The 230,686-nt window shown below is 41.1% G+C and carries 183 protein-coding genes, 6 tRNA genes, 3 rRNA genes and 1 pseudogene (1 of these 193 only partly in view); 61 read left to right on the top strand and 132 right to left on the bottom strand.

Features of this window, described 5'->3' with window-relative positions; all coding sequences use genetic code 11:
- Window positions 1–1,501: 1,501 nt before the first annotated feature.
- From PAUR_RS06890 to PAUR_RS06715, 36 genes are all read right to left on the bottom strand, one after another.
- The gene (locus PAUR_RS06890; protein ID WP_192507054.1) at window positions 1,502–1,930 is read right to left on the bottom strand and encodes a hypothetical protein; all 429 of its coding nucleotides are present in this window, start codon (window positions 1,928–1,930) and stop codon (window positions 1,502–1,504) included.
- 9 nt (window positions 1,931–1,939) lie between these two features.
- A complete protein-coding gene (locus tag PAUR_RS06885; protein ID WP_192507053.1) occupies window positions 1,940–3,421 on the bottom strand; it encodes a hypothetical protein in 1,482 nt (493 codons plus the stop codon).
- A 9-nt stretch (window positions 3,422–3,430) separates the two neighbouring features.
- Entirely contained in the window at window positions 3,431–3,748 is a 318-nt protein-coding gene (locus tag PAUR_RS06880) for a hypothetical protein (protein ID WP_192507052.1), read from the bottom strand.
- An 8-nt stretch (window positions 3,749–3,756) separates the two neighbouring features.
- Complete coding sequence (locus PAUR_RS06875; RefSeq protein WP_192507051.1) at window positions 3,757–4,950, bottom strand: hypothetical protein; 1,194 nt, start codon at window positions 4,948–4,950, stop codon at window positions 3,757–3,759.
- Window positions 4,947–6,995, bottom strand: a complete 2,049-nt coding sequence (locus tag PAUR_RS06870; RefSeq protein ID WP_192507050.1) for a DUF4815 domain-containing protein — start codon at window positions 6,993–6,995, stop codon at window positions 4,947–4,949. Before PAUR_RS06870 ends, PAUR_RS06875 begins: the two co-directional genes overlap by 4 nt.
- Window positions 6,996–7,004: 9 nt before the next feature.
- Window positions 7,005–7,487, bottom strand: coding sequence for a hypothetical protein (locus tag PAUR_RS06865; protein ID WP_192507049.1), 483 nt, complete (start codon window positions 7,485–7,487; stop codon window positions 7,005–7,007).
- A 230-nt stretch (window positions 7,488–7,717) separates the two neighbouring features.
- The gene (locus PAUR_RS06860) at window positions 7,718–8,599 is read right to left on the bottom strand and encodes a DUF4376 domain-containing protein (protein ID WP_192507048.1); all 882 of its coding nucleotides are present in this window, start codon (window positions 8,597–8,599) and stop codon (window positions 7,718–7,720) included.
- A 63-nt stretch (window positions 8,600–8,662) separates the two neighbouring features.
- The gene (locus PAUR_RS06855; protein ID WP_192507047.1) at window positions 8,663–12,016 is read right to left on the bottom strand and encodes a hypothetical protein; all 3,354 of its coding nucleotides are present in this window, start codon (window positions 12,014–12,016) and stop codon (window positions 8,663–8,665) included.
- A gap of 387 nt (window positions 12,017–12,403) precedes the next feature.
- A complete protein-coding gene (locus PAUR_RS06850; protein ID WP_192507046.1) occupies window positions 12,404–12,952 on the bottom strand; it encodes a phage tail-collar fiber domain-containing protein in 549 nt (182 codons plus the stop codon).
- Between the two features lie 691 nt (window positions 12,953–13,643).
- Window positions 13,644–17,090 carry a hypothetical protein gene (locus PAUR_RS06845; protein WP_192507045.1) on the bottom strand — a complete coding sequence of 1,149 codons (3,447 nt, stop codon included), beginning with the start codon at window positions 17,088–17,090 and terminating at the stop codon, window positions 13,644–13,646.
- Between the two features lie 307 nt (window positions 17,091–17,397).
- The gene (locus PAUR_RS06840) at window positions 17,398–18,411 is read right to left on the bottom strand and encodes a phage tail protein (RefSeq protein WP_192507044.1); all 1,014 of its coding nucleotides are present in this window, start codon (window positions 18,409–18,411) and stop codon (window positions 17,398–17,400) included.
- A gap of 7 nt (window positions 18,412–18,418) precedes the next feature.
- Window positions 18,419–19,255, bottom strand: coding sequence for a baseplate assembly protein (locus PAUR_RS06835; RefSeq protein ID WP_192507043.1), 837 nt, complete (start codon window positions 19,253–19,255; stop codon window positions 18,419–18,421).
- Between the two features lie 347 nt (window positions 19,256–19,602).
- Window positions 19,603–20,034, bottom strand: a complete 432-nt coding sequence (locus PAUR_RS06830; RefSeq protein WP_192507042.1) for a hypothetical protein — start codon at window positions 20,032–20,034, stop codon at window positions 19,603–19,605.
- Window positions 20,031–20,414: a hypothetical protein gene (locus PAUR_RS06825; RefSeq protein ID WP_192507041.1), complete on the bottom strand. Its 384-nt coding sequence runs from the start codon at window positions 20,412–20,414 to the stop codon at window positions 20,031–20,033. The genes PAUR_RS06830 and PAUR_RS06825 overlap by 4 nt, the downstream gene beginning before the upstream one ends.
- Window positions 20,414–24,115 carry a phage tail-collar fiber domain-containing protein gene (locus PAUR_RS06820; protein WP_192507040.1) on the bottom strand — a complete coding sequence of 1,234 codons (3,702 nt, stop codon included), beginning with the start codon at window positions 24,113–24,115 and terminating at the stop codon, window positions 20,414–20,416. The genes PAUR_RS06825 and PAUR_RS06820 overlap by 1 nt, the downstream gene beginning before the upstream one ends.
- Window positions 24,116–24,127: 12 nt before the next feature.
- The gene (locus PAUR_RS06815) at window positions 24,128–24,742 is read right to left on the bottom strand and encodes a phage tail protein I (RefSeq protein WP_192507039.1); all 615 of its coding nucleotides are present in this window, start codon (window positions 24,740–24,742) and stop codon (window positions 24,128–24,130) included.
- Entirely contained in the window at window positions 24,739–25,644 is a 906-nt protein-coding gene (locus PAUR_RS06810; protein ID WP_192507038.1) for a baseplate assembly protein, read from the bottom strand. The genes PAUR_RS06815 and PAUR_RS06810 overlap by 4 nt, the downstream gene beginning before the upstream one ends.
- A 593-nt stretch (window positions 25,645–26,237) precedes the next feature.
- Complete coding sequence (locus PAUR_RS06805) at window positions 26,238–27,065, bottom strand: DUF4376 domain-containing protein (RefSeq protein WP_192507037.1); 828 nt, start codon at window positions 27,063–27,065, stop codon at window positions 26,238–26,240.
- 9 nt (window positions 27,066–27,074) lie between these two features.
- A complete protein-coding gene (locus tag PAUR_RS06800; RefSeq protein WP_192507036.1) occupies window positions 27,075–29,966 on the bottom strand; it encodes a hypothetical protein in 2,892 nt (963 codons plus the stop codon).
- Window positions 29,966–30,505, bottom strand: a complete 540-nt coding sequence (locus tag PAUR_RS06795; protein WP_192507035.1) for a phage tail-collar fiber domain-containing protein — start codon at window positions 30,503–30,505, stop codon at window positions 29,966–29,968. The genes PAUR_RS06800 and PAUR_RS06795 overlap by 1 nt, the downstream gene beginning before the upstream one ends.
- Window positions 30,502–31,419: a phage tail protein I gene (locus tag PAUR_RS06790; protein WP_192507034.1), complete on the bottom strand. Its 918-nt coding sequence runs from the start codon at window positions 31,417–31,419 to the stop codon at window positions 30,502–30,504. The genes PAUR_RS06795 and PAUR_RS06790 overlap by 4 nt, the downstream gene beginning before the upstream one ends.
- Complete coding sequence (locus PAUR_RS06785) at window positions 31,412–32,431, bottom strand: baseplate assembly protein (protein ID WP_192507033.1); 1,020 nt, start codon at window positions 32,429–32,431, stop codon at window positions 31,412–31,414. The genes PAUR_RS06790 and PAUR_RS06785 overlap by 8 nt, the downstream gene beginning before the upstream one ends.
- A 163-nt stretch (window positions 32,432–32,594) precedes the next feature.
- Window positions 32,595–33,053: a hypothetical protein gene (locus tag PAUR_RS06780; protein WP_192507032.1), complete on the bottom strand. Its 459-nt coding sequence runs from the start codon at window positions 33,051–33,053 to the stop codon at window positions 32,595–32,597.
- A gap of 12 nt (window positions 33,054–33,065) precedes the next feature.
- On the bottom strand, window positions 33,066–33,833 hold the full coding sequence (locus PAUR_RS06775) for a hypothetical protein (RefSeq protein WP_192507031.1): 768 nt from the start codon (window positions 33,831–33,833) through the stop codon (window positions 33,066–33,068).
- Window positions 33,834–33,966: 133 nt separating this feature from the next.
- Entirely contained in the window at window positions 33,967–34,266 is a 300-nt protein-coding gene (locus PAUR_RS06770; protein ID WP_192507030.1) for a hypothetical protein, read from the bottom strand.
- A 2-nt stretch (window positions 34,267–34,268) separates the two neighbouring features.
- Window positions 34,269–35,150 carry a hypothetical protein gene (locus PAUR_RS06765; protein ID WP_192507029.1) on the bottom strand — a complete coding sequence of 294 codons (882 nt, stop codon included), beginning with the start codon at window positions 35,148–35,150 and terminating at the stop codon, window positions 34,269–34,271.
- Window positions 35,151–35,301: 151 nt separating this feature from the next.
- Window positions 35,302–35,613 carry a hypothetical protein gene (locus tag PAUR_RS06760; protein WP_192507028.1) on the bottom strand — a complete coding sequence of 104 codons (312 nt, stop codon included), beginning with the start codon at window positions 35,611–35,613 and terminating at the stop codon, window positions 35,302–35,304.
- 63 nt (window positions 35,614–35,676) lie between these two features.
- Window positions 35,677–36,462: a phage tail protein gene (locus PAUR_RS06755; RefSeq protein WP_192507027.1), complete on the bottom strand. Its 786-nt coding sequence runs from the start codon at window positions 36,460–36,462 to the stop codon at window positions 35,677–35,679.
- 12 nt (window positions 36,463–36,474) lie between these two features.
- A complete protein-coding gene (locus PAUR_RS06750) occupies window positions 36,475–37,002 on the bottom strand; it encodes a phage tail-collar fiber domain-containing protein (protein ID WP_192507026.1) in 528 nt (175 codons plus the stop codon).
- Window positions 37,003–37,223: 221 nt separating this feature from the next.
- Window positions 37,224–38,138 carry a phage tail protein I gene (locus PAUR_RS06745; protein ID WP_192507025.1) on the bottom strand — a complete coding sequence of 305 codons (915 nt, stop codon included), beginning with the start codon at window positions 38,136–38,138 and terminating at the stop codon, window positions 37,224–37,226.
- A 9-nt stretch (window positions 38,139–38,147) separates the two neighbouring features.
- Window positions 38,148–38,972, bottom strand: coding sequence for a baseplate assembly protein (locus tag PAUR_RS06740; protein WP_192507024.1), 825 nt, complete (start codon window positions 38,970–38,972; stop codon window positions 38,148–38,150).
- Between the two features lie 84 nt (window positions 38,973–39,056).
- Entirely contained in the window at window positions 39,057–39,305 is a 249-nt protein-coding gene (locus PAUR_RS06735; protein ID WP_192507023.1) for a hypothetical protein, read from the bottom strand.
- Window positions 39,302–39,700, bottom strand: a complete 399-nt coding sequence (locus tag PAUR_RS06730; protein ID WP_192507022.1) for a 3TM-type holin — start codon at window positions 39,698–39,700, stop codon at window positions 39,302–39,304. The genes PAUR_RS06735 and PAUR_RS06730 overlap by 4 nt, the downstream gene beginning before the upstream one ends.
- Window positions 39,700–40,116, bottom strand: a complete 417-nt coding sequence (locus PAUR_RS06725; protein ID WP_192507021.1) for a glycoside hydrolase family protein — start codon at window positions 40,114–40,116, stop codon at window positions 39,700–39,702. Before PAUR_RS06725 ends, PAUR_RS06730 begins: the two co-directional genes overlap by 1 nt.
- Window positions 40,117–40,137: 21 nt before the next feature.
- Window positions 40,138–40,497 (bottom strand): hypothetical protein, encoded by a 360-nt coding sequence (locus PAUR_RS06720; RefSeq protein WP_225738302.1) that lies wholly within the window; start codon window positions 40,495–40,497, stop codon window positions 40,138–40,140.
- On the bottom strand, window positions 40,472–40,744 hold the full coding sequence (locus PAUR_RS06715) for a helix-turn-helix domain-containing protein (RefSeq protein WP_225738301.1): 273 nt from the start codon (window positions 40,742–40,744) through the stop codon (window positions 40,472–40,474). The genes PAUR_RS06720 and PAUR_RS06715 overlap by 26 nt, the downstream gene beginning before the upstream one ends.
- 570 nt (window positions 40,745–41,314) lie before the next feature.
- Here PAUR_RS06715 and ettA point away from each other — a divergent pair.
- Both ettA and PAUR_RS06705 read left to right on the top strand, forming a co-directional pair.
- Window positions 41,315–42,979 (top strand): energy-dependent translational throttle protein EttA, encoded by a 1,665-nt coding sequence (ettA, locus tag PAUR_RS06710; RefSeq protein WP_192507020.1) that lies wholly within the window; start codon window positions 41,315–41,317, stop codon window positions 42,977–42,979.
- Window positions 42,980–43,075: 96 nt separating this feature from the next.
- Window positions 43,076–43,438 carry a PilZ domain-containing protein gene (locus tag PAUR_RS06705; RefSeq protein WP_192507019.1) on the top strand — a complete coding sequence of 121 codons (363 nt, stop codon included), beginning with the start codon at window positions 43,076–43,078 and terminating at the stop codon, window positions 43,436–43,438.
- Between the two features lie 551 nt (window positions 43,439–43,989).
- Here PAUR_RS06705 and rrf read toward each other — a convergent pair.
- The 3 genes from rrf to PAUR_RS06690 form a co-directional block, all read right to left on the bottom strand.
- Window positions 43,990–44,104: ribosomal RNA gene (gene rrf, locus PAUR_RS06700) — 5S ribosomal RNA — on the bottom strand.
- 119 nt (window positions 44,105–44,223) lie between these two features.
- Window positions 44,224–47,109: ribosomal RNA gene (locus PAUR_RS06695) — 23S ribosomal RNA — on the bottom strand.
- Window positions 47,110–47,378: 269 nt separating this feature from the next.
- Window positions 47,379–48,918, bottom strand: a 16S ribosomal RNA gene (locus PAUR_RS06690).
- The 16S, 23S and 5S rRNA genes sit together here, the layout of an rRNA operon.
- 672 nt (window positions 48,919–49,590) lie before the next feature.
- Between PAUR_RS06690 and PAUR_RS06685 the strand changes: the two genes are divergently transcribed.
- The 6 genes from PAUR_RS06685 to PAUR_RS06660 all read left to right on the top strand — a co-directional run bounded on the left by PAUR_RS06685 (window position 49,591) and on the right by PAUR_RS06660 (window position 53,952).
- Complete coding sequence (locus PAUR_RS06685; protein WP_192507018.1) at window positions 49,591–51,009, top strand: alanine/glycine:cation symporter family protein; 1,419 nt, start codon at window positions 49,591–49,593, stop codon at window positions 51,007–51,009.
- A 118-nt stretch (window positions 51,010–51,127) separates the two neighbouring features.
- Window positions 51,128–51,204: transfer RNA gene (locus PAUR_RS06680), tRNA-Pro, on the top strand.
- Window positions 51,205–51,397: 193 nt separating this feature from the next.
- Window positions 51,398–51,499: a phage virion morphogenesis protein gene (locus PAUR_RS23970; RefSeq protein WP_192508519.1), complete on the top strand. Its 102-nt coding sequence runs from the start codon at window positions 51,398–51,400 to the stop codon at window positions 51,497–51,499.
- A 118-nt stretch (window positions 51,500–51,617) separates the two neighbouring features.
- Window positions 51,618–52,193, top strand: a complete 576-nt coding sequence (locus PAUR_RS06670) for a hypothetical protein (RefSeq protein ID WP_192507017.1) — start codon at window positions 51,618–51,620, stop codon at window positions 52,191–52,193.
- Between the two features lie 280 nt (window positions 52,194–52,473).
- Window positions 52,474–53,460: a hypothetical protein gene (locus PAUR_RS06665; protein ID WP_192507016.1), complete on the top strand. Its 987-nt coding sequence runs from the start codon at window positions 52,474–52,476 to the stop codon at window positions 53,458–53,460.
- 333 nt (window positions 53,461–53,793) lie between these two features.
- The gene (locus PAUR_RS06660) at window positions 53,794–53,952 is read left to right on the top strand and encodes a hypothetical protein (protein ID WP_192507015.1); all 159 of its coding nucleotides are present in this window, start codon (window positions 53,794–53,796) and stop codon (window positions 53,950–53,952) included.
- Between the two features lie 63 nt (window positions 53,953–54,015).
- Here the strand turns inward: PAUR_RS06660 and PAUR_RS06655 are convergent, their stop codons facing one another.
- Entirely contained in the window at window positions 54,016–54,618 is a 603-nt protein-coding gene (locus tag PAUR_RS06655) for a hypothetical protein (protein WP_192507014.1), read from the bottom strand.
- Window positions 54,602–54,778 (bottom strand): hypothetical protein, encoded by a 177-nt coding sequence (locus PAUR_RS06650; RefSeq protein WP_192507013.1) that lies wholly within the window; start codon window positions 54,776–54,778, stop codon window positions 54,602–54,604. Before PAUR_RS06650 ends, PAUR_RS06655 begins: the two co-directional genes overlap by 17 nt.
- Before the next feature lie 196 nt (window positions 54,779–54,974).
- On the opposite strand from PAUR_RS06650, the gene PAUR_RS06645 reads away from it, so the two are divergent.
- Window positions 54,975–55,289 carry a cupin domain-containing protein gene (locus PAUR_RS06645; RefSeq protein ID WP_192507012.1) on the top strand — a complete coding sequence of 105 codons (315 nt, stop codon included), beginning with the start codon at window positions 54,975–54,977 and terminating at the stop codon, window positions 55,287–55,289.
- 42 nt (window positions 55,290–55,331) lie between these two features.
- On the opposite strand, the gene PAUR_RS06640 is transcribed toward PAUR_RS06645, so the two are convergent.
- Window positions 55,332–55,724, bottom strand: a complete 393-nt coding sequence (locus tag PAUR_RS06640) for a tellurite resistance TerB family protein (protein ID WP_192507011.1) — start codon at window positions 55,722–55,724, stop codon at window positions 55,332–55,334.
- Between the two features lie 500 nt (window positions 55,725–56,224).
- Between PAUR_RS06640 and PAUR_RS06635 the strand changes: the two genes are divergently transcribed.
- On the top strand, window positions 56,225–56,635 hold the full coding sequence (locus PAUR_RS06635) for a hypothetical protein (RefSeq protein WP_192507010.1): 411 nt from the start codon (window positions 56,225–56,227) through the stop codon (window positions 56,633–56,635).
- 66 nt (window positions 56,636–56,701) lie between these two features.
- Window positions 56,702–57,616 (top strand): M14 family metallopeptidase, encoded by a 915-nt coding sequence (locus PAUR_RS06630; protein ID WP_192507009.1) that lies wholly within the window; start codon window positions 56,702–56,704, stop codon window positions 57,614–57,616.
- A gap of 37 nt (window positions 57,617–57,653) precedes the next feature.
- On the opposite strand, the gene PAUR_RS06625 is transcribed toward PAUR_RS06630, so the two are convergent.
- Entirely contained in the window at window positions 57,654–58,244 is a 591-nt protein-coding gene (locus tag PAUR_RS06625) for a CBS domain-containing protein (protein WP_192507008.1), read from the bottom strand.
- Window positions 58,245–58,656: 412 nt separating this feature from the next.
- Here PAUR_RS06625 and PAUR_RS06620 point away from each other — a divergent pair, with 412 nt between their 5' ends.
- A complete protein-coding gene (locus PAUR_RS06620; RefSeq protein WP_192507007.1) occupies window positions 58,657–59,613 on the top strand; it encodes an FHA domain-containing protein in 957 nt (318 codons plus the stop codon).
- A gap of 30 nt (window positions 59,614–59,643) precedes the next feature.
- On the opposite strand, the gene PAUR_RS06615 is transcribed toward PAUR_RS06620, so the two are convergent.
- The gene (locus PAUR_RS06615) at window positions 59,644–60,162 is read right to left on the bottom strand and encodes an Mpo1 family 2-hydroxy fatty acid dioxygenase (protein WP_192507006.1); all 519 of its coding nucleotides are present in this window, start codon (window positions 60,160–60,162) and stop codon (window positions 59,644–59,646) included.
- Between the two features lie 162 nt (window positions 60,163–60,324).
- Between PAUR_RS06615 and PAUR_RS06610 the strand changes: the two genes are divergently transcribed.
- Entirely contained in the window at window positions 60,325–61,620 is a 1,296-nt protein-coding gene (locus PAUR_RS06610; RefSeq protein ID WP_192507005.1) for an amidohydrolase, read from the top strand.
- Between the two features lie 190 nt (window positions 61,621–61,810).
- Here PAUR_RS06610 and recD read toward each other — a convergent pair whose 3' ends face one another.
- The 6 genes from recD to PAUR_RS06580 all read right to left on the bottom strand — a co-directional run bounded on the left by recD (window position 61,811) and on the right by PAUR_RS06580 (window position 74,921).
- A complete protein-coding gene (recD, locus tag PAUR_RS06605; RefSeq protein WP_225738395.1) occupies window positions 61,811–63,676 on the bottom strand; it encodes an exodeoxyribonuclease V subunit alpha in 1,866 nt (621 codons plus the stop codon).
- A 47-nt stretch (window positions 63,677–63,723) separates the two neighbouring features.
- Window positions 63,724–67,257: an exodeoxyribonuclease V subunit beta gene (gene recB / locus PAUR_RS06600; protein ID WP_192507003.1), complete on the bottom strand. Its 3,534-nt coding sequence runs from the start codon at window positions 67,255–67,257 to the stop codon at window positions 63,724–63,726.
- The gene (recC, locus tag PAUR_RS06595; protein WP_192507002.1) at window positions 67,244–70,501 is read right to left on the bottom strand and encodes an exodeoxyribonuclease V subunit gamma; all 3,258 of its coding nucleotides are present in this window, start codon (window positions 70,499–70,501) and stop codon (window positions 67,244–67,246) included. The genes recB and recC overlap by 14 nt, the downstream gene beginning before the upstream one ends.
- Window positions 70,502–70,609: 108 nt before the next feature.
- A complete protein-coding gene (locus tag PAUR_RS06590) occupies window positions 70,610–71,635 on the bottom strand; it encodes a GGDEF domain-containing protein (RefSeq protein ID WP_192507001.1) in 1,026 nt (341 codons plus the stop codon).
- Window positions 71,636–71,768: 133 nt separating this feature from the next.
- A complete protein-coding gene (locus PAUR_RS06585) occupies window positions 71,769–73,766 on the bottom strand; it encodes an EAL domain-containing protein (RefSeq protein ID WP_225738300.1) in 1,998 nt (665 codons plus the stop codon).
- Between the two features lie 111 nt (window positions 73,767–73,877).
- A complete protein-coding gene (locus tag PAUR_RS06580) occupies window positions 73,878–74,921 on the bottom strand; it encodes an alkene reductase (protein ID WP_192506999.1) in 1,044 nt (347 codons plus the stop codon).
- Between the two features lie 150 nt (window positions 74,922–75,071).
- Between PAUR_RS06580 and PAUR_RS06575 the strand changes: the two genes are divergently transcribed.
- Window positions 75,072–75,653: a TetR/AcrR family transcriptional regulator gene (locus PAUR_RS06575; protein WP_192506998.1), complete on the top strand. Its 582-nt coding sequence runs from the start codon at window positions 75,072–75,074 to the stop codon at window positions 75,651–75,653.
- A 197-nt stretch (window positions 75,654–75,850) separates the two neighbouring features.
- On the opposite strand, the gene PAUR_RS06570 is transcribed toward PAUR_RS06575, so the two are convergent.
- Window positions 75,851–76,420: a hypothetical protein gene (locus PAUR_RS06570; protein ID WP_192506997.1), complete on the bottom strand. Its 570-nt coding sequence runs from the start codon at window positions 76,418–76,420 to the stop codon at window positions 75,851–75,853.
- Window positions 76,421–76,824: 404 nt separating this feature from the next.
- Here PAUR_RS06570 and PAUR_RS06565 point away from each other — a divergent pair, with 404 nt between their 5' ends.
- A complete protein-coding gene (locus PAUR_RS06565; protein ID WP_192506996.1) occupies window positions 76,825–78,456 on the top strand; it encodes a trypsin-like serine protease in 1,632 nt (543 codons plus the stop codon).
- A gap of 86 nt (window positions 78,457–78,542) precedes the next feature.
- Complete coding sequence (locus tag PAUR_RS06560; protein ID WP_192506995.1) at window positions 78,543–79,742, top strand: hypothetical protein; 1,200 nt, start codon at window positions 78,543–78,545, stop codon at window positions 79,740–79,742.
- A gap of 207 nt (window positions 79,743–79,949) precedes the next feature.
- Here PAUR_RS06560 and PAUR_RS06555 read toward each other — a convergent pair whose 3' ends face one another.
- Together PAUR_RS06555 and PAUR_RS06550 are read right to left on the bottom strand one after the other, a co-directional pair.
- Window positions 79,950–81,212: a metallophosphoesterase gene (locus tag PAUR_RS06555; protein ID WP_225738394.1), complete on the bottom strand. Its 1,263-nt coding sequence runs from the start codon at window positions 81,210–81,212 to the stop codon at window positions 79,950–79,952.
- Between the two features lie 84 nt (window positions 81,213–81,296).
- Entirely contained in the window at window positions 81,297–84,083 is a 2,787-nt protein-coding gene (locus tag PAUR_RS06550; RefSeq protein WP_192506993.1) for a TonB-dependent receptor, read from the bottom strand.
- 339 nt (window positions 84,084–84,422) lie between these two features.
- Here PAUR_RS06550 and PAUR_RS06545 point away from each other — a divergent pair, with 339 nt between their 5' ends.
- The 3 genes from PAUR_RS06545 (at window position 84,423) to PAUR_RS06535 (ending at window position 87,260) form a co-directional block, all read left to right on the top strand.
- A complete protein-coding gene (locus PAUR_RS06545) occupies window positions 84,423–85,334 on the top strand; it encodes a GGDEF domain-containing protein (protein ID WP_192506992.1) in 912 nt (303 codons plus the stop codon).
- The gene (locus tag PAUR_RS06540) at window positions 85,331–86,350 is read left to right on the top strand and encodes an AraC family transcriptional regulator (RefSeq protein ID WP_192506991.1); all 1,020 of its coding nucleotides are present in this window, start codon (window positions 85,331–85,333) and stop codon (window positions 86,348–86,350) included. The genes PAUR_RS06545 and PAUR_RS06540 overlap by 4 nt, the downstream gene beginning before the upstream one ends.
- Window positions 86,351–86,609: 259 nt before the next feature.
- Window positions 86,610–87,260, top strand: coding sequence for a DUF1826 domain-containing protein (locus PAUR_RS06535; RefSeq protein WP_192506990.1), 651 nt, complete (start codon window positions 86,610–86,612; stop codon window positions 87,258–87,260).
- 28 nt (window positions 87,261–87,288) lie between these two features.
- Here the strand turns inward: PAUR_RS06535 and PAUR_RS06530 are convergent, their stop codons facing one another.
- The 3 genes from PAUR_RS06530 to PAUR_RS06520 all read right to left on the bottom strand — a co-directional run bounded on the left by PAUR_RS06530 (window position 87,289) and on the right by PAUR_RS06520 (window position 89,465).
- A complete protein-coding gene (locus tag PAUR_RS06530; protein ID WP_192506989.1) occupies window positions 87,289–88,056 on the bottom strand; it encodes an SDR family NAD(P)-dependent oxidoreductase in 768 nt (255 codons plus the stop codon).
- Window positions 88,057–88,293: 237 nt separating this feature from the next.
- Window positions 88,294–88,722: a nucleotide triphosphate diphosphatase NUDT15 gene (locus PAUR_RS06525; RefSeq protein ID WP_192506988.1), complete on the bottom strand. Its 429-nt coding sequence runs from the start codon at window positions 88,720–88,722 to the stop codon at window positions 88,294–88,296.
- A gap of 233 nt (window positions 88,723–88,955) precedes the next feature.
- Entirely contained in the window at window positions 88,956–89,465 is a 510-nt protein-coding gene (locus PAUR_RS06520; protein WP_312037129.1) for a GNAT family N-acetyltransferase, read from the bottom strand.
- Between the two features lie 702 nt (window positions 89,466–90,167).
- Here PAUR_RS06520 and PAUR_RS06515 point away from each other — a divergent pair.
- The 3 genes from PAUR_RS06515 (at window position 90,168) to PAUR_RS06505 (ending at window position 95,671) form a co-directional block, all read left to right on the top strand.
- Entirely contained in the window at window positions 90,168–93,830 is a 3,663-nt protein-coding gene (locus PAUR_RS06515; RefSeq protein WP_192506986.1) for a collagenase, read from the top strand.
- Between the two features lie 204 nt (window positions 93,831–94,034).
- Window positions 94,035–95,159: a M35 family metallo-endopeptidase gene (locus PAUR_RS06510; protein WP_192506985.1), complete on the top strand. Its 1,125-nt coding sequence runs from the start codon at window positions 94,035–94,037 to the stop codon at window positions 95,157–95,159.
- A 101-nt stretch (window positions 95,160–95,260) separates the two neighbouring features.
- Window positions 95,261–95,671, top strand: a complete 411-nt coding sequence (locus PAUR_RS06505) for a DUF4352 domain-containing protein (RefSeq protein WP_192506984.1) — start codon at window positions 95,261–95,263, stop codon at window positions 95,669–95,671.
- A gap of 1 nt (window position 95,672) precedes the next feature.
- Here the strand turns inward: PAUR_RS06505 and PAUR_RS06500 are convergent, their stop codons facing one another.
- The 8 genes from PAUR_RS06500 to PAUR_RS06465 form a co-directional block, all read right to left on the bottom strand.
- Window positions 95,673–96,725, bottom strand: coding sequence for a hypothetical protein (locus PAUR_RS06500; RefSeq protein WP_192506983.1), 1,053 nt, complete (start codon window positions 96,723–96,725; stop codon window positions 95,673–95,675).
- 65 nt (window positions 96,726–96,790) lie between these two features.
- Window positions 96,791–97,855, bottom strand: a complete 1,065-nt coding sequence (locus tag PAUR_RS06495) for a hypothetical protein (protein WP_192506982.1) — start codon at window positions 97,853–97,855, stop codon at window positions 96,791–96,793.
- A 618-nt stretch (window positions 97,856–98,473) separates the two neighbouring features.
- On the bottom strand, window positions 98,474–101,155 hold the full coding sequence (locus tag PAUR_RS06490; protein WP_192506981.1) for a DUF349 domain-containing protein: 2,682 nt from the start codon (window positions 101,153–101,155) through the stop codon (window positions 98,474–98,476).
- The gene (locus PAUR_RS06485) at window positions 101,145–101,426 is read right to left on the bottom strand and encodes a YeaC family protein (RefSeq protein ID WP_192506980.1); all 282 of its coding nucleotides are present in this window, start codon (window positions 101,424–101,426) and stop codon (window positions 101,145–101,147) included. The genes PAUR_RS06490 and PAUR_RS06485 overlap by 11 nt, the downstream gene beginning before the upstream one ends.
- 1 nt (window position 101,427) lies before the next feature.
- On the bottom strand, window positions 101,428–101,754 hold the full coding sequence (locus PAUR_RS06480) for a hypothetical protein (RefSeq protein ID WP_192506979.1): 327 nt from the start codon (window positions 101,752–101,754) through the stop codon (window positions 101,428–101,430).
- A gap of 104 nt (window positions 101,755–101,858) precedes the next feature.
- Complete coding sequence (locus PAUR_RS06475) at window positions 101,859–103,535, bottom strand: alanine/glycine:cation symporter family protein (protein ID WP_192506978.1); 1,677 nt, start codon at window positions 103,533–103,535, stop codon at window positions 101,859–101,861.
- A 68-nt stretch (window positions 103,536–103,603) separates the two neighbouring features.
- Window positions 103,604–104,731 (bottom strand): M14 family metallopeptidase, encoded by a 1,128-nt coding sequence (locus PAUR_RS06470; RefSeq protein ID WP_192506977.1) that lies wholly within the window; start codon window positions 104,729–104,731, stop codon window positions 103,604–103,606.
- A 186-nt stretch (window positions 104,732–104,917) separates the two neighbouring features.
- A complete protein-coding gene (locus PAUR_RS06465; protein ID WP_192506976.1) occupies window positions 104,918–106,363 on the bottom strand; it encodes a glyceraldehyde-3-phosphate dehydrogenase in 1,446 nt (481 codons plus the stop codon).
- Between the two features lie 144 nt (window positions 106,364–106,507).
- On the opposite strand from PAUR_RS06465, the gene PAUR_RS06460 reads away from it, so the two are divergent.
- Window positions 106,508–107,308 carry a DUF2989 domain-containing protein gene (locus tag PAUR_RS06460; RefSeq protein WP_192506975.1) on the top strand — a complete coding sequence of 267 codons (801 nt, stop codon included), beginning with the start codon at window positions 106,508–106,510 and terminating at the stop codon, window positions 107,306–107,308.
- An 83-nt stretch (window positions 107,309–107,391) separates the two neighbouring features.
- Here the strand turns inward: PAUR_RS06460 and PAUR_RS06455 are convergent, their stop codons facing one another.
- The 4 genes from PAUR_RS06455 to PAUR_RS06440 all read right to left on the bottom strand — a co-directional run bounded on the left by PAUR_RS06455 (window position 107,392) and on the right by PAUR_RS06440 (window position 113,797).
- On the bottom strand, window positions 107,392–107,976 hold the full coding sequence (locus PAUR_RS06455; RefSeq protein ID WP_192506974.1) for an MlaC/ttg2D family ABC transporter substrate-binding protein: 585 nt from the start codon (window positions 107,974–107,976) through the stop codon (window positions 107,392–107,394).
- Between the two features lie 347 nt (window positions 107,977–108,323).
- Window positions 108,324–109,322: a zinc-binding dehydrogenase gene (locus PAUR_RS06450; RefSeq protein ID WP_192506973.1), complete on the bottom strand. Its 999-nt coding sequence runs from the start codon at window positions 109,320–109,322 to the stop codon at window positions 108,324–108,326.
- Window positions 109,323–109,434: 112 nt separating this feature from the next.
- Window positions 109,435–112,608 (bottom strand): efflux RND transporter permease subunit, encoded by a 3,174-nt coding sequence (locus PAUR_RS06445; RefSeq protein WP_192506972.1) that lies wholly within the window; start codon window positions 112,606–112,608, stop codon window positions 109,435–109,437.
- Window position 112,609: 1 nt separating this feature from the next.
- Entirely contained in the window at window positions 112,610–113,797 is a 1,188-nt protein-coding gene (locus PAUR_RS06440) for an efflux RND transporter periplasmic adaptor subunit (RefSeq protein ID WP_192506971.1), read from the bottom strand.
- Between the two features lie 120 nt (window positions 113,798–113,917).
- On the opposite strand from PAUR_RS06440, the gene PAUR_RS06435 reads away from it, so the two are divergent.
- Window positions 113,918–114,889 carry a LysR family transcriptional regulator gene (locus PAUR_RS06435; RefSeq protein WP_192506970.1) on the top strand — a complete coding sequence of 324 codons (972 nt, stop codon included), beginning with the start codon at window positions 113,918–113,920 and terminating at the stop codon, window positions 114,887–114,889.
- On the opposite strand, the gene PAUR_RS06430 is transcribed toward PAUR_RS06435, so the two are convergent.
- The 5 genes from PAUR_RS06430 to glk form a co-directional block, all read right to left on the bottom strand.
- Window positions 114,881–115,090 (bottom strand): hypothetical protein, encoded by a 210-nt coding sequence (locus tag PAUR_RS06430; RefSeq protein ID WP_192506969.1) that lies wholly within the window; start codon window positions 115,088–115,090, stop codon window positions 114,881–114,883. The two genes, PAUR_RS06435 and PAUR_RS06430, sit on opposite strands and share 9 nt — an antisense overlap.
- A gap of 330 nt (window positions 115,091–115,420) precedes the next feature.
- Window positions 115,421–117,025: a putative bifunctional diguanylate cyclase/phosphodiesterase gene (locus tag PAUR_RS06425; RefSeq protein WP_192506968.1), complete on the bottom strand. Its 1,605-nt coding sequence runs from the start codon at window positions 117,023–117,025 to the stop codon at window positions 115,421–115,423.
- Between the two features lie 118 nt (window positions 117,026–117,143).
- Window positions 117,144–117,383 carry a YdcH family protein gene (locus PAUR_RS06420; RefSeq protein ID WP_192506967.1) on the bottom strand — a complete coding sequence of 80 codons (240 nt, stop codon included), beginning with the start codon at window positions 117,381–117,383 and terminating at the stop codon, window positions 117,144–117,146.
- 155 nt (window positions 117,384–117,538) lie between these two features.
- Entirely contained in the window at window positions 117,539–118,549 is a 1,011-nt protein-coding gene (locus PAUR_RS06415) for a LacI family DNA-binding transcriptional regulator (RefSeq protein WP_192506966.1), read from the bottom strand.
- A 12-nt stretch (window positions 118,550–118,561) separates the two neighbouring features.
- Window positions 118,562–119,563, bottom strand: a complete 1,002-nt coding sequence (gene glk, locus PAUR_RS06410) for a glucokinase (protein ID WP_192506965.1) — start codon at window positions 119,561–119,563, stop codon at window positions 118,562–118,564.
- Between the two features lie 295 nt (window positions 119,564–119,858).
- On the opposite strand from glk, the gene PAUR_RS06405 reads away from it, so the two are divergent.
- A complete protein-coding gene (locus PAUR_RS06405) occupies window positions 119,859–120,893 on the top strand; it encodes a LacI family DNA-binding transcriptional regulator (protein ID WP_192506964.1) in 1,035 nt (344 codons plus the stop codon).
- A 65-nt stretch (window positions 120,894–120,958) separates the two neighbouring features.
- Here PAUR_RS06405 and PAUR_RS06400 read toward each other — a convergent pair whose 3' ends face one another.
- Together PAUR_RS06400 and PAUR_RS23550 are read right to left on the bottom strand one after the other, a co-directional pair.
- Complete coding sequence (locus PAUR_RS06400) at window positions 120,959–122,608, bottom strand: tannase/feruloyl esterase family alpha/beta hydrolase (RefSeq protein ID WP_225738299.1); 1,650 nt, start codon at window positions 122,606–122,608, stop codon at window positions 120,959–120,961.
- Window positions 122,609–123,135: 527 nt separating this feature from the next.
- Window positions 123,136–123,409: pseudogene (locus PAUR_RS23550) on the bottom strand (transposase); the annotation flags it as partial.
- 269 nt (window positions 123,410–123,678) lie between these two features.
- Here PAUR_RS23550 and PAUR_RS06390 point away from each other — a divergent pair.
- Window positions 123,679–126,114 (top strand): hypothetical protein, encoded by a 2,436-nt coding sequence (locus PAUR_RS06390; RefSeq protein ID WP_192506962.1) that lies wholly within the window; start codon window positions 123,679–123,681, stop codon window positions 126,112–126,114.
- Between the two features lie 51 nt (window positions 126,115–126,165).
- On the opposite strand, the gene PAUR_RS06385 is transcribed toward PAUR_RS06390, so the two are convergent.
- From PAUR_RS06385 to PAUR_RS06360, 6 genes are all read right to left on the bottom strand, one after another.
- On the bottom strand, window positions 126,166–128,607 hold the full coding sequence (locus tag PAUR_RS06385; protein ID WP_192506961.1) for a glycoside hydrolase family 15 protein: 2,442 nt from the start codon (window positions 128,605–128,607) through the stop codon (window positions 126,166–126,168).
- A 9-nt stretch (window positions 128,608–128,616) separates the two neighbouring features.
- Window positions 128,617–130,110 (bottom strand): MFS transporter, encoded by a 1,494-nt coding sequence (locus PAUR_RS06380; RefSeq protein WP_192506960.1) that lies wholly within the window; start codon window positions 130,108–130,110, stop codon window positions 128,617–128,619.
- A 2-nt stretch (window positions 130,111–130,112) separates the two neighbouring features.
- Entirely contained in the window at window positions 130,113–132,011 is a 1,899-nt protein-coding gene (locus tag PAUR_RS06375) for an alpha-amylase family glycosyl hydrolase (RefSeq protein WP_192506959.1), read from the bottom strand.
- 90 nt (window positions 132,012–132,101) lie between these two features.
- Entirely contained in the window at window positions 132,102–133,961 is a 1,860-nt protein-coding gene (locus PAUR_RS06370; protein ID WP_192506958.1) for a glycoside hydrolase family 13 protein, read from the bottom strand.
- 12 nt (window positions 133,962–133,973) lie between these two features.
- Entirely contained in the window at window positions 133,974–135,476 is a 1,503-nt protein-coding gene (locus PAUR_RS06365) for a tryptophan halogenase family protein (RefSeq protein ID WP_192506957.1), read from the bottom strand.
- A gap of 123 nt (window positions 135,477–135,599) precedes the next feature.
- Complete coding sequence (locus PAUR_RS06360; RefSeq protein WP_192506956.1) at window positions 135,600–138,392, bottom strand: TonB-dependent receptor; 2,793 nt, start codon at window positions 138,390–138,392, stop codon at window positions 135,600–135,602.
- Between the two features lie 658 nt (window positions 138,393–139,050).
- Between PAUR_RS06360 and PAUR_RS06355 the strand changes: the two genes are divergently transcribed.
- A complete protein-coding gene (locus PAUR_RS06355; RefSeq protein ID WP_192506955.1) occupies window positions 139,051–140,670 on the top strand; it encodes an alpha-glucosidase in 1,620 nt (539 codons plus the stop codon).
- A gap of 549 nt (window positions 140,671–141,219) precedes the next feature.
- Here PAUR_RS06355 and PAUR_RS06350 read toward each other — a convergent pair.
- Both PAUR_RS06350 and PAUR_RS06345 read right to left on the bottom strand, forming a co-directional pair.
- Window positions 141,220–142,311 (bottom strand): hypothetical protein, encoded by a 1,092-nt coding sequence (locus PAUR_RS06350; RefSeq protein ID WP_192506954.1) that lies wholly within the window; start codon window positions 142,309–142,311, stop codon window positions 141,220–141,222.
- A gap of 110 nt (window positions 142,312–142,421) precedes the next feature.
- The gene (locus tag PAUR_RS06345; RefSeq protein ID WP_225738298.1) at window positions 142,422–144,089 is read right to left on the bottom strand and encodes an EAL domain-containing protein; all 1,668 of its coding nucleotides are present in this window, start codon (window positions 144,087–144,089) and stop codon (window positions 142,422–142,424) included.
- A 686-nt stretch (window positions 144,090–144,775) separates the two neighbouring features.
- Between PAUR_RS06345 and ftnA the strand changes: the two genes are divergently transcribed.
- On the top strand, window positions 144,776–145,303 hold the full coding sequence (gene ftnA / locus PAUR_RS06340) for a non-heme ferritin (RefSeq protein ID WP_192506953.1): 528 nt from the start codon (window positions 144,776–144,778) through the stop codon (window positions 145,301–145,303).
- Window positions 145,304–145,429: 126 nt separating this feature from the next.
- Here the strand turns inward: ftnA and PAUR_RS06335 are convergent, their stop codons facing one another.
- Window positions 145,430–147,481 (bottom strand): winged helix-turn-helix domain-containing protein, encoded by a 2,052-nt coding sequence (locus PAUR_RS06335; protein WP_192506952.1) that lies wholly within the window; start codon window positions 147,479–147,481, stop codon window positions 145,430–145,432.
- 160 nt (window positions 147,482–147,641) lie between these two features.
- Here PAUR_RS06335 and PAUR_RS06330 point away from each other — a divergent pair, with 160 nt between their 5' ends.
- The gene (locus tag PAUR_RS06330) at window positions 147,642–149,078 is read left to right on the top strand and encodes a serine hydrolase domain-containing protein (protein WP_192506951.1); all 1,437 of its coding nucleotides are present in this window, start codon (window positions 147,642–147,644) and stop codon (window positions 149,076–149,078) included.
- A gap of 119 nt (window positions 149,079–149,197) precedes the next feature.
- On the opposite strand, the gene PAUR_RS06325 is transcribed toward PAUR_RS06330, so the two are convergent.
- From PAUR_RS06325 to PAUR_RS06295, 7 genes are all read right to left on the bottom strand, one after another.
- On the bottom strand, window positions 149,198–149,566 hold the full coding sequence (locus PAUR_RS06325) for a hypothetical protein (protein ID WP_192506950.1): 369 nt from the start codon (window positions 149,564–149,566) through the stop codon (window positions 149,198–149,200).
- Window positions 149,567–149,975: 409 nt separating this feature from the next.
- The gene (ihfA, locus tag PAUR_RS06320) at window positions 149,976–150,275 is read right to left on the bottom strand and encodes an integration host factor subunit alpha (protein WP_010362644.1); all 300 of its coding nucleotides are present in this window, start codon (window positions 150,273–150,275) and stop codon (window positions 149,976–149,978) included.
- Between the two features lie 2 nt (window positions 150,276–150,277).
- Window positions 150,278–152,665 (bottom strand): phenylalanine--tRNA ligase subunit beta, encoded by a 2,388-nt coding sequence (pheT, locus tag PAUR_RS06315; RefSeq protein ID WP_192506949.1) that lies wholly within the window; start codon window positions 152,663–152,665, stop codon window positions 150,278–150,280.
- A gap of 13 nt (window positions 152,666–152,678) precedes the next feature.
- The gene (gene pheS, locus PAUR_RS06310) at window positions 152,679–153,659 is read right to left on the bottom strand and encodes a phenylalanine--tRNA ligase subunit alpha (RefSeq protein ID WP_119861948.1); all 981 of its coding nucleotides are present in this window, start codon (window positions 153,657–153,659) and stop codon (window positions 152,679–152,681) included.
- Window positions 153,660–153,859: 200 nt separating this feature from the next.
- Window positions 153,860–154,567, bottom strand: a complete 708-nt coding sequence (gene hda, locus PAUR_RS06305) for a DnaA regulatory inactivator Hda (RefSeq protein ID WP_225738297.1) — start codon at window positions 154,565–154,567, stop codon at window positions 153,860–153,862.
- Window positions 154,567–155,628: a DUF2066 domain-containing protein gene (locus PAUR_RS06300; RefSeq protein ID WP_192506948.1), complete on the bottom strand. Its 1,062-nt coding sequence runs from the start codon at window positions 155,626–155,628 to the stop codon at window positions 154,567–154,569. Before PAUR_RS06300 ends, hda begins: the two co-directional genes overlap by 1 nt.
- Before the next feature lie 65 nt (window positions 155,629–155,693).
- Window positions 155,694–156,878, bottom strand: coding sequence for a GGDEF domain-containing protein (locus tag PAUR_RS06295; RefSeq protein WP_192508515.1), 1,185 nt, complete (start codon window positions 156,876–156,878; stop codon window positions 155,694–155,696).
- Between the two features lie 291 nt (window positions 156,879–157,169).
- Here PAUR_RS06295 and PAUR_RS06290 point away from each other — a divergent pair, with 291 nt between their 5' ends.
- The 4 genes from PAUR_RS06290 to PAUR_RS06275 all read left to right on the top strand — a co-directional run bounded on the left by PAUR_RS06290 (window position 157,170) and on the right by PAUR_RS06275 (window position 161,726).
- Window positions 157,170–158,561 (top strand): ethylbenzene dehydrogenase-related protein, encoded by a 1,392-nt coding sequence (locus tag PAUR_RS06290; protein WP_318782599.1) that lies wholly within the window; start codon window positions 157,170–157,172, stop codon window positions 158,559–158,561.
- Complete coding sequence (locus PAUR_RS06285; protein ID WP_192506946.1) at window positions 158,558–159,241, top strand: Lcl domain-containing protein; 684 nt, start codon at window positions 158,558–158,560, stop codon at window positions 159,239–159,241. Before PAUR_RS06290 ends, PAUR_RS06285 begins: the two co-directional genes overlap by 4 nt.
- Window positions 159,238–161,211, top strand: coding sequence for a pre-peptidase C-terminal domain-containing protein (locus PAUR_RS06280; RefSeq protein WP_192506945.1), 1,974 nt, complete (start codon window positions 159,238–159,240; stop codon window positions 161,209–161,211). Before PAUR_RS06285 ends, PAUR_RS06280 begins: the two co-directional genes overlap by 4 nt.
- A gap of 74 nt (window positions 161,212–161,285) precedes the next feature.
- A complete protein-coding gene (locus PAUR_RS06275) occupies window positions 161,286–161,726 on the top strand; it encodes a VOC family protein (protein ID WP_192506944.1) in 441 nt (146 codons plus the stop codon).
- A gap of 436 nt (window positions 161,727–162,162) precedes the next feature.
- Here the strand turns inward: PAUR_RS06275 and PAUR_RS06270 are convergent, their stop codons facing one another.
- From PAUR_RS06270 to cysB, 6 genes are all read right to left on the bottom strand, one after another.
- Window positions 162,163–162,963 carry an HvfC/BufC N-terminal domain-containing protein gene (locus PAUR_RS06270; RefSeq protein WP_192506943.1) on the bottom strand — a complete coding sequence of 267 codons (801 nt, stop codon included), beginning with the start codon at window positions 162,961–162,963 and terminating at the stop codon, window positions 162,163–162,165.
- Between the two features lies 1 nt (window position 162,964).
- The gene (bufB, locus tag PAUR_RS06265; RefSeq protein WP_192506942.1) at window positions 162,965–163,786 is read right to left on the bottom strand and encodes an MNIO family bufferin maturase; all 822 of its coding nucleotides are present in this window, start codon (window positions 163,784–163,786) and stop codon (window positions 162,965–162,967) included.
- A gap of 319 nt (window positions 163,787–164,105) precedes the next feature.
- Complete coding sequence (bufA2, locus tag PAUR_RS06260; RefSeq protein ID WP_192506941.1) at window positions 164,106–164,576, bottom strand: BufA2 family periplasmic bufferin-type metallophore; 471 nt, start codon at window positions 164,574–164,576, stop codon at window positions 164,106–164,108.
- 156 nt (window positions 164,577–164,732) lie between these two features.
- Complete coding sequence (locus PAUR_RS06255) at window positions 164,733–167,507, bottom strand: collagenase (RefSeq protein ID WP_192506940.1); 2,775 nt, start codon at window positions 167,505–167,507, stop codon at window positions 164,733–164,735.
- A 316-nt stretch (window positions 167,508–167,823) separates the two neighbouring features.
- The gene (locus PAUR_RS06250) at window positions 167,824–169,317 is read right to left on the bottom strand and encodes an amidohydrolase family protein (protein WP_192506939.1); all 1,494 of its coding nucleotides are present in this window, start codon (window positions 169,315–169,317) and stop codon (window positions 167,824–167,826) included.
- A 207-nt stretch (window positions 169,318–169,524) separates the two neighbouring features.
- Window positions 169,525–170,502 carry an HTH-type transcriptional regulator CysB gene (cysB, locus tag PAUR_RS06245; RefSeq protein WP_192506938.1) on the bottom strand — a complete coding sequence of 326 codons (978 nt, stop codon included), beginning with the start codon at window positions 170,500–170,502 and terminating at the stop codon, window positions 169,525–169,527.
- A gap of 281 nt (window positions 170,503–170,783) precedes the next feature.
- On the opposite strand from cysB, the gene PAUR_RS06240 reads away from it, so the two are divergent.
- Window positions 170,784–171,545: a hypothetical protein gene (locus tag PAUR_RS06240; protein WP_192506937.1), complete on the top strand. Its 762-nt coding sequence runs from the start codon at window positions 170,784–170,786 to the stop codon at window positions 171,543–171,545.
- A 25-nt stretch (window positions 171,546–171,570) separates the two neighbouring features.
- Here the strand turns inward: PAUR_RS06240 and PAUR_RS06235 are convergent, their stop codons facing one another.
- Window positions 171,571–172,860 carry an NCS2 family permease gene (locus tag PAUR_RS06235; RefSeq protein WP_192508514.1) on the bottom strand — a complete coding sequence of 430 codons (1,290 nt, stop codon included), beginning with the start codon at window positions 172,858–172,860 and terminating at the stop codon, window positions 171,571–171,573.
- Between the two features lie 121 nt (window positions 172,861–172,981).
- Here PAUR_RS06235 and PAUR_RS06230 point away from each other — a divergent pair, with 121 nt between their 5' ends.
- From PAUR_RS06230 to PAUR_RS06220, 3 genes are all read left to right on the top strand, one after another.
- Window positions 172,982–173,443: a sel1 repeat family protein gene (locus tag PAUR_RS06230; RefSeq protein ID WP_192506936.1), complete on the top strand. Its 462-nt coding sequence runs from the start codon at window positions 172,982–172,984 to the stop codon at window positions 173,441–173,443.
- A 318-nt stretch (window positions 173,444–173,761) separates the two neighbouring features.
- On the top strand, window positions 173,762–174,196 hold the full coding sequence (locus PAUR_RS06225) for a SulA-like leucine-rich domain-containing protein (protein ID WP_192506935.1): 435 nt from the start codon (window positions 173,762–173,764) through the stop codon (window positions 174,194–174,196).
- A 12-nt stretch (window positions 174,197–174,208) separates the two neighbouring features.
- Window positions 174,209–174,664 (top strand): YchJ family protein, encoded by a 456-nt coding sequence (locus PAUR_RS06220; protein ID WP_225738296.1) that lies wholly within the window; start codon window positions 174,209–174,211, stop codon window positions 174,662–174,664.
- A 25-nt stretch (window positions 174,665–174,689) separates the two neighbouring features.
- On the opposite strand, the gene PAUR_RS06215 is transcribed toward PAUR_RS06220, so the two are convergent.
- Window positions 174,690–175,211 (bottom strand): VC2046/SO_2500 family protein, encoded by a 522-nt coding sequence (locus tag PAUR_RS06215; RefSeq protein WP_192506933.1) that lies wholly within the window; start codon window positions 175,209–175,211, stop codon window positions 174,690–174,692.
- 112 nt (window positions 175,212–175,323) lie between these two features.
- On the opposite strand from PAUR_RS06215, the gene PAUR_RS06210 reads away from it, so the two are divergent.
- From PAUR_RS06210 to PAUR_RS06195, 4 genes are all read left to right on the top strand, one after another.
- A tRNA-Tyr gene (locus tag PAUR_RS06210) sits at window positions 175,324–175,408 on the top strand.
- Window positions 175,409–175,431: 23 nt separating this feature from the next.
- Window positions 175,432–175,516: transfer RNA gene (locus PAUR_RS06205), tRNA-Tyr, on the top strand.
- A gap of 23 nt (window positions 175,517–175,539) precedes the next feature.
- Window positions 175,540–175,624 (top strand) — tRNA-Tyr (locus PAUR_RS06200).
- A gap of 26 nt (window positions 175,625–175,650) precedes the next feature.
- Window positions 175,651–175,735 (top strand) — tRNA-Tyr (locus tag PAUR_RS06195).
- Window positions 175,736–175,774: 39 nt separating this feature from the next.
- On the opposite strand, the gene PAUR_RS06190 is transcribed toward PAUR_RS06195, so the two are convergent.
- Window positions 175,775–176,455, bottom strand: a complete 681-nt coding sequence (locus PAUR_RS06190; protein WP_192506932.1) for a M48 family metallopeptidase — start codon at window positions 176,453–176,455, stop codon at window positions 175,775–175,777.
- Between the two features lie 86 nt (window positions 176,456–176,541).
- Here PAUR_RS06190 and PAUR_RS06185 point away from each other — a divergent pair, with 86 nt between their 5' ends.
- Window positions 176,542–177,522, top strand: coding sequence for an ion channel (locus PAUR_RS06185; RefSeq protein WP_192506931.1), 981 nt, complete (start codon window positions 176,542–176,544; stop codon window positions 177,520–177,522).
- Window positions 177,523–177,531: 9 nt separating this feature from the next.
- Here the strand turns inward: PAUR_RS06185 and PAUR_RS06180 are convergent, their stop codons facing one another.
- Complete coding sequence (locus PAUR_RS06180; protein WP_192506930.1) at window positions 177,532–178,158, bottom strand: HD domain-containing protein; 627 nt, start codon at window positions 178,156–178,158, stop codon at window positions 177,532–177,534.
- Between the two features lie 118 nt (window positions 178,159–178,276).
- Here PAUR_RS06180 and PAUR_RS06175 point away from each other — a divergent pair, with 118 nt between their 5' ends.
- Window positions 178,277–179,467 carry a class I SAM-dependent methyltransferase gene (locus tag PAUR_RS06175; RefSeq protein WP_192506929.1) on the top strand — a complete coding sequence of 397 codons (1,191 nt, stop codon included), beginning with the start codon at window positions 178,277–178,279 and terminating at the stop codon, window positions 179,465–179,467.
- A 59-nt stretch (window positions 179,468–179,526) separates the two neighbouring features.
- Here PAUR_RS06175 and PAUR_RS06170 read toward each other — a convergent pair whose 3' ends face one another.
- The 6 genes from PAUR_RS06170 to PAUR_RS06145 all read right to left on the bottom strand — a co-directional run bounded on the left by PAUR_RS06170 (window position 179,527) and on the right by PAUR_RS06145 (window position 186,655).
- Entirely contained in the window at window positions 179,527–179,817 is a 291-nt protein-coding gene (locus PAUR_RS06170) for a PilZ domain-containing protein (RefSeq protein WP_192506928.1), read from the bottom strand.
- Between the two features lie 9 nt (window positions 179,818–179,826).
- Window positions 179,827–180,210: a response regulator gene (locus PAUR_RS06165; RefSeq protein ID WP_192508513.1), complete on the bottom strand. Its 384-nt coding sequence runs from the start codon at window positions 180,208–180,210 to the stop codon at window positions 179,827–179,829.
- Window positions 180,211–180,299: 89 nt separating this feature from the next.
- The gene (gene hrpA, locus PAUR_RS06160) at window positions 180,300–184,184 is read right to left on the bottom strand and encodes an ATP-dependent RNA helicase HrpA (RefSeq protein ID WP_192506927.1); all 3,885 of its coding nucleotides are present in this window, start codon (window positions 184,182–184,184) and stop codon (window positions 180,300–180,302) included.
- A 96-nt stretch (window positions 184,185–184,280) separates the two neighbouring features.
- The gene (locus tag PAUR_RS06155; protein WP_192506926.1) at window positions 184,281–184,709 is read right to left on the bottom strand and encodes a CBS domain-containing protein; all 429 of its coding nucleotides are present in this window, start codon (window positions 184,707–184,709) and stop codon (window positions 184,281–184,283) included.
- A gap of 70 nt (window positions 184,710–184,779) precedes the next feature.
- Complete coding sequence (locus tag PAUR_RS06150; RefSeq protein ID WP_192506925.1) at window positions 184,780–185,817, bottom strand: isoaspartyl peptidase/L-asparaginase family protein; 1,038 nt, start codon at window positions 185,815–185,817, stop codon at window positions 184,780–184,782.
- Window positions 185,818–185,944: 127 nt separating this feature from the next.
- Entirely contained in the window at window positions 185,945–186,655 is a 711-nt protein-coding gene (locus tag PAUR_RS06145; protein ID WP_192508512.1) for a SapC family protein, read from the bottom strand.
- A 382-nt stretch (window positions 186,656–187,037) separates the two neighbouring features.
- Here PAUR_RS06145 and PAUR_RS06140 point away from each other — a divergent pair, with 382 nt between their 5' ends.
- A complete protein-coding gene (locus PAUR_RS06140; protein ID WP_192506924.1) occupies window positions 187,038–187,712 on the top strand; it encodes a DUF6445 family protein in 675 nt (224 codons plus the stop codon).
- On the opposite strand, the gene PAUR_RS06135 is transcribed toward PAUR_RS06140, so the two are convergent.
- The 5 genes from PAUR_RS06135 to pgi form a co-directional block, all read right to left on the bottom strand.
- Window positions 187,709–189,271: a tryptophan halogenase family protein gene (locus tag PAUR_RS06135; protein ID WP_192506923.1), complete on the bottom strand. Its 1,563-nt coding sequence runs from the start codon at window positions 189,269–189,271 to the stop codon at window positions 187,709–187,711. The genes PAUR_RS06140 and PAUR_RS06135 overlap by 4 nt on opposite strands.
- Window positions 189,272–189,475: 204 nt before the next feature.
- Entirely contained in the window at window positions 189,476–192,097 is a 2,622-nt protein-coding gene (locus PAUR_RS06130) for a TonB-dependent receptor (protein WP_192506922.1), read from the bottom strand.
- A gap of 783 nt (window positions 192,098–192,880) precedes the next feature.
- Window positions 192,881–193,588 (bottom strand): 6-phosphogluconolactonase, encoded by a 708-nt coding sequence (gene pgl / locus PAUR_RS06125; RefSeq protein ID WP_192506921.1) that lies wholly within the window; start codon window positions 193,586–193,588, stop codon window positions 192,881–192,883.
- Complete coding sequence (zwf, locus tag PAUR_RS06120; RefSeq protein WP_192506920.1) at window positions 193,588–195,060, bottom strand: glucose-6-phosphate dehydrogenase; 1,473 nt, start codon at window positions 195,058–195,060, stop codon at window positions 193,588–193,590. Before zwf ends, pgl begins: the two co-directional genes overlap by 1 nt.
- A 319-nt stretch (window positions 195,061–195,379) precedes the next feature.
- On the bottom strand, window positions 195,380–197,020 hold the full coding sequence (gene pgi / locus PAUR_RS06115) for a glucose-6-phosphate isomerase (RefSeq protein WP_192506919.1): 1,641 nt from the start codon (window positions 197,018–197,020) through the stop codon (window positions 195,380–195,382).
- 297 nt (window positions 197,021–197,317) lie between these two features.
- On the opposite strand from pgi, the gene PAUR_RS06110 reads away from it, so the two are divergent.
- Window positions 197,318–198,358 (top strand): LacI family DNA-binding transcriptional regulator, encoded by a 1,041-nt coding sequence (locus PAUR_RS06110; RefSeq protein WP_192506918.1) that lies wholly within the window; start codon window positions 197,318–197,320, stop codon window positions 198,356–198,358.
- A gap of 202 nt (window positions 198,359–198,560) precedes the next feature.
- On the opposite strand, the gene PAUR_RS06105 is transcribed toward PAUR_RS06110, so the two are convergent.
- Together PAUR_RS06105 and PAUR_RS06100 are read right to left on the bottom strand one after the other, a co-directional pair.
- Window positions 198,561–199,643: an AI-2E family transporter gene (locus tag PAUR_RS06105; RefSeq protein ID WP_192506917.1), complete on the bottom strand. Its 1,083-nt coding sequence runs from the start codon at window positions 199,641–199,643 to the stop codon at window positions 198,561–198,563.
- Window positions 199,636–199,857, bottom strand: a complete 222-nt coding sequence (locus tag PAUR_RS06100) for a hypothetical protein (protein ID WP_192506916.1) — start codon at window positions 199,855–199,857, stop codon at window positions 199,636–199,638. Before PAUR_RS06100 ends, PAUR_RS06105 begins: the two co-directional genes overlap by 8 nt.
- 157 nt (window positions 199,858–200,014) lie before the next feature.
- Between PAUR_RS06100 and PAUR_RS06095 the strand changes: the two genes are divergently transcribed.
- Genes PAUR_RS06095 through PAUR_RS06075 form a run of 5 tightly spaced genes read left to right on the top strand, consistent with a single transcriptional unit; the run spans window position 200,015 to window position 203,515 of the window.
- Entirely contained in the window at window positions 200,015–200,680 is a 666-nt protein-coding gene (locus PAUR_RS06095) for a hypothetical protein (protein WP_192506915.1), read from the top strand.
- Between the two features lies 1 nt (window position 200,681).
- Window positions 200,682–202,133 (top strand): beta-barrel assembly-enhancing protease, encoded by a 1,452-nt coding sequence (bepA, locus tag PAUR_RS06090; protein ID WP_192506914.1) that lies wholly within the window; start codon window positions 200,682–200,684, stop codon window positions 202,131–202,133.
- Window positions 202,134–202,181: 48 nt separating this feature from the next.
- Window positions 202,182–202,529 (top strand): arsenate reductase (glutaredoxin), encoded by a 348-nt coding sequence (gene arsC, locus PAUR_RS06085; protein ID WP_192506913.1) that lies wholly within the window; start codon window positions 202,182–202,184, stop codon window positions 202,527–202,529.
- Window positions 202,530–203,081 carry an NAD(P)H:quinone oxidoreductase gene (gene wrbA, locus PAUR_RS06080; RefSeq protein ID WP_192506912.1) on the top strand — a complete coding sequence of 184 codons (552 nt, stop codon included), beginning with the start codon at window positions 202,530–202,532 and terminating at the stop codon, window positions 203,079–203,081.
- Entirely contained in the window at window positions 203,078–203,515 is a 438-nt protein-coding gene (locus tag PAUR_RS06075; RefSeq protein WP_192506911.1) for a DUF2069 domain-containing protein, read from the top strand. Before wrbA ends, PAUR_RS06075 begins: the two co-directional genes overlap by 4 nt.
- 50 nt (window positions 203,516–203,565) lie before the next feature.
- Here PAUR_RS06075 and PAUR_RS06070 read toward each other — a convergent pair whose 3' ends face one another.
- Window positions 203,566–204,894: an ankyrin repeat domain-containing protein gene (locus PAUR_RS06070; protein ID WP_192506910.1), complete on the bottom strand. Its 1,329-nt coding sequence runs from the start codon at window positions 204,892–204,894 to the stop codon at window positions 203,566–203,568.
- A gap of 216 nt (window positions 204,895–205,110) precedes the next feature.
- Here PAUR_RS06070 and PAUR_RS06065 point away from each other — a divergent pair, with 216 nt between their 5' ends.
- Window positions 205,111–205,272: a DUF2897 family protein gene (locus PAUR_RS06065; RefSeq protein ID WP_192506909.1), complete on the top strand. Its 162-nt coding sequence runs from the start codon at window positions 205,111–205,113 to the stop codon at window positions 205,270–205,272.
- A 24-nt stretch (window positions 205,273–205,296) separates the two neighbouring features.
- On the opposite strand, the gene PAUR_RS06060 is transcribed toward PAUR_RS06065, so the two are convergent.
- Entirely contained in the window at window positions 205,297–206,670 is a 1,374-nt protein-coding gene (locus PAUR_RS06060) for a YjiH family protein (protein WP_192506908.1), read from the bottom strand.
- A gap of 64 nt (window positions 206,671–206,734) precedes the next feature.
- Complete coding sequence (bamC, locus tag PAUR_RS06055; RefSeq protein WP_192506907.1) at window positions 206,735–207,796, bottom strand: outer membrane protein assembly factor BamC; 1,062 nt, start codon at window positions 207,794–207,796, stop codon at window positions 206,735–206,737.
- A 349-nt stretch (window positions 207,797–208,145) separates the two neighbouring features.
- Between bamC and PAUR_RS06050 the strand changes: the two genes are divergently transcribed.
- Window positions 208,146–208,679: a glycine cleavage system protein R gene (locus PAUR_RS06050; RefSeq protein ID WP_192506906.1), complete on the top strand. Its 534-nt coding sequence runs from the start codon at window positions 208,146–208,148 to the stop codon at window positions 208,677–208,679.
- An 11-nt stretch (window positions 208,680–208,690) separates the two neighbouring features.
- Window positions 208,691–209,164, top strand: coding sequence for a thioredoxin-dependent thiol peroxidase (gene bcp, locus PAUR_RS06045; protein ID WP_192506905.1), 474 nt, complete (start codon window positions 208,691–208,693; stop codon window positions 209,162–209,164).
- An 80-nt stretch (window positions 209,165–209,244) separates the two neighbouring features.
- On the opposite strand, the gene queE is transcribed toward bcp, so the two are convergent.
- A complete protein-coding gene (gene queE / locus PAUR_RS06040; protein ID WP_192506904.1) occupies window positions 209,245–209,910 on the bottom strand; it encodes a 7-carboxy-7-deazaguanine synthase QueE in 666 nt (221 codons plus the stop codon).
- 122 nt (window positions 209,911–210,032) lie between these two features.
- Here queE and queC point away from each other — a divergent pair, with 122 nt between their 5' ends.
- Complete coding sequence (gene queC / locus PAUR_RS06035) at window positions 210,033–210,692, top strand: 7-cyano-7-deazaguanine synthase QueC (protein WP_192506903.1); 660 nt, start codon at window positions 210,033–210,035, stop codon at window positions 210,690–210,692.
- A gap of 53 nt (window positions 210,693–210,745) precedes the next feature.
- Here the strand turns inward: queC and PAUR_RS06030 are convergent, their stop codons facing one another.
- The 11 genes from PAUR_RS06030 to rlmE form a co-directional block, all read right to left on the bottom strand.
- Window positions 210,746–210,976 carry a hypothetical protein gene (locus tag PAUR_RS06030; protein ID WP_192506902.1) on the bottom strand — a complete coding sequence of 77 codons (231 nt, stop codon included), beginning with the start codon at window positions 210,974–210,976 and terminating at the stop codon, window positions 210,746–210,748.
- A 102-nt stretch (window positions 210,977–211,078) separates the two neighbouring features.
- Entirely contained in the window at window positions 211,079–212,977 is a 1,899-nt protein-coding gene (locus tag PAUR_RS06025) for a putative bifunctional diguanylate cyclase/phosphodiesterase (RefSeq protein WP_192506901.1), read from the bottom strand.
- A gap of 1 nt (window position 212,978) precedes the next feature.
- Window positions 212,979–214,097, bottom strand: a complete 1,119-nt coding sequence (locus PAUR_RS06020) for an FIST signal transduction protein (RefSeq protein WP_192506900.1) — start codon at window positions 214,095–214,097, stop codon at window positions 212,979–212,981.
- Between the two features lie 93 nt (window positions 214,098–214,190).
- Window positions 214,191–216,104: a UvrD-helicase domain-containing protein gene (locus PAUR_RS06015; protein ID WP_192506899.1), complete on the bottom strand. Its 1,914-nt coding sequence runs from the start codon at window positions 216,102–216,104 to the stop codon at window positions 214,191–214,193.
- 243 nt (window positions 216,105–216,347) lie between these two features.
- A tRNA-Leu gene (locus PAUR_RS06010) sits at window positions 216,348–216,432 on the bottom strand.
- Window positions 216,433–216,500: 68 nt separating this feature from the next.
- On the bottom strand, window positions 216,501–216,851 hold the full coding sequence (gene secG, locus PAUR_RS06005; RefSeq protein WP_192506898.1) for a preprotein translocase subunit SecG: 351 nt from the start codon (window positions 216,849–216,851) through the stop codon (window positions 216,501–216,503).
- Window position 216,852: 1 nt separating this feature from the next.
- Entirely contained in the window at window positions 216,853–217,602 is a 750-nt protein-coding gene (gene tpiA, locus PAUR_RS06000; RefSeq protein WP_192506897.1) for a triose-phosphate isomerase, read from the bottom strand.
- A gap of 79 nt (window positions 217,603–217,681) precedes the next feature.
- On the bottom strand, window positions 217,682–219,022 hold the full coding sequence (gene glmM, locus PAUR_RS05995; protein WP_192506896.1) for a phosphoglucosamine mutase: 1,341 nt from the start codon (window positions 219,020–219,022) through the stop codon (window positions 217,682–217,684).
- Complete coding sequence (folP, locus tag PAUR_RS05990; protein WP_192506895.1) at window positions 219,019–219,864, bottom strand: dihydropteroate synthase; 846 nt, start codon at window positions 219,862–219,864, stop codon at window positions 219,019–219,021. The genes glmM and folP overlap by 4 nt, the downstream gene beginning before the upstream one ends.
- Window positions 219,865–220,008: 144 nt before the next feature.
- A complete protein-coding gene (gene ftsH, locus PAUR_RS05985) occupies window positions 220,009–221,943 on the bottom strand; it encodes an ATP-dependent zinc metalloprotease FtsH (protein WP_192506894.1) in 1,935 nt (644 codons plus the stop codon).
- Between the two features lie 67 nt (window positions 221,944–222,010).
- Entirely contained in the window at window positions 222,011–222,640 is a 630-nt protein-coding gene (gene rlmE / locus PAUR_RS05980; protein ID WP_192506893.1) for a 23S rRNA (uridine(2552)-2'-O)-methyltransferase RlmE, read from the bottom strand.
- 85 nt (window positions 222,641–222,725) lie between these two features.
- Here rlmE and yhbY point away from each other — a divergent pair, with 85 nt between their 5' ends.
- On the top strand, window positions 222,726–223,022 hold the full coding sequence (gene yhbY / locus PAUR_RS05975; protein ID WP_192506892.1) for a ribosome assembly RNA-binding protein YhbY: 297 nt from the start codon (window positions 222,726–222,728) through the stop codon (window positions 223,020–223,022).
- An 18-nt stretch (window positions 223,023–223,040) separates the two neighbouring features.
- Here yhbY and PAUR_RS05970 read toward each other — a convergent pair whose 3' ends face one another.
- Entirely contained in the window at window positions 223,041–224,180 is a 1,140-nt protein-coding gene (locus PAUR_RS05970; protein ID WP_192506891.1) for a serine hydrolase domain-containing protein, read from the bottom strand.
- Window positions 224,181–224,275: 95 nt separating this feature from the next.
- On the opposite strand from PAUR_RS05970, the gene PAUR_RS05965 reads away from it, so the two are divergent.
- From PAUR_RS05965 to PAUR_RS05940, 6 genes are all read left to right on the top strand, one after another.
- Window positions 224,276–225,079 (top strand): hypothetical protein, encoded by an 804-nt coding sequence (locus PAUR_RS05965; protein WP_192506890.1) that lies wholly within the window; start codon window positions 224,276–224,278, stop codon window positions 225,077–225,079.
- 74 nt (window positions 225,080–225,153) lie between these two features.
- Window positions 225,154–225,993, top strand: coding sequence for a MipA/OmpV family protein (locus PAUR_RS05960; RefSeq protein ID WP_192506889.1), 840 nt, complete (start codon window positions 225,154–225,156; stop codon window positions 225,991–225,993).
- Window positions 225,983–226,363, top strand: coding sequence for a DUF3019 domain-containing protein (locus PAUR_RS05955; protein WP_192506888.1), 381 nt, complete (start codon window positions 225,983–225,985; stop codon window positions 226,361–226,363). The genes PAUR_RS05960 and PAUR_RS05955 overlap by 11 nt, the downstream gene beginning before the upstream one ends.
- Window positions 226,363–227,070, top strand: coding sequence for a response regulator transcription factor (locus tag PAUR_RS05950; RefSeq protein WP_192506887.1), 708 nt, complete (start codon window positions 226,363–226,365; stop codon window positions 227,068–227,070). Before PAUR_RS05955 ends, PAUR_RS05950 begins: the two co-directional genes overlap by 1 nt.
- A gap of 9 nt (window positions 227,071–227,079) precedes the next feature.
- On the top strand, window positions 227,080–228,378 hold the full coding sequence (locus tag PAUR_RS05945) for an ATP-binding protein (RefSeq protein WP_192506886.1): 1,299 nt from the start codon (window positions 227,080–227,082) through the stop codon (window positions 228,376–228,378).
- Between the two features lie 223 nt (window positions 228,379–228,601).
- A complete protein-coding gene (locus tag PAUR_RS05940) occupies window positions 228,602–229,948 on the top strand; it encodes a sodium-dependent transporter (RefSeq protein ID WP_192506885.1) in 1,347 nt (448 codons plus the stop codon).
- Between the two features lie 67 nt (window positions 229,949–230,015).
- On the opposite strand, the gene PAUR_RS05935 is transcribed toward PAUR_RS05940, so the two are convergent.
- Together PAUR_RS05935 and PAUR_RS05930 are read right to left on the bottom strand one after the other, a co-directional pair.
- Window positions 230,016–230,462: a GNAT family N-acetyltransferase gene (locus PAUR_RS05935; RefSeq protein ID WP_192506884.1), complete on the bottom strand. Its 447-nt coding sequence runs from the start codon at window positions 230,460–230,462 to the stop codon at window positions 230,016–230,018.
- A 65-nt stretch (window positions 230,463–230,527) separates the two neighbouring features.
- On the bottom strand, window positions 230,528–230,686 hold the 3' portion of the coding sequence (locus tag PAUR_RS05930) for a sporulation protein (RefSeq protein ID WP_192506883.1). The gene runs 585 nt beyond the window's last position; the window shows 159 of its 744 coding nt (coding positions 586–744); its start codon lies off the right edge, out of view; it ends in the stop codon at window positions 230,528–230,530.

Raw genomic sequence — 230,686 nt, 5'->3', positions numbered from 1 at the left:
GAACAAAAAGCCGATTTAACCATACTCGAAAGTACACTAAACCGGCTTTAATCTGGACAAGTGAGATGTTTAGAAAACCTAAAATCAGCGCACTATGCTAAAGCAAACTCTTTTGAGCTTGTTGTCTAGCATAGGTGTATCTTACTGATTTTTAGCGTTGAAAACAGGTCAATGCTGACCCTCTCAAAACATTCAGAATGATTCGCTTAAACAAACCATTTTGAATGTGTTTATCTGTATGTCGTTATCTTCACTAGACCCTGAAGCAAGTTCAGGGAGACGAAGAAGGTATGCATTTCAAGGTGATAGCCACCATTTATAATGGTGACAGTTGCTTTGCATAGTGATAACCATCGTTTACAAGGTGGCTGTTGTTTTCATAACGATAAATATTTGCACGATAACAGTTGCTTTACTGCCACTGCGCTTCACCCAACTCCATCGTCTTCCTGACGCAGGTCAGGATCCAGATTACGTTATCGTTGATGTTGAACTCCACAATAACGCTCAAACCCACTAAACCCTGAATCAAGTTCAGGGCGACGAAGAAGGTATGCATTTCAAGGTGGTAGCCATCATTTATAAGGGGACCGTTGTTTGCATGGTGATAACCATCATTTATAAGGGGACCGTTGTTTGCATGGTGATAACCATCGTTTACAAGGTGGCTGTTGTTTTCATAACGATAAATATTTGCACGATAACAGTTGCTTTACTGCCACTGCGCTTCACCCAACTCCATCGTCTTCCTGACGCAGGTCAGGATCCATTTACCGTTTTACCGCAGCGCTTAAATTCACAGCACAGAACAAAAAGCCAATTTAGCCATACTCAAAAGTGCACTAAACCGGCTTTAGTCTGGACAGGTGAGATGTGTAAGCAAACCTAAAATCAGCGCACTATGCTAAAGCAAACTCTTTTGAGCTTGTTGTCTAGCATAGGTGTATCTTACTGATTTTTAGCGTTGAAAACAGGTCAATGCTGGCCCTCTCAAAACATTCAGAATGATTCGCTTAAACAAACCATTTTGAATGTGTTTATCTGTATGTCGTTATCTTCACTAAACCCTGAATCAAGTTCAGGGCGACGAAGAAGGTATGCATTTCAAGGTGGTAGCCACCATTTATAAGGTGGCTATTGTTTACATGGTGATAACCATCGTTTACAAGGTGGCTGTTGTTTGCATAACGATAAATATTTGCACGATAACAGTTGCTTTACTGCCACTGCGCTTTTCCTCACTCCATCGTCTTCCTGACGCAGGTCAGGATCCATTTGCCGTTTTACCGTATAAGCGCAGCGCCTAAATTCACAGCACAGAACAAAAAGCCGATTTAGCCATACTCGAGAGTACACTAAACCGGCTTTAATCTGGACAAGTGAGATGTGTAAGCAAACCTAAAATCAGCTCACTATGCTAAAGCAAACTCTTTTGAGCTTGTTGTCTAGCATAGGTGTATCTTACTGATTTTTAACATTTAAAACAGGTCAATACTGACCGTTATGTTAGATATTCATCGGGGATGAAGTTGAATAAGTTCAATGCATCGATGTTTGTTATATCAATAACATCTTGCTCAGCTAAGTTACTTGCTTCTCTCAGTTTTTCTCTAGCTAATAATTCAAGTTTTAAATGCTCTGTAGCCTCCATAATTACAGTATCATCAGCTCCTAACTTAGCCAATTCTAATCGCTCTTGGGCTCTTTCAATTCGCCAAAATGTGCTTGTTAAACGCTTAGCTACCGAGGCTTTAATTCTTTCAACTGCCTCGCCTTTATGCACTTGTAGTTGATCTATCTCTTTCGGCTCGTAACTCGCTGTATATTCGGCGGCAGATTCCGCAGTCCAATTAGTTCCCGTATCAGGGTTCACTTGCCAGAAATTTCCTTCAATACACATACCTTGAATTTCATTATAATAACAACTCATATTTTACTCCTAAAACGCTCTGCAAGTTCGGCCTAAACCATACTGATTATGTAAATAGTGCTCGTTCAAAATACCCACATTTGAATACGGGTTAATACAATTTATGGCAACGGCCATTATTCCCCCTTGATAGCCAACGTGATCTGGTTTTGATTTATATTGATACATGCCTAACAACTCGCCTGCCATACTTTGCAAAGCAATCGTTACTTCACCTTCACTATTTTGAGTGCCATTTGCATTGCTTGTTTTATAGGGTTCTGAATTACTGGTAAAAAATAAATTGAGTGGTTCTAATTTCTTTTCTTCAGTAAAACGGTAATGCGCACTGTATTTATTATGACCCATTTTAGTTACTCCATTGAGAATACCAAAATAGCCATGATAATTTTGTGCATATGAACTCATCGCACCTTCTGCATGGTTATACCTACTTATTCCATATGGATGTAATAACGTGTTAAATATAAAATTAACGCAAGTGAAATCACCAGAATTTACATAGTTTTGCAATGCCGTGGCATCAGGGATCGAGATTGCGGTAATGTTATTGCCGTCACGGTACTTTTCAATCAATAACGACGTCCCCTCATCAACGACTACCAAGCAGTGCTTTTTGTTGTCGTACAAAACACCTGTCGTCTGATACCCGTGATTCGTTGTCGTGGTTATGCCCCATTGATCCACCGCATTAACGTCCTTTTTGGGTTTAGTAATCGAATTAAACCCAGCTGTTTTACAAAAAATACCGCCGTAATCATTTACTGACGAACTGACTGAGTCTTGCGAGCTGAATACCACTTCATATTTAACATCATTCGGTTGTTCTTTTAATGCCAAAGGTAAAAATGCTGATGAACCATACTGAAATATTTTACTCGTCGGGTTTTGTTCAAAGGCATTATTATAAACAAAGCTCGTAAAATGTGCTGTTTTATGACTGGCATCATCACTCAAGGTCAAAAACTCAATTCGACTTTGCTCGTGAGTATTATTTGCCGTGTAGCTTGGTCGCACAAGGTGCGTTTCACCTGAACTATCATAAATCGCAAATGCCGCTGTTGTGCGTCCATTAGTACTGCTGGTGCTTGGCGTTTCTAATTTGGTCAAACCAAACAAGGGTTTTACATAACTTGCCGAGGCATGCTGTTGTACCTTGGTGATATTTTCAATCGCAGGTGTAATATTATCTAATTGGCTTAGTTGCACACTGCGCGAGACCAATGTATTGGTTGCATTATTCACCGACTGCGTTGCGTTTACCATCGTTGATGTATTGTTACTCGTCGCTTGTTTTAACTCCTGCGTCGCAACATCTAAATGCTCCTCTGCAACCGCTACGAGGGCTTTTTCTAATCTGTCATTATCTGCTAATTTGGTTATCGCATTACTGACTAACGCTTGGTCTTCTGCCGATAGTGGTGTGCTGCCTTGCATATCAGCTACCAGTTTATCGACCATGGCCTGTACGGCATTTTGTATTGTTGCCATAATATCCTCTTAAAGTGGAAAAATTGATTCGCCCAGTATTTGGTTGAGCTTGTGTTTACGTGCTTGCTTGATGTGTTTGTCTGACAAAGCATCATGTTTATCGGATAAGCTATCTTGCTGCGCCTGCATACGAGTACCTTGCTCCTCCAACGCTTTTCGCAGTGTCTCTCGTGCATCTTCTGCTTGATTGTCAGCTTGTTGTAACATGTAAACATTGCTGTCAATGGCTTTTAATGCTTCAACCAGCCTTAACACATCTTGGTCTAGCTGATTGGTTGGGTGTGGTAATGGATATGTTTGATGTAGGGTTTTATTGTCAACAGTCATTGACCCTCCTAGGTTGAAAATGCCCTCAAATTACGCACTCTGGGCCGGCTTGACGCGGTGCCATTGAGTACTAATTTCACTCGTGTGCTATCTTGGTTAATTTGCGGTAGTTGATAGTCTCTTTGCTGCCAACTTTGTGCGAGTTCTTGTGCGCCACTCAGAGTTAACTCTTGCCATTGCTGGCCTTGTTCAACCATCACTTGTACAGACGCCGTCGCGGGTGAATTAACTTCAAAGCTCACCGTAAATTTCCCCCCATTGCGACATGTAATAATACGAGATATATAATCCGCCGATGGACTAACAACCCCTTGTGCACATTGGCTATCAGCAAACACGATTGGGCTCACTGTACTGCTACCACTTAAATGCGCAGTGACATTCACTGGGCCTGTAAAGGGTGCTGGCAACTGCGATGGCTGCCACTCTTGCAATCTGCGTGTACTGAATGATGCATCCTGTGCGCTTATTTCAAACTCAACATCTGTATCTGCATTAGGCCGTTGAACCACACCTAATGCCATCACATCCGTCATGCCTTGTGCAGTCACATTTCCTAAGTCAATGCTATGCGTGGTGTGTGTGAATTTGGCAGCTTTTAACCTGAAGGTAAGATCTCGCTCTTGATGCGGGGTCCAGGTACTGGCATTACTTGATGATAGCAATACACCCACTTGATAAGGCTGACTGGTAACCCAACCCGTGTGTTGGTCAAACTGACCTAGCTCCGATATGGCCACTTCATGTTCAGCCCCATCCGTTAACACCACAATCGCATACTCTTGACCTGCCAATAAATACACTGGCATAAAGTGAAACAGAGTCGACGCATCACCTAAGTTTATATCTACACTATCGAGGCTCGTTTGCGCGAGCACATTTTGGGTTGGTATCCCTTGTACTACCTCTCTAATTTGTACCTGTACAGCTTCTTTGCCTTTTACTTTAAACCACAACTCAACCGCCGCGATAAAGCGGCTTTGTTCCAAAGTAAATGTTTGTGCTAATGGATCATAGCGCTGAGTTACGATGGTATTCACTTGGCGCATGGTATCAACACGAATCGTGCCACTACCGGTATAAACGGCACTGCCATTTGACTTACCCGCACCTGCAAATTGCACTCGCTTTCTACCCGCAGGGATGTTACTCGGAATCGTAAACTGCCCTACGACTTCACCCGCTTCATTTGCTTTTATCATGATGTTTCCTCCGCCGTTACAACCACCCCATCGAATGTCACTGACGCTAGTACTTCATTAGGTCCAAACCCACTGATTGTGAATTGAACCGTTCTTGGTCGTAGGAATTCTAATTGCTGGACTTGTGTACCAACACGCTCTGTTGTGACACGCGTCGTTATACGCCGAACTCGCCCCCCACCGCGTGTAAAACGACGCGTAACTGGGCTTGACCATACCTGCTGTGTTTGCGTCCAATGATCAACACTCGGTGTTAATGTCACACGTGCCGGTACCGGTTCAAAAGCCTGATAAGGATTCACTTTCATAGTGCCCGTTTGACTCGTTTGCACTAATACATCTTCTAATTCATACGGCAAAAGCTGTGCAGCATTGGCATTATCCAGTGCGTTAACTGTCACATCAATTGGTAGCAATAATTCCCCATCAATGATGGCTGCAGTTTGTGCAATATGCTCATCTCGTAAATCATCATCTAAAAATGGATCTACAAATACCCCGTATTTACTCGCCGAATCTTGTGCGTTGGTGTCGTTGCGTAGCCGTTCGATTGCAATTAGCTGATACAAATCGCTGATCTGTGATTGCATAAAATGCATATCAGCCATGTTGACCACTTGAATTGCGGCAAGCTCTATACGCGGAGTCGTGCTTCCCCAACTTTGATGCACAAATGCCAAGGGTAAATGCTGCTCTGGAACTTGAGGTTTTACCGGATTTTGTATCGCAGATGCACCTTCAATACGCTTAACCTCTCCTAGTGCTGTGAGCACGATCAAGTCAATACGCGGTTTTAAATAGACATAATCAACACGTAATTGGGCATTTTCAACAAGCTGGCCCCCATCTGGCAGTTGCTGATTGATGGTATAATGCGTTTCGTTATATTGCAGCGCACTCCCCACAAGAATATCAACATTGTACTCATACTCTGCCACATACACGTCGTTCGGCGCAGGCGCATTGCCTGAATGTTTCCAAGCAATATGATTCCCCGTCAATACACAATCATTGCCAATATCATATTCAATGGTGGCATCGCCTTTTTGCTGGGTCACAGAAATAATTCGCGTAACACTAAAATCAGCGATTAAATCCAGGCCCCCTACTTCTGTGCTTCGTCGCATTTGCACCGCTTTTCTCGCTGTAGTGCCTACTTTATCCACTTGCTTTATGGGGAAAAAATCAAATGCGACTGTCTGTTTACCTGTGTTGTCTGGCGTGAAACTCGTCGGCTCATTTTTTATTGTCTGCTCATCCGGTGTAACCGAAAATGCTGCTGGCAACGCGGTATTAAGCGCCACTTCAAAGCCATCAATATGCGCCTTACCTTCTTGCACACTATAATGCTGAGTCGTACCTTGTGCTTGTTGCTGTGTGTTTAAATAGTTCAAGGCCATGCCGGAAATAACATAGCTACCACCATTTGACTCCCTGTCATAGCGCGCTAATGCCCGCGTCACTGAATCAAATTTTGCTGGTGAATGATTAAGTAAAACCACCCCATTGTTTATTTGATGGACAGGGTAAAACTCACTCTTTTCACCCATTTTTGAGTCCTGCGGCGTATCACTTAATCCCCACTGGCCCATCACTTGTAATCGCGCTGCACCGGGTTCATTGTAGTTTTGAGCACGCATGGGAGAGTCTTCCCCTGCAGGGTCTAATAGGGCTGGGTCTAGCAGTTCCGTCACCACTGAGCTCGTCAACCATACACCCACCACCACAGTGCCGGTCAATGATATTGCAAACGCTGTTGCGCTGATGTGATGTACCGCCCCATTTAAATACACATCAGCCTCACTCATTTTAGCGATTTTATCTTGTGTATCTACCACCACAGTCCCACCCGATACAATACTGCCATTTTTCATCATGACATCACCCAGCCCCTTTACCTGCTGGTTAACTTGTAACTGTAAGTCGTTCAACTCGCGGCTTTGTAAGCCTTTCCCCGCTCTAAATAGCAATTGCTGATATTGCTTAGATGCATCAAATCCTTGGTAATATTCATCCTTTAAAACATCTTTAATAAACTCTGTCATAGTCGTCACCTAGAAGCTGAGGACAAATTCAAAGGTTTCACGCACCCCTTGATCTCGATACATCGCAGGCCGATGCTCAACCAACATCAACACACCTGGGTCAACAATGTCGCTCGGTGCATGATAAAACTTACCTGCGGGCTCGCCGCTACTTGGCTGAGTCCCCACCATCAAGCCCAATTCACGTATGGTTTTATCAAGGGCATCGGTAAAGTCGTAATTGAACTCACAATATATATGTGGCGTTGCTTGCGAACTGGCAGTAAAGCCGCCTTCTGGCACTTGAATTTCACCATTAACGTCAGGCTCACAATATAACACCCTGCGCGCTTTGCGATATCCTAAAACTTGGGTTAACTGTGTGCTTGTACTTTGCTCTGTAACAGGGGTGGAGTCCCATTGTGGTTCTCCCGCCCCCCATGCTAAATAGATACTTTGCGCTTTAACGGCTTTAGCCAGTTCAATTCGGCCCACTCGCGTTAATATGGCCACTATGACCTCCTATTATGTTCATCAATTTGTTTTAGGATCTACTCACATCACATGTGTTGCATGAAAACCTAAAACCCAAAAAGCCGCGTCACGGGGGATGCGGCTTTACGTAAAAGTACGTATGTTGTTTAAATTAACTCGTGTTACCTGAAGTAACCGTATTATTTGACGTAACCCTGTTGCCAAAGGTAACTCGCTACGCTTCATTTATGTGCAAAAAAAGTACGCTTTTAAGATGCTGGCACCCATAATGCTGACTGCTGCTCACCTGCGAGTTTACAGGCATCAAACAACTGCTTTTTACTCACTTGCACCACATCATTATTGGCTAATACCCATCTGGTTGTATGTGCGTCTTCCATCAGCAATAACGCGCGTGCCATACGCTGTTGGCTCATCTCATCGGCATCAAACTCCATGCCTTCTACAATAACTGTTTGCTGTGCCACTTTAAGCGCTCGACTTGCTTTAAAGCGTGCCCGCTGTACTTGTGCAATATATTCTGCACTGTGTGCCTGCGTTGCAGGATAAATACGCAACACATGTGCTTCATCGTCATATTCTTTGCGCTGTACTTGCGTTTGTGTTGTGAGTTCTAAATCCACCTCAACATACTCAGTACGGTAACAGCTTCGGCGCAGCGTCATGTCTATTCTTGGTTGCTGTGGCAACTCAGGCACTTCGACCAAAGCGGCTTCTACGCCATTATTTTCAGCCGAGCTTTCAGCTGTACTCTCAGCCATACTCTCAGCCGCTGTTATCGTCGCATTATGTGCAAGTGCGTCATCGCGCTTAGCTTGTGCTATAACAACTTCTAGCTCCCATTGCTGGTATGCGGCAACATGCTTGGCTTGCTCATAGGCAATGGCTTGCTTTAATGCGTTATCAATTTGTGATTGCGGGTGGCGCAGCGCCATTTTCGTCAATACATTCTCGTACGTAACCTGCGCTAGTGGTACTTCTTCATTCTCTGATTCATCCCTACTATTGGCACTATCTAGTGGTGATACATACTGAGCCGTTGCCTCTGCCGCTTCTACTACCACTGCTTGTTCAGATGTCGACGCTGCAATGTCGGCTTTATTCGCTGAGCTTTGATCATTAAGTTCCATGGTTTTCCTTATGCCACTGACATACATTTATGTACGCCAGTAACTCTATTTCAATGTTGAAAGTTAGTTATGAGCAATGCCAATAGGCATTTGGGTGTGGTGGCAAAATACTTCGACCGTATTACCATTGAGGTCAGTTTTTACATCTTCCCCGTTGACGATTGAAATGGTTTGGTCGTCGCCCCAATTTTCAATTTGAACTGGGGTTAAAAACGTCGGATCACCATTAACATTAATCGCACCAATTGTCCCGTCGTCTTTTTTGTACCAAGCGGGGCTATTTAATACCGACGACATTGAACGATTGCAATACCATAAACCTCCATCCATTAAGGTTCCCGTTCCAAGTTTAAATAAGTAATGCTTATTCGGTTCTAAATTGGTATCTAACATTGCGTTAGATATCACTGTGTATTCAGGGGCATCGTACTTCAACTCAGCACCATGAAGCTGCAAATATAATAAACCATCCTTTTCAGTGATAGTAGACATCGCTTTAACTGCCGGAGACTGACCTCCCTGAGAGGCTAAGGGCAATGCCGCATGTCTTGGTGCATATTTTCCATATGTGCTTAATGCATTGTCTATTATTCTATATGCTCCAAGGTGCGGGACAAAACCTTGAGCAGGGTCCACTGTAGCTTTACCTGCGTTACCTGTAAGAGAGCCCTGTAGATTATTACCTTCCCCCACACTAGAATGAGTCGTGTAAAAAACATCACCTACATCACCAATTACCACAGAATTATTACTTGCTTGAGTGAAGTCTGAAGACGCTTCATAGTGAACTAATATAACACTGTGTGGATTATCAATTGTGGTATCCAAAACCAGTGTATTTAGTTGCTTGCTAAACGACTGAGATCGTTGCAACCAAGTTTCGCCATTATCAACAGTATAGAATACTTGAGAGAGTGGACTCGACGCGTTAGTACACTTTCTATTTAAAGGAACAGAGCCAACCCCCTCACGAGGTAGCTCAGGGATCCACTGCCCAATAACGCCTTTGGGGAACGTAGCCGCGACCCGTGAAGGGTCTCCAATAATATCCACCCAAGGGAGTGAATCGAATTCTGTATTTGAAGCAAAGTAATTATGCCCTACAATGTGCCAATTTCCACTTCTGAAGTCTGAATCATTCAAGTCATCCGCACTCTGACTGTTTAACCAAGCATAATTTACATCATGCTCTGTAAAATTAGCCCAATAAGCTCTTAATTTACTCGGTTCTTGCGGCGACGAACCAAAAATTGCACGAAACACTCTTCCGTCATCTAATATAATGTACCCTTGGCATTCTAGGTGAGCTGACTGATTATATTTCCCCCAATATTTATCCCAAACACCAACAGCATTTATGTAACAAGCTGAAGTCTCTCCTTCTCCCTTAGATACTTCCTGCGGTCTATTTGTAAAAGGCACCTTACCCTTTCCGCGCAAAGTGCCTGCAACCGCTTTGCGCATCGTCTCTTCCCGCAACTGGTTCACATCAAGCTTGTTGGCATTGAGGCGTAAGTCTTCTACCTGTCCTGCGTAGATTGCATCGTGATATTTATATTGATCTGGGCGGCCTGTATTGTTTGAGTCTATTTTACCAGAATCATTAGTAAAACCACCTTGGGCTGGGATAGTATCTCCGTTGATAAACGCATGCATTGTAGATTTTATGTATGATGCTACCGAAGATGCGTACCACTGAAAGTTATACCCATTAGTGCCATCGGCCCGATTCCATCTAGCACAACCCATCGGATTATAAGTCGGATGATAAGCACCTTGGTTCATACGTTGCACAAGGGCTATAGGAACTGCGTAACACTTACCGTCGTGTGCAACGTTAGTATCGCTTTGTAGTGATGTTGAGGCTGCGATAAGTGAGCCAATATCTGGGTTTAGGTTGTAAGATTGTGATGCACCACCGCCAACAAATAGTCCTGTAGCACCTTGAGTGTATTTGTCAAAGTCCTTAGAAATAGATGAATGTTGGCCTTGTGGTTTGACTCGCAATGATTGGGCGTACTGCATACGCCATCCTGTAGAATCTACTTGTTTACTTCCTGTATGCACCCAATCATTCCCAAGCCCTTCAACAACCCGTATTCTATAGCGTACTTGAATGTAGGCCTTGACCTCTGGATCATAATAGATATTGTGCGCTGGGTTCGCCAATAGCTTAACGCGACTCGCTTCTGATAAACTTGACCATTTAGCACCATGGCCTGTGGTATTGCCATCCCACTCGCCAAATGCACTGTAACCCTGTGCCACCAAGTTATTCTGCAATGCAATACCTTCGTAAGCGGTTGCACCGTATTGCACGTTACCCAACGGATAAACCACATCTTTGTCAGCTATTTTTTCATGCCATGACTCAAGAAATACGAGATCTTTACGAGAAGTAATGACTGATTCTGTTGTTGGTAGCACTTGAAACGTATGAACCTTAAGAGCCTGATCAACGACAGGATCTGGGACTCTAAAATAAACCCCTCCTGACGTGATAGTACAATTAAACGTTAAGTCTACAGTCTTACCGGCTTCTAGGATAATACTCTTCATTAGAGGAGCATCTCCCGCTGGAGAGTTACTATCTCTCAGTTCAAGCGCTTTTGTGATAGATGATTCCACCCGCACAACAATTTTAGCAGAACCTGCGGGCTTTCCTGTCGATAACGAAAAACCACTTGGTTTGGTACTTTCAAATTTAAAAGTACTATTCGTTACATCATATTTGCCATCGGCCACAGCGCTCAGGTTATTTTTTCTTTCATTAAATGCCTCAGCAGCACTTGTATGCTCAGTCACAACGCCAGTAGCAGAGTCATAAGCCTTAGTGCCATCTGGGGCTGCCGGAAACTTAATTCGATTCATTAAATCTAAATTGTTTGAATTAATTAGGCTTAACTTATGCGTCACGCCATCAATCACACTTTCTGGATAATCAGTATTTGATATTCCTTGTGGGTTTGTGCCTTGCGAGCCCATTAGTAACTCATTAGCATGCGCCACAGACAGCGCTGATTGATACAAGCCATTATTGATCCATTTTGGGCTCCAACTACCTTCAGGTTGATAGCACTTCCCCCACTCTACAAAGCCACTGCCTGCATACTGCTTTTTGCGTAGTTCACGCAAGGCATTAAACTGGGCTTTGGTCATCACGTGGGGGTTGGGGTTTATTTTTTCAGCGTCGGCGATAATACTTGCCAGCGTGTCAACCTCATGGCTGTTGCCCGCTATATCTTTAAAGGCGACTTTGCCGGTTTTGGTGCGCCAGTCGTCCATCACGCTGTGATTTTGTGATACCACATTAATGGTGTCGATGCCGCTTTTCACATCATCAATCAGCTTGTTGGCTGAGTCGGCATGTTTTGCTGCTTCTAAAGCAACATCTGTGAGTGTTTGTTCTAAAGTCATAAAAAGTTCCTCGTTCAAAACCTGTTATGTACAAACCATTTAAAGGGTTCTTCACAACAGGCCCCCACTTAGTCTGAATAGCCTAAAGGCTACCTATTATGCTAAGGGGTTTGTCTCTCGCAAATGGCATTGTGCGCTGTTTATTATGCGACTTACTTGCTGCGCGGTTCATTGCTGCGCGGCACATAAATCGATGCCATTACCGTGTTATTGTGTCGGTAGTCAATACTAGGTATTAGGTGCTAAGAATCAGTTGCTAAATATTAGATGTTTGATTTTAGATGTTCGGTATTAAATGTTAATGCTGATTTACCGACATGATGCAAATGACACCGTGCTTAATTCGCTACTTAGCGATAAGCTCCATTATTCGCCCTATGATAAGCCCTATAAACCCGCTTTGCGCAAGCGCTCTTCTAGTAGCATATTGCTATGTGCTTGCTGTATGAGGTTTTTACCTTGCAATAACTGTGCGTGAGTCAAACTGGCGAGTTCTTTTGCCATAAAAATATTGGCGTTATTCACACCCATTTCAAAACTGATGTTATTTGATGGCAGCGTCGACACATCGAGGGTAAACATTTCTACCCAAGCTGCATTCGCTGCTTTATGATTGAGTTGCTGATTAGCAATACTGTACACGGCTGCTAAGGTCCCTTCTGACCAAATGCCGATTTCTTTTACATCATACGTTTTCTCGCCGTCAAATAAGGCGCTAAACCGTAGGTGGTTGTTATCGAGCTTTTCTGCGCCTCCAATAGGCACGATTTGTTGTTGTTGACGTAATTGCGTTTGGGTATCACTGGGCGTATACGCTTCGCTGCCCGCCGACACATGCGTGATTGTTAAACTCAATCCTTGCTGTGACGCCGACATCAGTTTAGCGAGCCCTTGTTTAGTCCAAACTACCGCCGAATACGTTGTCGATGTAGTCATGGCTTTCTCCATAAAAAAGGGGATGAAATGTATTTTATCGTGCCAAACACTCTCGGTTCTACCAAACTCACGATAGCGCACTTAGCGCCTGTTGCAGCTTAGTTGATATAAAATACACAATAAAATGATAGTAAGTAACCTCAGCTCTGGATAAGCGAATTTGCCCAATAAAGCTATTTTCCTCACTATCGGTGTTGCTTTTATGCAGTAATAGCCCGCTATTACTGCATAAAAGCGCCTTGATATTGAACAAAATATCATCATTGGAATGTACGTAAGTTTGTTTTCAAAACATTTTCTATTCCAAAACCCTTATCCAAACCTGAGGTTAAATAGCGATGTTGCAAGATCACAATGAACGCACGTTTTTGTATTCACTTAAATACACCTCAGTGCTGAAACTGTGCTCACAATATCGCTACTATACCCCCTTCTTAAAAAGAATAACGGACAACTTTGCCCTCACCATTTTACATCTCACATGTGAGAGGTGGCAGTAATACACGTTAACTCTCAAACACTTGGAAAAACAGGCCCACTGTGCCGCCCAATAAATAACCTCGTATAAGCTAACAATAAATGACCTGCAATCACTCAAAGCGTAATACCGCTGGCTTTGCTTTTCATGTAAGTGAGCCATGCCAGTGGTATTATTTAATACAACTGCCTGACTCCAATCAAGCTAACTTGCTTAGTTGCTGGCAATACCCAATGGTATTTGAGTATGGTGACAAAACACCTTCACCGTATTGCCGTTCAGGTCGATTTTAACATTTTCACCATTAACGATAGGAATGACTTGGTCGTCGCCCCAATGGCTATCAAATGAGCGAATTAAAGTGAACTTAGTGCCGGTATTAGTCATAACTTCACCTAAATCATTTAAGGTATAACCATTGTAAGAGCTGGGGTTCCAAGTGGTTCCTGCGTGATCAACTAATGCTACCATCGGCCTGTTTACTAGTGCATTATCAAATCCCTGAAACAAGTAAACATGACCTTTTGTAATAGCTCCTGTAGGAGAACCAGCATTAATTACAGTCATATCAGCGATTGTGCGAGGTTTAAATTTCAATTCAGCACCATGTAACTGTAGATACAGCAGCCCATCTTTTTCAGTGACGGTTGAAAGTGCTTTAACTGCGGGTGAATTATCGTTTGGCGTGTCTAAACTTAATGGTGCATGTAGCGGTTCATCTCCAATAACAGAAGTCCACCCTAAATCACCATCAGGAGCGTATTTAGAATACTTAGTTACAGATACAAATTCTTGTAAATAAGCACCACCACTGCGCTTACCAATTTTACCAACTAGGGATGGATGTAGCCTATTTCCGTACTGTACTTGATGTGCTTGGCTAGCATATACATCGCCAACATTGCCAACTATGGCATAGTTGCTTGAAGGTTCAGTGAAATTTGAGGGGGATTCGTAGGTGACTAAAGTAACGGCATCCTCACTGTTAAAGTGATAAATTGTATTTTTTGGATCATTAGAACCAAGATCCCAAGAAAAATCTACCCAAGTGGATCCATTGTCTGTTGTTCTAGTCCTGCGGTGCCTTAAAACTTGCTTACGATTAAGTTGCCATTGCTTTGTCCCAACGGTTAAATCAGGAACCCACTGCCCGATAACCCCATCAGGGAATGTAGCTGCGATTCTTTCAGGGTCTCCGATAATATCTACCCAAGGGAGTGAATCGAATTCAGGCTGAGGAAATCCAACATAGCTTCTCTCCTCATTTGTAAAATCCTTACCTATAAACATTACCAGCCAACCCGTACTGCCTGCTGGGAAATCAGGGAAATCACTATGTCCATTATCGTAAGCATAGTTTTCTGACCCTGTAGTCTCTGATAAAACTACAGTACTACAACCGCTAATAGTACCAGAAGTGTTGTCAATGAAGTATCCTGACAAGGTGGTAGATGTTGTAGTTAACCCACTACTCCAAGCTGTATTTCCTGCGGTATAAGGGATTAACCCCTTTAGGCTGCCAATAGTCTCAAACCTTAGCAATCCCGAACCAGAGCTAAATGAGGAGCTTGATGTTACAGGGAATACAATAGTAAATGGAACACTTCCCTTACCTCGCATTTCACCTGCAACAGCTTTACGAATGGCATCTTCACGTAACTGCTTCACATCAAGCTTGTTGGCATTGAGACGTAAATCTTCAACCTGCCCTGCGTAGATAGCATCGTAATATTTGTATTGGTCTGAACGACCTTCAAACCCGTAAGGATGCCCTATATGACCACTATTACTTAGAAATACACGAGGATCAAACATTGCTGACGTGCTTATTACATGATCTTTATTTGTACCAAAAACATTATACCATAAAGCCGAAGTTCTCTGATCTCCATAATCGTTAGTAATCGGTTTCGTACCCATCGGGTTATAACTAGGATGATAGGCACCTTGGTTCATACGTTGCACTAACGCTATTGGTAAAACATAAGGTGAAGTACCTGCTACAGAGTAAGGTGCTGAATGATATGTTGCTGTAGCATACAACCCGGCATCACCTACGACATGATTATTTCTATATTCAGCAGTAGTATAGAAACCAACTAAACCGCCTGAATCAGTTGGGTAATCTTTATCTAAATCTTGAACTATGTTTTCCCTCATCCCTTTCGGTTTAACACTGAAAACATTATTTCTAAAAGATAACTCATCCGTTAAACCTGTTTTCGAGCTATTTCTCGCAAATCGTACAGGATAATCCCAATCTTCTCCCAGCCCTTCTATTACCCTAATACGGTAACGCACTTGGATCAGCTCACCGACTTTTGAGTCGAAGTATATATTATTATCAGGGTTGTCTATAAAGTGTTTACGCTCACTTTCACTTATCGTTGACCACCTAGCGCCTCTTCCTTCAGTCTTACTATCCCAGTCACCAAAAGCGCTGTAAGATTTAGGTATACCAAACGTAATGTCTATAGGCCATACAGGAACACCTCCTGCTTCTGAAATCACCCCTTCAAATTGAACATTCCCGAGAGGAAATACAATATCTTTATCGGCAATTTTTTCATGCCACGTTTCTAATAACACCAAATCTTTACGTGAAGTAATAACCGACTCTGTTATTGGTCTTATCGATACTGAGTGCACATTTATAGATGCTGTACTTGAAGTTACAGCACTTGGTCTGATCCTGAAGTATGGCGTCGTTTCAGTATCAACGTCGTTTAATTCAAATACATTCACTCCACTCGTTAGTGGGATCCCTGCTGAGCCTCCACCGCCTGTCATTCTATAATAAAAATCCGGGTTATCTGTCACATTACTCAATACTATCTCAACTCTAACAGATGCAGGAGTATCAAACGTTTGCTGTATATAACCCGCACCTGATGTTGTGTTGGTGACTGTATTAACACCATTGTTTACAGATTGAGTGGCAGAGTTACCATTAGCCCAGCGACTAATATCTCCCCTAAAGTCACCGTTCTCTACTAGTCCTTCAAAAGCCTGTGCAGCGCTTGCATGCTCAGTTACAACACCCGTGGCTGAATTATAGGTTTTGGTGCCGTCCGGCGCTGGTGGAAAAGGTATATTATTGGATATGGAATCAGGTTCGTTTACACCCTCTATAACATGTTGAACGCCACCCACAACCGCTAATGGAAACGCAGCTTTTGATACGCCTAACCCGTCACTGTCTCGACGCCCAAGCTTTATTGTATTCGGTGTAGTCTGAGCGTCATACATACCTTGGTTAATGGCAACCTCTAACCCTCCATCTCTGTGCCTCCCCCACTCTACAAAACCACTGCCTGCATATTGCTGTTTACGCAGCTCTCGCAACGCGTCAAATTGGGCTTTGCTCATCACATGAGGGTTGGGGTTGATTTTTTCACTGTCTAAAATCAGTTTGGATAGCGTATTTACCTGTTTATTTTGGCCTTGTAGGTTTTTAAACGTCACGGTGCCGTGTTTTGTTTGCCAGTCATTCATGGCTTGGTAATTACTATCAACAAGATCATGGGTGTTTTGAATATCGCCTTTTACGGCATCTATTGTGGCTAAACTGCTTGTTACACTGTTGGCTAATTTCACACTTTCGTCTGTCAGCTCTGCGACATCAACTTGTAACTGGGTTAATCCGTTTTCGATTGTCATGGGAAGGTCCTTTGAAGGTCATGCTTATCCGCAAGGGAGTGTTATACCAACCTGATCAAAATAGTGATTATGCTAGCGGGCCAACTAACCCATTAACGCCACTACTTTATGCAATTGGTATCAAAATGGAAAGCGTGTTTTGTGCTGGTCACAAAACACGAATTGATTGATGGTGCTCAGGTTTCGGTATGCTCTTCAACCCAAACTTATCTGCATTTCAGTGCATTAAATACTAAAAATAAAAGTACTGGAGATAACAGTACTATAAATAAAAGAACGATAGATATGAGTACTTTAGGTATGAGTACTAGGAATTTGGTACTTTTGACGTCATATTCAGCGTCCCAAAGTTCATGCGGCCCGTATTAGCACCGGCAAAGTAAAGGGGTTGTACGGTGCGTATTTGGCTATGCGCAATCACCGCTTTACATAATTGGCCTTGGCTGCCATTTACTGTGCCATGTAAATCGCCCACCCAACCGCCTTGCCATGTGCCACCCCAGCCACGTTGAGCCAGTATTTTTTGCTGGCTGGTGGTGCGGTGACGAAGCAGCTGATTTGGTAAACGCGATGGGACATTACCGCTTAGGTAATAACGCCATGGCTGTACAATATCGAGCTGTTCACTGGTTTTAATGCGGGTGCGATGATGGCCAAAATGTAGCTGCTGTACCGAGCTGCCTATCTGTTGGCTACTGCGATTACCAAAACTGGCTTTGCAGAGCATTTTACCATGCTCAAAAACAGGCACACCTGAATAGTCTGATAGAATATGACCAAAGAGGGCTCGCTCACCTGATAAGGTTTGATTACGAATATCATAACCATGGTATAGCCGGGTGAGCTTGGCACTGACTGGCGCTGATAATTGTGCCAATTTAGTCACATTGCTGGTACGCCCTTTAGGCAACTCACCTAAATCAAGCTGATAGGTGTAATGATGTCGCCCTAGTGCGGTATTTTCAATGTGCACAGCCGGTAAGTTAAGCCAGCTGAGCGCCAATTCTAAACTTTTCGGTGTGCCCCGAATGCGTTGCCACGCAAGGCCATCTTTTAAGGTTTGCCGTAAATTTCTACTATATGGCAAAATCGCTTCAAGGCCATATTCCCACACCAACCACATCAGCAACGCATCATTTGGCTGAGCTTTTAAATTGGTTAATTGTGAAATAGCATCATTATAAGGCGCATGCTGCTGACTTAATAACGCTTGTTGTTGTAATTGGCTGTGATTCGGGGGTAGCAATGCTTGCGGTTGTAGCTCACTCTCATTAGCTGGCGGCGATGTTTGCTTCACATGCGTAACATTCGTAACTTGCATAGGCCCCTCACTGACAGAGTTTTAATGTGACAGTACCCATCACAGCACACTGGGTTTTATCAATACTTTGTAATTTTTCAGGTTGGCGCAACACCACATCTCGCACGCCTTTTTTGTGCAGTTGTGCGCTTAACCAGCTGGGGGTTAAATCCCACCCCAAACGCGCTTCTTCTTCCCACGCACTGGCAAGTGACGCTTTCAGTTCATTAAATACCCGTTCAGAGGTGTTTTCTTGCAAATAAACATCCGCCACCACATCAATGTATATCAGCTCAGCTTTATTCACGTCTACGGTATCCGTGAGCATTTTTACATCACTGGCGGTCACCGCACTCGCTGCTTTGGCAACCACTTCATCAACATCGTGCTCTTTTTTAACCAACACCGTAATTGTGACTAAGCCATCTTTTAGGCTCTGAACCGACACATCAAGAATGGCCGTTGGTGCAGCGTTGAGTGCATGTTTACGGTAGTGCACGTCACTGCCTGCGGTACTTGATGCTATGGTGTTATCGCGTATACGCAATCGATAGTCATCATCTGGCTCCTCGTTAAGACGCAATACACCATAAAACGCCCCTAAATGTTGTAAATCCGCATGGCTTGCTTTGGCCAATAAGTTCGACGCAGCAGCGTCGTTTATGCGCTGGCGTAGCAGCGCCTCACGGTAACTTTCTACCTGTAACCACACATTAATTGGATCACTTTCAAGTTCAAGGGCATCAGAGTATGCCGGTGCATATTCAATAAAACGTTGCTTACGCTCGGTTAAAATGTCTTGATAAGAAAGTGGTTCAATGATGTTTGGTTCAGGCAGGGTTTGTAAATCAATATGTGTGGTCATGCCACCCCCTTGTAAAACACTAGGGGCTGTTGATCTTTGCTGTTCTATTTTTGTTCTCTTTGAGCATGCTTTTATCGCGGCGCTGAATATGTGGCCTAGTAATCTAAGCGAATATAAAACAACAAAGAGAAAGCGGTGCTCAAAAGAACTGGTAGGCAGCGCTTGGTTGGCTTTTCTACTGTGTTATCGGCTGACTCACATGGAAGAACCATGCTACGCAGCCTCTGCTTTGTATAAAATCCAATCAAACTACTGCAAAAATGAACCTGAAAGATCTACAGCCCCTAATATAAGCGTATTTAAACGCCAATGATAAAAATCAAATAAGCCGTGTTATCTACTCATTACTACGCTGATATGTACGCATCAAACTCTAACGTATCAAATGCCAATCTAAACGGGGCTTCTATACGCTCAAGCCCTGCGTTTAAACGCTTTGCGGTGATGATGTAATTGCCTGATTGCTCAAACTTGCCTTGCATTGTCACAATGCCGTCTTTGATGTTCGCCACAAAGCGTATGTCATCAACAGGTTGCGTGGCATTTATCACCCGCTCAACCATCACCATTAAGCCACCATCTGGCAAGCCAGTGGCGTTCGCGGTTATGGTGAACGGCTCGTCTTTGGGTAGCCACCAAATGTTGCCGATAAGTTTGGCGTTGGGGCTGGTGATTGTGGTTTTGGTTAAAACAATCGACGGATATTCAAACTCTACTCGCTTCAACGCCGACCCTACAACAACGCCATGTTTTAAAATATCATTCATTTGATTCATCATAATGCTTGCTCTAAAAAGTAGTAGTCATACCTCACGATCCCGTTTGACCCGGCGTCTGACTTCACTTCTATTTTTAGCGACTTTTCGGCTATTAATGGACTGAGTGTTTGATAACCACCATCTTCTGATATCACTATTTTTTGCGTACCCGCTCTATGCTCGGAGCTAACGCCATCTATTGTCAATCTCACCCATTGATGCGACGAATTTCCTGATTCTCCATGGTTTACCAAAAAAAACAATTTTACAGGGGTGTTTATTTCTGCAATCGTAACATATGATGTCGCTCCTACACTACGGTGTTCGAATTCAGCTGATTGAGAAAATCCCGCTGGAATCCACCTTCTATCATTTACTAGCTCACTAACACTTGTACTCACTATTGCATCTCCCAATTTTTTGCTGAATTTAATATAAATGTCAGCGTGCAATGCCTATCAAATAACACGCTGGTATCGGTGAGCATGGTGGTGCCGCGCATCATGGCGATATGCTCTGTACTTCCACTTTGTGAACCGTGGGTTTTAATTGTGGGTTTTGCCGCCATAGCTTTTGATGCAACGACCGTGGTGCCCTCTGCTAAATTACTCACATCTGGCAATGTAAACGTGGCGGTGGTGGTTAAATGGTTTTTGCTGTGCGCAGACAGTGTGCCGCTTGATATAACGCTGCGGCGCTCTGATTGCTCAGCAATATTGCCCGCATGCGCCACATCGTGACCATTTATTTGTATGCCCGTTTCGCCGCTAGCGCTTAAATTACGGCCAAATAATTTAACCGTGTGCGTATGCTCAATGGTGTAATCCGTGGTGTCGTAGCTGCCAATGCTCACACCATCGTTGGTGTACGATAAAATATCGCAATGTAAATACAGGGGATTACCGCTGAGTAACTTGACTTGTATTAAGTATTTTTCGTTGCCGTTGCTGAGCACTTTCAACTGAATTGCGGTGTATCCGCCGCACAGTGAGTCAATGACGATATCTTGATGATGATTCACTAATATAGATGCATTGACGTTAACAACAGTACTGCCTGATGTGCCTTTTAATTGCAAAGCAATGCTTGAAGAAAGTCCGTACCCCTCAATTTTTGCGATTGTTGTAAAGTTGTCTTTAACTACTGTGGGTGTTCGGCCGTAGTGACGCTGAAATGCGCCTACATCGCTGGCTGTGGGCTTATGCCCCTCATGATATACGCGTTTGTCATAGCTTGATCCTGCGTAAATTTCCCCTTCTACATGCAAGTTTTTATTAAACCAATGACTAGTTCTATCTGTTGAGTAATGACAATGTCCAGAGTTTTGTGGGCCAATATCAACATAGCCGTGATTGGTTTTTATCTTGAGTGAATTACCACCTCCTTTTTCTATTCGTGTATTTTCATCACCAATCCACAATTGACTGCGAAACTGCACCCATGTGTTTTGGTACTGCATTTTCATAGCCCAGTTATCGGCTATGTTGTCTGGGCCTAAATTACCCATACCAATATAGCTGTACCCTGTGCCTGTGTAGCTTAGGTGTAACGATGCCGAACTTGTCCGCCCGCTTTCACCCAATGAAATGCCCGCCGCTTGTTCATTAGTATCACTGCCAAAGCCTGCGCTATCGAGCGTTAACCATGGGTTGTTTTTGGTAATGGTAATGTCAGCGCCATAGTCAAAGCCTTGGCCGTTGGTGTATTTGAGTGCCACTTTATTATTGAACGCATCATAAATACCTGTGTAGCCGTTTTCAGTGTTCGGCGTCCATATGTAGCTGTCTGAGCCCGACATTTTCAAGTCGCCTTTGACTTCCAAGTCTCCCTCAATTGACCACGTACCATAGCCTCTGACTACGGGCCAGTCGGATGCATGATTAATGGCAAGTTCGGTTTCATGGCCCACTAATGCGCGTTTATCTCGAATTGTTAAATCTTGACCCGTTGCCGCTATATGCGAGCTGTCAAAAACGCCTAACTTATCGCTGATCTCTGCGGGCGTGGGTTTTTGCGTTGAGTCGTACACATAGGCAATTGGTATAGAAGCTTCTTTTGTACCACTTGGCTTCGCACTATCTGTAATCGAAAGCAGCGTATTGTGCCTACGCCCAGCGAATTGTGTTGAGATACATCGCACATCAAAGCCTTGCCAATAGGCTTGTCTTGGGAACCAAAAACACAAACGCCCATCGACATTGATAGCAATCAACCCCGACAGCTTAAACCCAGTCGCGACTGCAGTGGTATTTACTATGGTCTGATTGTATATGTACCCCTGCGCTTTTAAATCAATGGGCAGACCACCTACATACCCGTTCCCCGTAATCTCTAACATCCAGCTGTCACCTTCGTTAACGCTGTAATCTATTGAGGTGGTTATGAGCGTCCCTAGGGTAAAGTCTCTTGCAGAATGCAATGGTAAATAGGTTAACGCATCCACATTGTGTACTTTATCAAGACCCACATCGCGGGCGGTCGGTTTATAACCTTCGTGGTATACGCGCTGGTTATAATTGGGCCCAGCGTACATTTCGCCGCGCACAAGTAATGATTTGTTAAAAAAGTAATTTGGCCTATCAGTGTAAAAGTGAAAATGATGTAGGCTTTGCGGTCCAATATCTGCAAATCCATGATTGGTTTTTATCTTGAGTGAATTACCGTCCCCTTTCTCTAATTGAGTATTACCATCTTGTATTGCTAAATTACCAGAAAACAACCAGTTTCCATGAGCTTCAGCCTCGCCCCAATCTTTACCATAGTTTATGACCAGCTTGTCATCAAAGCCAACCAGCGCACGTTTGCCTCGAATGGTTAAATCATGCGGACCGCTGGTATCAATTACAGAGCTTTCAAAACGCGCCATTTTGTCGCTGATATCTGCGGGCGTTGGCTTATTATTGTTCGTATATAACTCAGCCCACGACCCCCAGCTCCCACTATTTTGCGTTCTCACATACCAACGATTCGTGCGCCAATCACTCGCCATCTGCGTTGACCAATCAGCACTATACGATAACGTTTGTAGTGCATGATCCGCGCCTGATGGCTTATTTTCTGCTCCACTGGTTAGATGTTTGAAAGTAACACCTTGTAAATCAACTTCATTCGCATTAAGTGTGGTTTCTGTTTGTAAATAGTTAGCTGGCACAGCGCTTACGTCCACTGCCATCAACCCCGTTCGCGCTTCGCTAATTACCTGTGCTTTGGTTTTTCCTTCAAGTTTAGCGGAGTCAAATGCTTTGGCTGATTTGCCTAGATATTTGTCTTTTAAGCTGATGGTACCTTCAATAAAGCTAGGGGATGTAACTGAGCCGCGAAATTCCCAGTCGTTGCTGTGAACATAGTTTCTTGCTGTCCAGTGCAACCCACTACCATCGCTTCTAAAAAAACTAATATGATCAGCACCTGCCCCCGTTGTTACGGGGTTATTGTCACCATTGTATTCAATACCACCACCATGACGCAGTGATTGCCCCACATAAACACGGCCTGTTGTCTGCTCATTTTCCACCCCATCCAGCGAACACACATTGAGTGTTGCCATACCCGTACTATCCGCATTAATATTCACCGTGGTACTGGTACCATTATCAAAGGTCCAATTTTTTCCGACGTGCGATAAAACACTGAGTTCACTCTGATCAACTTGGTCACTCACCCACTCTTTAGTGGCATAAATCACAGACGGATCGATTTTTTCGCTCACCACTTGGGCATTAACAACATCAATCACTGCTTTTATGCCGAGCTCTGCGGCGGCGTTATCTGCTGCTGCCGGTTTATACGTTTCAGGGTAATTAATGATGGCGAATGCCTCACCATCATCGGTATAAAAAGCCGCTTCACGAACATAAAAACCGCCTTCTGTGGCAGGTACAACGCCAACCACTTCTATAAGCGCATTATTGTTGGTTAATTGCTTTAAAGAACTAGTATGACTGCGGTACTTGAGATTAGACAGGTCGTTAGAGGTATGGCTTATCTGGCCGTCCCCAACCGCAAATTCACTGATTTTTACAGTGTGCTTATTGGCAATGGCCGCCAGTACTTTCTCACGGCCAGCGCGCGTGAGTATGGTCCAATATTGAGAATTTGACATAAGGTGTATTCTTTAATGAGTATAAGGATAAATGGTGGTCATTGAGGAGCTACAATGAATGCTGTTAAGTTCAACCACGGGTTTAGCTTGCAAGTTCATATGCAAGTTATAGTCAACCGATTTACGCTTAGCGCGGTCAATGAGCTTGCGGGTTTCTTTAATAAGCGGTAAGTCTATGCCACGGTGCGACACATACACATCAACCCGAAAAGTACCTGGTTCGGACATGGGGTGGTGCTCAAACCACTCACTTATTTGTGCCCCCATATCAAAGTGCGCCAGTGCGTTAGTGATGGCATAGCGCGTCCCTAAATACTGATGCTGCAGATAGCTATCGGCAACCACCTGACGTTTAATAGCTTCAGGCCAGCTTTCATCCCACTCTTTTACACCTTGGCTCCATGCTAGCCAAGGTAGGTGTTCTAGTGGGCAGGTGTCGGGTAACCACAGACTTGACACCGTATTCGCTCCTTTGGCAAGGGCTTTAAACTCTGTATCGATGAGCTTTTGTAATTGGGCTTGTAGCACACTACCATGGAGAAGCGATTTAAATTCCCCCTCTTGAGTATGGGCGCATGTTAAGGAGGTTAACTCACCATTGTCTATATGGTTTATTTCAGTGCTCATATAAGCACCTCAAATTCAAGCCCCGTTAGCGCGTTGTCGCACAACGCTACTTCATCATTGTGCACCAAAATATTATCAATAGGGCTCAGCAGTTCAACCTCCTCAACGCCTGCTTGGTGCAGCACAGCAAACAGTGCAGAACGTTTAATATGTTTACCTAACCCGGCGCGTTCACTTAAATATCCAGCCACCTTATTGCGCACTTGTTGCTCAACTTGTGCGTGGCCTGGGCCCAGTTCTAGTTTAATTTTTGCCTGTAAGTTAAATGTGCGCATTTTGGCACTTAATAATTGTACTCGGTCACCAATTGGTCGAATCTTTTGAGCACTGAGCACATCCGACACTGAGTTTTGATCTCCCGCTTTTAAGCCAAACGTGGTTTCTAACTTGTTCATTAAATCGTTTGAAGGCAACCCTTTTGGGGTCTCATTACTTAAAATAGTGATCACAATATGTGACGGACTGGGACTGGTTACGAACACGTCTTTGACTCGTGCATCTGCGCTGAGCGTATGGTACTCATAACTTTCTTGGGTACCGGCCGTATTGAGACTGTGAAAGGCTTTTAAAATACGCTGACGTAATCGCTCATCGCTCTCCCCTGCCAAGCGAGTCACGCTATAACGCGTGGCAATATGATCTAAATCAGAACCCATTCCACTGGCTAACAAAGTCGATTTAGCGGCATCATTGACCCGTGCACGTAATAAGGAACTTTGATAGGCATACGCATTTAATAATTGCGTTAATGGATCTGACTCTAACGCTAACGTACTGGCCAGTTCAGGGTTATTGGTGATCAGCATGTTTTTCAACGTACTGAGTAATTGCTCCGCATCAAGCTGTTCAAGCACAGCGGGCGCAGGTAACTTAGATAAATCCAGAAGTTGAGATGTTGACATAAACTTTTCTTAATAAGGGTTTGAAAATAAATAACCTGAGGTTAAATAAAAAAGTGCTGATAAATGCCATTAAAAGTAATGACCCTACAAGCAAAAAATGACCATATGAATGCACTGAATGTGAAGAGTTAATAATTGACAGGTATTTCAAATATAAGGGAATAATAGCAAGAATATGGGAATGGAAACGGTCAATATTGACCTAACATCAATAATAGTAACGGCAACCTTAAATAATATTAAATGTTCACAATAAATAACCATAAAAATGGTTCGATATGCGCACGTACTTAAAAACAAAAAAGATTAAAGCGATCTTAGCCACCTATAAAGCGTTTACTCAATATAAGTGACTAGAGTGATTGTAATTAACCTCAGCTCTGGATAAGCGAATTTGCCCAATAAGGCTATTTTTCTCACTCTCGGCGTTGCTTTCATTTGTAATAGCCCGCTATTACTGCATAAAAGCGCCTTGATATTGAACAAAATATCATCATTGGGTTGTACGTAAGTGTGTTTTCAAAACACTTTCTATTCCAAAACCCTTATCAAAGCCTGAGGTTAATTAACCTGAGGTTAACTAATCTTGAGTATTACAGATCATTCATCCAAAACCGAGTTTGTTCAAGGCCAGCGGCTTTACATGCAGCAACCAGTTGCGCTTTATTCACACTGGTTTGGCTATTGTCAGCCAATACCCAAGAAACGCTTTCAGTGTCATCCATGACAACTGCAGCACGAGCCATCCGAGTTTGCGCTGTTTCATCGCCATCAAATACCAGCCCTTCAACCTCGACTGTAATGGCCGCAACATCAATGGCGCGCTGCGCTTTAAAGCGTTCCCGTTTGACTTGTTCAATGTGTTCAGCACTGTGCGCCTCGGTTGCTGGGTGGTGATAGGTAATCAATGCATCATCATCAAACACTACTTTGGCGGGCTCTGCTTCGGTGGCCAGTGCTAAATCCACGGCCACATGTTCGCTTTTATAACATGCTCGGCGCAGTGCTAAATCAATCACCGGCTCATTTGGCAGCTCAGGCACGACCAGTGGTTCATCCGGGTTAGTTGCATTATGTGCCACAGCCGTATCAATCAATGCTTGTGTTTGCGCCACCTCCACCAGCCACTGTGCGTGTACAGCGTCATAATTGGCTTGCTCTTGCGCAATAGCTTGTTGCAATAGCGCATCAATTTGCGCTCGCGGATGACGCAATGCCATTTTAGTTTGCACATCTTGATACGTTATTTCATGGACTGTCACTTCATGGGACGTTTCTGCTATTGCAACTTCTGAAGTATGATCTGTCGCCGTATTCTCTGGTGTGCCAGCTACCAGCGCTTCAAGTTCAGTGCTTGATTGAGCACTTGACTGAGCTCTTGATTGATTGCCTGCTTGTTCATTTATTTTTTCTTGAGTCATAGTCTTTCCTTAGTCGTTATGGACAATGCCTAGTGGGATTTGGCTGTGGTGGCAGAAAACTTTAACGACATTGCCATTGAGGTCAGTTTTTACATCTTCACCGTTAACGATGGGGATAGTTTGGTCGTCGCCCCAACTGCCGCCATCTGCGGTATTTAATTTACGCAATACAACTTGGTTTGTCGGCCCATGGACTATGTCTCCGTTCTCCATTTGAATAAATTTTTTATCGGTATAGAACGCAAATGTCATCGTTACTCCACACACGTAATAGCCTTTAGCACCATAATTTGTTAGGCAATAAAAGTTCCCTTCAGTGTAGGTAGTGTTTGAACTTGGATTTACATCATTAAACGTTGGTGTATGGTGTTTTAACTCAGCGCCGTGTAGCTGTAGGTAATACAAACCATTTTTTTCGGTAATGGTTGAGAGTGCTTTCACAGCAGGTGAGTTGTTTGCTGGCTTTGCCACATCCATTAATTGATGTTTAGGCTCATATACCAGCTTATCATTCATCACTTGGCTAGATGCTACAGAGTACGATTTAAAAGTTGGGTCTGATACACCTGACTTACCAATTTTATTGGTTAAGCTTGGATGCAATCTATTCCCTTGATTTGTACTCGCACTCAGAGAAACAAATACATCACCGGCACTGTTATCCGCAATGTTCAAGTTATTTGCCAACGCCGTAAAACTGGCTTGGCTCTCGTAGCTCAATAAAGCAACAACTTCTGGGTTCCAACTGCCTGAACTGGTATTTAGCAAAGCATTATGTCCAACATTTGCATTTGTCCATGTAGCACCTAAATCTCTGCTATAACTTGCATTTAGAGCTGTATTGGTCATTTTTCTATTTAATGGGTAACCGGATGAATTATCTGGTAGCTTTGGTAACCACTGACCAATTACACCATTTGGAAAAGTGGTCGCAATACGTTCTGGGTGACCAATAATATCTACCCAAGGGAGTGAATCGAATTCAGAGCCCATTTTTTTTAATTCAGCAAAATAACAAATGTCGCTATGGGTCAGCCCAACTTTACTCAATGGGTTAGTATGCTTCTCTCCTCCTAAATTACTAAATTGATCGGTTAATTTCAAATGTGCATTTGAATTAGAGACAGTGCCATAAAGTGTTATACCCGTTGCTGGTTGCCATACCATAACAGGTGTAGAAGCACGAAAACCATTGCTAAAGAAATCAATTGTATTACCATCTTGAGGTGAATCATAAAATGATGCATTCCATTCATTACTAGCTCGATAGTAACCTGACTTTAACTCCTTGAAATGCGTAAATAGAGTTGGCTCTTTTCCGCGTAAAGTTCCTGCAACGGCTTTGCGCATGGTGTCTTCACGTAATTTATTTACATCAAGCTTGTTAGCGTTTAAACGTAAGTCTTCTACTTGGCCCGCGTAGATGGCGTCATGAAACTTATATTGTTCTAAGCGGCCACTATATCCATCACCGCCCCTAATCGCACCTACTTTACGGTTTTTGTCTCCTACACCTCCATCTCGATAATCGATAAAACAAGCGCTTTTTGATGAAACGCTTGCTGCATTACTTGCGTACCAATGCACCCAACCATTTTCAGCGGTATTAATGAGTTTTCCCGTTCCCATAGGGTTATAAGTTGGGTGGAAGGCCCCCTGGTTCATGCGTTGGACGAGGGCGATTGGCAATGCCAGAGGTTTAGTGCCTCCAAAGCTTGTGCGTCCTAACGTTTGTGCTTCCCCCTCCGCTATCCCATTATCAGCCTTCGTTAATGCTGTTTGTGCATGGTCTTTCATTAAAAACACTGTACTGGAAATTGATAAATCAGAGCCCTGTACAAAGGTGATTCTGCGTCTATTCGCAATCGCCCACTCCGTTGTTATTTCATGAACTGATGGACGTAATTCATTCCAGTCATCACTCATCCCCTCAACAACGCGCATACGATAACGCACCTGAACGTATATTTTAGCTTTAGCATCATAGTAAATATTATGTCCAGGCTCACTTAAAAATAGCGCTTTTTGTGCGTCGGTTAATGACGACCATTTTGCACCATACCCCTTGGTGTTTTCGTCCCACTCACCAAACGCCGAATAGCTTTGTGCGACCAAATTATTGGATAGTGCTATACCTTCGTAACTAGTTGCACCGTATTGCACGTTGCCCAGCGGGTAAACAATATCTTTATCCGTTATTTTTTCATGCCATGACTCTAAAAACACCAGGTCTTTGCGTGAGGTAATGACTTTATTGGTGGCCGTTTCAGAGGCGAATGCCACCTCGGCGTTGGTGTGTTGAGTGACTGTGCCTGTGGCGGAGTCGTAGGTTTTGGTGCCATCTGGTGCCTCAGGGAAAGTACAATGGATTCCGTATACATCAACTCTCGAGTCGCTCAGCCTCAACGTTACTCCATCGACCAAGACGCTAGCAAATTCAGTCGAAGATTGACCAGAAGAGCCAAGCTTTGAACCAATTGTCAGCTTACTATATCTAGATGACTCCCCGTTATAACTCGCACAAAACATTCCTTCATTTATATTGGCATTAATTTCATAAACAGATGAATGTTTACCCCACTCAACAAACCCGCTCCCCGCATATTTTTGCTTTCGATCAGCGCGTAATGCATCAAACTGTACTTTGGTCATAGCTGGCAGCCAAGGGACTACCGCGTCGTCCATGCGCGCTTTAATTTCAGCATTCACTGCGTTGGCATCGGCCTTTACTTCGCTGATCGCGCTGGCTGTGGCTGCTGCCATGGTATTTTTTGCCGCTGCTACTTCATTGTTAATTGCACTCGTATGAGTGCGCACTGTATTCGTTAGCTCGTTATTTACTCGGGCTAACTCTGCATTTGTGTCATTGAGTTTTTGAATTTGTGACTCGATGGTGCTCATTATAAAAGTCCTTTTTCGGCTAATTGTTGATAAAGATTGACGATATTGGTGTTAGTTTGCGTTTGTGCAGTCAGCATTTCAGTTTGTACTTGGGTCATTTGCATAAACACGTCGTCGTAATACATTTTTAAGTCGCCATTGTGGGTGACGGTAATGGCGTCGTGTGGCGCGGCACTGAGTAATAAGTCAAACCCCTGCACAACCGTTGCCATGGGGGTGAGGTAAAAAAGCACATTTTCAGGATGTGACCAAAGGGCAAATAAGGTTCCGTCTGATAAAAAAAAGCCGACCTCTCGTACTGCATAGTCGGTGTCGCTGGTGAATTTACCCGACACGCGAAACTGACCATTTTTGTAGTCGGTAGCGTCACCCGTCTCTACTCGGTCTTTTTCATTTTTCAGGGCTGTGTCATTTTTGTTTGGCGTATACCCCCTATCGCCAATCGCGATATGGCTGAGGTGTACACTCAACCCCTTTTCCTTCGCATTAACCGCTTTATTTAAGCCAGCTTGCGTAATTATAGGTTGATAAGTATTCATAGAATTTCCATGTATGAAGTTTGAAATGTGGTGGTGTGTGTGGTGTTAGCAACATAAGTTTGGCAAAGCGCAAACTCTCCATCAGCATGTTGCTGCAACTGCGCCATGCCTATTGCATAATTGCTGGCTGCACTTTGTACTGTGATATGACTTAAATCGAACTGGTCATCGGCATTTTGCTGTAACTGCCCGGTGCCTATTTCATAGTTACTGGCTACACCTTGTACTGTGATATGACTTAAATCGAATTGGTCATCGGCGTTTTGCGCTAACCGCCCGGTGCCAATTTCATAAGTGCTGATCACGCTTTGTAACGTGACATAACTGGTATCAAACTCGCCATCAACACGTTGCGCGAGGTGATTGGTTTTTACCGTGGTGCTTTGCCCTGCGGCCGCCAAATACACGTTATTTTGCTGAATATTGCCAATCTGAAAGTCAATTTGCGTTCTGCAAGGCTTGTTGGCAGCAATTGCCTGCCACAGCTGTGCTTGCAACTTAGGAGTGATAAAGCTTGCGCCCTGTTCATCTAAGTTGTTTTTAGCCAAAGCCAATACGCGGGCGCTGTGTGGTGGGCCACCGATTTGCCACCACTCTTGTAGTTCTAAGTCTGCATCGAGTGCATTGAGGGATTGCTTTAGCGCCCCGACCGTTCCTTTAATACGGTGATTTGGTACGCTGGCTGCAATCACTTGACGCTGAATATGCTCAGGCCACGCACTGTCCCATGCGTCAACACTTAAACCATGGGCAAGCCAAGATAAAAAGTGTGCTGGGCAATTATTTGGGTCCCAAAGATGCTTTAACTGAACAGGTATGTCTTCAAGGCGTGCGCTGGCTTCAAGCAATGACGACTCAAGCAATGAGCTATTAGCAAGCGTTAACTTGGTTGGACGTTCATCGCTATTAGACATTGCGCTGCGCCTCTACAGAAACCGTTAGTTGCGTGCAATATGCCGCTTGATTTTGTGCAACCACAATATCGGCTGTGGGGCTAATTAATTCTACTCGCTGCACCCCCGCGCTATGCAACACAGCATATAACCCAGAGAGTGAAATATCATGGCCAAGCTTATGATGAGTATTGAGCCACGTTTGACATGCCGCCTGTGACTCGGCGCATATTTCATCGGCATTTAAACCCGGGTATAAATGCAGTTTTGCTTTCACTTCAAAGTCGAAAATGTGGGGTTCCAGCAAATTCACTCTATCTGTGAGTGGGCGAATATCATCTTGATTTAAGTGTTGCTCAACCGCCTGTAAAACAGCATTTGATGGCGTGCCATTCCCTTCATCAGATAATAATGTAATAGCAACATCACCGGGCATGGGGGTGGTTAAGTCGGCACTATAGGTGTTTTTAAGCAGCATAGTTCCACTGGGTAATTGCTCAGCCATGGCTGAGGGTGGCGCTTGCATCACAAACTCTGGCGCTTCAATAAATACATCTTTTATATGTGAAGACGCCTTGTAACTATGAAACGCATACGCCCCAACGGGTCCTGCGGTGCTAAACCCTTCTAAAGCCAGTTTAATGCGAGTACGAAAACGTTCATCGCTTTCAAATGCGCTTGAATCATCACTCGCGACACTATTGACGTTATTTACCTGATCAACCCCTGCTCTTACCGCTCTTTTTACACCAAATCGTTGCCCTAAATAGTCCAGCTCAGTGCGGGTGGCTTTTGCCAATAAAACCGCTTCGGCCCCTTCATTGATGCGTGCTCTTACTAATAACTCTCGATAAGCAAAACACTCAATGAGTTTTATTACTGGATCGCTGGCAAAATTCAGCTGCGCATCTGGAAAACGGGTTTTGTAATCTGCAAGTATCGCACTGCTTATGGCGTCAAAGCTAAGAGACTCTACAAGGCTTGGCGTGGGAAGTTGGTTGAGTTCGATGGCGCTAAAATTCGTTAAACTCATAATTTGTTAAACTCATAATTTGTAAAACTAAGAATTCGTTAAACTAAACACTCGCTATATCGTATTGTTAATGGCCAAACACCTTGCCCGTAACACCTACTTGTGGTGGTCTTACGGGCAACGTGATACGCAGCCATTATCACCAATATGGTATTGCTGAGGTTTACTTACTAAGCACTTGGTTAACCGCAGTGGCGCGCGCTGATATTTCATCCATTACGCTTTGCTGACCTTTGCTTTGATACGGGAACGTTAATGACCCAGCAGCCACGTCTGCCTCAATGTGGCCAATTGCTGATTGTAATGACGTGGCTGATGCTCGCACTTCTGCCAATGTGGTGGCTTTGTTAAGCTTATTAATAAAGCCGCTGAGTTCGTTAAGGAGTAAGTGCGTGGTGTCTGAGGTTGTACCAAGCAATGAGTCAGTATCAGCCACTTGTGTGGTGATGTCTGCCCGTTTAGCTGCTTTTGATAGAGCTATTTCTTCAAGTTCAGTCAGTTCAACAACATAGGTTGCGCTTTCCCCGAACTGTTCATGCACTAGTTGCATGGTTGCGTCAGGCGGTGTACCGAAGTCATAAAATTGATCTACTATCTGATTATTTACTTTTAATTTAGCCATTATATTCTCTCCTTAATTATACGCAGGTTGGTCAGCATCACCTAAATATGCAAACTGCCCCCATTCCTTATTGGTTAAATCGACATCTCCAGTTACCACTGCTGGCAATGCAACTTGAATAATGCCTGTTTCTGTTTCAGGTTTTCCCATGCCATTTACATATGGGTGACAATGGGTGTAACTGTTACGCCCAGAATGACTTAGCAGTTGACCACATAATTTTGCTGGTTGATTGGCCTCAAGACCTTGACACCAGTAACCATTAGGTACCACTCCTTTAATATGTTTAACTATGGCAGCAGCCGTAGATACAGTGGTTCGTCTACTATACTGATACATTAAATATGCTGCTTGCCCTTGATTTTCACCTCGGCGATTTGGGTAGTACTCAAACTCCCATATCTTAAAGCTCCCAGCGAAATGCTGTCGATCTGAGTTAATCGCTTGAAGAAACTCACGAGCAAGAGCGGATCGTTGTTCTGGCAAAGAGCCTGTAACAACAGTCTCAACAACTTTAGCACTTTTAACAAATCCCCCGCTCCAATTAAGCGGGAATGTACTATCACTGTTTGGTAGTAAAGCTTGGTTTTTAGTTAAACGAAAATGAGACTGCTTGCCTCGGGTTGAATCAATATAGTTATTCACTTGATTAATATAGCCATCAACGGTGCTTTTAGCTGACAGCACTTTGTTATCTATGTCTTGAATTTTGTTATCCACAATGGTGGTGAGGTCATTTGAAGCCTCAATGAGTTTGGCAATATCTTGTTCTAACGCCATGTGTATTTTCTCCATACATTTAAAAAAACGCATACAAAAAAGCCCGCAAAAGCGGGCTATGTATACAATAAAAAGTTGATTGTGTTTGATCAATTTCAGTTCGCTTATAAAACGAGGTGGTTTTATAAGTCAGTTATTTTGGAAATTGTGTTTTAACCGCTTCTCGTTGTGCTAACCAAGCCGTTTTTGCTGTACTCGCTTGTGCCGATGTATCACCAAATTCAGCGACGGCAGCCATATAATCAAAGAACAAATAGTCGCTTTGTGCGCTATAGCTTTTTCTTCGTAGCGTTTGTACTTCATCAGTATTAAAAATCACTTCAAAATCATCGGCGGCAACGCCGGCTTCTTCGGCAATGTGCGCGCCATGGGCTAAGTCTTTAATACCGCCCGCAAAATTAGTTTGTGTAGAGATTTGTTTTAATAGCGCCATGGTTATGCTCCTTCAACAACGGTTGGGCCAACGTGAGAATATGGGTGGCCAACGCTATCAGCCCAGATCATGTTATCGCCATGGTCGCCCATCCCTATATATGGCAATGCAATCGCCACTTTCATTTTACCAAGGCCTGAAAATATAGGTTGATGGCATCCACCCCAACCAGCTCTCGTTGCGTGCTTATACTGCCAGCCTTTGTTCAGATCAGAGTTGTCGACTCTAATTGATGCAGAGCGATTTGAAGAAGGATAAAACTTCATATTACCGCTTACTTCAAGTACATTTACCCAACAGCTAGCTTGGGTTAAAAATTCGCCTCGAGTCCATCCAGTAAAAGTGGGGCAACCTTGGTTAATAACGAATAAGAGACCATTATTTGCATCGGTTTCTCTGCCTTTCGTGATTTCTACATCAAATACCACCACTTTGAAATCAGTACCATAATATGTATTTGATTCTGAGCGATAGTCTCCTAAAGCCCGCGTCTTAAAATCATCATTTGGCGAAAGCCCATGCTGTGCCAACATGCTTGTGTTGAGTTTAGTTACCGTACTTACCCCTTCTGTGCCTTGATAATAAAAGCAACTCCATGGGGCGGCATGTGATTGTAATACGTCAACTGCCGTACCTTCTGGTTGACCTGCGTTGATGTATGCAAAATGTTTGGTGTCTGACAACATGTTTGGCCCAAGCGGCAGTGCTTTTTGAAAGCTGGCAATTTTTGCGTCTACAGCTTGCTCTTTGGCAGTGAGTTTGGTGTCAATCTCTTGCTTTTTTTGGTTTAAATGCGCGGTGATATCTTGGACTTTACCGTCAACGGTGTCTGTGAGTTGGTTGGCTGATTTTATGAGATCAGCAATGTCTTGTTCTAATGCCATATTATTTTCTCCATAATAATGAGCCAACCTGTATTCACTTATTGTTAAGTAAACAATGTATGTAATACGACTACGTATGGCTCGAGTAAATGAGCATAAAAAAACCCACCAAAAGGTGGGTCTAGTTAGTGCTCGTTAAAAAGTTTAAACTTTAAGGTTTTGGATAATGCGCCTTTATTGATTTACGAGCCGTAAGCCATGTTGCTTTAGCCGCTTCTGCTTGGGCACTTTGTTCGCCAAACTCCGCTTGAGCGGCAAGGTAATCAAACGCTAAGCCGTCTGATTTCGCCTGATAAGCAAAGCTGCGTGCATGTTGGCACTGAGCCTCTAATTGCGCTTGCTTTGCCTGTGCAATAAGCCCTGCAACATCCGCTTGCGCAACACCTAAATCAAGCAAGGTTTTTTCTTCAGCAGGGACATTGACCATATCGTTTCCTGCTACCGTGAGTTTCTCTAAAATCATTATTAATCCTTCATTTTCTTACTTTGTGCTTTCTGCATTAACACCGACTGTAACGTCAGATACTTATTGAGCAGCTGTAGGCGTATAAGGGTGATTCACATAAGGAATGGTATTGGCAATGGGTGCTTGCAACTCACTAAAAGGTAATGGCTCAGCAAACCAGCGCACAGACCAAGCGTCAAGTTCTACTTCTCGCAGCACTCGACGTAAATTATCGCTACCGTCATGATAACTAACATCCCCAGCCCAGTTTTTCGTGATCCGATACGTCAAGCCGCCACCACGTAAATACAAACCAGAACCCGACCGATACCAGGCACCAAAGCCCCCATCAGTGCTTCCACTATATATTGGCTTATCTGGATTTACTTTCTCAGCATTACAGTACATTGCATAACTTACATGACTTGCTACATTCGAATAACGCTCACTAAAGCGCTTTATGTTCATGTAATTAGCATCACCACTCCAACTCGTTGCATTACCTTCAAGCTCTAAAAGTAACGCAGCTTGATGTGGCTGATTAGCATGTAGTGGCCTTTCTGTTACACCACCATTCCATGCATAGTTACGATGAATAGTTAACTTTCCAGTGCCAAAACTATTATCTGGAAAGGCCCACCAAACCGGATATAAATAATCTTTAGAGCCGCCAATCGTAATAGTTTGCTCATAGCGTGTTTCGGGCATTGCATCTTGAATAAATTGCTCAACTTGCGCTTCTTTGGCTGCTACGCGGCTGTCAAGTTGTGCCATTTTTGCATCGATGGTTTTTGCTTTATTGTCAATTACTGACGTGAGTTGATTAGTTGATTCAACCAAGTTTGCGATATCTTGTTCTAATGCCATTGTTTGCTCCTATTATTTCAAAACGCCTGCGTCCATCAGCTCAAATTTTTGTTTGATATGACGGTACATGTTGCCAATTTGTGCTGCGCCTAACTTGGCCAGCTCCGGTGCAATTAAAATATTTAAATTAACACCTTGATCAATCACAGTAATTGAATCTGCTGGCACGCCCGTTAGTACAAGGTCAAACGCTAGCAGCAAGTCAACTTCTGATGATTTATAAGCAATAGGTTTCTCAGGATCTGAATAAACAGCAAACAAAGTGCCGTCTTCTAAATAAAAACCAACTTCGTTGACCCAAAAGTTATGATTGGTGTCATCAATCACACTCATGTGAATTTGTGCATTGCCCTTATCTTCGCCACTGGCCACAGAAATGCGATGTACCTCTGCACCTAATGCCGAGCGACTTTGATGAGGCGTATAATTACCAGTACCGAGCCCTATTTTGTTAATTTTGGCTTGAAAGCCATTCTTTTCAGAATTAAAAACTGCCTCTAAACCCGCAGTTGTGATTGTTGGCCGTAAGATTGTGCTCACTGCACATACTCCTTAGGTTGATTTGATATCAATCAGCCTTGTATAAGCGACGCCAGCTTTAGCCTGTAGTGCATTTGCTATCATCTCTTATCAAAGACAGCCTGATATAAGAAACAATAGAGTGTTATGTAGGGTTACTTAGTGTTTGATTACCTGTATTGTTGCCAATTTTCTGCATTACTTCATGTAACGTCACTTAACTAAGTAAACGCACTCCCTCTCTATTGAGATGAATGAAGGTAAAAGCGACCTACGCTGAAGCGTCGGTTACTAAAATGAAATGCAGCGGCTAAAGAAGACTGTAAGTAATAGCAGCCTGCTGGTAATTTTTGGTCGCTACTCATATAAAATCGGCCAACACTGTGGCGTTGATTATGCAAGTGCAGCCCTGCGCCCAATGCGGCGGATAATTCACCCGACACAGCTTGGGTTTTGCCATAATGACGTTTAAGCCCATAGCGGTGTTTATTCACGACCGTGAGGCCCGCAGTCATTTCTGTGGGGGCGGCTTTCACCGGTACCGTGTCATAGTTTATACGTCCAACTTGTAACCCACTCGATGTCGTTGCAACAGTCACACCTAAGTCAAGTTTTGCTCCAACCAAAAAGTTAAAATGTGCTCTTTGTGGTTTGGTATGATTTGTAACCCGATAAATGGAATCGTAAAGCGCCTGACTTAATACTACTTGCTGACTGGTATAAGGTGTTTCATTGGCCCAAGCGATAAAAGTAAATGTATTAGGTTTGCCACTGTGATGGGGTGCTAAAAAGACATCATCCACGTCCTCAAACCATTCAAAGAAATCCACTTTCAGACCTAATGAAGCAAGTGCCCTTTTTACCGAGCCAACGGTGCCTTTATGCTTATGTATGGTGACAGACTCTTGGATTAATGCCCTTTTGGTTTCTGTTGACCATTGTTCGTCCCATTCATCAACAGATAAGCTCCATGCCAACCAAGGTAGTAACGTTTCAGGACACGTTTTAGGATCCCAATGCTTTGCCACATATTCCGGTATAGGCTTACTCGGTAAAAAGCTCGATGCTCGTTCAATTGACTGCTCAAGCGCACTGCCATTCATTGGTAGCAGAGATTGGAAGTTAACGGCCTCACCTGTGTCATTGTCATTTTTCATAGCGTCACCTTATACAAATGTAAGAGTTGGTAAGCTAGCAATAGCCGCCTGATTGACTTCACAACTGATGTCGTCTTGTGGAGACAATAGCTTCACCTTTCTTACACCGGCTTGATGCAATGCATCAATAAGTCCTGAATGAGGCACTTCTTGGCCTAATTTATAATGTTGTAAAGTAAACTCAGCTATTGCCGTGTCAATTTTTGCACTCACCGCACTTCTATCTGCACCATCATGAAAATGAATTTGTGCGCTGATCTCATACTTTTTAGGTGTAACCATATGCACTTTAACCAGATCCGTAAGTGGTCTAATATCTTCATCGTTCAAATGCTCACTGACCACATGCAAGACAGAGTCAGGGTTGGCATCTTTTTCTGGCAATACATACACATCCACAATGCCTGGAGCACTGGAGGTAACATACACATCTTGCACATGATGCGATGCAGCTAACGCTTGATACTCATACGCCCCCATCGTGCCCGCCATACTGTGGCTTTCAAGTGACAATGGGATCCGTGCCCGATACCGTTCGTCGCTTTCTGCATCGCCCCGTTTCACACCAAATAGCACACCCAAATGATTTAAGTCTTCACCTTTGGCATACGCGACCATAACAGAGCGTGCCGCGTCATTTATTCGCTGTCTCAACAGCAGCTCGCGACTTGCAGCGATATCTAACAACTTAATCGCAGGGTCTGACGCAAGTACCGCGTAATTTGGAAAAGATGCTGTTAACGCATTTTCCATTTGTTGATAAATGTCGTCGTATTTTAGGGGTTCAATCACGTCTGGGACTGCCAAACGTGATAATTCAATTGCATTATTCAAATGTGCTGCTCCTCATAACACATGGCTGTGCACCATAGTGTATAATTGGCTGAAGGGGGGCGTCACGGGATCCCGAAACGGCGTTTAGTTAACTCTGGCTTTACTGCTTAATAAAGTATCAAGCTTTTTATCTATTGAATCTAAGCGTTTTTCAATACGCTTTTGATCTTCATTTCTGATTTGTTTTAAATGTGACAGCTCTTGGGTATTCGTCGTGATCCGCTTATCTAAATCACTCAAATATAAAATCCCTGAAACCAATAATGTCACCGTTGTAATTATATGGGCTAAATTGAGCTCCTTTTTCATTTGCCACTGCTCCGGTTGACTCACTTAGCAACTCCGTTAATTTTTTCAATTGTTCTCAGCCCTGCCAGCCCTAACATACCTAATGTTAGCTCAAGCATGACTTCCAAAGGTAATTCTGGTGCCCCTATTTCAGGCCAAAGCCATTGTAATACTGGATTGATAACAAATGAGAATAAAAAACCAAACCCACACACCCAAAGTAAAAATGGTCTAGCTCCTGCAACAAATACACTTCGATGCGCTGCACTTAGTTCATTAATTTTTGCCTGTACTTGTGCAGACTGTTCAACCAAGCGTGCTTTCAAAATATGTTGCTTCAGTACCTCCTCTTCACTCGTAAACAATTCATCTAAAATTGTCCCTACGGTTTCAATTGGGTCCTTGATTACAGGGCTAAATAGGGTTGATAAGATTCCCATTACTGCCATTCTCCACTTAGCATTTGTTTCGCGAGCTCATTGGCACGATCAGGTACTTGATTTGCCCATCGGCTATGCAACATTTCAAGCGCTGCTTGTTCATAATTACCTTGCTCTAAGTTGGCAATCATCTTCTTAAAGCCCATTAACCCTGTAACGCCTAGGTTAAACGCCATATTAACCAATACAGCTTGGCGAGCTTCATTACAACGACTGACATCTATACGGCGCTTTACACCTGCTTTTGCTTCACGTATATCTTTTGCTAGCAATTGCTCTGCTTCTTCCTCATCAATCCCGTTGTCCTCCAAATTACGGCCATACCCAATTGTTAACTTTCCCCCTGTACAGTAATAAGGATATTGTTTATACCCCTCATGTTTTTTGATTTGCTCTACGGTGATCATCAATGACATATTCGTCCCCCTCTTTTTTACTCAATTTGACAACTCAAGCATGAGACTTCGTTCAGCTTTAACTAACCAAAACTCTGCGGAACGCTTCGAATCAAAGCCAAGTAATTTAGACGTTTCAGTCATTGTCCCAGGCATCATGTAACGCGCTCTAATCGCCTTGATACATTCAGGTCGCAATTGTGAGATTAATGACGTAATCAACTCAATCTCATCTGGTACACTCATTGCTTCACTTGCAGAAAACCCGCCTGTGGGCTGACCGGTTCTATCAGAAATAGACTGAGACTTAAAACCACGCCCCATCTCCCTTTTAACCCAAAAGTTAGCCCACTTTTTAAGTGCAGCTCGAACTTGCTTAATCGTTATGTTCGTTGTCATCATTGATTTTTCCAATTACTTCTAAAATGTTTAACAGATATACATCTTCTACTAGACTAATCACATCATTCCACTTTGGGTCAAACTCACGATTTTCCCAACGCCTTAATGTTCGTTCTTCAATACCATAAGTTGCAGCAGACTCTGCCTGTGTATAGCCTCTCAACCGTCGTGCATAGCGTAATATCACTCCTCCCTTGGGCGTGCGCTTCACTGATAAACGTTCTCTATTCATGGCTGATTGATTCATTACTATCCTTTTAATTTCACATCTAGCAAGCCTGTAACTAAGGTCACTTACTTCAATCTGAAGTCACTTGCTTATATTTTTATAGTCATGCTGAAAGGAATGCTGCACTTCTATTACGTAACCATATTCCATTTGGCTAAAGCAGAAATAACGACGAATGTGCAACGTAATCGTAACTAAAGTATGTTATTTACAACGTGGGTAATGAAATGCTACAAAATATGAGTAATTTCTATATGGGCTCGAACTGAGTCGTAACTTCAAATACACACCAAACAACCAGTACTGTTTACAAAACCTGACAACATGTTTTTTCAAGATACGTTAATATTACCGATATTCCGGTTCTAAAACAGGTCATTTATGACCTAATATTAATTACTTAAGTAAAAACAACAGGATAATATACACTTTATTAACTCCGTTGATTTAATGAACAATATATACACTTTTGTTAAATAATGTATTCTTATTAAGACTCTAATATAAAAGTATAAGTTCCTCCTAAATCATTGCTCCAACGGCCTCCTTTCTCTAAAATAAGAGCACCAATACAAAGTTTGGATTCTCATGGCTCAATATATTTATACAATGTCACGGGTGAGCAAAGTAGTGCCGCCTAAACGTACAATTTTAAAAGACATTTCGTTATGCTTCTTCCCTGGCGCAAAAATCGGAGTACTTGGTTTAAATGGTGCAGGTAAATCAACACTGTTGCGTATTATGGCTGGGCTAGACACCAGTTTTGAGGGTGAAGCACGCCCACAACCCGGTACAAAAATAGGTTACTTACCACAAGAACCTCAACTCGATGAGAGTAAAACAGTGCGTGAAACGGTTGAAGAAGCCGTGAGCGAAGTAAAAGGTGCACTGTCACGTCTTGATGAAGTGTATGCTGAATATGCAATGGATGGTGCTGACTTCGATGCACTTGCTAAAGAGCAAGGTCAGTTAGAAGCGATTATTCAGGCCCATGACGGTCATAATATTGATAATGTGCTAGAACGCGCGGCTGATGCACTGCGTTTACCTGAGTGGGATGCAAAAATAGAACATCTATCAGGGGGGGAGCGTCGTCGAGTCGCGATTTGTCGCCTACTGCTAGAAAAACCTGACATGCTGTTACTCGATGAGCCAACTAACCACCTTGATGCAGAATCTGTTGCTTGGTTAGAACGCTTCTTACATGATTATGAAGGAACCGTTGTGGCTATCACGCACGACCGTTATTTCTTAGATAATGTTGCGGGTTGGATTTTAGAGTTAGACCGAGGCCATGGTATTCCATGGGAAGGTAACTACTCGTCTTGGTTAGAACAAAAAGATGCACGTTTAAAGCAAGAAGAAAAGTCGGAACAAGCACGCCAAAAATCGATTGAAAAAGAGCTTGAATGGGTTCGTTCAAACCCGAAAGGTCGTCAAGCTAAATCAAAAGCTCGTATGGCCCAATTTACTGAAATGCAGCAATCCGATTATCAAAAACGTAATGAAACGAATGAGCTGTTCATCCCTCCTGGGCCACGCCTTGGTGACAAAGTCATCGAAGTTAATAACCTAACAAAGAGCTTCGGCGATCGCGTGCTCATTGATGATTTAAGCTTTAGTGTACCCAAAGGTGCTATTGTCGGGATCATTGGTGCCAATGGTGCAGGTAAATCAACCCTATTCAGAATGCTAAGCGGCCAAGAACAACCATCAGCTGGTAACATTGATCTTGGCGACACCGTTGAACTGGCAACCGTTGAGCAGTTCCGAGATGATATGGATGGCAACAATACTGTTTTCCAAGAAATCTCTGACGGGCAAGACATACTCAAAATTGGTAACTTTGAGTTCCCAAGCCGAGCTTATGTAGGTCGTTTTAACTTTAAAGGCAATGACCAACAAAAGTTTGTAAAAGAACTCTCTGGTGGTGAGCGTAACCGTTTACATTTAGCTAAACTATTAAAAGCAGGTGCAAACGTCATCTTATTGGATGAACCTACCAATGACCTAGACGTAGAAACCCTGCGGGCCTTAGAAAATGCAATATTAGAGTTCCCAGGCTGCGTCATGTGTATTTCGCACGACCGTTGGTTCCTTGACCGCATTGCAACACATATTTTAGATTACCGTGATGAAGGTCAAGTAAACTTCTTTGATGGTAACTATACTGAATATGAAGAATGGTTGAAAAAAACCTATGGTGCAGCAGCTGCTGAACCAAAACGTATTAAATATAAAAAGATTGGCTAAGTCGGTCAGATAAAAGCCCCTAGAATTGGGGCTTTTAAATTGGAATTGGCTCACTTTAGCAACTATGATTATTAAAACTGTATAAGAGAGTAACAAATGGAAGAGCGTAGACGATTTACTCGGGTATTATTTTCAAATACCGCCACGTTAATGACAGCAAGCGGCGACTATACCTGTAAAGTGCTAGATCTCTCTTTGAATGGTGCGCTCATTACCCTTCCTATTGGGTATGTTTCTTTAAAGAATGAACCTGCAAGCCTTAAATTCAATCTACCAGAAAGCGATATTGCCATTTCAATGGAAGTCGAAATTGGTCATATTGAAGAAGCACATTTAGGCCTGCATTGTTGTCAAATAGACATTGAGAGTGTCACGCATCTAAAACGACTTATTGAATTAAATGTTGGAGACGACGATATTTTACATAGAGAGCTTGAGCAGTTAGCTTGGGAAAAGTAACGAACTTTATTGCTTAACGACGCTGAATATTAGCTTTGATACCCATAAATTAAAGCTAATTTGCTAGATCATAAAAAACATAAAGTACTTGGTTTTAGCTATTACCCCTAATTCGAATTGACCACCTACTTCTTCCTAAAGCCAAATGTAGTCTTTGACGTATATTCATGTTGTTAGCCTTGAGAGTTGACACAATGTAACTCCCGCTAAACTGGTTTCAATGTCCATAAATGCGCCTCTTTCTTGCTCACTTTTATGGCTCCCGACTTACATCAGGAAGACAATGAGGTGGAACTCGTCTCCCTGAACTTGTATATGGACTCCACCTCGCTATGCTTGGTAACTTTTGCTGTAATTATAAAGCCGTTATCAACGAGGTGAGCGTAATAAAAACCCCACCTCTAAATAGAAACCTCCGTCTCCCTGAACTGGTTTCAGGGTCCATAGTTTTTCACTGCTCTTTAATGGCTTCCTAAAACGCCCTTCCAAACCCCTTTTCCCAAACAGCAAAAAACCCGCTGCATCTCTGCAACGGGTTTCTCTAATTTAATGCCTGGCAATGTTCTACTTTCACATGGCAACTGCCACACTATCATCGACGCTGTTTCGTTTCACTTCTGAGTTCGGCATGGGGTCAGGTGGGTCCAAAACGCTATTGTCACCAAGCAAATCTGGTGTGTTAACTCGAAATCTTCAAGCCAACTAAAATCTGGAATACTGATAAATTATGTAAAACGCTACTTTAGTAACACTAACTTCTGTCGCTTAAACCATTTTGGCGTTGTATGGTTAAGCCTCACGGGTAATTAGTACTGGTTAGCTTAACATGTCACCATGCTTCCACACCCAGCCTATCAACGTTGTAGTCTCCAACGGCCCTTCAGAGAGCTTATAGCTCTAGTGAGAACTCATCTCGAGGCCTGCTTCGCGCTTAGATGCTTTCAGCGCTTATCAGTTCCGAACGTAGCTACCGGGCAATGCCATTGGCATGACAACCCGAACACCAGCGGTTCGTTCACTCCGGTCCTCTCGTACTAGGAGCAACCCCTCTCAATTCTCAAACGCCCACGGCAGATAGGGACCGAACTGTCTCACGACGTTCTAAACCCAGCTCGCGTACCACTTTAAATGGCGAACAGCCATACCCTTGGGACCGACTTCAGCCCCAGGATGTGATGAGCCGACATCGAGGTGCCAAACACCGCCGTCGATATGAACTCTTGGGCGGTATCAGCCTGTTATCCCCGGAGTACCTTTTATCCGTTGAGCGATGGCCCTTCCATTCAGAACCACCGGATCACTATGACCTACTTTCGTACCTGCTCGACGTGTCTGTCTCGCAGTTAAGCTGGCTTCTACCATTACACTAACCGTACGATGTCCGACCGTACTTAGCCAACCTTCGTGCTCCTCCGTTACTCTTTGGGAGGAGACCGCCCCAGTCAAACTACCCACCAGGCACTGTCCGCAATCCCGATTAGGGACCTACGTTAGAACATCAAAACTACAAGGGTGGTATTTCAAGGTTGACTCCACACAATCTAGCGACTGTGCTTCTAAGTCTCCCACCTATCCTACACATGTAGGTTCAATGTTCAGTGCCAAGCTGTAGTAAAGGTTCACGGGGTCTTTCCGTCTAGCCGCGGGTACACAGCATCTTCACTGCGATTTCAATTTCACTGAGTCTCGGGTGGAGACAGCGTGGCCATGGTTACACCATTCGTGCAGGTCGGAACTTACCCGACAAGGAATTTCGCTACCTTAGGACCGTTATAGTTACGGCCGCCGTTTACCGGGGCTTCGATCAAGAGCTTCGACCTAAGTCTAACCCCATCAATTAACCTTCCGGCACCGGGCAGGTGTCACACCGTATACGTCATCTTACGATTTTGCACAGTGCTGTGTTTTTAATAAACAGTCCCAGCCACCTGGTCACTGCGGCTCTCAATCGCTTAAGGAGTAAATCCCATCACAATCAAGAGCGTACCTTCTCCCGAAGTTACGGTACAATTTTGCCTAGTTCCTTCACCCGAGTTCTCTCAAGCGCCTTAGTATTCTCTACCTGACCACCTGTGTCGGTTTGGGGTACGATTCGAAATAATCTGAAGCTTAGAGGCTTTTCCTGGAAGTAGGGCATCAGCAACTTCACTACCGTGGTAGCTCGTCTCGTGTCTCAGCCTAACAACGACCCGGATTTACCTAAGTCATTAGCCTACTCACTTTCACATGGACAACCAACGCCATGCTTGCTTAGCCTGCTCCGTCCCCCCATCGCAATTATTCCAAGTACAGAAATATTAATCTGTTTCCCATCGACTACGCTCTTCAGCCTCGCCTTAGGGGTCGACTTACCCTACCCTGATTAACATGGGATAGGAACCCTTGGTCTTCCGGCGTGCGGGTTTTTCACCCGCATTATCGTTACTCATGTCAGCATTCGCACTTCTGATACGTCCAGCATACCTCCCGGTACACCTTCAACCGCTTACAGAACGCTCCCCTACCACTTGTCCTAAGACAAATCCGCAGCTTCGGTGATATGTTTAGCCCCGTTACATCTTCCGCGCAGGCCGACTCGACTAGTGAGCTATTACGCTTTCTTTAAAGGGTGGCTGCTTCTAAGCCAACCTCCTAGCTGTTTTAGCCTTCCCACATCGTTTCCCACTTAACATATACTTTGGGACCTTAGCTGGCGGTCTGGGTTGTTTCCCTCTTCACGATGGACGTTAGCACCCACCGTGTGTCTCCCGGATAGTACTTTACGGTATTCGGAGTTTGCAAAGGGTTGGTAAGTCGGGATGACCCCCTAGCCTTAACAGTGCTCTACCCCCGTAAGTATTCGTCCGAGGCTCTACCTAAATAGATTTCGGGGAGAACCAGCTATCTCCCGGTTTGATTAGCCTTTCACTCCTAGCCACAGGTCATCCCCTAACTTTTCAACGTTAGTGGGTTCGGTCCTCCAGTTGATGTTACTCAACCTTCAACCTGCCCATGGCTAGATCACCGGGTTTCGGGTCTATACCCTGCAACTAAGCGCCCAGTTAAGACTCGCTTTCGCTACGGCTACCCTAATCGGTTAACCTCGCTACAGAATATAAGTCGCTGACCCATTATACAAAAGGTACGCAGTCACCTAACAAGTAGGCTCCTACTGCTTGTACGTATACGGTTTCAGGTTCTATTTCACTCCCCTCACAGGGGTTCTTTTCGCCTTTCCCTCACGGTACTGGTTCACTATCGGTCAGTTGGGAGTATTTAGCCTTAGATGATGGTCCACCTATATTCAGTCAAAGTTTCACGTGCTCCGACCTACTCGATTTCACTGCTTATAAATTTTTGTGTACGGGACTATCACCCTGTATCGTGGCACTTTCCAGAGCCTTCCACTAATTACAAAACAGCTTAAGGGCTGTTCCGATTTCGCTCGCCGCTACTTTCGGAATCTCGGTTGATTTCTTTTCCTACGGGTACTTAGATGTTTCAGTTCTCCGCGTTCGCCTCATATGGCTATGTATTCACCATATGATACCTGCAAGCAGGTGGGTTTCCCCATTCGGAAATCCTAGTCTCAAGCGCCTCTTACTGGCTCAACTAGGCTTATCGCAAGTTAGTACGTCCTTCATCGCCTCCAACTGCCAAGGCATCCACCGTATACGCTTAGTCACTTAACCATACAACCCAAAATAGTTTTAAGTTGTACTGTCAAAGACAGTTTAAACTTCGCCAGAAGTTAATATTGAATACTAAAGTAGATGCTAATTAATCATTGATTAATTGGCATTGTTTTACTTTTGAAAACTCTTTATAGATATAAATATCTATAAGAATTTATTTATCAGCTTTTCCAAATTTTTAAAGAGCAATATTAATTAAACAACCTAAGTCATTTAACTAACAATCATCTGTGTGGACACTACGAACAAATAAGTTCTAAATCGTATAAGGAGGTGATCCAGCCCCAGGTTCCCCTAGGGCTACCTTGTTACGACTTCACCCCAGTCATGAATCACTCCGTGGTAAGCGCCCTCCCTAAGGTTAAGCTACCTACTTCTGGAGCAACCCACTCCCATGGTGTGACGGGCGGTGTGTACAAGGCCCGGGAACGTATTCACCGCGGCATTCTGATCCGCGATTACTAGCGATTCCGACTTCATGGAGTCGAGTTGCAGACTCCAATCCGGACTACGACGCACTTTAAGTGATTCGCTAACTCTCGCGAGCTTGCAGCACTCTGTATGCGCCATTGTAGCACGTGTGTAGCCCTACACGTAAGGGCCATGATGACTTGACGTCGTCCCCACCTTCCTCCGGTTTATCACCGGCAGTCTCCTTAGAGTTCCCACCATTATGTGCTGGCAACTAAGGATAGGGGTTGCGCTCGTTGCGGGACTTAACCCAACATCTCACAACACGAGCTGACGACAGCCATGCAGCACCTGTATCAGAGTTCCCGAAGGCACCAAACCATCTCTGGTAAGTTCTCTGTATGTCAAGTGTAGGTAAGGTTCTTCGCGTTGCATCGAATTAAACCACATGCTCCACCGCTTGTGCGGGCCCCCGTCAATTCATTTGAGTTTTAACCTTGCGGCCGTACTCCCCAGGCGGTCTACTTAATGCGTTAGCTTTGAAAAAGTTGTCCGAAGACCCCAGCTTCTAGTAGACATCGTTTACGGCGTGGACTACCGGGGTATCTAATCCCGTTTGCTCCCCACGCTTTCGTACATGAGCGTCAGTGTTGACCCAGGTGGCTGCCTTCGCCATCGGTATTCCTTCAGATCTCTACGCATTTCACCGCTACACCTGAAATTCTACCACCCTCTATCACACTCTAGTCTGCCAGTTCGAAATGCAGTTCCCAGGTTGAGCCCGGGGCTTTCACATCTCGCTTAACAAACCGCCTGCGTACGCTTTACGCCCAGTAATTCCGATTAACGCTCGCACCCTCCGTATTACCGCGGCTGCTGGCACGGAGTTAGCCGGTGCTTCTTCTGTCAGTAACGTCACAGCTAATAGCTATTAACTACTAACCTTTCCTCCTGACTGAAAGTGCTTTACAACCCGAAGGCCTTCTTCACACACGCGGCATGGCTGCATCAGGCTTGCGCCCATTGTGCAATATTCCCCACTGCTGCCTCCCGTAGGAGTCTGGACCGTGTCTCAGTTCCAGTGTGGCTGATCATCCTCTCAAACCAGCTAGGGATCGTTGCCTTGGTGAGCCATTACCTCACCAACTAGCTAATCCCACTTGGGCTAATCTCTTGGCGTGAGGCCCGAAGGTCCCCCACTTTGGTCCGTAGACGTTATGCGGTATTAGCAGTCGTTTCCAACTGTTGTCCCCCACCAAAAGGCATATTCCCAAGCATTACTCACCCGTCCGCCGCTCATCAGCAGATAGCAAGCTATCTCTGTTACCGCTCGACTTGCATGTGTTAGGCCTGCCGCCAGCGTTCAATCTGAGCCATGATCAAACTCTTCAATTAAAAGTTTTGTTGAAACCCTTTACTAGAAAGTGTTTCGTGCTCATTGAATTCTGATTTTGTTCTTGTTGCCAAGAACGAATTGACTGTGCTGCAATAAATAAATTTATTGCTGTTGGTCACTCAGTTTCTCCGAAGAGAAAATCAATTGAGACTCTAAATTTTTTGCTCACTTCAATCTAAGAAAGAAGTTTCGCTGTTAGAACTCAATCTGTACGAGTGCCCACACAGATGATTGCTTCATATTTTTAAAGAACAGTTCCTGTTTAAAACAGGGCGATGATTAAGCGCTTTGCTTTATCCCGCTAGGGCTGCGCATATTACGCTTTCCTATATTTTTGTCAACACTTAATTTTAAACATTTTCTTAAGTGAAAAGCTAAGTTAAGTTTTACTTGACGCTGACTCGTTTCAATTTGCTTTTCAGCGTGTTGCTCCGTGTCAGTGGGGTCGCATTATAGGGAGATCCTTTTTTTGATCAAGCGTTTTTTAATGAAAATATTCATTATTTTTCAACTTTAGAAACATACAGACATACGCACCACAAGCGCACAAGTTACCCACAAAAAGCTGTGCATAACTTGAGGTTTGACCTCGCTTGATACGACTTTAATTAAAGAATGTGCTAGATTATGCCCCCTGATTTATTCGTTCATATAAAAGTAGGCTTTGTTTTATGGCTGATGTATTAAACTTTGTTAGTGGGTTGCTTTGGGGTCATGTGCTTATATACCTATTAATAGCAGCAGGTTTGTTCTTTACCTTTCGTTTAGGGTTTATCCAATTTCGTCAATTTCCTTATATGGTCAAAGTCATGGCAAATAGCCGTACGGGAGCTGGTGAAGGTATTTCATCTTTCCAAGCGTTTTGTACCTCATTAGCTGCTCGCGTTGGAACAGGCAATATGGCAGGTGTAGCCGTTGCACTTTATTTAGGCGGCGCCGGTGCTATTTTCTGGATGTGGCTAATAGCATTAATAGGTATGGCAACCAGTTTTGCAGAAAGTACCCTTGCCCAACTATATAAAACAAAAGACAGCGACGGTAACTTCAGAGGTGGCCCAGCTTATTATATGGAGTATGGTTTAGGTAAACGGTGGATGGGCGTTGTTTTTTCTTTATGCTTAATCTTAGCTTTTGGTTTAGTCTTTAATGCTGTACAAGCAAACTCAATAGCCGCCGCATTTGAAGTCGCATTTGACATCCCTAAGTACATAGTTGGTATATTATTGGTAATAGGCTCTGCCTTTATCATTTTCGGTGGCTTAAAAACTATCTCGCGTTTTGCTGAACTTGTTGTACCACTTATGGCTTTGGCATACTTACTCGTAGCCCTTTACGTTTGCTTCATTAATTATGATTTATTACCCGCAGTATTTAAACAGATCATATATAGTGCATTAGGGATCGAACAAGCCGGCGCCGGTGCTATTGGTTATGCAGTAATGCAAGCGATGATCCAAGGGATCAAACGAGGCCTATTCTCAAATGAAGCCGGTATGGGTAGTGCAGCAAATGCAGCGGCAACTGCATCACCAAACCCAAACCACCCAGCCTCTCAAGGTTATGTGCAAATGCTAGGTGTATTTGTTGATACAATCATCATCTGTTCCGCTACTGCAGCCCTTATTCTACTGTCAAACCAATTGGTACCCGACTCAGGCGTTACTGGTATTGCATTAACGCAAGCTGCTTTAGTTCAACACGTTGGTGAATGGGGTGCCATCTTCATCGCTATCGCTATTTTGTTTTTTGCTTTTACTTCTATCGTTGCCAACTATTCTTATGCCGAAACCAACTTGATGTTTTTAAATACCAAGTATAAACATAGCATGTTGATTTTCAGAGCCTGCGTTTTAGCCATGGTGATGTTCGGTGCTGTAGGTGAGCTCGGTTTAATCTGGACTATGGCAGACATTTCGATGGGGATGATGGCAATTGTAAACGTCGTTGCTTTGTTTATGCTCTCTGGATTTGTAATTTGGCTATATAAAGACTATTGCAGTCAGTTAAAAGCTGGAATAACCCCCGTTTTTAACCCTGACAACCATCCTGAAATGGAGAAAACACTGCCTAAAGGTATTTGGAAAAAGTAAAGCTTGTCGAGTAATTGTCTGCTAAACAGGCAATTACTTCTATAAAGGTCAATTAATGTTCAAACAAACCAGTTACTTATTGCCTTTTAAATTTTTATAAGTATAGTTAAACGCAAGTCGGTATGTGGCGCAGCTTGGTAGCGCACTGTCATGGGGTGTCAGGGGTCGCAGGTTCAAATCCTGCCATACCGACCAATCTTTCTTTATCCCAATCAATTAGTCACATCAACTACTTTTCCTATTTTTCGCACTTAGCGTCCGCATTATCCAAGCTCATATCGCACATTTATCGCACCATATTTATTTTAAATTATTTTCTATTTCTTGGGTTAAATTGGGGGGATTACCGCAGCACTAGTACGATTTACGGGGAAAAGTTAACGATCATATTCAAGTTCAATATCCAGAACGACCATTGTTAGGTTTTACTGAGAATGAACAGCAGATAATTGAAGAGACGATATTTAAGTACCTTATCAATAGCGGTTAAAAAACGTTCACCAATACACCTAGTTAGCATTTGTAATGCTCATGCTAGATGTAGTATTTTTAGTTGGTTATTCTAAATGATACTTTTTGTTGAGTTAAAATAAAGGAACTCTGTAATCATGAAACCATTCGAGCTTATCTTATCCCTCTGTGCACTAACAACATCAATATCTGCAGCTATAGCGGCTTGGAAAAGTGCAATAGCTGCTAAAGAAACAGCCAAAACTACTAAAGATACAGCTCTTTTATCTGCATTTTCAGCAATATTAGAAGTTAGCTCAAGAGATGAATTTAGGAGCGATATGAAAAAGCTTTTTTCTTATAAAGAATCCAATAAATTCAACTTCGTTTCAAAATTCTATGAAAATAAAAATAAAAATAAAAATAAAAATAAAAATGAGTTTATAGAGCTAGATTTAGACAAATCCAGAAGAAGAATTAAACAATATTTCATGAGAATTCATAAGTACCATGCTATTGGTATATTATCAGACGAAAACTTAAAAATACTAATTAACGAGTATCATGCCTCAGCATTTATAGACATTATTAAATGTTTTGACTTAGGACTGAAAACTCCAATACCGATAGATGAACTCTTAGCGTACAACTTAGTTGAAAGTCTATATTTAAAAAGAAAACAAAGTGAACAGCACCATCCAATTAAACATCAGAATAGCAATATTCATAATTAAATTATGAAGTTTGAAAGCTCATTGCATTAACAAATACATTTAAGTTAATGACTCATAGCTTCACCGCAGCCGGCTCCCTTTAGCGCTTCTTGATTGTATGTAGTTGTAGTTGTAGTTGTAGTTGTAGTTGTAGTTGTAGTTGTAGTTGTAGTATCTTGATTAGAGTATGACTTACGATAATTTTTTAAGCTATATTGATGCGCATACATATTGGTTACCTCCTAACCTTTCAAAATATCACTAATCTGCTGCCAGCTGACCAATTCAGGAAATTAGAGCAATGCAAATTCTAGAAGCTCTACCAACAATTCACGGAATATTTCTCGGTATCGGGACAGCTTTCTTCTCTGCTTTCGCACTGTTCGCTTATCAAAAATATGAAGAAAGTAAAAATAAACTAGTGAATGTTCTTTCAGAGGCTGAAAGTTATCACGAAGGCTTTACGATGTTTAAAGATGAAAATTTTATCTCTGAAGGCGGATCTTTAGACTGGGGTGGGTCTGGGAAAAAAGTACTTCGTAAAGCAAAATCTTTTTATCAAGACTTAGATTATAAAGAGTATAAAATTCCAAGACAAGCACAAAGCGATACTGATATCTATAATACTACTCATTCTTTGTGTTCTTTTCTTAGTCAACTTATCAGCTCTTACCTTTTTAGCGATATAAATAATCTGGCCGAGTTCAAGAAATCAGATACTTGTAGATTAAAAGAAATAAGTACCCGTATTAATCTTTTGAATTTGTACTGGCAAAGCCATAGTCAATCACTTATTGCATTAGCTGAACGCTGCACTAAAGTTAAAAGCATGCAGACACAGTTGAATCTCAAAGAAGAGTTCGAACAACAGATATCCAGCTCGCAAATTGAATACACCAATGAAGAAAAAAATGATATCTGGCATACTAGCTTTCAGCCGAGATTAAAAGATACAGAAGATTACGGTCAAATATTAACAAAATATTTTGATATAATTAGCGTATATAATCACCGTGTAATACCTCAACTTACTAAAAGCTTAGCTATACATCAACAAGTTATCGTTAGTTTCAACTTGAAAGAAAATACAGTTCTTGCGCTAAAAGCAACCGCATTTATATTTGTGCTTGGTATTTTAACACCGATTTTTTTATTGGGGCTAAAAACAGATATTCAGCTAGTGTGGAGCCCATTTCTTCCATACTTTCTCGCAGTATTAACTTGTATTCCTTATGTATTTGTGTGGATAAAGTTATTCCGTAAAGTTAAAAATATGAATTATAGATAGCATTGCTGACTAACAAGCTGTTAAGCAGGAGCAAAACGGATAAAAGAAAATAAAGCACCAGATGGGAGCGACTATTCAACCCGCAAACCACAACCCAGTTGGCGCACAACAAAACTTGGTATGAAATAGAAACGTGTAAGCTGTGAAATACACGCAGCCCTAGTAAGTACTTATTTACAATGAATATATAGATCAGTAAGCGAATTTTTTTGGTGAGTATATTTAATGAAATAGCTTGAATAATAAATTTTAAGCTGATATCAATACTATCACAGTTGAATATTTCAGCTGTATGAAATAAATAAGACTAATGAAATTTTTCAAGGAAATGATATGAAACTTAATTTAAAAAAAGCACCACTAAAAAACTTATCAACAAAAAATAGTCTACCAAACGACGCTACACCGCAGATTGCTGGTGGTGCAAGTCGTCGTGCATGTCGACCTCCCGTATCTGAAACGGGCGGGCCATTTTGGGCATGTGAGTGCTAATAATTAAAACTAACGTACAGCATATTTAGTTATGCTGTACTATTTTGAATCTGTTTAGCGCCTCTAGGGGCATGTCTTACTTGAGTCAGTTAATCGACAATCATTCATTGGTAAAATAACGTACTCTTCACCACCAATCATAAACTGAATGAGTTTGCCATAGTTAGAACTCGGTTTGGCAACTGAAAACAATACTGAAAAAATAAAGATCGACATAGCAAAGAGCGCTGAGCCTAATGCCCCCTTTAATACCACCGAAAACCAGCCATCAGTACTTTCCTTGATTGTATCTTGGATCAATTGGCTTTCTTTTTTTACTGTTTTAGAAACAACATCATCCTTCAACTCATTATATAAGTCAGCGATACGCTGCTCTGCGTAGTGCTCTGCAAATGATAAAAAGGTTGCCTCCGCATCATTTACCAACTTTTTTAGTTTGGCGTCATGATAATTGAGTAGGAAATTTGCCACCATTTCAGGGGGCACACTGGTATCATTATGGACTTGTCGGTAATGCTCTTTCCACTGGTATTTTTCTAATTTGTAGTCTGCATAAGCCAGCATTCCAATAAGTCGATATTTCGAATCTTCATTGGTACTAATCACTAACTTTTCAAATATCGGATTGTATTGTGGGTGGGAGGTGGTATTAGCCTGTGAGACCATGTACTAAAAGCTCCTGCTCTATTTGCTTCTTGCGACCATTCCTTACTTTCAAAGCAGCTTCAAACGCATCATCAGCGCCATTAATACGAACTTTTTTCATAACACCATTTACACGAACAAACCGACTCGTAATGATATTATTATTAATTATACTATTCATAGCCCCCCCCAAATAAAACCTAGCAACATAGTAACAAATCAATACCTCGATACTCAAGGTAAAGTCACACTTTGTTTAAATCTAGCACAAGAAGCGAATTACGCGCTCTTTCTCATAAATTCCCAACTTATATTGGAATTCTTACGCATGTATTGATATTTTATCTAGTATTCGCAGGTGTTACCCAACATATATTATGAACAACTTATTATCTCAGTTACCCATCAACACAACCAAAGAGCACTTTGAAGAGCTCATTGCGACAAAACAGACCCGCATCGAACGTATTGTATCTTTTGGGCAAACGTCGCCCAATAGTGGCTGGTACAATCAAACTGAACATGAATGGGTCATGGTGCTAGAAGGTTCTGGCACAATTGAATTCGAGTGTGGACAGTCTGTCACCTTAAACAAGGGCGACTACCTAAATATTCCAGCACATACAAAACACAAAGTAAGCCATACAGCACTAAACCAAGCAACAGTTTGGCTTGCTGTTTTCTACGCTTGACATGTAAACAATCACAACTCTAACTTAATTCGTACCCATAGTTTAAACTTGCTCTTCAAGTAGAGACATTGCCGCCAATTCATTGCTATCTATTTTTCCATCTGCAGCAATGACTTTATGGGCAAGCTTAACAGCAAGCTCACGCATTGGTTTGTCAACGATGTGCTTCATTCTATGTTGAATAAATGCCTCGATATCATCATTTTTAACCGCTAAAATACACTTTCCGGTCATATCTACAATATAGTTATCAAGTTTTACAGATGAGTTCCAACTTAATGTTTCTGCCCATTTTCTAACCACTGCGAGTTCGGTGTCGGAAATAACACCGTCAACTCCCACAAAGAGTAACGCCAAATCCAATAAAGACTCTTTCTGCAATTGCTCTACACAAATACCACTGTCAAAATGACTTAATAGCTGCTCAAATTTCATTTGATTTCCTTTCTATAAGGTCGTTGATACCTCTTTACCTTATTTGAAAGTGAGAAGCTTGTCACGTTTGATTATTTCATGTTTGAAAAATAGCAACGTCAATTAATTTTTATACGGCACATGAATTCAGCTTCATCAAATAAAACTCATATAATACAACTACATACTGTAACAAAGTCATAATATGAGTTTCTTATAACAAATTATCACTCTTAATTATTTATCGTTTTAGTTTAAATTCATGTTAAATACTTGTTCTTTTAATGGAATTCATTAACAGAAGAAATGTTGATTCATTAAATGCAACATATCTTAGCTAAGATTAATGTCTATAATTTTAAAATAAAACCAAGCCCTTTGTTTTATACTGAAAAATATCGCTAAATTCCCCCTCAATTAAAGTCTCACTATTTTTTACTAACTTCATATTTCATCCATTTTGTTTCAATATCTTGCACAACCTCAACAAAAAGGCCCATTAAAATAGGAATAAGTGTTCAATGAAAGAACTCAAATTACAAGTGAATTTCGCATTCTATTGCATCGTAGGTATTCTTGCTTTTTCAATATATATCATATCGTTAAACTTATTAGGTGGTACATTAAGCCTTTTATTCAAAGGACAAATGGCACTTTCTATTATCGTAATAATGATCACTACTATCAATTTCACTTTAGCAATAACAGGCCAAAGGCACGTTCTTTTTTGCAATAATGGTTTGTCCTATGTAAACATCTTTGGCGCTCAACGATATATTCCATCTGAAACAATTACACATGTTAAAGTAAAAACCAGATTGGGGATTAAAGTAACCAAAGTATCTACAGATAATAAGTCTATTTACTTATTAGGGTTTAAACCTGCGAAAAATCAAAAAATCAAATTAAAACAACTTGGTTATTTAGCCTAGATTATTTGCCTAAGCACGATAAAGCCAATAGGATCAGTCACAATAATAACTTTAAAGAGACATCACATGTCACAACCTTATTCTATTGGCACAGTCGGCACTCCTTGGGGCACTTCAGAAAAGCAGTCGTGGTTACAAGCGCAATCCATGAAACGCAGTTACGATGCAGATGTTGTTACCAAAATATTAGAATTAAGCGCTAGATTTAACGTGTCACAATACGGTTCGTTATCCTACGAACACCGAGTATTTGACCTATTTGCTATTCAATCACCAAATTGGACTACAGATAAAAAAACCATTTTAATCACCGGTGGTGTCCATGGCTATGAAACCAGTGGTGTGCACGGTGCGCTAGAGTTTCTGGAACAGTATGGTAATCATTATAGTGAAACATTTAACCTCATTGTCCTCCCCTGTCTAAGCCCTTGGGGTTACGAAACAATTAATCGTTGGAACCCGGACGCGATAGACCCTAATAGATCATTTTTTAATGGCAGCCCTGCACAAGAATCAAAGCTGGCAGCTGACTATCTAGCACAATTTCAAAACAATATTATTTGCCATATCGACTTGCACGAAACAACAGATACAGATAACTCCGAATTTCGCCCTGCTTTAGCTGCTCGAGATGGTATAACAAATCACAATTGGAATATTCCTGATGGATTTTATTTAGTTGGTCACACTCAAAAACCAGAACCCAATTTTCAAAAATCCATCATTGATGAAGTTGCTAAAGTAACGCATATTGCACCTGCGGATGAAAATAAACAGCTAATTGGTGTGCCTATTGAGCAAGAAGGTGTTATCAACTACGACGGTACCAAACTTGGATTGTGTATGGGTGTCACAGATGCCCCCTATGTGACAACCACCGAAGCATACCCAGATAGCCTTAAAGCAACACCCCAATCGTGTATTGATGGACAAGTAGCTGCAATAAAAGGTGCACTGAATTACTTAGTTAATCTACGTTAATCTACTTGCTGATTTAGGTTGGGTTTCCAGCCTGAATCTAAGCAATCATTTCTTGATGAGCATAGATTATCGAGAATATATCTTTAAATGAATGCGCTTTTTGTAAAATATTAATCGGAATATGCAGCGATCTCGCAATGTCACTGGCGGAAATCATCCCTCGTAACCCTCCTTCCTCATCCACTAACAGCACATGTTGATGACCTAACTCTTTTAATGTTTCTATTACATCACCAATTTTTGCAGTTTGCACCATTGAGTACGACATTGCTTGTAAATCTGATTTTTGCGTCATCAAATCCTCAACGGTTAAATCACTTCTAGCTTGGTTTCGTTGTTGGGCAACACTGAGCACTTTTCTTCCTGTCAAATCTTTGGAATTGATTACTCCTAAAAATGTATCATCATGATCTACAACTAATTTCGAGCGAACATGGCCATTTACCATCATATACAGAGCATGATCAATATCCACATCTTTAAGTACGACCTGAGGTACTCTGCGCGTGAAGTCAGTGATCACTTTAACCGCACAGCTTGACAACTCTAAACGCTGAGAATCAAACTGATCACAAAATAGATATTTTCCGTCAAGCTTTACGGTCTGTAATTTCTTATACTCACCCATAAAAACCTCTTTTATTTTCACATTAAACAACGCTCTTAAAAATATGGTTCACCAGTAGCAATAGTGCAAGGAGAGCAATATTTAAACGGTGTAATCTTGTGTAATAGCAAAGTAATAATAAACATTCTAAAATCATGATCGTTCGATCGAATTTATGCCCAAATTCGATTGGTAAAAAAACAATGCATTTCAGTACTATGATTTTTTACCGCGAACATGCTCATTAACCACTGTTAACTCAGAGATTAATTAGCAGCTTCCCTCAATGATGGGACCCACTTTTAATGTGGGTCTTTTTTAAAATCACCTAGGGGACTCTACTAATATGTTTTTAAATGAAAAATATTGTAGAATATCAAATTAACTTATAGTCCGAATAAACGTGGTGTAGACGAACATTTAAGGAATATGAATGGCTTACCTCATAGATGAACACAAATTAGAAAAGATATACCTGAAGAGCTACCACACAATTGGGCGCTACAAGTTTAATGTTGATACGTTAATTGACCAACCAGGTGTTTCTCGACATCATGCAATAATTGAGTTAGCGCAAGGGAAATGGCTCATTCGAGATGTAAGTACCAATGGTATATGGATTAATGACAAAAAAGTAGATAAAAACCTACCTTATCAGCTCTGTGAAAATGACAAAATTGACTTTGCAGCACAAGGACAAAACTCATATGTTGTGGCCAATCTCAGCGATGATTGTCAATACTTAGTGTCACAAACCAATAGCAAACAAGTCATTGAGGTAAAAGACCAAGCGTTACTGCCTAATTCGGACGACCCTACGCATATTATCTATTTTGACAATGTATTAAATTATTGGTTTTTAGAAGACCTAAATACCAATGATCGCCAAGCATTAATTGATGGTGGCTTAGTAAGCGCCTTTAATGATCAATGGCTCTTTTATTCAGCTAGTACGGCTGCTATGACTAAGCATCTTGATAATCAACCCACTGTCAAACCTTGTGGATTAACCTTCAACGTCAGTCAAGACGAGGAAAGTACACAACTTTCTGTAGAACTAAGTGGTGAGAGTGTTGATTTGGGCACTCGTACCCATCACTATTTACTGCTATTACTTGCTAGAACACGGATACAAGACAAACGTGCCGGTAACGACTTGGATGAGCAAGGTTGGCTATACCGTGAAGAATTAGTCAAAGCACTTGGTGTGCAAATGAATCATATGAATATCATGGTACATAGAGCAAGAAAGCAGCTCTGTGATGCCGGTGGTGAGGTAAATCCTGAGCTTGCGTATTTAATTGAAACAAGTAATGGCCGAGTTCGCTTAAATAGCCAAGATATTACGATCATCAAAGGCCGTAAATTAGAAACTCGCATCACCATTTAAAATTCAATATGCACTAAATAGTGTGTAAGCTTATGAGCCTCCTCGGTAAGGGCCTGAAATTGATATTATTTCTTTTTCAAGCTCTTTAAATAAGCCTAATTTAAAGAGCATTTCCACAACAACAAATAAAGGTCCTATTACTAACCCCATTAAATCATCTACAAAAGCAGGCTTTTTACCTTCAAAGTAATGACCAACAAATTGAATCCCCCAGCCAACAATAAAAAATAGAAAACCTAAAGTATAAAACAAAAATAGACCGTCACTTAATAGATAAAAGTAATACTCTGCGACAATATACCCACAGGATAATAAAGCAGACATGAGAATGCCGAGTACGATATTTAGTTTTAAATAAAAAAGACTCACGATGATAGAGATACACAAAGCAGGTGTTAACACTATGCTTTGCAAGGATAAAATGGGGACATATAATAGCCAAATAACCGCCAATACAATTAAAGGCACCCCCACAAAGTGAGTCGCTATATTTCTCACATCACGATGGTAGTGTGCATATTGGCTTAGATGTTCTAAAAGAGTTTTCATTGTTATTGTGCTTTTGAGTTAATACTTTAATTCGTTAAACCATACATCGTTTAATTTGTCAATTGTAACTTTAACGCAAATTACTTGAATTACGCTCAACTCACTGTAAATTAATAAAAGTTTCGTATTTAAAATGACAAGAATAACAATAGGAATATTTATATGTGGTCATTATTAACGGTCATTTTCTTAGCCCTGTTAACGGGTTTCATTAACACAACACACGCGAGTGAGCTTAAATCAATAGAAAAGATTAATAATGATGTCATCACATGGCGTCGTCATCTACATCAATACCCAGAACTGAGTAATCGTGAGTATAAAACCGCCAAGTACATTGAAGACCATCTAAGAAACTTGGGCTTAGAAGTCAAAACCAATATTGCACACACCGGTGTTACTGCGATCCTACACGGTAAAAATAAAGGGCCACTTATTGCGCTACGAGCAGATATGGATGCCTTACCCATTACCGAGCTTGTGATGCTCCCTTTTGCATCAAAACAAACGACACAATACCGTGGGCAAACAGTGGGGGTTATGCATGCATGTGGTCATGATGCACATGTCGCTATTTTAATGGGTGTAGCCAGCCGGTTAGCTGCGCAAAAAGATCACCTGTCTGGTTCTGTTATGTTTATATTCCAACCCGCAGAGGAAGGTGTTCCTGGCGACGAAGAAGGTGGTGCAGAGCTCATGCTCAAAGAAGGCATTTTCGCTGAAAATAAACCGGATGCTATATTTGGCCTTCATGTCACGAATAGACTAAATACCGGCACAATAGGCTACCGAAGTGGCCCTCTCATGGCCAGTGAAGACTCATTCACAATTAAAGTACAAGGAATACAAACACACGGCTCTCGCCCATGGAATGGGGTTGATCCTATTGTAACCTCTGCGCAAATAATCATGGCGACTCAAACGATTGCGTCAAGACAAATCAATGTTACCAAAGCGCCTTCTGTTATTTCATTTGGCGCCATTAATGGAGGGATCCGCTCTAATATTATTCCTGATCATGTTGAGCTGGTCGGCACCATTCGCAGCTTTGATCAGGGCATGCGTAAAGACATTAAAAAGCGATTGACGAATACTGCTCGATTAGTCGCTGAATCTGCGGGTGCTGTCGCTCATACACATATCGACCATGGCTACCCTGTAACAATTAACGACCCAAAACTCACAGCACAGATGTTACCGACATTACAAAAAGCCGTCGGTGACAAAAATGTCATCGAAATGGATTTAATTACTGGTGCTGAAGATTTTTCTTACTATGCATTAGAAACCGCTGGGTTATTCTTTTTCTTGGGAGTAACCCCTGAAGAACAAGACCCCACGCTCTCTGCAAGTAACCACTCTCCGCACTTTTATATTGACGAAAAAGCACTTTCCATAGGCGTTGAATCTTTAACTAATTTAGCAACTGACTATTTAAAAAATAATTCACGCTATTGATGCCGATACAATAAATACAGAAAAATACCGCCACGCACAACTAGAGCATGGCGGTAATTATAAAACCACTGGGCAGTGGATCCGGGGGCAAGGGGTCCAAATAAACACTCATTGCATAATCTAATTCGTCACAGTGACTTACCGTTAAATGTAGAACACACATCAAAAAAAACAAGTTTGCATCATTAATTTAACGAGTTAGCAACCTCTCACGTAAGCCCGAACACCGAGAAACAGACTTAACCATTGCCATATGCAGCACCTTTGGCTGAGCAATCAACTCAAACTTATGCTTTGCACGCGTTATTCCAGTATAAACAAGCTGCCGATTTATACCTCTAGAGGCCCGTTGCTTTGGTGGTAATATCATGGCTGTATGGCTAAATTCAGACCCTTGAGATTTATGTATCGTCATCACAAATACACTACTATGATTCGGTAACCTCGCAGGATAAAATGAACGATGCTCGCCTTGTTCGTCAATAAAAACCGCTTTCAATTGCCCTTCCTCATCGGGTAGTAAAATTCCAATATCTCCGTTAAACAATTTTAGCTGGTAATCATTTTTCGTGATCATTATCGGTAAACCAGCATAATAACGGCCGCTAGGATTAATAAGACCTTGAGAGGATAGCTGTTGCTCTATACGCTTATTTAATGTTTTAACACCATATGGCCCTTCCTTTACAGCTGCTAGTAATTGATACTGACCAAACGCATGGTGAATATCTACAGGGTTGGCACCTTGATGCATGAGTTCTAAGTACGTTCGATATTGCATTGCTGCACGTATGATTAATGCCGTATATTCGTGCGTGTTTAAATCAAACAGTGCTAAATCTTGATAACCTTGCTCTATAGTATGCGACAATTGCGCCCGACTATTATTGTTCACCGAAAACGCGAGCTGACCAATGCCGCTATGACTATCGAATCGATGGCTTGTTTGTAAGAATGCAATACTATCGGCCAAGCAAAATTCACTCTCTCGTGGATGTAAATACGTTTGCCCCTCAAAGCACAACTCATTTAACTGAGCTGTCAATGATTCACTATAAGGTGGCTGCTCCCCTAGTGTAAGCCCTTGGCACAAATCACTTAGCACGCTTCCCGTATCCACTGACGTTAGCTGGTCCTTATCGCCCAGTAAAATGAGTCGTGCATGTGCAGGGATTGCTCGAACCAATTTAGCCAGCAAAGACAAATCAACCATCGATGCTTCATCCACAATCAAAACATCTAAGTGCAATTGATTATCTGCGTTAAACCGGTAGCGATTACTATTTGGAATAACACCCAATAACCGATGAATTGTTTGCGCATGCTCTGGGATCAAGTTACTCACCTCAGGCATCAAGTTCAGTTTTGCTTTAGCGCCTAGTATTGACTCACTTAAACGCGCGGCAGCTTTTCCAGTTGGCGCAACCAGCTTAATTGTTAAGGGTGCTTGGTGGTATAGTGACTGTAAAATCGCTAGTAACTTAGTAACTGTGGTTGTTTTACCTGTACCAGGTCCCCCTGTTAATACACAAAAACCTTGTGTAGCAGCCATCGCGCAGGCTACTTTTTGCCAATCAACTTCACCTGTTGATAAGCTTGTCACCCCAAAATAGTCAGTTAATAGTGCTGTTAATCGGCTAGAGTCTACTGAAATTTTCTGAGCTTGCATTTGCTTAAAGCGCTCAGCTAAAGTCACTTCATAATTTGCCAATCGGCTCAAATACAATCGTTGTGCGAACAATTGTAATGGTTTGTCTTCTCCAACAGCATGGTGATTTACTAAACCTTGCCATATTTTCTTTGCTGTGGAACACGCCCATGGGGTCATTGGTATTGTTTCATCCATGAGCTCCATCACGAGAGAAAAAGGGTTATTCCAATCAATATCTGTAAATGCCAAACAACTGTGCTGATTTTGCTCTGCCTGCAGTAACAATAAAATCAAATAAAAAATATCATTTATCTCGTTTTTATTCAGTAGCTTTGCGAGTGCAATATCACTATGGCGAATTCGCCCCTGTGCAATTAAATAGTTCAGATAGAGGCCATGGTCCATAACACATTCAGGCTCGCCACCTGCGGCAAATAAGTCTAACTGGCTCATCACAAAGTTCCTTCAGAAAATAATGCATCTAATGACATTAATTGCGGTATCGTTAACTTATTAAAGAATACGCCCGACGCATCTGGTAAAGCCCTTAAAAATAAATAATACACACCACCTAAATGCACATTAGGGTCATAATCTGGAAGACGCTGTTGTAACAGCCGATGTAATGCAACAGAATAAATAAGATACTGTAAGTGGTATTGATGTGCGTCCATTGCAGAGCGTAAGTTGTCTTTTTGATAATCTAAAGCACTATCTCCCAAGTAATTCGATTTATAGTCCAATATAAAATACTGCCCATTATGGATAAATATTAAATCAATAAACCCTTTGAGTAAGCCTTTAACCTGTTCAAACTGTAAATGACTACTTTGCCCTGTTATTTCTAACAGTAACTTATTAAGCATTGGAGCATTCAGTGGGGCCAGAGGTAAATAAAACTCCATTTCCACCAAACAATCCGCAGGAGTCAAAGCAGCTAAGTTAAGATTCGTTTCTTCATTTAATGTGCATTCTAAACATGCAGAGATCCATTGCTCCGTTGTTTTTTGCCACTGTTCATCGATTCTATACTTCAATAAGCTTTGTTCCACTGCGTCTGATAAGGGGATTTGAGCAGAATTCGAAGGCGACTCTGGCTGTGTAAAATCAATCAACTCAAAAATCTCATGCAAACAACTACCGGGTTTGGCACCTTTGGGAAAGCTATAGGCAGACGCTGCAATCATTGAGTGTTGCTCAGGTAAATCAAGCTGATGATTCTCATCTAACGCGCCTAATGGCCGCTCATCATTATGTGCTTGATAGCTTAGTTGACTAAAACTGGTCGCTCGCCATTGCCTGTCTATTTTGGTTTTTACGTTTTTAACATGTAGCGTGTTGTGCTGTTCAACCTGAACGCCTATTTTTTCAATATCCTCTGTATCATCAATAAAATCACATGCCGTATCTGGATGTGCTGTACAAAACTGCACTAATTGCTCGTGCCACTGCTGAGCATTTACAAATGACTGTGTACCAAACAATACAAAACCGAGCCCAGTGTGATTGATGCCTGGCTTTTTGGTCCGCCCGGCTGCAATATTAAACAGGCCAATATCACAATGATGTATTGCACGTGTAACAGCAACATAAAGTAAACGTATATCTTCAGCAAGACGTTCTTTTTCGGCCTGCGCGCGTTGCTCATCGTCAGGTAATACACTGTATACGAGCTTTTGATTGTCATGATAAACCACATCGCTAGCCTCTCTGTATGTGGTTGCAAAAGGCATATACACGATGGGGTATTCCAACCCTTTCGACGCATGCATAGTGACAATTTTCACTAAGTCAGCATCACTTTCTAGTCTAACTTGTGCGGCGTCTTGTTGTGCGTCGCTACATTGTGCTGAAAACCAACGTAATACACGCAATGTGCCATCCAATTCAATTTGCTTTTGCTGCAACAATTCCGATAGATGACGATAATCTGTTAGCCATCGCTCAACCAAATAATCATTACTTTTCCACAACCTAGGCAGTTGATTATCCATAAGCAGCTGCTCTAACATTGCCATTGCACCCTGCTTATGCCAAATACGCTGTAACTGGGCAAACTGATCTAAATAACATTGCCATGCAGTTTCTTGCTCACGGAGTTCATAAATCTCCTGATGATGTAAGGAAAACAGTGGGCTTGCTAATACCCCTCGTAACGCAGCTTCATCGTAGCTACCATGTAACACGGTTAAAAACTGTAAGAGCGCTAAAGCAATGGGTTGTTTAAAAATACTGTCTCTCGCTAAATACACACTGGCGATAGCATGGTGTTGCAAGGCCGATTTGATAATACTCGCTTCAGCTCTATCTCGTACCAGTATACAAATATCACTTGCTTTAACCGCGACATCACCAATATTAGCCTCCCCTTGTGCTGCTTGGGTTAGTAGCAACGTGATTTTTTTAGCAAATATAGAACTTAGCGACTTTAAAGCAACCGCTTTACTGGTCGTCGCGCTGTCGTCTTTTAAGACACTAAACGTTAGCGCATTGTGTGCTTTACCCAACACCATTAAACGATTTGACTCACTCTTTCCCTTTGCGGCAACTTTCACAAATGGAATGGATTGATTAAAAATAAAACTATGCTCATGGGCGGAAAAAATACCATTAATCGCGGTAACCACGCCTTGTGCAGATCGGTAGTTCGTAGAGAGGGTATATTTTGCTTGATCACTGACTCGTTCTTTTGCCGCCATATAAGTGAATATATCTGCGCCCCTGAAACCATAAATCGCTTGTTTAGGATCTCCTATCATGGTCAACGTGGTGTTATCTTGATCTTGGTAAATACGATTGAAAATACCATATTGCGTGGGGTCAGTATCTTGAAACTCATCAATCATAGATACCGGATATAAGGTTGCAATTTTAGTGCGTAATATGTCTCCTTGCTCTGCCAACAACGCATCGTGTAAATTACTCAATAAGTCATCTGGCGTAATTAAACCATGCTTTAGTTTATGCGCACGAAGTAACTCTTTCACCGTTTTACTAGCATGTTGTAATATTGCCAAAGGTAACCCTTGGCTTAATTGCGTATGTAACCGAGCCATACGACTAAACTCAGTCAACATTGAATGATTGATTAACTGACCATTTTTTTTGTAATACTGCGAGTCTTGTAATGTCTCTTCGGCCCACAAATTAAATGAATGCTTCGCTGTACCGAATTCAAAATACCACGGCTCATTATCACAATAATCTCGTAATGCATTGATATTTGCAGCCCGCCCAGGGGCTTTATTTTTTGCTAAATCAGAACCAGTTAATACACTGAAAAAATCACTCGTCAATAACTTTTTCTTAAAAGAAACTGCCCGTGATTGATAGTCCTTACGACAATTAAGTACCGCTTGTAAATCAAATTCAGGCGTAACACTTGCGCTTCCCTTGTTCAGTATTTTCATTACTTTAGAGACCAAAGCATGGGGGCTTGAAAAGTGCTCTAACACCGCAGATGTGGTGTCTTTATCTAATGGATAAACAAACCCTCGCCAATAGTCCTTTACCGCCTCAATAATCAATTCAGATTCGTCTAAAATGAATTCAAGATTAAATGCGACTTTAGACTCAAAAGCATGTTGCTTCAACATTCGTTGGCAAAAACCATGAATGGTGAATATAGCCGCTTCATCCATAGATTTAGCCGCGGCATCTAACAATGCAAAAGCAGCATGCTGATCACTCACTTGTGCAAGTATTGCTGTTATCAACTCATCTTCACAGGGAGCACCTAACAATGCATCACGGGCGGTAATAATACGATTACGCACACGCTCTTTAATTTCTTGCGTTGCTGCTTCGGTGAAAGTCACAACCAAAATTTGATCAACACTTAACGCCATTTGCGTATGATCTGTTTGTAGCCCGAGCAAGCAGCGTAAATATAACCCCGTTATGGTATACGTTTTTCCGGTGCCAGCGCTCGCTTCAATTAAACTCTGTCCAAATAATGGCATCGTTTGAGGATTAAGTATCTTCATACTTTTTCTCCTGTGCAAGTTCAATAATTGCGCTCAGCAATTGTTGACTCAATTGGCTAAACTCTACTTCTACATCAAATAAATTTGAAAAGTTCAGCGCTACATAAGGGTTCTCACATTCTCCAAAACCAACATACTGCCCACCAGCAAATTTATTAGCCGCTTTATGTATGTCTTTCGAACTCACAAATTCATATCCAGAATTAGGAAAGAATGGCACGGGTTCAGTTAAAGCATGCTGATAAAAATCAAACCACTGTTGTACATAGTTATAAGCGACTTCTTCCTTTATTGGAGAAAAAACAACTTGCTCATCTAACCCGTAAATATATGTGCTCACCGCTTCACCTTGACACTGCGCAATACAGTGCATTAAAAAGCCTCGGATCTTATCTTTCGCTTTGATACTCGCGCTGCGATAAAACACCTGCTTGTTGCCATACAAAGCATCCAACCAGCCTAATAAAATACAATTTGATATCGTGAGTTTTACCTCTACAGGCGCTCTGTGGTCTTTTAATAAAGGTTTAATTTGACTAACCATGGGCGCAATTCGTCGATTCAACTGCTCTAATTGAATTGCCCCTACATGCGCCTGTGGTAGATTACCGCGCTGTAATAATTGCTTATCATTAATTGTTTGCTCTGCCAATGACAAAGCTAACAACTCATCCAGATAATAATACCGGTCTAAGGTGTCAAGTAAAAAGGGCTCTTCATCCTTATCTTGCATCATAAGCTGGGGTAATCGAAGACCCAAACTTTGCTGATAAAATGCTTCTTGCGGGTTCATAACAGTGCGTAAAAATTGAAGCAATTCAACTTCACCTTGCACAGCAATATTGAGCGGTTCTGGCACCTGTTTAGACAAAGGTTCTTGATTGACCAACCAGACAGGGTTATAGCTTTGCAATGGGTTATCATTGCAATAATAACTTGGATGAAAAGGTTGCAGCGGCGATTTATATAATAAATGTTGTGACGGCTTTGTCGTATTATCTTCATAGCAAAAGCTCCGATCTAAATACTCAAACAGCTCACTGACTAATACCGATGGCATTTGTGGCTCATTATTAAAACATGACCGGCCAACATAGCTTAAATATAACGACTCTCTCGCACTTAATAAGGCTTCTAAAAACAAATAACGATCGTCTAACTTACGTGAACGATCTCCTTTTTGACGATGTGAATAAGGTACAAGATCAAATCCAATAGGCTGTACTGAGCGAGGGTAATCTGCGTCAGTAAGGCCCAATAAACACACGACTTTGAAAGGTACTGCGCGCATTGGCATTAGGGTACAAAAATTAACTGGCCCCACTAAAAATCGTTGACCAACTCCCTTTTCTTGTACACCCTGCTTGACCAAGTAACTGATCACTTGGGCCGAAACAGTGTCTTGCATATCAAGATTATCATCATGTTTACCCAAATCATCAATCACCTTCTCAAGTGTGAGTAAATCCCAACTTTGTTCAGCTTCCTGATGATAAAATTCCGTGACCATATCTCGCAACACTTGCGCTTTACTGTTCAATCGGGTGCGTTGTGACAAGAGTTCTTTATACTTCGATAAACTTTCAACAAAATGAATTAATTTACTGAGTGTATTAACCGCCATGCCTTCAACTTGATCAGCTGGAAAAATATGATTAAATTCAGCCTGTTCATCTGCACTAGTTATTCCGAGTAATAAACGATGCAGCCCATGTTGCCAAGTATTTAACACCATTGCAGGCAATTCATGCTCTTGCTTGTGATCCGCATCGAGCCCCCACTTAACACCCACTTGATCTAACCAATACTTAAGTTGGTCAAATTCACTATTTTCAAGACCAAACTGTTCTGCTATCGGAGTAACGGCCAATAAATCGATGATATCTGACACGCCAAAACGGCTAAATGGTAAATTAACCAGCGTAATGAACGAGCTCAAAATAGGCTTTTCTTGCTCAATAGCTAAATCAGCCAAAGCGTAAGGAATAAATCGCTCACCACCAGCCCCGCCAAATACCGCTTCAATGTAAGGACTATAGGTACCGACATCCGGCATCATAACTATAATATCTTTGGGTGATAATGCGGGATCTTGTTCAAACAACCTGAGCAGGTGATCATGCAAACATTCGACCTCTCTCAGCGGAGTATGGCAATTTTGTAATAAAATAGAGCGATCATCAATTGCAATGGGCAACTTACCTTCGTCATTAATAAACCACGCTTTATCATCAGTCAACGACTCTCCTTTAAAAGCCAGTTGGTACACTTCACCTTGGACTTTACCCAGTAATGTTTCATCAAAGTCATCCACAAAACCATCAAGCCACTGCGCATCTAATTGTATAAGTTGTTCAAAATAATCTCGTCCTAACTTTCCCCATGAAGATAATAGTGGGTTACCGATAAAGTAATACTCACCTTGCTGTGCGTCTACTTCTGGCTTTTTAGCATATTTCGCCTCAATTTTCGCTTGTGTTTTCTCATCGACCAAATCTCCCCAATAGTGCTCACTGGGGTTAAAGAAAAATAACAAAATCGTTGTTTTAGTTGCTAGCGCCTGAAAAATTTCTAACTGACTGGTTGCCATTGCAGATAAGCCAAAAATACTGATCCTTTCAGGTAAATCTTCTGGTTTAGCACTAGCTAGTGCAGCCACAAGCTGAGTATGCATATTCGCGCGATGGTAGTCACTTTGTTGTAAGCTTTTGGTATGACTCACTAAACGACGCCATAAATCTGGCTGCCATAATGCAATATTGACGTCTACATCTATCAATGTATCCACGCCTGAATCCCAAGTGCTAAGCCATTGCGGCCGATACATTAAATATTGGTCATAAACATCGGCGATTTTTTCACACAAGGAAAATAATTTTAGGCCATGTTCATCATCTTCTAAATATTGTGATAACTCTTGATAACGCGTATCAGACAGGCATGCCGGTAAAATAGTGACGAGTTTCCACGTCATATTTAATTTGTTATAGGGTGACTCGCTTGGCACATTCGGTAAAAATTGTTGATACAGTTGCCAAATAAAACTCGAAGGTAATGGAAAGTCGATCTGCGCAGCCACCCCCAACGCCTGACTCATGCCAATTTTAAGCCATTGAGACATACCTGGTGACTGCACTAACACAATCTCTTTTTTAAACGGAGAACTCAGAGGTGCTGTTTTAAGTACCGTATGGAATTGCGTTTGCAGCGCTTCCATACGGTTTGATTGAATTACATGCAACATTGTGTGCCAAACCTAAATCATAAGCTGCATTAACGATGCAATATCAAGCAGCTATATTTGTTTATTCATTTGGCACAGTTTATGTTATTTATAAGCGCTTAGATAGCTCTAGAACAAGTCTATATCACTGCCTTCTTGATGTGTTTCAATAAGCTTATTTGCGATCAGTTCTTCATAAAAGCATAACTTATCGCGTCCATTTTCTTTCGCGTAATACAGTGCTTTATCCGCATTTTCTAGCACGGTTATTGGAAAATCATAGGGGCTAATACGCGACATACCAACACTTATTGTCAACTTTTTTACAAATGGAAAGTGCGTGCTGCGCACCACTTCCATAAACTCACTAAGCTTTTTATTGATAGACTCATAATCTGTCGGCTCAAACACCATCACAAACTCTTCACCACCAAATCGAAACAACAAATCACTAGAACGAAAAAACTGGCGCATTTTTTGTGCTAACAGTAACAACACTTCATCCCCGCATACATGGCCGTAGTTATCATTTACCTTTTTAAAGTGATCAATATCTACCATTGCAAGCCAAGAAGTCGCCCCTTGATGTTGATTTCGCAAGTCACTTTGCCAGACCGTCTTATGCTGTTTAATGACTTGCTTTTCCATTAATTGCTTGAGCTTTTTCTCAAACGTTTGCCTATTCAATAAGCCGGTTAATTTATCCCTTTCATTTTCATGTAAAATGGTCAAATAATTTTCAAATATGCGGCAAAATGCATTCAAAAGTACTTGATCTGAACTTTTTAAACCATTGCTAATAATGGCAATCGCACCAATGGGTTTTTCCAATAACGTAATGGGTAACCAACGACGTTCAACGCCGTCTGTCGATTGTACCGTAATGATACACGCAGACTGCAAACACGACACCAGCTCGGGTTCAGGGGAACGTACCACTTCTCGTTCGTCCCATTCATACTCTCTATCTGTCAATACTCTAAGTGATAGGCTTCTTTCAATTGCTAATTCACCTTGTATCTGAAGATCTTTGTACACAGCAACTTCTTGGCAACCGATAAACTCTTGAATCGTCGAAATGAGGCTATATTCCAAAGAGTCGACGTCTCTTGTTTTGGTGATTTTAATCACCGAATTAAGTAATTCTTCTTGCATATACTGCCTGCTAAAATACGATTAGCACTGGTAAACAGTACCGTTTGTGTAAGTTATAAACAACCCGCCAACCACATGCAATACTTTTTTATGGTAAACCACAAATGAAGCTCTGCTTTCATTGCCTTACATTTCATACCATTTTGAAATCATTAAAGTAATTTAATACATGCTCTTTCGGGATTGCTTTTTCATAATACCACCCTTGAACAACCTCTATCTTGAGTCCTTTGACAAAGTTCAGCTGTGGCTGTGACTCAACGCCCTCAGCAACTAGTTGCTTATTCATTTGATGGAGTAGTTGTACCACTGCACTATAAAACTCTCGCCCTTGCTCTGTGGCTACCTTATCTAAAAAAGCTTTATCCAACTTCACTTGCTCTATCGGCAAATCAGCGAGCATAGATAAACTGGAATACCCAGTACCAAAATCATCAATGACGGTTGCTATTTCATGCTGCTTCAAGCGGTTGATATTGGTAATGACACTTGACTTGTCGTTAAAGTAACTCGATTCAACCACTTCAATTTTTAACTGCTTAGGAAAGTCTTTAAAACGATCACAAATATACAAAACCGATTTATCATCACTGATAAGTGTTGGGTTCACATTAATGCTGATCACCGGCCAATATTCTTGTGATGCAAAATGCTCTAGATCAGCGGCAGCTTGCTCAATCACCCATGAGTCTATAATCGACGTTTGCCCATGTTTTACCAATACATCAATAAAATAGGGCCCAACAATCGTGCCGTCTGATTTTCTTAATCTAAGGAGTGCCTCGTAACCGACAATTCCCCCCGTTACTTGGCTAATTTGCGGTTGGTAGTACAACAATAACTGCCCTTGCGCCAGTTCCTCTAACACTTTGTTCAATGCTTTTGAAGAACGCTCTTTTGCTCTTTGCGTCTGTATAAATTGAGACTCACTAGCAGAGCGTAGTTGCTCCGAAATATTTAACTGCTCACTTAACTGATTAAGGGCTTTTTGATAATGTATTTGTTCACTGTGCCATTTTAAGAAGGGGTAATAAATACATGCATTTACGATAAGTAACATCAGTTGTAATATTACTCCAGATATACCCCCACTTACCTGATACCCACTAATTAAGGTAGGCGTCATCCAACTTATTTCTAGGTTATTGGTATTCACCCAACCCCACTCCAACACATTAAATGCAATAAAAAAATTAATGGCTGGAGCAAGTATAAATGGGATAAGTAACACTGGGTTGAGAAATATCGGTAATGCAAAAAGGATGATCTCGCAAAAATTGAATGCTGTAAAAGGGATTGATAACTGTGCAACATTGCGCTCATGAGTGCCTTTTTTCAGCCAGAAAGACGCAACAATTAAGCCGGCAAAACAACCTGTACCACCAATCAATACAAAGGTGTCATAAAATGTTTTTGCCGATAAATTAGCCACCACATTTTCTGCTAAAAATGGCTCCTCAAAAAGCATACTAAACGTATTGTCGCCATGAACGCCAAAAAACCAAAACGTATGAGAGGCCATCATTCTTTGGAATGTGAGCTCAGCGACCGAGGCCTGAGATATATCGGGTGCCAACCATAGACTAATTAAATATCCCAAATCTCCTAACAACGGGGTCCAGACATAAAAACTAAAAAACACCAAAGTAAAAGGGAGAATCACTAAAAATTTTTCGCGTAAAAACCGACTCAACGCACTAAATTGTCGCCTTGGTTGCGGCAAGGTGCGCATTAAATAGATAAACAGTAAACTACTTATACTGGGTAGAATAATGGCATATGCTGTCGATGTACTGCTCAAGGTAAATTCACCTTTGTTCAGCTGTAAAAACTCACCATGAACAGCAAAACATAATACCGCTAATAATGCGCCTACAATACCGCTTTGAGCATAATTTTTGGTCAAGAAAAAGCCAATAGAAATACTGACAACAACAGGAAAAAACAACAAAATAATTTGCGCACTATGACTAACTACATGTGCAATTTGGCTATCTTTTGATACTAGATTGAATGTCAGTGCACTATTTAATGCCAATATCGCTAACGCACTACTCACAAAATAGGGAATTAGTGCAATAAATGCTTCACGTAGCGATAATAAATATCGTCCATGAAGTAGTTTTGTCATTTTCTTTTGCAGTGAATGAAGTGGCAACTGGACACACTCTTACGCTATTTTACTTAAGTATATGTCCAGATTGATTAACGTGCCCACATATTACGTAAGAGCACAGTGTTGTTAAACGAGTTCTTGTAGCATGCCTTCTTCATAAGCCACAAGTGTTTCATTGTTTTTTACACGGTGTACATAATCTGGGTTTGCAATCATAGGACGTCCAATTGCAACCAAATCAAAGCGATCATCAGCCATTGCTTTGGCCCCTGTTTCAGCTGTATATCCGCCTACTCCTACCAATGTGCCGGTATAAATACTCCGCACATAATCCGATGCATGACCGCCCAAGTAATCAAACGTCATCGAATCGTCAAAAATACCAATATGAACAAAAGCCAAATCACGCGAGTTAAGTTCTCTGAGTAAATAATCAAACACCGCGCGGTCATCATTATGGCTTTGCATTAAAAAATATGCCCCTGGTGATAACCTTAGCGCAACTCGGTCCGCACCTATTTTGTCAGCCACCGCATCGACTACTTCAAGTGCGAATCGCGCCATATTTTCTGGTGTACCACCATATTTATCATCCCGTTGATTTGCAGCATAGTGTAGAAATTGGTCAATTAAATATCCATTCGCGCCATGAATTTCCACACCATCAAACCCAGCTGCCATTGCATTACTTGCAGCTTGCGCATAATCTGTCACCAATTGCGCTATTTCTTCAGTTGACGCAGCTCTTGGGGTTTGAAAAGTAAGCTCTCGCATACGTGGCACCGAGCCTTCAATACCAATACTTGAAGCGCTCAACACATCCCCCTCACCAAAAAAGTATGGATGAGCAACACGACCAACATGCCAAAGCTGTGCGAAAATTTTACCTCCTGCATTATGTACTGACGTTGTTATTTTTTTCCAGCCTGCGATTTGTTCATCAGTAAACAAACCTGGGGTATTGGGATACCCTTGACCATCGGGACGAATAATAGTCGCTTCTGAAATAATAAGTCCAGTATCGGCGCGACGCGCATAGTAGGCAGCCATTTCCTCTGTCGGTACCAATTTATCATCTGCCATACAACGCGTTAGCGGGGCCATCAAAATACGATTGCTTAACGTAATTGAGTTATTCAGTTTATAAGGGGTAAATAATGCATCTGTCATTGTGTTTCTCCAAACGTCTTGAATTTTTGAATGGTTGTTCAATATGGGATTTAATATAATCACTCTTGAATGATCATTCAAGAGTGATTTTTGAATAAGTAATCAAATTAAGTTATGATAAACGCTATTATTAAGTAATATTTAGATGATATGAGAAGCGCAGAGTTCGATAAAGAATACGTATTACGTCAAGCTATGACGACATTTATGCAATATGGCTATAACAAAACCAGTATGCAAATGTTAACCAAAGCCACGGGTTTACACCCAGGTTCTATTTACTGCGCATTTAAAAATAAAAAAGGCTTGTTGCTCGGTGCAATACAGCAATATCAACACGATAGAAATCGTCAATTTGAAACGCTTTTTTCGCAACATAGCAACACCCGTGATGCGCTACATGCTTTACTTGAAGTCATTGTAGAAGAATGCTTAAACGGAGAATCTGGACAAGTGTGTTTGTTAACCAAAACATTAACTGAACTCGTAGGCCAAGACCATGAAGTATCAACTGTTTTAGCAAAAAACCTTAATTCATTCGAAAATAGTTTAGCGTCAATTATCAATACCGGCATCCAAAATAAAGAAGTTACAGCACACCCTGATGCGCAAGAACGTGCTCAATTTTTAGCAATGGGTATTTACGGTATACGTACTTACGCAGCAACAAGAAGAGACAAAGTGATTTTAGAGCAACTCAGTGAGCAACTGTTACGTACCGTACTCACGTAACCCATAATACGGGTGAACAACAAAGTAAACTGCATAGAAAAACGTAAATTTGGTCTGCTACTCAAAGACTGTCTCATAGTGCCCAAAAATGGCTTCAGTCAAAAACCTAAATGTAACTTAATCAATAAAATTTGCGGTCGTAAAAGCAACCGCACTGTGAGTGTTTAATCTTTATTTATATATTATCGGCCGTGGATTTACGTGTTTATGAGCGTAACGTATATACCTATAATCATCAGTCCCCATAATAAAGAACCGAGTATCAGCCACACATAATTTAACGCAGTGAGTTTACTGTTTGATGCCCCATTAACATCTTCACCGGCATAATTCGCCAACGACTGCGCTTGGTACAAAACCCAGCATGATATCGGATACATCAGCAGCCCTAAACATAGTGTGATCGGATTACCATAACCATGATCAGACAATTGACTACTAATATTACTGCCAATTACAACCACCACGTATATCGTTGCTAAATGGTTAATACTTTTAGGTGCACTTCCCGTTTTATGCTCATACTTCATTTCAAAAAGAGCGAATAAAGCGTGGGTAAAAAATATAGAAAAAATTCCTCGCGCAATAGGCCACATATCATCATTGGTACTTTTTTTATACTCATTCCAATGCTTAAAAAACCAATACACACCGTACATTCCCATTGTCGCTATGAATAAAATTAAGAACTTTCTCTGTGAAACGACATAAAATTTGATTTCATCTGATTCATTTTCAGATACCGACGATGCGTTGTTCAATTCCATTACTACTCCTCATAACCTAATCGACCATAGACGCTGACTGTGTCTTCAGAGGATATTTCAACATTTAAATTGCAATATCACCCATTATGCCATAAATGCACAACACCAGCTGACTGTTAAACTTAATTAACCCTACACCTAACGATACGACAGATGAAACCACGCCAATAAATTGATGATTTCGTCTTTAAACTCATTCTGTTTGAATTTCATTCGATTTAGTCGCTACCCCCTATTGTAAACAATTGGTTACATATAGAGCTCTGTTCTTGCTGCTTATTTCGCTTTGTATCCTTCCAAATAAACAGGTCTGACCATGAGTAAATTATCAGCCACCTATTGCACCCAAGGTATATCTCAGATTATTTCTAGATTACTCAATAATGAGAATCTAAGGATATAACATGAAAATTACACTTTCTGCACTGGCAGTATTTACCTCACTTTTGAGCGCTGGTATTAGCGCCTCAGAATTGGATATCACGCCAAATATCGTTGGTGGTAGTGAAACACCGGCATACTCTAGACCCTACCAAGTTGCGCTGTTGATGAATGGTCGTCAAGGCTGTGGCGGCACTCTGTTAAGCCGAGATTGGGTACTCACCGCTGCGCATTGTTTAGACAGTGCTTCAACCAGTAACCTGACTGTGAAAGTGGGCGCGCACTCCCTGTCACAAAATGATGGTCAAGTGTTGCGGGTATCTCAGATCATTAATCATGAACAATGGCGTGGTGCCAATGGGATTCGTTCAGGTTACGACATTGCCGTTTTACGATTAGCTTCGCCGGCTGATGCCAAATATACGCCAGCTAAGCTTCCAACCGCCGACATAGAGCAACAATACGCAAATATCGGTAACTCTGTAACCGTATCTGGATGGGGGTTAACCTCAAACAGAGGCCGTCCAAGTGATCGACTACTTGAAGTTGCATTACCAGTGATCAGCAATGCCAGTTGTTCAAGCCAACTCAACTATAATATCCCAAGTTCGGTCATATGTGGCGGTGGCCAAGGTGGGAAGTCCGCTTGTAACGGCGACAGTGGCGGGCCCTATGCCGTGCGTGTTGGTAACGATTTTTACAGTATTGGTACCGTAAGCTGGGGCATTGGCTGTAGTGGCGCAACTGCATTTACAAGAACCACCAGCTATTTAAATTGGATACAAGACAAAACAGGCCTGATAGACCCCGTTGACGCACTACCGGTTGCTGACTTTGATGTTCAAGTCAGTCAACTCACTGCACAGTTTAATGATCGTTCTAGCGACGATAACGGAATCATCGCACACGCGTGGTCATTTGGCGATCAACAAGGGGGGACTTCAAATGCCGCCAGTCCTAGCTACCAGTTTTCTCAAGCAGGTAATTACACTGTCAGCCTAACTGTGACTGATACTGCCCAGCAAACACATACAACCTCTAAATTAGTAGAGATAGGTGTCACGACAACCCCGTGTAATGGTGTTCAAGCATGGGATGCAGCACAATCTTACGCACTGGGTGATAAAGTCAGTTATAAAGGCTTTGAATATGAAGCAACATGGTGGTCACAAGGAGCAGCACCAGATCTATATAGCCAAGTATGGAAAAAGGGTAAAGCCTGCTCTGTTACCACAGATCCGCTGCCGAGCGCTGACTTTTCCGTTACAACATCTAAATTGAACGCCACATTTACCAATTTAAGTCGTGACAATGGTCAAATTGTTGCTAGCAATTGGTCATTTGGAGATGGTAACAGCAGTACCGAATTTTCTCCAACCCACAGCTACCGAGCCCCTGGAAGCTATCAAGTGACACTTAATGTCACTGATGACCAAGGACAAGTGAGTCAACATGTTGAGACGGTCACGGTAACGAATGGCGATACTTCTGGTTGTAATGGTATTCAACCATGGTCGCCTTCAACGGTATATACCGCTGGCGATAAAGTGACGCTGAATAACACGGTATATCAGGCAAATTGGTGGGTACAAGGTGAAAACCCTGAGGAATCAGGTCCGTGGGGCGCATGGACTGACGTTGGAAAATGCCTATAAAATTTTTATAAGTTCTCAACCTGACTTTTAAAAAGCCTAAGTCCCATGTAATCTGAACAGTATGATAAATCGAACTGCTTAATATCATGGGACTTAATCAATTAACTTCTTCAGAACTTATGCGTCTTGGAGAGCGAATAAAAAGTGTTTTAAAACTCGTGCTCACTGAGTTATCACCGCATGTACATAGCATCAATAGCATGACGCAATTTCTAAGCTATCATCGCTCAAACAGTCAACGTATTTTTAATGCGCAAAAGTCTACCGACGGGCATCAGGTACTTTGTGCATTGCCGGGGGTTAAAGCATTTGAAGAGTTTATTGATAAATCCAAACCGTACATCAGCACCGTAACGTATGAGAAGCTAAGTAAAGCACATTTACTCTATGCGCAAGCCATAGCATGCCATGCGACAAGCCATGCGGATCTCAAACGACAACTGGATGCCATGCACACCAAACATGCGCCATCAAAAAGTGATAACCGCGCGCAAGTATACTACGCAGCAAAGTCTTTACTTGGTTTTAGCGTCGAACATGTATGTTGCAGTTATATTCTGAGCGTTAACCAAACTAACCCCAACTTTCTACAAGAAGTTGCTATGATCAGTAAGTTAGGGATATCAAGAACACAGGAAGCAGCCCCTTTTGTGCAATTTTATAGTCACCCTCATCCAAGTGACTTTAACAAGCCAGCCCTCATAACACATGCCTCTCGGATCATACCCAACGAATTTAGCATGGGGATTGTTGAACGTTACTCATCGTCTGGTTTATATGATGCTTATAGTAGTTACTCCGTTAGTAACTCAGGCATGGTCTTTGACGATATTCCAAACAATGATACGACCGATGCAACGTTTATTTTTAATAACCCAGATGAGCTCGTCAACCCTCTCACACACAGCAGTCAATGCACATCAACCAGTATTTCAATTAAAAATCCAGCAAAAAAGCTCACATTATTGGTCTTTGTCGACAAAAAAATTAACGCCACGAGCAATGTTAAAGTGGGCTGCTATCATGGCAATCAAAAAGTCGATGAGGGTAAACTCAATGCGGCTGATATGTGGACTGAGCGACTACCTGACTTTCCACAGCTTCAAGTCGTCTCGTTGGAGTCCCCACAAAATTATATAACCGAACATCCTGAGCTAGCAGAGAAAATTGGCTTTTTATTGAACTATAGTGAACTAGATGATACACATTTTGCTTGCTACGCGATGGAGGTTGAGTTTCCCATTTGGTCGTCAACTTATCGTATTTATTTTGAGCACAGTGAGTAACAATCACGACCTTAAAACACGAACTACCTTTTGGGTGTGCTAATTGCCTATTCATTTAATGTCATTTGGTATAAAACAGGCCGTTAATATATTAAAACATGGGCCAAGTAGCCTTTGTTGAGTAACATAAATGGAGAAAGGCGTTCATCATCCACACTTTCTCCTGTTACCATTTATTGTCACTTATAGTGCCGTAGTCGTAAGGTATTATTTGCTTCGGTGTTTAAAGCTAAATGTACGTTCTTTTACTAACTCTCCGGAGCCCGAATGTGGCGTAGTATAAAAACCGACCTTGAGTTCATCAGCCAGATTGTTAAGCTCAATATGTGCAAAACCCCACACAAAACTTTTCGACCACACCAAATCATATTCTGCATAACGCCGCTCTTGTTGCTCAGCGAACGGAGTATGTTTACCGCGCATTTTTGAAGCCGCACCACTAATAATCAATGGTAATTTGGGCAGGTTATTACCAGGTAATACTCGACTACAATCATCCGTGAGTAGCTCTAGGTCATGCTCATGCCCTGCAATATATGCATCTGCATATTGACACAATTCAGGGAGAATCAAGCGCCTTAACACATGCCCTTCATCATATTTACTTCCACCAATTGACCATAAAATATGGTGACCATACACTACTTTCCATTTTGCACTAGAGTGTTTTAAACCATTGGCTAACCATGCAAGCTGTCTATGATCCTCTCCATTAATTGGTGTTTCATGTTTTTCAATATCTTCTATACTCGCTTGCTTGTTTGCAAGCGCACTCGCCAAGCCTTGTTCAGACCCGTCTTCGCGCAATGGTACTTCATAGTAATGCTGTCCAGCTAATAACATATTGGTGTCGAGCACAAAAAACTCTACATCGTTTCCAGGCGCCCCTTGCTTATAGCTGTAATACCCTTTTTCATGCATATAAAAGTTTGCTTGTGCATCCATCCATTTAGTCTGTAATGCCACCCCTTTCCTTGATGTTTTCCAATCATGGTTACCTAATGCCGAATACACAATCAACTCCGGTTGCTGTTCAAACAAAGGTTTAAGTGGTGCTAAAATTAAATCATCCATGCGCTTTTGGTCGTCTTTACCATCATTGGCATCAGCGCCATCTGGGTAAATATTATCACCTAATTGAATCGCAAAATCACACGAGACAGACGTACACAATTCAGCCATTGCTTTACCTACCGCAATCGCGCCACTTTGCTCCGTGGCAATGTCAGAGTTTGGATATACATAGATAGGTGCATGATTAAACTCAGTTAATGGCCTATGTTCCTCTAACCAATCAGCCTTCTCCGCAGCAATAAATTCAGTTCTGGTTTTGGGATTTAAAATGTGCTTTGTTTTTGGATAATCAACGTGATATCCCCCATCGCCCAATGCTAAAAATGCAATGTTGTTGACGCTAGGTTGAGCTGTGGCATTGTATATTACGCTGCTTCCACCCGCTAAAACGGTCATAGCGGCAATAATATATCTTAAAGAAAATTTGTTCATATTGTAGCCGCAGGCTCACACCTGCGGTCCTTTCGTGTTTAATTCGGATCAAAGTGAAGTGAGCGTAAAGCCAAATTCAAAAGAGCGTCCATAACTTTCATATTGATAGTTATATTGCGCAGTACCATGATAGGCATAATAAGGCTCATCGGTTAGGTTGACGGCATTGAAGTACAGTTGGGTTTGATCTGTGACGTAATACTTAGCGCTGAAATCCAATTGCAGATGATCATCTTGCAAAACGCGTGCATTTCCTTCTTCAAACATGAAACTTTTGCTTTTATAACTCGCACTTAACCGGGTACTTAAGGTAGTACTCTCATATCCTAACATTATGTTAGCAACGGTATCTGACTGGTTGGGTAAAGCGTCATCAGCGTCAATAAAGGTCCCATTAGCTGAGAACATCACTCCATTTTCAAAGTGTTTTGTATACGCAAGTTCAATCCCACGTAAGCTCGCAGCGCCTCCGTTCACCGCTTGTGTCACTTTCTTATAGCCTTGCCATTGCCCATTGTCTTGGACTTGTTCAACGCTAATAAAGTTATCAATGTCTTTATAAAACAGTCCTGCTGATATCACACCAACCTTACCAGGGTAATACTCTATAGACACATCTAAGTTGTGGGATTCATAAGGGTTCAATTGAGGATTACCCACCTCGGCCTGACGTTCAATCACAATGCCGGTATCTTCTTGTGTTGTTTCCGTTTCTACGATTTGAAATGCAGATGAATCAGAAAAACTCGGGCGGGCGATGGTGTTGGTGTACGCAAAACGCGTTAACACCTGTTCACTAACGTCATATCTTGCGGTCAAGTTTGGCATCACATGATGATAGTCTTTTTGTGCATGCCAAGCCGTTATATCAACACGTTCACTATCAGCAACCTCATCTTTGATTAACTCGACTTTATTACCCGAAGTACTAAAATCAGTGCCCTCATAGCGCAGTCCACTGATCAGCTGCCAGCGCCCCATATCTAGGGTCATCATCACATATGCGCCAACAACCTCCTCGGTAATTTGGTAACTTTTACCTTTGCTGTCTATGTCAGTGTCTTGTTGATTAATCTCAAACTGCTGATGATTTTGCATCACAAATTGTGCAATGCTGCCTCTAGACAGCCCTGGACCGAAATCACCACTGTGGTACTCAGGCGCCACAGTCGCAAATTGCAGAGCTGTTGCATCATCGAAGCCCCCATCAAAGACTGTCGTTTGTGTGTCGTTAAATTTATCTCGTTCTGAATACTTAGCGCCAAATTTCAATTCACTGTTAAAACCAGCAATGGTGAATTCTCGACTTAAATCGATTTTGAAACTAGTCGATTCATCCTCTGTATTATTGTTCTCTCTCACGACTTCATCTAATGCAAACAAATTCAAATCATGTGCAGCCTCAGTGCGGCTTAAGGTAGGGGTATCACCCAAACTACCATATCCTAATGTTAAATCCTCACCAGCAAAATCTGCATCAATACGATTAGGCTCCTCCTCACTCGACTTAGAATATCCTAAGCTATATTCAACAAACCAATCACTAAACTGATGCTCAGCGCCCAGTACAACAGACATAATTGTCTGTGATTCATATCGGTCTTTTGTATCACGGTCCATTTCAGCGCCACTATATACCGCGGCTGTTGATGTACTCGAACCCGCAACCAATGTACCTTTTGCAAATTTATACTCGTTTCTCAGGCGAAATTCATCATCCGAAAATTCACTAAACAACGATCGAAAGTAATATTTGCTTAACTGTGAAGAGTGTAAATCTAGGTTCAACGCTGCACCTAGTCGTTCTCGTTTGATCACATAATAACGCTGCTCTATTTCCTCAGCACCAAACAAGCTCACTGATTGACCTGCTGTATCCTCAACATCGAGCATTTGCCAACCACCATCCGTTTCCATATTGTGCGAACCGAATTGACGTTCCGACCACGACAAAGCCGTTGCCACTCCTAAATCAAACTGCTTAGAAAGCGTAAATACATCGGTAAAACTACCCGATACTTTTGGACTGGTTTTATCTACTTGTTTATTATGAGTTGCTTGAGCTGTGAAGCTATAGCTTTGCCCTTGTCTATCAAATGCACTAAGGCTTTTCACTTCGATACTCCCGCCAATTGCACTGGCATCCATATCTGGCGTAACGGTCTTACTCACTTCTAAGCTTTGTACTAATTCACTGGGGATCACATCCATAGCGACACTGCGTACGCCAGACTCTGGTGAAGGTACGTTAGCCCCATTTATGGTGACGTTATTTAGGCTAGGGTCGATGCCTCGGATCCCGACAAAACGACCTTCACCTTGATCACGCTGAATAAACATTCCCGGTAACCTTTGTAATGCTTCTGCAGCATTTTGATCGGGTAATTGACCTATTGCATCACTACTTACGATCGACTTAATCCCAAGTGCATTTTTTTGTCTATTTAGTGCGCCAGCTTGACCTGCTCTGTGCCCGACAACAAGTACGTCTTCTAATAAAGCATCACCTGTGCCTAATTGAATATGTGTGTTAAGCGTTTCACCTTGATGGATCCGAATTGTGCGTTCGACAGGTGGCGCACCTAAATAATTTACAACTAAGGTATATTCTCCTTCAGGTAAATTCGCCAGTCTAAATGAGCCATCTCTGGCAGAGCTGACACTGCGAGAAAGCTCTTTAATGGTGACTTTTGCTCCTTCAAAATAAACGGCTTGATCATGGTCGCTAATACGACCTTGCAGAGTATTGGCGTAACTCTGTGCGGTAAATAAAACACCGGCGGTTGCTAACGCCAGTTTTGTATAGGTAAAATTCGACGGTTTTTGTAATTTCATGTGATTTTCTCTTGCACAGGAGGTTAGTTGTCCCGCTATAAGCGGCAATGCTGCAAAGGTAAAAAAAACACATGAAAGAAATATGTCAGCACATTATATCGGTTTCAAAAAAATGCCTTATAACGCACTTTTTTAGCCAATTTCTGTCATTTTGAGCCAATTTCACCCCCTATAACATGCTTTTTTTTGCAAAAAAGGGGCTTAATCCACATTTAAAGGCAACTTTTGTCATAAATTCATCCACTTTGGTGAGCTAAAGTGACCCTGTTAGATAAATAGTGAAATTTATAATATGGCCTACATATTCAGATTAATAATTTAGTTAAAACAAAGGTCCCCATGCCTCAACCCTTTATAAAACTCCATGTTACCTTACTTAGCACACTGCTATTGATGTTAATGCTCACGCTATTAACTGTGAGTCAATTAGGGACTCTCAAACACCTTGATGAGATTGAATGGATTGACAGCATTGGAGAAGGGGGCATTGCCGTTATGACCTTGATCTGGCTACTGGCAACACTCGTTACCCGTCCTAAAGGCGCAGTCACAAATCTGCTTTTTTTTGGCCTAAGTGCCATGCATATCTCCATGTTATTAGATTTTTTAGATGAATTCTTTATCTTTTCAGAACGTTATAACTGGTTAAGTAGCTTAGAAGCTTTTCCTGCGGTTATTGGCATGATCCTGATGAGTTTTGCGATGTATTATTGGTTTCATGAACAACAAGTGCTCAACCACCTATTACAGAAAAAAGAGCGTTTTTACCGAACGCATGGCCTCAATGATTACATTACTGGGTTATATAAAGCAGATTATATGAAGCAACATATTGAACAAGAGCTTGCACTACTAAACAGCCACTCTCACGGCTTTTGCTTAGCGTTATTTGATATAAAAGACTTCACACGCTTTAATCAACAATACGGCGTTATTCAAGCCAATAATTTGCTCTTCGACATAGGGCAAATCATGACATTAAATCTGCGTAGTACCGACTTAGCGTGTCGCTTCGCTTCCGATTGCTTTATTGTACTGTTTCCCAATACATCCTATCAAGAAGCAGTACACGTTGTTGAGCAAGTCACAAAAATGGTGTCGTACCATACGCCATACAACAACAAAAAAGTGATAACTGGGTTTAGTGAAATACGCTGGCATTGCGTTGAAGCAGCACATACAGATAGCCTCGACGGGTTACTTGCACAGCTTAACAATGGATTAGCGCAATGTAAGGCATCAATAGCATGAAGCATTACTTTGATACCGACACGGTATGCTTAACAAGCCATACTTTGGCGTTACCTATTGTTGAAATCGCCATACAACGTGGCGTGAATAGTAACAGGTTACTAAAAGGCACTAAGCTATTTCATGAAGATTTGCAAAACCCGCAAAAAAAAATCAGCTTTACGCAACTCAATACACTCGTAAGTAATGCGGTTCGTTTATTGCCCGATGACGGACTGAGCTTTTTGCTTGGTCAGCATTGGTTATTCAATCAAACGAGTCACAGTGGACAAGCACTTTTAAACAGCAAGCACTTGACGCAAATGAGCCGTGTGCTGCAAATTAAGCAGTTTGAGTTATGCCCATTTGTATTCTTTGTCCCCTATCGAAGCCAAACTCACACCCACTATATCCTTAACTTTGCAATTGCCACCCCCCCTCCTTTAGTTGCTGCATTTTACTTCGAGATGATCACAGCGCAAATTAGCGCTTTATGTAAATGGCGGTTCGGTTTTGTTAATAAGATAACGATCAAACTGCCTTTCAGCAAACCTAAACATATTGAGCAATATTATGCCCACTTAGCGATTCAATATCAGTTTGACTACCCTTGTTTCAGTCTTTGTATTCCAAATGAATTACTTCACGTTAAACAAGTATCAACTCCCCCAATCATGTGTCACTATCATTTACAGCAAGCACACAACACACCACACGCTGTCGGCTTTATCCAGTATGTATGTGATCTTTTATTGCAAGAACCAAAAAGTGTTTGTGATGATATTGCACAACAATTAGACATAAGTCCCGCAACGTTAAAGCGAAAATTCAAGCAGCATAATACTTCAATGCAAACGCTCAAAGACACATTACAAAAGCAGCTTGCGGTAATAAGTATTGGTGAAAAAGGCTACTCTAATGAACAAGCTGCTGAGCAATTAAACTTTACCGACTTAACCAACTTTCGTCGCACTTTTAAGCGCTGGACAGGTATGACTCCCTCACAACTTCGCGAAATCATGATGCTAAAAACATAACACGCACACCGTCATTTATTGGCCATGTTAGTCCTATATTTTACAAAAAACTCAGACGAAAGCGTTCAGCGGTAAAGCTATTCAAAACCATACTCTTCAACATCAAGATGATACTGCAATATCTCACAAGCATAAGTGAGCTGTATCACATCTTTCCCATTCTCAAAGGATAATGTCCAGTCTCAACCTAAAATACTTTTCAGTCATCAATTTAAATGTTAAATTGATATAATATCACATAACAAAACTTCGTATTCTGATGAAAAGTAATTTGCAAATACAAAAGTACTCCTCACACTACATTATCGATAGCAACGCCAGCGTGTTACCGCATATTTATAATTCAGAAACCTCATTGGTATGTTATTGTCAGCCCGCAAGTTGGGCTCTTTCACGCGCCGCACAGAGTTTTGTTACGCGTCATCCTGACGATAGGTTCACCTATCAAGGGGAAATCAGCCCAAAGCTTATACAACAACTCAGCAGCAAATTTACGCCATCCCCCCATGGTAATTTGATCTTGGGCCACATCGAGCTCATGCTGGAAATGTTCAACACCTTATTGCAACCTGAAGAGATTGGCCTTCGAGTCATCGCTTGTCAGCATGCACACAGCCCTGCATTTCATGAAAACAGAATGATCGCACGTATGACATCGAGCCTTGGCGGCTCTGGAGAGCAATGGATTGAACGACAAGACGCACGGTACTTTCCACTACAGAAAAATCAAACTACCGCACAGATCAAGCCACCGCAAGCACATACTATCAACAGTTTATGTGATGGCGATATTGCAATCTACAAAGGGACCAGTTGGCTTGAACATGAACACAACGCACTTATTAGTGCGTCTCCGACGTTTAATGACAAAGATGCTAAGCTGTGTGTATACATCGATTTTATAAGTTAGGCGTCAGTGACGATGGCCGTTATACACGCTACACCATATTAATCCCAGCCAATACTCCCCCATCAACAGGCAGTGCGACGCCTGTCATATAACTTGCTTGCTCTGAAGAGAGCCATAATACGGCTGCAATTACTTCTTCACTGCAAGCTATTCGGCCAATTGGTTGTAACTGTGCCAGTCGCTCAAGCATATCATCAGCCATAGTCGCTAACATCGGTGTATTGACACTTGCAGGACAGATGCAATTAACCCGGACACCATACTCAGCACTTTCCAATGCCGCCATTTTAGTTAGTCCAACCACGCCATGTTTCGCAACACAATAAGCGGCATCGGCACCTTTTGCAGCTGTAAGCCCTAACACCGAGGCATTATTGACAATGGAGCCAGAACCTTGCTGATACATGAGTTTTAGTTGCTCCCGTACGCACAACCAAGTACCTTTCAAATTAATATTCTGTACTTGATCCCATTGTTCACTGGTACACTCAATAACAGAACGCATTACGCCATACCCCGCATTGTTAAAGGCAACATCAACTCGATGCCAATGCGCATCTATTTGCGCAAATACATCAACAATAAACGCCTCATCGGAAATGTCGCCAGCAAAAGAGAGTACCTCACACTCCAATGACTCAACCAGCAGAATTAAGGCATATTCATTGATATCAAGTAACGCCAACTTAGCCCCCTGTTGAGCATAAGCTAGGGCGGCAGCTTTTCCCATTCCTGACGCTGCACCACTGATAAATACTACTTTATCGTGAAATGGGGCTGGTGGGTGATTTGACATACGTTATCGCCATAGTAAAGGTATTAAAAGTGTTTCTATTTCAACACCTAACAAGGTTGATTTATAGGGCGATTCGGTGATCATAAGTATTAATTCGATAATCATAAGCATTGATAAGCTATTAATTATATGGTGAAAATAAGAATATCCATGATTGGGCTAGTACTGTACGTTCCCCCTTATATAACGATTCGCTTTACTCTAACGCATTCTGTAACTTCCCCCTGTCAGCATGCTTTATAGCACGCTCATAAATTGTTTCAGATCATTGTGTTCCTTCAGTAAATTAACCAACGGCAAGAACAGGGGCTCCGGCAGTATATCCATATCAAACCATTGCCATCGCAAGCACTTTGTTGGCTCCATAATATGTGCTTCACCTTGCTCACTTTCACCCAACATAAATAAGGTGACATAATGCTTGTTTTCCAACTTAAAGATATCATTGGTAAAACCGAGTTTTTTTACCGCTCCCAATACTAAACCAGTCTCTTCATACACTTCACGAGCTGCGCACTGCTCAGGGGTTTCGGTAAAATCTAAATGCCCTCCAGGCGTTGCCCAAGTTTGGGCGCCATGCGCACCAATTCGCTTTCCGAGCAATATTTTTCCTTCACGCACAATGATCACGCCAACACCTACCCGAACTTCGTCTTTATTACGCATATTTACCCTAAGCCGTCATTTTCTGCCAATATTAGCAAGCTTTTGTTTCACATTGCTATTATTCTGCTGACCTGCTGACAAAATGTTGATTTTGGTTGTTTTTTATCAACGAGTAGCGCTAAAATCACGCGTATCATTATGATGGGGGTTTCGCTTGCTGGTTTGGCCATCAAAACATCGCACAATCAAATTTCCAGCGCAACTTAACCACCACCGACATCCACACCCCATATCTATACGTTCAATGTGAACGCATATTGGTTATTTAGCTTACCGTACAATTCGAGTGACTCTATTCGTTCAAACCCCAATTTAACGAGTAAATTATTGGAGCTGATATTGGTTGGTGAAGTTACTGCCAATACCTTTTCTAACCCATGCTTCATTAACTCATATGTCAATACCGTTTTAGCCGCTTCATACGCATAACCCTTACCCCAAAATCTCGGTAATAATGCATAACCCAAATCGGCATGAGGCAACTCTTCTCGTTTAAGTAACCCACACATACCGATTGGTGTACCGCACTCTTTTAAAGTGACTAAGGTGAGTCCAAAGCCAAACATCTCATAACTTGCCATCGGCCCAGAGCGAAGATACTGATGTGCATCCGCAATCGTGCGCACATTTTTATCCGTAATATTTTTAATAAATGAGTCTTCATTCAATAGCTCAATGATAAAGTCAGCATCATTGAATGAGAAATGCTTCATTAGTAACCGCTCACTTTCTATTTTAAACACCTTATTTCCTTTCCTTAAAATCAAGTATAACGAACCCATATACTATAAATAAAAAATACAAAACCCCTCTCATCTGGATCCTTTTTCCTGAGTGGGTTATTCATATTCGGTGAATACGCCCTTTTAGGCGTCGCTATTTACCCTATACGGAATTTACCACAACGTCATCCTCCACTTTTTTAATACCTCCCCCACTTGTCTTCAATCATTTTTCAATTCATATAAACGTTTTGAGCGATGACGTTAAAGCTATTCCATACATAAGCATTAGTAAATTGTGGTTTGAGTGATTAACGTAAGGCATGAGTCGGAGCAATTATCATTCAAGCAAAACAAAAATAGCATATGACAAAAATATTTTAAATTAACCTACTCCTTACTTTTCGCGAATAATCGCATCACACCACTGAGAGTTTCTTACTTAAGACTCGATGAAACAAAAAAACTAATCAATTGAATTTAAAAGAAAATTTTAAATTAGAATAATTATAGACAAAAAAGATATATAAATTAGGCAAGATTATTTTGCATACAGTATACAATTTACGGTATAAAAATTAAGACAATATGACAAGATTGTAAAAATACGAATAAAAATAATGGATGACAGTACGTAAGCTTGGCAAAAATGCTTGTCATGCGAAGGAATAACAAACTTTACGTTCATATAACCACAACATGTTGATAATAATGAATAAAACTATGAAAAAATCGGTTCTAGCAAGTGCGGTACTACTTTCTCTCAGTAGTAACATTACTTTGGCCAACGCCCAATGTGGGGACCCTACTCTGCCTCGTCAAGGTGAAGTAAGCGCCAACCAAACACACTGTATTACGAATTATGGTCACTATTTCTATGTAGAAGTCCCCTATGAGAACAGCCAACTAGTTATCAGCACTTCAGGTGGTACGTACAACGGAATTGATGCAGCAATAAGTCTATATGAGGGTAACCACTGGAGTGGCACTGTCACACAGCGCAGTGACACAGCAGACACAAACACAGAGCAAGTATCAGAAACATCACGAGCAGGAAGACGTTACTTTAAAATCGACGGTAATATTGCGCAAACCACATTAAGAGTCGACATTACAGGAGGAGATATTCCACCTCCACTTGGCGACTACATTATTTACAACACCAATGTCTCCGTTAACTTACCTAACCCGGCTATCAGTTCAAAATCTCAATACGGAAGCATAATTCCCACTATTTTAGCGGCAAAATATGCCGATTTTGAAGCGCTCGCCGGCGCTGCAAATGATCCACTCACTGATGTACTCGAAGCAATTCATTATCTTGCTGATGCCGATGACATTGCCGACCCAGATTTAAACCAACTATTGTATTTCCTTGGGTCATATAAATTTTATGCGCAAGCAATTACCACAACAGAAGCAAGTAATCTAAATACCGCGATGCAAGCCGTTGCAAAAATGACCGCGTTTTTATCACCGACGGGCAGTGTTATCCAAGAAGGCTATGCAAAAGCCATCAATAATTTTCAACGTGGCAATGGCGCAAACCACTTTAAAGACCAGCTTCCCCACATACTGGCCGCAATCCAATATCATTCATTGCAAACAGACCCATTCAAGGCAAACAATGCCAGTGATGCCATGATGGAAATGCTTGGTGCGGTTGCTAACGCCGCAATGTATGGTGACCCGGCTGCGCAAAATGCAATTAATGAACGGATTTTAGATGTGATGTCTGTTATTCGCTCATTTGCAGTATTAGGTGAAACGGCCATTGATTTACGTTGGAGTAAAGAGTCTGACCGTAAATGGATTGTGCCACACAGTTATATCGCACTGGGGAAAATTGCCACCATTGCCACTGACGAAGCAAAAGCACGCTTTGACAGTATTGTGCTTGAAACCCATGAAAAGCTCATCGCATGGTTGAGCACTGAAACCATTGAAACTATGACCACTAAAAAGTACCTAGATTCGGCTAAACGACTATGTGAAAGTACCGATCCACTCTTTGGTCATTGTATCGTACCACCAAAAGAGTCTGATATTTTAACCGTGACTCATAAATGCTCTGACACGGTTACTATTCGTGCACAAAGCACGATCAGCCAGTCAATTCTAAATAAGTCTTGTGCTGAAATGGCAACGCAAGAAACTGAGTTTCATGCATTTTTTAATACCCAAGGCAGCCCGGTTGCTAACGATAAAAACACCACGCTTGAAGTTGTCGTATTCTCAAGCCCAGATGAATATAAAAAATATGCGCCTGAGTTTTTTGATAATGTCGATACAGATAATGGCGGAATATATTTAGAAGGCACACCAGAAAAAGAAGGAAACCAAGCGCGATTCCTTGCAATGCAATGCCCTGATGCTTGGGTCGGTAAGTCTTGTCAATACGAAGACCAAATTTACAACCTACGTCACGAATACGTGCATTATCTAGATGGCAGATATGTCAAAGTCGGTGGCTTTAATTATTACAACTACAACGTGTCTTGGTCTGAAGGCATGGCTGAATATTTAGCAAATGGCACTGATTTCGCTCGTACATTAGAGTCAGTCAAAGGCAAAGTGATCCCGCCGCTTTATAACTTGCTATTCATGGCTTATGGCTATGATGACTTATACCAGTGGAGTTACTTCGCTATGCGTTACTTAGATGAGCAACATAATAGCGATATGCACTTGCTCAAAGATGCATTAAGAAATGGCAGCAAAGAAGGCTATGTAAGCTCTTTAAAAGCGGTTGCGCAGCGCAGCCAAGCAGACTTTGAAGCGTTTGTTATGGCCAACTCTGAAGCCATTGCTGCAAAAGCTGAAGTCATACCTGATGCTGGAAAGATCGGTAGTTGTGATCTCACACAGCAATACGTGCGGCCAGTTGACGCAAATAACACTGACTACACAATCACCAACAACACTGATACTCCGGTGTCTATTTTCTGGATTGATAATAAAAAAGGCACTGCCAACTTTGCGAAAAATTACAAGACATTAGGTCAAGGCGACACTTATAACGCAACAAATTGGCGAGAATTCGACAGAATCATGTTGTCAGATAATAACCTCAATTGTCTCGGCGTTGCATCTTTGAAATCAGCGGGTAACACTTTCACTATAAACGCAGATTTAGTAAAAGATGTTGTGCCAGAAACATTGCCGGCCCAGCATGCTTTGGGGAGCTGTGAATTAGTTAAACCGCATATTATTGGTGACGAAGCACATCAATTTAGCATTACAAATACCACAGATTACCCTGTTCGATTATTCCGTATAGACAATCTGACTGGCAAGCCTAAATATGAAAGTGCGGCCGATGGCTTTGATTATGGCTATGGCACATTACAAAAAGGACAAAGCTATACTTCTGATATTTGGTATGCCAATCGCAGATTCATGATCACCGATGCACGCTTAAATTGTTTGAGCGTGGGTGTTCTTGATAACCCAACTGGCAACTTTACCATTGATGAAGCGATGGTTGCCAACGCAAAAAGCCCGGAAGTGCTACCAGCAGCGAATCAGTTAGGTTCTTGTGACTTAATGGAAAAACATCTAACAGGTCCATTTGAAGCTGATTTCAAATTCACCAATACCACTGACACAACTGTGCGTATCTATCGTGTAGACAACGGAACAGGTGCATTGAGTGACAGCTTTGAGTTTAAAACATTAGCACAAGGTGAAACATACTCGAGTGCCGACTCTTGGAAATGGTTTGGTAATCGACGCGCAGCTATCACCACACAGTCTGGACAGTGTTTAGCCGTTGCCGTCATGAGTGAAGAAAACACCCTCAATAACTACATGATCACCAATGACATTCTCGATAACGGTAACGGTAACGGCAATAATAACGATACCGATGGCGATGGCGTAATCGACTCAGAAGATGCTTTCCCAAATGATCCAACTGAAACAAAAGACACCGATGGTGACGGTTTTGGAGACAACAAAGACGCATTTCCAAGTGATAGCTCAGAGTGGCTCGACAGCGATGGGGATGGCATGGGTGACAATAGTGACCCGTTCCCGAATGATCCTAATAATGGGGCTATTCAAGATTGTGGCGCTGCCACAATTAATTATGGACAATTAACACTTGGCAAAAATGAATGTGTCGCTGGGGGCCGTAACTCATTCTATGTGTGGGTCGCAGCAGATAACACCACACTAACACTGCAAAGCCAAGGTGGTGAAGGTGATGTCGGTATTTACTTCAACGCCGATACTTGGGCTAGTAAGGCCAATGCACAAAATAAATCAGGTGAAGCTGGCACAGCACAAAGTCTTGTTGTCACGGCAAATCGTGGCTGGCGCTACATCACCTTGAATACGAACTCTACCTTTAAGGGGGTAACCTTTAGCGTTAAGGCAGAGTGATCTACCCTTAATTACATGTAAGTAACCAATAGGCGCCACCCTACTTGTGGCGCCTATTTTTTTCTCCCCACCAACAATGGCATAAAATCCTCACTAGTAAAGAATCAAAAATTAACAAAAAACAAACAAAAAAACGACATGCTGTTTATTTTTTGTTCTTCGCTGCTATTATTCCTAGAGACAACAACATAAAGGAATAAAGTAATGAAAAGAAGACTTTTAATAAGTGCGCTCTCTTCAGCCATCTTTGTGGCTAATACGGCAAGTGCTGCGCAAGTTTCTGCCCAAATAAATTTCCTAAGCTCTCTACTGACAACTGAAGGTGATATTCATGTGGAACTGGTACTAACCAACCATGACAACTCCCCAGTTAAAGTGCTTAAATGGTACACCGCAGCTGATGGCGTACAAGGTAATATATTTAACATTACCCGCGATGGTGAGCCCGTTGAATATACAGGCGCATTGTACAAGCGCACAGCACCGAGTGAAAATGATTACCAAATGCTCAAACCAGGCCAAAGTATTAACTACTCAATCGAACTCTCTTCACTCTATAATTTTGCACTCCCAGGTGAATATCGTGTTCAATATCAGGCAAATTCTTTGCATCTATTTAAAGCGCCACAAAATGAGCATATGCAGTCATTAAAGAACAATGCGGTACCTTTTGCATATTCAGCTTTGCGCTCTACTGCAATTTCAACTTGGGTTACAGGTGATCCGATAGCAGAAACAATCGCTGCAAACTCCACTGTGACATACAATACACAAACGCTAGCGACATCTTATACATCGTGTAGTAATACTCAAAAAAACACCATTAATAGTGCATGGAGCAGTGCTAAAAACATGTCAGCTAGTGCGACTGGTTATTTAAGTAGCCGCAGTACGACACAATTAAAAACGGCACCGAGATACAAAACATGGTTTGGTGATCCATCAATACGCGTGGGTGCTTTTTGGTCACCCAAGGCCCATGAGCGTGTTGAAGAGAATTTTTCAGATATCACAGATGCCATAAAAAATAAGCCGCTTTCATTTGACTGCGGTTGCACCAGCTCAGGGACATTTGCATATGTATACCCAAACCAGCCTTATAAAGTGTATTTTTGTGGTGCATTTTGGAATGCGTCCCGTACTGGCACAGATTCACAAGCAGGGACTATAATTCATGAAGTCAGCCACTTTAATGCGGTTGCAGGAACCGATGACCATGCTTATGGGCACTATGGCGCTAAAAACTTAGCGATTTCAAACGTTAGGAAAGCGATTGAAAACGCCGATAGTTATGAATACTTTGCTGAGAATACTCCGCAGCAAAATTAAATTTAAAGGAGGAGCGTGGCAACACGCTCTTGATTAATATGATGGTGTATCGCTCATTTATCGTTGGATTGGTGTTACTCGCAAGTGGGTGTGATCAGAACATGAAAAATCTCATTGGTTTAGGTTCTAATAGTTCACTCACTTGCACAATTAAGTCAACAAAGTCAGGGGACAATCAATATTTAGTGACCTTTATATTTACAAATACCACAAACGAACCAGTTCGGTTTCTAAAGTGGCACACGCCTTTTGAAGGCTGGTGGAGTCAATTTTTACATGTTGAGCAAAGTGGTGTCGAGCTACTCTATCAAGGTCCGATGGCAAAACGCGCAAAACCAACGGAGCACGACTATATAGAACTCGCAGCACACGAACATCGTAGCATTACATTAAACCTGCTTAATGCTTACGATGTTGCGTTAAGTAGTCCAACGACCATTACACTGTCCTCTGAGCTTTCCCACCCCGATTCACCAAATATAGATTGCTCCATGATTTTGGTAAGACAGTGACTTATTCCGAATTGCCGGCTAAATGTTGTAAAAAAGTTAAGCTTTGACGTTCTTTTGCTAAAGGTTCATAAGGTGTTTGTTGCAGGCTATCATAGGCAAATTCTGTAATATCAAACTCTTTTATATCACTCGCACCAAAGATACTCGGTTGGGCTGGGCTAGGTGACATTAACTCAACCACAAACCCGCTCAGTGTCATAGTCTCTATATCTGGATTAAGTACAGACCAATGTGCTGATAGGTCAATACTTTGTTGCCCTTTGCGCAACAGCCCTCTCGTGACCAAATGTGCGATAGGTTCACCTGCGGCATATAAGTTTGCTCTTACTCTGTATAAGCCTGCTTTCTCAACTTGTAGCTTTGCAGGGATACTCATTTTATCATCATCTGGCCGTGCATCACCAAAGCCAATTAACCTCGCACTAGGCGGCATGTACTGTATTTGCGCCACAATTGGGACCTGTTTACGCTTAATTTTAGCATGCGCAACAATTTGTAAATTCCTAGAGTAGCTTTTATCGCCCGAAAATACGATTTTGTCATTGAGTTGCTCACCATAAATCGTACGTTGTGAAAATATCTTTTTTGTCTCTACATCCATCAAACTCACCGCAATATTTTCAATATTATCACCCCCTATCTCTAATTCGATATGGTCAGGGTACACAAATCGATATTTTTCTAAGCGCATTGTCAGTTTATTTCCACTCTCATCAAGGGGGATTGAGAGTGGATAAAACGCATTTGGTTTTAGTCTATCTTCATCAAATCTCGTTAGTGGCTGAGAGTATTGCGGATAGCGTAATGCCGCTTCGTACTGGACAGCCACTTGCTTTGCGGCAAGTTTGATGCTGCCGTCAAAATGCGGTGTTAATTGTGCCTGAGGTTGCTCTACTTTATTGACAATTTGCACTATCGATTCAGCTGAGCTTTTACTAATTTGACCATTGTTTGTAGAGGCTGTATTACTTTTTGCTTGGCTATCATCAGTAAAAAACCAAAATAGTGATAAAACACATACAGTAATTCCAACGCCTAATTTATAATGTTTCATATTCTGGCACTCTTTATGCGCTTTGCTATGCCATATGCTTCAACAAAGCGCGTGGTTTATCGGCTTTAAGGGATTGCGTCATAGATTAATTCGGATGCACTTAGCCTATTGGAGTCCGCTACAAATCGATACTGCTTCTTCCAAAACCAATGACCCGTTGTTTCATCATATGTTTGAAAAGACACCTGCTTGCCTCCAACATTGGCAGCGTAATTCGCCACAGTCACCTTCCCCTTATGGCCTGCATTTCGAATTGAGTTATGACTATAATTGTCTGACATTAACATTGGATAATGATTCGGCATAAACCCTGAAACTCCATTACCTTGATGACCCACCTGACCATCTGATGCAATATGACGGCTACAGCTACCAAAAGAATCTACACGACTTGCGCCACATGAAGAGTGAGATGCAACGACACCATCATCGCTGCCTTTTAAGAACAACTTCGTGGCACCAAAGAAATCATCTCCATCAGCCACAAATCTAAGCCTGGGTGCTCTATCATCAGGTACAGGCGATATTTTACGCGCATTGTTCACTTTCAAATCATGAAGTACACCAACCGCTTCTGTTACGTCACTGCCTAACCACCATGTTAATGCTTGATCAATAACAAAGCTCCAAGAAGCTGCACCAGTTAATGCACTCACGGCAATGTCAGCAAGCTCACTACCACCACCGGCTCCTGCAATGTCAAATGTTGCTACAATATTGAGAGGCTGTAACCCTGCATTTCTTAACCAATTTGCTTGATTGTCGATAATATAGCGTGCCACCAGATCCCCTGTAGAGTGTGTAACAAGTACACAACCAGAGTCACATAAGTTCGCCTCAGAGAACTGTTTTAATTTTGGCCAAATCCAGTCTGTCGCTATTTTTCCTTCAATTCTTTCATATGACGGCCAGTCAATGCGCTCGTCTGACACTTGCCCCCAATACGACGACCAATAAGATGCCCCATCTGCCTCAACATTAGTCGCAGAAGCACTGATCAGTTGTTGTGGTTGCAATCCATGGATTAGGATTGTTTTATATTCTTTACTCATCACAGAGCAGCTCGTACTCAATGCAATGATAATGCCGCATAAACTGCTTAATGTGATACTGCTTTTATTTTTTTTCATATCAATTCTCAGCTTGTTGTTGTCATTTAAATCTAATATTACCAACACATCAGATGTCAGACCTCAGATCACTAAGGCGAAATTCAGTATTGTGAATAAACGATCAAAATTCAACCAAAAATTAACATTCTAAACAAAAATTATTGAGTTTTGTGGAAAGTAAAGAAGGCACATTAAATTGTTAACATTAAATTCAAAGGGTTAAGAATTTAACCTGTTTGGTGCTTTATTGTGGAAAAGCATAGAAAAACATGTGATCTTTCAATAAATCACTCAATAACTTCAAAGCAAGTGAGAAGTAGAATCACAAACACTCAGCATCTTTGCAATTCAGTGATCATTTCAATTGTCATCGTTTTTTCTATTGTAGATAAATCTTCGTTTAAACTTACCTGCCATATCTCAGTGTTCGTCGTCACAGTCCGTTATTTAACCTCATTTTTCGTTTGTTTAAATGCAAAGAGCCTATTGAGTCTCATATGATCAAGCAAATATAAACTCGACACAATTAACTAGGAGCTGCCAGAGAAAGTAGATATTGTTGCAAGCATGGCGCTATTCTCATAAAAAAAGCGCCTATCAGGCGCTTTTTTATTAAAACTTATACAAACCCATTATCTAGTCTGCTTTTAGTACAGATGCCAGCCTTTCAACATTTAACGTCTCCACTGCGCCGTTCACATAAGCCGTCAAATATTGTTCAAACGACTCTAAATTACCTTGTAATTTATCATCGAGTAACGCCACCTGCTCTCTCATTCTTTGTGACTTTTGCTCTGTTGGAGAGTCAATATTACTCAATATTTCTAGGCGCAGTAGTAACTGCTCCGCACTTAAAATATGTTTATGCGTTGAAGACCACTGACTTGGGATTTCTGTGCCTTGTTCCAGTGCCGATAACAAAGAAACAAACTTCTCTTTATCTCTTTGAATTTGCTTTTGCGATAAAATCGAATCAACTTTTTTAGCTAAGCTTGCTTTCATTTTACGTACACTTGGTAAGGCATCAAAGGTTTCAACCTGCTCTTTAACAGCTTGAAGCTCACCAACTGACATGGAATCGACAAGTGTATCCGAAATTTGCGCTAACTCAGCTTTCTGTGTTTTCTCTACTTCAACTTGCTGTTGTTTTTGGGCATTAAACTGCTCACTGCGCAAAGAAAATACCGTATCGTTATGCTGCCTAAATGTTTGCCACAAAGTATGCTCTTGTTTTGCACCGGCAAATCCAAGAGTTTGCCATTGCTTTTGTAATGACTTTAGCTCATCGCAAGCTGTAGCTAACTCATCGCTTGACACTAACTCTTGCGCTCGAGTTACTAATTTTTGCTTTGCAGCTGCATTGGCTTGATGAAATGACTTCAACATGCCATTCACACAATTATGCGCATCTCGATATTGCTCATTAAGTGCTTTATACGCTGCACCATCAACGCTACCAGCACTTCGCCAAGCCTTTGCTAATCGATTAAACTGACTCTCAAAATGACGCCAATCAAAATCTGATGTCTGCGTTGGTGCATTGGTTAGCACGCTCATTTGCTCGATTATTTGCGTTCGTTCAGTTTTTGCGGCTTTACGCTGTAATTCTTGTTCTGCAAAATGTGCACGACACGGTGCAAATAACAATTCAATTTTTTCATCGAATACCGCAGCCTGAGCCTTCTCTTCGTCGGTATCAATCCGACCTAACTCATTCCACCGTGTACGCAGCAACTTAACTTCCGCTGCGCGTTTCTTTGCATCAACATCTGTTTCTTTTAACTTTTCATCAAGCGCAAGTAATAATTCAGCTCGTTTTGGCGTGGCTGCATATTTCTGCCAATCTCTGGCATCTGCCAAAGCAGTTGAAAGAGCGGTATGCACCTTTTCAATACTTTGTTGATTGCGTTCTGTCAATTCGGCATAACTTTCTAAAAAGCCATTAAAAACACCAAAAGCAACGTTGAAACGACCTTGATCTAATAAACGTTGTACGTCTTTTCCTTTACGACGAGCCTGTTTTAAGTGCACTTCTTGCCTATTTACTAATGGCTCCATTGCGGCTTTAAACTCTGTGCTTATCGTCCGTAATTTCTCTGAAGCAACTTGACGAAGCGAATGTGGCAAAGGCTGGAGTGCTTTTTTACAGACATCATACGCAGCTTTTTGTGCAACCAGTTTCGTATCTAACTCCGCTAAGTTGTCTGTTGCTGTAATAGCTGCTAATGCTGTTAATGCATCCTGCATTTCTGAGTTAGCAATCACTAATTCAGGTAAACGAGCCAGTTCTTTTTGTAGCGATTCAATGCGGTTAAACTGTGCAATGAACGCCACATCTGATTGATATTCAGATGTAGCTACGCTGGCTGTTAACTCAAGCACCTTAGCAGATAATTGTACTGATTGCTCTGTATCTAACGCCTGTAATGCATTCGTCAATGTAATATCAAAGGCATCAATATCCGCAGTCAATTCAGCCAATGCCATAGCTTTGTGCTGCTTTGCCAATAAAGCTGTTTGTTCATCATCATACTGAGTTTTTAACGCACTGATATGATGGTTTAGCTTTTCACTAATACGCTTAAACTTATCATCAACTATGCTAATATCTTCTTCACTTAGCCATTTCAATTCAATACTTTGCCATTCACTAAATAAAGCTTTACTCGTCTCATCTACTAATTGATAACTGGTTTTATCACGCAGTGCATTCAATTTAGCTAATACCATTTTCGTCTGCTGTTCGACTTGCTTTGGCATAACTTTCGCTAAGCGCTGCTGTTCTAAATAATCTTGTAAATGTATAAGGGCAGCGCCTTGTGCTACTTTCAAAATTGACTTTTCAAGTTGATATTGTTCAATCAACGGCAGCAGGACCACTTGTAATTCTTCAGAGCCTTCTCTAAAGGCTTTTTCAATTAATTTTGCATTCGCTAAACGCTTCAATAATTTGAATCGTACTTGCAATTCTTTTTCAGCAAATGCCAATTTTTCTAAAAACTTAGCCGGCGCGTAGCGGTCTATGTATTCACTACGAATGTCGTTTGACAATGCGCTATTGCTGTTTAGTACCGCACTGGATATCTGTTGCTCTGCAAGATCTTTTAAATTTTGGTCTTGCTTATATGCCTGCCACCACAAAACTAAGTCGTTAACTTTATGAAGTGCCTTTTTACGGATCTCTGCTGAGCTATCTTCTAATGCAATTGTTTGTAATAAATTGGCATCTTTACCTGTATCCAACTTATCGATTGCGGCTAAACGTATTTCCGTTTTAGGGTGTTTCCATTTGGGCGTAAAAAGGTGTTTAAAGATCATGTTCACTGAACCTAGCTATTTCGTTTTGGGCTTTGAATTCTTGCTGTAACTCGCGTTTAGATTTTTGAACCATTTCACCCTCTGAGTTTATGGTGAATTGTTCGTTGCTCTTCGCAACTTTTGCTTGATACAGCATAACCAGCTGCACCGTTTGCTCTTTCTGTTCTTGCGTTAAAATTGTGCCATCAGGCCACTTTCCTGTTGCTGCGCCATATTGTAAGCGCTCAAATAATTCTGGGGTCAAATTGTTAACTAAGCTATCAATATTCATATTACTTTTTCTTTTTCAAATAAACCAAGATCACACGATTAACGAGATACCAAAAGCACCCAATGCCAATCGCCGCTTTTGTCAGTGCCATTTGAACTGTGCCAGTTGCGGGCTGCTGCCAATACAAATATAAAAATCCACCTAAGAATAAAATCAACGCCAAAAAAGAATGGTTAATAAACATTTGTTGTTTCTGAATCCGTTTAGTTGATGCTATTCGAGCCAACTGTTCTTCAGTTACATCACCTAATTGTGTTTGACAATGAGAGCAAACCATACTTTTACTCGAAATTGATTTATTACAACTAGGACATTGCACAATTGCCATAAATAACTACTCCTAATGCTACAAAAAAATGGCGCCCCTAAGGCGCCATTTTACTTGTTTTCTTAATGAATGTCTTTGTTCAATTACATTCATTCACCATGAGTTTATTTTTCTTGCGGATTTTCTTTTTTGAACTTAGTCCAATAGTCGTCAATTGACTCTTTCATCTCTTTGCGGAGTAAGAAAATACCAAACAAGTTAGGTAAGGTCATAACCACAATGGCAACTGCCGCTAACTTCCAAACAAGTGTCGTATCTGCAAATGATGCCCAGAAAAAGCCTGCGACGTAAAAGACCCGATATGGCATAACTGATTTACTACCGAGTAAGTAAATCATCGCTCGGTCACCGTAATAAGACCAAGCTATTGCGGTTGAAAATGCAAACAATAATAGGCCAATAGATACGATGTACTTACCATTTTCACCAAAAAAACCTCGCGTAAATGCTTTTGTTGTAAGCTCCGCAGAATGCACTAATGATTTACCCATGATACTGATACTATTGTCAACTGGTACACCATTTTCTACTTTCACCACACCGGTATAAACGTGACGCGGTGTAATACCAAAACGAATATCTTCACCAATAGAGCGAGAATGGATAATCGTAAAATCATTATTAACTGCGCGACCTTGAACAACGTTAATGCCGCCATTATACAACTCGACGCCATGCCCAGTGTGGCCATTTAAATATTTATACAACGCGTCTCGTTGCACAGGCTCATTTTCATCAAACTTACCTTGTACAATGGTCATTGATGAACGTTCAAAGTGCGTATCAAATTTTTCTGTCCATACGCCAGACGATAAAATAACTAATCCTGTCAAAGTACAGATCACGATGGTATCAATAAATGGCTCTAGTATAGATACCATGCCTTCCGATACCGGCTCGTCGCCTTTTGCCGATGCATGAGCGATTGGCGCTGAACCTTGCCCCGCTTCATTAGAAAATAACCCTCGGTTAACACCTCGGTTAAATGCGTAAGCGAATGAAGCACCTAAGAAACCGCCTGCCGCAGCTGAGCCTGAAAAAGCATCAACAAATACAGATGCGAATGACGGACCGATATTTTCGATGTTATATAAAATCACACCTAAAGCACCAATAATATAAACCGCAGCCATCAGTGGTACTACGCGTGATGTGATTGCCGCAATACGTTTAATGCCACCAAGAATAACTAAAGCTAACAATACAGATAGAACACCACCAGTATGCCAAGGTTCAAAACCGAACGTCGCTTCCATACCCTGAGCAATATTATTAATTTGCGGTAAACTACCTGTACCAAAAGAGCTAATAACAGTGGCGATAGCAAACAATACCGCCAACCATTTCATATTCAAACGACGGTCCATGTAGTACATTGGGCCACCAGCCATCGTACCATCATCCGTCTTCACTCGGTATTTATGAGATAAGGTCACTTCCACAAATTTTGTTGTCATGCCAAAAAAAGCGGTCATCCACATCCAAAACAATGCTGCAGGCCCACCGATTGAAATCGCAAGTGCTACCCCACCAATGTTACCCGTACCAACAGTACCAGAAAGTGCCGTTGCTAACGCTTGAAAGTGCGTGGTATCTCCTTCTTGGTCTTTTTTATCGAACTTACCTGTAACGACCTTGCAGGCGTGTTTAAAGTAACGTATTTGGGGAAATTTCAGGTAAATGGTAAAAAATAAACCAACACCTAGTAAAACGTATGGGAACCAGAAAGCTCCTCCTAATAAACCATCTAGATTATCTAGCAGTTGTCCAAATGCATCCACGACTCATCCTCATTGTTGTTATACATAAAAGGCAATTCATTGCTGAATTGCCTTTTGAAATTTTATTATTATCTTAATTTATCAACTACATTCACAATAGCTGCTAACGTATCTTGGCCAAATTGATAAGACCTTCTATCTGACCATCCATAATATGGGTCAGGTAGGTCGGCATTGTCTTTAAATGGCATTTCAATGGTATATGCCAAGGCTTTAAATGCTTCACCAACAGCACATGAAGCAACGGTCAAGTTAGCCTCACCCGGTGCATCTTTGTCATAGCCAAACTCATCTTGAAACTCCGGAGTAATTGCCAATAATGCTGATTTAAATGACTCTTCTAAGTCTTTTAAACGTGCATCATAACTTGGAATACCTTCTCCGCCAGCCACAAAGTTATATGGCAAAGCTTCATCGCCATGAATATCAAGATACAAATCTAGCCCTGACTCATGCATTTTATTCAACACATGAAATACTTCAGGTGATTTATCTAACGATGGAGTGGCCCATTCACGATTCAAATTCACGCCTTTCGCATTGGTACGTAAGTGGCCGCGAACACTGCCATCAGGGTTCATATTTGGTACAATATAAAACACAGCTTTAGATAATAGCGCAGCTGCATGCGGATCTTCATCATCTAGTAATTTATGTAGTAGACCTTCGACAAACCATTCAGCCATGGTCTCACCAGGGTGTTGACGTGCAGTGATCCAAATCACTTTCTTATCGTCGCTCGGCTCTCCCACTTTTAGCAAGCTGATATCTCGCCCATCAAGTGTTTCGCCTAGCGTCTCAATTTCACAAATATCGTGGCTTTGTGCCCAATAAACTAAATCTAAATGGCGCTCATAACTATAAGGCGCAAAATACGCAAAGAACGTATGTGAAAACTCAGGTTCAAAATCGATAATTAATGAACCATTTTCATAGGTACTTGGTACACGAAACCAAGTTTGACGGTCATAGGATGCAACCGCTTGGTAACCTTCCCATCCTTCAGGATAAGCAGATTTTTCTAAGCCGTTAATATGTAGTTTATGAGATAAAAATGGTGTGCTTTCTAAACGAAAATGAAACCATTGGAAAAAATCAGACTCATGGTCCTTATTAATTTCAAGCTGAATATCTAGCGGATCTTGTTGTGAGATCACCTTGATATTACCACTGTCAAAGTTACTAGTGATGTTCATTCTTTACCCTAAATTGAGTCTTTTTTGCAATATGTAAGATCTAAACGTCGTGTTTAACCTTACTTTGATAAATACACATCTAAAATGTTAGTTTTGTGTAACACACAACAGCAAGGGTATCATACCCATACACGTTCAAAAACTAAAAAAGCCAGCAAATGCTGGCTTTTTCGAACAAACTACAAATTAACGCGGTAAGCTTGGAAATGCAACTTCAGCCATGTCACGCATTACACGTACAACCTGACAGCTATAACCAAATTCATTGTCATACCACACATAAAGTACAGCACGATCACCATCAACAATTGTCGCTTGTGAATCAACCACACCTGCATAGCGGCTACCAACTAAGTCGGTAGATACAATTTCAGTAGACGAAGTGTAATCTATTTGATCACGTAGGTCTGAATACAATGACGTATCACGTAGGTAACCATTTAACTCATCACGATCTGTTTCTGAATTTAGATTCAAATTAATGATTGCCATCGATACATTTGGAGTAGGAACTCGGATTGCATTACCCGTTAGTTTACCTGCAAGTTCAGGTAACGCTTTAGCAACGGCTTTAGCAGCACCTGTTTCAGTAATAACCATGTTTAATGCAGCACTGCGACCACGGCGCTCTGCCTTGTGGTAATTATCAATCAAGTTTTGGTCATTTGTGTAAGAATGCACAGTTTCAACGTGACCATTTTTAATACCAAACTTATCATTGATAGCTTTTAGCACCGGTGTAATTGCATTGGTTGTACAGCTTGCTGCTGAAACAATTTTATCTTCACTTGCAATATCTTGGTTGTTTACGCCATATACTACGTTTTTAATTTCACCTTTGGCAGGTGCAGTTAACAACACTTTTGCTGCGCCTGTCGATTTAAGGTGCAACCCTAAACCATCTTCATCTTTCCAAATACCGGTATTATCTACAATTAGAGCATTTTCAATACCATATTTAGTGTAATCCACCTCATCTGGTGAATTTGCGTAGATGATTTGAATGTAATTACCATTTGCTTTAATGGCTTTCTTTTCATGATCGACTGTAATAGATCCGTTGAACGGACCGTGGATTGAATCACGGCGTAATAAACTTGCACGTTTTTCTAAGTCACCGTCTCGGCCACCACGAACAACAATTGCACGAAGGCGTAAATCAGCGTGAGAGCCGCCACGTTCAATCAATAAGCGCGCCAATAAACGACCAATGCGACCAAAACCATATAAAACCACATCTCTTGGTTTCTGGCCATCGCCTTTATTTAATAATTCAGACAGTTCAGCATTAAGATACTCTTCGATTGAACGGCCTTCGCCTGCATTCTTGTAAATATATGCATAAGCTAATTTACCAAGATCAATGCGAGCTGGTGCGAGGTCCATTTTGCTAATCGCTTCTAAGAACGGGAAGCTTTCACGTAAACGCAATTTACTTTCTTCAAAGCGTGCCACTGTTTTATGTGCTTTAATTACATCAATAACACTGGTATTTACAAGAGGACGACCATAGATGGCGATTTCAATACCTGAATTACGGTATAAACGGCCAATAATTGGCTGCATGTTTTCTGCGTAATCTTGGCGTTCTTGCCAACTATTTTGATATTCTTGCTCGTGAGATAAGGTCATTTTTTTCTGCCTAATAAACAATTTTTTGAACGGATAGCCCTTCTGGGCAACGGTATTCTAATTTAAACTGCTATGATTCTCCACTGTTACCGATTAAATCATTGCGTTAAAATGGTAAATATAAGAAGAAAGAGAGAAACGAAAATGGTATTAAGACAATCCCTTGTCTTATCAACACTGCTACTTGTGGCTTGTGATCAGCCACTTACATTGAGTCGTGTTTGTAAAGAAACACCTGGCTTTTGTACCGATTTAAATAAAGATAGCCATTGTAAAGACCAGCGTGCTGAAGTAACAATTGCCCGATATATAGAATACAAAGACCCTACAGATGATAACGCGTATCAATTATTAAAGTTATTTGAAAAGTATGATGAGTGTGTTTCTTTGGCTGCTAAGATTGAACATATTAAATTAAAAGAAAAGACAACGTCACGTGTTGAAGGACACCTTACGAGCCTAAAAGAAATGAATCGAATTTACCAAGATTCTCTTGATACGACACACCCTGGATTACTTTACTACCACTGGTCTCGCAACAATAATCAAACAGCGATGAATAAACTACTCAAAATGGAAGACTCACCAAAAGTCACCTCGGATCCAGAAATTCAATTATTCTTAGCCTCGTATTATGCAAAGTTTGATGACGAAAAAACCATTAACTTGCTTTATAGAGTACTTGAGCTCAATAAAGAAGGTGAAAAACCGAATATTGAAGTGTATACCTCCCTTACTAGCCTATTCTTCAAACAAAGAAAGTTTAAGCATGCGTATATATTTTCTAAAGTTGCTTTGATGTCAGGGTTTGAAGACATCGATATATTACCGGTTACACATCAAATCACCAGTAGAGGTCAGTCTCTTGCGCCACTTGATGACTTAGCAGCTGAAACATTTAATAATATCCAAGATGGTACATTTGTTTCACCAAGGGAGTTTTAATCACTCACAGCTTAAATACAAAAAAAGAGCGCTCCCAAACGGGCCGCTCTTTAGCTTTAACTTTAAGTCGGAAAGTTAAATTTTTACACTTTACTTTTTAACTCATTGGTCACTGTCGCTAACCCAACTTGCGATATTCTTCCTGTGATTTCTTTTTGTTTTGCACTCAATAAAGAAATGCCTTCTGCAACCATGTCATACACTTTCCAAGAGCCATCTTTACTTTGCCTAAACTTGAAATGCATATCAATATCTGGACCAGCTTGTTCTTTAATCAATACTTTCACAGTTGCAAAGTCACTCTCTTTACTCAGTGGCAACTCTTCAAATATGACTTCTTGCCCTTTGTATTGCAACAAAGCCGATGCATAAGTGCTAACCAAATAATTATCAACGGCAGAAATAAATTCAACCGCCTCTGCGCGCTTAAGCCCTTTAATATGTTTACCTAATAGTTTGAACGAAACAAATTTAACATCAATGTGAGGCATCAACCGACTACGAACAATGTTTTTCATGGTGCTGCTGTCTGCATTTCCATCCGCATTCACATGCTTTATATCTGCAAACATTTTGTCGCCAACTTGATTTATCAACTGAAATGGCGATTCAGCGGCAAAGCTAAATGTAGAAAAAAGAAATAAAGTGGCAACTAGTAATTTGTTCATAAGTAACATCCTCAATGTTCAATAGTGCTATGTTACGTAAAAACATCATGCTATAGAAGATACAATAAAGCACATATTTGATGCCCTTGTGGCACCAATTAAATTTAAAGGTCGTAACATATTCCGATAACACGTATTTTATCTAATTATTGACAAAATAAATGTGAGAATTTGTAAGGAATATTGAAGAAATGTGTCAAGAATAAAAATAAAAAATTAGATTAAATTCAGTTAGATACTGAATATTGCATCCATCAAAATAACAGAAGACGTAATTGCACGCTTTAGACCCGCAGATGTAAGCACACAACTGTACTTTATGTGCTTATATTTCAAGATGATACTACCTATGCGACTTTAACAACTTGATAAAAGTGGCTAGTACCTGTCATACGTGCAGACAACGCAGAATGAATATTCTCAGCATCAAATGCAATAATTTCTTTTTCAGATAAACACAGTTGCTCTTGCTGTAAATAATCAGTCAAAACATTACCCAAAAATGACATCCGTTGCTGAGCACAAATACTTTTTGCCAACCACGCACCAGGCAGAGAAACTATGCCAATATTTGGGGCTTTCATAAAGAGCAATGACTCATCAAGCTTAGCCAGCCCTGACACACAACTTATGCGGCCACAAAATTGCAACAGTTCAAGCAATTTATTGGTATTTTGACCTGATAAGTCAATGATCCCTTGAACATTATCAACACCAAAGTACTGCTGGATCTTCTCTGCAATATCATTTTCTTTATCATCAATGACCAGTTCTGCTCCGAGTTTTTTCAAGGCCGTTTTACACTGTTTAGGCGACGTTGTGACAACTGTTAACCCTTGCTGTTTGGCCATTTGTATCGCCAACTGTCCAACACATGTATTTCCAGCTTCAATAAACACCGTATCGCCCTCATTTAATTGCAGCTTGTAGAGGGCAATAAGGGCGGTCATACCCGGAGTTGGTAAACTAGCTGCAACTGCTGGGTTAATGTCCGGCGGTAATACAGTCAATGCAAAATTAGGCACTTTTACATATTCACTTAGTACCCCTTCACTGGCTATATCGTTATGCCACATGACCCTAGTGCCAACTTCTGGATGCACACCTTTGGGCCCAGCAACAACAGTACCAACCGCATCTAACCCAAACACTCGAGGGTACTGCCAACAAGGTGTGCCTTGTTGAGCAAACTTGGCATCCAAACCATTTAAACCGACATACTCGATTTTCACCAGTACTTCTTGGTCGCAACACACAGGCATAGGTATCTGTGCGTTCTCCAATTTAAAGTCCGGACCAACCTCGGTCAATAAAATTGCTTTCATTTTGTTTGGAAAATCAACCATAACTCTCTCAGCTTTAATACATTACGTAATGACTTATGGCGTCCGTGCCGACTCACTATCATGAGCCAATATTGTGTCAATTATTAGAACATTCTATTAAGGTTGTCTCAACCTAAACTTTACAAGAGGCTGCCGCTTGCTGCTCTTGCTCGACCGCTTTGGGGCTTCTACGATTTACAAGCATATAGAATACGGGCGTGAATAATAGTCCAAATACCGTCACACCTATCATACCAAAGAATACCGCAATCCCCATTGCATGGCGCATTTCAGCACCGGCGCCGGATGCCATCACTAATGGGATAACCCCAGCGGTAAACGAAATCGAAGTCATCAAAATTGGCCTTAATCGTAAACGGCATGCTTCGATAATGGCCTCAAAATAACTCTGTCCTGCATCATTCTGCTCTTTTGCAAACTCCACCATAAGAATGGCATTTTTACACGCTAACGCGACCAGTACGATTAATGCAATTTGAGTGAAAATATTATTGTCTCCACCAATCCACCACACTCCAAGCAATGCAGAGAAAATAGTCATAGGGACAATTAGTATAATTGCCAACGGTAAGCGTAAACTTTCATATTGTGCCGCAAGAACCATAAACACTAACAGTACAACCAGTGGAAATATGTACATCATAGTATTACCCGCTAATATTTGCTGATAAGTCACGTCTGTCCACTCAAAAGCCATACCTGTTGGTAAATGTTTTGCAAGTATTGCTTCCATTGCTTGCTGTGCTTGATCTGAACTAAAACCGGGTGCGGGGCTACCATTTAACTCAGCACTTGGATAGCCATTATAATGCATCACTCGATCCGGTCCTGTCGTCGGCGTCACCGTTAGCACAGACCCCAATGGCACCATATCGCCTCTGGCATTTCGTACTTTTAAGTCCAATATTTGTTTCGGGTCTAAACGATGTTCCGCTTGTGCTTGTGCCGTTACCTGATATGTCCTGCCAAACAAATTAAAGTCATTAACATAGAGCGAGCCCATATAAACTTGCAAGGCTTGAAACACTTCCGATAAAGGGATCCCTTGAATTAAGGCCTGTTCGCGGTCTATGTCAATATCCATTTGTGGCACTTGTATTCTAAAACTTGAAAATAAGCCCGTTAACGCAGGGTCTTTTCGTGCTTCATTGGTCACTGTATTCAATGCCGCGAATAATGCCTCAAAACCTTTGTTGTCACGATCTTCTATTTGTAGCTTAAATCCACCCGTAGTACCTAGCCCTTGAATGGGTGGCGGTGGGAATACAGCCACGAACGCCGCATCAATTGCCGTAAAGCGTTTATTTAGTTCCATGGCAATTGCCATCGCCGACTGGCTTGGATCTGTTCGATCTTCAAATGGTTCCAATGGCGTAAATACAATGCCTGCATTTGGGCTATTCGTAAAACCATTCACAGATAGGCCAGGGAAAGAAACGGTATTTGCAACACCTGGCACTTGCAGTGCGATTTGTTCCATTTGCTTCACAACGTCTTCGGTACGATCTAAGCTCGCCGCATCCGGTAATTGTGCAATGGCCACCAAATACTGTTTGTCTTGTGCCGGAATAAAGCCGCCAGGCACCATATCAAAGAGCTTTACCGTTGAACCCAGTAGTGCAATATAAACCACTGCAATAACAGCCGACATCCTAATCAACTTTTTGACAAGTTTTTCATACCCTGCACTGCTTTTATCAAAAAACCGGTTAAATGGATTAAATAGCCACTTAGCGAACAATGTGTTCAATACTCTGGTCAAAAAGTCTGGTTTACTGCCATGAGGCTTTAATAACATCGCAGACAAAGCGGGTGATAATGTCAAAGAGTTAATTGCAGAAATAATCGTCGAAATAGTAATGGTTAGTGCAAATTGCTTATAAAATTGCCCCGACAAACCGGTAATAAACGCAGTAGGAATAAACACAGCACATAAGACGAGCGCAATCGCAATAATAGGGCCTGTTACTTCATTCATAGCGACTTTCGTAGCTTCAACCGGGCTCAGCCCTTTCGCAATATTACGTTCAACATTTTCCACAACCACTATCGCATCATCCACCACAATACCAATGGCGAGTACGAGCCCAAACAGTGATAAGGTGTTTATAGACACTCCTAGCCATTGCATAACCGCAAATGTGCCAACCAAAGATACGGGTACAGCTATAAGCGGAATAATAGATGCACGCCATGTTTGCAAAAATAAAATCACAACTAAAACAACCAATACAATCGCTTCCAGCAATGTCGCAATTACCGCATCAATTGAGCCTCTTACAAATACAGTTGGATCATAGACGATGTCATATTCAACACCCTCAGGAAAAGAGTGACTCAGCCTTTTCATTGTCTCTCGAACCTGATCTGATAACTCGATTGCATTCGAACCCGGTCTTTGAAATATAGGCATTGCTAATGCTGGCTGTCCGTTCAACATTGCCCGAAGTGCATATGAATTCTGACCTAGTTCAATTCGTGCCACATCGCCTAGACGTGTCAATGCGCCATTACTGCCAACTTTGATAACAACTTTATTAAATTCTTCAATACTACTTAAGCGACCTTTGACATTAAGTAATACCTGAAATTGAGCTTCATTCGCTGTCGGCTGAGCACCTAAACTACCCGCAGCAACCTGTTGGTTTTGCGCTCGAAGCGCACTTACGACATCCATCGCAGTAAGTTGGTTCGCGGCCAATGCATCTGGATCCAACCAAACACGCATCGCGTACTTACCACCACCAAATAATTGTACGTCCCCCACACCTGGAAGACGGGCGATTTGGTCTTTTACGTATAAATCGGCATAGTTTGATAAATAAGCAGTATCATGGGTCTTTTCTGGTGAAAACAAATGGACCACCATAGTAAGATCTGGTGATGCCTTTTCAGCAACGACACCTAAGCGTTGAACTTCCTGAGGCAAACGTGGCAATGCGCTATTTACTCTGTTCTGAACTTGTACTTGCGCTCTATCCAGATCAGTACCTAATGCAAACGTCACGGTCAATGTCATACGTCCATCACTGGTCGCCTGTGAAAACATATACAGCATATTTTCAGTACCATTGATCTCTTGCTCTAAAGGTGTGGCGACGGTTTCAGCAATGACTTTAGGGTTCGCACCTGGGTAATTTGCAGTTACTACAACCGTCGGTGGCACCACCTCTGGGTACTCACTCACCGGCAATTGAAACAAGCTAATTGCACCCGCTATGAGGATCACCAGTGACAGCATGGCTGCAAAAATAGGTCGCTTTATAAAAAAGTGAGAAAACGACATACTACTCTCCTCGCTGCATTGTTAACGCTGGCAACACGCGCTGGGTATTACCTAATACGAGTAATTGATCTTTTGTGCTAATTTCTACTATCTTTGGAGAGATTGGCATGCCCGGCCCAACTCGCGCAGGCCCATTGACTGCAATTTTATCACCCACTTGTAAGCCCGAAATAATGGCACGCAATGTTCCGTATCTTTCACCTAGCGTCACTAAGCGATATTGCAAAACATCGTTTTCATCGGTTACCAGTACAAATCGGTTTTTCAGATCAGTACCAATTGACTTTTCGGGCACCAATACTTGTTCTTTAATATCACTTGTTGCGAGACGAATACGTGCAAATGCTCCCGGTTTTAAATGTGACTCAGCATCAAAAATGGCGCGTACTCTTAATGTACCTGTTTGCTCGTTGATCCGATTATCAACAAAATCAATCACACCTTGGTGAGCAAAACTTTGCTGGGCCGTTAGCTGCATTAATACGGGCGTTTGTTTATCACCTTTTAAGGTTGCGAAAGCATTTTGCCAAGTCCGCTCATTGATATCAAAATACGCATATAAGTGAGAATCAGATACAATGTGAGTCAATTCACTTTGCCCCGCCTGTACTGTATTTCCTGTTGTGATCTCTGCGCGAGAAACCACCCCATCTATCGGCGCTATAACCTGTGTAAATGTTAAGTCTAGCTGTGCAGCATCTAACTTTGCTTGTGTCGCAAACACATCCGCTTGACGTTGCGCTAAAACAGAACGACGACTTTCAAGTTCTTCTTGTGCGATTGAGTTGCTCTTAGACAGCCGCTCCGCACGTTTAGACTCATTTTTTGCCTGTTGTAATACCGCATTTGCACTGGCTAACTGCGCAGTCAGTTCTGCAACTTTTGTTTTGAAAGGTCTTTGGTCTAAAGTGAATAGCGTGTCTCCCGCGCTGACCTTCTGCCCTTCTCGAAAATTAACCGAGTCAACAACCCCAGAAACCCGAGGTCGCAAGCTTACCGATTCAACCGCCTCTAGTCGGCTGGTATACGTAAACCAAGATTGCACGGGGTAACTTTGTACTTGTGCAATATCAATCGGCTGCTTAAACATTTGTGTTGCAGGTGCTTTAGTTTCTGCATGCGTTTCCGTACAACCTGATAGATATGCCAAACCGGCAAGAATTGATAGTACAAGTAGTGGTTTTTTCATCTTTAGACCTCCAAATCATAATACGGCACAGTGTAACGGTCATATAAAAGACAAAAAAGCATCGATTTTTAAACTCTTTAGTGCCAAAATAACACCAATAGTCATTACAAAGAGAAGATAATGGATATCGGCACACGATTACTCATGTTTTTAGACGTCGTAGAACGAGGTTCATTTGCCAAGGCGGCGCAGATACGAAATATAGATCGCTCCGTGATATCAAAACAAATTGGTCGATTAGAAGATGAGCTGAGCGTCCGCTTGCTCAATAGAACCACGCGTTCTTTTTCGTTAACCGCAGCCGGCGCTGAAATGGTAAAAAAAGCACAAGAATTGAGAAAGCTTCTGAGTGAAACCCAGTTACTTGCCGAAAATTATCATACAGAGCCTAAAGGTTTACTGCGCATAACCAGCTCAACTATCGTTGGTCGACGGTATGTGCAGCCCGTGATCAATGAATTTCAAAAACGCTTCCCACAAGTTGAAGTTGAGTTGCGCTTAGAAGACCGACTCGTTGATATTGTTGGAGAAGGTTTTGACCTTGCATTTCGAGTCGGTGAGCCCAAAGATTCTTCGCTCATCGCCAGAAAAATAGCGCGAAACCGACTCGTCATGCTCGCAACCCCCCAATTTCTCGCAACATATGGTACTCCTAAGCACATCGATGAACTTACCGAGTTACCTGCGGCAACATATGCAAGTGAAGGCCTACGCTTTACTGGTGTTAGTTACTTTGACGTAGATGACAATGCGAAGGAAATGCCAATTAAGAGCGTGTTTCGTTCAAATGATGGAGATCTCATTCTGTTAAAAGTGCTTTCTGACACCGCATTTTGCGTGGTTCCTGCATTTTTAGTTGATCAAGAAGTTAAACGCGGTGAGCTCGTGCCCTTTTTAACCGATGTTAAACTCATGGATTACAGTGCGATGTACGCGGTCTATCCACATCGGGATCTGCCTGTTAGGACTCGGCTTTTTTTCGATGCTATCAGAGAATATATTGGTAAAGATACGCCAATTTGGGAAAACAATATACCGAATTACTCTGCAATGTATGGTTTTGAATCACCAAAGGCAAGGCCACTATTTTGATAAAAGTGACATCAACCAATGCCACCAAGAGAGATTATTTGGCTGTTTCTTAATTGGATGGTATTTATGCAACTTAGCTCGACGCTCTGCCGCAATGTTTGCCACTATCGTAAAGCGTGCTCGCTGCGATGTGTTCATCTCAGTAATATCGGTATTGCTCTTTGACTGTGTTCGACGACTTGGTTTTACAGAACTGCACATTGGACTAAACCCAGATTTAATAACGCTTACTCAATAGACCGAGCCACATCATAAAACTGTTCATTTTAGGGGCTGTTGATCTTTCAGGTTCACTTTTGCAGCAGTTTGATTGGATTTTATACAAGGCAGAGGCTGCGTAGCATGGTTCTTCCATGTGAGTCTGCCAATAACATAGTAGAAAAGCCAATCAAGCGCTGCCTACCGGTTCTTTTGAGCACCCCTTTCTCTTTGTTGCTTAATATTCGCTTAGATTACTAGGCCACATATTAAGCGCCGCGATAAAAGCATGCTCAAAGAGAACAAAAATAGAACAGCAAAGATCAACAACCCCTAATACTTACGTAGCGCAGATTTCACCATACCTGATGACTCAATCCATTTGATACACGCAGCTAAGGGCAACGCTTCGCTAATTTTAAACCCCTGAAAGTAATCACACTCTAACGTAATTAAATAATCAATCACGCTATCACTATCGACCCCTTCAGCCACCACACTGCAGCCCAAACGCTTCGCTAAGAATACTGCCGTTTCCACAATCACTTTGTCTTTTTCATTGTTAATGCAATCATCAATAAATGCACGGTCAATTTTTATTTGCGCGATTGACAACTCTTTCAACAGCGAGAAGGAGGAAAACCCAGTACCAAAATCATCAATACTCACTGAAAAACCCATTTCAATCAGAATTTCGACTAGCTCATTAGCCTGATCCAAATCAGTCATCATCATGCTTTCAGTTAGCTCAAACATAATATGCTGTGCACTTTTTTGAGAATGATTAACCTGAGCTGCGAGTAAATTCACCAGATCTTTGCCTATGAAATCTTGACTCGATAAGTTGACATGTACAATTAGATTAGGCTCCGCTTGCAGCAATTGTGGTAAATCTTGAAAAACATGGCTGATCACAAATAAACTGACTTGTCGGATCATGTTATTATTTTCAGCAATAGCAATAAAACTTTCTGGCATTATCACAGAGCCATCTTGTTGCGGCCACCTTAGTAACGCTTCTACTCCATGAATTTCACCTGATTTTGCTGAAACAATTGGCTGATAGTAAACCGTCAACTCCCCCCCATTTAACGCTGTTTTTAAACGGCTAATTAAATGAAACTCATCATCAGAGTCTTTGTGAAAGTGCGCATCAAAAATGACTAAACTTTGTTTTGTGCGTTTTGCGCTATACATGGCGATATCAGCTTGCTTAAGTAAGGTAACAGCATCTTTGGGCTGCTGCCTGTCATAGGCACTTGTGCCTGCACTATAGTGAATATCCACACTGAGCTCGTCTACAATTAATGGTGCATGCAGTTCGCTCAATAAGGCGTTATTTTGCGCATAAATATTTGTTTCTTGACGCCCTTGAATCACAATTACAAACTCATCTCCTCCCATTCTATAAATAGAATTATGTGGCAATAGTGCACGAGTAAAACGTTCAGCCAGCCCTATCAGGACTTTATCACCGAACGCATGGCCAATTGCATCATTCATTTGTTTGAAGTTATTTAAATCTATGAGCATCAATGCAAAATCCATATCTGCACTTTGCAGATCGGCTATTTTTACCATGCACCTTTGTCGATTCTCTAGACGCGTTAGATAGTCATGATGAGCGTTAAAACGTTCTTTTTCTATTATGTGAGCCAGCTCTTGTAAACTCTCTTGCGACATACCATTAATAATAATGACAAAGACAGCCCCGAAGAACAAAATAAATGAAATGCCAACATCAAGCATATTCGCTTGGCTTTGCTGCAACAGATAAGCAGAAAAAATGATATAACCAAGAATAAAAAATAAGATCAGACCTAATAATACTCGCCATCCTATCCGAGATGAAATCTGACAAATTTTTACTGCTGACTTTAATGAAAAACACAGGCCTAACGCACCAAATAATACTAGAAATAATGCAAGTAAATTCACCTAAGCATACCTATGCAACAAATATGCTTTGAGTATAGTTTATTATTGCTAACCTGCTGGAACATAGGTTATCGAGGCTTCAATGTAAGACGCCCCGATTCAGTTCTGTGCAGCCCTGCTAGCTATTTCGCAAAATATGATATAGCTGATCTTTAAGTTGCAAGCGCTGTTTTTTTAACGATTCGAGATAGGCATCTGAGGTATTTTCAACCCCATCTTCAATACGAATAACCGCATGGTCAATTTCATGATAATCATCAAATAAACGTGAAAAGTGACGATCATTCATTTTCAAATGGTGAATTTTATCTTTGAACTCTGGCAACTCTTTAGCCAGACTATGACGCTCTATATTCATATTGATTTCCTATTCTTACGTTGAGTTCATACCAGTTATTATCCACTGGCTACTGAATTAATATTACGTAAAGAGCAGGATCAGTCTTTGATCTAAGACATAAGAAAGGCCCGAAATTACCTTCGAGCCGATAAGAAAGCAATTTTGAAAAAGCGTTACGGCTTTGCCGTTGATTCTCTCGTGATCAGCTTTGCTTCAAGTGTTGTTTGCAATACGCCAACGTCTGCGCCACCTATTTGGTTGATTAAGAGCTCAACCGCCTGACGCGTCATTTCTTCCACGGGTTGAGCAATGGTTGTTAAACCCGGCCAAATATGGCGTGCAATAGGGGCATTATCAAAACCTGCGATAGAAATATCCTCTGGCACTTTAAGATGGCGCTGTGTAGCCAACTTAAGTACCGCAGCCGCCATATAATCGTTGGAGGCAAACACCGCACTCGGGCGAGGTGTTATATCTAATATAGCCTTTGCACTATCAGCACCAGAGTGATAACTAAAATTACCTTCTGCCACCAATGCATTGTTGAATGCAATGTTATGGGTTGAAAGCGCGCGTTGATAACCTGAAAAGCGCTGTTCGGTCGCACTATGATCTGGGTGTCCTTTTATAAAGGCAATATTAGAATGACCTAATTCTATTAAGTGTTCTGTAATTTCAAACGCACCTTGTTCATCATTACTGCGTACCGATATTGACTCATCGTCTTCAATTGCAGACGCGACACGTGCATAATTCACATTCTTACGTTTTAGAAATTCAATCAATTCAACTGAGTCTGAAAAAGGCGGGGTTAATACTAAACCATCAAGTCGTGATGTAGTCAGTAGATTTTCAATATTTGCGATGAGCGCACCCCCGCGTAGCTCACAAGGGTGTATCAACAAATTATAATTATGTTTGTGGCACGCTTCCAATGCACCACTTTGCACCCGGGTAATATAACTCTTACTCGGGTTATCGTATAAGCAACCAATAATAAAGCTACGATTACGGGCCAATCCCCTTGCGATAGGGTTCGGTGTATAATCCAGCTCCTTAAATACCTTAAGGACTTTTTCTCGCGTTGCAGGGCTTACATTTGGTTCATTATTTAGCACACGAGAAACCGTTTTCTTTGATACTCCTGCGTACGTAGCAACACTATTAATGGTAACTTTTTTCATTCAGTCCAAACCCTAACCTTGGCTACGCTCATGAATGCATGCTGCTGCACCTATGAGTGGTATATTGTCTTGTACAACCAATGTCACCGGTATTTGCCCGGCATACTGCGACATTAACCCTTTTTCAGTAAATCGTTCTACAAACCGACTTGATAATAAGCGATCTGACATTCTAGGTAAAATCCCTCCCCCTATGAACACGCCCCCCAATGCACCAAACGTCAAAGCTAAGTCACCTGCCACACTGCCTATCCAATCACAAAAGTGATTCAAGGTTGCATCGCACACTTCGCACTCTGACGCTTTGTCACTGACTTGCGCTGCGGTTAAGTTTAAAGGTGTTATGCCTTTAACCTTTGCCATTGTTCGATATAGACGCGCTAAGCCGCGGCCAGAAAAGACATCCTCAATGGAGATATGCTGCAACTCTGAGCGCATTTCATTGACCAATGCTCTATCTAAATCCGTCACCGGTGCCAGCGAAATATGCCCAGCTTCACAGCTCATAACAGCACACCCATTAATATCTCTCACCAAACAGGCAGCACCAAAGCCGGTCCCCGGACCCATAACGGCTATATTCGCAGTTTGTTCAGCTTGACCCGACTTTATGGTGATATTTTTATTTGGATCTAAATAGGGGGCTGCATAAGCAAATGCCGCAAAATCATTAATAACAGACAGTTCGTCAAAGCGCATGGTATCTTTGAGCTCTTGGCTATTAAAATGCCAACCTAAATTGGTCAAATAGACTTGATTTGCTTTGATAGGGCCTGCAACAGCTAAACATGCTCGTTTGGGGGTTTCAATGCTTAATTGCGCTAAATAGCAATCTAACGCAGCCTCAAACGATTGAAACTGTGCACTTGGAAAAGTGGCCTGATGAGAAATCGTAAATTGGTAAGTATCGCAGTTGTACTGTGTGATAACGGCAAAACGCGCGTTTGTTCCCCCAATATCAGCAACGATGATAGGGTCAAACTTATTCACCTGAATGTGTGTTGTCTGGCTCATGCTGTTTTCTCTTTTGTCATTGCGCTTATCACGCTTTGTTATTATGCATAGAGCTATCACTCCCCTGCACTTTATTCCATTCGTCAATCAGTTAATTTTGCACGTTAACTGACGTAAAAAAATGCTGCCCACATAAAATGGACAGCGAATACGTTTTGACAACAAAATGATAAAACGCCCTCATTATGACACCGGTGTCACATTTCATCAATAAAAATTTAGTAGAATAACGAAATTGGTTGAAATATTTATGTAAACCCTGACAATGTTCAGGTTACATTGATTTGAGAGCCATATGAAAAATAAAGGTAAAGCCACATCATTCGATATTGCCCATTATGCAGGGGTATCACAATCAACGGTTTCGCGCGCTCTCAGAAATAGTCCGTTAGTGAATGAAGAAACCCGGCAACGAGTGCACGACATTGCCAATCAACTCAATTATAAAGTAGATAAGAATGCCAGTAACTTACGGACACAACAAAGTAGTACATTGGCGCTGCTACTCTTTGAAGACCCGACGACTGATGAATCTCAAATTAATCCTTTTTTTCTTAGTATGCTGGGCAGTATCACCCGAGCATGTGCCAAAGAGGGCTATGACCTCCTCGTCTCTTTTCAATCAAGTAGCTCTGACTGGCGCGCCGACTATGAAGATAGCCATCGCGCTGATGGGATCATTCTACTGGGATACGGTGATTATTTAGATTATCAATCTAGACTACAGCAACTCCTTGATCAAGATACTAAATTCGTCTGTTGGGGTGCAACCGTTGATAATCACCCAGACCTTACCGTCAGCTGTGACAACTATGGTGGCGGGCAACTTGCCGCGCAACATCTCTATGCGTTAAATCGGACCGATTGTGCGTTTATTGGTGATGCGTCCAATCACAGCCCTGAATTTTTCTCTCGTTACAAAGGATTTAAAGATCAATTTGATACGTATGGGGTCACCCTGAACGACCGAAAAATCGCTAACGCCATTTCTACTGAAGAGTCTGGGTATCATGCAACCAATTCTTTAATTGCCAATAATATTTCCTTCGACTCATTATTCGCAGCCAGTGATTTGATTGCTATCGGGGCAATACGCGCACTACTAGAAGCCGGTATTAGTGTGCCCGAAGATGTGCATGTTGTCGGCTTTGATGATATTCCTGCTGCCAGTTATGTCTCGCCTTCACTTACCACTGTACAACAAAACACCACACTCGCTGGTCAGATGCTAGTCTGTAATTTACTCTCGTTGATAAAAGGTGAAGCGGTCGAATCAACATTACTCCCACCATCACTGGTAGTTAGAGCATCGTCTCACACAAAGCGCTAACATTTGACCATTAGCGCTTTGAATCTGCTTTGAAATTGAATTTATTTTGTTTAAAAACGAGTAGGTTAATCTTCGCTCGCATAAAAGCTGCTGGCTTTATTGGTATTCCCTTTCCCATCATATTTTACGGACAGTGGATAAGGAAAAACAGGCCGAGTACGGACAACCTTACCACTTTTATCTTCCTTTTTTGTGAGTAAACTGTCAGGCGCTACTCCCCCAACAACCCAGTTTTCTAATGCCATTAACGCATCATAAGTACTGGGGCCCGGCCCTTCAATTCCGCAATGTACAACCCCTGGTAATAAGAATAACCGCGCAAAATCTCTGACGCTCAGTTGATTCTGTGACATAAACTCATCGACTGTTTCGTACCAATCAATGGTCGCGTAAGCAGGTACTGCGGCATCAGACCAACCATGTAAGATCAGCATTTTCCCGCCGGTTTGTTTAAACGCTCGCAAATCGGGGTCATCCGCGTTCATAAATTGACTCACCTCAGCTAAGTTTTGCCGTTCATCTTCATACGAGAAATCTCGCCAGTCATAGTCAATATCAAGCGCTTTCGGGTAAGCGATGTATTTTAAATATTCAGTCGCAGCGTAGTAGTAAAATGGTTTCAATTGCGGTATTTGAGGCGCAGCCCACCCTAGCCACTCAGGCTCAGAACCATAAGGTAGCCCTCCAAAAACTTCTTCACCCTGACTATTTAAAGAAGGTGCATATAAGGCATTAACGGCTGCGACTTTATCTTCCAATAAACAGTTCTTTACCTTACCAGCCTCACACTGCAATGTAGCAGGTTTAAACGAGCAAATACGCGGATCACCAATAACACCATCTATAATGCCATCATCACCATCACATTCACTCATCACCGCCTTTGAGATCATCGCCACATCATCAAGGTTTAAAATGGGTTGGTCATTGTGATCTAAAATGGCTTTGGCGTTATCCATACAATTCACTAAGTTTACGTCGGTATAGTTAATTGTTGGCCCTCGGGCAATCACACCATCAAAGTCGTTTGGATAACGTTTAGCCGCCATCACCCCCGCATGGCCACCTTTTGAGCACCCTGTAATAAACGAATATTGCGGCTTGCTATGGTAATACTTTTCCATAATCTCTTTAGCAACCACGGCCACAACATGATTGGCGCGATACGCAAAGTCAATTTTTAACTGTTCATTGTTCCTTGCCCATTTGCCATCAAACCCATAAGCAGTATGACCACCATCATGACTCATCGTCGCATACTTTCTGATGATACCAGCCATACTCGGATAAGGGCTTACCTCGCCACAAAACCCCATACATGCGTTGAGCAAATATTTTTGGTTCCACAGCGCCCTCGCAGGAAGTCTCAACTGAAAACGAATTGTGGGCGTTACATAGCCCTCAACTAAACAATGGTTGGGTAGGTCTTTTGCAGCTCTGTCGACTGGCGCACCCATTAAGCGGCTATATTTATACGCCCAATTCGCGGCTTCATCACTCATCGTATAGCTTTGTACAAACCGCGACTTAATCACATTTGCCGCCGCTTCACCGCCTTCTAATTTGGAAAAATCAGCAAATTGTAAAGCAGCACATGCGCGCACTTCCACTTGGCTAACTTCAGCTGTAGCCTGTGAAATTTGGGAGTAACTTAGTGCAGCTAAAACAGCCAAAGACATAAAGCTTTGCGCACCTTTATGTAACGTATTCATCATATCCCTTTATCTCCTTTAAATATGGGAAAAGTCATAACTGATAAGTCAGTTATAGTGCTATGACGATAATAAAAAAGTTTGATTTAATGTTTTTTAGTAAGAAATAAGAACTGGTCATATTGAGAGGACTAAATAGTTGGCCCCCATGCATAGCTGTTTTTGTTAGCATTAAATACTGTTTCTACATCAATTTAGGTGTACCGCTTACTTTTCCCAAACCTATGAATTTACAACATCACTCATTTTTAAGTCTGATCACTTAACGACTACATTAGCGACTACTTGTTAATTTCAATTTGTTTATTGTGGCTCCATAAATCCGAATATTTAGAGGTGTCCAATGGCAAGAAAGCGTCGAACATTTAGTAAAGAATTCAAACTTGAAGGTGCTGGGTACAACAGCTTGAGATTGAACGAAACAGTGAAATACCTAAATCCAAAGCAGTGACCCCAGAGCAACAAAAGATTCATGAGCTTGAAGCCTGAATCAATCGCTTAGAGCGAGAAAAATCGATACTAAAAAAGCGACTGTAGCCTTTTTTAGTATGCCCTTTCTAACTCAATACGTTGCATTTGCTTTTTAAGCTCACGAATTTGTATTTGTTCTGGTGTCATTGTTGCTGCTGTCGAGAATTGATCTCTACGTTCTTATTTAAGCTGATTAACCCGTTTGCTCACCGTTAATTTACCACCGTCCATTTCTTTGGCCGCTTCTTCTTGTATATAACTTTGGTCTACCACCAGCTGAGTTGTTTCTAATTTAATTGCCGCAGAATAGGTTACGCGTTTTAACTGCGTCATTTTTTACCCAAATTTATGTGCTAAACCACATAACATTTCTTGCTCAATCGGTGCCCAAATCAACAATGCCACTACAATTGCTCTAATAATTTATTATGAGCACAAATGCGTAGGCGTATCCACCTTTAAAATTTACAACATATTAATTAAAGTGAGCGCGCTTGCTTCCCCCTGATTTTAAAATACTTGCTTACAAAACTACTGTTTACTTTTAATACAACTGAACTGTACCATTAATTGAAAAATAACAATGAAAACAGGATATTTGAATGAAAAACACCATGCTTTATTTTTTCAAGCTGAGTTTTACCACCTTAATATTTCTTTGTTCGCACTCTTTTGTTTATGCAAATGAATCAATTCGCGACTTCGTAAATGGCAATATCAATATTATCGATGGTCGCTTTGATCGATACAATTATTACCAAGGCACACACCCTGATGGAAAAAAAATCGATCCTTTTGACAAAAATATCACTTGGCAAAGCACCAGAAAATTCACGGGGTCATGGTATGGGATAGCTTGGGATGACGCTAACTTTACCAACTTAAAATTTGCAGGTCCTTCAACTACGGGAGGCGTCAAATCAGCCCCTATGGCTGTAGAAAAAGGGAGTAAAACTTACTTTGTCATTAATGGTTCTTCCGAACTGTATCCAGAACATCAGCAACCACATAGCCGCATGGTCGCTTATTCTAGCCTAGCGGTCATGGTTGCGTCATACGATAACAACACAGGTAAAGTCTCAGCCCCCGTGACCGTCCATGTAAAAGGTACGGGTGATGGACATGATAATGCGGTGATTAATATAGACGACCAAGGTCACTTATATGTGTTTGTTTCAGGGCGAGGCCGCGTACGAGGTGGCTTAATATATAGAAGTAACCGTGCAATTAACGACCCTTCTGGTCTACCATTAGAAGGTGGCTTTAAAATCGTTTATTCCGATAAATTTCAACAAAAAGACTTTTGCGAAACAGGCCATACAAAAACTTGTCAACATCGTGAAAACAACTATCTTGGATTCACCTACCCTCAAGTATGGTGGATTGAATCTAAGAAAAAGTTTTTAATGGTTCATACTCGTTATGTTGGTGTATATAATTCGCAAAACAATAATAACTGGTTACCGGGCGACCCTAACTATATCCGTGCTACATACACGTCTTGGATCACACCGCAAGGCAATGACGTCGTTAAGTTTACAACTCCCAGAGAGTTAATTGCTTTAACAAAAAAGAGTTACCCTAATTCTACGCCACAAAGCCATTACTTTGCTAGAGGCCACTACAATGTTAGTAAAGAGCACAATGGCTCAGTCGCTATTGCATTTAATGTGCACCTACGAGACAGTAACCCAAAGCGATACTCTCCTTCAGATAACAGAACAAATTTATATTTTATGTACACCAATGATGGTGACACGTGGTACAACCACAATAACGAACTGATACTCTCAGCAAACGATTCAATTAATGAAACAGCTGAACTTAAACGCTTTGAAGTGAAAGAGTATCAAAGCATAGAAAATAACCATTCAACCGAGTCATGGTGTAGTGAACAAACGAATAGTTACTCCACCGTATGCCGCCGAGTTTACCTGAAAGATCTTGATTTTAGAGTCGATAATCAAGGGAAGTTGGATCGCGCTGAGCTGCTTGTTGCAGGCAATAGCAGTACTACACATGGCCCTCACCCGAGTAAATTCATTGCTGATCAAGATGTATACACCAGTCGCTTTTCTTTATCTGACTCACAATGGCTTGAAGAAAGAGTAACAAACCGATTTGCTAACGAGAGTAATGGCGCAATGTTATCTGGTTGGCCCAAGATAGATCATAACTATTCGTCTGGCGCCATTAAAATCGCTGGTAACAGTGTTAAAATTGCAGTGCCAATTGCCTCATACAAAGATGGCTTTGCCGGCGGAGAACGCATTGCTTTATTGAATAATCCTAATGGTGAATTAGGTAACTGGCAATCACCTATTTATACCGATAACTATCAAGATCCAGGTTACAGTGACAACAATGTCAGAGCAGTTCATCACGCTGACGGAACAAGCGGCATCGGCTTACTATGGAGCCGAGGTTTAGCTACGGGGCCGAACCCAGATGGCAGTGCGTCGCAAATATATATTGGTGACTGGTCGGCTAACAAAGCGATGTTACCACAAACAGATATTGCCCTTAGTGGGAAACAACTTATATTAGCAACACAAGACATGAACCCTAACAATGATCAAGGATGTCATTCACAATCTGGCACAGAACAGGTTGGCAACAAATGCGTTAAAACACAACGTGCTTATTTTAAGTGTGCCGATGGTTCGAATCAAACTTATGGCCTAGCCTGTCCGCAAGCTAGCACCAGTAATACATATAGTGCCCATAATGGCCTATATTATTGCCGCAAACCTGCAGTTATGAGCAATACAAATGGTCAATGGCGTTGTGACGTTGAATTACCAAAAGATTCAATTACTGAACGTAATTTGCAAGAATATGCTTATACTTGTAATACGACCAATGATGGTAAAGTACATTGCCAGCGAGGACTAGAGTACTCAGAAAAGTACTACTGTGGCGATGGATTTTCAATCGTAAACTATAATCAATGTGGTAAAACATATACACCTAGATTTACCAAAGCGTGTGCAAACCAAAATGCCACCATAGTGGGTGAGTATTGTTTAATACCGTAAACGATTAAAAATAATGTATGGCGGTATAAACACATACCGCCATCACAATCTCTACTTCAGCTGCTCACTGACCAGCGGATAGTGATCCCACACTTGTTTATCTGCTAACGAGCGCACCAGTTTGATGTATTCAGCATGTGTCCACGCTAATGGCGTAGCAGAGTTAGTGCCTTCACCAAATTTGTAACCGTGCGGATTAACCCCTACGTTGTCCCAAACTTGTTCTGGCAGCATCATGCCTTCATTGGCAAATAGCTCCATGCCTTTGACATAAGTGTGCTTTATTTTATCGGCTGTTTTCGTATTAAACGTATTATTTTGCACTGCTAGCGCAATATCATAGTGACCACGCTCACCAGTGAAAAATGGCCAAACTCGACCGCGTTGACCAGCGGTGTTTTTGCCACTTTCCGCGTAATTTGTACCGCTAATTTTGTCTTCGCCGTAACCATCATTACCATAGCGACGATAACCTGGATACGTGCCCGACTCGCCTTCAAAGGTAAAACTGTATTTTACTCTGAGTTCATCAATCATGGTCTCGTCATCATATTCAGGCAGTGTTGCTACAATACTGGGGGCATCAGCTGAGCGTACACCATAGCGTACTAATTCTAAAAATCCGCCATCAATAATGGCTTTTTTATTCATGCCAGCTCGGCCATTATTACTGTTTATCTTGCTGTTGCTGCTTGGGTTTGAATCTTGTCCAATGCGGAAGAAGTACTGTCCATCCGATGCTTGGCTATTGCCCTGTTCTGCAAGCACACCTTCATGGGTAAACATTAAAGACTCAACTTGCATATCGTACTTACGCGCCGTCTCTAAATATCGCTGGGCAGCCACCATATCACCACTGCGTTTTGCGATGTCAGAGGCAGTGACTAAGCCTGATATAATCGCTGCTGTGGTAGAAGGTGAATAGCCACTTTGCTCTTCCCAACGTTCTTGCTGTGTTGCAGGCGGCGTAATTTGCGTATCATTCCATAAGATTTTAGCTTTACCTCCTTCCACCAAAAACTCGGCGGCTGGTTTCAGCATTTTCTTATACCAATATTGTAACTCTTCATCACTGAGTACATTCGCTTGGTGCAGTTTCCACGCCAGCATAATCGGCATTGCTGTTTGATCTAACTGTACCCCTACCCACTCTAGCACGCCATCCACATGGGTTTTTTGTAAAAACCACCCGATGTCGCCTTGATTGCCCGGTGTTTGAGCACTCACTTGCACTTTCTCTAAGTATTCAAATGCCGTTTTAGCCGTATCTGCATCGCCCATAGCCATAAATGCCATGGCCACTTGGTAAAAGTCTCTTACCCATACAGCTTTGTAACCAGTGTGGCCTTTAATGGCTGGTACGGTGTCGCCCCAAGGGTTCGAGAGCGATGCAATCAGTGCACCTGCATGGGTTTTATCTTCTTGTGCTTTTAACACCAAAGCACTGGTATACAAGAGCTTACCTTTATCTGCGCTATAATTCGACAAACGCGTTATGGGTGATAGTGAGGCGATATAATCTTCCCAGCCAATGGCGTTACCCTTACCATTGTATGTATCTAATACCGCTTGATAGCCTTTAGATAGCGTCTGTTTTGCCTGTATTGCACTGGCCGTTTGTGAATCAGCAAAGCTCAGTACCAAATCAAAGGTCGCTGTGTTTTCTACCGCCCCTAAATCTGCCAGCATACTGATATTACCACTGAGAGCGCCTGTCGATGTGTACGTTTGTGCCATTTTTTGCTGTTGTTGCAGTGCACTTAAATTATCACTTTGCCCAGTAAAGCCCACTGATGCTGCACGAAATCCATTTTTAGCTTGTAGTGTTAAATAGTGTTCGCCTTCAAACGCCACCAGCCCGTGCTCAGTGACTTTTGCGCTGTCTCCCACGCCATTATTATTGATGTATGGGTTAGCTGACACATAGGCATGTAACTTAGATAAATGCGTTCTTACAATGCCTCTGACAAACAAGCTTTGTCCTTCAGAGTCTGTAAATACATGCTTTTCTAATGTAAAGCGGCCTTGCTTATCGGTACTGGTAATTTTGTAGGCCAATGACAACGGCCGCCCTTGTGCATCTTTATATAAATAATCTACCGACACATCCAGTGCATCAACATGACTTTCTTGCACCGTAAACGCCGTACCTGAGCTGTCAATTCCGGTGACAATAAACTGCATATCTTTAAGCTGCGCTTGATGAATTAACCCAAACATGGTTTCAGTGATCATCCCCTGTGCAATAGAAAACCACACTTTTGATACCTCTGTGGTCGCCGCACTATCACTATATTGGCCGTCTAAATACGCTTCATAGGATGTACCAATGCCGGTTTTGCCTGCGTATGCCCAATAAGGGGTATCACCTGGGGCACCTGGGGCTACATTTTGCGTCGTCAGTTGGTTGTCTGCATGTTGGCAACCCACTAATCCACCGGCCAACATGGCACTGGTAACGATCGCAATCGCACGCTTGCTAAATTGTTTCATGATATTCCTCTAAGCTATTGTTGTTTTTATACGCAGTACTGATACGGCAGCCAGTAAGAATGACACACCGCCAATGAGCAAGGCATAAATAGGCTGATTTTCAAAAAGTTGTCGAAGGATAAGCCCCAAAATACTGGCAGCAAGTAATTGCGGGATGACAATGAAAAAGTTAAATATCCCCATAAATACGCCCATTTTATGGCTCGGCAGCGAATTACTTAACATGGCATAAGGCAATGACAAAATAGAGGCCCATGCAAAACCAATCCCAACCATAGGCAACCACAATAAGGTCGGGTCCGTAATGAATAGAAAACTGATTAAGGCAATCGCGCCCAACACCAAGTTCAGTGCATGCGTACCTTTTAAGCCAATGCGTTTAACCATCATCGGAATACATATCGCCGCCAATGCCGCAAAACCATTGTAGGCAGCAAATAACACCCCGACCCAATCAGCTCCATTATTGTATGCTTGGCTGGTGGTATCTGTTGTGCCGTAATGAAAACTGGTTACCGCAGACGTGGTGTAAATCCACATTGCAAATAACGAAAACCAACTAAAAAACTGCACTACTGCCAGTTGACGCATGGTGTTTGGCATTGTAAACACATCATAAATAACCTGATAAAACCCACCTGCGATCCGGTTTTTGTTTTGTAATACACCCGCAATCAGTTGCACTAATGCAAAACTCAGTAATAGCCCAGCTAATAAGTACAGCTCTTTCTCTAATTCAAACGTCGCCACCGATGACAGTAAAACACCACCCATAACCCCAAAAATTAAAGCACCTTTAGCAAAGTTAATGACTTTTAGCGACGAATTCTGAGTTGATTGCTGTTTGGCTGGCGTATCAAACCTTGCTAACTCAGTAGGGCTATATTCTCTGGTTTTCAGGATGGTCCACATAACGGCAATAAATAAAATGACGCCACCAAAATAAAATGCGTATTTGACTGACTCTGGTATTTGTCCTGCTGGTGCCGTATTGCTTACACCAAACCAATTCGTCATCATCCACGGCAGCGCAGAAGCTACCACCGCGCCCACACCAATGAAAAAGCTTTGCATCGAATAACCCGAAGCACGTTGCTTCTCATTTAAATTATCACCTACCAGAGCGCGAAAGGGTTCCATAGTGACATTAATTGATGCATCCATGATCCAAAGCACGCCAGCTGCAATCCACAATGTTGGTGAGTTGGGCATTACCAATAAAGACAAGGTAGTAAGTATTGCCCCATATAAAAAGAAAGGTCTACGCCGACCCAGTTTGCCCCACGTTTTATCACTCCAATAACCTATTATGGGTTGTACGATCAATCCCGTGAGTGGCGCTGCAACCCATAAAATAGGGATTTCATCAACCGATGCGCCCAATGTTTGAAAAATACGACTCACATTGCCGTTTTGCAGTGCGAAACCAAATTGGATCCCTAAAAATCCAAAACACATATTCCAAATCTGCCAAAAACTTAAATCGGGTTTTTGTTGTTGCATGGCTAATCCTCTTTTTGGTAAACCACGCTTTCACGCGGTGCTAACGTCACTGTAATATGCCCTGTCGCATCAACTTGACTATTTGCATGTGCTTTTAATAAATCTGTCACGGGTAAACCTTCTCGGCTTTGCCAACTTACTGGCAACTTAACTGTCACCGTATGATTTTGCTTGGCATCAAAATTACTGACCACCAGCAATTGCTGTTGTGCGTGCTCTCGGGTAAACGCCATAACGCGTTGACGAGCTATATCACTGGCTGTTTGTAGTGCCACTTGCCCAAGCTGTCCGTGAGCAACCGCGGGCGCTTTATTTAACGGCATCAAGATCTCATAGAATTGACGTAACGCACGTTGCTCATCAGACAACATCCCCCCATCAAACGCGCCATTGTTCATCCAAGCTTGATGTGCTGGTACGCCAACATAATCAAAAATGCTGGTTCTACTTGGCTGACCAAATCCCGCATTTTCTGAGCCATCTTCACCAACAGTTTGACCAAAATACAGCATACTGGGCGACTGGCTTATTAAATGCGATACCACCATAGCGGGTTTTCCCATGTGCGCATCGCCCACAAATTCAGGACTTGCTATGCGTTGCTCATCATGGTTTTCTAAAAAATGCAGCATATGGGGTGCTATATCTTGCACACTGCGATGTGCTGATATCACTTGTTTCGCACTGCCTGTTTGTTGCATCAGCGCCTTTAAGCTGTCATAAAAACCCACTTTGTCATACAGGTAATCCATTTTACCTTGGTGAATATAAGGTCGGTATAAAGTTGGGTTATACACCTCGGCTAACAAAAAGGCATTCGGGTTTTTGGTTTTAATGGAGGAGTTTAAAAAGCTCCAAAATTCAACAGGCACCATTTCAGCCATATCATAACGGAAACCATCAACACCTTGCTCTAACCAAAAGTACACGATCTCCCTAAACTTATACCAACTACTCGGTAAGCGATGTTGCTGCCAAAACGCATAGTGCTCAGCAGTACTTTTGTGCGCAAAGTCATCTGGTAGGGTCGGAAAATCATAGCTACCATCAGGTTTTACGCCATAATTAACTTTAACGGTTTCATACCAATCATTGATATCAGGTTGTGCAGCGCGTGCGCCGTTACCTGTCCACTTCGCAGGGTACTCATTAAACTGACCATCAGCTAATATATGCGCTTGTCCCCCAAGCGGCTGATACTCTGAACTGAGAGGCACTGAGAATGCCTCATTTGTGACGTAATAAAAATTATTATCCCGCGCATATGTCACACTGGTATCGTCATTTTCGCCAAAGTTAGTCACGCCTTCAGGCATAGAGATTGAGTGGTAATTACGTGCCACATGGTTTGGCACAATATCGATAACCACTTTCATCCCCGCCTGATGTGTACGCGTAATTAACTGTGAGAACTCCTGTAGTCGATGCTGCGGATCTTGTGCTAAATCAGGGTTCACATTGTAATAATCTTTAATGGCATAAGGTGAACCGGCACGACCTTTTACCACATCAGGGTCGTCACTTGTTATGCCATTTACACTTTCTGGTAATACAACTGCGTGATGCAATACTCCGGTATACCACATATGCGTGACGCCCAGCGTTTTAATTGCTTGTAACGCTTTTGGGGTAAAGTCATTGAATTTACCTACGCCATTCTCAGCGGCCGAGCCCCAAGGAATGTTTGCAGTATTGGTATTACCAAATAAGCGTGTGAATACCTGATAGACAACAGGTTTCTCTGGCATATGTGAATCAACGGGTATAGCTTGCTGAGGCAACAGTGTTGGCTTAACGTGCGCCTGCTGCTGCGAGCAAGCAGCCAATGTTAAACAGCCCAACATCGAGCTGAATACCACGGTTAAATGTGTCGGCAAACTTAAAAATTTATTTCTTATCATAATTATTTCATTATTATTAAGCATCTATTGCAGTCTACATTGCCATGTACGCTAGATTGAACCACTTGCATACGTATTCAGCACATCTATTCATTTATCAGTATGCTTAATGTGTATTAACTGTGCTGAATGCGCCGGTATGCTCCTCATTTCATTCAACCTGATTGGCCTTTGTGTTAATAACTCGTGCCCAGTGTGACTGCCTTTTGTCACTTCTTGAAAACGCACAGGGTCAACCGTGACAGCACGACCTTGTTTGTTTAACAACACCAAAATTGTGTCTGTCGCGTTTCTTCGTGCATAGCTATAAATACCGTCAAATGGACTAAAGTGAATTAATTTCCCCTCAGTTAATACCGTATTGCTATTACGTATTTGAAGTAACTGACGAACATAGTTTTGCATCGTTTTTTGACGCTCATTGAGCCCTCTCTGTGTTTTCGCATCTTGAATCTGCCCAGCAAATCCACCAGGAAAATCAATACGAATATCCCCGTGATCATTTGAGCCTGTGTTATCTAACAACACCTCAGTACCATAATAGATTTGTGGGATGCCACGCGTTGTAAGTAACAAGGTTATTGCCAGCTTAGTTTTCGCTAAATCTTGCCCAAGCTCAGTGTAAACACGGCTCATATCGTGATTGTCGGCGAAAATCAGTAAATTATTCGGATTTGCATATAAAAAATCATTCGCGAGTGATTGATACACTCTCACCCACCCCGTATTCCAAGATTCCGGTTCATTCAGTGCTTTTATCAATGCCTCTTGTAATGAAAAATCCATCACGCTCGGTAACGCCGAACGATAACCATCTCTATTTACTTTGCCCGCTTGCCAATAAGATGCAATGGCTGGGTCCGCTGACCACTCTTCACCAACAATGTTAAACTCAGGATACTCATTCATTATTCTGCGTGTCCATTGTGCTAAAAACGCTTTATCTGAATAAGAATAAGTATCGACCCGAATACCACTTAAGTTAGCTGTTTCAATCCACCAGATTGCATGTTGGATCAAGTAGTTCGCTAAGAGTGGTTGGCGCTGATTTAAATCTGGCATGGTTGGAACAAACCAGCCATCCGTAAATTGCTTTTTATCATACTCACTGGCATTTGGGTCTTGAACCGTCTGCCTTGCGTGACTTGTTGAGCTAAACTTTCCGCCAAAGTTCAACCAATCATTGGTCGGAGGGTCACCCACCCACCAATGCTCTGAGCCGGAATGATTTAATACCATGTCCATGATCAACCCTAAGCCTTTTTCTCGAGCTTGAACACTCAGCTCAATATAGTCGTCGGTACTGCCCATTCGTTCATCTATACGATAAAAATCCGTGATTGCATAACCATGGTAAGAGTAGCTTGGCATGTCATTTTCACGTACCGGCGTTAACCACAACTGGCTAAACCCCATCCCCTGTAAATAATCTAAATGGTCGATAATGCCCTGTAAATCTCCACCATGGCGACCACCACGGCTTTGAGGATCTGCGGCTTCTCGCATTCCCAGTAGTGTGTCATTTTTTATGTCGCCATTTGCAAAACGATCTGGGTTAATTAAGTAAATAACATCTTTACTGCTAAACCCTTTACGCTGTGCACTGTTGTCAGCTCGCGGGTATAAAGGATACGTAACTTCATACGACTTACCCTTTAATTGATAAGTAAAGTGCAGCTCACCAGAACGTGCTTGCGGACTGACTTCAACATTTAAAAATGCATAGTTGTTACTGTCCCCACGACTAACCCCTACCAGCGACACACCCTGGTATGGAATCAGTTGCCAGTTGGCCTGCTTTATATTAGGTTCACGTACTAATATTTGTAACGATTGATGTGCCATCCCTATCCACCAATTTTGTGGCTCAAATACCAAAGCCTGGACATTACGGCTTGTAAAACTCAATGCCAACAAAACACTGACAATAACTAACAAATGTTGCTTCATGAGATCCTCAATTTATTCTTTTTGTAATGATGCTAAAAACACATCATGTGTTGGCAGCGATGCAACCGTTGCATCAATTAACGTTTTTAAATTAACAAGCAACTCATTTCGTTGCTGAGCACTCAAGCTATCTATCAGTGGGTGTTGTTGCTCGGGTATCAGACCTTGCCCTATCATCACTTGTTGCCAAGCCATTACTGCAAATAGCGCATCAGCTTGGTGAGGTAATACGCCCGACTCTTTAAATAGCGCAATTCTGTGCTTTAAGCGTTCAGGAATCGCCATTCCTGAACACAAACGCCAAAAGTCACTATCAGCTCGGTCGTTAAGCTTGTAATGCAAGATAATAAAATCACGAATTTGCTCAAGCTCTTGCCCTGTTTCACGATTAAACTGCTCAACGCTGCTCTGATTTATGCTGCCTTGGGGGAAAAGCTTCAATAAACGCACGGCTGCGGTTTGAATTAAATGAATGCTGGTCGACTCTAGTGGCTCTAAAAAGCCACTTGAAAGGCCTATGGCAACCACATTTTTATGCCATGGTGTCAATCGCTTACCTGTACGAAAGCGGATCACTTTCGGGCTTCCTAATACCTCTCCTGATACGTTTTCTAACAACGTTGCTTTTGCGCATTCATCACTCATATGTTTACTTGAATAAACAATGCCATTGCCCACTCGGTGCTGTAATGGTATCCGCCACTGCCAACCAGCACGGTGCACAGTAGAACGCGTAAAAGGTTCAATATTTTCACTTTCATGCGCACTTTGTACCGCCATCGCTCTATCGCATGGCAACCAGTGAGACCAATCTTCAAATCCACAGTTGAGTGTTTTCTCAATCAGCAAAGCATGCATGCCGGTACAATCAACAAATACGTCTCCTGATACTTGCTGACCATCAGTTAATGTTAACTGCTCTACAAACCCAGTTTCTGCTGCGATACCTACTGAATCCACCGTACCTTCAATTCGAGTCACCCCCATACTTTGCGCATGCTGGCTTAAAAACTGTGCATATAAATGCGCATCGAAATGATAGGCATACGACAGGCCCTTTAGTCGTGTATTCGGTATGTTTTGTAATTTGGCAAATTTATGCTGTTTCGCTGCTTGGTAATTCAGGGAAAAATCCCAAAAATCATGTTTGTTTCCCAGCGCTTTAGCGGCTAGCCAATGATGATAGAAATCGCAAAATGGAAAATCCTTGCCGATATTGCCAAACGCATGCATATAACTGGGTTTAGTTTTGCTCCAGCCTTCAAACTGGATCCCTAGTTTAATAGTCGCTTTCGTGGCTTGTATAAATGTATTTTCATCAATACCCAGCGCCCCATTAAATGGCAAAATAGGCGGGATGGTTGCTTCGCCTACGCCGACGGATGCAATATTGTCAGATTCTACCAAGATAATATTAAGTTGCTTACCCATCACTTTTGCAAATAAACTCGCTGTAAGCCAACCTGCTGTACCACCGCCCACAATCGTCAGTGTTTGTCGTGTTTGACTCTCCATTAACTTATGCTCCAAAACGATTTGTCTATCATACCTTATGCTCAGCCCAACTAAACGCTGACTAAAAAGCCCTTGCTGCATACACAACAAGGGCTTTCACTCTATTTGCAATTTAATGCTTGATTAAAACTTGTAGCTAAAGCCCACTAAATAAGTACGGCCATAGTCTTGGTAGTCACGTACTTGTAATGCATTGTCACCAGAGAGCGCTGTAAATGGTTCTTCAGTAATATTCTGTACTTGTATACTAACCGACAACCCAGCCAACTCGTCGAATCCGCCTTCAGCAAAATCGTAGCCCAACTGCGCATCCCAAATCGTTTCACCTAAAATATCAACTTGAACAGTATCAAAGCCTAGTCCATATACGTCGCCTTTAAAATCACTGCGTTTACGCATACTTGTTCTTGCTTGGAAACCGTGGTTTTCATAGTAAAGTGTGAAGCTTTGTATGCGGTCCGATAGACCCGGCAGATCATATTCATTCCCATTTTGGTCATCAATATCAGACCTAACACTCGTATGACTTGCCATCAAACCAAAACCCTCAAGGCTGTCATGGAAAAGGTTAAATGGTAACGTTAAGGCCAGTTCATAGCCCCATAAATCTCCGCCACCACCATTGACCTTACCTGAACCACTGCCCGTTGAGTTTGGCGGTAACTCTCCTGAGATAGGATCTACTACCCCTGTCATGTCTATTTCGTATGTTCCGTCAAATATCCACTGCTTTAAATCTTTTTGGAATACGGCAACAGAGAAATAACCTTCAGCACTAAAGTAGTTCTCATAAGTTAAATCCAAACCCACCGATTCTTTCGGCTCAAGTGTGGGATTACCACCACTGACTTCCCAATAGTTTCCATTTTCATCGGGTCTTTGGTTATATTTGGCATTGACCGACGCGTTCATTTCATCCAAACGCGGTCGAGAAATCGTTTTTGCCACACCAAAGCGAATCGTTTGAGTTTCATCAAGTGCCAATGACAAATTTAAGCTTGGTAATAAATGAGAATAATCATGCTCAACCATGGTTGGTGACGTCACCACCTTACCATCGACACTGTTAAAGGCATTACCTTTCCCCGTTTGTTTTGTCTTGACATAGCGCAAGCCAGCGTTTCCTGTTAGAGGCAACCCTGCAACTTCGGCATCTATATTGGCTTGAATATAAGCAGCAGTTACTTCTTCCTCCACAGACCAAGACTTCGTTGCATGGCTCGGATTGGTTAAGCTTTCTGCGAGTAAATCAAATTTGCCATCAGCAACCATACGACGTGAGTCATACGCAATCATATTACCCATACCAATAAAGTCTAAGTTGGCAGTACCTAATCGATACTCCTCTGGTACAGACATCATGCCAGGGTTATTGGGGTAAGAAAATTCTCCTGAAGTCATAAAATAGCCTTCAGATACTTTTGTTTTCTCTCGCTCTCGACGTGAAATACCAAACTCTACACTATTAATATAATCATTTTCCAGCGCTTGCTTAGCGGCAAATTTCAACGCATTCAATTCATCATCAACCGTTGGCGCATTAATAAAACCATCTTGCAGTTGATTTTCGTATTCAGTGCCTACAACACCATACTTTTCGTTCAGAGCTGAACTCCAACCCCATGACAACGGGCCACCTATTTGAATTAAGTTATAATCACCATAATCTAACTGGTGTGAAAATTGCGCCCCAGTATTGCTGCCCGAAAATGTATAACCTAGGTTGTCTGCAACGCCTCTATCATCTCCTCGTCCAGTACCTGAGTAGCTTTCCAAGCTCCAAACTTTACGTTCAACACTCGAGTGGCTTGCATCAAACTCAAATGACAGTGTTTCACTAACGTCGTATTTTGCATTAAAGCCAAATGAAGTCAGTTCCGCGTCTCGATCTTCATAATCGTTACGAACAACCACTCGCTGACCTTGTGTCACGGCACTATTAACAAAGCCTGAATTGGTATCAATAGTAGCACTTGACGCAGGAATTGAGCCTTGTCCCCATGCAAATGGGATCTCAATACCTCTGAGAATTTTTTCATCTTTGTAGTCAACATAAAGCGCATCAAATACCATCGACAATTTATCGCTCGGTGCCGCTTCAAGTACAAACATGGCAGAATCACGTTCAAGGGTCGATGAACGAACAAAAGGCTTTGCTCCGCCTAAAATAGAATAATTTTTACCGTCCGTACCTTCAAATTCAGGGTAACCCCATGCATTCCAACGTTTTTCCTGATTTGGCGAAGTCATCGTAGATAATGCAACGGCCACCCCAATCGTATCGTCTGCAAATTTGTCTATGTAGGATACCGTCCCTCTAAATCCATCATCGTTACCGTCTGGGTTTAGCTTTTCAAAACTGGTTTGCTCATACTGACCATTAACCTGTATAACTCGTTCATCAACGCTTAACGGCTTAACCGTTTGCATATCTATAACGCCTGCTATTCCTTCAGCCTCTAAGCGTGCACTGGGCGTTTTGTATACGGTTACGCCACTCATGATCTCTGATGGATACAAATCAAATTCAACACCACGGTTATCTGAAATTGACACTTGCTCACGGCCATTAAACGTGGTAGCACTTTCATTCTCACCAAAACCGCGAATGCTTACTTTACTCGCACGGCCATCAAGACGCTGTGCTGTTAACCCTGGTAATCGTGCTATTGACTCTGCAATAGAAGAATCTGGTAATTTCCCTATGTCTTCAGCTGAAATGGATTCAACAACTTCTGAAGAGAAGCGTTTGGTATTGATAGATTCAATTACACTTGCTCTAAAGCCTTTAACTTCGATAACTTCGACTTTTTTATCTGAATCGATTTTCTTTTCTTGCGCTGCATAAGCAGTATGAGAAACAACCCCCGCTCCAATAAGAGCCAGCGTTAACATACTTGGTTTGAACATAGACATAGTGTTTTATCCCAATTACCCAATTTTTATTGCCAGAGTATATGTCGTGATAGATGTTTGGTTATTGTCAAACAGACTTATCTCTAACTTCTTTTGTTGTCAGGATGAATAGTAGCGCTCTCTTAATTTCATAAACAACTTTATGCATACGTATTCAAAGGGAGTGCCCCCGTAACATGTTTACATTTCTATCACATAAAACACAGCTAAGCCAATGTATTATATAGACATAATACATATTGCACGCCTTACTATATTATCACAGCTATTTTCCTCATTTTTACAAAAAACTTAACGTTAAACCACACAAAACGTCATACTTTTCACCTAAAAGCAAACACGATCAACTGATATTAAATGATTTTGTTAATTGGTATTACCAAAATATAATTCTATTTCGCTGCTATATCAGTACTTATAAAACAAGGCGATAATCTAGGCAACCAATTGGTAAACTTCCCTAACAAATTGGCACTGGTCACAGTATGCGCCTTTTTCGTCCTGAGAGAATTCGTTATTTTTGCTGCATACGTATGCAACCTTTTTACAGCTTTTCTCGCATCACGTATGCTTTCAGCCAATATTGCACAACACTCACATTGCTTTTAATGAGTAAAACCTGAGTAAGTCGTATCGAGCACAAATTTGGAGAAAGTGCATGGCTCAAAATGAATGGTGGAAAGGCGCGGTTATTTATCAGATTTACCCTCGTAGTTTCCAAGATACAAATAATGATGGCATTGGTGATTTACAAGGGATCATTAATAAACTCGATTATGTCAAATCCTTAGGCGTTGATGCCATCTGGATATCCCCTTTTTTTAAGTCTCCTATGAAAGACTTTGGATACGACATTAGCGACTATCGCGATATTGATCCGATGTTCGGTAGCCTAGATGATTTTGATACTTTAATCGCTCAGGCACATCAACGCGACATCAAAATCATTATTGACCAAGTACTCAGCCATACCTCAAATGAACATGAGTGGTTTATACAAAGTCGTGAAAATAGTCTCAACGCCAAAGCAGATTGGTATGTATGGGCCGATGCAAAAGCAGATGGCAGTGCCCCTAATAATTGGTTATCTATTTTTGGCGGTTCGGCATGGCAATGGGAACCAAGACGTTGTCAGTATTACTTGCACAACTTTTTAACCGAACAACCCGACTTAAACTTCCATAACCCAGACGTTAGACAAGCAGTGTTAGACAATGTTGAGTTTTGGCTAAAAAAAGGGGTTGATGGGTTTCGACTTGATGCCATTAACTTTTGTTATCATGATGCCCAGCTCAGAGATAACCCTGCCAAACCAAAAGAATTGCGCCAAGGCCGGGGCTTTAGTGAAGACAACCCTTATGCATTTCAATATCATCACTTCAACAATACACAACCTGAAAACTTGGCATTCATGCAAGAGATCCGTCAACTACTTGACCGCTACCCCGGTGCTGTTAGTTTAGGAGAGATCTCCTCTGAAGATTCACTCAAAACCATGGCTGAGTACACCTCAGATGGTAATAAATTGCATATGGGCTATAGCTTTGAGCTACTTACAAATGATTATAGTGCCGCATATATTCGTGAGACGGTGTCTAAGCTTGAACAAGAAATGACCCAAGGTTGGCCCTGCTGGGCATTTAGCAATCATGATGTAGAACGTGTTGCTAGTCGCTGGCATCACAGTGATAACACAGACCCTCAACAAGCAGCTATGCTGTCAGCGCTGTTGGCATCTCTGCGAGGCAGTGTCTGTGTTTATCAAGGAGAGGAGTTAGGACTTGGCGAAGCTGATGTGGCTTTTTCCGATTTACAGGACCCCTATGGCATTACTTTTTGGCCTAACTTCAAAGGCCGTGACGGATGTCGCACACCGATGCCCTGGCAAGATACAACTGAGTTTGCCGGATTTAGTTCACAAGCACCTTGGTTGCCTATCGCAGCAGAACATCGCAAATACTCAGTTGAGCAACAATTAGCGCAGCCTAATTCAACATTACACATGTTTAGTCATTTTATGGCATGGCGAAAAACAATGCCGACGCTATTGCTTGGTAGTATTGAGTTTATACACACCCCAGAGCCAATCGTGGCGTTTTATCGTCATTATCAAGGGGAGTGCACTTTATGTGTATTTAACTTAGGTGATAAAGCGCAGTCTCTTAACTTAACGGTCAATGCATCTGACACCCATAGTGATTTGCCCCACAACACAGGACAGTATGCAAATAGTGAAGTTTCATTGCCTCGTTTTGGCTGCTTTTTCGCTAATATATAGCCTACATTTCTAAAGCCTCCAAATACAAGGTGACTTGAAGCACCTTGTATTTAACACGTGAATACCAAAAGCACTAAATCAGCCGATATTCGTGCTAAATTGCTGAGTCATACCTTGATGTGTAAGAGGCTCCAACCTAAGCATGTATATGTACAAACTCGTCAATACTGTCGATGAAAACTATACATAGATATAACCATGGCATTAAGACATTACCCTGCTTAGAGCCGACGACAGTATCAAGCGCTTCAAAATTACAAGCCTTATCCCCAACCACAAACCCGATACATATCAATATAGAACCTTCTCTAATTGATATTCCATACAAAAGTTAGGTTGTCCAAATTAAATCGTCTAATCACTTTACAGACAACCCTGCTATTACACTCTGAGCGCAAAGCTTTTCGGGCTCCTGTACGTGTCTTAAAGTATTGTTACTCATATACAGCCCCTGTTGCCATCAGTAGCTAAGATAAATAAACTATATCATTAAAAAATGAAGGTACTTCCTGCAATTGCACAGCTCCAAACCCACAGACAAACTGTTTATCACTCGGAACCTATAAGTTTTTTTCTCATTGATAATATATCTTTTAAGTCAGACTTTACTGCATAAATAGTTTGCCAACCATTATTTGTGTTAAAATCACTGCCGTTGCTACCATTTAAGCAACCGATTGGTTTTTTAAATGGCTTCTCCCAATCAACTATCACTTTTTCTCTCTTTGACAAACCAGTTACGCCCATATTCATTAAACTCGAAGTCTTGGCTAAAGCTTGCTTAATCTCGATACTACCTAATCGTTCAGAAAGTGTGCCAGAGTTAGATAGCAGTTCAGCTGCTGCTTCAAAATCAAACTTAGTCGATGCGCTCCATTCGCTTTCCGCCATATAAGTGATGTATTGGGCTTGCAGATTATAAGTAGTCACTTCAAACCGGTTGCTGAAACCAGAGCTTCGATTAAGTCCCCCCCAAGTATTACCTATGTCACTACCTACATACAACTGAGATATTTTTAACCCACTGACGACAGCAAAACCGCTTTGCAATTTACTCTGTGACTGTGACGTACCAAAAAGTTTCCCCAAACCAATAGAGCCTGATTGTTCAGAACCTGTGCTCCAAGTAAACACCATAACTCCACTTTTCTTAATTAATTCTAGTGCCTCTTTATACTGCTTATTAAACTCATTACGGAGCGAGGCGTACTCTTCTTTCTTTTTCACTACTGATGATGCTGTTTCTACAGCAAGGTTTATTCTTGCTTGGGCCAAATCAAATGCAAGGTTTTTAACTGATAAAATCTTTTCTTTGATATCATATATGCATTCCTCAGCACATGAATCATCTTCACCACCAATCGTCGTTTCAATTGCATAACTATTAGCTTCTAAAGTAATACCTATCGATGAAGATGGTTTTCTCTGAGATTTGTAAAAATGAACGCCCCCGATATCTGAAAATGGCAGCATGCCAGGGATTGAGATAACGCGATATTGAGGAATTTTTGTAAAACCTTCTTTACTTGTTTCTGTGGTTAAATCTTCAAAGGAGGCAATTAATCCAGTGGTTGAACTGCATCCACCAGCAACCGAAATCACCAGGGAACATGTTAATAATTTTGTTAGCACTTTATCCATAATTGATTCCTTGCAATAAATCCAAAGCGTATCAATCATAATGACCAATACTTTACACCTACCTCAAGTTAAATTTTTAAAAATAAACACCTCTAGAAAAGTACACTCACTTAGCCCGCTTTACTCTGCGTTTGCCATGCTAATGTTTGCTTTAACATTATCTCTCTAAGGCGCGCTATGTTCTGTGCCTTAGCATAAAGCCACCCCTGATGAATCGTAACGCCATGAGCAAGGAGATATTGGGCTTGTGTATTGGTTTCCACCCCTTCGGCAATCAATTTTTTGTTTAGATTACCAGCCATGTCAATCATGGCGTTTAGTACTGGTGACTGCAAGTTATCTAACCCTATTGAAGCCACAAAGCTCTGATCTATTTTAAGTAAATCAATTGAAAAGCTCTGTAGATAGTGTAAACCACTGTAGCCGGTGCCAAAGTCGTCAATCGCAATTTCAACGCCCCACCCTTTTATCATCTCAAGTATTTTCTTTACTCGTTCCTGTGAAAGAACGTCTCTTTCAGTCAGCTCTATGGTTAAAGTACTAATATCGCGACAGGCTTGTCGCAGCACCTCTAAATACCTCGAGTCCGTCAGTAAACGTCCATTTACATTAAAAGATACTTTAAACTCAGGTTGCGCGGCTAAAATAGGTCTCAACTCAATGATCGCCTGCTTAATTTGCGCGATGGAAATGTCTACAATCGCACCACTTCGCTCTGCTTCAGGAATAAATAACGCAGGACTTAGCTCTCCTTCAACGGGATGTTGCCAGCGGATCAAAACTTCAACACCAATAATTCGGTCGCTCATAGCGTCGATTAAAGGCTGGTAAACATTAAACAACTCCTTTTTTAGCAAAGCTCGCTTAAGCTGCTGCTTTAATCCCAGTTGTCGTTTATCATAGTAATTCAGCAAAACGCAGACACACAACCACATTGCTACATAGAGTAAAACAAACATGCTCAATAACTGTGGATTTAAATCGTCAAACTGCACGGTATTACTACTCACAATGAGTGCTAACTCAGGTAGTGCAGACAATGGCGTTGTCATGAAATACTTTTCTGCACCATCATCAAACTTTTCTGACCCCGTATACATATGATTTAGCGGAAATAGTTTTTTATTTAAAGGTAAGCTATACAACCCATGCAGAATAATGGGTACACCGGTTTTAGCATCAACTAAAGCGACAAAATCAAACTGTGAATACTGTGCTAAATTGAGCGATCCTCTTAGCCAGGTCGAGGGCATCAGTACATTGACTTCGTATCCATCTGTTCGTGTTCTTGCCAACACAAACGCTGACATTTCTAAGTAATCACTAATTATGGGGCCATGATACCTCAGGCCTAGCGCTTTAACAGGCTCAGTCGTTTGAATCGCTGGTGCGACAACGCCAAATGAGTTACATGCTAATAGACCAGCTGAATTTACAATACCAATTTCACTGACAGCTGGGTTTTTAAATACGTGTTGTCGTAGTATTTTTAGCGTGTCAGGTGTGCAAGTCGTATCAATTTTTTCTGCTTCAAGTAAAAATTCGTCTACCGCTTGAATCTGTGAGTTCAGCTCAAACTGTACTTTATGCACGATATCCTGAAGATGTTGTTTCGAAGAGTGCTGTTTTTGAATATAAAGCAACGATGCAATAACCCCAAAAACACAACTACACATTAGCCAAGCATAAACAACATTCGTCATTAACTTATTAAATGAGCGGCCCCCCGTTTTTGGCATATCTGTCACATCTCCACTGAAGTATCTCAAAAACGCCATCAGTGTAAGTTACAAACAAGTCATTTTTATGACTGGTAAATTATCAAATCAATGGCTTTACAACTTTTATTACACTCTTCAAGGTATTATTGAACACCGCTAAGCTTCAAAAAGTAGATCATAGGTCCCAACATAAATTCAACAAACAACACACATATAACGAACAGCTATTTAAGCGACTTTCTTTACCATAAATGTCCATCAGCCAGCATAGAAATAACTAGTATTCTTTATATATTTAGGGTAAAAACCCCATTAATAACGAGATGATAATAATGCTAATTTGTATTTAATGGTTTTTGGTAGGTTGTATGAGTAAAACGCTATGTGAATGGAAAAAAAAAGAAATCGAGAGCAAGCTCACTCAATTAACCGATATTGTTTCGCCTAGTCATTATTTGTGTAAAAAATGTGCTCGTACCGCAAATGACAAAAAATACCTTTGCAAAGGCATTAAACTGAAATAATCATTCGCATTTTCACTTCAAATTGTACCTCTGCCATCAATTAGAGCCGTAATATAGCAAAGGAGTTTTAATGAGAGTGATTACGTTTTTTGCTTAATGCATAAATCCCCTTCTCGTAACTTAAATTGTTATTTTTCTTCGAATTTCACGCTGTTCTGCTTGTATTTGAATACGTATTAAAGAACAATGCATGCATAATTTTTTTGAGGAGTTTCCCATATGCTAGCCCCAGAAATGGTAGAAAAGTTAAACGAACAGATTAACCTAGAATTTTATTCTTCAAACCTTTATTTACAGATGAGTGCATGGTGTGAAGATCGTGGTTTTGAAGGTGCGGCTGAGTTTTTAAGAAAACATGCGGTTGAAGAAATGGAGCACATGAATCGCCTTTTCACCTATGTAAGTGAAACGGGTGCATTGCCTATTTTAGGTGCCATTGAAGCCCCTCCTCACCATTTCGAATCTCTAGGGGATATTTTCCGTAACACCTATGAACATGAGTGTTTGATCACAAAACGTATCAATGCGTTAACACACGTCGCTTTTACAACTCATGATTACTCAACATTTAACTTTTTGCAGTGGTATGTTGCAGAGCAGCATGAAGAAGAAAAGCTATTTAAAGGTATTCTTGATAAACTTGAGCTGGTTGGTGAGGATGGTAAATCATTGTTCTGGATCGACAAAGATCTTGCTGAACTGGCGAAGACAGGCAGTACGTCGATTATGGAAAGTGGCGCCCAGTAATACCAAACTAATTAAGGTAGCAAGTCATCGCTACCTTAAAAAAGCAATAGCAGCCCTTTAAGGATCTCAGTATTATTGAGTTTATATCTAAGTAGCTTCGATATACCCACTCAATATGTGGCTTTTTTATATGTTCGTCGTAATATCAAGCGACAAAATATCTGATACCCACGCTTTTTTACTCAGCAATATATAGTTGTTACTAAAACTTGTTATTTGCCCACAATAATCATGACAAAAAGCTCGAAATTTGTCGCTGAGTTCGATTTCTCCACGCTCAAATGAATAAAAGCTAATTTCAGGTTTCATGTTGTAGTCATAGCGATAATAAAAACCCGCTGGCGTTGGGTATATTTGTGTTATCGCACTCGGTGCTGTTAACAGGGTATGATCAGACCCGAATACAGTGATGCGACCTCCCTCAGCACTCAAGATGCGATCTTGATTATCTAAAAATACGTTACTTGGTAACACCGACCCGATCACCACCGTATTTTGCTGTGTGTCTAAATCTACCTTGACGATCCTATCGGAGTGGGTTTTCTTATCTATAAATAATAAAGCATTTGACAGTCTCAACCATGCTTTAGGCAAGCCTATCACATCTGGAATAAATTCAATTGTGAATGTGCTTTCTTTTAAATGCACCATAAATGGCATGTTGTTTACGGCACTAGCAAGGCGCTTACTGTCATGGTCCCATACCGGTGAAGCTAACGACAATGCCTTGTCACTATTTTCAAATACTAACCGTTCTCTACCGCTCGCAATATCCTGGACGAATAATTGGGGAGCACCACTTTTCATTGAAACATACGCCACATATTGCTCACTCGGTGAAAAAGCAGCCCCTTTATCGACAGTATTCGAATCAATCATTTTTTTTGGTGTCACTAATACGTCGAGCTGACTTGTTAAAATATCTTGATCTGATTGGCCTTCAATAAAATACAGTTTATTTTTAACTCCCTGAGGATAAATCAAAAAATTATAGCTTTTAAAATTAAGATCACTGACCTTACCCGCGAGAGTCAATAATTTTACCTGGCTCCCGTTACTCAACAGCAACACGTCTTGATCAGCCAACCAAGTCATAAAATGCCAATTGTGATCAATTTTAGTAAGCTCTGATATCTGATGCGTTTTTATCTTGTATAACTGTACTTCTGATATAGATTGTTCGTCAAAACCAATCAGTGCTAGCCGCTGATGATCAGGAGATAGTGCCAGTTTGTAAGGCTTAAAGTCGTCACGCGGTGCTAATAATTCAATAATCTTTCCTGATATCAAATTGTGCTGATATAAACTTACGTTACGGCTATGTTCGGAAGCATTAAAATTGGCTAAATAATATAAGTTTTGCTTATTATCAATATGAAACAAGCTATTCCAACGAATATCTCTGCGAGCAAACAAAACTTCATTACTGACTGGCTTCGTTTGACTATTAAGTAACACACGGCCAAATGTAACCCCTTGTGGTGAATTATAAGAATAAACCACGGCGTGGTTGTTAGTATCCCAAGCAAGGTAAGTATACTCGTGCATTTCTTCACTCAATTGCCAGCTTTGCTTCGTAATCAGGTCTTTCATTAACAATCGCCGCTGTGAGCTGCTTTGGCCATTTTGGATATAAGCCATAAATCGACCCTCAGCGCCTACCTGCATGTAACGCTCACTTTCGTCGCTTGCTGTAACTGGGGACAAATTTGACAACTGAATTGTTGGTTTTGACATTACACTGCCATACAACCACACACATAAACACACACAACAAAGCCCAGCAGCAGTTAAAATTGCCACGTTGGCACCTGCTTGTTTATTCTTTACCTGTTTTTGTACTGGTTGTTCTTTCTTAACATCAGCCACTAGGCTATAACCGCGCTTAGGATGTGTTTTAATTACACTTTTATCATTATCAGACAGCGCTTGCCTTAATAAGGCTATGTTGCGTCTCACTGAATTAGGGCTATAAACCGAACGAGGCCAAACTCGTTCAAACAGGTATTCAGCCGAAAAGACATAGTGTGGCCTTTCAGCCAATATCAGTAGCAATGCCATGACTTTTGGCTCTAATATATATGAATGCCCGTTAATCATCACTTCGCCTGTGTTTGGATCTATCAAACACTCATTGATATACAAACGTTCATACGGTTTTATTGCTTGTAAGCCCATCACCATCTCTTTGTTATTTATAGTTATTTATCTCTTAACGCTTTCTTAATACAAACTTATTAACTCATTCATCGCCTTTGTATTTTGATTTGAGGTAACAAATACCTAACAGGCTAATTAGCCATATTAAATCAACAAATATTAAAAGGAATACAAAGTAATGAGATATTTTTTACCATGGTTATTTTTTACCACATGTTTTCACTTCTCTGTGACAGCGCAGGAAGAATTAGACCACATGAAACTTGCCAGCACATTCTTAACTATTTTAAATAGTCAAGATATGAAGCAACTCGACGCATTTGTGGTTAACAACTTTTCGCCCGATGCATTATCACGCTGGGACGGAGCTGGCAAAGACCGATTCACAGGGTATTCGATAAACCAAGCGATGTTTCATGGCCATTTGGACGTCATTTCATTCAAACTTAACAACAGCGACAACCAAATTCGTTATGTTGGACAGCTATACTCCATGAATACCGATATGCAATATGAAATGGTTATCAATTTTAACCGTGCTCAAGCTCGTGCAATCACTGGATGGTACATCCGAGAAAACCCACAAACAGCGCTAAACTCAACGCCTTTAAATGAAGCTCAAGTCGTCTCGCAATTAACAAAATATAGTAAAAAACTGGCAAACAATGGGATTTTCTCGGGTACCATACTACTTGCAAAAGGTGAGCATGTGCTATTTACCGCCGCACATGGTCTTGCTTCTCATCGCTATGATGTGAAAAACCACCTAGATACCAAGTTTCAAATTGGCTCAATGAACAAAATGTTCACCAGCATTGCTATTTTACAATTAGTAGAGCAAAACCGTTTATCTCTTGATGACCCACTCACAAAATTTGTAAACAAAGACCTGCTGGGAAAAGGTGATTTTAAAAAAATAAAAGTTCGTCACTTACTCACACATACATCAGGCATTTCAGGTATGACTGGTTTTGAAGAAATACAAACAAAAGTACGTACTCTCCAACATATTCAGCCTTTATTAAAATCTATAGATACGACTTTCGAGCCTGCTAGCCAGTGGCAATATAGTAATACTGGTATGGTACTGCTGGGTTATGTCATCGAAGCGGTTTCAGGCCAACGCTACTTCGACTACATTAACGACAATATTTATCACAAAGCCAATATGCTGAACAGCGGTAGTTTTGATCTAGACGTCCCCATTAAAAACACGGCACGTAATTACTGGTTCTCTGTTGAGACTGGCGCAATTACTGAGAACTTAATGTTCCAATCTGTTAAGGGTGATCCTGCAGGTGGGGGGTATTCGACTGTGAGAGATTTGCATAAATTCGCATTGGCATTACAACAAAATAAGCTATTAAGTAAAGATCTTACTCTCGCCGCAGTAGCCGCAAAGCCAGCTCTAAATGCACCTAACTGGGGCTATGGGTTTTCGGTAAGTAATAACGAAGGTAACACCATTGTCGGTCATAACGGTGCACATCTGGGTATGACCGCCCAGCTCAATATATACCAAGACAAGGGGTATATTTTGGTTGTATTGGGAAATTATCTAGCATCCGCGAGACCTGTGGTTGCAAAAGCAAATAAACTGATAGAGCGACTTTAACGTATTAGTTTTGAGAGAGTGAGCTGCTAATTGGCTCACTCTTTTGATATTGCCAAATGCTCAAATTATAAATAACAACTAAGGTACACACTTAATTTTTTCATCTTTTGAGTCGTAAATTAGGTTCCATTCTTATGATGCTCTCCCCAAATTTTTTTATTCTGAAATGCGTAGAGGGCAGCTACAATATAAAAAGTGGTAATTACCCCAAAATTGAACAAGTCAAATTCACTACTCTCATACCACCCTAGGAGCTCATCAATACTTGCAATAATAAATAGCACCTGCCAAAAAAAGCGCGTAAAGCAACGAATTCCTAATGAATAAAAAAGACATCCTGTTAAGAGCGTTGTAGTAATAAAGCTTCGTATAAACTGTATTGCATCCGGTAATTCAGTAAAAAAAGAAAGATTCACATAAATATATAAATGTAAAATAAACCATGGTGTCCATAAAAGCCTGAATGACTTCCATTTAGTCAATTGCATTGAAGTTCCTGTAGAATATTAATATAGCGTGGTCTTGTTTATCAATTCCCTTTGTTATCAAAAATAGTAAAAAATACATGACGGCTACACTTGGTTTATAAATTAAATAAGTAAATTTAAGTTTTAAACTTAGCCTAGTCTTATCGACTTGCGCTTAGGTATCAGGAATACCTGTCACTGAGTCTGGAGAATAATTCTGACCGAAATTTATAGTAATAACTATTGGTGGCTGACCTGTCTACATATTCGTTTAAATGACTATAAACCTTTAAAGTAAAGAAATAATTGTGCTGTACCTTGCCAATTTAATCGCTCTCTTCTTACGTTCACTCTAATTTAAAATGCAAAAGACCTTGAATATGAAACATACTCAAGGTCTTCAAGTTCTACAATCGCTCCGTGCGATCTGTTAGCTTTCTTTGCTGGTTCCGACTTCGACTCGCGTCTTCAGTTTTTGCCCAGGGCGGAAAGTAACAACGCGACGCGCAGAGATAGGAATGTCTTCACCCGTTTTCGGGTTTCTGCCAGGTCTCTCTTTTTTGTCACGAAGATCAAAGTTACCAAATCCAGAGAGCTTAACCTGCTCTCCTTTTTCGAGCGCTGAGCGGATTTCTTCAAAAAACGCTTCAACTAAGTCTTTGGCATCCTTTTTATTTATCCCCAATTTCTCAAATAGGTGTTCAGCTATGTCGGCTTTAGTAAGCGCCATATCTAGTCCCTCAACGTTGCATTAAATTGTTTGGCCAACTCGGCCACCACGTTGTCTACAACTTGATTGATATCTTTCTCTTCGAGCGTTCTATCAACCGCTTGTAATGTAAGAGCAATCGCCAAACTCTTAAAATCTGGCTCAATACCTTTGCCCTTATACACATCGAATAAGTTTAGGTCAACTAATTGATTTCCGCCAACTTTCTCGATGCTTTTTAAAATATCGCCTATTTTTACGTCATCTGCAACTAAAATAGCAATATCTCTGCGATTTGATGGAAATTTAGACACAATAACAGCTTCAGGCAGCTTTCTTGTCTCCAAAGCGGATACTTCCACTTCAAATACATACGCAGTGCTATTTAAACCAAGCGACTTTTGTAATTGTGGATGAACAGCACCAATAAAGCCAACTTTTACTCCATCAACATGAATTGCAGCTGATTGTCCTGGATGTAGCCCTTCGCTTGGCTCCGCTTTAAAGCTAAAGCGCGCAGTATCATTAGTCAGTGCGAGCAATGCTTCAACATCACCTTTCACATCGAAGAAGTCAGCTGGACGAGATTCAACTGACCAGTGCTCGTTATGCGTGTTACCAAAAACAACCCCACCAAGCACTGGCACTTGTGCCACACCATTTTCTGCCGTTTCATCTTTAATGAACTTCAAACCATGTTCAAACAAACGAATACGTGATTGCTGGCGGTTTTGGTTATAAACAACCGCATTTATAAGCCCTGGCATCAAGCTTACACGCATCGCTGACATTTCAACCGAAATCGGGTGAGGCAACACTAATGCATCTGCGCTTGGGTGCAGTAACTGTTGTACTTTAGGGTCAACAAAACTATATGTAATAGCTTCTTGGAAACCACGAGCTACTAATTCATTACGAAAACGTGCGACAGGTAAATTAGCTTCAACGTGTGTCGTCATTTTCAATGCAGCAGAGGGGGCCACATTTGGAATGTTGTTATAGCCAAATACGCGAGCGACTTCTTCAATTAAATCTTCTTCAATACGAATATCAAAACGGTAGCTAGGGACAACTGCTTGCCATGTATCGTCGCTCACTGTCACGTCAAGGCCTAGACGCGTTAGAATATCTGTGACTTTAGCGTCTTCAATATGGTAACCAATCACGCGGTCTAGACGCGCGCGGCGCAACGTCACTGATTTAACCGCCGGTAAATCAACTTCTGATACAGCTTCAACCACAGGGCCTGCTTGCCCTCCAACAATCTCTAGTAGCAGTGCCGTAGCGCGCTCCATTGCATCATGTTGTAATGTATAATCAACGCCACGCTCATAGCGGTGAGATGCATCGGTGTGCAAGCCATATTTACGCGCTTGTCCGGCAATCGCCAGCGGTGCAAAGAAAGCACTTTCAAGTAAGATATCTTGAGTTCCCTCCGTAACGCCCGACGCTTCACCACCGAAAATACCCGCCATGGCTAGTGCTTTATTGTCATCTGCAATAAGTAGCGTTGAGGGGTGTAACTTAGCAGTATTACCATCTAATAAAATAAGCTCTTCATTTTCATTGGCGTTACGTACTTTAATACCACCCTCAATTGCGCTCAAATCAAACGCATGCATTGGGTGGCCGAGTTCTAATAACACATAGTTTGTAACATCAACTACCGGATCAATTGAACGTACACCTGAACGACGCAAATTCTCTACCATCCACAGTGGCGTTGTCGCATCAAGGTCAATACCTTTAATGACGCGACCTAAATAACGCGGGCACGATGCACTGTTCACCAATTCAATATCAATTTTGTCATCGATTGTTGGTTGAACAGGTGTGATCTCTACTTCTGTCACATCTAAAGAGTTTAAAACGCCAACTTCACGTGCAAGGCCTTTGATGCCTAAACAGTCACTGCGGTTTGCTGTCAAGTCAACATCAATCGTCACATCATCTAATTCAAAGTATTCACGAATACATTGACCAATTGGAGCATCGCTGGGCAGCTCTAAAATACCGTCAGAACTTTCAGCCATGCCAAGCTCTTCAAACGCACACAACATACCATGTGAAGGTTGGCCACGTAGCTTGGCTTTCTTAATTTTAAAATCACCTGGCAATACAGCGCCTACTTGTGCAACAGCTACTTTAATACCTGTACGGCAGTTTGCGGCACCACACACGATATCAAGAAGTTCGTCTTTGCCAACATTGATCTTGGTTACGCGCAACTTATCTGCATCTGGGTGTTGACCACACTCAACCACTTCACCAATGACAACACCAGAGAAATCGCCAGCAACAGACTCTAAACCATCAACCTCTAAACCAGCCATAGAAAGCTGTTCAGATAGAGCCTCAGTTTCAATGGCTGGATTAACCCACTCACGTAACCACTTTTCACTAAATTTCATATTTACTTCGCTCTTATCTGAATTGGTTTAGGAATTTTAAATCGTTTTCGAAGAATGCACGCAGGTCATTAACACCATAACGTAGCATTGTTAGGCGCTCTACACCCATACCAAATGCAAATCCAGTGTATTTCTCAGGATCGATACCAACAGAGCGTAATACGTTAGGGTGTACCATGCCGCAGCCAAGCACTTCTAACCACTTACCATTTTTACCCATAACGTCTACTTCAGCCGAAGGCTCAGTAAATGGGAAATAAGAGGGACGGAAACGAATTTCCATATCTTCTTCAAAGAAATTACGTAAGAAATCGTGCAAAATACCTTTTAACTCAGTAAAACTCACATCAGTGTCAACCATAAGACCTTCAACTTGATGGAACATTGGTGTGTGAGTTTGATCGTAATCATTTCGGTATACGCGGCCAGGCGAAATAATACGCAGTGGTGGTTGTTCAGCTTCCATCGTACGTATTTGTACGCCGCTGGTTTGCGTGCGCAATACCAATTTCGGATTAAAATAGAATGTGTCGTGATCAGCACGTGCAGGGTGGTGCTCAGGAATATTTAACGCATCAAAGTTATGAAAATCATCTTCAATTTCAGGCCCTGACTTTACTTCAAAGCCGAGTTCACCAAAGAATGACTGAATTCGTTCGATTGTGCGAGTCACCGGATGCACACCGCCCACAGGCATAACACGCCCAGGTAAAGTCACATCGATGGTTTCAGCGGCTAGCTTTTTTTCTAGCGCTTGTTGAGTTAGTAACTCTCGCTTTTCGTTGATCGCGTTTTGTACTTGAGTCTTCGCTTGGTTGATCACTGCACCAGCTTCTTTACGCTCTTCAGGCGCCAAAGTACCTAGTGTTTTTAATAGTCCTGTGATCTCACCTTTTTTACCAAGGTAGTTTACTCGGACGTCCTCAAGGTGCGCGATTTCACTTGCGCCATTCACGGCTTCAAGCGCTTGCGCCAAAATATTCTCTAAGTTCATTCTATACCTGATCTTTATTGAGGTAACTTGCTGTGTGTTGACTAACTATGATAACTGAAAGCATAGGTCAGATTCTAGCCCTAACAGGGCTCTGTTTGTCTTTCAGTCAGATTATTTTGAAATTTTATCAAAAAGTGGGGCTTTTCAAACAAATTCAAGCGCATTTATAATTATTGATAATCACAGTGGCTAAATAACACTCACAGTCGTAAAGTGGTTTTTATAAACGGAATAGTTAACTTTCGTTGTGCAGCCATAGAAGCGTGATCTAATTTATCCAACACGTCGAGTAATGCTCGCATATCTCTGCTTAAGCGTGTCAATAAAAAACGAGCACACTCATCAGTCAACTCTAGTCCCCGCATATTCGCACGTTTCACTAATGCTTCAGCTTTATCATCATCACTCATTGAACGTATTTGAAAGGTGGTTCCCCACGCTAAGCGAGACTCTAAATCAGGGAGTGAGATATTCAACATACTCGGCGGTAAATCCGCAGTCACAACTAGGCTTTTTCCTGGCTCATTAAACCGATTGTAAAAGTTAAAAAGTGCTTTTTCCCAACTTTCAATTCCGGCAACTAGATGCACATCATCAATACACACCACATCTAAATTTTCTAGTGAATCTAAAACCGCAGGGCCAAAATCAATGACTTCTCTTAAACTGAGCAGAATAGTTGACAGTCCGAGTTCTTGAGCATGAATACAGGTTGCATAGAGCAAGTGCGATTTCCCCGAATCAGCAAGACCGCACAAATAAGTAAAATGAAAACTGTTTTTAAGCGTCGCGAGCGTTGTTTTTAAGTGAGTCACTTCAAGTGAGGCTTCTCCGCCAAAATACGAGGCGAAGGTTTCATCATCTGGTAAGGTAACAGGCAACGCCATTTGCAATGGTTCAGTTCCCATTATGGTCCAACCCAGCTGTATTTTAAATTCTCGGCATCAGCCACTTGATAAAACGCTCGTGGATCTATATACACCGAAAATGCCTGCTCTAATTTTATTGCTTTGATTAAATCTTCGAGGCTTGAAGTATGTTCAACTTCAAACTTAACTTTATCTTTCGAGCGGTAAATAATGTCAACATCCGCCACTGTACTGATACTCTTCAATTGACGCTTTGCTCTTTCAATATGCGTGAAGCTCTCGAGTTTATCGATTGTAAAAATGGTGCTAGTTGTCGCATAAGACACCGCTGGGTCAATCACGTAATTGGCAACTAATACAGAAGACAAATCATTGATCATTTGTATGAGCACTTGTTGTTTATCACCCACCAGTTGATTTGACTCAAACAGCTCGGCATCAGTATATCGCCACTCTAACTGCCAGCGACTACTATGAGGCTGCTTGAACATACGTGCAGTGATCACCCGCTCAGCATTATATCGGATAGAAGCTTGCTCAACGGGATCTGAAAAATTCCCCCAAACTTCAGCTATGCCAACACTGGCTCTATCCTGTAAATCTAATAACGGAACCACAACTGGCACTCCCCACTCAGCCGCAGTATCATAAATTAAACGTCCAAGCTGTGGGTAACGCTCTTGGGTCACAAAATCACGCTGTAAATCGTCTTCAATTGCTAACCAAATTGCTATCATAGGGCGTCGATTCCCCCAAAACGGCAACTGTGCTGTGCGTACCAGATCTTCAACCTTATTTGCTTCAAATTTAATGCGAATTTTCAGCTCATCATCATCGTCATCTAGATTTAAATACTCATATTTCAACATGTAATCAGAGATTGAACGTTTTGCACGTGTGATTGACGGATGATCTACAGTTTCATAGCGACCCGTCAATTTTTTAATCACGTTCATTAAGGCCTGTTGGCTCGCCTTAACACGGGTCGCACGGGTTTTATCAGACACAGCCAAAGTACTTTGATAAAGGTCAGTGACCTCAATGGCCAATATAGGGGCCGAAATAAATAAGCATACAAATAATAAAGCTCTGATTAACATAGCACTAACGACAAAGTCCTCTACATACTGCGATCCTAAAGCAAACGGTGAAAAAGTACAAAGACCTATTCATACTCTTGGAAATGAATTTGATTCTTGCCTTTCTTTTTAGCCACATATAATGCTTCATCAGCAGCGTGTAACAACTCTTCAGCGTTAAATGCACGCGCATGATTGCCAGCAATGCCGATACTGCAACCACATATCACGCTAGTGCTACTTTCCAATGTTACTGGGACTTGAATACTCTTTAATAATCGTTCACATACTTGAAAGAGTACCTGCTTTTCTAGTGGTTCTGTTATTACCACGACAAATTCATCACCACCTAGGCGAGAGACAATATCGTAACCGCGCAGCTCTTCTAGTAAACGCTTTGCCACCGCTAACAGCACAAGATCACCACTTTTATGACCATATTGATCATTAATTGGTTTAAAATCATCTAAATCTAAATAAAGTACGTACACCTCTACTGATAAACGTGAAGATTTTGCGGCCAATCGATTCAGTTCGCTAAACAAGTATTTCCGATTTGCTAACCCAGTCAAACTATCATGTAACGAATCGTATTCCAGTTGTTGCTGTAGCTCTTCGCGCTTCGTTACCTCCTTTTTAAGCTCTTCCAAGCTATTTTGTAATTCTTTGGTTCGTTCCTCAACTCTATGTTCTAACTCACCTTGATAATTCTGCAACGTATGATTAGCTTCTAATAAAGCTTGTTGATTATTAAACGCATCAAGCGCTGAAGAGATCACATGACTAATTGTGTAAAGTAGTTCAACAATAACACCTGAATATTCATTCTCTCGTCGATATGATTGAATAATGAACGCGCCTAAGAACGCATCTCGGTTCTGCAGAGGAAAACAAAGCCATTGCATTGGTAATGAACCTAGCACTTCAAGCGTGCCTTGGCTAATTAGCTGTTCAATATCATTGTAGCTAAAATTACATACTTCTTTTTTAGTTAACGCATAAGCAGTCAATGATTTTGCAATTTCGGCAACATCTAAGTTCTCAAGATCTTCCGCGCGTATGTCATCTTTGACATCATGAAAATATGGGAAGCTTAACAAGCCATCTTGTTTAAACAGCACTACATAGAAATTATCTGCATAGGTAATCTTCTGCAAAATACAATGAATATCAAGCAGGAACCGCTGAATCGAATCACTGGTATTCAAACATGCCACGATATCAGCCATGCTATCAATTACATTTTCACTATCTAATATTTGTTTTGCCATCATTTCCCTGTTTGATACATATATGGTGTAACTATTGTTAATATTAGCCAAAATAAATTACAGATCCATAACCAATTTAGTTGATATTTCTCTAACCAATAGAATTATAACCAATAAATATTTCACACAAGGTAAATACAATGTAAATATTAATAATTAAATTTCAAATAGAGTGACTAGACCTTGCCGCGGCCCTTTTTTATTTTTTTACACACCGTAATAGCAATAGCAATTTTTACAAGTTTATTCAGTGGGTTAAGGATAGCTACCATCAGCCACTCTGAATTGTTAGTGCTTGCGCCAATTCTACCTAGTGGCCATGTTCATTTTTGGCATATGTTAAGTGCTTGTATAATCACTTTGACCGCTATTTCTTATGTTTTTTATAAAAACAACGACATTACGCCAAACAAGTACACGTACTACCATACTTGGGTTAACCGATTTGGTTATTTTTCTGTACTTGGCTGTGTCATCACGGGTTGGAGTGTCTATTTCAATATAACCCAATTTCAAACACAGACACTTCACCTGATATCCTCATTCTTAATTGGTTGTTATTTATTACTTCATAGCTGGATATACTTCTTACAACTTGGTAAAAAGCTCATAAAAAGAGTGTTCTTCATCCCTCTAAAGCAACTACCTTGGTTTCTTTCTATTGGGCTGATTTTAGCCTCTATTGGTACATATCACATGGCACAAAATACATACATCAGTCTGAATGTAGTCCCAATTGGTGCCAATGTTTTGATGGAAATTGATGGGCTTGCCGATGAACCTATATGGCAAGAAGCACAAAGTATCAATGTCCATACCATTGGTGGCGCAAACTTTGTCGATGGGCAAACAACCGTGACCATTAAAGCCCTCAGCAATAAACACGAAACGTTCTTCTTATTTACGTGGGCAGATCCAACACATAGCCTTTCACATTTACCAATTGAAAAAGTCAGCACGGGTTGGAAAGTTGTCGAAAATGGCTTCTATGAATTTGATGAACAAAGTCATTATGAAGACAAATTTGCCGTGATGCTGTCTAAAACCTGTAATAGCGGCGCAGATGGTACTGCCCATTTAGGAAAAACCCCCTTTCATGACAAACCCAGTAATTGGCACGGTAAGGGTTATCATGCCAGTGTCGATAACAAAGTACGTGACTTATGGCATTGGAAAGCAGTACGCACAAATGACATGATTTTGGCTGATGACAATTTTATTGGCCCCCTCACTAAAGTGCTATCTGGACAAAGACGCTACAGTGCTGGGTATTTGCCTGATGGCAAAGAAAGTGGTGCTTATGTAATGAACTGGCTTTGGTACAGCCCCAATGGGGTCATACCCAAAAGGCTGCCAAAAGACGCCCTATACGAAGGCGATATTATACCATGGTTTGGGTCTAAGCCATACAAGAAGGATGATGATCACTACCCTATAGGTACTCGCCTCCCCTCCGTTCTCTACCGCTCAAACCGCTTTGAAGGAGATAGAGCTGATGTCCGCGCTCGTGGTCAATGGAAGAATGGCCAGTGGACACTGGAACTCGTGCGAAAAAATATGACCCCCTCAGTCCATGATGTTGCCCTCGAACATGGTACCTGTATGTGGGTCTCAGCGTTTGATCATAGTCAAATTGCACACACGCGTCATAACTTAGCCATTTCATTGAAGTATATATTATGAAAAACCGACTCTTAATATCCTTTTTACTGCTAAGCGTGATTGTTGGCTACTGTTTAATTGCATTACCTACCCAAAAAAGCCATATGCACCCGCGCTATATAAAAATATCAGCCGAAGGCAAACCATTAAAGCCATGGCAAGGTCCTTGGGCATGCGTGTATGACAAAGAAAAACAATTACTATGGGAGATAAAAACCGACAACGAATCTATTCACGATGGATACTGGACCTATTCCTGGTATCAAAACCAGAAAGGCGTGGCGAATTTCGGCGATTGCTACTTTGAGTCAAATCGCTGTGATACTGCTGATTTACTTCGCCATACCAATGAAAACGGATTATGTGGTGTACAAACCTGGCGATTACCCAGTAGTGAAGAATTAGCAAGCCTAGTAGAGCCTCCAAGCCGTCCTGGTAATACACATATTGCACACGATTTCTTTTTGCATATCCAGCATGGTGATTATTGGAGTTCAGAGCAAACTAACAAGCTATCTAAACATTTTAATCAATTTAAAGAAGGCGCTAAATCAGTCAACTTTCACACTGGGACGAGCATGACTTTACCGTATCGTAATGCTGCATTTGTCATGCTCGTAAGCTCAGTTACAGATTTACCTACCTCGCAGGTAAGCGGTCGCGACACGTTAATTACAACCCCAAAGGAAATAAATAAATGAACAGATCTATTTTGGCCCTAATGATAGGACTAACACTTGCCAGCAGTTCGGTGCATGCAGGTAGCCAATATCATCGTCTCGTATGGGATGCCAACCCCAGCCAGCAAGCAACCATTGGTTTCTCACCCACAAGTGGGAGTAACCATTATGTAAAATATGGGGTCTCAACCAATGAACAAACTTGGCAGAATAAGTCAGTTTTAGCATCGCATACATTTGCAAGTAGTTTACAAAGTCAGTTTGTCACCCTCACGGGGTTACCTGAAAATAGTAACGTTTATTATCGTGTATGCGACAGTGAAGGGTGTGCTGAACGTTTATGGTTTAAAACGGCCCCAACTACCAGTAGTGGCTTTACTGTTGTTGCCGGTGGCGACACCAGAACAGGTTGGACGAACCGACGCAAAGGAAATGAACTCATTGCCAAAATAAGGCCTTTGTTTATTATGCATGGAGGTGATTACACCAATGCAAACTCGTCATCTGAGATGAAAGAATACTTAAAAGATTGGCAGCTGACTTTTTCAACCGACCAAATTGACGGCATTAGTTACAAGCGTATCTACCCTTTTGTCGCAACACACGGAAACCATGAAGACGACAATTATAAAACACTTTGTCAGGTATTTGGCATTGACTTTAACCAAGATGGTAGTTGCACGAGCTCAGATACCTATGGCGCATTTAATGTTAGTCAATTACTGCGCGTATACACCCTGAACAGCCAGTACAAAAACAGTGGTTGGTCAAGCTATGCAACGGCCATGAATAATTGGCTAACACAAGATTTAACCGCACGAGGAAGTAGCGCGAAATGGCGAGTCGCTCAATATCATAAGCCAATGTATCCGCATTATTCTGGTAAATCTGACAACACCATATTGCACACTTGGTGGGCGCAAAATTTTTATGATAAAAAAATGAACTTGGTTGTCGAGTCTGATACACATATCAACAAAATTACCCAAGCACTAAAACCTTCTGGCAATAACTTTGTTAAAACCACTACGGGCGGCACTATTTATGTTGGTGAGGGTAGCTGGGGAGCCCCTGCACGTTCTGCCAACGACCCTAAGTCTTGGACTATTGACCTTGCTAGTATTCAACAATTCAAAGTCATGAGTGTGACCAGTAGCAACTTAACCGTGAGAACGGCACAGTTTGACAGTACAGCCAGTACGTTGAGCAAAGCACAGCGTGATGCCGATCCTCTCGCACTCCCTGCAAACATCAATTGGTGGTATGCAAGCGGGTTAGGAGAAGATTTAGTGCTAAAGCAAAGCGCTTCCGGTTTAAGTATCATCGATAATATGACAGATCCTGTAGATCCTCCAACAGCAGAGACACCACTAACGAATAATACCCCTTTAAATGGTCTAAACGGTAACAAAGGCGGACAAGCATACTATGTATTAGATGTTCCAACTGGGGTAAAAACACTTTCGTTCAAAACATCAGGGGGGACAGGTGATGCTGATATGTATGTTAAGTTTGCCAACAAACCCACCTCTACAAGCTATGATTGTCGACCATACAAATCGGGCAACAATGAAACATGCGAAATTTCAAGCATTCAAGCAGGTAAGTATTATGTTATGTTGTCAGGCTATGCACCTTATGCAAATGTGACATTGGTTGCTAACTATGACTCAAGTACCACTCCGCCAGATAATGGTGGTTCACAGCAATGGCCTAACCTTGGCGCTGATAAAGGTCAGTGGATATATAAAACCCTTACTCTACCTACTGGTGTAACTACACTTACGGTAGATTCCGCAGCGGGCAGTGGAGATGCCGATCTCTATGTTCGTTTTGGCAGTAAACCCACAACGTCAAGTTATGACTGCAGACCCTACAAAGAGGGTAATACTGAAAGCTGTGTATTATCTAACCCACAAGCCGGCGAATGGCACATAGCACTTCGTGCTTACAGCACGTTTAGTGGTGTGAATGTGGCTGCAAACTACTAAACGCCTCAACTGCCCCTTGTTATCACGCAATTTACACATACAATAGCTACGATAAGATGATAAGGGGCAATTTTATGGAATTTTTACACACTATGGTTCGCGTGCAAGATTTAAACGCATCAATGCATTTTTACTGCGATTTACTGGGCCTAATTGAGGTTAAACGTTACGACAGCGAAAAAGGTCGATTTTCATTAATATACCTTGCCGCGCCAGGGCAATTAGAAGAAGCAAAAACAACATTCACTCCCACTATAGAGTTAACCTATAACTGGGATCCTGAGCAATACACAAGTGGCAGAAACTTTGGTCATCTGGCTTTTTCTGTTGATGATATTTATAACACGTGTACGAAGTTAATGAACGCGGGAGTCTTAATTAATCGCCCTCCTCGCTGCGGACATATGGCGTTTGTTCAATCTCCAGATGGTATTTCAATTGAGTTGCTACAAAAAGGCGAAGCTTTGCCCGCTCAAGAACCATGGCAATCGATGCAAAATACGGGCAGCTGGTAACGTCAAAAAAATAGTAATAAATCATCAGTCAAATACGACGACATATAAACGCTGACTAACAAAGAGAAAGTTTCAATATGTCGTTATTTTACATAGGCAAACTTTAATGCAGTTAAGCGTCATTGACTCCTAGGATCGTCACCGCATTAATAACGGTGGTATAATAACTAACCTCAGCTCTGGATAAGCGAATTTGCCCAATAAAGCTATTTTTCTCACTCTCGGCGTTGCTTTCATTTGTAATAGCCCGCTATTACTGCATAAAAGCGCCTTGATATTGAAAAAAATACCATCATTGGATTGTACGTAAGTTTGTTTTCAAAACATTGTCTATTCCAAAACCCTTATCCAAACCTGAGGTTAACTAGTTTGAATTTCCAGTGTATTTTTACCGGTACATTAAACGGTAAAAGTCACTTTTGAACACCCATACTGGTTAAACTAAGGTGCCATGTAGCATATTAACGCCACTGAACCAACCTTGTTCAATCCCTAACTGCAACACACCAATCACAAACATCGAGCATGTTTGCTCATCATCAAATTCTCCAACAATAGATTGGCACACCATACTAAACGGCATACCATCTGCGATGCTTTTTAGACATAACCATTGCTTTTTATCTAGAGGATGAAATCCAGTTCGATGATCTGTCCCTCGGGCTATCAGCCAATGATGCGGCTCATGAATATCAGCCAATGGCGGCGTCTTTTTTTCTTTTAATGCTCGCCAACTTTCTACACTTGCGTAGGCACATTTAAAAAAATAGACACTAGGGTGCAACTGTAGCACCATATTTGGCCATTGATTAATGTCAATGGCCTGTAATTGCGGCCACCGTAACAATGATGCGTCACCACTATCAAACGAGCTCAATAAAATACGTTCAAACTCAGCGATCTCCGCTAAAATCCCATGTTCTGAAAATGGCGGAGTAATGCGTAAAAATTCTGGTAACCGTTCCCCAAACTGTCTTAGCGAGCGTGATTGTGAAGGGTAATAGTTGATGTACCCATCCATCATTGCTTCAAACAGCTCATCACCTAAATAAAACCCTAATGTTTCATGGTCTTGCTCTAAAACACCACGAAGTCTGATCCGATAAGCACTTTGATAAATCTCCAAGCGCTGGCAAACCTCTAACGGTGCCTGATCAACGATATTATTTGCTAAGCTATTATTTTCATTATGAAGCAACGCAATAAAAGCATGCTGCAGAGTCGCTAAATCACTCATATTACCCCCAATGTGTTCGGGTTAACGCTTTTGCATGTTCTAATTCAGCTAGCAATTCCGCTAATGGTGGAAAGTTATCATCACGCTCTATCATAGTACTCACGGCTGAAACTTGTTGACTAAACTCAGAAAATAAAGACCATACAGCGTCACAGACAGGCTCATCATGTGTATCAATAATATGGCTATCAAAATCTTGATGTCCAGCTAAATGTATTTGCGCGATACTTTCTTTTGGTATGGCATTGAGGTAATCCATCGCCGAAAAGCTATGATTTCTCGCACTTACATATACGTTATTAATATCTAATAAAAACTGACAGCCTGTTTGTTTATGCAATTGTGCCAAAAATTCCCACTCTGTCATATGGGATTGTTTGTAAGTTAGATAACTCGACACATTTTCAAATATCATCGGCCTTTCTAAATAATCTTGCACTTGTGATATACGCTGAGTTAAATGATTTAATGCTTCTTCCGTGTAAGGCATCGGCAATAAATCGTGACTATTGAAATCACCTAATGCGCTAAAACACAAGTGATCCGATACCCAAGCTGGGTTAACCCGTGCGATAGTTCGCTTTAACTGTTTCAAATAGTCAGTATTAATGTCATCGGTGCTGCCTATCGACATCGACACACCATGCATAACAATGGGGTATTGCTCTTTTATTTGTGATAAGTAGTACCAAGGTTTGCCACCTGATACAAAATAGTTTTCTGAAATGATTTCAAACCAGTCGATCGCTGGCCGCTCTGAGATTATTTGTTCGAAGTAACATGTACGTAACCCCATCCCAAAGCCTAAATACGGTACTGACATAGACTTCCTACATAAAAAGGCCATCCATAGCCTAAGTGGACTAATTGCTAGGGGCTATTGATCTTTCAGGTTCATTTTTGCAGCAGTTTGATTGGATTTTATACAAGGCAGAGGCTGCGTAGCATGGTAATTCCATGTAAGTCAGCCGATAACATAGTAGAAAAGCCAATCAAGCGCTGCCTACCGGCTCTTTTGAGCGCCCCTTTCTCTTTGTTGCTTAATATTCGCTTAGATTACTAGGCCACATATTAAGCGCCGCGATAAAAGCACGCTCAAAGAGAACAAAAATAGAACAGCAAAGTTCAACAGCCCCTAGTTATTAACTCTTTACTTTACCACCGATGTCACCACAAGATTTCGCTGGCATTGATACAAAACCCGTACCTTTACAAGATGCATGCCCAGCACAAGCATTGCTCGCGGTTTTACAGTCATTATGACCACCACAAATATTTACATCATGACAATGTACCAATGCGGCTTTGGCTATTTCACCGACCCACGCATCTTTCGTTTTACCGCCTACATCACCACATGCTTTTTTCGGCATTGCAACAAACCCTGTACCTTTACATGACGCTTGCCCTGCACAGGCATTACTTGCTGTTTTGCAGTCATTATGACCACCACACACGTTTACATCATAACAATGAACAAGATCGGTCGAACTTGCACTCGCAGCAGCATTGGCTGCGGTTGAGCTTGCTGATGAATTTGCAGTATTTGTACTATTACAACCAACCAACCCGGCAACCATCATTGCCATTGCTGCGCCTGTAAGTGCTTTCATGTGAATTTCCTCTTAATGTTATAAGCCTGATAGTTGACCTAATAAAGCAAAGATCTATTTCAGTGTAGGTGAGGTTTTTATTTTTGCCGTGTTATAAATTTAAAAAAAGGTGGCACTGCCACCTTTTTTTACAAGCACTTAGTTAGAATAATCGACCTAACAGCCCCCTTCATCATAAGTTACTTTTATTGTTGTGCCGGCACTAGTTCCTGATACCTTTAAATAACCCCAATACTGCGACTGACCGTTGAGATTAATACATTCTATATTGCCTACATTATTAGAACTTGCATCAACATTTACATCATTGGGCCATCCAGAATTACTATATTCCAGCGCAATATCACCTGTACCATGTGCTGTTTCTATTTTAACTTGAGTGTGACCACTTACATCTTCCATACTAAACCACATCGGCGCCTGATTGCCTAAACACACAGCCTTTCCTGAAATAAGACGGCCACTGGTTACCGCCCCTTGTGTTTGACATGTATCTGGTAATGCCACTGCTGCTTGCTCGAAATCTGCCAATAAGCGCACATCTGCGTAACTATTATAGCCACGAACCATCACGTGATAGATCCCTGCCTCGGGCGTTGCAATATCACATTGCTCAGTACTGCCGCCTTTATAAGGGCGACAATCATATTCAGCCAATGTTGGCTTGCTGCCAAAGCGAACATAAAGATCCGCATCTCCCGTACCTTCTCCAGTAGACACTTGCAAATTAGTCGCACCAACAGGCACGTCAATAGTGTAATAGCTCAACTCATCTTGTGCTCCAGAAATGGTTAATGGTATCCCTTTACGTAAAACTGGCTCCGAGGTGTCACCACCTGTAATAACCGCACTTGATGTTACAGTGCTACTCGCCCCATTATTATCGGTAACGGTCAAACTCACCACATAATCTCCTGCATTCGCATAACGATGAATTGGGTTGGCAGTATTGCTTTGTGTGCCATCACCAAACTGCCATAAATACGTTACTATATCACCATCCGGATCGCTGCTACCTTGACTCGAGAACTGTATATCTGCATTGATCAGACCTTGATATGGGCCATTAATAACTCCGATAGGTGCATCATTAACTGTGCCACTAGCTAATTCTTGTGTCCAAGCAGTAAATTCACTTGCATATTGGCTTGACCAGCTTGAAAGCAATGTTTTGTACCCTTGCCAATCACCAACTCGGGTACGGGCTAACATAGCGTTTAGTTCATCATTATGACGTTCAAACATAAATCGTACTGCTAAATAACCCCACCGATATATCCTATCTTGGTCAAATCCGGCATACGTGGTCGCAAACACTTGCTCCAGTGAATAAGTCGACCCATCTTTTATCGTATCAATTGCCGCTTGGTTATCATTTAAGTTGGCAATGTACTCTGCCACGCCCTCACTCCACCATACAATTGCTTCTGTTGGTGCATTAAAATCACCATATAAGTCAAATCGACCATCTAAATAATGAACATATTCATGCTCTAAATTCCAAACATAGTGATCTGGCTTTGCATACGTCGCTTCATATGCAATAAAGTTTGCCTGATTGCCAACTTTACTGGGATCTCCTTCTAAATACATGCCGCCATTATTAGTATCTATTTTAAAGATAGCTTTGGCATATTTTCTATAATCATCGCTGCTGTTAAAAATATTAACTTGCAAAAAAGTATTATTGTCATCTGCTACTGGTGTTTGATTTGTTTCTAAACGTGTGTGAAAACGCACTTCTTCTGTTGCCATTGTGCTACACGCAGACACATGTTGGGCAGGCGTCATATCTTGCGACCGGATCCTAACTGTATCACTACACTGATACGTTTGTGATAGCGCCTGTGCAGTGAGTTGAGTTTCAAATCCACAAATATTGTATTTACTACAATCCGCATAATACGTTGCCACATCAGCGGCATTTAACCAAATAGCATCGCCATAGCCAAAGCTTTTATACGTTGAAAAAAGTTGAATTAAGGCCGTATCAACATGAGTTTGAATTGGGGTATTCTTATACGCTTTTAGCCTTGCGAGCTCCCCAGCAGCATTAACCATTAAGTATTCAGCGTCAGCACCGACTAACCAAGCTTTTTTTGTGAACTCACTTAATAGTTGCACAAGCTGAGTATCTGATTTCACAAGCGCTTTAAAGTTATCGTTCCACTGCCCCCGATATAAAACCGTAAAAATACCATTGATTGCGCGATGCATATTCCGCACATTGGCATAACTTTGATCAAAACGTGTTAACCACTGCTTGATTACAGGTAAATACACATCTTGTTGTTCAGAGCTATCCATAGTAGTGATAACTTCTTTTAATACTTGACCATGCGCGTCATTACTATCATAGAAGTGGCTATTATTAACAAATGCATCTATCGCACCTTTTACGGCCGGCTTTAACCAAGCTGCAAACTGCACGTTATCGTTATAAAACTCTACATAAAATCCTGCGCGAATAAATAGGAATAATGATTCTAACTCACTGCTACCTTGCCCGTTATAACTGGTTGCCATCAATTTTGCTTGATTGGCAGCGGCGAACATTTTATCTGACGTAAACACTTGTTGCTGTATAGAGGCATTCGCATTAAAAAGCTCATTAATACATGTGCTGCCTTGATTTCTTATTTCGATGAGTAGCTGTGTTGAGTTCGCGGATGCCAATGCGTTAAGATCACACGCCATCGCGACTTGAACTGTAGTGCTTAATCTTTTGACCTGGTTAAAGTCAGAAAGCTGCACTGATACTGCACTCGGTGCTCTCTCGTTTTCTAGGGGCACATGGTGGCCATGATGCGTTGTATTAACAAACTCAGAAGTGTGAGGTTTGAATGAACGGTGTGACTCTTCGTTATGTGCTAATGCACTGATACTTATACCAAGTGTTGGTAGAGCCAACATAAGCGCTGATAATTTCATACTATACCTTTTTAAATGTTGTGTGTTTAAACCTCAATATTGAGGCTTATATTTTTTACATTTAAATTACAAAGTATACAATATATTTTATATAACTTTAACGCATAAAAACCTTCCTATTTCCTACTATAGGTTCATTAATATAAAAATAAGGCTAAGCACCAATGAATTAACTTATTTTCGCTTATTAACAAAAAGTAACAATAAGCATCACATTTAAATAACCAGAAAATATCAGGGGGTTCGCTTGATTTAACACGCAGAATAAATACATTTTATTTGTCGTTTTGAAAAAGAATAACCTCACAGGTAACTGCTAATTTATCGCACTATTTACAACCTTTATCTCTCGCAAATCTTTGTTTTTACAGTGTAATGGATCCGCAGATAACACGACATAGTTAGCATGCTGACCTTCCGCGAGACACCCCGCTTGATTACTAATCTTCAAATGGACTGCTGCTGAAATAGAAATGCTTTTTAACGATTGTAACCGTGTAAAACATTGTTCGGCTCCCAAGACTCGCTCTTTTGTCATATAGCAATGAGGTGCGTACTCCATCTCCCGTGATATTGCTTGCTGAGCACTGCGTAAAGGCGACAACGGTAACAAGGGGAATCCTGATTGTAAGCAAACATTCATCCCTTGCTTAATTAAAGTCTGACAAGGCTGTAAAGTACTTTGTCCGTGGTAGCTCTGTACCCACTCAAAACCTAAATAGCCCACTTCGCCTATATTCAACGCAATTGAGTTCCCTATAACGGCCTTATAACTATCAATATCTGGTAAATCCGAACAAGTATTCGATTGCTCATTCATCCATTTAGATGTTGCATTGACCACATGAATTTCGGTCTGTTTTTGTAAATAAGTATCCAGTAAATCTAATGCCACAGGATGACTATCTACTACGCCTAAATGTGTAACACCTTGGCCTTTAGCATGACTAAGCAATTGATCTGTAAAATTAAACAAATGTGTACAGTATTGTTTTAACTGATGTTCTGGAAGAACCTCCAACAGCCATAAAAGTTGTTCATCTACCAGCCCCCCCTGCCCTTCAACCATACGATAGAAATCTAGTTTCGTTATTGTATAGTGTTGGCGCACTAGGTACTTGTGTACCTTTTCTAACACGGCGTAATTAACAAAAGCAAACGGCTTAGCCGCGTCAAAAATGACGAGCGGCTTATGAGTGTTCACTTTTGTTAGCATTCTAAAAATATCTCGATAGGTTTTTACTTCGTCGTTAAGTAATAATTGACTATAAAGCCCATACCCCAATAACCAGTCATCCTTTGAGATACCTTTTTCCAAATACATAACTGACCGCACGATATATGACAGGTCATACTGTGACATAAACTGTGATTTTTGGCAGCCGAAGCCAAATGGTCCAAAGTGGAACCATTGCTGTAAAATTGATGACGTAATTAAATGACAATGTGGCTCTATAAACCCGGGCATCACAACTTCTTCTTCGCGTAAGCAATAAAAAGTCGCAATAAATCCCGATTGATATACCCTATGCTTCACTTCTTCCAGTGAGCCTAGTGCCCATATTTTTCCATTATAAATCGCCATAGCTTCATAAAAATGTGCTTGGTTATCAAAGCTGCTATAGATTCTGCCACTATGAATAATATGAACGCACGCGCTGCTATCAAATGACTTATCATCTTCAATTACCCTTTGATTACCCACTAATTGACGTATTTGTTGTGCATATTCAGCGAGTTTATCTAATAACCCATCAAAGAATACATGGTCTAATGAAAAGGTCTGCTGCTTAAAATTTATGTCATTCATAGCATGGTCTCCAACCTAACTATACTCAGTTTAGTTAAGCCATGGAGCAAAGCTATTACACAGTATTACAGCACAGTGAAACAAATAAGTATGGTGGGCACGTGAGGTAAGCTGGTTCCATTTCGTTGGGCTTTCATGAAGTAATTATAATGGATATTGAGTTGTTACAATAATTGACTCAATACCCACACCTATTTAGTAAAGCAATTATTTAATTGGTAATTTTACATCTGCAAACAATGCATCAACATCATCTTGATTGCGTAATAAACTGGCTCTTTCAACAACATCTTTTGTCAAATGTGGTGCAAAACGCTCTATAAAATCATACATATAACCACGCAGGAAACTGCCTTTCCTAAAGCCTATTTTTGTAGTGCTCGCTTCAAATAAATGACTTGCATCAATACAGACTAAATCTTGATCGGCTTCCACATCAATCGCCATCGATGCAACAACCCCAACGCCCAGCCCTAAACGAACATAGGTTTTTATTACATCGGCATCTGTCGCGGTAAATACAATATGTGGTTCTAAACCATGCGCATTAAACGCCTTATCTAACTCAGAACGACCAGTAAAACCAAATACGTAGGTAATTAAAGGATATTGTGCAACATCCTGTACCGTTAAATTAGTCGCTTTTTGCGCCAAAGGGTGATCTTTCGCAACAACAATACTGCGATTCCAGTGATAGCATGGAAGCATAACCAAATCTGAGTATAAGTGTAGCGCCTCTGTTGCAATTGCAAAATCAGCATCTCCTCGCGCTGCAGCATCTGATATTTGCTGTGGCGTGCCTTGGTGCATATGTAACGAAACTGCCGGATACTTTTTCATAAACCCTTGAATCACATTGGGTAATGCGTACCTAGCTTGAGTGTGTGTTGTTGCAATATTAAGTTTACCTTGATCAGGCAAAGTGTGTTCATTTGCTACCGCTTTTATCCCTTCTACTTTTGATAAAATCTCACGTGCAATATTTATGACCTCAGTACCAGCACTGGTTACGTGCGTCAAATGTTTACCACTACGGCCAAAAATCTGCACGCCAAGTTCATCTTCTAGCATTCTTACCTGCTTAGAAATACCCGGTTGAGATGTATAAAGGCTCTCGGCCGTTGCAGAGACATTTAAATTGTGATTTAGCACTTCTACAATGTATTTAAGTTGTTGTAATTTCATAGCTTGATTTGTTCTTATTAATTATAAATCGGCACTGACATTCCGTGACATTGATCAGAGTAATATCATCAGTATCGTTTAGGCTAGCATATTTAAGTTGAACGAGATAGCAATTGCCCATTTTGTTTGTTTATCAGCCAAAACTGAATCATGGTCTATAATGAAAAATAATGAATTAGAAAAGTTTTTTCACACTTATGAATGTAATACTGTTCAGAATGCAATTAATTGATGTAATATAAAAAATCATCTTCTTGAGTCGTGGTCAAAGAGAATTCGTTATGTTTGTTTCTATAATTATTATGTTGATTGTTGCACTGATAGTCATTGCCGTGTGGGTGAGTGCGATTCAACAGCACAAGGAGAAACAAGAAGCTGAACGTCGTAAAGAATTAACTAAGCAAAAAAAAGTTATTGAAGAATCAGAAGACGTTTTAGTGAACAGCTCCAATATCCCTATGTCTGAAATGCTAACGCGAGTTTTGCAACGCAGAATTCATGATGCATTAGCAACCATGGTAGAGCTTTCTCCTACCTCCAGAGAATTAAAAAACCGTTTGCACGAAGCCAAAGAGCGAGTCAATACGCCTGTTGAGTCTGAAGGCAAGAGTGATGCATTATCTTTACCTGATAATGACAAGCAGCTTATCGCTTTAGTTCAAGGCATTAAAAAACTCAGAAACGTGCTTCGTTCTGAACACTCTAAGGGCAAAGTTGATACACAACAATTTGTTGCAGAAGACCGCCGTCTTGAAAAACTGCAATTAAAAATAAACGTTGAGAGCCAAATAAAGCGTGGTGTTTCAGCGCGTACCGCAAATATGGTCGGGTCCGCGAGGCAATATTTTGAAAAAGCCTATGCGACTATTTGTGCAGTAACATACAGCGATGACTATGTAACAGAAAAGAAGAATTTACTTGAATCGTACTTAAATGAAATAAGTACTGAGTTAAAAGCTTCAAATGCCTCTGCAGTTAAGAAAAAGAATGAGCAAGAGCAAGATGATTTAGATGTTTTGTTCGCGCCCAAGAAAAAGTGGTAAGCCACTTTTTCTTGGCTTGTACTTTCTAACTAAATGCAAATTTCATTACAAATAATGCACTGAGTATCCATACACTTACCGACACTTCATGGCTTTTTTTGCACAACACTTTAACCACTGTGTAAGCAATAAAGCCAAGTGCAATGCCATGGGCAATAGAAAAAGTAAGGGGTGTCATTAATAACACCACACTGACGGGGATCGCGTCACTCATGTCATCCCAATTCACAAACTTTAAATTTTGTAACATTAATACCGCAACATATAAAATAGCCCCAGCTGTCGCATATGCAGGCACCATTTGCGCCAAGGGCGCAAAAAATATCATCAACAAGAAACATACCCCAACCACCACCGCAGTCAGGCCTGTTTTTCCACCCACAGAAACCCCTGATACGGATTCTATATATGATGTCGTTGTTGAAGTGCCTAACATCGACCCTGCGATGGTTGCCGTACTATCTGCTGACAAAGCACGACCTAAACGAGGCATCTTGCCATGCTCATCGGCTAATCCGGCTTTCTGTGTGACTGCGACTAAAGTACCTGAAGTATCAAACAAATCGACGAACAAAAATGCAAATACAACACTCAACATCGACAATTCTAATGCTGACGTAATATCTAATTGCAGCATTGTGGGCATTACACTCGGAGGCGCAGACACAATACCGTGATACTCAACTAAACCAAGTCCCCACGCACAGGCGGTTACGAGAAAGATACTTAGTAACACACCACTTTTAATGTCTCGAAACATTAATGCTGCAATAATAAAGAAACTTAAAATTGCCAATAAAGGTCCAGCCGACGTAATATCACCAAGTTGTACTAGGGTTGCAGGGCTTGCCACAATAATACCGGCATTTTTTAATGCAATAAGTGCCAAAAATGCCCCAATACCAGTCGCAATAGCTTGCTTTAGAACCAACGGAATTGCTTGGATCACCCACTCTCTCACTTTAAACAGACTAAGTAATAGAAATAAGCAGCCAGACAAAAATACGGCACCGAGGGCGGATTGCCATGCGTGCCCCATACCCAACACCACGCCATAAGTAAAAAATGCGTTCAACCCCATCCCAGGGGCTAGCGCTAAAGGATAGTTTGCCCAAAACCCCATTATGAAACATCCAATCGCCGCAGCAATGCAAGTTGCCACAAACGCGGCCCCCATATCAACCCCTGCTTCAGAGAGCATTGCTGGGTTTACAAATACAATATAAACCATAGTAACAAATGTAGTTAACCCGGCGATCACTTCGGTTTTGACCGTCGTCCCTTGATGGGAAAGTGCAAATAAACGTTCCAGCATAATGTAAGGTATATAAATTAGAAACAAGTGCTTGGATTTTAACATAAAGCACTGACTTAATCGGACAAAAACGTTAGAATTCAGCTACACTAAATAGTGCATAAATAAACACGGTTGTAATATGGAAAAATCTCAGTTAGACAATGCAGCAAGTCATGATCTTGAACAGCAATTATTGAACGTACTTGAATTTGTCACAGCACCAATAAATAGTGAAGCTCGTCTACCTGAAGCAACTGACACAGCACAAGCTTATAAAAAAGGCTTATACTACCTCAAAGAACAATCATACCCGTTAGCTGCTAAATGGATACGTCTTGCCGCGATGTCTGGTGACAACAAAGCACAATTTTATCTTGGTCTACTATTTATTAAAGGACAAGGTGTTCCACAAAGTGCATTCCACGGTATGGCATGGTTGGTATTAGCCCAAAGTCAAGGGGTTACCGCCGCTCAAGAAATGATTGAACAAGTAAAACCCCACCTAACAACCAAACGAATTAAAGATGCACAATGCTATGCCGCAACATTATATGAGCAAATCCACCAGCTACAGTTTTTAAGCCCTGAACCGCAAAAGTAAATCGTCTCCTGTTTGGTAGTATAAAACGCTGATAGTTACCACATTAAAGAGTACGTATTGATCGTACTCTGATTATTCTGTTAATGCTTTTACAAATAGCATTACCTTTGCGCTTCTGTGGCCACATTCTTATGCTCAACTTATATCCTAAAAGACACGACTCGCGTATATGTACACCATAAAAAGTATTTATTTAAAAGGTGAGTACTTTATGAACTTCCGCACATTTTTTAAACAAAAAAATTGAAATTCTTCTTGCCTTAAAACACTGTATAAACTACTGTATATAAATACTGTATATAACACCAGTGAGTAAATATGTTAAACACCAATGCCTATCCACTCGTTTTGCGTAGTAAAGTGCACCAACAGACACACTTAAAAATGGTTCACACTCGTGATGATATCAGTGCGAATTTAGAGTTATTGAATATTATTCATTTGTGTAACCAAAAGCATGGTTGGACATTGTTAATAGCGCCTGAGCATATTCCTAATAAATCTATGCTTGAGCGATGCTCAATAGATTCAAGTAAATTGCTGGTTATTAAACAAAAACATATTTCAAATTTACAGTATGTACTAAACGAAGCACTCAATAATGGTAACTTTGCAGCTGTGATCACATGGACCAATGTAACCACCGCAGATCAGTTACAAAACATGAACTTAAATTTGTCTGGTACAGAATTATTTTGTTTTTCGAAAATACCAAGTCAAGATACGTGTACAATAGACGCTATGATTTCTTAAGTAACCTCTAATATGTGCTATTGCTCCGATCTACAACCTTACGATAAATGTTGTAAACCCTTCATTGAGGGCAGTAATAGCCCTTCATCAGCAGAGCAGCTAATGCGCTCTAGGTACTCAGCATATTGCATAAAGAATGCAAATTATATTCTTAATACGTATGCATCTTCTCAACAGAAGATGCATAACACGACTGACATACTGCAATTCGCTAATGAAGTCAGCTTTATTAAGCTTGACGTTATTAAGACTTCAGACAATGATTTATATAGCTACGTAGAGTTTAAAGCACATTATTTAGTTGAAGATAAACATTGTCAGCTCCATGAAAACTCGAGGTTTGTTCAAGAATGTGGGCTTTGGAAGTACTTAGACGGTGAGTTATTTGACCCGCCAGAAATTAAAATAGGCCGAAATGATCTATGCCCCTGCGGAAGTAGTAAAAAATTTAAGAAGTGCCACGGGTAGTCTAGTCGTACTAAAAATAATAGCATTATGCGCTTTGCATTAGCGCATTTTGCATTTCTTGACTATTAAGTTGATCGTACATTGCCGCTGCATCCATTTTTGGTTTATCGATCGCCGCACCACCATGTATTTCTGACTCAAGTCTATGCCTAACAGCTAACTCACAATTATCAACAACCATTAACGGGATATGTTTGTAATCATCACGAATAGCCAGTGGTTCAGGGTCAAGGCAATTAGCTAAGCGCAAACTTGTCATACTGCTTTGAGACAAAGATTCGGCGTTATTTTTTCCTATGAGCATATCAAACTGTGCTGGCGCTAAGCTTTGTTTTGGGCCAACTTGAAACTCTTTTTTGAGCGCATCTTCGCTTAAGTCTGATTCTACTGTTTCATCTTCTGGTAGGTGAAACTGACTAAAATCAAGTGCATCTTGAGACAGCATGGCTAATAACATCGAAAAGTCAGCACGGCGTTGTTCATTAACGCTAACAGAGAGTGCCCCGTCAAGTTGATCTTCTCTGGTTAAAATACTGCCTATTTGCATAGAGTTTCACCGATTGTGCCTAAATATAATTATTTATCGGCATTTTTTACATTTTCTTTAGTGGTTTTCTTTACTTAATTAAAAACTTTGATATTATCAGCGCCGTTGTTTAGGAGGGGTTCCCGAGCGGCCAAAGGGATCAGACTGTAAATCTGACGGCACTGCCTTCGCTGGTTCGAATCCAGCCCCCTCCACCATAACAACGAAACAAATACAATTTGGAGGGGTTCCCGAGCGGCCAAAGGGATCAGACTGTAAATCTGACGGCACTGCCTTCGCTGGTTCGAATCCAGCCCCCTCCACCATAACAACGAAACAAATACAATTTGGAGGGGTTCCCGAGCGGCCAAAGGGATCAGACTGTAAATCTGACGGCACTGCCTTCGCTGGTTCGAATCCAGCCCCCTCCACCAAATTGTTTTTGATAGCTCCATAAGATGGAGGGGTTCCCGAGCGGCCAAAGGGATCAGACTGTAAATCTGACGGCACTGCCTTCGCTGGTTCGAATCCAGCCCCCTCCACCATCTTACTTATTTTCTCAAGACTCCGTTATTTTTCTTCTCTTATTGTGCCTTGGAAATAAATAAACTTCTGCCACTTACCCGAAACCATTTTACATTCTCTTGATAATCACTACAGTAGCGTGAAACAATTTGCCAAAATGCATGATTATGTGCCAATACATGACAATGCGCTAATTCATGAATAATGACATACTCTATAGCGGCTTTATGAGCACCTACTAACAATGTATTAAATGTCAGTGCCTTATTACTGGAACAACTTCCCCAACGGCTCTTGTACTCTCTAAACTTCACCGATGCTATACAGACTCCCATATTTTTAGCCAACGTTGGTAACACGGACATGACATACCGCTCTAGCTCACTTTGTAAAAGTGACAACAACGCCTTTCTGCACTCTGCCGTATTGCTTGGCTGCCTGACACACACATTCACAGTCTGTTTATTATGAATAACTTCACTTTCACCCGTGGAATGAAAATGGCACTCGTAAACCTCTCCAAAAATACGAACTTTAGAAGACACCCAAGGCACTTGTAATTGAGGTAGAGTCTGTAGTTTTTTCTGCTGTGCCAATACCCAGCTCTGTTTGCTTAGTAGCCAACTATGCAATTGATGCGTAGAAACCCCCATTGGCGTATGTACGACCACACCTGCCTCTGTGACTTTTATAGCAATACTGCGCCGGCGGTTGCTTGGTTTTAATTGGTATTCAAACATAACGATAAAATTATTTACTTTTCTCCATTCTACCTTGCAAATTAACTGCTAACCTATAAGTAAATGATGAAAAAGATCAGTTAGCTATGAATTCAAAACCGTGTTGCCAATATCAATCACCTGATGGACAAATATGTCAGGAAATTGATATGGGTTCAGGGTTCTGTTTTTGGCATGATGCAAAATTCGACAAAAGTGGACTAGAGCTCACTCAAAAGCTTGAACGGTACGCAAAACGCGGTGGTCTACTACAAGGATTGGAACTAAAGCGTGCAAATCTCGAAGGGCTTAATTTAGTAAAGTTTGGTGATCACAATGGATATGACCTTTCTTATGGTAATTTCTACCGAGCTAATTTACGCGGTGCGCATTTATTTAACAATACGATTGAGCATGCTTCTTTAATGAAATCAGATTTACGTGAAGCCAATCTACATTGCTGTAAACTGGAAAATACAAATTTGTTAGGTGTTAAATTAGATAATACCCGTATTGATAACCTACAACTAGGTGACAAACTTATGCAGGAAGTACGGGCACATCAAGCAATCAAAGAAAAAGCGCCTGATGACGCCATTGATTTGTTCCAACAATCCGAGGAAATTTATCGGTTGCTAAGAAAAGCTGCAGAGCAACAAGGATTATTTGAAATGGCGGGTAAGTATACGTATAACGAACTGCGTATGCGGCATCAACAATACCCTAAAAACTCCAAGAAACGCTGGATATCTAGCGCCATAAATTTACTCTGTGGATATGGTGAAAAGCCTGAAAATGTAATTCGTTTTAGCTTAATTATGATCGCCGTTTGCGCCGTTTTATACTTTATTACAGGCATTAGCTACCAAGACCAGATCATACAATTGAGCAGTAGCAATACATTCGTAGAAAACCTCAGTGCATTACTCAATAGCTTCTACTTCAGTGTTGTCACATTTACAACGCTCGGTTACGGAGATATTACCCCGGTTGGTATATCTCGACTTATTGCCAGTATTGAGGCTTTTACTGGCAGTTTCTCTCTGGCCCTGTTCGTGGTAGTTTTCGTTAAACGTATGACCCGATAACATATATGTTTAACTGATTTCCTCTTTTAATTTCATCAAAAAGTCCTCCATGAAAGCGGTGCGTTTGGCTGCTTCACTCTTTGCTGCATCGGTGTGCATTTGCGCCGCGATATGCAATAGCTTAATAAAGAAATGATCTAATGTGTACTTCTTATCATCAGCCTCTCGATATTCACACATTGGATCTTCTGGATGATATAAATGTCGTGCAATCGCTCCCCCGACCTTCATACAGCGACTCACACCAATTGCGCCTAATGCATCCATCCGGTCTGCATCTTGAACAATTTTTGCTTCTAATGTCATTGGAGTTACGTTCGCACTAAAGCTATGTGCCACAATCGCATGATGTATCGCAGCTAATTTAGTATCATCATATCCTAGTGATTGCAGAAAAATGACCGCTTTATCGGCTGCCATGTGTGATGCTTTTGCTCTATCAGGGTGATTTTTTGCCACAGCTACGCAATCGTGTAACCACGCTGCAGGAAGCACAATACTCAGATCTGCATTTTCTACTTCGGTAAGTTGCTTTGCGACTTTAACCACGCGTTCAATATGCGTTATATCGTGCGCAGTATCAGCAAAAGTACCCCCTAGCATAAATTCGCGACATGCCGCTTCTATATTTTGCATAAAAATCTCTTAAAAAATGAATGAAACTGACCTAAAACCCATTAATCACGGTGTTTTCATTGTATGTTGACACGGGCTTAACTAAAATGGCAAGTACTCAATTTAGTTAGGAATTTGTATGTCTAGTGTGGTCTATTTGCAACCCGGTAGAGAAAAGTCACTTAAACGTAAACACCCTTGGATATTTTCCAAGGCAATAAAAAAAATAAAAGGCAAGCCTGCGCTGGGTGACACTGTAACGGTATATAGTCATGACGGAAAGTTCCTTGCTACAGCAGCATATAGCCCTGAGTCACAGATCAGAGCCCGCGTGTGGACTTTTGATGAACATGAACAAATTGACACCCAGTTTTTCATTAAGAAGCTTGAGCGTGCACTTAATGCTCGTCAACATGTGATTAATGAAGGAGGCTTAACGGGATTTAGACTTAGTGCTGCAGAATCTGATGGTCTTCCCGGTATTACTATTGATAAGTTTGACGACTATTTAGTCTGTCAGCTACTCAGTGCCGGTGCTGAACGCCACAAAGGCGACTTACTCATGGCGCTTCGTCATGTCTTTCCTGAGTGCAAGATATATGAACGCTCTGATGTGGAGGTTCGTACCAAAGAAGGCTTAGATAAAACTACAGGCGCACTGTGGGGTGATGCGCCAACTCAACCAATACTCATTGAAGAAAATGGCTTAAAATTAGAAGTCGATATCATTAACGGCCACAAAACTGGCTTTTATCTTGATCAGCGAGACAGTCGAGCTGCATTAGAACGTTTTTCAAAAGGTAAAAGCGTCTTAAATTGCTTTTGTTACACAGGAACTTTTGGTTTATACGCACTAAGAGGCGGTTGTGAAAATGTGATAAATGTTGACGTATCACAAGCCGCTCTCGATATCGCCAAACGTAATGTTGAGCACAATGAACTCGACATATCGCGAGCCGAATTTGTCAAACAAGATGTCTTTAAACTGTTACGCCAATACCGTGATGAGGGCCGACAGTTTGATACCATTGTGATGGATCCACCAAAGTTTGCAGAAAGTAAAGCACAACTCAACGGAGCATGTCGCGGCTATAAAGATATCAACATGATAGCAATGCAAATATTAAAGCCAGGTGGCACATTACTGACTTTCTCTTGCTCAGGCTTAATGGAACAAAACTTGTTTCAAAAGGTGGTTGCAGATGCTGCACTTGACGCAGGGAAAGACTTGCTGATTGTTGAACGATTAAACCAAGCAGCAGATCACCCTATTTCAGGTAATTACCCAGAAGGGTTTTACCTCAAAGGTTTAGTTTGTAAAGTGTATTAACGTATCCATGCAATATCTAAAAAGGGGCTATTGCCCCCTTTAATTTTAGCCTAATACATTTAATTAAACTGGGTGATCTCAAGCCCAAGTAAATAACCAGGTTCTTGTTCTTGTGTACATCGTACCACTTTAGCATGCGCGTTCAAAGGAGGCGTAGAGCTGCTATTTGAATCTATGTATACTTCCACCAACGTATCCATTTCTATCGGTTCTTCGATTTCAATAGATAACCCCGTTGCACTCAAGTCGTTACATATTCCCTCTAAAGTCAGCCCAGATTCTAACAATTTAATTTGTGCTTTCGCGTTGACCATCATTCGCATAAAACGACGTTTGTCTTCGTGCAACATACCCAACTCCTAGACCATTAATTTTAGTTTTTCTAATAAGGATTGCATTGAAAAGGGTTTAACCACATATGCGTCACACCCTGCTTCAAAGCCAGCCTGTTGTTCTTGCTCAGTTTCAAGCCCTGATAGCATAACAACTGGTATATCTTTGGTTTCCGGTGTATTTTTTAACAGTCGGCATGTATCATAACCATCCAGTCCAGGCATACACACATCAAGTAAAATCGCATCTGGCCGTTGCGCTATCGCATTAGACAAACAGCTTTTACCTGAATCTGCATAACTCAATGTAAACACCTCAGACAATGCCATACTCAGCATTTCATAGTTAAAATATTCATCATCCACAACCAATACATGAGGCGTGGTATTCCTTGTTTGCTCTGCGGACATGGTTAGTGTCACTTCCTTTTCAAGATCCAAAAATTGATTCCTCTTATTAAAATAATGGGCTTGACCCAAAAAGCAAGCTTCAAGTTAAATTATTCACACTCTTTGAGTGCATTCATAATCCTTTTGGCTGAAATTGGATAAGGTGTTCCTAATGTTTGAGCAAACAATGACACCCTTAGTTCCTCTTGCATCCAAAAAATATGTATTAATTCCTCGGGAATCGGTAGCCCTTTAGGTATCCTTGACTGCGCCTTATTATATACTTGCGCTACTTTTTCTAACTCCAATACACACAATCTATCGCGATTTGGATCTACAGGTAGCTTTTCCAATCGTTTTTCTATTGCTTTCATATAACGTAACAAATCATCGAGTTTCTCACTGCCATGACTGCTTACAAAGCCTTTAAATACTAATCTTTGCAATTGCGACTTAACGTCTCCATGAGCCGTTATCATCGTTAAATCAATAGACCCTTTCATGCGCTTATTAATTGCATGCGCAACACTTAATACTTGCTCAACTTGAGTCGCAATATGAACAACACAATCACCTAGTTCACCACGAATTGCCTCTTTTGCATGCTCAAACGCCTGCTCATTACGAATATCTCCATACTTAAGCAACAGTTTATCTACCCCAGCCGCGATGCAATCATCAATCAGGTCTTGTACTTTACCGAATGGATTAAAATACAAACCAAGTTTGGCTTTGTTTGGGAGCTTCTGTTGCAAATATTTTATTGGTGATGGTACATTTAACAAGACTAAACGACGTAAACCTTGTTGGTGTGCTGACAGTGCTTTTATTTGACTATCAAACAACTCAATTGCTGCACTGTTTTTTTTATCCACAAGCGCTGGAAACGCTTTTATCTCATAACTACCCTGCTTTTTTGTATATTCACTGGGTAAATCTCCAAATTGCCACTCTATGATCTGTTGCTGCTCTATGCCTTTTTCAGCGACTTGAGACAGTGTATCTGCAACTTTTCCCTGCAACTGTGTTTTGATTGCATGCAAGTCAAACCCATGAGCAAGCACAACATCTTTATCACCAAGTACCTGAAATTGCATTTTAAGATGTGCATCTAGAAGGGTTAAATCCCACGCATCAGCGTCCACCTTGACACCTGTCATACGTAACAGCCTAGTACTCAATGCATCGATCAAATTACCTTGTAAAGGTTCAACCGTAGCCAAAACCGCGTCTGCATAATTAGGTGCAGGTACAAAGTTACGCCTAATCGCCTTTGGTAAACTTTTAATTAAACCACAGATCAGCTCATGCCTAAGAGCGGGAATATGCCAATCAAAACCACTCTCTGAGACTTGATTAAGCAGTGCCAATGGAATATTAACGGTGACACCATCCACGGCTTTCCCAGGCTCGAAGTGGTAACTCAACGGCAAAATAATATTACCTTGCTGCCAAGTGTCAGGATAGTCAAACTCCGTAACCTGCTCTGCACCGTGGCGCATCAACTGTGCTTTATTCATATGTAAATAGCGTTTATCTTGGTGCTTTTTATCTTTCCACCAATGTGAAAACGCTGCACGAGTATTTACTTCTTGAGGGATTTTTTGGTCATAAAACTCAAATAACTGTTGCTCATCAACTAAAATATCGCGACGTCGTGCCTTTTGCTCTAAGACCTGAATATCATCAATCAAATCTTGGTTGTATTGCAAGAACCCTTCATTCTGACCCAGCTGTTGACCTATTAAAGCTTCTTTTAAGAATAATTCACGGCATAACTTAGGGTCAATTTGACTATACACACTGCGCTTCCTGCCAACAATGATCAGCCCATAAAGTGTTTGTTGTTCATACGCGATCACACACCCAGGTTTCTTTTCCCAATGTGGCTCACTATAACTGCGCTTAACCAAGTGCTGAGCCATCGAAGGCACCCAAGCAATATCTATTTTTGCATTAACGCGTGCGTAAAGCTTACTGGTTTCAACCAATTCAGCCGACATCAACCATTTCGGGCTTTTCTTAAATAAAGTTGAACCTGGAAACACGTGAAACTGGCTATTCCTAGCCCCTTTATAATGCTGCTTTTCATCTTTACAACCAATATGGCTGAGCATCCCACTCAAAAGTGCCTGATGGACATTATCCAATTCAGCTTCGTTGTCTGTTAACTTCAAACCCATTTCTTCAACAACTGAGGTTAACTGATAAACAATATCTTGCCATTCACGAATACGCATATATGCCAAAAAGTCTTTCTGGCATAATTTTCGAAATTGGCCTCTGGAAAGCTCTGCTTGCTGTTGCTCTAAATAATACCAAAGGTTTAAAAATGCAATGAAATCCGAATCTGGGTGCTCAAAGCGTGCATGTTTCTCATCTGCCGCTCCTCGACGTTCTGAAGGACGTTCCCGAGGGTCTTGAATCGATAAAGCAGCAACAATAACAATGACTTCTCGTAATGCCCCTAACTTATCCGCACTCAATACCATTTTAGCTAAACGCGGATCAATAGGTAATCGGCTCAATAACCGTCCAGATTGTGTCAACTTGGTCGCTTGATGACGTTTGCTTGGGTAAACTGCTTCAAGTTCTTCCAGTAACGATACACCATCATTGATATTACGATTATCTGGTACCTGAACAAAAGGAAACTCACTGATATCACCGAGTCCGAGTCCGAGCATTTGTAAAATAACCGAGGCCAAATTAGTTCTTAATATTTCTGGATCCGTAAATTCAGGACGAGATAAAAAATCATCCTCAGAATACAGACGAATACATACTCCTGAAGCAACTCGTCCACAGCGACCTTTACGCTGATTCGCACTGGCTTGTGATACAGCCTCAATTGGTAAACGCTGTACCTTGGTTCTATAGCTATAACGACTGATCCGTGCTGTCCCTGGGTCAATAACATAGCGAATACCCGGCACTGTTAAAGACGTTTCAGCCACGTTCGTCGATAGTACTATACGTCGTTGGCTATGAGCGGCAAAAATTCGGTTCTGCTCTGCGTTAGATAATCGTGCATATAAAGGGAGTACTTCTACCCCTCGTAAATTACGCTTTGCCAATGCATCAGCGGTATCACGAATTTCACGTTCACCATTCATAAAGATTAGAATATCACCAGGACCTTCATCACACAGCTCATCTACCGCATCAAAAATACCCTGTAATTGATCATTTTGTGCTTCGATATCATTATTTGCAGTTTCAGCCGCTGGTCTATAGCGTACTTCTACTGGATAAGTTCTTCCTGATACTTCAATGATTGGGGCATCATTAAAGTGCTTAGAGAAGCGCTGAGGGTCTATAGTTGCAGAGGTAATTATAACTTTTAAATCTGGCCGTTTAAGCAACAAGTTCTTCAAGTAACCTAATATAAAGTCAATATTTAGACTACGTTCATGGGCCTCATCAATAATAATTGTATCATATTGATTTAAAAAACGATCTTGTTGTATTTCTGCCAATAAAATACCGTCAGTCATCAATTTAACATAGGTGTTATCTGATACTTGATCGCTAAAACGAATTTTAAAGCCAACTTCATTGCCCAATTCACAGCCGACTTCTTCGGCAATACGATTTGCAACAGTGCGTGCTGCAAGGCGTCTAGGCTGTGTATGTCCAATGTAGCCATCAATACCGCGTCCAAGCTCCAAACATATCTTTGGTAGCTGAGTGGTTTTTCCTGAACCTGTTTCACCCGCAACAATAACAACTTGATGTGCAGCTATCGCGGCCTTAATTTCATCTTTTTTCTGACTTACCGGAAGCTGCTCTGGATAAGTCACCTCTGGTAATTGCTCTATACGAGCTAGTTTCAATGCTTGGCTACGTGCAATCGCTTGGGCAATAGATTGAACTGCTTTAGTTTGCTTCATTTCATCTGTAATTTTTTTTGTGCCGTGAAGGCGTTTTTTTAAAATGAATTGATCTTTCTTTAGGCAAGATTTTAGTTCAGAAAACAGCGGTCCAACACTCACTTCGCGATACCTTTATATAATACAAATCGCGAAGTAGTGTATCAAAAACATCTAACTGAGCCCATAATTATGCCCAGTTATTATATAAAATGATGGTTACACGTATCGATTCCCCGACTCATATGTATCATGTAAGTGCTTATCAAGCGCCAAAAGTACATTCGCTCGACTAATTACTCCCTTTAACCGCCCATCCTCATCACAGACTGGATAAAGCTTAGGGGCATTTACTGTCATACGATCTGCCATCTGTACGATACTGTCAGTTGGGGCTACGCAGATAGGATCACTATTCATAACATCACTAACAACGCTATGGGACTCATTTTGGTAAGTCGCCTCTAGCATTTTCTTAAGACAGTCTTGTTCAGACAAGAACCCTAGGACGTGTTTGTTACTATCAATAACAGGGCCACCTGACTGGCCACTTTGTAATAATTTCTCAACTGCCGCTTCTATGCGCATATCGGCAGAAAAAGTGACAGGGCGATGATTTAAATAGTCTGCTACTTGAATTGATTGCATGGTATCGGCTCCATTAAAAAACGCCAGCATTCATAACTATAGCTGGCGTCAAGCAATTTGCCTGTAATTTTTAGTCGTGTTTAAAAATACCGACCTTTGTTGGCTGGGTATTCGTTTTACTAGCTCGATACATTCCTCTGGTATTAAATGGCATACTTATGTTGCCTTGGGTATCAACAATTATCACCCCACCGGTCCCCCCCACTGGCAGCAACACGTCATGAATGACAGTTTTACCGGCTTCAGCTATAGTTTTTCCTTGATATTGTACTCGCGCGCAAATATCAGCAGCCACATTATAACGAATAAAGTACTCTCCATGACCTGTTGCAGATACTGCACAAGACGCATTATCTGCAAATGTCCCAGCACCAATAACTGGCGAGTCGCCAATTCGGCCATAGCGCTTGTTGGTCATACCACCGGTGGATGTAGCTGCTGCAATATTACCACTTTTATCCAATGCCACAGCTCCTACTGTCCCTACTTTATATTCAACGTCTAACGATTGGTGTGCAGCTTGATACTCTTTATTCTGTTGTTTTGCTTTTTCCATTTTATCTTTAGCACGCTCTAGCGCTTTATATCTATGCGGTGTATCAAAAACCTTATTATCCACTAACTGAACGCCCTGCTGTTGAGCAAACACTTCAGCCCCTTGGCCACTAAGCATGACATGCACAGATTCTTCCATTACTAACCGAGCAAGATGAATTGGGTTTTCGATATGCTTAACACCAGCAACCGCGCCAGCTTCTCGTGTTTTACCAAACATAATTGAAGCATCAAGCTCATGCTCTTCATCATGAGTATATACAGCACCTTTACCTGCATTAAAATACGGTGAATTTTCAAGAATAGTCACTGCCTGGGTAATGGCATCCAAACTGCTTCCCCCCTTATCCAGTACAGCGTATCCAGCTTCCACTGCCTCTTGCAGCTTCGCTCTATATGCTTGTTCTTTTTCGGGTGTAAATTTGCTCTTTTCTATGGTACCAGCGCCGCCATGTATCGCGATTGCAATAGGCATCTCAGCTGCACTAGCGAATTTCCCAATAAACATAAGCGATGCAAATAAAGCACAAAAACTGAGTGGCTTCTTATTCATATTATAAAACTCATTGCTAAAATATCGACCATGCGTCTTATCGGATCTTAATGCAAGCTATACACGACCAATTTTCTTAAGGCATAAAAAAAGCACCTTACGGTGCTTTTTAAATTCAATCGAATTTTTAATCAGCTTGTTGCTGTGCTTTTAAACGCGCTAAACGTGCAACCTGGTGTGTTGACGTTAAAAAAGCGAAAATTGGGGCTAAATAACCACGCTTGCGTAGCTCAAGGTGCTCTTCATCACTTAGTTCATTAAGCTTACGCTCATCAACTAAATAGATACCATTAATATCTTTCTTCTCACCTTTAATGTCTACTGTCAGCGTTTGCTGTACAAGAAGCTCTTTATCAGCAAGGTACTGTGTAAACGCTTCTGTAACACGTGAAAACTCAATGAAGTTAACCAATGCTTCTTTACGTGCTTTTAAATAATCCGTTTCCTCGCCGTCTTTAAACAACGCGTTACCTTGCTCTTCACCAACCAGTGAACTCGCTTCATCAATCACAATACCGTATTGATCTTCTTCTGGGTGCTTAACAAGCCCAAATGGGTAACGAGTTGCAGCTAACGGAGCGAAACCAGATGTCCACTTGCCATTTTCAACAAACAAATTTTCGCCCGGCTCCAAGCCAAACATAGCCACTGGCTGAAATTGACCTGATTCTGTATTTTTAACAAAGGCCATTGGAAATTCAGTGGCTACACGCGCAAACTCATGCGCAACAACTGGCATTAAGTGCTGAGATTTTAAGAAATCAACATTGATGCCATTTTGTACTTTCGTGTTGGCATGTTTTTCGTTGTGTAAAGGCTGCACTTGTTGCTCTGCCATAATATTACTCCATTCAATTTTCATATTTATTACTTTTTGTTGGCATAAGGCTAAAGGTTTTAAAAAGAAAAGGAAAGCCCTAACTTAGGGAATATCGTTAATTATTTATTATTAGCGATAACAACGAAAAGAGCATGAATCAACTTACCTTTCTATACTCGTCACAAACCCGATTAAAAACATAAAACTAGGTTTCACTTAAAGCAATTTAGTTATAAGTTTCTTACTGCTCCACTCGAAAAAATATCGTATACTGGGCGACATAAATTCAACCATTCATTCCGCTTATTTAAAGTGATAACAGAGTTGTTTTGCATGGTATTTATACAAACTTGAACGATACCAACCTGCTAATAAACCGAACGATTAAAAGGAGCATATTTTGCAATATCAAAACAACTCAACGAATCATGCTTTGGTCAAAACAATAGATGCCTCAACTGACAGCAAAAAGTGGTTAAAAACAGCCTCAAATTATCGCCCAGATTGGGTGTTACCAACCAACAGTTACCCAGGGTTATGGGCTAAAGTGCACAATGACTATTTCGCCTTTATCAAAAACGTTATTGACGCGCTTTCAACACCGTTTAACTATTCAGCAAATAATGTAAAACGCGTCAGTTGCAATTATGCATTGGTTACACAAGAGCCGAGTAGTTTACAACCATTTCAAACAATTCCACATTTCGATTTACCAAAGGATAATCAAATCGCTCTCGTTCATTATCTGTGTGACGCACAATTTGGTGGTACAGGGTTTTATAGTCATAAATCAACGGGGATCAATAGAGTCTCAAGACACAATCATGATGACTATATTCACTCCATTAAAAAAGAAATAGACACGCACACTGCACAATCCCCACAATATATCACACACACTCATCCTTTATTCGTGCGCGAGCATTATGAAGCGGCACAATTTGGAAAGATAGTTGCTTACCCTGGTAACTTACTCCATTCTGCATGTATCCCACAGCAGCTTCCTAAAGCGAACGATTTACGCTCTGGGCGATTAACCATTACAACATTTGCCACCTTAGGAGAAGATATCTAACCCTTCGCCATACCATGGCGACAAATATGCTCTAATAAAGTGCGGTGTGGCTGCAAATGCTTTTTGCAAAACAGTACGCCCTGATCTATTTCATATTTTAATTTGTTTAGCTTATCTACATCCGTATATTTACTTGCTTCATGAGATAAGTTCGTTGGAAAGTTCATTCCATAAAGTACATATAAAAAGTTGTCTAACCTAAATGAATCAATTGTATATCTGAAGTCGAATTGTGATGGTATTTTATACTTCCACACCTCTAGCTTTTCTTTTAATTCATCTGATAATGACGCACTATTTCTATTATCTTTCCAAAACTCTGAGTCGTCTCGCTTCGAGAGGTAATAATGCAATTTAATAAAGTCACAGGTTGATTCCCACATTTGGCAAATGTCTTGATTGAATCGCTTAGCACTCAGTGCCATATTCTCAGTATGAGCTGGTAACATATTCGCGAACACCCTTGCAGTCACATCAAACATCAGTAACCCAGTGGCTTCTAATGGCTCGACAAACCCTTGAGACAACCCCATCGCGACACAATTATTGACCCATGCACGCTTTTGATAGCCAACTTTCATCTTTATTTTACGTACATCAGAATACGTCAGCGGCCGCTTTAGATAATCTGACAACGTCTGTAATGCATCATCATCAGATTGATGCTTACTTGAAAAAACATACCCTACCCCTCTGCGGCTTTGTAAACCAATATCCCAAATCCAGCCATTTTCTTGTGCTGTAGATATTGTGAATGGAGGAATTGTTTGTTCTGGGTGATCATAAGGTACTTGAATCGCAAAGGCGGTGTCTGTCAATAAAACCTCTTTTTTACTTAAAAACTCACCTCCCAATGCCTGTTCAATCAATAACGCCTTAAACCCGGTACAATCAACAAATATATCAGCAGTCAATGTTGAAGGAAGATCCGTAGTGAGATGAGAAATAAAGTTCTGCTTATTTGTGTGAACATCCACCACATTTGCTTTAACATTCTTCACTCCCAGGTTTTCTATCGCATGCTGTGACAACAGTTGTGTGAACTTTCCCGCGTCTAAATGGTAGGCATAATTAAAAATCCCTGTGTACTCTTTATCATTAGGTCTCTTAGGACCAACTCCAAGCGCACATGCATGAGACTGCACCGATACAAGATCTGCAAAATGCGTTTGGCCCAACGTCTTATCTAACAACCAATAAGGTGTAACATCAACAGGTGTAAGCTTAGGAAAGTCAAAAATATGATGATAAAATGACGACTGACCTTTATTAGGCGCAACCTCCCAATCAACAAACTTAATACTTTGCTTAAAAGAAACATCGCATTTTTGCACAAACTCTGCTTCACTAATTCCAAAATAGCGCAGTGTATCTTTCATTACTGGCACTGTGCCTTCACCTACACCAATGGTCGGTATATCTGGTGAGTCTACCAGGGTAATTGAAATTGTACTGTCTTTAAAAGGCTCTAGCTTTTTTGCTAAGTGACAAGCCGCTAACCAACCGGCCGTCCCGCCCCCAACAATTACAATGCGCTTAATGTTTTGTTTATCTGCCATCGTTATCACTACCTACTTCAAATAATACACTACCGTTTATAATATTAGCGCTCTAATACGCTAGCTGCATCAAGTAACCCTGACCAAGAACTCACCATATCATATTCAAATCAATCCCTGATACTGAAAGAAAATACCATTATTTTTCATCAGCTATAAAAAAACCCTGACCAAAGATCAGGGTTTTTATTATTAAGTTACGACCTAGAAACGGAAGTCAACAGCTACAGAGTAACGGGTATCTGCAGAATATGACCATGCTGCATAGCCATCACGTAAAGATGCTTTTGAACCAGCTGGAGATTGTGCATCACCAAACTGTACGCTATCTTCACCCGTTAAATTTGTACCAGCAAAGCGAACAGTGATCATTTCTGATACAGTATAACTCGCTGTTAGGTCAAGTGAGCCATAGTCATCATGACGACGGTTCCCGTAGAAACCTGTTTCACGGATCATGTACTCTGAACGCCAGTTATAAGCTAGACGAAGTGATACGTCATCATTTTCATAATAACCAACAGCGTTGATCGTCGTCTTAGAGCTATCTGAAAACTCACCAATCGCATCAACAAAGTTTGATTCTTCTACAGAGCCATCAGCATACGTTAGGTTAAACATAGTACCAAACCCACCACCTAACTCATGTTGTGATTGGAATTCAACACCAAAGATATCGCCACCAGTACCGTCAACACGCGTATTAACCTGCCAGTTGTCTTCACCTGTTACAGGGTCAACAATACCCACATTTTGATTCAATAATGTATCAGTTGTGGTGAAGTTACTAACGTCTTTATAGAATAAAGTCACGGCAATCATGTCTGCATCACCGTAATAATATTCAATACCTAAATCAGACTGTGTCGCTTTATATGGCTTAAGGTTAGGGTTACCCTTAGTTAACTCTTCATTACCACGTTGCGTATCACCGTAACCAGAGATAGCAGTAGCCGCAAACATATCATCATAGTTTGGACGAGAAATTACTTGTGCAATTGAGAAACGTGCAATCGTATCTTCATTCACGTCGTAAGCTAAGTTGAAGCTTGGTAAAAACTCGCTGTAATCACCTTCGTCTTTAATGATGTTGGTGCCAAGACCATTATTCTGAGCAATTCCGTTTGGATCTTCACTGCCTGGGGTTGGTGCATAATAGCTTGAAGATGCATCGGTAGAAACATAACGTACACCAAAGTTACCACGGTAGTTTTCACCACTGTAGTTTGCCATTACATAAATTGCTAAGTTTTCTTCATCGACTGTGGAGAAACCTGAGCGGTCTTCATACCACTGATCAAATGACGCAGTTGCATTTTGACGCATCGCATTGATATCTGGCGTAGGAATGCCAATATCTTGCGTACCTGCAGAGTCTGACCCTGTCCAATATTGAGTCGGGTCTATAATGTTGTGATCTTTATGCGTTGGACGGTAAGATTTTTTCTCTACTGAGTGGTCAGTCCAGCGAATACCTGCTTTCACACTTGATACATATTCGTGATCTAACTCAAACGTAGCATCAACTTGGAAATAGGTTTCTTCATCTTTGTTAGGAGCACGTTGTGATGCCCAAGACTGTAAGCCTCGACCATCCCAGTCATCTGCATACTCAGAAATATTCCAGCCACCTTTTGGTAGGTTAACCGTTGAAGCTTTGCCTGAGTTATCTAACACTAACCCATTAACATCAGCACCAGTACCAATAAAAGTTGCATGGTTAATAGTAAGGTCTGTACCACCTTCAGCTGTTGTATTACCAATGCGAGTTTCTACTTTAAAGCCATCGCCTTCAAAGTTGTACGCTAAATCAATAACTTCTGATTCCATTGAAGCAAAGCGAGCAAACGTTTGAAGGAATGTTCTACCTGCAGAGTCATCACGTGTATTTGAACGAACTGTACATACACCACTTGCTAGTGTTTGTTGACAGTTTTCAGTATCAGAGAATAAGAACAAGCTGTTATTGTGGTTGTTCGCATCGAGCTCTAACGTCATATAATGTAATACAAGCTCTGATGTGTCATCAATTGCATATTGTGCAGTCAAATCAACAGCCGTTCTTTCGCGTGCTTGTTCGAAGTAGTTTACAGACTCAGCACCTGACCAACCGTATGACGCTTCATTACCGCGACGTGCATAGGTTGTATCTTCAAATGCAACAGCTGCTAAAATACCAAAATTCTCGTCCGCATTTTTCCAGCTATAAAGCCCTGACACACCGGGATCTGTTTCGTCTGACTCAGATGAGTACTCAGCTTCTACTGATAAAAATGCAGTGCCTGAGTCTAAATCTAACGGTTTACGCGTCTCTACATTGACCGTACCACCCACACCGCCTTCAACAATGTCAGCTTGTGAAGATTTGTATACTTCGATACCTGAAATCATTTGAGGTGGTAAAAGAGAGTAGTTAAAACTTCTGTCAATCGCTTGCTGATCGTACCAACCCGTTGATGCAACTGCTTGGCCATTCAAAGTTGTTAATGTTAACTGGTTCGAAGCACCACGAATAGACACTTGTTGGCCTTGACCAAACTGTCTGTTTACTGCCACACCTGGGATGCGCCCTAGCGCTTCGCCAACATCACTGTCAGGGAACTTACCGATATCTTCAGCAGATACAGCGTCAACGACACCGTTCGCAAAACGTTTAGTATTAACAGACTCTTTTAAAGAACGTCGAATACCACGAACTTCAATTACTTCAACGTCTTCTTGAACTTTATTTTCATCAGCAGCATAAGCTATGCCTGATACGCCTGCACTAAGTACAAGACCGACATTAACTGCTAGTAAGCTTTTTTTAAAATTATTAGCTAACACAGGATTCCCCTTGAATCATATTGTTGGTTTTTTAAATCACTTCTGCCCAGTGATGATGACAACGCTGTCATCTAATAACAAACATACACCGTAAATTACAAATTCGCTACATCTTTTTTGTCATATTAGACAAAAAACAGTCACAAATAGCGATAAGCCTTTGATTTTTATAGAAACTGTAATTTTCGTATGGTTTTTTGTTACAAAATATCGATGGGAATATAGCATAAAAAACCAATATGCAGTAATAAATTACTCAAATTGGGGACCTTTATAACTAAGGGTTATATGAAGGAGCTAATTTATTGTGATTTTTACTGTCAATTGAGATGAGAATACTTTGGCAGAAGTGTTCAAGGGTGATAACCATTCTCAATGACAACGCTGTCATTATAGATTCTCATCCTCTTTCTGTCTAGTCCTTTACTGTAAAATACTCATAACTTTTTCAGCCTATCTCCTTTAATTACGGTACATACCAGCCAATTCATATTCAGTGTTCATTCATCAATAGCGTCAAAATATAATAATAAACGATTCAAAGTAACAACCATAATGATATCTTCGCTAACAAGGCAACTATAAGTAATATTCGGATAATTTGCTTTTTTGGATTAACGGGAGACCAAACGAAAAGTAAGGTGTTGATTTAATGATTAAAGGTATGTAAGTACAACTATATGGGATTGTATTGCTTCTCGTCCTTACCGCGTTTAAATTGGCGCGAAGTACATAACAAACGAAATGTGAGCACACAACGTGTGTACTCACATAAAATCGTTACTACGGACACCAAAAAACACTGAGGTTTATATCAGGATGATTTAATACCGCACGCAAAGGGATCTCAAGTTCGGAACCCTCCACTTTTGCCTGTTCATACATCGCTCGCTTTTCGTCACCACTAATTAACAGTACAACTTCTCGCGATCGCGCAATACCGAATAAGGTCAAACTCATCCGCTCGGTAATACTGCCTGTCACCTCACTTTCAATCGCGTCGATTGCACAAACAATCTCTGTCGTTTGCAGAGCATGCGGCAAACCTTGTGAATTCGGGAACAATGATGCCGTGTGACCATCTGGGCCCATACCTAAAATAGTAACATCTGGAACCTTTAATGCCTGATAAGCTTGCTCGCACTCTACTTGCCCGATACTCGCAGAGTGAGCAGAGTTTTTCATAGTAATAAACGCCGCTCCTGAAGCTTTATTTTGTAGTAAAGTCTCATGAATGAAGGCTTCATTTGACTTGTCATGATTGGCATCAACCCAACGCTCGTCTACCATTGCAATTGAGATTTTTTGCCACTCTAATGGTAAGTTAGATAAATGCTTATAAGCAGGTGCTGGGGAAGACCCTCCTGAAACCATAACCAACGCATTGCCATCACGTTGAATACCACCATCAATACCATGTTCTAACAAAGCGGCTAATGCTTCTGTCATTTGTGCCTTAGAGTCAAATAAACGTTCGTTAATTATTGCCATTATATTTTCTCTCCAGCGTTAAACCACACATGACCATTCTCCTGTAATAACTCATCAGCACCTTCAGGGCCCCATGAACCTGCGCGATAAAGTGCCGGGGCACCTTTTTCTTGCCAGCGAGCTACAATTGGGTCAATCCATTGCCACGCTTGCCTTACTTCATGACGATGAATAAATAGAGCAGGGTTATTTGCTGCCGCATCCAACATTAGACGTTTATATGCATCTGAATGGAAACCATTTTTGTATTGTTCGCTCAGCTCAATGTTTAATGTAACTGGCTCTAATTGCATATCCAAATTATCTAACCGCTTAGACATCAGAGTCAGTTGAATGCTTTCTTCAGGTTGTAGGCGGATCACAAGGCGATTTGGTTGAATCGGACCGACAGAGTCATCGTACACATTGTGGGAAACGGGCTTATATTCAACAACAATTTCCGCACAACGTTTATGCATTCGCTTGCCCGTTCTTAAATAAAACGGCACACCTGACCAACGCCAGTTATCAATATGAGCACGAATAGCCACAAAAGTTTCGGTAATACTAGACCCTTCACCGAGTTCCTCTAAATACCCAGGAACTAACTTCCCTTGTAAATCACCGGGGACGTATTGGCCACGGATGATGTTATCATCAACGTCTGTGCCAACAAGAGGACGCAACGCTTCTAATACCTTAAGCTTTTCGGTACGAATACTATTTGCATTTAACTTATGCGGCGACTCCATCGCAACAAGGCACAACAACTGCAAAAGATGATTTTGCACCATATCTCGTAAAGCGCCGGCTTTATCATAAAACCCAGCTCGAGCTTCTAACCCAACGGTTTCAGAAATGCTAATTTGAATATTATCTATAGACTTCGCATCCCAGAGGTTTTCAAATAATGCATTTGAAAAACGCAACGCCATTAAGTTCTGTACCGTCTCTTTTCCCAGATAATGGTCAATACGGAAAATTTGTTCTTCCGTAAAAAACTCCGCAATTTTACCATTGATCTCTTCCGCAGACTTGCCACAGTAACCAATTGGTTTTTCCACAACAACACGAGACGTTTCAGTTATAAGAGACTTCAGTGATAAGATCTCACAGCATTTACCATAAACAGCGGGTGGTAACGATAAGTAAAAAACGCGAGATTTATCGGCTGCATCTTGATCTAAAGTAGTTTTTAGCTTATCCCAGTTGTCATCAATGTCAGTAACATTAACCACAACGGGTACTAAAAATTCAGAGAACGCAAACCAATCTTTCTCATTAAATTCATCAGCCCCCAAAAACGATTGAAGTGCTTGATGTGCCGTTTCGATGTATTCTTGTTGTTTACTTTCTTCTCGAACAGTCGGCAGAATACGAGAGCCTTCGGGCAGGTTCCCTTCTTGATATGCACGATACATCGCTGGTAATAATTTACGTAAGGCTAAATCACCCCCACCACCAAAAATTACGATATCAAAAGGATTAAGCATAATTTACTCTCTACAGGTTAGGCGCGTCGAAACAAACCATGTTAAAAGGCGCGCAATATTTCATTATAATATTTGACAGTTAAGCTACCGCCCAGTCTACCAAAACAGCCGTTTTATACAGCATTGAATTCGATTGCAAAGTACTCTAACAGGAATAAGCTGGAGGTGGATATTTTGCGATAAATGAGCCTTAGGGGCCCTGTAATTCCTCTCACAAAAATACAGGCCCTAAGAACTCCAGCGCTACCCGTTCAAAGGTAATCTTTTCACATTGCGTGATTCAGTTGTCTCATATATTGAGACCAATTTGTTACAATAGTTAGCGACGTTGCTTATAGTAAGCGATAAGACCATTTGTTGAGCTATCGTGTTCATGATGCACATTATCTTGGGTCAATTCAGCTTCAATGGCTGACGCTAACCCTTTTCCTAGCTCGACACCCCATTGATCAAATGAACAAATTTCTAGCAGGATACCTTGGCAGAATATTTTATGTTCATATAACGCAATCAATCGCCCAACCGCCTTTGCATCAACCGTATCAAGTATCATAGAGGTTGTCGGCCTATTTCCTTGATGAATTTTATGTGCAATTAGTTGCTCTACTTTTTCTTGAGCGATGCCCTTCTCAGCCAAATCTTTGCGAACTTGTTGCTCATCTACACCTGCCATCATTGCTTCAGTTTGAGCAAAAAAGTTTGATAACAAAATATCATGATGCTTATCAACCACTTTTTGTGGTTTTACTGAAGCGATAAAATCTGCCGGTACAATATTATTGCCTTGGTGCAGATATTGATAAAATGCGTGTTGGCCATTGATCCCTGTCATTCCCCAAATTAATGGTACTGTTGTATATTCAACCGTTCGTCCATCAAATGCAACTGACTTGCCATTGCTCTCCATCTCACCCTGTTGTAAATAAGCCGGTAACATATGCAGTGCCTGATCATAAGGTAATATTGCTTGTGCCTTATACCCCAAAAAGCTGGTATTCCAAACACTCAAAAGTGCCATGATTATGGGTATATTTTGTGATGTCGGTGCATTTTTAAAATGCTCGTCTATCTCATAGGCACCAGCTAATATATCAGAAAACACCTCAAAGCCGAGATATAACGATATCGGTAAGCCAATGGCACTCCACAGAGAAAACCGACCACCGACCCAGTCCCACATAGTAAATACATTCTCATCAGCAATACCGAATGCACGGGTTTTTTGTAAGTTCGTACTGACAGCAACAAAGTGCTTTTCAATTGCAGCTTCGCTTTTTGCGCTATTTAAAAACCATTTAACCGCAGAATTTGCATTAGTCATTGTTTCTGATGTTGTGAACGTTTTTGAAGAAATCACAAACAAGCTTGTTTCCGGGTCAACTTTATTTAGTACATCCGCTAACTGTACACCATCTACATTCGAGACGTAGTGCACATTTAGCTTATCGTCTGTATGCGCTTTAAGCGCCTCAGTTGCCATTTGTGGACCTAGGTTAGAACCTCCCACACCAATAGCGACAATGTCTTTTACTGCTTTACTGGTATATCCAGTCCACTCACCCGAGCGCACTTTCTCAGTAAAATGCTTAATTTTATCCAATTCTGTTTGAACCGCAGGCATAACATCTTCACCGTCAACCATGACCGATGAACCAGAACGATTACGCAATGCCGTGTGAAGAACTGCTCTATCTTCAGTAAAGTTTATTTTCTCACCACAGAACATTTTTTTACGCCAAGCATCTAGATTTACTTCTTCAACTAAAGAAATTAAATGAGAAAAAGCATCTTCATCTATCAGTTGCTTGGAATAGTCAAAAAGTAACCCTGGGATTTGGCACGAAAATTTATCAAACCGCTGATCGTCCTGAGCAAACAGGCTTTTTAGTTTTTGTTGTTTTAAATTTGCTGCAGACTGCTCTAGCGCTTGCCAACTACTAAGGTTGCTTCGGCAACTCATACTATTCCCCTAAACACGAATAACTTATTGAAAAATGAAGTAATACAATATTTCAACGAGTAAAATAACACTTGTTCAGTTAACCTTAAGTTAAAATGACAACGCTGTCAATCATCTACTTTTTGATTTTACTACGGAGATAATAACTCAATTTTGATGTTTTGACACCGGTATCATTAATTTATTTATGATCTTTATGCTGCTATTTTATGTTTGGATTAGATAGACTAAGCTACAAATATTATCATTTAATGAATTTTGAGCTCGTTGCGCTCTCTCAAATAAAAGAACAACAAAATGAAAGTCACCATAAATGATGTCGCTAAGTTAGCCGGTGTTTCAATGAAAACCGTCTCTCGTGTGATCAATAAAGAACCGTCAGTTCGAAAGAAAACGTATGATATTGTAATGAATGCGGTTAAAGAGTTGAACTATCAGCCCAATATTGCAGCTAGAAACCTCGCAGGTACTTCATCATTTGCGGTTGGTTTAGTTTATGACAACCCCAATGCTTACTATGTAATTGATATGCAAAATGGGGTTTTGTCACGCTGTAAAGAAGAGGGATATGAACTGGTTATTCATCCTTGCAGCTACTCTGACGATAATATGCAAGAAGAATTCGTGACCATGATTAAACGTTCACGATTAGCTGGTTTAGTACTCACACCACCACTATCTGAGCAACAAGCGATCATTGATATGTTAGACGAAATTGGTATTCAATATGTCCGGCTTTTATCAGGTCGAGCACAAGAAACTGAGAATAGTAGCAATTGTATTTTTGTGGATGATTTCGCCGCATCTCATGAAATAACAGAGCACCTTATTTCATTAGGCCATAAAAAAATAGGCTTTGTATTAGGAGACAAAGAACATAAATCGACCTCAGAGCGCTTGGCTGGTTATCGTCAAGCACTACAAGATCACAATGTTGCGTATAATGAGCAACTAATTTATGAAGGAAGTTACTCGTTCGAATCGGGTGTACTTGGCGCACAAAGTTTACTCAAAGATAACAACCAAAATAATATTACGGCGATTCTTGGTGGGAATGACGAGGTTGCTGCAGGTGCATTGTTTGCCGCTCGATTAATGAATATAGACATACCTGCTCAACTTTCAATCACAGGGTTCGAAGATTCTCCCTTCTCTCGCCAAACATGGCCTAAATTAACCACTGCACATCAAGCTAATAATGTTATTTCAGAGCATGCAGCAAGGTTACTTTTCACAAAAACACGAGGTTCAAGGTCACAAGATAGAGATATCATAACGACTTTTACACCATCACTTGTTATTCGTCAAAGTACTGGTGCCGCAGCAGATAATAGTTAACTTTTGCTACAATGCTTACTAATAAGGCAACTTATATTAGCTGCCTTTATTTAATACTTTTCACAAAAACACGTTAGCTTAAGAAGCTTAATAGGAATATCAGAGCGGCTTTCATCCCTGTACTTGTTATTCTTCAAAGCATTGGGGGAAAAGCGCATAATAGCTAATTTTTGCTACGACATTCACAAAATAATAACTTATATTAGCTTTCTTTCAGTAAAGGCTTTTCCGGTTCTTGCCATTGAGTTGACCAAGCATTGAACAGTGCTTTAACTAAAGAAGCGAGAGGAATTGCAAAAAACACCCCCCAAAAACCCCATATCCCACCAAAAAATAGCACAGCAACAATAATGTATACTGGGTTGAGGTCAACCGCTTCTGAAAACAAAAGTGGTACTAATACATTGCCGTCTAACGCTTGAATCACCCCATAGACAATGAGCACAGTCCAAAACTGCGTATCAACACCAAATTGAAATAAAGCAACCGCCGCAACTGGAATTGTGACAAGTGCCGCACCAATAAATGGAATTAATACTGATAAACCAACAAGCGCACCAAGCAATGCTGCATAACGTAAATCTAAAATATAAAAAGCAATAAATGTAGTACTACCAATAATGATGATCTCGAATACTTTCCCACGGATATAGTTCATGATTTGGTGATCCATTTCATGCCAAACCTGAATGATCAAACGTCTATCTTTCGGGACCAAGCGAGCAATACCATCTGTTAACGTGACTTTATCTTTTAGCATGAAAAATACTAATAATGGTACAAGGACTAAATAAATTAGCCAGGCTACGACGTCCTTTAAAGATGTCAATGATGCAGAGACAACGACTTGCCCTAGTTCAATAACTTTAGACTCAAATGTCGTTACAAACGACTGCACTTGTTGAGTTGTTATCAAGTTGGGGTAATCATCTGGCAAATGAAGTAAAAAATACTTGCCCTTTTCAATCATGTGCGGGCTTTCTTGCAATAGGTTGCTCAGTTGCTGCCACAGCACAGGAACAATACCCAGCAACAAGGCAAGTACCACTCCAACAAACAATAACATGATTAGAGTTGTCGCCAGTACCCTATTATGAACTACCGCTTGAACATGCGCAGTCGGCCAATCTAGCAAATACGCGATCACTAAGGCTACGAGTACAGGTACAACAAACGGACCAAAGAAGTAAAGTAGCATTGCTAATGTAATAAGCATCAGTAACAGTGTCACTGAATGTGGATCTGAAAATTTGTTTTGATACCACTGTTTTACTATTTCAAACATGTTTAATACTCACCTCAATGAAAGGTTGGGAGGTAACCTGACTATAATAATGATAGTTATGTAGTGTTAAATATCGCACAATATCACTAATATCTTGTTCGCCTAAATGATGAAACCGGATTGTACCTTCAGCTTTGTCAGCCTGTAACAAGTGCCATTTAAATTGCACAAAAAACTGTGGACACTTAAACTCTGATAGGTCAATGTCTAGCATATACGTGGACTCTCAGCAATTTTCTATGAAGCCTGTATCAAATAACAGACAATTAGTGTAACACTGTGATGTACAAACTAAAAAGGTTAGTTCTATAGCTTGGTACACCGCAATGGTTTATCCTTATAGATATAAGTAGAATTTGTAAGGTTTTTTTATGCCTAAACCCAGCGGTAAAGCCCAACTACCCGATAACCCAACGTTAAAAGAAATTAATTGGTATAAAAAACAAATTAATTGGGGCGAACTTCCCCCATTTTACCATCTTGTTGCATCATCAGTTAGCGAGAGTGAAGGGATTCTACAGCATGGCTTTGATAATGCTGTAAAGCGATTATTAAACAAACGCAATTGGAACCTCACACTATTAGATGGCTATGAAGATGATAATGGGATGATTCATACTCATGAAAAGCCTCGGATCGCATTACACCAAGCATTTACTGACAGAGGGTTTGAACTCTGGGCATACCCTTATGCGAAAGATATGAAAGTCGATAATTACATTAAAGACAATCGATTTATGGAGTTTCAAGTTTGGGATCCTCATACAATGAAAAACCTCATTCGCATAAATCAGCTTCATAAGTTTATCGGGTTTTACTTTGAACGAGGTGATATTGCAGATAAAGCGATGATTCTACACGCTCATAAAGTAGTACATAAGATAATTACTTTTTTAAAAAAAGAATTGAACGTCAAATCTGTTGACGGTGTCTCAATAAAAGATTTTTACCAGCTCTGCGAAAAAGACAGCCGAGCATGTAGTGATGAAATAGATCTCGCAAAACTGATGCTTGGTGACGATATAAAGAAGGACTAGTATGACATTTAACACACTTCTAAGGTATATAATAGGTGCTGGGTTGTTGATATCGAGTTGCCAAGCATCTGCACAAAGCCCATTTAAGCTGCCTGATTTAGGCACTTCAGCACTGCAAGCGTTGCCTATCGAAAAAGAACAAGCGCTTGGTAATGTAATGATGATGCAAATTCGTTCAGGTTCTCCATTATTGCAAGACCCTGTATTAGACGAATACTTAACATCACTTGGAAATCGTTTAGTTGCGAATGCCAATGACGTGCGATTCCCTTTTACTTTCTTCTGGATCAATAACCCAGCAATTAACGCCTTTGCATTTTACGGGGGGCACGTCGGTGTTCATTCTGGTCTGATTGCGCAATCAGATAATGAAAGTCAATTTGCATCCGTTTTAGGCCATGAAATTGCCCATGTAACACAACGCCATCTTGCACGAAGAATACAAAAAGCACAGGACAATAGTGCTTTAACAATTGCAGGTATGATTGCGGGGGTTTTAGCCACTGTCGTTGCGCCAGATGCAGGTATGGCTATTATCGCGGCAAATTCGACTCAAGCAGCACTTAGTCAACTGACGCATAGCCGAAAAGCCGAGCAAGAAGCAGATAGATTTGGTATGCAAACTCTTCATGCGGCTGGCTTTGATGCAACTCAATCGGCTGAGTTTTTAAGTAAACTTGCCGCGCAAACTCGTTTTAAAAACAAGCCTCCAGTGTTTTTGTTAACCCACCCATTACCAGATTCACGTATATCCGATGTGAGGCTAAGAGCACAGCAATACAGTCCAATTAGGCTTATGGAAAGCACTAAGTTTCAGTTAGCAAAAAGCCGTGTACTTGCCAGAAATCAGTATAAAAGCGAGGACGCCCAAGCCTTTTTTGAACGTGAACTCAAGCACTCCTCAAAGCTGGATAACCGAGCACTTCAGTATGGGCTAGCACTATCACTACTCGATCAGGACAAGTATCTTTTAGCTGAAAATATTATCTTAAAGCTACTCAGTAATGAACCAGATAACTTGTTCTACTTAGATGCTTATACAGATATATTAATAGGGCAAGAAAAAGCAGTTGAAGCCGTCAAATTACTCCAAGAAAAACATGAGTTCAGACCAAATAATCAAGTGATAACGCTTAACTTCGCGAATGCCGCTATTGAGGCAAAACAATACAATAAAGCCGCTCAATTGTTAAAGATATTCCTATTAGATAAGCCGGAACATACTCTGGCAATCGACTTATTAAGTAAAGTTTACAAAGAACAAGGCAATAAATCAGCATATCACGAAACTAAAGCAAGTTTGCTGGCCCAGTACGGCGCGTATATTCAAGCAGCCGATGAAATACAACGTGCATTGAACAATGTTAAAAAGCAAGAAACAGTTAAAGCAAGTCGCCTCAAAGCTCTTTTAAGTCAATATAGGCAAATGCAAAAAGAGCTAGCAAAGCTTTAAGAATCCACATAGATACAGTAAAATATACAAAACTTAGTCGGAGTTATTATGTCTGTCACCATCTACCATAACCCTCGTTGTTCAAAGTCTCGTGAGACATTGGCCCTTTTAGAAACGCAAGGCGTAACACCTACAATTGTCGAATATTTAAAAACACCTATCAACTTAGAACAATTAGAGACACTACTTACACAACTCAGTTATCGTTCTGCACATCAGCTTGTGCGTAACAAAGAAGCGCTTTACAAAGAACTTGCATTAACGCCTGAAACGCCTGAAAGTACACTTAAAAATGCGATGATTGACAACCCAAAGCTGATAGAGCGCCCTATCGTTGTAAGTAATAATCAAGCCGCAATCGGTAGACCTCCTGAGTCTGTATTGGCAATACTATAAATGGTAAATATTGTTGTCTTGTATCATTCAAGTCACGGGTCAGTTGCAAACATGGCCCATGAGATTAGTGACACGCTTGAATATTTAGGCGCATCTGTGAAACTGAGAACTTTTGAGAAGAAGTTATCACACGATACTGTCGTAACGAAACAAGACCTTATAGAGTGTGATGCGCTCGCCTTTGGTACCCCCACCCGGTTTGGGATGATGGCCGCTCAAGCGAAACTCTTTTGGGAAACCACCAGTGACATTTGGTTAAAAGGACAACTGATAGATAAACCCGCTTGTGTATTCTCATCATCAAGTAGCATGCATGGTGGCAATGAAGCTACGCTTTTGAACTTATCATTACCTTTGCTTCATCATGGGATGATGTTATTAGGCGTACCCTATGACGTTCCTGAACTCATTGATACCACAACAGGAGGCACACCATATGGTGCAACACATGTTGCTGGGGCAGATAACACAACAAAGTTATCAAATACGGAAATTAAAATATGCCAATCAGTCGGCAAACGATTATTTACTATAGCAAGTAAACTTAAATGAAGAAAATTGCAAAAAACCAAGTAACCCTCAATTATCAACGCTTAGCCTTAACTGGGTATATCGGCTTACTTTTATTAATGCCTATTTGGATGTTTGTACTTGTACCTAAAGAGAATTACAGTACAGGATTTATTTTTACCATCTATATACTCCCACTATTACTGCCTTTAAAAGGCATAATTCAAGATAAGCCTTACACATATGCTTGGGCAAATTTTATTGTTATGATCTACTTTATGCATAGTTTGACGATGATATGGATTGCACCAGAACAACGAATTATTGCATTACTTGAGCTATTACTGGCAACCGCAATGTTTGTTGGCTGCACATATTATGCAAGGCATAGAGGACAAGAGTTAGGCTTAAAGATCAGGAAGCTAAAAGAAGACTTAGCGGACGAGAAACAAGCCCACCAAGCACCTAAAGAGTAGTTAGAAACACTTATATTGTGTAGTACAAGTACCCTCGGTGTCTAATGTAGTTAGACACCGAGCAATGTAATAAGCACCAACAATGAAAACATACCCTGTAAACTAATGCTCAACCAACTTAATGCACTGAGCCCTTTAAGTGACCAAGGATGTATCCGAGAAGGATAAAGAGGTCCCCCCCTAATTCCCCTAGCTAAAACGAACACGCTTACCCCTAACAGAGCCGAGCCCCATACAAATTCTTGTTTTGCACTTAAGTTGTCATGGAAAAAAAAGAATAACTGTAATGGTAATAGTAAAATAGCCAAAGCATATAAGGCATGAACTTGCTTAATTTTATTATACTGTGCTTGCTCTGACAGCTCGATAACACCAAACTCTTCAAGCACTTTTCTCGCCGCTAATGCGCCATTTTTCATTGCTAATCGATACGCTGTAAGCTCTGACACATCTCTTTGATGTGGGTCACACCCTGCATTTAATATCACTTTAACCATGCTTGGTAAATTTGAGCGAACAGCATAATGCAAACACGTTTGCCCCATATCATCTATACATTTAATATCCTGATATGGTAACAATTGCTCCACCACATTCACAAAACCTTTTTCAATCGCCCACATAAATGCAGAGCACCCTAATTCATCTTTTGCGTGTCCTTGAGCACCTTGGCTAATAAATGCGATCAATACCGATTGTTTTGCTTGATCTTGCATCACGTGTGCTAACAACGCCTGCTCTAATAAGCTTGTTAACTCCTCATCGTCACATAGCTCTTTAAGTAAAGAGTAATACTCATCTCCCTTTAATAAGTTCTGTGTAGCGCGCTTTGTGGTTTCAGAGATATCGATAATACAATTAGGTAAAGCGTGAATAATGGCTTCTCGTAAATCTTCGTGCACCCATGCGTTACACACATCTACAGCTTCCATTTTTAAACCTTGCGTCACTCCCCATTTGATGACTTGAAAATAGCGGCGATGTAATAACAGTTCAAAAAAACTGGGGTTGGCCACACTATCAATCTGCAGCTGCAAGTCGCTATACTCTAACAACCTTTCTAATAAAGTCGCCGTAAGCGACTGCCTAGTCATACCAGTAGAATCAAGGTGCTCGAATAATTGTTGAGAATATGCTTGCTGTTGCTCATCGTATTCGTCTATATGTTGAAAATAACATGATTCAAACGGTTCTAATGGCTTTAACCACAGCAGGTAAAATATAGGCGGTAATATGGTTGCTTCAACGCCCTGTTCATCGATTGACGTTTCGCAAGTTGGCCACGATTCCAAAGCGTCTAAAATAAAGGCCCCATTTTGCTCTGCTAGCCCTCTTAACAACAATGGATATTGTGCTGGCCAGATTAATACATGTTCCATTGATTGACTACTCACTCCATCCTAAAAAATAATACACCTTAGCCTAAAATAATAAGCCTGACCGAGATGTGAATAGTATCAAGTTAATATATAAATTGCTTCGTAAAAGCTACAATTTTCAGTACATTTTAAAAATATACTCAAGGTTACTGTGCTTAATTCCATTTTACTATTTTGAGCAGTACAATAAAGGTTGTTGACTATCTGGAGAGCACTATGGAACAGTTAGAAACTTGGCAAGTCACCTTAATTATTATCGGGGTACTGGGGATAATTTGGAGTAATATTGCTTTACTCAAATATGCAACTAAATTTGAAGTAAAACAGAAATTAGAAAAACAGACACATAAAGAGACAACAAAAAAAAGCGCTGATTAAGCGCTTTTTTCATATTTCAAAACGCTAACCCACCAGCCAATGTGCCATCACTGCAATAACGGGTAACGTCACGAGTGTCCTCAAAATAAAAATAGCAAATAGCTCAAAAATGTTCACTGGAATTTTACTACCCAACAACAATGCTCCCACCTCTGACATGTAGATAAGCTGTGTAACACTCATCGCTGCAACAATGAAGCGAGTCACATCACTTTCAATATTACTGGCGGCAAGAATTGATGGAATAAACATATCTGCAAAGCCTACGACTATTGTTTGCGCAGCCTGCGCTGCTTCAGGAACTTGTAGCAACTCTAAATAAGGTACAAACGGAGTACCTAATATCTGGAATATCGTCGTATGTTCAGCAATAATTAATGCCATTGTTCCCACCGCCATTACGACTGGTAAAACTGCAAACACCATATCCAAAGCATTACTCAGCCCTTCTTGAATCGTCCCTTTGACGCCAGGTGCTTTCTTTGCTTTGGTTAAAGCGACATCTAATGCATGTGACAATAAAGTCCTCCCTTCTGGTACAGCTTCAGCATCCGTATCAACAGCACTGCCATCAATATATACATCTTGCTTGAAGCGAAGTGGGGGTAACCGAGGTACAATGATTGCCGCAACGAAGCCTGCTAAGCATACCGTTAGGTAAAATGGAGCAAATAGATGTTCTAATTTAACTTGTCCAATTACCACTAAACAAAACGTAATAGACACCGCTGAGAAGGTCGTGCCAATAATTGCGGCTTCTCTTTGCGTATAGTATTTGTCTTCATATTGTCGTGCTGTCATCAAAATACCGACACTGCCATCACCAAGCCAAGATGCAACACAATTCACCGCGCTTCTTCCTGGAACCCCAAATAACGGACGCATCACACGTGTTAATAAAGTACCTACTAACTCCAATAAGCCAAAATTGAGCAATAAAGGTAAGAGTAAACCAGCGAGTACAAACACGGAGAATAAAACAGGGAGTAAGTCATTTAGCACCAGAGAACCGGTATGTTCGGAGTGAATGATGCTTGGCCCTACTTGAAAGAATGTCATGATGATAAAGATCATACCAAGTAAACGCGTAATTAGCCAAATCCAACTGACATCAAATAGATGTTTTAAGATTGGTAACTTTTCCACCCACACAGGTTTAACCAGCTTCACCAATAAACTCATCACTCCGGTAACTGTGATAATGGCTAAAATAACCTCACTAATAAATGGTGCTACAAATGTTTGCAAAGCCTTGGCCATTACAGCTATGGGTATGGTCATTACCTCACCAATTGCAACGGGTGTCATAAATAAGAAAACACCTATTAATGAAGGAACAATAAAAGCGAATAAAGTGCGTAAATCTATCGACTTTGCGCGGCTAGAGTGTGTTGTCATTATAATTTGCCTACAAAAACAAAGAAAAGAGCCTAAGCTCTTTTCTTTTTCAAAAATAAGGTGATTAAATTGTTAACCCTTTATCACGCAATACAGAAAGTAGTGTTTCCTGTAGCAACGTCATTGTACTAGCATCTAGTACTTCGTCGTTACTATCTCGCCATGTCAGCGATGTACTATTTTCTTTAGTTGCTGCCACAGTTATCACATAATCCCCGCTCTCAATTGGCAGCTCAAGTACATCATCTCCCCAAATTGAATCCCATACGCTATCTTCTGGTTTCTCATAGCGTACTGAGACTGCACCGGTATCTCTATCAATACGGATCACAGTAAAATTCACGCGCTCTAAAAAGTTAGCAAACCGATCTATTATTTTTTCATGATTTTGCTCGGTGATAAATGCCGCATTACCGTCATCATCAAATCCGATTCTCAGTGACAAAATACCTTGCTGCTTCCTCAATTCAACTTCTAACAAACGATATAAGTAATCAAACTCAGCAACCACCTCGTTTAGGGCTCTCACTTCTAATTGTTGCTGTAACAGGTCTGTCAAAGGTCGAGTGTCACTGCGGTAATCTATCAATTCGGCTTTTAACGAAGCTGTTCGCTGATGCTCTTTACGTTCAATCACAAATTTAATACGTTGCTCTGAAACAGCCTTTGAATCTTCCCAAAACCAACCTTCTGTTGGCTTTATCAACGAATACCAATCTAATTCAACAACACCATCATTGCGTTGGTCTGAGATAATACGACTTTGGTGACTTGCTACGACGTTATCGACTGAACGCCAAATAAATTGATTTAAATCTTCAATTCCATCATTTTTATCAAAATAAACGCGTGCAACAGTTTCATTTTCCTCTACCCAACTTCCCGCAGCGAGCGTCAATACTTGCTGAGGAGGACGGAAACTCTTAGCCTCGGGGTCATTTTTGAACTGAGCTACGTCCATTTTATACGTATCATCTTGAAACGGCTGCTCTAATTGCGCCGGAACTTTAACGGCCTCGCTAACACGATAATTTCGCTTATTGTGCGCGTCGTTTATAAATACACTACACCCAGATAAACCAAGAACCACGCCAACTGTCAACGCTTTTGGGATCCAATACTGCACTGATTATTCTCCTTAGCAAACCCTTTATTTTTTAATTCAATACTATGAGTGGGGAATGCTGATTTGGTTCACTGTAAAATATAAAACTATGTCTTAATTAAACAGATAAAACATAAATAAAAGCGCTTCACTAGTTGCAAACGCAAAAACGACACTATGGTACTTTCCAAAGCTACTAAACACAAGAAAGCCGTTCATTTATTGCATATTTAACCTACTTATTACAAAATCAACCATGCCTTGATGGCGTATCTATGTTACTATTTTTGGTTAAATATCAATTATTCGTCGTATTACTGCAGCATTTGAAGCTTCGTGAGTAATCCTGACCCAATTTTAGGCACCTTGAATGACTGCTTTTGAAAACCAACAATTGGTACTAACAGCCATCGGTGAAGATCGCTCCGGTATTGTCAGTGAACTGACGCAATTAGTCAGTGATTGTCATTGTAATATTACTGACAGCCGTATCGCCATTTTAGGCAATGAATTTACCTTCATAATGTTACTAAGTGGTGACATGTCGGCCATAAGTCGTGTTGAGCACACCTTGCCTGTCAAAGGCATGGAGCTAGGCTTACTTACCATGATGAAACGCACAAGTACGCATTACCACTCAGATTTCAGCGCCGGATATACACTTGAATATAACGGTATAGATACTCCGGGTACCCTAAGTAAAGTTACACGTTTCTTTGCTGAGCAAAGTATTAATATATGCTCTTTAAAATCAGATACCTACCAAAAAAGCACCGATACACATATGCGCTGCGAACTAGAAATAAATATACCTACCAATGTTGACGTAGATACTTTTAAGATCAAATTTGAAGATCTTTCCAGTAGTTTAGACGTAGATTATATACTAAGACGCATTCGCTAAGGATTACTTGAATGAATACACTCAAAGCGGGTGATAACGCCCCACTTTTTACCTTACATAATCAAAACGGTGAAGCCATAGAGCTTGCATCGCTATTAAACAGCACGCAAGTTCTGGTGTACTTTTACCCAAAAGCGCTCACGCCGGGTTGTACCGTACAAGCTGAGCAACTGAGGGATCACAAACAACAGTTAGCACAGTTAAATACAGTTGCTGTGGGCATAAGTCCAGATCCGGTCAAAAAGTTGAAAAACTTCGAAACTAAAAAAGAACTGAATTTTGATTTGCTCTCTGACGAAGATCACGCAATTGCTGATGCATTTGGTGTATGGGGACTCAAAAAATTTATGGGGAAAGAATATGATGGTATTCATAGACTAAGCTTTTTAGTCGGTCAAGATGGTACGATTAAGCATGTATTTAATAAGTTCAAAACAAAAGAACATCATCAAGTAGTTATTGATTACATTAGCGAAAATAGCTAATCTTTAAGGCACAACCAAATACGTTGTGCCTGTCCCTTTCCATGATTCCTTAGCATTCACACACCAAATATCAAAAGGCTTTAGTTTATGCCAATGTATTTATGAACTTGTATCGATAAACGCCAATTCTTCTTCATACATGTGTCTATCGCTAACTTAGTCGCTTTAGCCTTTTGGCTAATTGGCTGTAAATAAACCAATTTCGGTGTAACACCCGTTTCTAAAAATAAAGCTTCTAGTTCTTCAACATGCTTTTGCATTGCAACTGGGTGTTTAATCTCATCGGCACGTTGCATCGCGTCAGCCAGAATTTTATAACCCCCCCGCATATTAATTTTGGGAGACACAGTGACCCAGGTGCTCTGAGGTACTTTAATGTCAAACGTACCACTGGTTTCAATTTGCGTTGAAAACCCAGCATCATGTAATTGCTCACATAATGGCACTAAGTCATACATGCAAGGTTCGCCACCGGTGATCACAACGTGTTTAGCTAAGTAACCTCTTTCTTTAAACAAACTAACAACTTGCTCTGCTGACGCTTCGGCCCAAAGCTCTGAATCTGCTTTTTTCTCAACCGTTTTATCAAGTGATACCAAATATGTCGTGTTTACATCCCATGTTTGCTTAGTATCACACCATGAACAGCCTACTGGACAGCCCTGTAACCTCAAAAAGATAGATGGGACGCCCGTATAACTCGCTTCACCTTGAATAGTTTCAAAAACTTCGTTGATTTTGTACAAAACAGCTCCGATACAACTTTCTAAACTCAAAAAAATGCCGATGAAAATTGTTATTTTTTCGCCGGCCGTGTAGTATATCGCGCCCTGAAGTAAACCTCTATCAAAATCGAGGCAAAAGAGTTATGCGCGAAAAAGTTGTTGTGATTTATTCTGGCGGTATGGATTCATACACAGTTTTAAATAAAGCTGTCCGTTCAGGACATGAAGTGTATGCATTATCGTTTAATTATGGCCAACGCCACGTTAAAGAACTAGAAGTTGCGGCTGAGGTATGTGAGCAACTTAACATCGCTCATAAAATTGTTGACATTTCAGCTATCAACCAACTTATTGGCGGTTCATCGCTGACTGATGATATTGAGGTACCTGAGGGCCACTATGAAGAAGAGAGTATGAAAAGTACCATTGTACCGAATCGAAATATGATCTTACTTTCTCTGGCTGTTGGTTACGCCGTATCAATCAAAGCCAGTAAAGTTTTCTACGGTGCACACTCGGGAGACCATGCAATTTACCCTGATTGTCGACCTGAGTTTGTAAAAAAAATGGACGATGTGTGCCGCATTGCCAATTATGATGCAGTCGAGATTGTTAGTCCGTATTTAAACAATACTAAAATAGATATACTAACTGACGGCTTAAAAATGGGCCTAGATTATAGCCATACATGGACATGCTATAATGGCCGCAAGCATGCCTGCGGAAAGTGTGGAGCGTGCCAAGAGCGCTTAGAAGCTTTTTCACTCAACAATGCTCAAGACCCCATTTCATACGAAGTGTAAATAAGTTGAGATAAGGGAGGCTTTGCGCCTTCCTAGCAATTTATTGTTATTAGTTATAATCGGTTAATATCTTTCGCGACCTGATAACCATCATCAGTCACTAACTTTTCAAGCACCTCTACTCGCTCTCGTAAAGTCGAAATTTCAGACTTTAGTTCATCAACATCTTTGCCACCTTTACTACTTTGCTTTTTTAGCTCCAGTTTAGTCATATATATTTCTCTAAATGCGCCAAAACCTACAGATACAAGCACAATTAAAAATATCATTGTTGTTCCACTCATACTTCACTCCTTCTGTGTTTTTATCAACAATAACAAAACAATCCTAAATACCAAAGTGACAAACGTCAGAAACCTCAAGTTCAGCTCGTTATAGTGCAAATACTAAGTGCACTTCCTCTGACCACTAATGAATTTAATCAGCTCTGACAGGGGTAATGGTCGACAAATATAATACCCTTGTGCTTGATCACAGCCCATTGCATCTAATCTTGCTAAATGATCAGCTTGCTCTACTCCCTCCGCAATTAATCCCAGTCCTAAGTTTTTCCCTACATCAATAATACTCTGTACAATGGCTTCCGCTTTAGGCTCTGTAAGTAACGCCGCCACAAATTGTCTATCTATTTTTAAGTAATGAATATCTAAAGCTTGTAAATATGCCAATGAAGAGTAACCGGTACCAAAGTCATCAATTGCCACCTTAATACCTAAATTTTTTAAATGCATCAGCGTATCTTTTACATTAGCTAGATTGCTAATCAATGCACTTTCTGTCAGCTCTAATTCTAGTAAACTAGGCTCAAATTTATACCTCTTGAGCAGTCCAGCCAGCTTTTCAAAGAAATTATCAACGCTAATATCTTTGCCTGAAATATTGATTGCGATAGATAGGTTTTTTAAATGCGCTAATCCGTGCCACTGGCTCAGCGTTTCGCACGCCATCTCTAAAACACAGTCGGTTATTTTCCCAATCAACCCTTTGTCTTCCGCAATTGGAATGAACTCATCTGGAAATATCATGTGACCATTTACATTCCATCGTATAAGCGCCTCAAGTGATATAACTTCTCTCGAGGAGATATCTATTTTCGGCTGAAAATAAAGCTCAAATTGCTTTAATAAAATCGCTTGACGTAACCGTTCTTCGATGTAAATTGCCTTCTGAACGCGTTCCTCTAACGCAGCGTCAAATAATTTATACTGATTCTTACCCTGCTTTTTTGCTTGATACATTGCAATATCGGCTTTTCCAAGTATCTCAGATACTTGGTCGCCATGAGCAGGGTAAGTTGCAACACCAACACTCAGTGATAACTGGTAACAATTACCTTCGATTTTAATAGGGTCATGAAAAGCGCTGAGAATATGCGCCAGACGCAAGTGGATCTCTTGTAAGTCTTGCGTGGTTAATACCACTAAAAATTCATCCCCTCCGAGTCGCGCGAGCAAATCTGGTTTAACGACTCTTCTTTCTAACCGCTTAGCGCTAATTTTAAGTGCATCATCACCGGCCAAATGGCCCAAACTATCATTAATTTTCTTAAAATCATCTAAGTCTATTAATACAAGTGCAAATGGTTGAGTGTTTTCTTTTTTTATCATCCGGTTGACGGTTTCTATAATATTAAACCTATTAGCAAGGCCTGTAAGCGAATCACGATTTGCTTGTTGTGATAACAAGACTTTTTGTGCCCTAAGGTCGCTAATATCTCGGCAGCACCATACTCGTCCGATATACTCCCCCTGAATCAATTCAGGGACACTATAATATTCATAGAATTGACCATGAATTGTTTCGAAATTACCAGTAAGTTGTGCTTTTTTAGATACAAACATCGCTTGAATTTGCTCAATAAAAATATCGGGAGAAGTCAGCAAGGATAGAATTGTGTGAAGTACTTGCGTTGCATCGAGCGCCAATGCTGTATGTTCGTCACAGCCGATAAATTTACATCCATTTTGATTTATATGTGTGATCTCACCACTAATGTTAAACTCTACAACAACCTCTGGACTTGCATCCAGTATGGCTTTTTGCCTTGTCAGTGCCAATTCTAAACTACGTTGATACTTATCAATATCAACCAACCTAGTCCGTAGCTCTAAATTGTTTTCAGTTAACTCTTTACTGGTTAAATTCAAGCTATGTTCGAGCATCCAGCGATCTTCATCTGCATGTTCAAATGCTTCTGACAATAAGCCAATAAGTCGCGCGTATTGCGGTGAATCTATGCCAGAAAAGCCACTTTTTTTAAGTAATCTAGCCAATAAATGATGCATATTATTCAGAAATTAATGTGACAGTCATTGTTTGATTATGCAATAAGCACCGCCCACCCGCCTGAATTGGCGCAATTTCACCATAAGAGTAAAATCCCATTGTTTGAAACCCATCAGTTAATTGGCTAAACACCACCTCTAACTCCTCTTCCACCCGCGGTCCCAACACTAACTTTCTCCCAACACAACTGATCAACAATGCTACACCGGTTGTATTGTGAGGTGTTTCTAAAGCCGAGGTCACGGCCCTATTAGCACCGTCAATAAGCCTATCAAAATTTGCTTTCATCAGCTGGGCCTGGCCACCTTGCGGCATATCTCCAGCAAATACCATGCTATTGTCTTCATAATCAATACCCAATATAGTTCTTATGACTGGTTGATTACTGGACGAGCTTCTAACTTGTAAAGGAAACCTTAAAGCTGATGCCGGTAAATCATTCGCATAAGGGCCCAAATAGTTACGATATAACGTAATTACAGGCTCATTATCGAGCTGATACAAACGATTTCCTTCTGCCCGTGTTATTTCTCGACTTGGGCCAAAAGAATCCCACCCGCCAACACTGGCATAGCTTACATTCAGCGAGTCAGAATAAAAGCCGCATAAAATGATAGACCCTTCTGCCAACGGTGTCATATGCCACAAGGCTGTGTTTGAAAAGCGCTCTCCATCGCCAGCTAACCCTCCTGTAATTACCACATTATTACCAAACGCGGCTCCTAAGCACTCAGCCACTTCACTGCCATTAAGAACATGTCCGTCGCTCAATACCATCAACCACTTAAGGTTCGGCTCCTTTAACATCTCAACGGCTTTTTGGCACAAGTTAGGCAATGAACTATCGCTTATTGAACGATTAAATACTCGAATACAGGTTTTTGAAAATGTAAAGGTGGTTATAACAATCGCATCATCATATAACTGCGCTGCAGCGATATCCCCCGCACTGCTACAGCCCACAATCTCCGCGTTAGGATAGTATTTGGCTAAAGAACTCAATATCGTTGTCTTTCTGTCATAAATACTAAAAAAGACTGTAACAAGCTGCACATTTTCATCAACAATTGGCACAGATTCCCATTGCTGATTTTGGTAAATAAACTGTCTTGTTTCCATTTCTAGATTTCATAATATATAGGGAATGTTATAAATTTAGCAGTGGTTCACCAAATACGACAATATTTGCCCACCTAAATTACTAATTAATAACTAACTATCTAGCTCTTGCACAAACTCACTGTGGCTTCCTGGCGGTATGATCAGGTATATCTGTTGCTTAGCACGAGTTAATGCCACATAGAATAAACGTCGTTCTTCTGCGTAAGGAAACGGCTCTTTATCCGGAAGTAATGCATCTAAAAATGCCACCGCTGTATCCTGTGCGGGGAACCCATTGGCACCACCGGCTAATCCAAGTATCACGGCATAATCAGCTTCCATACCTTTCGCAGCATGAAATGTCATCACCCGCAGGTGTAGGTGTTGATAACGATGATTCATCTCATCTATTTGCTGTTTACTTGGTAGCACCTTATGGTAGCGTGCCAACAATAGTACACTCACTGAACATTCTGCCTGCTTATTTAGACTTTCTAAAGTGAGCGATAATGACTGCTCCTCTGTAGGTTCTTCAACATATACAAGTGGCGTACAGTGTTGAACATTATGTGCTGTGATACGTTTCATAATTTGTGCTGGATTAGCACACACAAATCGACTCGTTACGTCTAAAAGCCCTTGAGGATATCTGAAGGTTTTATCTAGCTGAGTAACAGTGCCATCACCAAAGTGATGCGTAAAGTCCGTGGTAAGCCCAATATCAGCGCCACTGAATCTATATATTGATTGCCAATCATCACCGACTGCAAATAAGTAATGCCGCTCAGATTGTTCAATTAAGGACTTGAGCAGCTTCGCCCGAATCGGAGAAATATCCTGAAACTCATCGACAAGTAAATGTGTCCAAGGAGACATAAACTTTTTACTTTGTACATAATCAATAGATTGAATGATCATATCTTCAAAATCAATGGCTCCCTCATTACTTAGATATAGAGTATACTCTGCTAAAATAGGTCTAACACAAGCCAATGATTCGTTGAACTGACTCTCTAGTTTTGCAAGACTAGTCGTAGCATGTCTACATTTAAGTAAACCAAGTGATGTACTAAAGTCACAAATGAGTCGCTTACCCTTCGAGCTATCTAAATAATCATGAATATCAACAACATCAGCACGTTGAACTTGTTTAACATACCTTATTAAATGGAGCCTATATTGCTCCTCTTGACACAAGAGTAAAATGGTTTCCCTAACAAACGCCCGTTTACTTATCTCATTTTGAGCAAGCTCTGACACTTTAGGCATCACCCCTTCTACACTTTCAATAATATGTAAACCTAGTTTATGGAAAGTCATACAGTCAGGGAAGGTAGGATAATGACTTGCTCTGTTTAACATTTCTTGTGCAGCTTGCTTACCATAAGCCAATAATAATACTTGTTTTGCATATGCTTGTCGGGTGTAAAACAAATACTGAGCTTTAGCCACCATCACACTGGTTTTTCCGGTGCCAGCTCCGGCCAGTAATAATTGCCGCTCATCTTGAATTACGCAGGCACGTCGCTGAGCAGCGGTCAAAGGCTGGTTTTCAACTGTGTCAAAAAACGCCTCATGCTCAGATAGTTTATAATTGACATATGCTTCTTTAAATTCACTCAGATCTTGCTTAGACCAAGAGTCCAATTCAGTTAAAGTCATAATCGCATCTGTTAAATTGTGGTCAAACGTTAGCTGAGCCGCCCAAGGTAACCATTGCTCACTAAACGGCGCAATGGCTGATTTAACCATATCGTATAGACCGTGTGACAAGTATCTGACTTTTAGTAGTGTTTCTAGTTTTCTGATCCGGTCACATAATTCACCTCGGTGCGCAACAGCCCAAGCTTTTTGTAGAAAACACTTAAGTTCATCTGGTTTTTCTATTTTTAAAGGAATTTTTGTTGTTGTTTGACCATGTCGGATCACCAAATAATGAACAAACCGTTTATATTCAATCATGGGAGGGGTGTTCAAACGAGCCCATTGGTATGATTCAGACTGACCTGCTTGGCTATCTAACACTATCCCTGTATCGCTAATGGTGGTACAGATGTAAGGCGTGAAATACTTAAATATTAATGGCGTTATAAATATCACGATCGGTAACAACTAGAGGAATATTGTTATAGCATAATTGAAGTATATGAAATCATAAAGAAAAAACTGTGTTTCACCAGTAAAGTAAACGGTTATTATAAACTACTGAAAACAAAAAACCCGATAAATATATCGGGTTTTTGAATGAGTTGTTAAAAAACTCTAATTTGGTGCGGATGGGGGGACTTGAACCCCCACGCCCGAAAGCACTACCCCCTCAAGGTAGCGTGTCTACCAATTCCACCACATCCGCATATTTTCCGGCTCTAATGTTTAACTGAGGAGTTAAACAACCGAGTAACTATAGGCTACCACTCTTTATTAATTTGGTACGTCCGAAGTATTATTACCTTCGGTAGATGTCGGTACATCTGACGCAGCTGGAGCTACAATAGCTTCTACAGGTGCTTCAAGATTTTCCCACTCATCCGTTTTTTTAATTTGACCCGCGGTCAAATTACCTAAAACAATACTCAGTACAAAAAACACAGTTGCAAGAACTGTTGTTGTTTTTGTCATAAAGTTACCCGCACCAGATGATCCAAAAACAGTTGCTGACGCGCCTGCTCCAAATGATGATCCCATGTCGGCACCTTTACCTTGCTGCACTAACACCATACCAATAAGTGCTAATGCCACAATTAAATAAATTACCAATAATATTTCGTACATGCTATACGTTCCCTAATGCACTATTGCAAATGCTCACAAATGCATCTGCTTTAAGACTTGCGCCGCCAATAAGGCCACCGTCTATATCTGGTTGTATAAATAAGCTTTTACTGTTTTTATCGTTAACACTGCCACCGTAAAGAATTTGCAGTGTATCTCCAACATGCTCACTTTGCTTGCTTAGCATATCACGAATAAACTTGTGTACAGCCTGTGCTTGTTCTGGTGTCGCCGTTTTACCGGTTCCAATTGCCCAAACGGGTTCGTATGCTAGCACAGAATTTAAGAGCGCTGCTATACCTAATTTGGAAATTACTGCATTAATTTGCTCTGCAACAACCATCTCAGTTTCTTGAGCATCTCTTTGCTGCTCTGTTTCACCAACACACAGAATAGGAATTAGTCCATTCTCTTGTGCTTTAGCAAACTTATCAGCAACTGACTCATTGCTTTCGCCGAAAATAATGCGTCTTTCAGAATGACCGACCAACGTATGCGTAGCCCCAAGTTGTTTAGCTAGTTCTGCACTCAATTCGCCAGTAAAAGCGCCTGAGTTGAACTCAGAAACCGTTTGAGTTCCAACACTTATTCCGAACTCAACCACTTTCAATAATAAAGGTGCTGGTGGAAATATAATTATGTCAACTTGTTCGTTTTTGCACTCGTTTATTGCTGAACCGATTTCAGACACAAGCTCTACTGAGCCGTTCATTTTCCAGTTACCAGCAACTATTGGCTTACGCTGCGCCATTCGATACTCCGCATTCTAAAGCGGGTGAGATACTAACTCGACTCACCCTAAGTTACAAGATATAAAATAAAATAATTGGTTAATTGCTCACAGTTTCAACAACTTCAGCAATTTTTTGAGCAAAATCGATTACTTGCTTCTCTTGCTCGGCTTCAACCATGACTCTTATGACAGGTTCTGTTCCTGACTTTCGTAATAAAACACGACCTTTACCTGCTAGTTCATTTTCGACACTTTCAACCACAGCCAATACTTTTGGGTCTAAGGTAGGGTCCGTCGCCACAGAATACCTAACATTAATCATTTTCATAGGGTATTTAACAAACCCTTGCCCTAAATCTTGTAATGTTTTATTTTGTGAAACCATCGCGGCCAAGACTTGCAGACTTGAGGCAATACCGTCACCTGTACTGATTAAGTCGAGGTTCAATACATGCCCAGAGCTTTCTCCGCCAATTTTCCAACCGTTTTTAGCCAGTAATTCCATCACATAGCGGTCACCAACCTTACTACGAGCAAAGTCAATACCTTTAGCCTTAAGCGCGTTCTCTAATCCCATATTAGACATAACAGTACCAACAACGCCCCCACCTAAGGTGCCCTGTTCAAAAGCTTGGCATGCGATAATATACACAATATCATCGCCGTCAAACACTCGACCATTATGGTCAACCATCATCACTCTATCGCCATCACCATCATAGGCAATACCGACATCAGCACCATGTTCAAGTACCTGACGCTTTAAACTATCAACATGTGTCGCACCACAATTGAGGTTAATATTAACACCATCAGGTTCGCATGCGTGACAGATTACCGATGCACCTAATTCTCGCATGACAGCTGGTGCAATATGATAAGTCGCCCCATTGGCGCAGTCGAGTACTATTTTAATCCCTTCCAAAGACAAGTCATTTGGGAATTGACCTTTACAAAATTCAATATAACGTCCATCAGCATTATCTAGTCGGTGTGCTTTTCCTAGTTGCTCCGATGGCACACAAGTCATTTTATCATCCAGCATTGCTTCAATTTCAAGCTCAACTGAATCCGCAAGTTTGAGTCCATTGCCACTAAAAAATTTAATCCCATTGTCATGATATGGATTATGCGACGCACTGATCACAATACCCGCTTCTGCACGAAAAGTTTGTGTTAAGTAAGCCACTGCAGGTGTAGGCATCGGCCCTAATAAAACCACATCTATTCCAGCTGCGATAAGCCCTGCTTCCAACGAAGTTTCTAATAAATAGCCCGAGATCCGCGTATCTTTACCTATAATGACTTTTTTCGTTCCAGATTTAGATAATACTTTTCCTGCTGCCCAGCCCAATTTCAATGCAAATTCAGGCGTAATTGGATATTCACCGACTAAACCTCTTACACCATCAGTACCAAAATATTTTCTTGTTGTCATAAAGTTACTCCATTTCTAGCTGCATGCCATACATTTAAAACATCAGCGGTTTCCTGAACATCGTGAACCCTGATAATGTTCGCGCCTTGCTGTGCACAGAGTAAAGCACCAGCCAAACTCGCAGCAACACGCGCGTCAGTTTCTCGATTTAATAATTGACCAAACATAGATTTGCGTGATAAACCCGCCAGTAAGGGTAGTTTAAGCTGAGTAAATTGTTCAAACTCACCGAGCAAACTAAAATTATGTGCCAAGCTTTTACCAAAACCAAACCCTGGATCAAGGATCAACCGCTCCTTAGCTATTCCGACTTGCTCACAAGCCGCAATACGTTGCTCAAAAAACGCTTTTACTTCTCCAAATAAGTCAACGTAAGATGGATTTGCTTGCATGGTTCTTGGTTTACCCTGCATATGCATTAAACAAATGGGGACATCTGAATATTTTGCGGCGACCTGTAATGCATTTGGTTCCTGTAATGCACGTACATCATTGATAATATCTGCGCCAGATTCAATTGCGGCCTCCATTACCTGCGCTTTACTCGTATCAATTGAAATCACACAATCAGAAACATCTCTAATCGCAGCAATCACAGGGATAACCCTTTTTAATTCCGCTTCACAGGTAACATCTGGTGCACCGGGCCGCGTAGATTCACCACCAATATCTAAAATAGTTGCACCTTGCTTTAGTAATACTTTGGCTTGTTCTACGGCATGTCCAGTAGTGAGGTAAGCACCGCCATCAGAAAATGAATCGGGTGTTACGTTAATTATCCCCATCACTTGAGGCACTGTCAGATGTAAGGCTCGATCCCGAGGTAAAGTTAACGTAGTCATGATGTACCCTAGCTTAATAACAACCCCACCAGTAAAGTAGTTAAGTATAATAATCACTTTACTCGAAATTCAGGCTTCTATATTTATTTAATATTAAAAAGCCCCGAATATACGGGGCTTTTTCATTGCTGGGTATTTTAACCGTTATTCCGGACTATCATCAAGCTCTGTACTTGACTCAGAATCAGAAGTTGGCTTTTTTTCTGTATCATTCGCATCACCATCAGATTTAGACGGTTTTGCTTTCGGTTTAATGTCATGTGCATCACGTGGAGGTCTCACCTCTATGCGAGCCATTAAGTCATCAATCTGAAGCGCATCAATTGTTTCATACTTCATAAGTGCGTCTTTCATGCTATGAAGCACATCCATATTATCTTTAAGAATCTGTTCCGCTCTATCATAGTTACGCGTCACAAAACCTTTAATCTCAGAGTCAATCAATTTGGCCGTCTCATCCGACATGCCAGACATACGTTGTGAGCCACCACCCATGTACATTTCATTTTGATCTTCCATGTACATTTGTGGACCAAGTTTGTTACTTAACCCCCACTGAGTGACCATTTTCTTCGCAATATCTGTTGCACGTTCAATATCATTACTTGCTCCAGTTGTTACTTTATCATCACCGTAGATAAGAGCTTCTGCGATACGACCACCATAGAGGCTAGATAGCATCGACTCTAAATGCTCTTTAGAATGACTCACTCTATCTTGTTCTGGTAAGTACATCGTGACACCTAATGCACGACCTCGGGGAATTATGGATACTTTATATACTGGGTCATGCTCAGGCACTAATCGACCAACAATTGCATGTCCAGCTTCATGGTAAGCAGTCATCTCTTTCTCATGCTCGCTCATTACCATGGACTTACGTTCAGCACCCATCATTATTTTATCTTTTGCAGCATCAAACTCCGCCATACTTACCTTGCGCTTGTTTCCACGCGCTGCAAATAAAGCGGCTTCATTAACTAAATTAGCTAAGTCTGCACCAGAAAAACCTGGGGTACCACGTGCGATTACCGAAGACTCAACATTATCATCTAACGGCACTTTACGCATATGAACATTCAAAATTTGCTCACGACCACGGATATCAGGTAATCCAACAACAACTTGTCTATCAAATCGGCCAGGTCTTAGCAACGCGGGGTCAAGTACATCTGGTCGGTTAGTCGCAGCAATAACAATTATGCCTTCATTGCCTTCAAAACCATCCATTTCCACCAGCATTTGGTTAAGTGTTTGTTCACGCTCATCGTGACCTCCACCCATACCAGCGCCACGTTTTCGGCCAACAGCATCAATCTCATCAATAAAGATAATACAAGGTGCTGCTTTTTTAGCTTGCTCGAACATATCTCTTACGCGAGACGCACCCACACCAACAAACATCTCAACAAAATCAGAGCCCGATATTGTAAAGAAAGGCACTTTAGCTTCTCCAGCAACAGCCTTTGCTAACAATGTTTTACCCGTTCCAGGAGGGCCAACCATCAGTACGCCTTTAGGAATACTGCCGCCTAATTTTTGGAACTTTGATGGATCTCGTAAAAAATCGACCAATTCAGTAACATCTTCTTTAGCTTCATCACATCCGGCAACATCTGCGAACGTCGTTTTCACTTGATCTTCGCTCATTAAGCGCGCTTTACTTTTACCAAAAGACATTGCGCCCTTACCGCCACCACCTTGCATTTGACGCATAAAGAAAATCCATACGCCGATCAGTAATAACATCGGGAACCAAGAAATAAAGATGTTAGCCAAAAAAGATTGCTCTTCTGGCTTTACGCCTTTAACGTTCACATCATTTTTAAGTAAGTCATTAATGAGATCTGAATCTTGCATAGGTATAATCGTTTGAAAACGTTCGCCATTTCCCTTTATACCAGTAATAGTACCTGTATAACGGTCAACGTTAACATCTCGAATTGCACCGCTGCGCACTTCTTTCACAAATTGTGTATAACTCGTTTGACGATCAATTTGATCGCCGCCATTGAAGCCCTGAAACACGGTCATTAGCACCACTGCTATAACCAACCAGAGTATTAAATTCTTTGCCATATCGCTCAAGGGGTTAACCTCTTGTATTCAAAATTGTTTAAATTCAACTTAATGCTGTCCAACTGTACTACAGTTTGTAGCCTGTCGCCACTATATATACTTCTCTAGAACGGGGTCTAGACGCTTTTGGTTTACGTATCTTTACCACATTGAAGCATTTTCGTACTTCTTGAACAAACTGATCAAAACTCTCACCTTGAAACACTTTCACTGCAAATGCCCCATTTTTCCTTAAAACTTGATGACACATATCAAGTGCAAGTTCTACCAAATACATGCTACCTGCCTGATCCGTCGACATGTTACCACTCATATTAGGTGCCATGTCAGAGAATACCACATCAACATTTTTCCCGCCTATACGATTTAGTAAAGCGTCCAAAACAGCCTCTTCACGAAAATCACCTTGTAAAAAATCAACACCGGGTAATGAATCCATAGGCAAAATATCACATGCGATGACTTGCCCTTTGGACCCAACTTGCTCGGCTAGATATTGTGACCAACTCCCGGGAGCAGCTCCAAGGTCGACAACACTCATGCCAGGCTTTATTAATTTATCCCTTTGTTGCACTTCTTCTAACTTAAAGACGGCACGAGAACGAAAGCCTCGTTTTTGTGCCTCTTGAACATAAGGGTCATCAACATGCTCTTTTAACCAGCGCTGAGAACTCGCTGAGTGTTTTTTATTTGTCATTATTCGCTGCAACTCATTAGTAATATTGTCTAGATGGCGGTAGAATACCAATAATTCAAGCCTACATTTAGTAAATTGTACCAATATGACTTTATCAAATAAACAAAAGCAGTACTTAAAAGGACTAGCACACCCGTTAAAACCCGTTGTTTTACTTGGCGCAAACGGTTTAACTGAAGGTGTTGTCATGGAAATTGACCACTCACTAAGCATTCATGAACTAATCAAAGTAAAAGTACCAACTAACGATCGTGAAACGAAACAACTGATTTTCGACGCTATCGTAAGAGAAACTAAAGCTTATAAAGTGCAAACTATTGGTCACGTCATTATTTTGTATCGCCAAAGTGAAGAAAAAAAGATTCAGTTACCTCGCACATAATTCAGTAAACGCCACGGCTCATTCCTGTGGCGTAGTCTGCGCCACTTCAATGGCCTGCCTAATAAAACCGGTTGTAAGTTCGTTAATAACACCACTTTCAGCGTTTAACAGTAAACTAAATCCGATCTCATACTCAGGAATGACCACAACATCCGTTCTATAGCCTTGTACCCAACCACTGTGGTAGTAAAGAGTAACGCCTTCAAATTCATAAATACGCCACCCTAACCCGTAATATGCTTGCGTAATATAATCTCGCCAAATTCTTCGCCTTAACTCCCTCTTTGTACGTGTATACGGGCGACTTTGGATCACCAATGCATCTAAAGATAGAACATCAGGGTAATAACCAAGCTGTAACTTAAGCCACTGAATCATATCAGCAGCACTGGCATTGATACCCGCAGCAGGTGTCACTTTGTAATAGTTTGTTTTTAACTTTGCGGTATGCCAACGCTTGCGGCCTAAAACATGAGGCAATGCGTAATTCTGGTCTTTAGTCATATTATCTAAACCAACCCCACCATCATTCATATTTAACGGTGCAAATATAAACTCTTCAAGCCATTGCTCGTAAGTGATCCCCGTCGCTCTATAAATGACGTCAGATATCACACTAAACATAACGTTCTGATATCCATAACATTGCCCCGGATTGCAAATTTTATCCACAGAGACTAAACGCTCGACAATTTTCTCATATCGCATTCTAGATTCAATTAAATTATCGTACGCATTGGGCACCAATCCACTTGAGTGGCTGAGCAAATGATACAGCTTGAGATGTTTATACTCAGACAACGCAAACAAAGGTAAATACTCACTTACTTTGTCATCTAGAGAAATTCGATTTTCACTGACCAATTTAGCACTTAAAGAACCAGCAAAGGTTTTTGACACTGAAGCCAATCTAAAGCGTGTGTGAATATTCACTTTCTGCCCGTTTTTTACTCTAGTACGTCCATACCCTTGTGCTTTACCACCAAATTTGCCGTGAACAATACTTAATGCAGCCCCAGGAATTGATTTTTCTTTGAGTTTACGCTCGACTTGCTTAGAATAGCTGTTCAAAAATTGGTTCCACTGTTTTTTTGCCACATCCGTTGCAAAGGAAGGCGCAGTGAATAGCCAAAGTATGGCAAGAACTAGAAACTTCATATTGACCCATTCTTTTTTTAGTGATGGGAGTGTACACGAAGTTCTACCTTGTTTGTAAGGCTGTATAACTATATTAACGCGATTGAGGTATTTGGATGCGGTTATTTTTCTGTTTTATTATTTTGTCTTTTACATTTGGCTGCGCGTCAACAAAAAAGCTGGCACCAAAGCTCAATATCCCAGCAAAACCATTACTGACAAAAGAGGTTTACCAACTAAGTTACACAACGGAGTTAGACTCCGCGCGTATTAAGTCAGTACAACTACCTGCCCATCCAATAGAAAAAAACAACACAGTTCGTATCGTCTCAGATAAGGTTGGCATGACTGATACTTTAAAAGCTCACCTCATAGCTGCACTCAATAAGAAAAATTTAAAAATAGTAACCACGAGTAAAGCTGATTACATACTAACAATTCACCAATTAGATTTAGAGTTTGGGTCAGAAAAAACTTACACACTTAACCAACCTCGCAAACCACACGCTTTTTTTACACAACTAGCCCAGCAAGTGCCCAGTTACCAATGTACAAACATCATCGCGTCAGTCAGCATGCGATTAACCCATCAGGCGTCGTCTGACGTTGTATGGTTCGCCAAATCATCCATTGATAGCGCAAGCTTCCAAGCGATACCACTGCAGCTTAATTATACTAAAACAGAAAAAATCACCAATGAACACGCCGTTATTGCATTCATTGTAAAACACAATACCGAAACCGCTCGTAAAGCCCGTTTTAACCAAAATATCACGCCTCCTGCTTATGATGTTAAAACGGTAATTAGCCAACCGACTAAAATTGCTGGCGCTTGCACTGAAACAGAAGTCAGTGCCCTTAGTAGTGCCATGCAAACATCATTGACCAACTTACTTATCGATAAAATAAACATTCAGTAATACATACAATTTCTTACAGTTAATACTCCTGAAAACATCCTATAATGGTGACCAACATTAGTTTGGTGACCATTATGCAGCTGTTTTTCAAAACTTTAATTAGTTTACTTATGTTTAGCGCCTGTACCGTGTCTGCGTCAAGTCGATTATATTCGGATAATACTCTGCTTCCCTCTGATGGATTTGCGTGGGATTGGACTTTTGGTGCAAGCGCCTACATTGAGGACCCGTACTTAATTGGTATGCCCAGTAACAATAAGGGCTTTGAACTCGAACTTACACTTTCCCTATCCTATGACAATCTGTTTGTTGATATAGATAACAGCCAGCTAAGTGGTGGGTTTATCATTGGCTATACGCTACCGAGCATTAACACATGGCAATTAGATATTATCGGTACGCAAATTCAAAAAGGATTTAATGAAACAGGGTTAGAGCTTTATAAACTCGATGTGCTGCCCGAATTAGCTGGTATTAATGCACGAGCATATGACTATAATGCAGGGTTACGTTTAAGCAAACGATTTTCCGACTCATTATTTTCAATCGAACTACTCAATGACATTTCCAATGCCCATAATGGCTGGATACTGTCTTCATTTTTCAGTCATATTACACCTTGGAGAAACTGGGAGTTTCGAGCAGCTGTTGGTCTAAATGCATATTCTCCAGAATTCACCGACTATTATTTTGGCATTACGCCTAATGAAGTGACCCCCTTTAGGCCGAGTTATAGTGCGAATACTTCTTTTAGTCTTGTCACCGAACTTCATGCTGAATATCCACTCAATGAACATTGGATTTTCCTTGCAGGGTGGATGTCAACTCTGTATTCCGAAGATATCTATAACAGCCCTATAATCAGACAATATTACCACCACAAAGCCAAGGTTGGCGTAAGATATGTATTTTAATAGCTTGTCTGTCTTGTTCTTGGTGCAACTCACACCAGAGGCCGCAATCCCAATACCGCCGACTCTTTTGGTACAACCTGAGCGCTGTATAGCGCTTAGAAAAGGCCGAAACTGCTATGCCCAACTAACTTTTAGTTGGGACTTGCCCATTGCAGCGAATTACTGTTTAAAAAGTAGCAATAGCGAAAGTGTGCTTTATTGTTGGCAGGCTGCAAAAAGTGGGCATGTCGAGCACGAATTTAATCAACAGAAAACACACGAATATCAATTAATAAATAGTGACACCGGCGCCATACTTGGGCAAACTCAAGTACATGTGCAATGGGTTTATAAGAACCGTCAGAAAAAAAGACGTTGGAGATTATTTTAATGGACAATTACGGCACAATTTTATTAGTAGAAGATGATGCATCCCTTGCACAATGGGTTGCCGACTACTTAAATAACCAAGGTTATACGACACATGTTTGTGAGCGAGGAGACAAAGTTGTTGCAATGGTTAAGTCTCTAACACCTGATATTGTGCTACTCGATGTCATGCTTCCTGGTCAAGATGGTATTAGCGTTTGTAGAGAATTACGACAATTCTACCACCAACCTATCATTATGCTAACAGCACGAGATGAAGAAATGGATGAAGTTATTGGCCTGGAAGTTGGCGCCAGTGACTACGTTATAAAACCAGTAAGACCGCGTGCCCTGCTCGCTCGTATCAAAGCCATGTTACGCGCAGCACAAGAAACTAAGGTAATAGAAAATAATGATTCCAACGTTATCAACGTCGGTAATTTAAGTATAGATACTCAAGCCCGTAAAGTTTCATTGCAAGGTACTGAAGTCAACATTTCAAGTGCCGAGTATTTGTTATTACATTTCCTTGCTTCAAATGCGGGTGAGGTGGTATCTAGAGACTCAGTCTTTAAAGCGACCAAAGGTCGAGAATACGACGGTCTCGACCGCAGTGTCGATGTTTTAATTTCAGCACTTCGCAAGAAGTTCAATGACGATCCACAGCAACCTGAAAAAATAAAAACCATTTGGGGAAAAGGCTATTTGATGGTGCCCAGTGCATGGTAATTTAATTCGGTGAAGAAACTCTACTTATATTTATTAACAAGCGCACTTGTATCCATTGTTGTATTGGGTTGGCTTATCGATACGCTCAATCAACAAACAGCGCCAACTGAAGATAGTTTTGGTTGGCAAAGCACTTTAACGGGTGGCTTTGCATTGCAAATAGCCAGGCAACCGGAGCATCAACGCGCCTCGTTTGCCAAACGCCTAAGTGCTGATTTTGACGTAACTCTAACGTATAAACAAGGTGACACGCTCGCCTTACCTCATGAACTAAAACAACAAATGGCCCTGAAAAAAGAGCTTGTTCTTGAGGATGAATTGGGTTTCTATTTATTGAAAACCCATGATAATTTACTCCCTGATTACCTTGAATTAAGACTACAAAAACCAGAACCCGAGCAAAGTAACGATGTGCTACTTACCTTACTTTTTTATGCTGGGGTATGTGGATTTATGTGGTTTATTTTGTCGCCCCTAGCTAAAAGGCTATCCGTACTCACAGAAGCCGCTAAGCAATTTGCCAGTGGTGACTTAAGTGCTCGCATCAAAGTAAACCACTTCACATATATTAAAGATGTAGAACTTACCTTTAACCGAATGGCGAACCAAATTGACAAACTGCTTGCTGAAAATAAGCTCATGGCATCAAGTTTATCCCACGATATACGTACGCCTGTGGCATGTTTGCGTTTTGGATTAGACGCCGCCATAGAGGAACCGGATTTAAATCAAGTTCGTTCTATTTTAGTACGTATGGAAAACGATCTAGATCAAATGGAAGACATGCTGGCAAGCTATTTGTCGTTTGCAACACTTGAGCAAAAAGCACATTTGCTGACTTTTGAATCGACACAGGCACAAACCTACATAGCTGCACTCATAGACCAAATACAACCAAAGCTTACTAAAGCTGACCTCATCGGAAGCTACGATGTTGACCCGCAAGTATACTTATATGCCGACTTACATTGGCTCGCGCGTGCCATTACCAACCTACTCAGTAATGCGTGTGAGTTTGCATCGCGTAATATTTTGGTCAGAGTACAACAACATGAGCAATTAATATTAATCGACGTAGAAGATGACGGGCCTGGTATAGCCCCAAATAATTGGCACAAAGTATTTAGTCCATTTTTCCAAGAACAAAACCACCGTAACCGTGATGAGAAAGGATACGGATTAGGCCTTGCAATCGTTGCGAAAGTGGTTGACTGGCATCACGGTAAAGCATCAGTATCGCAATCTGAGACACTTGGTGGCGCAAAGTTCACATTAAGTATCAACTGTAAACCAAATAAAGCAGTGTAAATATACTTCAACACCCACATCTCAGTAACAGCTCAAATCAATGATAGATAAACATTTTTATGTATTTTGGAACACAGATTTTCGCAGCTTAAACATTACAGTATGCGCTGCTATCTACTTTTGTTCTAGATCATGGTAGTTTCAATGTAATTAGCACTTTTTATTTACTATTAATTACAGTAAATTGTGGGCGCCGTTATAAAAATAGAGAAGTATAAATAATATGAGCAGTGTACGCGGAGAGTTTAGCTCTCGCTTTGGTTTCATTATGGCCGCAGCAGGTTCAGCTGTCGGTCTTGGCAATATTTGGGGCTTTCCAACACAAACAGCGAGCAACGGTGGTGCCGCATTCGTGCTCGTCTACTTAATTCTGGCTTTTTGTCTCGCATATCCAGCCTTAATGGCTGAACTCGTTATTGGCCGACACGGCCAAGCTAATGCGGTATCTTCATTGCAAAAATTATCGGATAGGCCCATTCATAAACGCTTCGCGTTTTTCGTCGGGTTCGGCGGTATTATTTGTGCAGGTCTAATTCTCAGCTTCTACGCAATCGTTGCTGGATGGATGTTCAGCGCAACACTTGAACCCTTGACTAAGCTTACCGGTACAACCAATGTGACCAGCTGGTTAAACACACAGTCGTTAAACCGAGATCTCATTTTTACGTCACTCTTTATCATTTTGACAATTTCTATTATCAGTAAAGGAGTCGAAAACGGTATTGAAAAGTGGTCAAAAAGGCTAATGCCTGCACTGCTTAGTATTCTATTTCTGCTTATCGTTTACGTACTAATGCAAGATGGCGCGAGTGATGGTCTTAAAGCCTATTTGATCCCTGATTTCTCATCCATTTTAAACCCTGATTTATTAGTGAGCGCATTAGGCCAGGCCTTCTTTTCTCTATCTCTTGGCACCAGTGTCATGATCATTTACGGCTCTTACATTAGTAAAAAAGAAAATTTAGTATCTTTAGGCGCCTATGTAACACTCATCGATGTTCTCATTGCTTTTGTCGCGGGGTTACTTATTATTCCAGCAATGTATGTAGCTCAGGCGCAAGGGGTTGAAATATTCGCTGCCGATGGTTCCCTACTCTCTGAAGATACCTTGGTATTTCAAGTTTTACCTGCGTTATTTAGCAGTATGGGACAAATGGGGCTATTTGTTGGGTTTGCATTCTTTGCATTGATGAGTATTGCAGCGTTGACTTCCTCTATTTCAATGCTTGAAGCTCCAGTGTCTTACGCCGTAGAAAAGTTTGCACTAAAACGCATTCAAGCAACATGGATTATTGGTGTACTGATCACCATTGTCAGCTTTACCATCATTTTTAACTTCAATACCTTATTTGGCTTAGTGGTCAGTGCTACGACACAGTTTGGTCAACCACTACTAGGCATGTTTTGTTGTGTATTCGTAGGCTGGCTCTGGAACCGCAGTGCGTTACTTAAAGAAATTGAATCTGGTAGCCCTGACATTGCAGCTAGTTGGTTTTGGAAAGTTTGGCCTTGGTACATTAAGTTCATTTGCCCACTGGCCATTGCCTTAGTGTTCATTCATTCCTTATAGATTTGACAAACATCATAATTAAGGTGCTGAGCACAGCACCTTAATTATGAAAGACATAAAGCATATTTCATTTATGTTTGAGCACCATATCTTGGTGCGCAATACCATCTTCTAAATATGACTTACCTATCGCATGAAAGCCTAAGCCTTGATAAAAACTCAGCAATTGAGTTTGCGCAGATAAAAAAATGTCTCTTGCTTCTTTATATGTACTTGCTAACTCGATAGTTCGATTCATTAATTGGCTTGCAAGTCCCACCCCTCTATGCTTTTCATGAACTAAAACACGCCCTATTGCACAAGTACGTATGCCCTTACGGTAGGTACGGGCATACGCGGTTATCACGCCATCCTGCTGAGCATAAATATGATACGTATCTAAATGGTGGTCAATGTCATCTAATTCAGGATAAGGGCATGCTTGTTCAACAACAAACACATCCACCCTTGCTTTCATTATCTGAAACAGCGTTATCGTATCAAGTTCACTAAATCGTTTAATATGCCACTGCATCGTTCATTCCCTAAGAAAAAAGCCCAGCATATTAGCTGGGCTCAAATTTATTTTATTAGCCCATATTATGCAAACAATCGCTCTAACTGATCGCAAATTGTGCTGAGATTAACTTGATCATGTTCGATAGTTAAATCCACATAACCATCTGAGCGAAACGCTCTATCTAATTCAATCAAAACATGTGTTTTATGTGCTTCTGGCACAAAAGAAAGCTCAATTTC

It is taken from the genome of Pseudoalteromonas aurantia 208 (genome assembly GCF_014858725.1).
GTDB classification, from domain to species: Bacteria; Pseudomonadota; Gammaproteobacteria; order Enterobacterales; family Alteromonadaceae; genus Pseudoalteromonas; species Pseudoalteromonas aurantia.
The sequence above is the reverse complement of the archived record's forward strand: the minus strand, read 5'-3'. Positions and strand labels throughout refer to the sequence as shown.

What these genes read in the sequence shown, in the direction of transcription:
- PAUR_RS06625 (WP_192507008.1), bottom strand. Translation starts at nt 58,244, where the DNA reads ATGGGTGAGTATAAGAAATTACAGACCGTAAAGCTTGACGGAAAATAT.
- PAUR_RS06060 (WP_192506908.1), bottom strand. Translation starts at nt 206,670, where the DNA reads ATGACAACACACTCTAGCCGCGCAAAGTCGATAGATTTACGCACTTTA.
- PAUR_RS06215 (WP_192506933.1), bottom strand. Translation starts at nt 175,211, where the DNA reads ATGCAAATAGGCAGTATTTTAACCAGAGAAGATCAACTTGACGGGGCA.
- PAUR_RS06585 (WP_225738300.1), bottom strand. Translation starts at nt 73,766, where the DNA reads ATGACAAAACTACTTCATGGACGATATTTATTATCGCTACGTGAAGCA.
- PAUR_RS06885 (WP_192507053.1), bottom strand. Translation starts at nt 3,421, where the DNA reads ATGGCAACAATACAAAATGCCGTACAGGCCATGGTCGATAAACTGGTA.
- PAUR_RS06815 (WP_192507039.1), bottom strand. Translation starts at nt 24,742, where the DNA reads ATGAGCACTGAAATAAACCATATAGACAATGGTGAGTTAACCTCCTTA.
- recB (WP_192507003.1), bottom strand. Translation starts at nt 67,257, where the DNA reads ATGAAGATACTTAATCCTCAAACGATGCCATTATTTGGACAGAGTTTA.
- PAUR_RS06715 (WP_225738301.1), bottom strand. Translation starts at nt 40,744, where the DNA reads ATGAATCAATCAGCCATGAATAGAGAACGTTTATCAGTGAAGCGCACG.
- PAUR_RS06755 (WP_192507027.1), bottom strand. Translation starts at nt 36,462, where the DNA reads ATGGCATTAGAACAAGATATCGCAAACTTGGTTGAATCAACTAATCAA.
- PAUR_RS06225 (WP_192506935.1), top strand. Translation starts at nt 173,762, where the DNA reads ATGTTAAACACCAATGCCTATCCACTCGTTTTGCGTAGTAAAGTGCAC.
- PAUR_RS06810 (WP_192507038.1), bottom strand. Translation starts at nt 25,644, where the DNA reads ATGTCAACATCTCAACTTCTGGATTTATCTAAGTTACCTGCGCCCGCT.
- pheS (WP_119861948.1), bottom strand. Translation starts at nt 153,659, where the DNA reads ATGAACTTAGAGAATATTTTGGCGCAAGCGCTTGAAGCCGTGAATGGC.
- PAUR_RS06235 (WP_192508514.1), bottom strand. Translation starts at nt 172,860, where the DNA reads ATGCTGGAACGTTTATTTGCACTTTCCCATCAAGGGACGACGGTCAAA.
- PAUR_RS06255 (WP_192506940.1), bottom strand. Translation starts at nt 167,507, where the DNA reads ATGAAATTATCAGCGCTTATGTTGGCTCTACCAACACTTGGTATAAGT.
- PAUR_RS06635 (WP_192507010.1), top strand. Translation starts at nt 56,225, where the DNA reads ATGAAAGAACTCAAATTACAAGTGAATTTCGCATTCTATTGCATCGTA.
- PAUR_RS06720 (WP_225738302.1), bottom strand. Translation starts at nt 40,497, where the DNA reads ATGATGACAACGAACATAACGATTAAGCAAGTTCGAGCTGCACTTAAA.
- pgl (WP_192506921.1), bottom strand. Translation starts at nt 193,588, where the DNA reads ATGGCAATAATTAACGAACGTTTATTTGACTCTAAGGCACAAATGACA.
- PAUR_RS06770 (WP_192507030.1), bottom strand. Translation starts at nt 34,266, where the DNA reads ATGGCGCTATTAAAACAAATCTCTACACAAACTAATTTTGCGGGCGGT.
- PAUR_RS06615 (WP_192507006.1), bottom strand. Translation starts at nt 60,162, where the DNA reads ATGAAAACTCTTTTAGAACATCTAAGCCAATATGCACACTACCATCGT.
- PAUR_RS06790 (WP_192507034.1), bottom strand. Translation starts at nt 31,419, where the DNA reads ATGTCTAATAGCGATGAACGTCCAACCAAGTTAACGCTTGCTAATAGC.
- PAUR_RS06775 (WP_192507031.1), bottom strand. Translation starts at nt 33,833, where the DNA reads ATGGCGTTAGAACAAGATATTGCCAAACTCATTGAGGCTTCAAATGAC.
- bufB (WP_192506942.1), bottom strand. Translation starts at nt 163,786, where the DNA reads ATGTCAGTACCGTATTTAGGCTTTGGGATGGGGTTACGTACATGTTAC.
- PAUR_RS06510 (WP_192506985.1), top strand. Translation starts at nt 94,035, where the DNA reads ATGAAAAGAAGACTTTTAATAAGTGCGCTCTCTTCAGCCATCTTTGTG.
- arsC (WP_192506913.1), top strand. Translation starts at nt 202,182, where the DNA reads ATGTCTGTCACCATCTACCATAACCCTCGTTGTTCAAAGTCTCGTGAG.
- PAUR_RS06070 (WP_192506910.1), bottom strand. Translation starts at nt 204,894, where the DNA reads ATGGAACATGTATTAATCTGGCCAGCACAATATCCATTGTTGTTAAGA.
- cysB (WP_192506938.1), bottom strand. Translation starts at nt 170,502, where the DNA reads ATGAAATTACAACAACTTAAATACATTGTAGAAGTGCTAAATCACAAT.
- PAUR_RS06730 (WP_192507022.1), bottom strand. Translation starts at nt 39,700, where the DNA reads ATGGGAATCTTATCAACCCTATTTAGCCCTGTAATCAAGGACCCAATT.
- PAUR_RS06765 (WP_192507029.1), bottom strand. Translation starts at nt 35,150, where the DNA reads ATGGCATTAGAACAAGACATTGCTGATCTCATAAAATCAGCCAACCAA.
- PAUR_RS06300 (WP_192506948.1), bottom strand. Translation starts at nt 155,628, where the DNA reads ATGTTAATCAGAGCTTTATTATTTGTATGCTTATTTATTTCGGCCCCT.
- PAUR_RS06845 (WP_192507045.1), bottom strand. Translation starts at nt 17,090, where the DNA reads ATGACAATCGAAAACGGATTAACCCAGTTACAAGTTGATGTCGCAGAG.
- PAUR_RS06580 (WP_192506999.1), bottom strand. Translation starts at nt 74,921, where the DNA reads ATGACAGATGCATTATTTACCCCTTATAAACTGAATAACTCAATTACG.
- PAUR_RS06470 (WP_192506977.1), bottom strand. Translation starts at nt 104,731, where the DNA reads ATGAACATCACTAGTAACTTTGACAGTGGTAATATCAAGGTGATCTCA.
- PAUR_RS06805 (WP_192507037.1), bottom strand. Translation starts at nt 27,065, where the DNA reads ATGACTCAAGAAAAAATAAATGAACAAGCAGGCAATCAATCAAGAGCT.
- PAUR_RS06240 (WP_192506937.1), top strand. Translation starts at nt 170,784, where the DNA reads ATGTTTGTTTCTATAATTATTATGTTGATTGTTGCACTGATAGTCATT.
- PAUR_RS06285 (WP_192506946.1), top strand. Translation starts at nt 158,558, where the DNA reads ATGAAAAACCGACTCTTAATATCCTTTTTACTGCTAAGCGTGATTGTT.
- PAUR_RS06665 (WP_192507016.1), top strand. Translation starts at nt 52,474, where the DNA reads ATGCAAATTCTAGAAGCTCTACCAACAATTCACGGAATATTTCTCGGT.
- PAUR_RS06180 (WP_192506930.1), bottom strand. Translation starts at nt 178,158, where the DNA reads ATGCAAAATATAGAAGCGGCATGTCGCGAATTTATGCTAGGGGGTACT.
- secG (WP_192506898.1), bottom strand. Translation starts at nt 216,851, where the DNA reads ATGTACGAAATATTATTGGTAATTTATTTAATTGTGGCATTAGCACTT.
- PAUR_RS06795 (WP_192507035.1), bottom strand. Translation starts at nt 30,505, where the DNA reads ATGAATACTTATCAACCTATAATTACGCAAGCTGGCTTAAATAAAGCG.
- PAUR_RS06505 (WP_192506984.1), top strand. Translation starts at nt 95,261, where the DNA reads ATGAAAAATCTCATTGGTTTAGGTTCTAATAGTTCACTCACTTGCACA.
- zwf (WP_192506920.1), bottom strand. Translation starts at nt 195,060, where the DNA reads ATGCTTAATCCTTTTGATATCGTAATTTTTGGTGGTGGGGGTGATTTA.
- PAUR_RS06420 (WP_192506967.1), bottom strand. Translation starts at nt 117,383, where the DNA reads ATGAATATAGAGCGTCATAGTCTGGCTAAAGAGTTGCCAGAGTTCAAA.
- PAUR_RS06150 (WP_192506925.1), bottom strand. Translation starts at nt 185,817, where the DNA reads ATGAATAAGAAGCCACTCAGTTTTTGTGCTTTATTTGCATCGCTTATG.
- PAUR_RS06450 (WP_192506973.1), bottom strand. Translation starts at nt 109,322, where the DNA reads ATGGTTGATTTTCCAAACAAAATGAAAGCAATTTTATTGACCGAGGTT.
- PAUR_RS06725 (WP_192507021.1), bottom strand. Translation starts at nt 40,116, where the DNA reads ATGTCATTGATGATCACCGTAGAGCAAATCAAAAAACATGAGGGGTAT.
- PAUR_RS06550 (WP_192506993.1), bottom strand. Translation starts at nt 84,083, where the DNA reads ATGAAATTACAAAAACCGTCGAATTTTACCTATACAAAACTGGCGTTA.
- PAUR_RS06275 (WP_192506944.1), top strand. Translation starts at nt 161,286, where the DNA reads ATGGAATTTTTACACACTATGGTTCGCGTGCAAGATTTAAACGCATCA.
- wrbA (WP_192506912.1), top strand. Translation starts at nt 202,530, where the DNA reads ATGGTAAATATTGTTGTCTTGTATCATTCAAGTCACGGGTCAGTTGCA.
- PAUR_RS06250 (WP_192506939.1), bottom strand. Translation starts at nt 169,317, where the DNA reads ATGAATGACATAAATTTTAAGCAGCAGACCTTTTCATTAGACCATGTA.
- ftnA (WP_192506953.1), top strand. Translation starts at nt 144,776, where the DNA reads ATGCTAGCCCCAGAAATGGTAGAAAAGTTAAACGAACAGATTAACCTA.
- PAUR_RS06325 (WP_192506950.1), bottom strand. Translation starts at nt 149,566, where the DNA reads ATGCAATTGACTAAATGGAAGTCATTCAGGCTTTTATGGACACCATGG.
- PAUR_RS06875 (WP_192507051.1), bottom strand. Translation starts at nt 4,950, where the DNA reads ATGATAAAAGCAAATGAAGCGGGTGAAGTCGTAGGGCAGTTTACGATT.
- PAUR_RS06650 (WP_192507013.1), bottom strand. Translation starts at nt 54,778, where the DNA reads ATGAATAGTATAATTAATAATAATATCATTACGAGTCGGTTTGTTCGT.
- PAUR_RS06670 (WP_192507017.1), top strand. Translation starts at nt 51,618, where the DNA reads ATGAAACCATTCGAGCTTATCTTATCCCTCTGTGCACTAACAACATCA.
- PAUR_RS06390 (WP_192506962.1), top strand. Translation starts at nt 123,679, where the DNA reads ATGAAAAACACCATGCTTTATTTTTTCAAGCTGAGTTTTACCACCTTA.
- PAUR_RS06360 (WP_192506956.1), bottom strand. Translation starts at nt 138,392, where the DNA reads ATGTCTATGTTCAAACCAAGTATGTTAACGCTGGCTCTTATTGGAGCG.
- PAUR_RS06400 (WP_225738299.1), bottom strand. Translation starts at nt 122,608, where the DNA reads ATGATGAATACGTTACATAAAGGTGCGCAAAGCTTTATGTCTTTGGCT.
- PAUR_RS06075 (WP_192506911.1), top strand. Translation starts at nt 203,078, where the DNA reads ATGAAGAAAATTGCAAAAAACCAAGTAACCCTCAATTATCAACGCTTA.
- PAUR_RS06020 (WP_192506900.1), bottom strand. Translation starts at nt 214,097, where the DNA reads ATGGAAACAAGACAGTTTATTTACCAAAATCAGCAATGGGAATCTGTG.
- PAUR_RS06495 (WP_192506982.1), bottom strand. Translation starts at nt 97,855, where the DNA reads ATGAAAAAAAATAAAAGCAGTATCACATTAAGCAGTTTATGCGGCATT.
- PAUR_RS06645 (WP_192507012.1), top strand. Translation starts at nt 54,975, where the DNA reads ATGAACAACTTATTATCTCAGTTACCCATCAACACAACCAAAGAGCAC.
- PAUR_RS05970 (WP_192506891.1), bottom strand. Translation starts at nt 224,180, where the DNA reads ATGAAGTTTCTAGTTCTTGCCATACTTTGGCTATTCACTGCGCCTTCC.
- PAUR_RS06345 (WP_225738298.1), bottom strand. Translation starts at nt 144,089, where the DNA reads ATGGCGTTTTTGAGATACTTCAGTGGAGATGTGACAGATATGCCAAAA.
- PAUR_RS06230 (WP_192506936.1), top strand. Translation starts at nt 172,982, where the DNA reads ATGGAAAAATCTCAGTTAGACAATGCAGCAAGTCATGATCTTGAACAG.
- PAUR_RS06660 (WP_192507015.1), top strand. Translation starts at nt 53,794, where the DNA reads ATGAAACTTAATTTAAAAAAAGCACCACTAAAAAACTTATCAACAAAA.
- PAUR_RS06050 (WP_192506906.1), top strand. Translation starts at nt 208,146, where the DNA reads ATGACTGCTTTTGAAAACCAACAATTGGTACTAACAGCCATCGGTGAA.
- PAUR_RS06800 (WP_192507036.1), bottom strand. Translation starts at nt 29,966, where the DNA reads ATGAGCACCATCGAGTCACAAATTCAAAAACTCAATGACACAAATGCA.
- PAUR_RS06375 (WP_192506959.1), bottom strand. Translation starts at nt 132,011, where the DNA reads ATGATAAGAAATAAATTTTTAAGTTTGCCGACACATTTAACCGTGGTA.
- PAUR_RS06620 (WP_192507007.1), top strand. Translation starts at nt 58,657, where the DNA reads ATGGCTTACCTCATAGATGAACACAAATTAGAAAAGATATACCTGAAG.
- PAUR_RS05965 (WP_192506890.1), top strand. Translation starts at nt 224,276, where the DNA reads ATGCGGTTATTTTTCTGTTTTATTATTTTGTCTTTTACATTTGGCTGC.
- PAUR_RS06095 (WP_192506915.1), top strand. Translation starts at nt 200,015, where the DNA reads ATGCCTAAACCCAGCGGTAAAGCCCAACTACCCGATAACCCAACGTTA.
- PAUR_RS06175 (WP_192506929.1), top strand. Translation starts at nt 178,277, where the DNA reads ATGTCTAGTGTGGTCTATTTGCAACCCGGTAGAGAAAAGTCACTTAAA.
- PAUR_RS06350 (WP_192506954.1), bottom strand. Translation starts at nt 142,311, where the DNA reads ATGGATAAAGTGCTAACAAAATTATTAACATGTTCCCTGGTGATTTCG.
- ftsH (WP_192506894.1), bottom strand. Translation starts at nt 221,943, where the DNA reads ATGGCAAAGAATTTAATACTCTGGTTGGTTATAGCAGTGGTGCTAATG.
- glmM (WP_192506896.1), bottom strand. Translation starts at nt 219,022, where the DNA reads ATGACAACAAGAAAATATTTTGGTACTGATGGTGTAAGAGGTTTAGTC.
- PAUR_RS06155 (WP_192506926.1), bottom strand. Translation starts at nt 184,709, where the DNA reads ATGCAATCAATTCAAGTAGCAGACTATTTAAATCATCGCCCTGTCACT.
- bcp (WP_192506905.1), top strand. Translation starts at nt 208,691, where the DNA reads ATGAATACACTCAAAGCGGGTGATAACGCCCCACTTTTTACCTTACAT.
- PAUR_RS06380 (WP_192506960.1), bottom strand. Translation starts at nt 130,110, where the DNA reads ATGCAACAACAAAAACCCGATTTAAGTTTTTGGCAGATTTGGAATATG.
- PAUR_RS06100 (WP_192506916.1), bottom strand. Translation starts at nt 199,857, where the DNA reads ATGCTAGACATTGACCTATCAGAGTTTAAGTGTCCACAGTTTTTTGTG.
- PAUR_RS06135 (WP_192506923.1), bottom strand. Translation starts at nt 189,271, where the DNA reads ATGGCAGATAAACAAAACATTAAGCGCATTGTAATTGTTGGGGGCGGG.
- PAUR_RS05940 (WP_192506885.1), top strand. Translation starts at nt 228,602, where the DNA reads ATGAGCAGTGTACGCGGAGAGTTTAGCTCTCGCTTTGGTTTCATTATG.
- PAUR_RS06440 (WP_192506971.1), bottom strand. Translation starts at nt 113,797, where the DNA reads ATGAAAAAACCACTACTTGTACTATCAATTCTTGCCGGTTTGGCATAT.
- PAUR_RS06460 (WP_192506975.1), top strand. Translation starts at nt 106,508, where the DNA reads ATGGTATTAAGACAATCCCTTGTCTTATCAACACTGCTACTTGTGGCT.
- PAUR_RS06535 (WP_192506990.1), top strand. Translation starts at nt 86,610, where the DNA reads ATGAAAAGTAATTTGCAAATACAAAAGTACTCCTCACACTACATTATC.
- PAUR_RS06025 (WP_192506901.1), bottom strand. Translation starts at nt 212,977, where the DNA reads ATGCATCATTTATTGGCTAGATTACTTAAAAAAAGTGGCTTTTCTGGC.
- PAUR_RS06220 (WP_225738296.1), top strand. Translation starts at nt 174,209, where the DNA reads ATGTGCTATTGCTCCGATCTACAACCTTACGATAAATGTTGTAAACCC.
- PAUR_RS06540 (WP_192506991.1), top strand. Translation starts at nt 85,331, where the DNA reads ATGAAGCATTACTTTGATACCGACACGGTATGCTTAACAAGCCATACT.
- bepA (WP_192506914.1), top strand. Translation starts at nt 200,682, where the DNA reads ATGACATTTAACACACTTCTAAGGTATATAATAGGTGCTGGGTTGTTG.
- pheT (WP_192506949.1), bottom strand. Translation starts at nt 152,665, where the DNA reads ATGAAATTTAGTGAAAAGTGGTTACGTGAGTGGGTTAATCCAGCCATT.
- PAUR_RS06855 (WP_192507047.1), bottom strand. Translation starts at nt 12,016, where the DNA reads ATGACTTTAGAACAAACACTCACAGATGTTGCTTTAGAAGCAGCAAAA.
- PAUR_RS06785 (WP_192507033.1), bottom strand. Translation starts at nt 32,431, where the DNA reads ATGAGTTTAACGAATTTTAGCGCCATCGAACTCAACCAACTTCCCACG.
- PAUR_RS05950 (WP_192506887.1), top strand. Translation starts at nt 226,363, where the DNA reads ATGGACAATTACGGCACAATTTTATTAGTAGAAGATGATGCATCCCTT.
- yhbY (WP_192506892.1), top strand. Translation starts at nt 222,726, where the DNA reads ATGACTTTATCAAATAAACAAAAGCAGTACTTAAAAGGACTAGCACAC.
- PAUR_RS06480 (WP_192506979.1), bottom strand. Translation starts at nt 101,754, where the DNA reads ATGGCAATTGTGCAATGTCCTAGTTGTAATAAATCAATTTCGAGTAAA.
- PAUR_RS06515 (WP_192506986.1), top strand. Translation starts at nt 90,168, where the DNA reads ATGAAAAAATCGGTTCTAGCAAGTGCGGTACTACTTTCTCTCAGTAGT.
- PAUR_RS06850 (WP_192507046.1), bottom strand. Translation starts at nt 12,952, where the DNA reads ATGACTACATCGACAACGTATTCGGCGGTAGTTTGGACTAAACAAGGG.
- PAUR_RS06870 (WP_192507050.1), bottom strand. Translation starts at nt 6,995, where the DNA reads ATGACAGAGTTTATTAAAGATGTTTTAAAGGATGAATATTACCAAGGA.
- PAUR_RS06385 (WP_192506961.1), bottom strand. Translation starts at nt 128,607, where the DNA reads ATGAAACAATTTAGCAAGCGTGCGATTGCGATCGTTACCAGTGCCATG.
- PAUR_RS06065 (WP_192506909.1), top strand. Translation starts at nt 205,111, where the DNA reads ATGGAACAGTTAGAAACTTGGCAAGTCACCTTAATTATTATCGGGGTA.
- PAUR_RS06685 (WP_192507018.1), top strand. Translation starts at nt 49,591, where the DNA reads ATGGCTGATGTATTAAACTTTGTTAGTGGGTTGCTTTGGGGTCATGTG.
- PAUR_RS06575 (WP_192506998.1), top strand. Translation starts at nt 75,072, where the DNA reads ATGAGAAGCGCAGAGTTCGATAAAGAATACGTATTACGTCAAGCTATG.
- PAUR_RS06630 (WP_192507009.1), top strand. Translation starts at nt 56,702, where the DNA reads ATGTCACAACCTTATTCTATTGGCACAGTCGGCACTCCTTGGGGCACT.
- PAUR_RS06545 (WP_192506992.1), top strand. Translation starts at nt 84,423, where the DNA reads ATGCCTCAACCCTTTATAAAACTCCATGTTACCTTACTTAGCACACTG.
- PAUR_RS06820 (WP_192507040.1), bottom strand. Translation starts at nt 24,115, where the DNA reads ATGTCAAATTCTCAATATTGGACCATACTCACGCGCGCTGGCCGTGAG.
- PAUR_RS06890 (WP_192507054.1), bottom strand. Translation starts at nt 1,930, where the DNA reads ATGAGTTGTTATTATAATGAAATTCAAGGTATGTGTATTGAAGGAAAT.
- queC (WP_192506903.1), top strand. Translation starts at nt 210,033, where the DNA reads ATGCGCGAAAAAGTTGTTGTGATTTATTCTGGCGGTATGGATTCATAC.
- PAUR_RS06370 (WP_192506958.1), bottom strand. Translation starts at nt 133,961, where the DNA reads ATGAAGCAACATTTGTTAGTTATTGTCAGTGTTTTGTTGGCATTGAGT.
- PAUR_RS06760 (WP_192507028.1), bottom strand. Translation starts at nt 35,613, where the DNA reads ATGATTTTAGAGAAACTCACGGTAGCAGGAAACGATATGGTCAATGTC.
- PAUR_RS06405 (WP_192506964.1), top strand. Translation starts at nt 119,859, where the DNA reads ATGAAAAATAAAGGTAAAGCCACATCATTCGATATTGCCCATTATGCA.
- PAUR_RS05960 (WP_192506889.1), top strand. Translation starts at nt 225,154, where the DNA reads ATGCAGCTGTTTTTCAAAACTTTAATTAGTTTACTTATGTTTAGCGCC.
- PAUR_RS06840 (WP_192507044.1), bottom strand. Translation starts at nt 18,411, where the DNA reads ATGCAAGTTACGAATGTTACGCATGTGAAGCAAACATCGCCGCCAGCT.
- folP (WP_192506895.1), bottom strand. Translation starts at nt 219,864, where the DNA reads ATGACTACGTTAACTTTACCTCGGGATCGAGCCTTACATCTGACAGTG.
- PAUR_RS06530 (WP_192506989.1), bottom strand. Translation starts at nt 88,056, where the DNA reads ATGTCAAATCACCCACCAGCCCCATTTCACGATAAAGTAGTATTTATC.
- PAUR_RS06295 (WP_192508515.1), bottom strand. Translation starts at nt 156,878, where the DNA reads ATGGCAAAACAAATATTAGATAGTGAAAATGTAATTGATAGCATGGCT.
- PAUR_RS06610 (WP_192507005.1), top strand. Translation starts at nt 60,325, where the DNA reads ATGTGGTCATTATTAACGGTCATTTTCTTAGCCCTGTTAACGGGTTTC.
- PAUR_RS06430 (WP_192506969.1), bottom strand. Translation starts at nt 115,090, where the DNA reads ATGTGCAGTTCTGTAAAACCAAGTCGTCGAACACAGTCAAAGAGCAAT.
- pgi (WP_192506919.1), bottom strand. Translation starts at nt 197,020, where the DNA reads ATGAGTTGCCGAAGCAACCTTAGTAGTTGGCAAGCGCTAGAGCAGTCT.
- ihfA (WP_010362644.1), bottom strand. Translation starts at nt 150,275, where the DNA reads ATGGCGCTTACTAAAGCCGACATAGCTGAACACCTATTTGAGAAATTG.
- PAUR_RS06270 (WP_192506943.1), bottom strand. Translation starts at nt 162,963, where the DNA reads ATGAGTGATTTAGCGACTCTGCAGCATGCTTTTATTGCGTTGCTTCAT.
- PAUR_RS06165 (WP_192508513.1), bottom strand. Translation starts at nt 180,210, where the DNA reads ATGTCCGCAGAGCAAACAAGGAATACCACGCCTCATGTATTGGTTGTG.
- hda (WP_225738297.1), bottom strand. Translation starts at nt 154,567, where the DNA reads ATGGGAACTGAACCATTGCAAATGGCGTTGCCTGTTACCTTACCAGAT.
- PAUR_RS06830 (WP_192507042.1), bottom strand. Translation starts at nt 20,034, where the DNA reads ATGATGAATCAAATGAATGATATTTTAAAACATGGCGTTGTTGTAGGG.
- PAUR_RS06500 (WP_192506983.1), bottom strand. Translation starts at nt 96,725, where the DNA reads ATGAAACATTATAAATTAGGCGTTGGAATTACTGTATGTGTTTTATCA.
- PAUR_RS06565 (WP_192506996.1), top strand. Translation starts at nt 76,825, where the DNA reads ATGAAAATTACACTTTCTGCACTGGCAGTATTTACCTCACTTTTGAGC.
- PAUR_RS06455 (WP_192506974.1), bottom strand. Translation starts at nt 107,976, where the DNA reads ATGAACAAATTACTAGTTGCCACTTTATTTCTTTTTTCTACATTTAGC.
- PAUR_RS06485 (WP_192506980.1), bottom strand. Translation starts at nt 101,426, where the DNA reads ATGAATATTGATAGCTTAGTTAACAATTTGACCCCAGAATTATTTGAG.
- PAUR_RS06555 (WP_225738394.1), bottom strand. Translation starts at nt 81,212, where the DNA reads ATGACCGTTTTAGCGGGTGGAAGCAGCGTAATATACAATGCCACAGCT.
- rlmE (WP_192506893.1), bottom strand. Translation starts at nt 222,640, where the DNA reads ATGACAAATAAAAAACACTCAGCGAGTTCTCAGCGCTGGTTAAAAGAG.
- PAUR_RS06860 (WP_192507048.1), bottom strand. Translation starts at nt 8,599, where the DNA reads ATGGAACTTAATGATCAAAGCTCAGCGAATAAAGCCGACATTGCAGCG.
- PAUR_RS06780 (WP_192507032.1), bottom strand. Translation starts at nt 33,053, where the DNA reads ATGGCTAAATTAAAAGTAAATAATCAGATAGTAGATCAATTTTATGAC.
- PAUR_RS06280 (WP_192506945.1), top strand. Translation starts at nt 159,238, where the DNA reads ATGAACAGATCTATTTTGGCCCTAATGATAGGACTAACACTTGCCAGC.
- PAUR_RS06145 (WP_192508512.1), bottom strand. Translation starts at nt 186,655, where the DNA reads ATGGCAGAGCAACAAGTGCAGCCTTTACACAACGAAAAACATGCCAAC.
- PAUR_RS06590 (WP_192507001.1), bottom strand. Translation starts at nt 71,635, where the DNA reads ATGCAAGAAGAATTACTTAATTCGGTGATTAAAATCACCAAAACAAGA.
- PAUR_RS06185 (WP_192506931.1), top strand. Translation starts at nt 176,542, where the DNA reads ATGAATTCAAAACCGTGTTGCCAATATCAATCACCTGATGGACAAATA.
- PAUR_RS06560 (WP_192506995.1), top strand. Translation starts at nt 78,543, where the DNA reads ATGGGACTTAATCAATTAACTTCTTCAGAACTTATGCGTCTTGGAGAG.
- recD (WP_225738395.1), bottom strand. Translation starts at nt 63,676, where the DNA reads ATGGACCATGGCCTCTATCTGAACTATTTAATTGCACAGGGGCGAATT.
- PAUR_RS06445 (WP_192506972.1), bottom strand. Translation starts at nt 112,608, where the DNA reads ATGTCGTTTTCTCACTTTTTTATAAAGCGACCTATTTTTGCAGCCATG.
- PAUR_RS06745 (WP_192507025.1), bottom strand. Translation starts at nt 38,138, where the DNA reads ATGAAAAATGACAATGACACAGGTGAGGCCGTTAACTTCCAATCTCTG.
- PAUR_RS05935 (WP_192506884.1), bottom strand. Translation starts at nt 230,462, where the DNA reads ATGCAGTGGCATATTAAACGATTTAGTGAACTTGATACGATAACGCTG.
- PAUR_RS06365 (WP_192506957.1), bottom strand. Translation starts at nt 135,476, where the DNA reads ATGGAGAGTCAAACACGACAAACACTGACGATTGTGGGCGGTGGTACA.
- PAUR_RS06190 (WP_192506932.1), bottom strand. Translation starts at nt 176,455, where the DNA reads ATGTTTGAATACCAATTAAAACCAAGCAACCGCCGGCGCAGTATTGCT.
- PAUR_RS06415 (WP_192506966.1), bottom strand. Translation starts at nt 118,549, where the DNA reads ATGAAAAAAGTTACCATTAATAGTGTTGCTACGTACGCAGGAGTATCA.
- PAUR_RS06435 (WP_192506970.1), top strand. Translation starts at nt 113,918, where the DNA reads ATGGATATCGGCACACGATTACTCATGTTTTTAGACGTCGTAGAACGA.
- PAUR_RS06655 (WP_192507014.1), bottom strand. Translation starts at nt 54,618, where the DNA reads ATGGTCTCACAGGCTAATACCACCTCCCACCCACAATACAATCCGATA.
- PAUR_RS06335 (WP_192506952.1), bottom strand. Translation starts at nt 147,481, where the DNA reads ATGGGCTTACAAGCAATAAAACCGTATGAACGTTTGTATATCAATGAG.
- PAUR_RS06490 (WP_192506981.1), bottom strand. Translation starts at nt 101,155, where the DNA reads ATGATCTTTAAACACCTTTTTACGCCCAAATGGAAACACCCTAAAACG.
- PAUR_RS06640 (WP_192507011.1), bottom strand. Translation starts at nt 55,724, where the DNA reads ATGAAATTTGAGCAGCTATTAAGTCATTTTGACAGTGGTATTTGTGTA.
- PAUR_RS06170 (WP_192506928.1), bottom strand. Translation starts at nt 179,817, where the DNA reads ATGTTGCACGAAGACAAACGTCGTTTTATGCGAATGATGGTCAACGCG.
- ettA (WP_192507020.1), top strand. Translation starts at nt 41,315, where the DNA reads ATGGCTCAATATATTTATACAATGTCACGGGTGAGCAAAGTAGTGCCG.
- glk (WP_192506965.1), bottom strand. Translation starts at nt 119,563, where the DNA reads ATGAGCCAGACAACACACATTCAGGTGAATAAGTTTGACCCTATCATC.
- PAUR_RS06835 (WP_192507043.1), bottom strand. Translation starts at nt 19,255, where the DNA reads ATGACCACACATATTGATTTACAAACCCTGCCTGAACCAAACATCATT.
- PAUR_RS05955 (WP_192506888.1), top strand. Translation starts at nt 225,983, where the DNA reads ATGTATTTTAATAGCTTGTCTGTCTTGTTCTTGGTGCAACTCACACCA.
- bufA2 (WP_192506941.1), bottom strand. Translation starts at nt 164,576, where the DNA reads ATGAAAGCACTTACAGGCGCAGCAATGGCAATGATGGTTGCCGGGTTG.
- PAUR_RS06330 (WP_192506951.1), top strand. Translation starts at nt 147,642, where the DNA reads ATGAGATATTTTTTACCATGGTTATTTTTTACCACATGTTTTCACTTC.
- PAUR_RS06105 (WP_192506917.1), bottom strand. Translation starts at nt 199,643, where the DNA reads ATGTTTGAAATAGTAAAACAGTGGTATCAAAACAAATTTTCAGATCCA.
- PAUR_RS06705 (WP_192507019.1), top strand. Translation starts at nt 43,076, where the DNA reads ATGGAAGAGCGTAGACGATTTACTCGGGTATTATTTTCAAATACCGCC.
- PAUR_RS06880 (WP_192507052.1), bottom strand. Translation starts at nt 3,748, where the DNA reads ATGACTGTTGACAATAAAACCCTACATCAAACATATCCATTACCACAC.
- PAUR_RS06525 (WP_192506988.1), bottom strand. Translation starts at nt 88,722, where the DNA reads ATGCGTAATAAAGACGAAGTTCGGGTAGGTGTTGGCGTGATCATTGTG.
- tpiA (WP_192506897.1), bottom strand. Translation starts at nt 217,602, where the DNA reads ATGGCGCAGCGTAAGCCAATAGTTGCTGGTAACTGGAAAATGAACGGC.
- PAUR_RS06465 (WP_192506976.1), bottom strand. Translation starts at nt 106,363, where the DNA reads ATGACCTTATCTCACGAGCAAGAATATCAAAATAGTTGGCAAGAACGC.
- PAUR_RS06570 (WP_192506997.1), bottom strand. Translation starts at nt 76,420, where the DNA reads ATGGAATTGAACAACGCATCGTCGGTATCTGAAAATGAATCAGATGAA.
- PAUR_RS06355 (WP_192506955.1), top strand. Translation starts at nt 139,051, where the DNA reads ATGGCTCAAAATGAATGGTGGAAAGGCGCGGTTATTTATCAGATTTAC.
- PAUR_RS06110 (WP_192506918.1), top strand. Translation starts at nt 197,318, where the DNA reads ATGAAAGTCACCATAAATGATGTCGCTAAGTTAGCCGGTGTTTCAATG.
- PAUR_RS06030 (WP_192506902.1), bottom strand. Translation starts at nt 210,976, where the DNA reads ATGAGTGGAACAACAATGATATTTTTAATTGTGCTTGTATCTGTAGGT.
- recC (WP_192507002.1), bottom strand. Translation starts at nt 70,501, where the DNA reads ATGTTGCATGTAATTCAATCAAACCGTATGGAAGCGCTGCAAACGCAA.